Source organism: Microbacterium sp. EYE_78, assembly GCF_023149035.1.
In the GTDB taxonomy this organism is placed as follows: Bacteria; Actinomycetota; Actinomycetes; order Actinomycetales; family Microbacteriaceae; genus Microbacterium.
On sequence record NZ_JAHXMY010000001.1, the window covers coordinates 283,064 to 507,916 of the forward strand.

General features: G+C 71.4%; 216 protein-coding genes, 3 tRNA genes and 1 pseudogene (2 of these 220 only partly in view). 85 read left to right on the top strand and 135 right to left on the bottom strand.

The window, feature by feature from the left end:
- Window positions 1-80 carry the 3' end of a uracil phosphoribosyltransferase gene (upp, locus tag KZX17_RS01355; protein WP_248171306.1) on the top strand. It extends 553 nt beyond the left edge of the window, so only the last 80 of its 633 coding nucleotides appear in the window; the start codon falls outside the window, past its left edge; its stop codon occupies window positions 78-80.
- Between the two features lie 62 nt (window positions 81-142).
- Here upp and KZX17_RS01360 read toward each other — a convergent pair whose 3' ends face one another.
- The gene (locus tag KZX17_RS01360) at window positions 143-3,667 is read right to left on the bottom strand and encodes a bifunctional RecB family nuclease/DEAD/DEAH box helicase (RefSeq protein WP_248171305.1); all 3,525 of its coding nucleotides are present in this window, start codon (window positions 3,665-3,667) and stop codon (window positions 143-145) included.
- A gap of 79 nt (window positions 3,668-3,746) precedes the next feature.
- Between KZX17_RS01360 and KZX17_RS01365 the strand changes: the two genes are divergently transcribed.
- Window positions 3,747-5,813, top strand: a complete 2,067-nt coding sequence (locus tag KZX17_RS01365; protein WP_248171304.1) for an NAD(+) synthase — start codon at window positions 3,747-3,749, stop codon at window positions 5,811-5,813.
- 6 nt (window positions 5,814-5,819) lie between these two features.
- Here the strand turns inward: KZX17_RS01365 and KZX17_RS01370 are convergent, their stop codons facing one another.
- Complete coding sequence (locus tag KZX17_RS01370) at window positions 5,820-6,413, bottom strand: hypothetical protein (protein ID WP_248171302.1); 594 nt, start codon at window positions 6,411-6,413, stop codon at window positions 5,820-5,822.
- 100 nt (window positions 6,414-6,513) lie between these two features.
- On the opposite strand from KZX17_RS01370, the gene KZX17_RS01375 reads away from it, so the two are divergent.
- Window positions 6,514-7,071: a nucleosidase gene (locus KZX17_RS01375; protein WP_248171300.1), complete on the top strand. Its 558-nt coding sequence runs from the start codon at window positions 6,514-6,516 to the stop codon at window positions 7,069-7,071.
- A 4-nt stretch (window positions 7,072-7,075) separates the two neighbouring features.
- Here the strand turns inward: KZX17_RS01375 and KZX17_RS01380 are convergent, their stop codons facing one another.
- The 3 genes from KZX17_RS01380 to KZX17_RS01390 all read right to left on the bottom strand — a co-directional run bounded on the left by KZX17_RS01380 (window position 7,076) and on the right by KZX17_RS01390 (window position 8,898).
- On the bottom strand, window positions 7,076-7,255 hold the full coding sequence (locus KZX17_RS01380; RefSeq protein ID WP_248171299.1) for a hypothetical protein: 180 nt from the start codon (window positions 7,253-7,255) through the stop codon (window positions 7,076-7,078).
- 44 nt (window positions 7,256-7,299) lie between these two features.
- On the bottom strand, window positions 7,300-7,686 hold the full coding sequence (locus KZX17_RS01385) for a hypothetical protein (RefSeq protein ID WP_248171297.1): 387 nt from the start codon (window positions 7,684-7,686) through the stop codon (window positions 7,300-7,302).
- Window positions 7,687-7,761: 75 nt separating this feature from the next.
- Window positions 7,762-8,898 (bottom strand): phosphotransferase, encoded by a 1,137-nt coding sequence (locus KZX17_RS01390; protein ID WP_248171675.1) that lies wholly within the window; start codon window positions 8,896-8,898, stop codon window positions 7,762-7,764.
- A gap of 123 nt (window positions 8,899-9,021) precedes the next feature.
- Between KZX17_RS01390 and KZX17_RS01395 the strand changes: the two genes are divergently transcribed.
- Together KZX17_RS01395 and KZX17_RS01400 are read left to right on the top strand one after the other, a co-directional pair.
- A complete protein-coding gene (locus KZX17_RS01395; protein WP_248171295.1) occupies window positions 9,022-10,506 on the top strand; it encodes a cell wall metabolism sensor histidine kinase WalK in 1,485 nt (494 codons plus the stop codon).
- Window position 10,507: 1 nt separating this feature from the next.
- Window positions 10,508-11,167: a response regulator transcription factor gene (locus tag KZX17_RS01400; RefSeq protein ID WP_248171294.1), complete on the top strand. Its 660-nt coding sequence runs from the start codon at window positions 10,508-10,510 to the stop codon at window positions 11,165-11,167.
- Window positions 11,168-11,196: 29 nt separating this feature from the next.
- Here the strand turns inward: KZX17_RS01400 and KZX17_RS15150 are convergent, their stop codons facing one another.
- The 5 genes and pseudogenes from KZX17_RS15150 to KZX17_RS01425 form a co-directional block, all read right to left on the bottom strand.
- A complete protein-coding gene (locus tag KZX17_RS15150) occupies window positions 11,197-14,205 on the bottom strand; it encodes an AAA family ATPase (protein ID WP_248171293.1) in 3,009 nt (1,002 codons plus the stop codon).
- Window positions 14,202-15,350 (bottom strand): exonuclease SbcCD subunit D, encoded by a 1,149-nt coding sequence (locus tag KZX17_RS01410; RefSeq protein WP_248171292.1) that lies wholly within the window; start codon window positions 15,348-15,350, stop codon window positions 14,202-14,204. The genes KZX17_RS15150 and KZX17_RS01410 overlap by 4 nt, the downstream gene beginning before the upstream one ends.
- A gap of 55 nt (window positions 15,351-15,405) precedes the next feature.
- A pseudogene (locus KZX17_RS01415) lies at window positions 15,406-16,888 on the bottom strand (MFS transporter).
- Window positions 16,889-16,935: 47 nt separating this feature from the next.
- Window positions 16,936-17,250, bottom strand: a complete 315-nt coding sequence (locus KZX17_RS01420; protein WP_248171288.1) for a DUF2277 domain-containing protein — start codon at window positions 17,248-17,250, stop codon at window positions 16,936-16,938.
- A gap of 40 nt (window positions 17,251-17,290) precedes the next feature.
- Window positions 17,291-17,566, bottom strand: coding sequence for a hypothetical protein (locus tag KZX17_RS01425; protein ID WP_248171286.1), 276 nt, complete (start codon window positions 17,564-17,566; stop codon window positions 17,291-17,293).
- Window positions 17,567-17,679: 113 nt separating this feature from the next.
- Here KZX17_RS01425 and KZX17_RS01430 point away from each other — a divergent pair, with 113 nt between their 5' ends.
- Window positions 17,680-18,015: a hypothetical protein gene (locus KZX17_RS01430; RefSeq protein WP_248171284.1), complete on the top strand. Its 336-nt coding sequence runs from the start codon at window positions 17,680-17,682 to the stop codon at window positions 18,013-18,015.
- Between the two features lie 21 nt (window positions 18,016-18,036).
- Here the strand turns inward: KZX17_RS01430 and KZX17_RS01435 are convergent, their stop codons facing one another.
- Window positions 18,037-18,336: a GNAT family N-acetyltransferase gene (locus KZX17_RS01435; RefSeq protein ID WP_248171283.1), complete on the bottom strand. Its 300-nt coding sequence runs from the start codon at window positions 18,334-18,336 to the stop codon at window positions 18,037-18,039.
- A 426-nt stretch (window positions 18,337-18,762) separates the two neighbouring features.
- Here KZX17_RS01435 and KZX17_RS01440 point away from each other — a divergent pair, with 426 nt between their 5' ends.
- Window positions 18,763-19,470: a winged helix-turn-helix domain-containing protein gene (locus KZX17_RS01440; RefSeq protein ID WP_248171282.1), complete on the top strand. Its 708-nt coding sequence runs from the start codon at window positions 18,763-18,765 to the stop codon at window positions 19,468-19,470.
- Between the two features lie 71 nt (window positions 19,471-19,541).
- A complete protein-coding gene (locus tag KZX17_RS01445; protein WP_248171674.1) occupies window positions 19,542-20,477 on the top strand; it encodes a DNA-3-methyladenine glycosylase in 936 nt (311 codons plus the stop codon).
- Between the two features lie 2 nt (window positions 20,478-20,479).
- On the opposite strand, the gene KZX17_RS01450 is transcribed toward KZX17_RS01445, so the two are convergent.
- Window positions 20,480-21,310 (bottom strand): alpha/beta hydrolase, encoded by an 831-nt coding sequence (locus tag KZX17_RS01450; protein WP_248171280.1) that lies wholly within the window; start codon window positions 21,308-21,310, stop codon window positions 20,480-20,482.
- A gap of 51 nt (window positions 21,311-21,361) precedes the next feature.
- Between KZX17_RS01450 and KZX17_RS01455 the strand changes: the two genes are divergently transcribed.
- Window positions 21,362-21,577, top strand: a complete 216-nt coding sequence (locus KZX17_RS01455; protein WP_248171278.1) for a hypothetical protein — start codon at window positions 21,362-21,364, stop codon at window positions 21,575-21,577.
- Here the strand turns inward: KZX17_RS01455 and KZX17_RS01460 are convergent.
- Genes KZX17_RS01460 through KZX17_RS01475 form a run of 4 tightly spaced genes read right to left on the bottom strand, consistent with a single transcriptional unit; the run spans window position 21,574 to window position 25,307 of the window.
- A complete protein-coding gene (locus tag KZX17_RS01460; protein ID WP_248171276.1) occupies window positions 21,574-22,329 on the bottom strand; it encodes an ABC transporter ATP-binding protein in 756 nt (251 codons plus the stop codon). The genes KZX17_RS01455 and KZX17_RS01460 overlap by 4 nt on opposite strands.
- On the bottom strand, window positions 22,326-23,339 hold the full coding sequence (locus KZX17_RS01465) for an iron chelate uptake ABC transporter family permease subunit (RefSeq protein ID WP_248171274.1): 1,014 nt from the start codon (window positions 23,337-23,339) through the stop codon (window positions 22,326-22,328). The genes KZX17_RS01460 and KZX17_RS01465 overlap by 4 nt, the downstream gene beginning before the upstream one ends.
- Window positions 23,332-24,324, bottom strand: coding sequence for an ABC transporter permease (locus tag KZX17_RS01470; RefSeq protein WP_248171272.1), 993 nt, complete (start codon window positions 24,322-24,324; stop codon window positions 23,332-23,334). The genes KZX17_RS01465 and KZX17_RS01470 overlap by 8 nt, the downstream gene beginning before the upstream one ends.
- Window positions 24,321-25,307 (bottom strand): siderophore ABC transporter substrate-binding protein, encoded by a 987-nt coding sequence (locus KZX17_RS01475; protein WP_248171271.1) that lies wholly within the window; start codon window positions 25,305-25,307, stop codon window positions 24,321-24,323. Before KZX17_RS01475 ends, KZX17_RS01470 begins: the two co-directional genes overlap by 4 nt.
- Window positions 25,308-25,416: 109 nt before the next feature.
- Here KZX17_RS01475 and KZX17_RS01480 point away from each other — a divergent pair, with 109 nt between their 5' ends.
- Window positions 25,417-26,193: a siderophore-interacting protein gene (locus tag KZX17_RS01480; RefSeq protein WP_248171270.1), complete on the top strand. Its 777-nt coding sequence runs from the start codon at window positions 25,417-25,419 to the stop codon at window positions 26,191-26,193.
- Between the two features lie 10 nt (window positions 26,194-26,203).
- Window positions 26,204-27,640 (top strand): recombinase family protein, encoded by a 1,437-nt coding sequence (locus tag KZX17_RS01485; RefSeq protein WP_248171269.1) that lies wholly within the window; start codon window positions 26,204-26,206, stop codon window positions 27,638-27,640.
- A 658-nt stretch (window positions 27,641-28,298) separates the two neighbouring features.
- Here the strand turns inward: KZX17_RS01485 and KZX17_RS01490 are convergent.
- From KZX17_RS01490 to KZX17_RS01515, 6 genes are all read right to left on the bottom strand, one after another.
- Window positions 28,299-28,901: a recombinase family protein gene (locus tag KZX17_RS01490; RefSeq protein WP_248171267.1), complete on the bottom strand. Its 603-nt coding sequence runs from the start codon at window positions 28,899-28,901 to the stop codon at window positions 28,299-28,301.
- A gap of 256 nt (window positions 28,902-29,157) precedes the next feature.
- Window positions 29,158-29,349, bottom strand: coding sequence for a hypothetical protein (locus KZX17_RS01495; protein WP_248171266.1), 192 nt, complete (start codon window positions 29,347-29,349; stop codon window positions 29,158-29,160).
- Between the two features lie 125 nt (window positions 29,350-29,474).
- The gene (locus KZX17_RS01500) at window positions 29,475-29,672 is read right to left on the bottom strand and encodes a hypothetical protein (RefSeq protein ID WP_248171265.1); all 198 of its coding nucleotides are present in this window, start codon (window positions 29,670-29,672) and stop codon (window positions 29,475-29,477) included.
- On the bottom strand, window positions 29,669-30,091 hold the full coding sequence (locus KZX17_RS01505; RefSeq protein WP_248171263.1) for a hypothetical protein: 423 nt from the start codon (window positions 30,089-30,091) through the stop codon (window positions 29,669-29,671). Before KZX17_RS01505 ends, KZX17_RS01500 begins: the two co-directional genes overlap by 4 nt.
- Window positions 30,088-30,618, bottom strand: a complete 531-nt coding sequence (locus KZX17_RS01510; RefSeq protein WP_248171261.1) for a hypothetical protein — start codon at window positions 30,616-30,618, stop codon at window positions 30,088-30,090. The genes KZX17_RS01505 and KZX17_RS01510 overlap by 4 nt, the downstream gene beginning before the upstream one ends.
- Before the next feature lie 308 nt (window positions 30,619-30,926).
- Window positions 30,927-31,649: a hypothetical protein gene (locus KZX17_RS01515; protein WP_248171260.1), complete on the bottom strand. Its 723-nt coding sequence runs from the start codon at window positions 31,647-31,649 to the stop codon at window positions 30,927-30,929.
- Between the two features lie 990 nt (window positions 31,650-32,639).
- Between KZX17_RS01515 and KZX17_RS01520 the strand changes: the two genes are divergently transcribed.
- A complete protein-coding gene (locus KZX17_RS01520) occupies window positions 32,640-33,440 on the top strand; it encodes an aspartyl protease family protein (protein ID WP_248171258.1) in 801 nt (266 codons plus the stop codon).
- Window positions 33,441-33,601: 161 nt separating this feature from the next.
- On the opposite strand, the gene KZX17_RS01525 is transcribed toward KZX17_RS01520, so the two are convergent.
- The 14 genes from KZX17_RS01525 to KZX17_RS01590 form a co-directional block, all read right to left on the bottom strand.
- Entirely contained in the window at window positions 33,602-34,432 is an 831-nt protein-coding gene (locus KZX17_RS01525; RefSeq protein ID WP_248171256.1) for an aldo/keto reductase, read from the bottom strand.
- 4 nt (window positions 34,433-34,436) lie between these two features.
- Window positions 34,437-35,036, bottom strand: coding sequence for a 2-phospho-L-lactate guanylyltransferase (gene cofC / locus KZX17_RS01530; RefSeq protein WP_248171255.1), 600 nt, complete (start codon window positions 35,034-35,036; stop codon window positions 34,437-34,439).
- On the bottom strand, window positions 35,033-36,043 hold the full coding sequence (gene fgd / locus KZX17_RS01535) for a glucose-6-phosphate dehydrogenase (coenzyme-F420) (RefSeq protein ID WP_248171254.1): 1,011 nt from the start codon (window positions 36,041-36,043) through the stop codon (window positions 35,033-35,035). The genes cofC and fgd overlap by 4 nt, the downstream gene beginning before the upstream one ends.
- The gene (locus KZX17_RS01540) at window positions 36,040-37,509 is read right to left on the bottom strand and encodes an NAD(P)/FAD-dependent oxidoreductase (protein ID WP_248171253.1); all 1,470 of its coding nucleotides are present in this window, start codon (window positions 37,507-37,509) and stop codon (window positions 36,040-36,042) included. The genes fgd and KZX17_RS01540 overlap by 4 nt, the downstream gene beginning before the upstream one ends.
- Complete coding sequence (gene cofG, locus KZX17_RS01545; protein ID WP_248171251.1) at window positions 37,506-39,770, bottom strand: 7,8-didemethyl-8-hydroxy-5-deazariboflavin synthase CofG; 2,265 nt, start codon at window positions 39,768-39,770, stop codon at window positions 37,506-37,508. Before cofG ends, KZX17_RS01540 begins: the two co-directional genes overlap by 4 nt.
- Window positions 39,771-39,780: 10 nt before the next feature.
- A complete protein-coding gene (locus KZX17_RS01550) occupies window positions 39,781-41,289 on the bottom strand; it encodes a CoA-acylating methylmalonate-semialdehyde dehydrogenase (protein ID WP_248171249.1) in 1,509 nt (502 codons plus the stop codon).
- Window positions 41,290-41,314: 25 nt separating this feature from the next.
- Entirely contained in the window at window positions 41,315-42,619 is a 1,305-nt protein-coding gene (locus KZX17_RS01555) for an aspartate aminotransferase family protein (RefSeq protein ID WP_248171247.1), read from the bottom strand.
- Between the two features lie 69 nt (window positions 42,620-42,688).
- Window positions 42,689-43,861: an ABC transporter substrate-binding protein gene (locus KZX17_RS01560; protein ID WP_248171246.1), complete on the bottom strand. Its 1,173-nt coding sequence runs from the start codon at window positions 43,859-43,861 to the stop codon at window positions 42,689-42,691.
- 64 nt (window positions 43,862-43,925) lie between these two features.
- Entirely contained in the window at window positions 43,926-44,690 is a 765-nt protein-coding gene (locus tag KZX17_RS01565; protein ID WP_248171245.1) for an ABC transporter permease subunit, read from the bottom strand.
- 7 nt (window positions 44,691-44,697) lie between these two features.
- The gene (locus KZX17_RS01570) at window positions 44,698-45,528 is read right to left on the bottom strand and encodes an ABC transporter ATP-binding protein (protein WP_374107914.1); all 831 of its coding nucleotides are present in this window, start codon (window positions 45,526-45,528) and stop codon (window positions 44,698-44,700) included.
- Window positions 45,525-46,406, bottom strand: a complete 882-nt coding sequence (locus KZX17_RS01575) for an ABC transporter permease (RefSeq protein WP_248171243.1) — start codon at window positions 46,404-46,406, stop codon at window positions 45,525-45,527. The genes KZX17_RS01570 and KZX17_RS01575 overlap by 4 nt, the downstream gene beginning before the upstream one ends.
- On the bottom strand, window positions 46,403-47,419 hold the full coding sequence (locus KZX17_RS01580) for a TIGR03842 family LLM class F420-dependent oxidoreductase (protein WP_248171242.1): 1,017 nt from the start codon (window positions 47,417-47,419) through the stop codon (window positions 46,403-46,405). The genes KZX17_RS01575 and KZX17_RS01580 overlap by 4 nt, the downstream gene beginning before the upstream one ends.
- A 24-nt stretch (window positions 47,420-47,443) precedes the next feature.
- Window positions 47,444-48,880, bottom strand: a complete 1,437-nt coding sequence (gene hydA / locus KZX17_RS01585; RefSeq protein ID WP_248171241.1) for a dihydropyrimidinase — start codon at window positions 48,878-48,880, stop codon at window positions 47,444-47,446.
- Between the two features lie 23 nt (window positions 48,881-48,903).
- Window positions 48,904-49,752, bottom strand: a complete 849-nt coding sequence (locus KZX17_RS01590; protein WP_248171239.1) for a nitrilase-related carbon-nitrogen hydrolase — start codon at window positions 49,750-49,752, stop codon at window positions 48,904-48,906.
- Between the two features lie 113 nt (window positions 49,753-49,865).
- Here KZX17_RS01590 and KZX17_RS01595 point away from each other — a divergent pair, with 113 nt between their 5' ends.
- The gene (locus tag KZX17_RS01595) at window positions 49,866-51,212 is read left to right on the top strand and encodes an aminotransferase class I/II-fold pyridoxal phosphate-dependent enzyme (RefSeq protein ID WP_248171238.1); all 1,347 of its coding nucleotides are present in this window, start codon (window positions 49,866-49,868) and stop codon (window positions 51,210-51,212) included.
- A gap of 31 nt (window positions 51,213-51,243) precedes the next feature.
- Here KZX17_RS01595 and cofD read toward each other — a convergent pair whose 3' ends face one another.
- Window positions 51,244-52,215, bottom strand: coding sequence for a 2-phospho-L-lactate transferase (gene cofD / locus KZX17_RS01600; protein WP_248171230.1), 972 nt, complete (start codon window positions 52,213-52,215; stop codon window positions 51,244-51,246).
- A 33-nt stretch (window positions 52,216-52,248) separates the two neighbouring features.
- Here cofD and cofE point away from each other — a divergent pair, with 33 nt between their 5' ends.
- The 4 genes from cofE to KZX17_RS01620 all read left to right on the top strand — a co-directional run bounded on the left by cofE (window position 52,249) and on the right by KZX17_RS01620 (window position 55,870).
- Window positions 52,249-53,016, top strand: a complete 768-nt coding sequence (gene cofE, locus KZX17_RS01605; protein ID WP_248171227.1) for a coenzyme F420-0:L-glutamate ligase — start codon at window positions 52,249-52,251, stop codon at window positions 53,014-53,016.
- 63 nt (window positions 53,017-53,079) lie between these two features.
- Window positions 53,080-54,348, top strand: a complete 1,269-nt coding sequence (locus KZX17_RS01610) for a histidine kinase (protein ID WP_248171225.1) — start codon at window positions 53,080-53,082, stop codon at window positions 54,346-54,348.
- Entirely contained in the window at window positions 54,336-55,019 is a 684-nt protein-coding gene (locus KZX17_RS01615; protein WP_248171223.1) for a response regulator transcription factor, read from the top strand. Before KZX17_RS01610 ends, KZX17_RS01615 begins: the two co-directional genes overlap by 13 nt.
- Complete coding sequence (locus tag KZX17_RS01620) at window positions 55,016-55,870, top strand: DUF4097 family beta strand repeat-containing protein (protein ID WP_248171220.1); 855 nt, start codon at window positions 55,016-55,018, stop codon at window positions 55,868-55,870. The genes KZX17_RS01615 and KZX17_RS01620 overlap by 4 nt, the downstream gene beginning before the upstream one ends.
- An 87-nt stretch (window positions 55,871-55,957) precedes the next feature.
- On the opposite strand, the gene aztD is transcribed toward KZX17_RS01620, so the two are convergent.
- The 4 genes from aztD to aztB are packed head-to-tail and all read right to left on the bottom strand — an operon-like array spanning window position 55,958 to window position 60,094.
- Entirely contained in the window at window positions 55,958-57,142 is a 1,185-nt protein-coding gene (gene aztD, locus KZX17_RS01625) for a zinc metallochaperone AztD (RefSeq protein ID WP_248171218.1), read from the bottom strand.
- A 23-nt stretch (window positions 57,143-57,165) separates the two neighbouring features.
- Window positions 57,166-58,065, bottom strand: a complete 900-nt coding sequence (gene aztC / locus KZX17_RS01630; RefSeq protein ID WP_248171215.1) for a zinc ABC transporter substrate-binding protein AztC — start codon at window positions 58,063-58,065, stop codon at window positions 57,166-57,168.
- A complete protein-coding gene (locus tag KZX17_RS01635; RefSeq protein WP_248171212.1) occupies window positions 58,062-59,252 on the bottom strand; it encodes a hypothetical protein in 1,191 nt (396 codons plus the stop codon). The genes aztC and KZX17_RS01635 overlap by 4 nt, the downstream gene beginning before the upstream one ends.
- Entirely contained in the window at window positions 59,249-60,094 is an 846-nt protein-coding gene (aztB, locus tag KZX17_RS01640; protein ID WP_248171211.1) for a zinc ABC transporter permease AztB, read from the bottom strand. The genes KZX17_RS01635 and aztB overlap by 4 nt, the downstream gene beginning before the upstream one ends.
- Window positions 60,095-60,148: 54 nt before the next feature.
- Here aztB and aztA point away from each other — a divergent pair, with 54 nt between their 5' ends.
- From aztA to KZX17_RS01660, 4 genes are all read left to right on the top strand, one after another.
- The gene (aztA, locus tag KZX17_RS01645) at window positions 60,149-60,850 is read left to right on the top strand and encodes a zinc ABC transporter ATP-binding protein AztA (protein ID WP_248171208.1); all 702 of its coding nucleotides are present in this window, start codon (window positions 60,149-60,151) and stop codon (window positions 60,848-60,850) included.
- Window positions 60,847-62,529 (top strand): glucose-6-phosphate isomerase, encoded by a 1,683-nt coding sequence (gene pgi / locus KZX17_RS01650; RefSeq protein ID WP_248171205.1) that lies wholly within the window; start codon window positions 60,847-60,849, stop codon window positions 62,527-62,529. The genes aztA and pgi overlap by 4 nt, the downstream gene beginning before the upstream one ends.
- A 491-nt stretch (window positions 62,530-63,020) precedes the next feature.
- Window positions 63,021-63,902, top strand: coding sequence for an alpha/beta fold hydrolase (locus KZX17_RS01655; protein ID WP_248171203.1), 882 nt, complete (start codon window positions 63,021-63,023; stop codon window positions 63,900-63,902).
- Between the two features lie 95 nt (window positions 63,903-63,997).
- Window positions 63,998-64,369 (top strand): VOC family protein, encoded by a 372-nt coding sequence (locus tag KZX17_RS01660; protein WP_248171200.1) that lies wholly within the window; start codon window positions 63,998-64,000, stop codon window positions 64,367-64,369.
- Between the two features lie 3 nt (window positions 64,370-64,372).
- Here KZX17_RS01660 and KZX17_RS01665 read toward each other — a convergent pair whose 3' ends face one another.
- Entirely contained in the window at window positions 64,373-64,954 is a 582-nt protein-coding gene (locus tag KZX17_RS01665; RefSeq protein WP_248171198.1) for a hypothetical protein, read from the bottom strand.
- Between the two features lie 31 nt (window positions 64,955-64,985).
- Window positions 64,986-65,537: a helix-turn-helix domain-containing protein gene (locus KZX17_RS01670; RefSeq protein ID WP_248171195.1), complete on the bottom strand. Its 552-nt coding sequence runs from the start codon at window positions 65,535-65,537 to the stop codon at window positions 64,986-64,988.
- 67 nt (window positions 65,538-65,604) lie between these two features.
- Here KZX17_RS01670 and KZX17_RS01675 point away from each other — a divergent pair, with 67 nt between their 5' ends.
- The gene (locus KZX17_RS01675) at window positions 65,605-66,540 is read left to right on the top strand and encodes an NAD(P)/FAD-dependent oxidoreductase (RefSeq protein ID WP_248171194.1); all 936 of its coding nucleotides are present in this window, start codon (window positions 65,605-65,607) and stop codon (window positions 66,538-66,540) included.
- On the opposite strand, the gene KZX17_RS01680 is transcribed toward KZX17_RS01675, so the two are convergent.
- Window positions 66,523-67,167 carry a YdeI family protein gene (locus KZX17_RS01680; protein ID WP_248171192.1) on the bottom strand — a complete coding sequence of 215 codons (645 nt, stop codon included), beginning with the start codon at window positions 67,165-67,167 and terminating at the stop codon, window positions 66,523-66,525. The genes KZX17_RS01675 and KZX17_RS01680 overlap by 18 nt on opposite strands.
- 33 nt (window positions 67,168-67,200) lie before the next feature.
- Window positions 67,201-67,902 (bottom strand): NRDE family protein, encoded by a 702-nt coding sequence (locus tag KZX17_RS01685; RefSeq protein ID WP_248171190.1) that lies wholly within the window; start codon window positions 67,900-67,902, stop codon window positions 67,201-67,203.
- A 42-nt stretch (window positions 67,903-67,944) separates the two neighbouring features.
- On the opposite strand from KZX17_RS01685, the gene coaBC reads away from it, so the two are divergent.
- Window positions 67,945-69,186: a bifunctional phosphopantothenoylcysteine decarboxylase/phosphopantothenate--cysteine ligase CoaBC gene (coaBC, locus tag KZX17_RS01690; protein ID WP_248171187.1), complete on the top strand. Its 1,242-nt coding sequence runs from the start codon at window positions 67,945-67,947 to the stop codon at window positions 69,184-69,186.
- A gap of 135 nt (window positions 69,187-69,321) precedes the next feature.
- On the opposite strand, the gene KZX17_RS01695 is transcribed toward coaBC, so the two are convergent.
- The gene (locus KZX17_RS01695; RefSeq protein ID WP_248171184.1) at window positions 69,322-71,406 is read right to left on the bottom strand and encodes an alpha/beta fold hydrolase; all 2,085 of its coding nucleotides are present in this window, start codon (window positions 71,404-71,406) and stop codon (window positions 69,322-69,324) included.
- Window positions 71,407-71,450: 44 nt separating this feature from the next.
- Window positions 71,451-72,023 (bottom strand): cysteine hydrolase family protein, encoded by a 573-nt coding sequence (locus tag KZX17_RS01700; protein WP_248171182.1) that lies wholly within the window; start codon window positions 72,021-72,023, stop codon window positions 71,451-71,453.
- A 130-nt stretch (window positions 72,024-72,153) separates the two neighbouring features.
- On the opposite strand from KZX17_RS01700, the gene KZX17_RS01705 reads away from it, so the two are divergent.
- Window positions 72,154-73,803 (top strand): ATP-dependent DNA helicase RecQ, encoded by a 1,650-nt coding sequence (locus tag KZX17_RS01705; protein ID WP_248171181.1) that lies wholly within the window; start codon window positions 72,154-72,156, stop codon window positions 73,801-73,803.
- 73 nt (window positions 73,804-73,876) lie between these two features.
- Here KZX17_RS01705 and KZX17_RS01710 read toward each other — a convergent pair whose 3' ends face one another.
- Together KZX17_RS01710 and KZX17_RS01715 are read right to left on the bottom strand one after the other, a co-directional pair.
- Complete coding sequence (locus KZX17_RS01710; protein WP_248171179.1) at window positions 73,877-74,767, bottom strand: aldo/keto reductase; 891 nt, start codon at window positions 74,765-74,767, stop codon at window positions 73,877-73,879.
- A 78-nt stretch (window positions 74,768-74,845) separates the two neighbouring features.
- Window positions 74,846-76,573, bottom strand: a complete 1,728-nt coding sequence (locus tag KZX17_RS01715) for a long-chain-fatty-acid--CoA ligase (RefSeq protein ID WP_248171178.1) — start codon at window positions 76,571-76,573, stop codon at window positions 74,846-74,848.
- Between the two features lie 110 nt (window positions 76,574-76,683).
- On the opposite strand from KZX17_RS01715, the gene KZX17_RS01720 reads away from it, so the two are divergent.
- The 3 genes from KZX17_RS01720 (at window position 76,684) to KZX17_RS01730 (ending at window position 80,230) form a co-directional block, all read left to right on the top strand.
- Window positions 76,684-77,190: a DUF2087 domain-containing protein gene (locus KZX17_RS01720; RefSeq protein WP_248171177.1), complete on the top strand. Its 507-nt coding sequence runs from the start codon at window positions 76,684-76,686 to the stop codon at window positions 77,188-77,190.
- Between the two features lie 131 nt (window positions 77,191-77,321).
- Window positions 77,322-79,376 carry a PhoX family phosphatase gene (locus KZX17_RS01725; protein WP_282443564.1) on the top strand — a complete coding sequence of 685 codons (2,055 nt, stop codon included), beginning with the start codon at window positions 77,322-77,324 and terminating at the stop codon, window positions 79,374-79,376.
- 101 nt (window positions 79,377-79,477) lie between these two features.
- On the top strand, window positions 79,478-80,230 hold the full coding sequence (locus KZX17_RS01730) for a GNAT family N-acetyltransferase (protein ID WP_248171171.1): 753 nt from the start codon (window positions 79,478-79,480) through the stop codon (window positions 80,228-80,230).
- A 7-nt stretch (window positions 80,231-80,237) separates the two neighbouring features.
- Here KZX17_RS01730 and KZX17_RS01735 read toward each other — a convergent pair whose 3' ends face one another.
- Window positions 80,238-81,146: a hypothetical protein gene (locus tag KZX17_RS01735; protein ID WP_248171168.1), complete on the bottom strand. Its 909-nt coding sequence runs from the start codon at window positions 81,144-81,146 to the stop codon at window positions 80,238-80,240.
- Between the two features lie 172 nt (window positions 81,147-81,318).
- Between KZX17_RS01735 and KZX17_RS01740 the strand changes: the two genes are divergently transcribed.
- Both KZX17_RS01740 and KZX17_RS01745 read left to right on the top strand, forming a co-directional pair.
- The gene (locus tag KZX17_RS01740; protein ID WP_248177322.1) at window positions 81,319-82,188 is read left to right on the top strand and encodes an alpha/beta fold hydrolase; all 870 of its coding nucleotides are present in this window, start codon (window positions 81,319-81,321) and stop codon (window positions 82,186-82,188) included.
- A 22-nt stretch (window positions 82,189-82,210) separates the two neighbouring features.
- Window positions 82,211-82,753 carry a WHG domain-containing protein gene (locus KZX17_RS01745; protein ID WP_308194532.1) on the top strand — a complete coding sequence of 181 codons (543 nt, stop codon included), beginning with the start codon at window positions 82,211-82,213 and terminating at the stop codon, window positions 82,751-82,753.
- A gap of 216 nt (window positions 82,754-82,969) precedes the next feature.
- Here KZX17_RS01745 and KZX17_RS01750 read toward each other — a convergent pair whose 3' ends face one another.
- A complete protein-coding gene (locus KZX17_RS01750; RefSeq protein ID WP_248171163.1) occupies window positions 82,970-83,551 on the bottom strand; it encodes a TetR/AcrR family transcriptional regulator in 582 nt (193 codons plus the stop codon).
- A 111-nt stretch (window positions 83,552-83,662) separates the two neighbouring features.
- Here KZX17_RS01750 and KZX17_RS01755 point away from each other — a divergent pair, with 111 nt between their 5' ends.
- Window positions 83,663-84,490, top strand: coding sequence for an alpha/beta fold hydrolase (locus tag KZX17_RS01755; RefSeq protein ID WP_248171160.1), 828 nt, complete (start codon window positions 83,663-83,665; stop codon window positions 84,488-84,490).
- A gap of 52 nt (window positions 84,491-84,542) precedes the next feature.
- Here the strand turns inward: KZX17_RS01755 and KZX17_RS01760 are convergent, their stop codons facing one another.
- Window positions 84,543-86,333 (bottom strand): DUF2207 domain-containing protein, encoded by a 1,791-nt coding sequence (locus KZX17_RS01760; RefSeq protein WP_248171159.1) that lies wholly within the window; start codon window positions 86,331-86,333, stop codon window positions 84,543-84,545.
- Window positions 86,334-86,368: 35 nt separating this feature from the next.
- Here KZX17_RS01760 and KZX17_RS01765 point away from each other — a divergent pair, with 35 nt between their 5' ends.
- Window positions 86,369-86,806, top strand: coding sequence for a MarR family winged helix-turn-helix transcriptional regulator (locus tag KZX17_RS01765; protein WP_248171157.1), 438 nt, complete (start codon window positions 86,369-86,371; stop codon window positions 86,804-86,806).
- A gap of 93 nt (window positions 86,807-86,899) precedes the next feature.
- Here the strand turns inward: KZX17_RS01765 and KZX17_RS01770 are convergent, their stop codons facing one another.
- The gene (locus KZX17_RS01770) at window positions 86,900-87,352 is read right to left on the bottom strand and encodes an Hsp20/alpha crystallin family protein (RefSeq protein ID WP_248171156.1); all 453 of its coding nucleotides are present in this window, start codon (window positions 87,350-87,352) and stop codon (window positions 86,900-86,902) included.
- Window positions 87,353-87,494: 142 nt separating this feature from the next.
- Here KZX17_RS01770 and KZX17_RS01775 point away from each other — a divergent pair, with 142 nt between their 5' ends.
- Window positions 87,495-89,573 carry a prolyl oligopeptidase family protein gene (locus KZX17_RS01775; protein ID WP_248171153.1) on the top strand — a complete coding sequence of 693 codons (2,079 nt, stop codon included), beginning with the start codon at window positions 87,495-87,497 and terminating at the stop codon, window positions 89,571-89,573.
- Between the two features lie 45 nt (window positions 89,574-89,618).
- Entirely contained in the window at window positions 89,619-91,043 is a 1,425-nt protein-coding gene (locus KZX17_RS01780) for a hypothetical protein (RefSeq protein ID WP_248171152.1), read from the top strand.
- Window positions 91,044-91,055: 12 nt separating this feature from the next.
- On the opposite strand, the gene KZX17_RS01785 is transcribed toward KZX17_RS01780, so the two are convergent.
- The 7 genes from KZX17_RS01785 to KZX17_RS01815 form a co-directional block, all read right to left on the bottom strand.
- The gene (locus KZX17_RS01785; RefSeq protein WP_248171149.1) at window positions 91,056-91,478 is read right to left on the bottom strand and encodes an organic hydroperoxide resistance protein; all 423 of its coding nucleotides are present in this window, start codon (window positions 91,476-91,478) and stop codon (window positions 91,056-91,058) included.
- A 12-nt stretch (window positions 91,479-91,490) separates the two neighbouring features.
- Window positions 91,491-91,931, bottom strand: a complete 441-nt coding sequence (locus tag KZX17_RS01790; RefSeq protein ID WP_248171148.1) for a MarR family winged helix-turn-helix transcriptional regulator — start codon at window positions 91,929-91,931, stop codon at window positions 91,491-91,493.
- Between the two features lie 466 nt (window positions 91,932-92,397).
- Window positions 92,398-92,470: transfer RNA gene (locus tag KZX17_RS01795), tRNA-Arg, on the bottom strand.
- A gap of 64 nt (window positions 92,471-92,534) precedes the next feature.
- Complete coding sequence (locus KZX17_RS01800) at window positions 92,535-93,179, bottom strand: asparagine synthase (protein WP_248171147.1); 645 nt, start codon at window positions 93,177-93,179, stop codon at window positions 92,535-92,537.
- A gap of 61 nt (window positions 93,180-93,240) precedes the next feature.
- Entirely contained in the window at window positions 93,241-94,716 is a 1,476-nt protein-coding gene (locus KZX17_RS01805) for a serine hydrolase (RefSeq protein WP_248171146.1), read from the bottom strand.
- A 29-nt stretch (window positions 94,717-94,745) separates the two neighbouring features.
- Window positions 94,746-95,702 (bottom strand): aldose 1-epimerase family protein, encoded by a 957-nt coding sequence (locus KZX17_RS01810; protein WP_248171144.1) that lies wholly within the window; start codon window positions 95,700-95,702, stop codon window positions 94,746-94,748.
- Window positions 95,699-96,733 (bottom strand): zinc-binding dehydrogenase, encoded by a 1,035-nt coding sequence (locus KZX17_RS01815; protein ID WP_248171141.1) that lies wholly within the window; start codon window positions 96,731-96,733, stop codon window positions 95,699-95,701. The genes KZX17_RS01810 and KZX17_RS01815 overlap by 4 nt, the downstream gene beginning before the upstream one ends.
- Window positions 96,734-96,791: 58 nt before the next feature.
- Here KZX17_RS01815 and KZX17_RS01820 point away from each other — a divergent pair, with 58 nt between their 5' ends.
- Window positions 96,792-98,042, top strand: coding sequence for an FAD-dependent oxidoreductase (locus KZX17_RS01820; RefSeq protein ID WP_248171139.1), 1,251 nt, complete (start codon window positions 96,792-96,794; stop codon window positions 98,040-98,042).
- Here the strand turns inward: KZX17_RS01820 and KZX17_RS01825 are convergent.
- Together KZX17_RS01825 and KZX17_RS01830 are read right to left on the bottom strand one after the other, a co-directional pair.
- Window positions 98,033-98,875, bottom strand: coding sequence for a sulfurtransferase (locus KZX17_RS01825; protein ID WP_248171137.1), 843 nt, complete (start codon window positions 98,873-98,875; stop codon window positions 98,033-98,035). The two genes, KZX17_RS01820 and KZX17_RS01825, sit on opposite strands and share 10 nt — an antisense overlap.
- Before the next feature lie 184 nt (window positions 98,876-99,059).
- A complete protein-coding gene (locus KZX17_RS01830; protein WP_248171134.1) occupies window positions 99,060-99,611 on the bottom strand; it encodes a hypothetical protein in 552 nt (183 codons plus the stop codon).
- 340 nt (window positions 99,612-99,951) lie between these two features.
- Here KZX17_RS01830 and KZX17_RS01835 point away from each other — a divergent pair, with 340 nt between their 5' ends.
- Window positions 99,952-100,653 carry a hypothetical protein gene (locus KZX17_RS01835; RefSeq protein WP_248171133.1) on the top strand — a complete coding sequence of 234 codons (702 nt, stop codon included), beginning with the start codon at window positions 99,952-99,954 and terminating at the stop codon, window positions 100,651-100,653.
- A gap of 1 nt (window position 100,654) precedes the next feature.
- On the top strand, window positions 100,655-101,290 hold the full coding sequence (locus KZX17_RS01840) for a hypothetical protein (protein ID WP_248171131.1): 636 nt from the start codon (window positions 100,655-100,657) through the stop codon (window positions 101,288-101,290).
- A gap of 91 nt (window positions 101,291-101,381) precedes the next feature.
- On the opposite strand, the gene KZX17_RS01845 is transcribed toward KZX17_RS01840, so the two are convergent.
- On the bottom strand, window positions 101,382-101,978 hold the full coding sequence (locus KZX17_RS01845) for a TetR/AcrR family transcriptional regulator (protein ID WP_248171129.1): 597 nt from the start codon (window positions 101,976-101,978) through the stop codon (window positions 101,382-101,384).
- Window positions 101,979-102,071: 93 nt separating this feature from the next.
- On the opposite strand from KZX17_RS01845, the gene KZX17_RS01850 reads away from it, so the two are divergent.
- Genes KZX17_RS01850 through KZX17_RS01865 form a run of 4 tightly spaced genes read left to right on the top strand, consistent with a single transcriptional unit; the run spans window position 102,072 to window position 107,613 of the window.
- Window positions 102,072-103,106, top strand: a complete 1,035-nt coding sequence (locus KZX17_RS01850; RefSeq protein WP_248171128.1) for an agmatine/peptidylarginine deiminase — start codon at window positions 102,072-102,074, stop codon at window positions 103,104-103,106.
- Complete coding sequence (locus KZX17_RS01855) at window positions 103,103-104,815, top strand: amidase (protein ID WP_248171126.1); 1,713 nt, start codon at window positions 103,103-103,105, stop codon at window positions 104,813-104,815. Before KZX17_RS01850 ends, KZX17_RS01855 begins: the two co-directional genes overlap by 4 nt.
- A complete protein-coding gene (locus tag KZX17_RS01860) occupies window positions 104,812-106,173 on the top strand; it encodes an aminotransferase class V-fold PLP-dependent enzyme (RefSeq protein WP_248171124.1) in 1,362 nt (453 codons plus the stop codon). The genes KZX17_RS01855 and KZX17_RS01860 overlap by 4 nt, the downstream gene beginning before the upstream one ends.
- A 57-nt stretch (window positions 106,174-106,230) precedes the next feature.
- On the top strand, window positions 106,231-107,613 hold the full coding sequence (locus tag KZX17_RS01865) for an aspartate aminotransferase family protein (protein WP_248171123.1): 1,383 nt from the start codon (window positions 106,231-106,233) through the stop codon (window positions 107,611-107,613).
- A gap of 12 nt (window positions 107,614-107,625) precedes the next feature.
- Here KZX17_RS01865 and KZX17_RS01870 read toward each other — a convergent pair whose 3' ends face one another.
- Genes KZX17_RS01870 through KZX17_RS01880 form a run of 3 tightly spaced genes read right to left on the bottom strand, consistent with a single transcriptional unit; the run spans window position 107,626 to window position 111,814 of the window.
- Complete coding sequence (locus tag KZX17_RS01870; RefSeq protein WP_248171122.1) at window positions 107,626-110,484, bottom strand: FtsX-like permease family protein; 2,859 nt, start codon at window positions 110,482-110,484, stop codon at window positions 107,626-107,628.
- The gene (locus tag KZX17_RS01875) at window positions 110,481-111,200 is read right to left on the bottom strand and encodes an ABC transporter ATP-binding protein (protein ID WP_248171121.1); all 720 of its coding nucleotides are present in this window, start codon (window positions 111,198-111,200) and stop codon (window positions 110,481-110,483) included. Before KZX17_RS01875 ends, KZX17_RS01870 begins: the two co-directional genes overlap by 4 nt.
- Entirely contained in the window at window positions 111,197-111,814 is a 618-nt protein-coding gene (locus KZX17_RS01880) for a PadR family transcriptional regulator (RefSeq protein ID WP_248171119.1), read from the bottom strand. Before KZX17_RS01880 ends, KZX17_RS01875 begins: the two co-directional genes overlap by 4 nt.
- 94 nt (window positions 111,815-111,908) lie before the next feature.
- On the opposite strand from KZX17_RS01880, the gene KZX17_RS01885 reads away from it, so the two are divergent.
- Complete coding sequence (locus KZX17_RS01885) at window positions 111,909-112,484, top strand: DUF1992 domain-containing protein (protein WP_248171118.1); 576 nt, start codon at window positions 111,909-111,911, stop codon at window positions 112,482-112,484.
- A 3-nt stretch (window positions 112,485-112,487) separates the two neighbouring features.
- Here the strand turns inward: KZX17_RS01885 and KZX17_RS01890 are convergent, their stop codons facing one another.
- From KZX17_RS01890 to KZX17_RS01905, 4 genes are all read right to left on the bottom strand, one after another.
- Complete coding sequence (locus KZX17_RS01890; protein ID WP_248171117.1) at window positions 112,488-113,471, bottom strand: Gfo/Idh/MocA family protein; 984 nt, start codon at window positions 113,469-113,471, stop codon at window positions 112,488-112,490.
- 178 nt (window positions 113,472-113,649) lie between these two features.
- Window positions 113,650-114,807, bottom strand: coding sequence for a cystathionine gamma-synthase (locus KZX17_RS01895; RefSeq protein ID WP_248171115.1), 1,158 nt, complete (start codon window positions 114,805-114,807; stop codon window positions 113,650-113,652).
- Complete coding sequence (locus KZX17_RS01900; protein WP_248171113.1) at window positions 114,804-115,793, bottom strand: pyridoxal-phosphate dependent enzyme; 990 nt, start codon at window positions 115,791-115,793, stop codon at window positions 114,804-114,806. Before KZX17_RS01900 ends, KZX17_RS01895 begins: the two co-directional genes overlap by 4 nt.
- A gap of 165 nt (window positions 115,794-115,958) precedes the next feature.
- Window positions 115,959-116,264, bottom strand: coding sequence for a hypothetical protein (locus KZX17_RS01905; protein WP_248171110.1), 306 nt, complete (start codon window positions 116,262-116,264; stop codon window positions 115,959-115,961).
- A gap of 175 nt (window positions 116,265-116,439) precedes the next feature.
- Here KZX17_RS01905 and KZX17_RS01910 point away from each other — a divergent pair, with 175 nt between their 5' ends.
- The 11 genes from KZX17_RS01910 to KZX17_RS01960 all read left to right on the top strand — a co-directional run bounded on the left by KZX17_RS01910 (window position 116,440) and on the right by KZX17_RS01960 (window position 129,908).
- Window positions 116,440-116,796, top strand: coding sequence for a carboxymuconolactone decarboxylase family protein (locus tag KZX17_RS01910; RefSeq protein ID WP_248171108.1), 357 nt, complete (start codon window positions 116,440-116,442; stop codon window positions 116,794-116,796).
- Between the two features lie 33 nt (window positions 116,797-116,829).
- Window positions 116,830-118,038: an LLM class flavin-dependent oxidoreductase gene (locus tag KZX17_RS01915; RefSeq protein ID WP_248171106.1), complete on the top strand. Its 1,209-nt coding sequence runs from the start codon at window positions 116,830-116,832 to the stop codon at window positions 118,036-118,038.
- Window positions 118,035-119,402 (top strand): NtaA/DmoA family FMN-dependent monooxygenase, encoded by a 1,368-nt coding sequence (locus tag KZX17_RS01920; protein ID WP_248171103.1) that lies wholly within the window; start codon window positions 118,035-118,037, stop codon window positions 119,400-119,402. The genes KZX17_RS01915 and KZX17_RS01920 overlap by 4 nt, the downstream gene beginning before the upstream one ends.
- Window positions 119,402-121,273 (top strand): FAD/NAD(P)-binding protein, encoded by a 1,872-nt coding sequence (locus KZX17_RS01925; RefSeq protein WP_248171100.1) that lies wholly within the window; start codon window positions 119,402-119,404, stop codon window positions 121,271-121,273. Before KZX17_RS01920 ends, KZX17_RS01925 begins: the two co-directional genes overlap by 1 nt.
- 228 nt (window positions 121,274-121,501) lie before the next feature.
- Complete coding sequence (locus KZX17_RS01930; protein WP_248171099.1) at window positions 121,502-123,115, top strand: ABC transporter substrate-binding protein; 1,614 nt, start codon at window positions 121,502-121,504, stop codon at window positions 123,113-123,115.
- Window positions 123,112-124,083 carry an ABC transporter permease gene (locus tag KZX17_RS01935; protein ID WP_248171097.1) on the top strand — a complete coding sequence of 324 codons (972 nt, stop codon included), beginning with the start codon at window positions 123,112-123,114 and terminating at the stop codon, window positions 124,081-124,083. Before KZX17_RS01930 ends, KZX17_RS01935 begins: the two co-directional genes overlap by 4 nt.
- Before the next feature lie 301 nt (window positions 124,084-124,384).
- Window positions 124,385-124,996 (top strand): ABC transporter permease, encoded by a 612-nt coding sequence (locus tag KZX17_RS01940; RefSeq protein WP_308194528.1) that lies wholly within the window; start codon window positions 124,385-124,387, stop codon window positions 124,994-124,996.
- A complete protein-coding gene (locus KZX17_RS01945) occupies window positions 124,993-126,618 on the top strand; it encodes an ABC transporter ATP-binding protein (protein ID WP_248171095.1) in 1,626 nt (541 codons plus the stop codon). The genes KZX17_RS01940 and KZX17_RS01945 overlap by 4 nt, the downstream gene beginning before the upstream one ends.
- On the top strand, window positions 126,615-128,012 hold the full coding sequence (locus tag KZX17_RS01950; protein WP_248171092.1) for a M20/M25/M40 family metallo-hydrolase: 1,398 nt from the start codon (window positions 126,615-126,617) through the stop codon (window positions 128,010-128,012). The genes KZX17_RS01945 and KZX17_RS01950 overlap by 4 nt, the downstream gene beginning before the upstream one ends.
- The gene (locus KZX17_RS01955) at window positions 128,009-129,028 is read left to right on the top strand and encodes an LLM class flavin-dependent oxidoreductase (protein WP_248171091.1); all 1,020 of its coding nucleotides are present in this window, start codon (window positions 128,009-128,011) and stop codon (window positions 129,026-129,028) included. Before KZX17_RS01950 ends, KZX17_RS01955 begins: the two co-directional genes overlap by 4 nt.
- A gap of 25 nt (window positions 129,029-129,053) precedes the next feature.
- Window positions 129,054-129,908 carry a DUF1684 domain-containing protein gene (locus KZX17_RS01960; RefSeq protein WP_248171089.1) on the top strand — a complete coding sequence of 285 codons (855 nt, stop codon included), beginning with the start codon at window positions 129,054-129,056 and terminating at the stop codon, window positions 129,906-129,908.
- Between the two features lie 60 nt (window positions 129,909-129,968).
- On the opposite strand, the gene KZX17_RS01965 is transcribed toward KZX17_RS01960, so the two are convergent.
- The 6 genes from KZX17_RS01965 to KZX17_RS01990 form a co-directional block, all read right to left on the bottom strand.
- Window positions 129,969-130,982 (bottom strand): ABC transporter substrate-binding protein, encoded by a 1,014-nt coding sequence (locus tag KZX17_RS01965; RefSeq protein WP_248171087.1) that lies wholly within the window; start codon window positions 130,980-130,982, stop codon window positions 129,969-129,971.
- Window positions 130,983-131,021: 39 nt separating this feature from the next.
- Window positions 131,022-131,813 (bottom strand): amino acid ABC transporter ATP-binding protein, encoded by a 792-nt coding sequence (locus KZX17_RS01970; protein ID WP_248171086.1) that lies wholly within the window; start codon window positions 131,811-131,813, stop codon window positions 131,022-131,024.
- Window positions 131,810-132,865, bottom strand: a complete 1,056-nt coding sequence (locus tag KZX17_RS01975) for an amino acid ABC transporter permease (RefSeq protein WP_248171084.1) — start codon at window positions 132,863-132,865, stop codon at window positions 131,810-131,812. The genes KZX17_RS01970 and KZX17_RS01975 overlap by 4 nt, the downstream gene beginning before the upstream one ends.
- A 140-nt stretch (window positions 132,866-133,005) precedes the next feature.
- A complete protein-coding gene (locus tag KZX17_RS01980) occupies window positions 133,006-133,701 on the bottom strand; it encodes a GNAT family N-acetyltransferase (RefSeq protein ID WP_248171082.1) in 696 nt (231 codons plus the stop codon).
- A gap of 131 nt (window positions 133,702-133,832) precedes the next feature.
- On the bottom strand, window positions 133,833-135,161 hold the full coding sequence (locus KZX17_RS01985; RefSeq protein ID WP_248171080.1) for a M20/M25/M40 family metallo-hydrolase: 1,329 nt from the start codon (window positions 135,159-135,161) through the stop codon (window positions 133,833-133,835).
- Entirely contained in the window at window positions 135,158-136,477 is a 1,320-nt protein-coding gene (locus KZX17_RS01990) for an O-acetylhomoserine aminocarboxypropyltransferase/cysteine synthase family protein (RefSeq protein ID WP_248171076.1), read from the bottom strand. Before KZX17_RS01990 ends, KZX17_RS01985 begins: the two co-directional genes overlap by 4 nt.
- A gap of 168 nt (window positions 136,478-136,645) precedes the next feature.
- Here KZX17_RS01990 and KZX17_RS01995 point away from each other — a divergent pair, with 168 nt between their 5' ends.
- Window positions 136,646-137,191, top strand: a complete 546-nt coding sequence (locus KZX17_RS01995) for a flavin reductase family protein (RefSeq protein ID WP_248171073.1) — start codon at window positions 136,646-136,648, stop codon at window positions 137,189-137,191.
- A gap of 30 nt (window positions 137,192-137,221) precedes the next feature.
- Here the strand turns inward: KZX17_RS01995 and KZX17_RS02000 are convergent, their stop codons facing one another.
- Window positions 137,222-137,728: a MarR family winged helix-turn-helix transcriptional regulator gene (locus KZX17_RS02000; RefSeq protein ID WP_248171071.1), complete on the bottom strand. Its 507-nt coding sequence runs from the start codon at window positions 137,726-137,728 to the stop codon at window positions 137,222-137,224.
- 30 nt (window positions 137,729-137,758) lie between these two features.
- Window positions 137,759-137,971 carry a hypothetical protein gene (locus KZX17_RS02005; RefSeq protein ID WP_248171068.1) on the bottom strand — a complete coding sequence of 71 codons (213 nt, stop codon included), beginning with the start codon at window positions 137,969-137,971 and terminating at the stop codon, window positions 137,759-137,761.
- Window positions 137,972-138,093: 122 nt separating this feature from the next.
- On the opposite strand from KZX17_RS02005, the gene KZX17_RS02010 reads away from it, so the two are divergent.
- Window positions 138,094-138,246, top strand: coding sequence for a hypothetical protein (locus tag KZX17_RS02010; protein WP_248171066.1), 153 nt, complete (start codon window positions 138,094-138,096; stop codon window positions 138,244-138,246).
- A 32-nt stretch (window positions 138,247-138,278) separates the two neighbouring features.
- Window positions 138,279-138,632: a hypothetical protein gene (locus KZX17_RS02015; RefSeq protein ID WP_248171064.1), complete on the top strand. Its 354-nt coding sequence runs from the start codon at window positions 138,279-138,281 to the stop codon at window positions 138,630-138,632.
- A gap of 229 nt (window positions 138,633-138,861) precedes the next feature.
- Here the strand turns inward: KZX17_RS02015 and KZX17_RS02020 are convergent, their stop codons facing one another.
- Window positions 138,862-139,344, bottom strand: coding sequence for a CinA family protein (locus KZX17_RS02020; protein WP_248171062.1), 483 nt, complete (start codon window positions 139,342-139,344; stop codon window positions 138,862-138,864).
- Entirely contained in the window at window positions 139,322-139,645 is a 324-nt protein-coding gene (locus KZX17_RS02025; RefSeq protein ID WP_248171060.1) for an ATP-dependent DNA ligase, read from the bottom strand. The genes KZX17_RS02020 and KZX17_RS02025 overlap by 23 nt, the downstream gene beginning before the upstream one ends.
- A 60-nt stretch (window positions 139,646-139,705) precedes the next feature.
- Between KZX17_RS02025 and KZX17_RS02030 the strand changes: the two genes are divergently transcribed.
- Window positions 139,706-140,038 carry a hypothetical protein gene (locus KZX17_RS02030; RefSeq protein ID WP_248171058.1) on the top strand — a complete coding sequence of 111 codons (333 nt, stop codon included), beginning with the start codon at window positions 139,706-139,708 and terminating at the stop codon, window positions 140,036-140,038.
- Here KZX17_RS02030 and KZX17_RS02035 read toward each other — a convergent pair.
- From KZX17_RS02035 to KZX17_RS02045, 3 genes are read right to left on the bottom strand one after another with little or no spacing between them, the layout of a single operon-like run.
- On the bottom strand, window positions 140,025-140,273 hold the full coding sequence (locus tag KZX17_RS02035) for a hypothetical protein (RefSeq protein ID WP_248171055.1): 249 nt from the start codon (window positions 140,271-140,273) through the stop codon (window positions 140,025-140,027). The genes KZX17_RS02030 and KZX17_RS02035 overlap by 14 nt on opposite strands.
- Window positions 140,270-140,596 (bottom strand): ATP-dependent DNA ligase, encoded by a 327-nt coding sequence (locus tag KZX17_RS02040; protein WP_248171053.1) that lies wholly within the window; start codon window positions 140,594-140,596, stop codon window positions 140,270-140,272. Before KZX17_RS02040 ends, KZX17_RS02035 begins: the two co-directional genes overlap by 4 nt.
- Window positions 140,597-140,603: 7 nt before the next feature.
- A complete protein-coding gene (locus tag KZX17_RS02045) occupies window positions 140,604-141,152 on the bottom strand; it encodes a Dps family protein (protein ID WP_248171051.1) in 549 nt (182 codons plus the stop codon).
- A gap of 193 nt (window positions 141,153-141,345) precedes the next feature.
- Here KZX17_RS02045 and KZX17_RS02050 point away from each other — a divergent pair, with 193 nt between their 5' ends.
- Entirely contained in the window at window positions 141,346-142,092 is a 747-nt protein-coding gene (locus tag KZX17_RS02050) for a glycosyltransferase family 2 protein (protein ID WP_248171049.1), read from the top strand.
- 9 nt (window positions 142,093-142,101) lie between these two features.
- Here KZX17_RS02050 and KZX17_RS02055 read toward each other — a convergent pair whose 3' ends face one another.
- The 3 genes from KZX17_RS02055 to KZX17_RS02065 form a co-directional block, all read right to left on the bottom strand.
- The gene (locus KZX17_RS02055; RefSeq protein WP_248171047.1) at window positions 142,102-142,410 is read right to left on the bottom strand and encodes a hypothetical protein; all 309 of its coding nucleotides are present in this window, start codon (window positions 142,408-142,410) and stop codon (window positions 142,102-142,104) included.
- A 70-nt stretch (window positions 142,411-142,480) separates the two neighbouring features.
- Window positions 142,481-142,798 (bottom strand): hypothetical protein, encoded by a 318-nt coding sequence (locus KZX17_RS02060; RefSeq protein WP_248171046.1) that lies wholly within the window; start codon window positions 142,796-142,798, stop codon window positions 142,481-142,483.
- 99 nt (window positions 142,799-142,897) lie between these two features.
- Window positions 142,898-143,188, bottom strand: coding sequence for a hypothetical protein (locus tag KZX17_RS02065; RefSeq protein WP_248171044.1), 291 nt, complete (start codon window positions 143,186-143,188; stop codon window positions 142,898-142,900).
- 390 nt (window positions 143,189-143,578) lie between these two features.
- Between KZX17_RS02065 and KZX17_RS02070 the strand changes: the two genes are divergently transcribed.
- On the top strand, window positions 143,579-143,770 hold the full coding sequence (locus tag KZX17_RS02070; protein ID WP_248171040.1) for a hypothetical protein: 192 nt from the start codon (window positions 143,579-143,581) through the stop codon (window positions 143,768-143,770).
- Window positions 143,771-143,825: 55 nt separating this feature from the next.
- On the opposite strand, the gene KZX17_RS02075 is transcribed toward KZX17_RS02070, so the two are convergent.
- The 21 genes from KZX17_RS02075 to KZX17_RS02175 form a co-directional block, all read right to left on the bottom strand.
- Complete coding sequence (locus KZX17_RS02075) at window positions 143,826-144,623, bottom strand: lytic transglycosylase domain-containing protein (RefSeq protein WP_248171035.1); 798 nt, start codon at window positions 144,621-144,623, stop codon at window positions 143,826-143,828.
- A 101-nt stretch (window positions 144,624-144,724) separates the two neighbouring features.
- On the bottom strand, window positions 144,725-145,054 hold the full coding sequence (locus tag KZX17_RS02080) for an ATP-dependent DNA ligase (protein WP_248171034.1): 330 nt from the start codon (window positions 145,052-145,054) through the stop codon (window positions 144,725-144,727).
- Window positions 145,055-145,172: 118 nt separating this feature from the next.
- Window positions 145,173-145,910 carry an alpha/beta fold hydrolase gene (locus KZX17_RS02085; RefSeq protein ID WP_248171033.1) on the bottom strand — a complete coding sequence of 246 codons (738 nt, stop codon included), beginning with the start codon at window positions 145,908-145,910 and terminating at the stop codon, window positions 145,173-145,175.
- A 56-nt stretch (window positions 145,911-145,966) separates the two neighbouring features.
- Window positions 145,967-146,560 (bottom strand): hypothetical protein, encoded by a 594-nt coding sequence (locus tag KZX17_RS02090; protein WP_248171032.1) that lies wholly within the window; start codon window positions 146,558-146,560, stop codon window positions 145,967-145,969.
- A gap of 16 nt (window positions 146,561-146,576) precedes the next feature.
- Window positions 146,577-147,722, bottom strand: coding sequence for a zinc-dependent alcohol dehydrogenase (locus tag KZX17_RS02095; protein ID WP_248171031.1), 1,146 nt, complete (start codon window positions 147,720-147,722; stop codon window positions 146,577-146,579).
- Between the two features lie 79 nt (window positions 147,723-147,801).
- Window positions 147,802-148,506 (bottom strand): response regulator transcription factor, encoded by a 705-nt coding sequence (locus KZX17_RS02100; protein WP_248171029.1) that lies wholly within the window; start codon window positions 148,504-148,506, stop codon window positions 147,802-147,804.
- Entirely contained in the window at window positions 148,503-150,989 is a 2,487-nt protein-coding gene (locus KZX17_RS02105) for a DUF4118 domain-containing protein (protein WP_308194526.1), read from the bottom strand. Before KZX17_RS02105 ends, KZX17_RS02100 begins: the two co-directional genes overlap by 4 nt.
- A gap of 2 nt (window positions 150,990-150,991) precedes the next feature.
- On the bottom strand, window positions 150,992-151,606 hold the full coding sequence (kdpC, locus tag KZX17_RS02110) for a potassium-transporting ATPase subunit KdpC (protein WP_248171027.1): 615 nt from the start codon (window positions 151,604-151,606) through the stop codon (window positions 150,992-150,994).
- A 17-nt stretch (window positions 151,607-151,623) separates the two neighbouring features.
- Complete coding sequence (gene kdpB, locus KZX17_RS02115; protein WP_248171025.1) at window positions 151,624-153,765, bottom strand: potassium-transporting ATPase subunit KdpB; 2,142 nt, start codon at window positions 153,763-153,765, stop codon at window positions 151,624-151,626.
- Between the two features lies 1 nt (window position 153,766).
- Window positions 153,767-155,440 carry a potassium-transporting ATPase subunit KdpA gene (gene kdpA, locus KZX17_RS02120; protein WP_248171024.1) on the bottom strand — a complete coding sequence of 558 codons (1,674 nt, stop codon included), beginning with the start codon at window positions 155,438-155,440 and terminating at the stop codon, window positions 153,767-153,769.
- The gene (gene kdpF / locus KZX17_RS02125; RefSeq protein WP_248171022.1) at window positions 155,440-155,529 is read right to left on the bottom strand and encodes a K(+)-transporting ATPase subunit F; all 90 of its coding nucleotides are present in this window, start codon (window positions 155,527-155,529) and stop codon (window positions 155,440-155,442) included. Before kdpF ends, kdpA begins: the two co-directional genes overlap by 1 nt.
- A 243-nt stretch (window positions 155,530-155,772) precedes the next feature.
- The gene (locus KZX17_RS02130; RefSeq protein ID WP_248171020.1) at window positions 155,773-156,426 is read right to left on the bottom strand and encodes a ThuA domain-containing protein; all 654 of its coding nucleotides are present in this window, start codon (window positions 156,424-156,426) and stop codon (window positions 155,773-155,775) included.
- Window positions 156,423-157,151, bottom strand: a complete 729-nt coding sequence (locus tag KZX17_RS02135) for a cupin domain-containing protein (RefSeq protein WP_248171019.1) — start codon at window positions 157,149-157,151, stop codon at window positions 156,423-156,425. Before KZX17_RS02135 ends, KZX17_RS02130 begins: the two co-directional genes overlap by 4 nt.
- Window positions 157,148-158,071: a PmoA family protein gene (locus KZX17_RS02140; protein WP_248171017.1), complete on the bottom strand. Its 924-nt coding sequence runs from the start codon at window positions 158,069-158,071 to the stop codon at window positions 157,148-157,150. The genes KZX17_RS02135 and KZX17_RS02140 overlap by 4 nt, the downstream gene beginning before the upstream one ends.
- The gene (locus KZX17_RS02145; RefSeq protein WP_248171016.1) at window positions 158,068-159,192 is read right to left on the bottom strand and encodes a Gfo/Idh/MocA family protein; all 1,125 of its coding nucleotides are present in this window, start codon (window positions 159,190-159,192) and stop codon (window positions 158,068-158,070) included. Before KZX17_RS02145 ends, KZX17_RS02140 begins: the two co-directional genes overlap by 4 nt.
- Before the next feature lie 70 nt (window positions 159,193-159,262).
- Complete coding sequence (locus KZX17_RS02150) at window positions 159,263-160,267, bottom strand: Gfo/Idh/MocA family protein (protein ID WP_248171015.1); 1,005 nt, start codon at window positions 160,265-160,267, stop codon at window positions 159,263-159,265.
- Between the two features lies 1 nt (window position 160,268).
- A complete protein-coding gene (locus KZX17_RS02155) occupies window positions 160,269-160,655 on the bottom strand; it encodes a DUF1304 domain-containing protein (RefSeq protein ID WP_248171014.1) in 387 nt (128 codons plus the stop codon).
- A gap of 32 nt (window positions 160,656-160,687) precedes the next feature.
- The gene (locus KZX17_RS02160) at window positions 160,688-161,692 is read right to left on the bottom strand and encodes a LacI family DNA-binding transcriptional regulator (protein ID WP_248171013.1); all 1,005 of its coding nucleotides are present in this window, start codon (window positions 161,690-161,692) and stop codon (window positions 160,688-160,690) included.
- A 102-nt stretch (window positions 161,693-161,794) separates the two neighbouring features.
- Window positions 161,795-162,388: a fasciclin domain-containing protein gene (locus KZX17_RS02165; RefSeq protein WP_248171012.1), complete on the bottom strand. Its 594-nt coding sequence runs from the start codon at window positions 162,386-162,388 to the stop codon at window positions 161,795-161,797.
- 106 nt (window positions 162,389-162,494) lie between these two features.
- Entirely contained in the window at window positions 162,495-163,166 is a 672-nt protein-coding gene (locus KZX17_RS02170) for a triacylglycerol lipase (protein ID WP_248171011.1), read from the bottom strand.
- Between the two features lie 4 nt (window positions 163,167-163,170).
- On the bottom strand, window positions 163,171-163,875 hold the full coding sequence (locus tag KZX17_RS02175; RefSeq protein ID WP_248171009.1) for a TetR/AcrR family transcriptional regulator C-terminal domain-containing protein: 705 nt from the start codon (window positions 163,873-163,875) through the stop codon (window positions 163,171-163,173).
- 141 nt (window positions 163,876-164,016) lie between these two features.
- Between KZX17_RS02175 and KZX17_RS02180 the strand changes: the two genes are divergently transcribed.
- Both KZX17_RS02180 and KZX17_RS02185 read left to right on the top strand, forming a co-directional pair.
- Entirely contained in the window at window positions 164,017-164,364 is a 348-nt protein-coding gene (locus KZX17_RS02180; protein WP_248171008.1) for a hypothetical protein, read from the top strand.
- A 69-nt stretch (window positions 164,365-164,433) separates the two neighbouring features.
- Window positions 164,434-164,739: a hypothetical protein gene (locus KZX17_RS02185; RefSeq protein WP_248171006.1), complete on the top strand. Its 306-nt coding sequence runs from the start codon at window positions 164,434-164,436 to the stop codon at window positions 164,737-164,739.
- 37 nt (window positions 164,740-164,776) lie between these two features.
- On the opposite strand, the gene KZX17_RS02190 is transcribed toward KZX17_RS02185, so the two are convergent.
- From KZX17_RS02190 to serS, 5 genes are all read right to left on the bottom strand, one after another.
- Window positions 164,777-164,868, bottom strand: a tRNA-Ser gene (locus tag KZX17_RS02190).
- 74 nt (window positions 164,869-164,942) lie between these two features.
- Entirely contained in the window at window positions 164,943-166,247 is a 1,305-nt protein-coding gene (locus KZX17_RS02195) for an LCP family protein (RefSeq protein ID WP_248171005.1), read from the bottom strand.
- Window positions 166,248-166,267: 20 nt separating this feature from the next.
- A tRNA-Ser gene (locus tag KZX17_RS02200) sits at window positions 166,268-166,352 on the bottom strand.
- Window positions 166,353-166,450: 98 nt separating this feature from the next.
- Window positions 166,451-167,359 carry an HAD-IIB family hydrolase gene (locus KZX17_RS02205; protein WP_248171003.1) on the bottom strand — a complete coding sequence of 303 codons (909 nt, stop codon included), beginning with the start codon at window positions 167,357-167,359 and terminating at the stop codon, window positions 166,451-166,453.
- Window positions 167,356-168,621, bottom strand: a complete 1,266-nt coding sequence (gene serS / locus KZX17_RS02210; protein ID WP_248171001.1) for a serine--tRNA ligase — start codon at window positions 168,619-168,621, stop codon at window positions 167,356-167,358. Before serS ends, KZX17_RS02205 begins: the two co-directional genes overlap by 4 nt.
- A gap of 113 nt (window positions 168,622-168,734) precedes the next feature.
- Between serS and KZX17_RS02215 the strand changes: the two genes are divergently transcribed.
- Window positions 168,735-169,892 (top strand): diacylglycerol kinase family protein, encoded by a 1,158-nt coding sequence (locus tag KZX17_RS02215; protein WP_248171000.1) that lies wholly within the window; start codon window positions 168,735-168,737, stop codon window positions 169,890-169,892.
- Between the two features lie 61 nt (window positions 169,893-169,953).
- The gene (locus KZX17_RS02220) at window positions 169,954-171,315 is read left to right on the top strand and encodes a deoxyribodipyrimidine photo-lyase (RefSeq protein ID WP_248170998.1); all 1,362 of its coding nucleotides are present in this window, start codon (window positions 169,954-169,956) and stop codon (window positions 171,313-171,315) included.
- A 75-nt stretch (window positions 171,316-171,390) separates the two neighbouring features.
- Here the strand turns inward: KZX17_RS02220 and KZX17_RS02225 are convergent, their stop codons facing one another.
- From KZX17_RS02225 to KZX17_RS02240, 4 genes are all read right to left on the bottom strand, one after another.
- Window positions 171,391-172,731, bottom strand: coding sequence for an ABC transporter substrate-binding protein (locus KZX17_RS02225; protein WP_248170996.1), 1,341 nt, complete (start codon window positions 172,729-172,731; stop codon window positions 171,391-171,393).
- A gap of 100 nt (window positions 172,732-172,831) precedes the next feature.
- Window positions 172,832-173,731, bottom strand: coding sequence for a carbohydrate ABC transporter permease (locus KZX17_RS02230; RefSeq protein ID WP_248170994.1), 900 nt, complete (start codon window positions 173,729-173,731; stop codon window positions 172,832-172,834).
- Window positions 173,728-174,663 carry a carbohydrate ABC transporter permease gene (locus KZX17_RS02235; RefSeq protein ID WP_248170993.1) on the bottom strand — a complete coding sequence of 312 codons (936 nt, stop codon included), beginning with the start codon at window positions 174,661-174,663 and terminating at the stop codon, window positions 173,728-173,730. The genes KZX17_RS02230 and KZX17_RS02235 overlap by 4 nt, the downstream gene beginning before the upstream one ends.
- Complete coding sequence (locus KZX17_RS02240) at window positions 174,660-176,675, bottom strand: beta-galactosidase (protein ID WP_248170992.1); 2,016 nt, start codon at window positions 176,673-176,675, stop codon at window positions 174,660-174,662. The genes KZX17_RS02235 and KZX17_RS02240 overlap by 4 nt, the downstream gene beginning before the upstream one ends.
- Before the next feature lie 289 nt (window positions 176,676-176,964).
- On the opposite strand from KZX17_RS02240, the gene KZX17_RS02245 reads away from it, so the two are divergent.
- From KZX17_RS02245 to KZX17_RS02255, 3 genes are all read left to right on the top strand, one after another.
- Window positions 176,965-177,924, top strand: coding sequence for a LacI family DNA-binding transcriptional regulator (locus tag KZX17_RS02245; protein WP_248191804.1), 960 nt, complete (start codon window positions 176,965-176,967; stop codon window positions 177,922-177,924).
- Window positions 177,925-178,095: 171 nt separating this feature from the next.
- Window positions 178,096-180,294, top strand: a complete 2,199-nt coding sequence (locus KZX17_RS02250) for an alpha/beta hydrolase-fold protein (RefSeq protein ID WP_248170990.1) — start codon at window positions 178,096-178,098, stop codon at window positions 180,292-180,294.
- 86 nt (window positions 180,295-180,380) lie between these two features.
- On the top strand, window positions 180,381-181,424 hold the full coding sequence (locus KZX17_RS02255; protein ID WP_248170987.1) for an LLM class flavin-dependent oxidoreductase: 1,044 nt from the start codon (window positions 180,381-180,383) through the stop codon (window positions 181,422-181,424).
- A gap of 126 nt (window positions 181,425-181,550) precedes the next feature.
- Here KZX17_RS02255 and pheA read toward each other — a convergent pair whose 3' ends face one another.
- Both pheA and KZX17_RS02265 read right to left on the bottom strand, forming a co-directional pair.
- Window positions 181,551-182,513: a prephenate dehydratase gene (gene pheA, locus KZX17_RS02260; RefSeq protein ID WP_248170986.1), complete on the bottom strand. Its 963-nt coding sequence runs from the start codon at window positions 182,511-182,513 to the stop codon at window positions 181,551-181,553.
- Window positions 182,510-183,454, bottom strand: a complete 945-nt coding sequence (locus KZX17_RS02265; protein ID WP_248170981.1) for an EamA family transporter — start codon at window positions 183,452-183,454, stop codon at window positions 182,510-182,512. Before KZX17_RS02265 ends, pheA begins: the two co-directional genes overlap by 4 nt.
- Window positions 183,455-183,527: 73 nt before the next feature.
- On the opposite strand from KZX17_RS02265, the gene KZX17_RS02270 reads away from it, so the two are divergent.
- The 3 genes from KZX17_RS02270 to galE all read left to right on the top strand — a co-directional run bounded on the left by KZX17_RS02270 (window position 183,528) and on the right by galE (window position 187,240).
- Window positions 183,528-184,463, top strand: a complete 936-nt coding sequence (locus KZX17_RS02270; protein WP_248170979.1) for a LysR family transcriptional regulator — start codon at window positions 183,528-183,530, stop codon at window positions 184,461-184,463.
- A gap of 63 nt (window positions 184,464-184,526) precedes the next feature.
- A complete protein-coding gene (gene pgm, locus KZX17_RS02275; protein ID WP_248170977.1) occupies window positions 184,527-186,167 on the top strand; it encodes a phosphoglucomutase (alpha-D-glucose-1,6-bisphosphate-dependent) in 1,641 nt (546 codons plus the stop codon).
- 95 nt (window positions 186,168-186,262) lie between these two features.
- Entirely contained in the window at window positions 186,263-187,240 is a 978-nt protein-coding gene (galE, locus tag KZX17_RS02280) for a UDP-glucose 4-epimerase GalE (RefSeq protein ID WP_248170976.1), read from the top strand.
- Between the two features lie 81 nt (window positions 187,241-187,321).
- On the opposite strand, the gene KZX17_RS02285 is transcribed toward galE, so the two are convergent.
- Entirely contained in the window at window positions 187,322-188,260 is a 939-nt protein-coding gene (locus KZX17_RS02285; protein WP_248171671.1) for a LacI family DNA-binding transcriptional regulator, read from the bottom strand.
- 103 nt (window positions 188,261-188,363) lie between these two features.
- Between KZX17_RS02285 and galT the strand changes: the two genes are divergently transcribed.
- The 3 genes from galT to KZX17_RS02300 all read left to right on the top strand — a co-directional run bounded on the left by galT (window position 188,364) and on the right by KZX17_RS02300 (window position 192,468).
- Window positions 188,364-189,545, top strand: coding sequence for a galactose-1-phosphate uridylyltransferase (galT, locus tag KZX17_RS02290; protein WP_248170975.1), 1,182 nt, complete (start codon window positions 188,364-188,366; stop codon window positions 189,543-189,545).
- The gene (gene galK, locus KZX17_RS02295) at window positions 189,542-190,720 is read left to right on the top strand and encodes a galactokinase (protein WP_248170974.1); all 1,179 of its coding nucleotides are present in this window, start codon (window positions 189,542-189,544) and stop codon (window positions 190,718-190,720) included. The genes galT and galK overlap by 4 nt, the downstream gene beginning before the upstream one ends.
- A gap of 71 nt (window positions 190,721-190,791) precedes the next feature.
- Window positions 190,792-192,468, top strand: coding sequence for an ABC transporter ATP-binding protein (locus KZX17_RS02300; RefSeq protein WP_248170973.1), 1,677 nt, complete (start codon window positions 190,792-190,794; stop codon window positions 192,466-192,468).
- A 163-nt stretch (window positions 192,469-192,631) separates the two neighbouring features.
- Here KZX17_RS02300 and KZX17_RS02305 read toward each other — a convergent pair whose 3' ends face one another.
- The 3 genes from KZX17_RS02305 to KZX17_RS02315 all read right to left on the bottom strand — a co-directional run bounded on the left by KZX17_RS02305 (window position 192,632) and on the right by KZX17_RS02315 (window position 196,351).
- A complete protein-coding gene (locus tag KZX17_RS02305) occupies window positions 192,632-193,591 on the bottom strand; it encodes an ABC transporter permease (protein ID WP_248170972.1) in 960 nt (319 codons plus the stop codon).
- Window positions 193,588-194,592 (bottom strand): ABC transporter permease, encoded by a 1,005-nt coding sequence (locus KZX17_RS02310; protein WP_248170971.1) that lies wholly within the window; start codon window positions 194,590-194,592, stop codon window positions 193,588-193,590. The genes KZX17_RS02305 and KZX17_RS02310 overlap by 4 nt, the downstream gene beginning before the upstream one ends.
- A gap of 85 nt (window positions 194,593-194,677) precedes the next feature.
- Window positions 194,678-196,351 carry an ABC transporter substrate-binding protein gene (locus tag KZX17_RS02315; protein WP_248170970.1) on the bottom strand — a complete coding sequence of 558 codons (1,674 nt, stop codon included), beginning with the start codon at window positions 196,349-196,351 and terminating at the stop codon, window positions 194,678-194,680.
- 149 nt (window positions 196,352-196,500) lie between these two features.
- On the opposite strand from KZX17_RS02315, the gene KZX17_RS02320 reads away from it, so the two are divergent.
- The 3 genes from KZX17_RS02320 to KZX17_RS02330 all read left to right on the top strand — a co-directional run bounded on the left by KZX17_RS02320 (window position 196,501) and on the right by KZX17_RS02330 (window position 198,547).
- Window positions 196,501-197,364 (top strand): spermidine synthase, encoded by an 864-nt coding sequence (locus tag KZX17_RS02320; protein WP_248170969.1) that lies wholly within the window; start codon window positions 196,501-196,503, stop codon window positions 197,362-197,364.
- A 110-nt stretch (window positions 197,365-197,474) separates the two neighbouring features.
- Window positions 197,475-198,002 carry a hypothetical protein gene (locus KZX17_RS02325; protein ID WP_248170968.1) on the top strand — a complete coding sequence of 176 codons (528 nt, stop codon included), beginning with the start codon at window positions 197,475-197,477 and terminating at the stop codon, window positions 198,000-198,002.
- 56 nt (window positions 198,003-198,058) lie between these two features.
- Entirely contained in the window at window positions 198,059-198,547 is a 489-nt protein-coding gene (locus KZX17_RS02330; RefSeq protein ID WP_248170967.1) for a SprT-like domain-containing protein, read from the top strand.
- On the opposite strand, the gene KZX17_RS02335 is transcribed toward KZX17_RS02330, so the two are convergent.
- Window positions 198,534-199,208, bottom strand: a complete 675-nt coding sequence (locus KZX17_RS02335; RefSeq protein ID WP_248170966.1) for a 2-phosphosulfolactate phosphatase — start codon at window positions 199,206-199,208, stop codon at window positions 198,534-198,536. The genes KZX17_RS02330 and KZX17_RS02335 overlap by 14 nt on opposite strands.
- Window positions 199,205-201,667, bottom strand: a complete 2,463-nt coding sequence (locus tag KZX17_RS02340) for a glycoside hydrolase family 3 N-terminal domain-containing protein (RefSeq protein WP_248170965.1) — start codon at window positions 201,665-201,667, stop codon at window positions 199,205-199,207. The genes KZX17_RS02335 and KZX17_RS02340 overlap by 4 nt, the downstream gene beginning before the upstream one ends.
- Before the next feature lie 90 nt (window positions 201,668-201,757).
- On the opposite strand from KZX17_RS02340, the gene KZX17_RS02345 reads away from it, so the two are divergent.
- Complete coding sequence (locus KZX17_RS02345) at window positions 201,758-202,273, top strand: hypothetical protein (protein WP_248170964.1); 516 nt, start codon at window positions 201,758-201,760, stop codon at window positions 202,271-202,273.
- Between the two features lie 54 nt (window positions 202,274-202,327).
- On the opposite strand, the gene KZX17_RS02350 is transcribed toward KZX17_RS02345, so the two are convergent.
- From KZX17_RS02350 to KZX17_RS02375, 6 genes are all read right to left on the bottom strand, one after another.
- Window positions 202,328-203,797 (bottom strand): ABC transporter permease, encoded by a 1,470-nt coding sequence (locus KZX17_RS02350; RefSeq protein WP_248170963.1) that lies wholly within the window; start codon window positions 203,795-203,797, stop codon window positions 202,328-202,330.
- The gene (locus KZX17_RS02355; protein WP_248170962.1) at window positions 203,794-204,555 is read right to left on the bottom strand and encodes an ABC transporter ATP-binding protein; all 762 of its coding nucleotides are present in this window, start codon (window positions 204,553-204,555) and stop codon (window positions 203,794-203,796) included. The genes KZX17_RS02350 and KZX17_RS02355 overlap by 4 nt, the downstream gene beginning before the upstream one ends.
- A 98-nt stretch (window positions 204,556-204,653) precedes the next feature.
- Window positions 204,654-205,295, bottom strand: coding sequence for a response regulator transcription factor (locus KZX17_RS02360; protein ID WP_248170961.1), 642 nt, complete (start codon window positions 205,293-205,295; stop codon window positions 204,654-204,656).
- On the bottom strand, window positions 205,292-206,476 hold the full coding sequence (locus tag KZX17_RS02365; RefSeq protein WP_248170960.1) for a histidine kinase: 1,185 nt from the start codon (window positions 206,474-206,476) through the stop codon (window positions 205,292-205,294). The genes KZX17_RS02360 and KZX17_RS02365 overlap by 4 nt, the downstream gene beginning before the upstream one ends.
- A gap of 56 nt (window positions 206,477-206,532) precedes the next feature.
- Entirely contained in the window at window positions 206,533-207,492 is a 960-nt protein-coding gene (locus KZX17_RS02370) for a diacylglycerol kinase family protein (RefSeq protein ID WP_248170959.1), read from the bottom strand.
- Window positions 207,493-207,555: 63 nt separating this feature from the next.
- The gene (locus KZX17_RS02375; RefSeq protein WP_248170958.1) at window positions 207,556-208,014 is read right to left on the bottom strand and encodes an Lrp/AsnC family transcriptional regulator; all 459 of its coding nucleotides are present in this window, start codon (window positions 208,012-208,014) and stop codon (window positions 207,556-207,558) included.
- 118 nt (window positions 208,015-208,132) lie between these two features.
- On the opposite strand from KZX17_RS02375, the gene KZX17_RS02380 reads away from it, so the two are divergent.
- Window positions 208,133-209,542 carry a DUF6421 family protein gene (locus KZX17_RS02380; protein ID WP_248170956.1) on the top strand — a complete coding sequence of 470 codons (1,410 nt, stop codon included), beginning with the start codon at window positions 208,133-208,135 and terminating at the stop codon, window positions 209,540-209,542.
- A 91-nt stretch (window positions 209,543-209,633) separates the two neighbouring features.
- Here the strand turns inward: KZX17_RS02380 and KZX17_RS02385 are convergent, their stop codons facing one another.
- On the bottom strand, window positions 209,634-211,067 hold the full coding sequence (locus tag KZX17_RS02385) for an MFS transporter (RefSeq protein WP_282443380.1): 1,434 nt from the start codon (window positions 211,065-211,067) through the stop codon (window positions 209,634-209,636).
- A gap of 66 nt (window positions 211,068-211,133) precedes the next feature.
- Here KZX17_RS02385 and KZX17_RS02390 point away from each other — a divergent pair, with 66 nt between their 5' ends.
- Entirely contained in the window at window positions 211,134-212,201 is a 1,068-nt protein-coding gene (locus tag KZX17_RS02390) for a low specificity L-threonine aldolase (RefSeq protein WP_248170954.1), read from the top strand.
- Here KZX17_RS02390 and KZX17_RS02395 read toward each other — a convergent pair.
- Window positions 212,194-212,820 (bottom strand): NUDIX hydrolase family protein, encoded by a 627-nt coding sequence (locus tag KZX17_RS02395; RefSeq protein WP_248170953.1) that lies wholly within the window; start codon window positions 212,818-212,820, stop codon window positions 212,194-212,196. The two genes, KZX17_RS02390 and KZX17_RS02395, sit on opposite strands and share 8 nt — an antisense overlap.
- Window positions 212,821-212,891: 71 nt before the next feature.
- Between KZX17_RS02395 and KZX17_RS02400 the strand changes: the two genes are divergently transcribed.
- From KZX17_RS02400 to KZX17_RS02415, 4 genes are all read left to right on the top strand, one after another.
- Complete coding sequence (locus KZX17_RS02400) at window positions 212,892-213,551, top strand: alpha/beta hydrolase (RefSeq protein WP_248170951.1); 660 nt, start codon at window positions 212,892-212,894, stop codon at window positions 213,549-213,551.
- Window positions 213,552-213,838: 287 nt separating this feature from the next.
- Window positions 213,839-215,491 carry an ABC-F family ATP-binding cassette domain-containing protein gene (locus KZX17_RS02405; protein ID WP_248170950.1) on the top strand — a complete coding sequence of 551 codons (1,653 nt, stop codon included), beginning with the start codon at window positions 213,839-213,841 and terminating at the stop codon, window positions 215,489-215,491.
- Between the two features lie 59 nt (window positions 215,492-215,550).
- Window positions 215,551-220,311 (top strand): ATP-dependent helicase, encoded by a 4,761-nt coding sequence (locus KZX17_RS02410; RefSeq protein WP_248170948.1) that lies wholly within the window; start codon window positions 215,551-215,553, stop codon window positions 220,309-220,311.
- 86 nt (window positions 220,312-220,397) lie between these two features.
- Window positions 220,398-221,171 (top strand): DNA-formamidopyrimidine glycosylase family protein, encoded by a 774-nt coding sequence (locus tag KZX17_RS02415; RefSeq protein WP_248170946.1) that lies wholly within the window; start codon window positions 220,398-220,400, stop codon window positions 221,169-221,171.
- A gap of 12 nt (window positions 221,172-221,183) precedes the next feature.
- Here KZX17_RS02415 and KZX17_RS02420 read toward each other — a convergent pair whose 3' ends face one another.
- The gene (locus KZX17_RS02420) at window positions 221,184-221,477 is read right to left on the bottom strand and encodes a putative quinol monooxygenase (RefSeq protein ID WP_248170945.1); all 294 of its coding nucleotides are present in this window, start codon (window positions 221,475-221,477) and stop codon (window positions 221,184-221,186) included.
- A 1-nt stretch (window position 221,478) separates the two neighbouring features.
- Window positions 221,479-222,132, bottom strand: coding sequence for a YitT family protein (locus KZX17_RS02425; RefSeq protein ID WP_248170943.1), 654 nt, complete (start codon window positions 222,130-222,132; stop codon window positions 221,479-221,481).
- A gap of 97 nt (window positions 222,133-222,229) precedes the next feature.
- Here KZX17_RS02425 and KZX17_RS02430 point away from each other — a divergent pair, with 97 nt between their 5' ends.
- The 4 genes from KZX17_RS02430 (at window position 222,230) to KZX17_RS02445 (ending at window position 224,786) form a co-directional block, all read left to right on the top strand.
- Window positions 222,230-222,637, top strand: coding sequence for a transferase (locus KZX17_RS02430; protein ID WP_248170942.1), 408 nt, complete (start codon window positions 222,230-222,232; stop codon window positions 222,635-222,637).
- A gap of 72 nt (window positions 222,638-222,709) precedes the next feature.
- Window positions 222,710-223,261: a thermonuclease family protein gene (locus tag KZX17_RS02435; protein ID WP_248170941.1), complete on the top strand. Its 552-nt coding sequence runs from the start codon at window positions 222,710-222,712 to the stop codon at window positions 223,259-223,261.
- Window positions 223,262-223,280: 19 nt separating this feature from the next.
- Complete coding sequence (locus KZX17_RS02440) at window positions 223,281-224,009, top strand: LysR family substrate-binding domain-containing protein (RefSeq protein WP_248170939.1); 729 nt, start codon at window positions 223,281-223,283, stop codon at window positions 224,007-224,009.
- Between the two features lie 51 nt (window positions 224,010-224,060).
- Complete coding sequence (locus KZX17_RS02445; protein WP_248170937.1) at window positions 224,061-224,786, top strand: GMP synthase; 726 nt, start codon at window positions 224,061-224,063, stop codon at window positions 224,784-224,786.
- Between the two features lie 6 nt (window positions 224,787-224,792).
- Here KZX17_RS02445 and KZX17_RS02450 read toward each other — a convergent pair whose 3' ends face one another.
- A protein-coding gene (locus tag KZX17_RS02450) for a tryptophan-rich sensory protein (protein WP_248170935.1) crosses the window boundary here: on the bottom strand, window positions 224,793-224,853 show its 3' end. 764 nt of this gene lie beyond the right edge of the window; the window shows 61 of its 825 coding nt (coding positions 765-825); the start codon falls outside the window, past its right edge — the gene reads right to left on this strand; its stop codon occupies window positions 224,793-224,795.

Here is a 224,853-nt window from a genome sequence, read left to right on the forward strand (position 1 = left end):
TCGACGAGCGTCTCAATGAGAAGGGCTACATCGTGCCCGGACTCGGCGACGCCGGCGACCGCCTGTACGGCACGGTCTGAGGCGGCACGGCACGGTCTGAGGCGGCACGGCACGGTCTGAGGCGGCACGGTCTGCGCCACGCCTAGACCCGCACACTCCGGCGCTCGTCGTCGGCAGCACGCGCCGGCAGTCCGCTGCGGTCGGCGCCGACGAGGCGCGCGAAGGCACTCAGTCGCGCCACGCCTTCGGGGGTCCGCGGAAGGTCGTCGAGCAGACCCGTGCTGTAGACGACGTACGCGGTGTGCATCGCGCGCGACACGGCCACGTTGATGCGGTTCTGCAGGAGCAGGAACTCGAGCCCGCGCGGCGCGTCCCGCCCCGATGACGCCGCGAGCGAGACGATCACCACGGCCGCCTCCTGCCCCTGGAACCGGTCGACGGTCCCCACCCTCACCGCGCCGAAGCCAGCGGAAGCGAGCGCTTCCTCCACGAGCACCTGCTGCGCGTTGTACGGGGTGACGACGATGACGTCGGCCTGATCGAGGGGGCGGGTGAGCGCCCCGTCGTGCCACGAGGCCCCCTCGAGCGCGCGCACCAGCCGCACGACCTCGTCTGCTTCCTCCGGCGACTGCGTCGCATTGCGCGTGTGGCGCAGGGGGACGGGGATGACCCCTGCCGCGACGCCGGCGAGGCTCCGCTGCGCCGTCTCGGGATGCGCCTCGAGCCGCCCCTCGTACGCGAGCTGCGAGACGGGTTCGGCGACCTCGGGCCGCATGCGACGGGTCCGCGCCAGGAAGTAGCCGCGATCCGGGGGGATGACGGCCGCGCCGTCCATGACCCACCCGAGCGCCGACGTGTCGACCGGCTCGGGGTGGGTGCCCTGGCTGACCTGCGGCAGCTGCTGCGGGTCGCCGAGGAGGAGCAGCCGCCGGGCGGCCGCGGAGACGGCGATGGTCGAGGCGAGGGAGAACTGACCCGCTTCGTCGATCACCAGGAGATCCAGCGACCCGCGTGCAATGCGTCCGGCGTGCGTGAGGTCCCACGCGGTTCCTCCGACGACGAAGCCCCCGGGCTGCCCGTCGATGTAGGCGGCCATCTGGTTCTTCGCGATGGCGGTGAAGCACTCGTCGCCCGTCGGCGCCCCCTTCGGCGCCTTCGCGACCTGCGCCTTCGGCACCCCCGCGGCGACGATCCGGTCGAGCATGTGCTCGACGACGTTGTGGGACTGCGCCACCACGCCGACGCGGAAGCCGCGCTCGCGCACGAGACGGCCCACGACGTGCGAGCCGACGTAGGTCTTGCCCGTGCCGGGCGGGCCTTGGACCGCGAGGTAGCTGTCCTGGATCCCCGCCAGCGCGGCGGCGATGTCGTCGATGTCGTCGCCGCTGCGCGGCAGCCCGGCCGCGACACGGGGCGGGCGCCGGAGGAGCAGATCGGATGCCGGGTCCTCCGGCAGCTGCGGGGCGGCCGCGAGGACCGCGTCGGCCCACTCGTCGATCGCCGTCTGCTGACTGCCTGCTCGCGGCGGGGCGGGCGGTGTCAGCGCGACGGGCAGTTCCTGCCAGGTGAAGCCCTGGAAGGCGTTCTCCTCCACCACGACGCCGTCGTCGAGGACCTCCACGACGGTGATCGAGCGAGCCGCGTGGATCCACCTCGGACTGGTCTCGATCGGGAACGGGACGGGCAGCTCGTAGAGCGCGAACGGGTTCTGGCCCACGCCGATGCGGGTGCCGGGCGCGAACTCGCCGCGGATCTCGACGACCCGACGGATCGCGGTCAGCCCCTCGGGACGATGCCAATCCGTCAGCACACGGCACCGATCACGGTCGACCACGACGACGTCCCGGGTGTCCTCCCACACCGACACGGGTTCGCGCAGACGCAGGAAGTGCGTGGCCCAGAACGTCTTGGCCTCGCGCGGGTAGTAGTCGATCGCTGCGGCCCCGAGCCGGAGCGCCTCCGCCGTCGCCTCGTCAGGCGCATCCGCGGCGAACCGCGAGAGGGCTCCGGCCCGGGGGGACGGCTCGTAGACCGACTCCCCCGCGTCGGGTTCGCGCGACGGGACGAGCTTCGCCTCGCGGGCACGCTCGACCAGCCAGTCGCGCAGTCGCCTCGTCGAGACGCAGTCGTAGCGGTTGTAATCGGCGAGGTCGTCGAGGATCGCCTCAGCCCCCGCCGTGTCACCGGCATCCTGCAGCGCGCGGGCCTCGACGTAGCGGACGATCGAATCGTCGCCGCGCTGCACGTCGCTCGTGCGCACCTCGTCGCCCATGTACAGGGGCTCGAGCTTCTTGATCGAATAGGACCGCGATCCGACGCGCAGGGCCCGGCGCACGATGGGGTAGAGGTCGACGAAGACGCCGTCGCGGAGCAGACGGTCGACCTCCGACTCCCCCACGCCGTGGCGTGCGGCCATGGCGAGCAGGTGCGTCGGCTCGTACGGCGCGTAGTGGTAGATGTGCATGCCGGGGTGCGCCTGCCTGCGCAGGGCGACGATGCGCAGGAAATCCTCGAGCGCGCGTCGTTCGTCCGCGAAGGAGTGCGCCCACAGCGCGGAGTACTGCTCCGTCGTGTCGACCCAGCCGAAGAGGTAGTCGATCCCCCAGTGGACGGCCGCCCCCTCGGTGTAAAGCGGGTCGCCTTCGAAGTCGAAGAACAGATCACCGTGGTCAGGGCGCGGGAGTGCGCCGAGGGCCTTCGGGAAGACGACGTCGAAGGTCGGGACCGCCGGACCGCCGGTCGGAGGTGCCGCCTCGACGCCGCCCGCAGGGCTGTCCAGCTGCAGCCGCGCTTGGGTCCGCAGCCCCGAGAAGGTGTCCCACGACATGCGCGGCGGAGCCTCGCGCGCGGCGGCGAGAGCGTCGACGGTGTGCACGCCGGCGGCGAGCAGGCGGTCACGCTGCACGGGTCGCATCCCCGCGACGAGCAGGAGGTCACGAGCCGCGACCACCTCGAGATCGCACGTCGCGCACCGGCCGCAGGCCACGACGCGGAGTTCGCCGCGCGGATCGCCCCACGGGATGGGGGTCCCGGCCGCACCGGCAGCGACGTCGCGGTCGGTGATGAGGGCGCGCAGGCGCTCGCGTCGGAGGGCGAACACGGGCATGAGATCGCGGACGGCGTGCTCGGAGACGGTCCCGTCGCCCAGGAGCAGCTGCACGGAGTCGGCGTGCGGAACGCCCAGTCTGTCGAGCTGGTCGACGTATGCGGCCAGCTGCATGAGCGCCGTCACGCGCGCGTGGCGGGCGAGCTTCGTGTCCTGCACGATCCAGCGTCCGTCCTCACCCCTGACGAGGAAGTCCGCGAAGCCGACGAACTCGTCGGTCGAGAAGGTCGCCTGGTAGACGACGGTGACGTCGGGGTCGGCGAGCGCCGCGTCGGTCGCCGCGACGGCGGTGGCCATGGCCGCGGCATCCGAGGACCGCGTCTCGGCGATCTCGACCACCCGCCCCGGGTGCGCCGCACGGTAGGCGTCGAGGACGCGCAGCTCGTGCTGGGTGCCCAGGCGCCCCGCACGCTCCAAGGTGAGGTCCTCGGGATCCTCGACGGCTGCGATGCGGCCCAGCTTGGCGTCGATCGCGCGTAGCCACGCGAACTCGCACTCGGCGGCCGCCTTCAGGTCGCTTGCGCTCCAGACGATCCGGCCGTCGTCTTCGATGTATCGCATGATCCCCTCTCGCTGTAGACCCTAACGACCGCCTCCGACACCCCCTCGCCCCCAGGCCGCCACCTGACAGACTGGGGCGGTGACCGAGGACCTGCCGTTCGAGAACCCGTACCGCCACGGCTACGCGCGCGTCGCCGCCTGCACGATCCCGGTGGCGATCGCCGACCCGGCCGCCAACGCCGCGACGGTGATCGAATCCGCCCGGGCGTGTCATGACGAGGGGATCGCCGTCGCCGTCTTCCCCGAGCTCTGCCTGTCGGGCTACGCCATCGACGACCTCGTCATGCAGGACGCGGTGCTCGATGCGGTGCTGGCCGCGATCGACGGGGTGGTCGCGGCATCCGTCGACCTCCGTCCGCTGCTCGTCGTCGGCGCACCGCTGCGCATCGGGTCGCGCCTGTACAACTGCGCCGTCGTGATCCACCGCGGGTCGGTGCTCGGCGTCGCACCGAAGTCGTACCTGCCGACCTATCGCGAGTTCTACGAGGCGCGCTGGTACGCGCGCGGGACCGACGCCCCCGACACCGTGACCCTGGCGGGCGCCGAGGTGCCGGTGGGCGCCGATCTGCTCTTCGAGGCGACCGACGTCCCGGGGCTCGTCGTCCACGCCGAGGTGTGCGAGGACTTCTGGGTGCCCGTGCCGCCGTCCTCGAGCGCGGCACTGGCCGGGGCCACCGTGCTGCTGAACCTCTCGAGCAGTCCCATCACCATCGCGCGCGCGGAGGACCGCCGCATCCTCACCCAGTCGCAGTCCTTCCGCTGCCTCGCCGCCTACGTGTACGCCGCTGCAGGGCAGGGCGAATCCACGAACGACGTGTCGTGGGACGGGCAGACGATGGTCTACGAGAACGGCTCGCTCCTCGCCGAGACCGAGCGCTTCCCCGACGGCCCCCGCCGTGCGGTGGCCGACGTCGACCTCGATCGCCTGCGCCAGGACCGTCTGCGCCAGGGGACGTTCGACGACGCCAGGACGACGCAGTGGGCGACGGGCACCCGCATCCCGTTCACCGTGGACCCCGACCCCGCCCTGCGCGGCCTCGTGCGGCCGCTCGACCGGTTCCCGTTCGTGCCCGACGACCCCGCGCGCCTCGACCTCGACTGCTACGAGGCCTTCAACATCCAGGTCTCGGGGCTCGAGCAGCGCCTGCGCGCCATCGGCTCGCCCAAACCGGTCATCGGCGTCTCGGGCGGGTTGGACTCCACGCACGCGCTCCTCGTGGTCGCCCGCGCCATGGACCGGATGGGCCGGCCGCGCAGCGACATCCTCGCCTTCACGATGCCCGGCTTCGCGACCGGCGACCGCACCAAGTCCAACGCGATCGCCCTCGCCGAGGCGATCGGCGCCACGATCGAGACGATCGACATCCGCCCGATGGCGACCGAGCTGCTGAAGGGCCTCGGTCACCCGTTCGCGACGGGCGAGCCCGTCTACGACGTGACGTTCGAGAACGTGCAGGCCGGCGCGCGGACCGACTTCCTCTTCCGCCTCGCGAACCAGCGCGGCGGCGTGGTCATCGGCACGTCAGACCTGTCCGAGCTCGCCCTCGGATGGGCGACGTACGGCGTCGGCGACCACATGGCGCACTACGGCGTGAACGCAGGGGTGCCGAAGACCCTCATCCAGCACCTCATCCGGTGGGTCATCGCGCACAGCGACGAGTCGGGCACGACCCTGACCGACCGCGCGAAGGAGGTGCTGCAGGCGGTCCTCGACACCGAGATCAGCCCCGAGCTCGTGCCGCCGACCGCCGACGGCAAGGTGCAGTCCACCGAGAGCACGATCGGTCCGTACGCCCTGCACGACTTCACGCTGTTCCACGTGCTGCGCTACGGGTTCCGCCCCTCGAAGATCGCCTTCCTCGCCGAGCAGGCCTGGGGCGACAAGGATGCCGGGACGTGGCCCGCAGGGTTCCCCGACGACGAGCGCTACGCCTACGACCGCGAGACGATCGTGCGGTGGCTGCGGGTGTTCCTGCGGCGTTACTTCGGCTTCGCGCAGTTCAAGCGCAGCGCGGTCCCGAACGCACCGAAGGTGTCGCCGGCGGGGTCCCTCTCGCCCCGGGGCGACTGGCGGGCGCCGTCCGACGGCAACGCCGCCGTGTGGCTCGCGGAGCTGGATGCCGCGCTCCCCGCACACGCGGGGTGATCGAGGTCAGCGCGTCGCCTGCGCGGGCCGCGCCCGAGCGATCGTGATCACCCAGGCATCCCGCGAGACATCCGTCACCTCGAAGACGGTCGTGCGGTCGGGGACGCGTCCGGCGCGTCGTCCGAGGTCCAGCCGCACCCGCTCGGGCAGCACGCGCGTGCCACGGGCGTCGGCATCGAGGATCGCCTGCACGCGCGTCCAGTGGTCGACCAGATCGGGGATGTTCGACTCGTCGAAGAGGTGACTGTGCCGCCGCATGACCGCGAGGTCGTGCGGGTCGGGGTGGAGGTCGCGGATGTCGAGACCGATCTGCTCCGTCGGCTCGCAGACGGCGACGACGGTGGCCGCCCGGTGGCTCGCCGTGGCGATCGTGAGCGGCAGGTCGACGCCGTCCCGGGTGGCGATGAGCCGCCGGTGGTAGCCGAAGCCGCGGGGCGCCTCGCGGTCGACCCTGACCTCGCGCGGGTCGCAGCCGAGCCGGCTGGACACGAGCTCCCGGGCGAGCAGGCGCCGACGGTCGTGCACGCTCGTGGCGGGGTCCCAGCCGAGTCGGGCGGTGATCCCCGCCGGGGCGTCGAGGGCCACTGTGGAGAAGGACATCGGAACTCCCTCCTGCCGGCGGGCACCGGCATCCGATCTCATTCTGCCCCGGGGGACGTCGGAGGAGGAGGGACGCGGCAGGAGGGAGGAGGATGGACCGGTGAAGCTCCTCGTCGCCGCCCTCGACTCCGAACTCGTCGCCTTTCCCGACGAACTGCCCGGCTTCGTCCGGCTGGTCACCGGGCCCGGCAAGCTGCAGGCGACCTATGCGCTGACCCGCGCCCTCGACCGTGACGCCTACGACGAGGTCGTCGTCGTGGGAACGGCCGGATCCGTCGATCCGACCGCTGTCGGCGTCCACGACGTCACCGCGGCGCTGCAGCACGACGTCTCGGACGTCGACGGCATCGCGGGTCAGCACGTGTCGCTGCCGCCCCTCGTGTCGATTGCCGGCCGCCCGGGCACGACGATCGCGACGGGGGACCACTTCGTCGACGACTCCGACACGGTCGCGGCCATCCGCGCGCTGGGTGGCACCCTCGTCGACATGGAGGCGTACGCCTACATCTGGGTGGCGCAGCAGTTCGGCGTGCCGATCCGTGTGCTGAAGGCCGTGTCGGACAGCGCGGAGGACGACGCGATCACCGACTGGCGAGCAGCGGTCGCCACGTGCAGCGTCCAGCTGCGGGAGCGGATCCGCGACCTCTACGGCGTGTGAGCGCTCAGACCTCGCGGCGGGAGAACAGCGAGCGCAGCACGAAGAACACGATCAGCGCGACGACGGCGACCAGCAGCAGCTTCCCGAGCAGGAAGACGGCCTTCAGGACGATGTCGACGACGATCCAGGCGATGACGACCGCGATCACGACGCCGAGGACGGTCCAGACGGTGGCCTTCTTCATGACTCCAGCCTAGGCGGGCGTCGAGACGCGCCGGACCGCGGCGGTCAGTTGGATGCCGCGGAGACCGCGCTGGCCGGGGTCGGCGGCGTGACAGGGGACGGCGGGGTCACGGGGGTGACCGGGCTGGCAGGCGTGGCCGGCGTCGCGGGCGTGGCGGGCGTCGCGAGGCTGGGCGCGGGCTGCGGGCTGGCCGCCGGGGTCGGCGACGGGGCGGAGACCACCGTCGCGTCGTCGTCGGTCACCTGCATGCGGACCGGGGTGGAGCTGTCGAAGGTGCTCGGCGCCTTGCCGGTGAGCTGGCCGCCGGGGAGCGTCGCACCCTCGGCATCCCGCAGATCCATCGCGGCGGCAGCGGCGGTCGCGCCACCGGCGATGAGGCCGAGGCCCACGACGCCCGTCGCGCCGTACACGATCCACTTCTTCGTCTTCATGATCCTGTCCCCTGGTGGTGGATGAGTGGCTCGGTCGGTCCTCCCGAGCCTGTCCCTCCAGCATCCGGCCGGGGGCTAAGCCGACTCGAAGGCTCCCATGAGAGCGTCCTTATGTTCCGGCTCGCCGTCGTGGTCGAGGATCCGACGCGCGACGCGCATCAGCCCCCGCGCGCGGTGCCTGTCTCCCGCGTCGGCGGCGGCGAGCGCGTGCCCCATGAGGTGGACGGATGCGGCGGCCGCACTGCCGGGATCGTGCCGCCAGCGCTGCCAGGCGGCCTCCGCGAAGGCCCACAGTGCGGACGCATCCCGCAACGGCGCGGTCAGGGTCGCACTCGCGACGGCATGGCCGACGAGCGCGCCGACGTCGTCCGCGGGGTCGCCGAGACCCGCCGTGTCGACGTCGATGAGCCCGGTGACGCCGCCGTCGCCGGCGAGGAAGAGCTGCCCGAGGTGGAGATCCCCGTGGATGCCGACGTCCGCCCTGAGCGGCGCGGGATGCTGCGCGAGCGCCCCGACGACGGTCGCCACGTCCTCACGGGCGGCGGGCAGCGCCGCCTGCAGGCGCGTGGCGTACCAGCCGGTCCGGGCGACGATCGACGCGCGGGCCGCACCCGTCAGGGGTGCACGCGACAGCGCGGCTCGGATCCGGTCGACGCCGTCGAGGACGGCCGCCTCCGGCGCCCCGCGGCCCGCCACGATCTCGAGTGCCGCTGCTCCGTCCGCGGGGTCGAGGACGACGAGTCCGTCCGGCGCCCACCCGCGGACACCCGGGACGGGCAGCCCCGCGGCCCCCAGGGTGCGGTGCAGGGCCACGATGCGCTCCACCCGACGAGGACGGACGACCTTCACCCAGATCGCGTCGCCGTCCGACGGCACCCGGAGGACGGCCCGCCGCCCCGGCCGGTACGCGACGAGCTCAGGATCGCCCTCGGCGATGATGCCGAGGCGGGAGAGGAGGATAGCCAGCGAGTGCCCGTAGGCGGACGGCGCCAGCGCGGGAAGGTGCGGGTCGGCGGGATGCATCCACAGGCGCGCGACCCCCTCCTGCACGAGACCGGTCTCGGCCGGAACGGACAGGAGCGACGTGTCGAGGTAGGCGACCGCCCCCGGGTTCCCGTCGACGGTGTACCCGACGACGGATCCGACGCCGAGCGGCTCGCGACTGATGGTCGAGAGGGAGTCGACGGGGACGCCCAGCGCATCGGCGGCCATGGCCACGTCGGGATCCTCGGGCGATGCGTGCACACTCGATCCCACCACGGCGCCTCCCCCTCCCGGCGTGAGACTGTTCTTAGCCTCGACGGATCCACACCCCGCACTGGCGATACTGAGGACATGGAACAGGCCCCTCGGCGACGCCTCGCGGTGTCGGTGCGCACGCGGATCGTCGCGGCCATCACGCTGGTCGCCGCGCTGGGTCTGCTGTCCGTGGGCGTCACCGTCTACTTCGTGGAGCGCGAAGCCAACCTGCAAGGCATCGAGGACCGTCTGCGGGACAACCTCGACTCCGCTCGCTACATCGTGGAGACGGGCGACAACGACTCGGGGACCTGGGCGAGCGCCGAAGAGGCGCTCCGTCAGGTGGTCCAGCGCATGAGTCCCGACGACAACACAGGGGCGCTCGGCATCATGGACGGGGCGGCACGGTTCTCCCCCGGCATCCGACTCGACCTCGACCTCACGACGAGCCCCGGGTTCGCGGCGGCTGCAGCGGAAGCGGCCGCCACGGGCGTCCCGGCCGTGCGGACCTACGCCGAGGACGGCGTGCGCTGGCGCTACCTGGCCGTTCCGATCGTCATCCAGGGTGCGGAGCCGGCCGAGGACGTGGTGTTCGCGCTGGCGTACGACGTCGACGCCGAGCTGAGCGAGATGGACGGCCCCGCTCGCGCCTACCTGCTCGCGAGCGCCATCGCGCTGCTCATCATCACCGCGGTGGCCGCCATCGTCTCGACGCGCCTGCTGCGTCCCTTGCGTCGGATGCGCGAGACCGCCGAGCGCGTCTCCGCCCAGTCGCTCTCGGAACGCCTCCCGATCGACGGGGAGGACGACGTCTCGGAGCTCGCGGCCACCATGAACGCGATGCTCGACCGCCTCGACGAGGCGCTGGACTCGCAGCGCCGGCTTCTGAGCGACGTGGGACACGAGTTGAAGACGCCCATCACCATCGTGCGCGGGCACCTGGAGGTGATGGACGCCGCAGACGTCGCAGACGTGGAGAGTTCGCGCGATCTCGCCGTCGACGAATTGGACCGCATGCACAACCTCGTGCGCGACCTGGCGAACGCCGCATCCCTCCACGGCCCGCGGCCCGTCGCCCTCGTACCCGTGGACACGTCGGACCTGCTCTCGCTGGTCGTCCGGAAGGCGGGGGCGATCGCCGGGGCGTCGGTGTCCGCCGGTCCCGCCGCCGACGTGGTCCTGGATGCCGACCCCGAGCGGCTCACGCAGGCACTGCTGCAGCTCGTGCAGAACGCCGTGACGCACGGCGGCGGCGAGGTCATCGTGGGCAGCCGGGTCGTGCCCGGGGCAGTCGAGTTCTGGGTCCGGGATCACGGTCCCGGCGTGCCCGACCACCAGAAGCCCCTCGTGTTCGATCGGTTCCACCGCGGCGACGCGGAGTCCCACGGCAGCGGGCTGGGCCTGAACATCGTCCAGGTCATCGCCCGGGCGCACGGCGGCACCGCGTCCGTGGTGGATGCGGCCGGCGGCGGCGCGGTGTTCCTCCTGTCCATCCCCTACGACGGGGCGTACGACGCGAGCACCTCGATGGCCGCTCCCGTCGGTCCGCCGCCCCCCGTCCCCGTCACCGAGGAGCGCTGACATGGCATCGATCCTGATCGCCGAGGACGAGGCCCGCATCGCGGGCTTTGTCGAGAAGGGGCTGCGCGCTGCGGGATACGCGACCCAGATCGCGCCGACCGGCACCGAGGCGCTGCACCTCGCGCAGACCGACGAGTTCGATCTGCTCGTCCTGGACGTGAACCTTCCCGGCATGAACGGCTTCGAGGTGCTCGAACAGCTGCGGGGCAGCGGATCCCGGATGCCGATCATCATGCTGACGGCGCGCGTCGAGCTGCAGGACACCGTCGCGGGCCTCGAGGGCGGCGCCGACGACTACCTGGGCAAACCGTTCCGGTTCGACGAGCTGCTGGCCCGGATCCGGCTGCGCATGCGAAAGGACGACGACGCGGCCGGGTCGGCGTCGCTCGCCCATCGCGACCTGGCCCTGGACATCCGGACACGCGAGGCCCGAGTAGCCGGCGCACGCGTCGAGTTGTCGGCACGGGAGTTCGCCCTCGCCGAGGAGTTCGTCCGCAACGCCGGGCAGGTGCTCAGCCGCGAGCAGCTGCTCAGCCGCGTCTGGGGCTACGACTTCGATCCGGGCTCGAACGTGGCGGATGTCTACGTGGGGTACCTGCGGCAGAAGCTCGGCTCGGACCGTATCGAGACGGTGCGAGGGGTCGGCTACCGGCTCACCTGATCCGAGGCCGAGACATCGCGGCCGACCGCTCAGCGCCCAGTCGCCTCCGGGATGGGAGACGCAGCGTCCTGACGGACGACGCTCGGCCCCTCCGGCGTCGCCTCGACCACGAGCTGCGCCGGGATCTGCTCCTTCATCGCCTCGACGTGGCTGATGACCCCGACGACGCGCCCGCCGGCGCGCAGTTCGTCGAGCGTGCGCATGGCGAGCTCCAGCGTCTCGGGGTCGAGCGATCCGAACCCTTCGTCGATGAACAGCGTGTCGAGACGGATGCCGCCTGCGCGGGAGGTCACGACCTCGGCGAGCCCGAGTGCCAGCGCGAGCGATGCGAGGAAGGTCTCACCGCCCGAGAGCGACTGCGGCGATCGCAGCCGACCGGTGTGGGCGTCGAGCACCTCGATGGACAGGCCGGATGCCGCGCCGCGCGCCTGTCGCGCGTCGGAGTGACGCAGGGTATACCGCCCTGACGACATCTCGGTCAGGCGGAGGTTGGCCGCAGCGACGATCTCCTCGAGCTCGGCGGCCAGGACGAAGGTCTCGAGGTCCATCTTCATCGTGTTCGGCGCCCGCCCGGCCACGGTGTCGGCGAGGCGGGTGATCGCCGCGGCATCCTGGGCCTCGTCCGATACCGCTGCCGCTGCGACCTCGATGCGCGACGCCAGATCGCGGAGCCCGCCGGCGACCCCCTCCGCCGCGGCCGCGGCGGCGATCGCGGCGGTGCGCGCGGCCTCGGCCTCGTCGGCCAGCGCCGCCGCCGCCGCGAGGGCCGCATCGTCGACGTGCTCGTCGACGACGGCCAGTTCGAGCTCGAGCGAACGGGCGCGCGCGGCGGTGAGCGCTGCCGCGTGCTCCTCGACGGCCCGCGCCGCACGCTCGCGCTCGGCGTCGGTGAGCAGGGCGGCGTCGACCGCATCGATATCGGCGAACACCGACGCCGCGACCCGGTCGTCGCGGTCGCGTCGCGCGGCGACGGCGGCGCGCTCCCGCTCGTCGACGAGGCGCTGGGCGTCGACGACGCGTACGGCGATCGCACGACGGTGCTCGTCGGCCGCGATGCGCGCAGCCACCGTGTCGTGGGCGCCACGCGCCGCGTCGATGTCGCGCTGCGACGCGTCGATGGCCGTCTGGGCGGCGGCGACCTGCTCGCGGAGATCGCCCTCGGCCTCGCGCAGCGACGCCGCCTCGGCGCGCGCAGTCTGCTCCAGGGCGTCGAGGTCGTCGGAGGCCGTCTGCAGCGACGTCGCCTGGGACACCGCGGCCTCGGCGGCCGCGAGCTGCGCCTCGACGTCGGCGAGCGCGAGGGTGAGCTCGTCCGCGTCGCGCCCACCCGCACCTGCTGCGGCGAGTGCGACCGCTTCGCGGGCGCTGGCTGCGGCTGCAGCGGCGGAGCGCTCGAGCTCCGCGGCCGTGTCGCGGGCGTCTTCCGCGGCGGTGAGGTCGTCGTCCGTGACGGGTGCCTCGCTCCCCTCGGCGGGGCGAGGGTGCTCCGTCGCGCCGCACACGGCGCAGGGCTCGCCCGGGACGAGGGATGCCGCGAGCTCCGCCGCGTGCCCGCGGAGCCGGCGCCGCAGCAGCTCGCCGACGAGCGCGGACGCCGCCGCTGCGCGGGCATTCGCGGCAGCGTACTCGGCCTCGGCAGTGACCGCCTGGGGGGCGAAGCGCAGGACGGCACGTGCGGCGTCCCGACGGCGGGCGAGATCGTCGCGCGTCGCCTGCAGGTCGTCCCGGCGGCCGGCGACGGCGAGCACCCGGGAAAGGTCGGCGGCGACCGTCTGCCGCTGCGTCGGAACCGCCGCGAGCATCGCCTCGATCTCGCTTCGGGAGGCCTCGACGGCGGCGAGCCGGTCCCGGCGCTCCTCCTGCGCACGCCGCAGCGCGGCGGACTCCGACTCGAGCCGGCCGGCCGACTGCGCGCGGGCGAGGTCGGCGGTGAGTCGCTCGACGACGTCGGCGGGGTCGCCGTCGTCCGTGGCGGCGACCGTGCGCCACGCGTCCGTGGCTCCCGCGAGCGAGGTCAGCGCGTCGGCGAGCTCCCGGTCCGCGCGCGCGGCGGTCTCGATCGGCAGGCGGAGGAGCTCGGCGATGCGGGCGTCTTCGAGCCGTCCTCGCAGGGCGTCCATCTGCGGGACGTCGGCTTCCCGTGCGGCGAGCTCGCGGCGAGCGGCGCCGAGGTCCGCGATGCGCTGCGCGACCTCGGTCAGCCGGCGGTGGGCCGCCGCGGCGGCGTCGGCGCGGACGACGGCGGCGTCGCGCTCGTTGCCGCGGATCTCGACGCGGTACTGCGCACGGGCGAGGGCGCGCTGCACGGCTGCGGTGCGACCCAGGACGTCGGCGTCGGGCAGCGCCTCGTCATCTCCGCCGAGCGCGTTCGCGGCGACGTCGCGCTCGGCGACCTCGAGCAGCGTGCGGACGCGGGCGCCGCCCTCGTCGACGCGCCTCTGCGCGTCGCGGCGGCGCTGCTCGAGACCGTCCTTGTACGCCTCGAACCGCTTCGTCCCGAAGAGCGTCCGCAACAGCTGCTGACGCTCGGCGTTGGCCGCGAGCAGGAACCGGGAGAACTTGTTCTGCGCGAGCAGGATGACCTGCTGGAACTGCTGTGCGCTGAGTCCGAGCACCTCGTCGAGCGCCAGCCCCACCTCGCGCTGCTTCGCGGCCCGTCCGATCCAGGCACCGTCGACGCGTTCCTCGAGCTCGGCACGCGCGGGTTCGAGGGTCAGGCCTCCCCCGCGCTTGGCGGGCCGCTCGTACTCGGGCGCACGCGTGACACGCCAGCGGCTGCCGCCGACCGTGAACTCGAGTCGCACCTCCGTGGGGTCGGTCACGAAGCTGTGGTCGCTGCGCAGCCGACGGTCACCGTTCTCGTAGCGAGGGACCGATCCGTAGAGCGCGAAGCTCACGCCGTCGAGGATGCTCGATTTGCCGGCACCGGTGCGACCGGAGATCAGGAACAGTCCGTCGTCGTCGAACGCGTCGAAGTCGACGACCTGTCGCGCGCGGAAGGGCCCGAAGCCGGTCAACTCGAGACGATGCACCTTCACGCCAGCGCCTCGAGCCGCACCCGGTCATCGAGCAGCTCGTCGACCAGCTCCTCCTCGCGCTCGCTCAGCCCCTGCCCCGCCCGCACGTGGGAGAGGAAGGCGTCGACGAGCTCACGGTCGGTCTTCGCCGCCCGCACCCGCTGCGCGTAGCTGGACACCTCGTCGGCGCCGGTGGCCGAGGGCGCGTGCACGACCTTGGCGCAGAAGGCGAACCGCTGCTGCAGACGCCGCAGCGGGTCGGACTCGGGCAGGTCGTCGGTGTACTCGACGCACACCCACGCGTCCTCGTGCACGGCGTGCGCCGCGTCGGCGAGGACGTCCGCGAAGGGTCCTCTCAGCGTCACCAGACGGCGAGGGACGGGAAGCGGGATCCAGTCGACCGAGGCGAGACCGTCGGCATCCAGCTCGACGAGCCACGAGCCGCGCGGCTTGTCGCCCTCGCCGAAGCTGTAGTGCAGCGGGGCGCCGGCGTACCGCACCCGCTCGGACAGCTGCTGGCGCCCGTGGATGTGCCCGAGGGCCATGTAATCGACCCCGTCGAACGTCGACAGCGGCACGACGTCGAGCCCGCCCTGCTGGATGTCCCGCTCGAGGTGCGGCGTCGGCTCGACGCCCGCGGCGAAGCAGTGGGCGATCGCGACGGACCGGCCGCCCCTCGCCGCCAGATCGTCGCGGACGAGGTCCATCGCGTGGCCCAGGACGGCCGCCTGCGTGCGCACCCCCTCCCACCGGTGCCGCAGGAGCGCCGGCTCGAGGTAGGGGATGCCGTAGAAGTGGACCGGCCCATGGGCGTCGTCGATGGTGAGCGGGGTGCCCACGGCATCCGGATTGGTCAGGACGTGGATGCCGTCGCGCAACAGTCCCGCCTGGAACCCGAGCCGCGCCGCGGAGTCGTGGTTGCCGCTGGTGACGACGACGTGCGCACCGGCGTCGGCGATGCCGCGGAGCGCGTCGGACAGCAGCGTGTAGCAGGCGGCCGCCGGCGTCGCGGAGTCGAAGACGTCGCCGGCGACGACGACCACGTCGACGCCGTGGGCGCGCACCTGCGAGGTGAGCTCGTCGAGCACGCCGCGCAGCGCGTCGAGCGTGGAGTGACCGTGGAAGGTCCGCCCGATATGCCAGTCGGAGGTGTGCAGGATGCGCATGCTCACACGGTAGATCGGGCCTCCGACATCGCCGTCGAGGCGTGCCGGAGCCGCGTCAGTCCGCGATCGGCGAGGTGATCCCGCGGCGGCGCATCCCGACGAGGTCGACGACCGAGACGAGCGTCGCCAGGGCGAGGAAGACCCCCACCGCGGCCATGCCGAAGGCGTACGCGTCGTGGAACACCGCGAGGTCGTCGAGGCCCGACCCGGTCTCGCGGTAGATCGTCGCGTAGAAGAGGGAGAGGCCGATCGCCGTCCCGACGGCGGTCCCGACGCGCTGACCGAGCTGGCCGACCGAGCCCGCCAGTCCGCCCTCGCGGACCGGGATCTCGGACAGGGTGATCGTCTGATTTGGCGAGACCACGAACCCGCCGCCCGCGCCGGCGACGAGCAGCGCCGCGGCCATCCCGTAGGCCACGATGTCGGGGGGGCATCGTGTAGGCGATGACCGTCAGCGCGATGACGCTGACCAGCACGGTCGCGAGGCCGAGCGTGACGAGCTGCCGGCCGTACTTCGCGACGAGCAGACCGCCGTAGTACGAGGTCACGGCGCTCGCCACGGCGAAGCCGATCGACACCATCCCCGCGAACACCGGCGCGAGCCCGACGCCGATCTGCAGGAACAGGGTGCCGAGCAGGAACATGGGCGGGATCGCGGTGAAGTAGGCGACCACGACGAAGGTGCCGTTGCGGTACGACGAGATGCGGAACATCCGGAACGGGATGAGGGGCTGCCGGCCGGATGCCGCGTATCGCCGCTCCCACCAGAAGAACAGCGCGGCGAACAGCACGAAGGCGGTGAGCGTCCACCAGCGGTTCGGGTCGTCGTCCGGCGAGCCGGTCGTGAACAGGAACGGCCACATCAGCGAGATGACCATGAGTCCGAAGATGAGGATGCCGATCGGGTCGAGCTGCAGCTTCTCACCCGACGCCTTCCGGGTCTGCGGCAGCAGCCAGATGACGCCCGCGAGGACGAGGAGGCAGAGCGGCACGTTGAACCAGAAGATGCCGCGCCAGCCCTCGGCCTCGCCGCCGATCGCGATCATCAGTCCGCCGAGCGTCGGTCCGAACGCGGTCGCGATGCCGATCGTCGCGCCGAAGAGCCCGAACGCGCGACCGCGCTCCTTGCCCACGAACAGCTGCTGGATCGTGCCCATCACCTGCGGCATCTGGATGCCGGCCGCGATGCCCTGCACGAGGCGGGCGGCCAGCAGCACCTCGACCGTCGGCGCGAGGGCGCACAGCGCGCTGGTGACCGTGAACAGGCTGAGCCCGACGATGAAGAGGGTCTTCCGCGAACGCTGATCGCCGAGCCGTCCGAATGGCACGAGGGCGAGACCGAAGGTGAGGATGTAGCCCGAGACGACGAGCTGGAGCTGCGTCGAGGTCGCCCCGAGCGAGGACTCGATGGCGGGGAGGCCGACGTTGATCTTCGTGAGGTCGAGGATCGTGAAGGCGGCAACGGAGACGCAGACCCAGAAGGCACGCCAGCGGTGCTTCTGCGAGAGCGGGATGCTGGCGGTGTTCGCTTCTGTCATGACCGCTCTACGCTACTCGCCCCTCGGGGCCCGGGAGGCGGGCGAGGTCAGGACGCCGAGCGCGCGGCGCGCTTGCGCTCCTGGAACTCGCGCAGCGCCTCGTAGCGGTCGGCCGACCGGGCACGCCGCTTCTCGGCCTCCTCCTCGCGGTCCTTCGGGGGAACCGCCGAGACGAGATCGTCGAGGAGGTGCCGCGTCGCATGGGCGATCTCGGCCACGGCGCGGTCGAAGACCTCACGGTTGGCCTGCGAGGGCCGCGTCATGCCGCTGATCTTCCGGACGTACTGCAGTGCCGCGTCGTGGCACTCGGCATCCGATGCGGCGGGCTCGAAGTTGTGGAGCGGCACGATGTTGCGGCACATGGCCGCCACGGTACGCCGGGGTCCGCGGGCCCGCCAGGGGTCACTCGGCGCGGCGGTCGGCCTGGTCGTCCGTCAGGACGTCGGGGTCGAGTCCCTGCTGGATCTCCGCGCTCTCGACGAACTGATCCGCGGACCCGTCGGGATCGGTGACCGGCTCTCCGACGTCGCGACCGCGGTCGGCGGCGTCCTGCGCCTCCTTCTCATCGAGGGACGCGGCGCCGCCTCCGACGATCTCTGATTCGCCGGACGAGTCCCGGCCCCCGACGGGGTCTGCGTCGACGATGTCGTCGGGGTGGTCGGATCCTTCACGGTCCATGGCGCTCTCCTCTGGTCGTCGTCCGCACAGTCTGCGCACCGAGGAGGACTGTTGACACGGGCTTGACCGGCGGGACGCGCGGGGCTACGAACGAAGGGTCGGAGGAGGCGCACATGTGGGCACACGGGCGGGACGCGGCGAGCGGGCCGTTCGTGGTGACGCTCGTCGTCGATCTGCCGATCACGAAGCCCGACGCGCTCGAGACGATCGCCTTCGCCTGCGACGGCGTGGTCGAGGGTCCGAGGACGGCGCACCCGCGGGTGAGCCTCGCACCGGGCGCGTGGGCGGAGGTGCAGATCCCGAAGTTCGCCGATCCGCCGCCGCTGGCCGTCGACGTGTGCTCCGACGAGTCGGTCGGCACCGCTCGGGCCGCCGCCGATCGGCTCCGCGTCGCCCTCGAGCGGCTGGGCTGGTCGATCCGCGACCCTCGCCCGGGAGAGGCGGCCTGATCGGATGCCCGGCGCCGCCGGTCAGCTCGCGCGACGCTCCTGCAGCAGCCCCTCATGGCCGGGGTTCGCGTCGAACCAGTCCGCCACGTACCAGCACACCGGGATGACGCGGCGGTCGCCGCGGCGCTCGAGGTCGTCGACGGCCCGCTTCACCAGCTCCCCCGCGAGACCCGCGCCCCGGAACGTCGGGATCGTGTAGGCGCGGGTGAGGGCGACGGTGCGACCGTCGTCGTTGTAATCCAGCACGCTCACGAGGTCCCGACCCCGGTGGAGCGTGTAGCGTGCGGCATCCTTCTCGTCTGCGAAGATGAGGTCGCTCATGCCCACACGCTACGCCGATCGGCCCTGGCGACAGCACTCCCCCAGCAGATTGAGCAATCTGTCACATTCCGTCATCCGAGTCGCTGCGCGGGTGCGCGGTTTGACACATCGCGACGCGGTTCGTCATAATCAGCCTCATGACTGACTTCGCACGCACTCTGTCCGCCCGGGAGGCGAACGGAACTGCCGGCATCATGATGCCGTCGCGTGCTGTCATGTGTTGCCGAATGTGTCGCTGACACGGTGATCCCCGCCGGGTCGCGGCGTCGTTTCTGAACGCGACGTCGCCCGACCCCCGAGGCTCCGGCCGGACCGCGCACAACGCGACCGCCGGGTGTCTCGCACATCGGCCCTCATCGAGGCCCTCCGCGCAACACCACTGAACCCGACGTCCCGTTCCGGGTTCCCCCTCCGAAGGACATCGCCATGTCGACCTCCGCTCTCCTCTCCGCACCCGCCACCCCCCGCCACCTCCGCGCCGTCGAGGACATCGCCCCGGCCCGCACCGCCGCTCCGTCAGGTCTTCCCGCCGGCACCGCCCCCCGCGGCTTCGCCCTCTACGTCGGCCTCGACGAGCTGAAGGCCGCCGCCGACGGCGTGAGCCTCTCGGTCATCGTCGACGCCCTCCGCCGCACCATCGCCGACCTCGCCCCCTCCGCCGAGACCCACGCCACCGTCGCCCTCGCGCCGGTCGGCGCCGGCGGTCGCGATGTCGACGTCGTCCGCCTCGCGCTCCACGAGCCCGCCGCGGTCGCCCGCACCAAGCCCGAGGAGCCGGTCGACGAGCACGTCCCCGGCGGCGTCACGATCGACATCTCCCGCCGTCGCGTGCACATCGACGGCGAGAGCGCCGCGCTCACCTTCAAGGAGTTCGAACTGCTGCAGTACCTCGTGCTCCGCGAGGGCCGGACGATCGAGCGCACCGAGCTGGTGTCGTCGCTGTGGAGCCACACCGAGGGCGACGACGCACCGGGCGAGCGCACCATCGACGTGCACGTGCGTCGCCTGCGGTCCAAGCTCGGCCGGTACGAGGACATCGTGCGCACCGTCCGCGGCATCGGCTACCGCTTCGACCGCCACGCCGACGTCGTCATCCGCTACGGCCACGGCACCCCCTCGCCCGACCGCTTCTGAGCCCGCACCCGGGTGCGCTGTCAGCGCCCGGACGTAGGGTGTTCGGCATGAGGTCGGGAGTGCGCGAACGGATGCCGCATCCGTCGCCGTCCCCGTCGCTCCGTCCCCTCGAGGCGGAGTACCGCCCCAGCGTCCCCGTCGACGCCGCACGGGCGATCCGCTATCAGCAGCGCGGAGCCCACGACCCGACGCAGGCAACGGTCGACGGCGTGATCTGGCGGGTCACGCGTACGCCCGAGGGTGTCGCCACCACCGCGATCCGCCCGGGCCTGCGCACCGTGCGCGCCGCCGCCTGGGGTCCGGGCGCCGCGTGGACCCTCGATCAGCTGCCGCGACTGTGCGGTGCGGACGACGACCCCGAGGGGTTCGACGCGTCGCGGCATCCGCTCATCGACGAGGTCCATCGCCGCCGCCCGGACCTGCGGATCGGCGCCACCGACCTCGTCTTCGACGCGCTCGCCAGCAGCATCTTCGAGCAGAAGGTCACCGGCCTGCAGGCGTTCGGTGCGTGGCGCTGGATCGTCACCCGATACGGCGAGCCCGCCCCCGGACCCACTCCCCGCCCGATGTACGCGACGCCGGCCGAGTGGCGCATGATCCCCAGCTGGGCGTGGCACCGCGCCGGACTCGAACCGCCGCAGTCGCAGACCGTCGTCGCCGCCGCGCGCCGCCGCGCGTCGATCGAGCGGGCAGCCGTCGCCGCGACGACCGGCGACGACCGCGACCGGGTCCTCACGAGCCTGCCGGGCGTCGGCGTGTGGACGAGCGCCGAGACCCGCATCCGCGCCTTCGGCGACCCGGATGCCGTCAGCTTCGGCGACTACCACGTCGCCCATCAGGTGGGCTACGCGCTCACCGGGTCGCGCGTCGACGACGACGGGATGCGGGAGCTCCTCGCGCCGTGGGCCGGGCACCGTCAGCGCGTCATCCGACTGATCTCCGCGAGCGGCGTGGTCGAGCCGCGTCGCGGCCCGCGCCTCGCCCCGGAGGACCACCGGGGCCGCTGACGTCAGTGCCCTCGCAGGACGGCGAGCGCGGCGAGCGCCTCGGGAAGATGGTCCAGGACGGCGATGTGCCCGGCGTCCGGGACAAGCCGCAGCAGCCCGTGCGGCAGGGCATCGGCGATCGCCGTCGCGTGCGCGGGCGGGATGACGCGGTCCAGCCCGCCCTGCACGACCACCACGGGTGCGTGGACCTCGGCGAGGTCGAACCCCCACGGTCGCGTGAAGGCGAGATCGTCGTCGACGAGACCGTCGGGGCCCCACTGATCGGATGCCGCGACGTCGGCGCCCAGCGATGCCCACGTCGTCTCGAGCGCCCGGTAGTCGGCGTCGACGAAGCTCGACGGGTCGAACTCCTCGACCTCGACATGGGCGGTCCGCGCGTCGAGCCCGGCCGCCGCCGCCCGGAGGCCGGACGGATCGGCCATCCCGGCGAACCATGCGTCGTCACGCGGCCGGAACGGGGCGATCGACGCGAGGGTGACGACGCCCGCGACCCGCTCGGGCGACACCGCGGCGACGGCGAGCGCGTGCGGTCCCCCGCCGGACGCACCGACGGAGACGACGTCGCGGAGGTCGAGGGCGTCGAGGACCTCAGCGAGCCCGTCGGCGACGTCGCGCACCGTGCGTCCGAGGTGCCGTGCGGCGCCGCCGTACGCGGGGCGGGCGACGGAGACGACGTCGAGACCCGCGGCATCCGCGGCGTCCTGCACCGGAGGCAGGACGGCGCCCGTCTGCGGGGAGCCGTGATGCCACAGCAGCACGGGCCGATGGGCGCCAGGACGGTCGACGCTCGCGTGGACGACGTAGCCGGGGACCTGCGGAAGATCGAGCTTCACCCGCGCCACGCTAACGCCCGGTCAGCGCTCGCGCGACCTAGGCTGATGGTCATGACGCAGCGACCACCCCGCGGCCGCGGATTCTGGGCGGTGGGCACGGTGCTGCTGTTCGCAGGCGGCATCCTCTTCGGCCTCGTCCTGCAGAACGTCTGGATCGGCCTCGTCCTTGCGGCGGCGATCTCGATCGGGTGGCTGATCGCGTACGAGTCGCGGCGGGGCCGCAACGAGGGGATCTACGACCGCGACGACGACGGGGCGCAGCTCTAGTAGTAGACCGCCAGGCGCCCTCGCGGACCGTCGACGACGTCGACCGGGGTGTCGAAGATGCCCGTGAGCACGTCGCCGCGGATGATCTCGTCCGGGGTTCCGAACGCGGCGACGCGGCCGTCCTTCATGGCGCAGACGCGGTCGGCGTAGTGGCCGGCGAAGTTGATGTCGTGCAGCACGACGACGATCGTGCGGCCAAGCTCCCGAGCGGCGCGCTGCAGGTGGCTCATCATCTGCACGGCGTGCTGGATGTCGAGGTTGTTGAGCGGCTCGTCGAGCAGCACGTACTCGGTGTCCTGCGCGAGCACCATCGCGACGTACGCGCGCTGGCGCTGTCCGCCCGACAGCTCGTCGAGGTAGCGGCCCTCGAGTCCGACGAGGCCCAGGAAGTCGATCGACCGGTCGATGACCCGCTCATCGTCGACCGTCAGCCGCCCGTGGGAGTGCGGGTACCTGCCGAAGCCGACGAGCTGGCGCACCGTCAGCCGCGTCACGAAGTGGTTCTCCTGTCGGAGGATGGCGACGACCTTGGCGAGCTCGCGCGACTTCACCGCCGCGACGTCGTGCCCGCCGACGGAGATGGCCCCTGCGTCGGCTGGCAGCAGACGGCCGATCATCGTCAGCAGGGTCGACTTGCCGGCGCCGTTCGGCCCGATGAGCGCGGTGATGCCGCCCGCCGGCAGGTCGAGGGTGACCGGACCGATCGCGACCTCGGTGCTGTAGCGCTTCTCGACGGCGGTGAGCGAGATCACAGGCGTCCCTTTCGGAGCAGGTGGATGAGGAAGAGCGTGCCCCCGACGATCTCGACGATGACGCCGACCGATCCGGCGGCGTAGAAGACGTGCTTGAGCACGACGTAGGCACCGCCGAGCACGACGAAGCCGAGGAGGGCGGCGAGGGCGAACATCCGGCGGTGGTCGAACGTGTCGGCCAGCTGGTAGGTGAGCATCGCGACGAGGAAGCCGAAGAAGGTCATGGGCCCGATCAGCGAGGTCGAGACGGCCATGAGGACCGAGACCAGGAGCAGGGCCAGGATCGAGTCGCGCCGCTGCGACGACCCGAGGCTCACGGCGACCTCGCGTCCGAGGCCGAGCACGTTGAGCCGGCCGCCGGCGACCACGAGCAGTCCCGCCGCGAGGACGACGAGCGGGATCGCGATCGGCAGGTGGGTGCCGTCGGCGTTCGCGACGCTGCCGATGAGGCGCGCGGTGAGCAGGTCGAACTCGGTGGGCGTCAGCATCCGCTGCAGGAAGGTCGAGAACGCCGCCAGCGCACCACCGAGGATGATGCCGACCAGCAGCATGATCTGCACGTTCGCGTAGCGGCCCGAGAGCAGCCACCCGTAGAGCGCCCCCGAGAACGCGAGCATCGCCAGGACCTGCAGGAGGTACGGACCCGCGCCCTGGACGAGCAGCGCGCCGGCGGCCCCGAAGAAGAAGATCACCGCGGTCGAGATCGCCGTGTACAGCGACTCGAACCCCATGATCGACGGCGTGACGATGCGGTTGCCGGTCACGGTCTGGAAGGTGATGGTGGCGATGCCCTGGCAGACGGCGACGACCGCGATGACGATGACGCTCGTGACCCGCAGCTGCGCGATGCGCCAGAAGCCGTCGCTGCCGGCGGGGGCGGGGTTGTCCCAGACGAGGATGCCGACGGCCACCACCGCGGCGAGGATGACGAGGACCGCGACGGTGAGCGCGTAGCGGCGCGCGCGGACGGCGGTGGGGAACGCGCCGGAGAGCGCGACGGTGTCAGCCACGTCGACGCTGCCGCAGCAGGAGGGCGATGAAGACGACGGCGCCGACCATGGCGAGGATGAGCGAGACGGGCACCTCGAATGGCGCGTTCACGACCCGGGCGAGGATGTCGCACGCGGTGACGAGGGCGATGCCGCCGAGCGCCACCCAGGGGAGGTTCGAGCGCAGGTCGTCGCCCCGGATGAGCGACACGACGTTCGGGACGATGAGCCCGAGGAACGGCAGATTGCCGACCACGACGGTGACGACACCGGCTGCGAGCGCGATGAGCACGGTGCCGATGAGGACGACGCGGGAGTAGTCGAGGCCGACGCTCGTCGCGACGTCGCGCCCGAGACCCGCGATCGTGAAGCGGTCCGCCGCGACGAAGACCGCCACCACCACGAGCAGGACGATCCAGAGCGGCTCGTACTGCCCGCGCAGCACCGAGGTGAACGACCCGGTGAACCAGATCGCCATGCTCTGCAGGAGGTTCGTCGACAGCGCGATGAACGTCGACACCGCGCCGACGACGGCGCCGAGCATCATCCCGACGATGGGGACGATGATCGACGAGGTCAGCATGACCCGGCGCAGGAAGAAGAAGAACAGCATCGTGCCGATGAATGCCATGCCCACTGCGCCGACCATCCGGACCATGAGCGGAGCGTCGGGGACGACGAGCATGACCAGCAGCAGACCGAGCCCAGCCCATTCGGTGACGCCGGTCGTGGTCGGCTCGACGAAGCGGTTCTGCGTCAGCTGCTGCATGACGAGTCCGCACATCGCGAGGGCCGCACCGGCGAGCACGAGCCCGACGGTGCGCGGGATGCGGGTGATGGCGAACATCTCCGCACCGTCCTCGGCGCCGATCACGTCGTAGACGCCGACGAACAGGGAGAGCGCCACCAGCCCCCCGACGACGGTGACGCCGCCGACGAGGGGCCAGGTGAGCAGGCGACCGCGGGAGCGTCGGCCCGCCGCGGTCGCCGTGAGGGCGTCCGTCATCGACCTTCGAGTGCGTCCGCCAGGTCGCTGAAGAACTGGGTGTAAGTCTCGATGCCCTCGTTGAGGTAGGTGCCCTGGGGCATGTAGACGACGTTCCCCTCCTCGACGGCGGTCACGTTCTGCAGCGCCTCGGACTCCGAGATGAGGTCGTTCGCGGGCGTGTACGCCTCGTCGGTGTTGACGCTGACCGCGGCATCCCGGTCCATCACGAGGATCCAGTCGGGGTTCGACGAGGCGACGGCCTCGACCGAGATGTCGTCGCCCTGGTGGTCGGTCGAGCCCTCGGACTCGAGCGCGGGGGTGAGCCCGAGGATGTCGTACACCGGGCCGAGGGTGCGTCCGGTGGTCGGTGCGGCGTAGTTGATCTCGCCGCCGGAGGTGATGACGCCCATCACCGTCTCGCTGTCGTCGTAGGCGGCCTTCACGCGCTCGATGGCCGCGTCGAAGTCGGCGACGAGGGCAGCCGCCTCGTCCTGCTTGCCGAAGATCTCGCCGAGCGTCGTGACCTGGCGCTTCAGCTCCGCGTCCAGCGGCTCGCCCTCGCGCGGGTCGAGCTCGACGATGGCGGCATCGGGGACGAGCGTCCCGAAGTCGCCGTAGTAGCTCGAGAAGCGCTGACCGTTGACGATGAGGTCGGGGTCGGCGGCGACGACGGCCTCGAGGTCGGGCTCGTTGTGGTTGCCGAGGTTCGCGACGTCCGGGTCGTCCTTGAACGAGAGCCCGTCCGGGAAGATGTCCAGCGGTGCCCCGACGACCTCCACGCCCCAGTCGTCGAGCATCGAGATGGTGCGGTTGTCGGTCGCGACGACGCGCTGCGGGGGCGTCGCGACGGTCTGCTCGCCGTGGTTGTCCTCGACCGTCACCGTGGCCGACTCGGCCTCGGCTGCGGGCTCGGCGCCCGCGGTCGTGCCGGCGCACCCGGCGAGCACGACGGCCGCGATCGCGACGAGCGGGGTGGCGGTGAGGGGACGGATGCTGCGCATGCGACTGCTCCTGTGGTCGGACGAGCGGGCGCGTATCAGCGCGCTGGCGAGTCCGGTCGGAAGGGGATGCCGGACGATCGCCGGCGTCATTTAGGCTAGCCTTACCTACGTGACCGCCGTCAAATCCGCATCCTCGTTCCGCCTCGAGCGGCAGCCCCTCGACCTGCGGTTCCGGCGTGCGACGCTCGCCGCGCGGACGTGGGAGACCTCGACCTATGTTCGGGTGCGACTGGAAGGCGACGACCTGCGCGGCTTCACGTCGCTCGGCAGCGACGACCACATGCGCCTCTTCTTCCCCGGCGTCGACGTCGACGACGTCGAGACCATGCGGCAGTCGCCGAGCCGCGAATACACCCCGCTCGCCTGGGACGCCGACGCGGGGCGGCTCGAGGTCGAGTTCGCAGTGCACGGCGACGCGGGCATCGCCGCGCCGTGGGCGGCGACCGCTCCTCTCGGCTCGGTGATCGGCGTCGGCGGCCCACGCGGATCGATGATCGTCTCCGGGCGGCCGGACGCCTGGTTCCTCGCAGGCGACGAGACCGCCGTCCCGGCGATCCGCCGCTTCGCTGCGCTCATGGACGAGTCGGCGACCGGGCGCATCCTCATCGAGGTGACGGATGCCGCGCATGCACTGCCCGTGGCCGCTCCGGCCGGCGTGACCGTGGCATTCGTCCACCGCGGCGACGCGTTCCCCGGCACGGCGCTCCCAGATGCGCTCGACGAGCTCTCCGAGGCCGATCGCCCCGCCGGCGACGTCTTCGGGTTCGTTGCGGCCGAGCAGGGCGTCGTCAAGGCGGGGCGCCGGCTGCTGCTCGAGCGGTGGGGCCTGGCATCCGACCAGGTCGTCGTGAAGGGCTACTGGAAGAGCGGCGAGGCTGCAGGCTAATTTAGGAGCCATGCCCGCCACCGCTGCCATCTACTGCCGGATCAGCCGCGATGCGGAGGGGGAGGCAGTCGGCGTAGCCAACCAAGAGGCCACCTGCCGCGCTCTCGCCGAGGCTGCGGGCCTGGAGGTCGTCAAGGTCTACACAGACAATGACCGGGGCGCGTCTAGCCTCTCGAAGAAGAGTCGGCCCGACTTCGAGGCCATGGTCAGGGCTGCGACCGAGGGCGAGTTCGGCACGATCATCGCCTACAGCATGAGCCGGGTTACCCGCCGCCCCAAGGAGTGGGAAACCCTGATCGACCTCGCCGGTAAGCAAGGGGTCCGATTTCTGTACAAGGTATCCCCCGAATACGACCTCAGTACGGCTGATGGCAGGGCTACGGCTCGCACCGTCGCCGCCTGGGATGCCGCAGAAGCTGAGCGAACCGGCGAGCGTGTCCGCCATGCTCTCGCCGCCAAGGTAGCGAAGGGCGTCGATCCTGGGGGTAATCGCCCGTTCGGCTTTGAACCCTCCCGCATGGAGATTCGCGAGCCAGAGGCGCAGTACATCCGCGAGGCGTACCGGCGAGTGCTCGATGAGGGACAGGCAATCTACGCCGTAGCTAAGTGGCTCTCGACCGAAGGTGTGCCGACTGCAGGCACGGCAGAGCTGTGGACACCTCGCGCTGTACGCGCCCTCCTCATGAGACCTCGGAACGCTGGGATGCTCGTCGTGAAGGGCCAGGAGGTCGAGGACTCGAAGCTGCCCGCCATAGTCACGCGCGAACGGTACGAGGAAATGATGGCGGTCCTCAGCGACCCCGACCGGAAACCGAAGCGGGGCAGGCGAGCACAGGCCCTCCTCTCCGGGATCGCGACGTGCTCGGTCTGCGGCTACTCACTCACAGCGGCGACCTCTCGGAAAGGCAAACGGAAAGACGGCACCGTCCGCGCGTACGAAATCTACCGCTGTTCCAACAATCAACCTGTAGGCCGGGGCACCCATCCCTCGATACAGCGAGAGATTCTCGACGCGAAGGTCGAGGTCGCGGTCATCGAGCACTTCATACATGCGAAAGACGAGACCCCTTCCCTCGACGCCCTCAGCATGGACGCCGTGGCTGCTGAGCTACGAGACCTCGATGAGCGCAAGCAAGATGTGCTGAGCGGCCTGCAGATGGGTCTCAAGATGTCGGACCTCCGGGAGCACCTGCAGCCGATCCTGGACGCTCAGAAAACCGCTGAGGAGCGTAGGGACGCGATCCTGCGACAGAGCGTGCGTGCCCGCGTTATCGCCCAGGTGAGCGCCCTCCTACCGGGGTCGTGGCTCGCCACCGGGCTGCGAATCGGAAGCATCACAAACACTCTCCCTCTTGACCAGAAGCGAGAACTCATCCGCGCTCTCTTCGACGTGACGCTAGAGCCTGGAAGCGATGAGGACAGGGTGAAGCTCACGCCCAAGAGCTAAACGCCGGTTGTCCCCAGCACCGATTTCCTGTGGATAACTACATCGATGTGATTCGTTACCAATCTGTGACCGTTGCACTCGTGCAACGGTTATGTAGGCCCGGATGTTGGCTCGAAATCGTGAGGTGGAACCAAAGGTCGGGACCTTGAAGGGGTGCGACGGCACGGAATCCGCTAGCAGGTGCATCCCAGGTGTACCCGAAAGGTGTAGCCGATGGAGCTTTCCCACAAGGAGTAACGGGACTACTCCCCGTCACTCCAAACGTGCACGCATGCAACGGTAGGACGGGTGCGGAACCCACAGCCTAGGCACGGTGTCGCACCCGGAACGTAGACTCTAGGCAAGCGAGAACCCCCCACCAAGAGTTGCCAGTGACGCGGCGATGAGGGGTTCCCGTAGTTGTATGGCGACCTTCGTCAACAGTGCACGCACTGAGAGACAGGGCCACAGGGATCGCCTGGAGTTGCACCTCTGGGCGGTCCCTGTTCTACCTTACGTCGCCTGCACTAGATAGTGCACCGTACCCCAGACATCGGGCTGGTCGTCGTCGCCGTCAGCGAGCACCTCAAGATGGCGCGCGGCGACTACTGACAGCGACATCATCACGGGCACTCCCCCGTACGACAGCGTTCGTCCACGGCCCGAGTGCCCTCTCCGACTACGCGGACTCCAGCGCCCTGTAGACGCTCGCACGGCTCACTCCGAGACTGCTCGTGATCCAAGCAATGGTCTTACCCTCGGCGCGCAGAGTCTTGGCTGCAGCGACCTTCTCAGGGGTGAGGGCGGTCTTAGCCCGGGGCTTGCGCTCCCCGTTGGCTGCTCGCGCTGCTCTACCCTCTGCAGCGCGCTCCTTGATCATTTCGCGCTCCCACTGAGCGACAGACAACATGATGTTCCTCAGTAGTGTGCCCGTGATCCCTTCGAACTCCTCACCCTCCTTCAAGCTCCTGACGCGGATGCCCTTCTTCTCCAGGTCCTCGAAGGTCTGGAGGACACCGAGCACGGTGCGTCCAAGACGGTCCAGCGAGCTGACGCAAACGATGTCGCCACGCCTCGCCCTCCTGAGAAGGGCCGTCAGTCCGGGGCGGTCCATCGTCTTGCCGCTCATCTTGTCCTCGAAGATGTGATCCTCGATGTCGTCGGCGGGTACTCCCCGTTTGAGGAGGGCGGCGGTCAGGTCTTCCGTCTGCCGCGCATAGGACTGCTGCACACTACTGACGCGCCGGTATCCCCACACGTAACCCTGCTGCTCATCGCTCATGGGCAGAGCGTATCATCTGCTGACCCTGTGACTCAATATCTGATACATGTCTCAAATGCTGTTTCTGATCGAGCTGAGAGACACTTTGAGGGGGTCGGCGGGACCGTCTCATCTGTTATGCGAGCTGAGACACAAAAGGGGTGCCCCCTCCAGGCGAGATTGCAATGAGATACAGGTTCCTGGAGGGGGCGGGGTGACTCGGCGGGCGTGGTCTACCTCCACGCCATTTGTAGAAGTACCGAGTCGGTCTATGGAGTCAGGTGCTGAACCGTCCGCGGGCATTCAAGCCGATGTCGGCGCACAACTTGCGAACGGTAGCGAGCGCGCGGCGGGTCTCATCATTCGTCAGCATGTCAAAGCGTTCGAAGTCTCGAAGCTCGGCCAGCTCACGCATGACACGGCGGGCGACTTCTTCAGGACGGGCGCTTGACGAATTCAACGCAATCACCTGCCCACACTTTGAGGCGCGCGATGGCGGCGAGGTCGGCGGGGTCGGTCGTCAACTTGGCCAGCATGTCCAGGCTGCGGGGTAGGCCGCGGGCGATGCTGGCACTCAGGATAAGGAGCCTGTCACTAGTCACGGTCGTTCGCCCTCCGAACCTGTAGACGGCGACCGATGGCGGTGCCGATGATGCTGCGGGCGGCGTGCAGGAGGTTCATGTCCCCGCACGTCAACTCGCTGTCGAGGGCGACGATGGCGCGAGCCAATCCCATGTAGCCGTCCGCGAGGGCGTCATCTGTTGCTGTATCTGTACCGGCGAGGATGCTCATGCTGGCCTCGGGCCGTATCGATTTTCAGCGTCGGGCGGATACGTCGCAATCGTCGTGCTCGTTAGTGGAGTGCCGAACTCGGCGGCGATGCGGGCAAGCTCTATACGTTGCTCGGTTGGGTGCCCGATCCTCTTCGCCTCATTGATCAGGAACTGTCGGCGTGCTTCGCGAGCTGCAAGGTCGGTATCCCAGGGATGAATGTTTTCCGGTGCGGGTCCGCGCTGGAAGTTGATCTTGCCCCAGCGAGCCTGCTGTTCATCGTCGGAGAGGTCGAGCCATGACACGCCGTTGCGGTCTTTCGTGGACTCGATCTGCGCCTCGGTAAGCAAGAACTCTTCGCCACGAAGACGAACGCGCCCGTCGAAGGTGAGTCCGCTGTCTACGAAATGGATCGTGTCTCCGGCTGTGATGGTGGTCATGAGGGGTCTCCTACAGGGGCAAGGGCGGCAAGGATCGAGCGCCCGAGGTCTTTGGTTTCGGTCTTCTCGATGAGGGTCTCCGCGAGGGTGCGGGCGGTCTCGGGCTGTGACTCGACCAGGTGTCGGAGGCCTGCGGCGAAGCCGGTGACCTCGCTGTACATGTCACGGAACGACGAGAGGTCGATGTCGAGCGCACTGAGCTTGCTGAGGATCGAGGTTTCGACGGCAATGGCCCTAGCGATGGCTGTAGGCGAGCCGGTGGCGGCTGCGGCCTGTCGAGCTGCTCGGGCAGCGTCTGCAGCGTCCACAAGGCGGCTGACGATGTCGAGAGGAGTCGTCTCCTTCGCGAACATTCGCGCGATGACTGCACGGCGAGAGGCCGAGTAGTTGTAAATCGTGGGGATGCTGACGCTGTGTCCCGCGTCTGCCAGTTGTCGGGCGATTTCTGGAACCGGCACGCGCTGGTCCAAGAGCCAGTCGACTTTGCCCTGGAGCGGGGTGTCTCTGATCTTGGGTGGTCTTCCCATGTCCTGTTCCTGTCTTGCCGTAGTGATGGTCCCCTGGGGTGGCTGGCGATGAACTTGAGGAACCCAGCCACCACCAGGGGGTTTTCCCGAAGTCTTTCTAGGGTGAAGTGAGCCCTCATCGGGATCGCGATGCCTCTCTGGGCTTTGGAGAACCCACATCGCTAGGTTGAGAGCTGGCGAGACCTAGACGAATCGCTTCGCCCTCACTAACTACTATCGCGCGCTGGATCAGAAAGTTAGTGAAAAGTCAAGACTTTTTTGAGACAGTAGCTATCAGAATTAGGAAAGCCCAGATCGAGAGGGCGAAACTACTTCTTGGGAACAACGAGACCGCCTAGAAGGTCTTCGAGGTCGTCGGCGGTCACTGAGAGCGATCCGACACCAGCCAAGGAATCTTCGAGCGAGTGTTCTTCCTTTGGTTCTCTCAGATTCTCTGCCGCGCCGACGCTCGCGCCGACAGGCGGGAGAGCGACGACAGGCGCGGGCGAGGGAGCGTTAGCGTTCGAGCCTTTGAGTTCCTTGGAATCCTTATTGTGGGTCTGTGGTTCGCACTCAGTAGTGCTGTGGTTCCTACTGAGTGGGGCTGTAGTTCCTACTCGTTCCGCCTGAGTGGGTCTGTGGTTCCTACTCGCTGATTCGTCGGGCTTCCAGTCGCGATCCTCGGTACGCATTACGTCGGCAACGAACTTCGACCTCCGGAACCGGTACACCTTCGATGGGCTTCCACCGTGGCGCTGCAAGTCGACAACCTCGACAGCCTGCGCCCGCTCTAGGAAGGCGAGCACCTTACGAACCGTCGCGGTACTCAGCCCGGTGATGTCGGCCAGGGCGACCTGAGTAGGACGTACGTCCTCGCCGGTCTTGAAGGTGCCGAACTCTGCCAGCGCCATGCAGACGGCATAGAAGCTGGGCCGCTCGATCTTGTTCGCCTTCAGGAAGTAGGTCGGCGTGAACCGAGCAAAGCGTCGAAACTCCCACGCCTGCAGCTCATAAGGGTCGGCGGGTTCGGCAGGGTTCGGCTTCGTGGCCATGATCGTCTCAATTCTTGAATGCCCTCTGTCGAAGGGCGGGGGGATGCTGAGCGCGGAGACGAAACACGCCCGACTGCATCCCCCCAGGTGCGGTTTCGACAGCCCGCGCATCTGTTGTACGAGTTCTGCTGCGGGCGCGTTGCCGACGACACGCCAAACGTTGTGTCCGAGCTATGAACTCTCGGAATCAGTCGTCGTCCTGAGAGGGATTCCAGCTCTTCAACGCCGTCTGCTCAGCTCGCTTGACGCGCGACCTGCGAGCCGTCTCCGCTTTCCACGCTCTGCACTCGTTACAGCGGCAGCGGAACGACTGGTAGGCCTTGTGGCCGCCGTGGAGGGTGCCAGGGGGCAGGTCGACGGGCACGCGATCTTGATTCGTGATCTGTCGAGGCCCCCTCTGCTGCTGAGCGCCCTCTGGAAGGGTCTTCGAGGGCTCGACGTGTCTTACCGTCACCTCACGCGGCTGGTGGCGCTCCAGGGCCTCTGAACGCTTCCGTGCGGCTCTCTCAGCTCGGGATGCCTCGCAGGTCTTGCACATGCATCGGTCACGCAACACGCATCGGTCGCTACCGTGCTGATGCGATGTCGGGCAGGTGTACGGTGCCGGGGCCGGTGGCAGCTCCTCGCGGTCGGGGAGCTGATTTCGGCTCTGGGCCACCAGGGCACCCGCACGGGCGACGGCGAAAGAGTACGCATTGTCCTGACCAAACGCTCGGCGCGCCTCAGCCATGAGTTGACGGATGTCGTCTGTGGGTTGGAACTCGGGTTTACGTTGCATGTCCCCCACTATCGAGCGTTTACGGACGTCAATTCAGAAAAAACTTGACGAACACAACCAGTCTGTGGTATATGCCGTGTCGCGCATACGATTTGCGTCAAGTGTGGGCTCTTAGGGCTCATTTCTCGTTCTGCGGGGGGGGGCGTTCTAACTTGCCGTCAGGCGAGGCCGAGTACCACGCCCCGCACTGACCGCGGTCCTAGGGTGGCCGTGTGCCCATCGACATCGCGCTCGAGCTCGAGCTCGACGAGGATCCGGATCTCGCGGACGTCATCCTCGTGCGCGTCGCGGCCGAGATCGATGGGGCGCCGCGGCCGCTCATCATCGACACCGGCGGCGCACGCAGTGGCCTGCCGGCTGGCAAGCTGACCGACGGTCTGACACGGCTGCCGCCGCAGGACGGTGGTGGCGGCGGAGTGTTCTCCGCGAGCGCGTCCAGCGAGCGGGTCGAAGCGCGCACGATGCGGATCGGCGACCTCCTCGTCGAACGTCCGGTGTTCGACGTCGAACCGCACGAGGACGCACCGGCGATCCTCGGCCTCGACGTGCTGCGGCGCCACCGTCTGGACTTCCGCTTCGACGACGCGAGACTCGTGCTCGACGCCGACGCTCCGGTGGACCGGCGGCGCGAGCTCGTGCAGTCGTCCCGGGGGCATCCGTACGTCGACGTCGACTGGGTGGAAGGGAGCTGGCCCGCGATCTGGGACTCGGGCGCCAGCATCAGCGTCATCGACCGCGGCGTGGTGTCGCGGCATCCCGAGCGGTTCCGAGCCGCGGGCGCCGCGTCGGGCACGGACTCGTCGGGCGCCTCGGCCGAGACGCCGCTCGTCCTCCTTCCGGAGGTGACCGTCGGCGGACGCCGGTTCGCCCCGTCGGTCGCGGCCGTCGCCGACATCGCGAGGCTCTCGCGCCCCGACGATCCCCCGTTCGAACTCATCCTCGGGATGCCGGTGCTCCGCCATGCGAACTGGGCGGTGCACCTGCGCGACGGCTGGTGGGGCTACCTGGTCTGAGCGTTGACGCCCGCGTTCCGCGCCGCCCGACCGTCCGGATCATATGCTCGGAACGACTCGACACGCTCCGGACGGTACGCAACGTGTGATCTCGACCGGAGAACATGATGTGGAACGGCACGGGCGGCGGCGCAAGGGCGACTGCGCGCGGGCGGCGGCCCCTACATCTCCTCGTGGGTGTCGGGGTCGCCGTCCCACAGCCGGCCGCGCTCGAGGGCGGAGATCGCCGCGATCTCGTCGTCGGTCAGCGAGAAGCCGAACACGTCGGCGTTCTCCGCCTGGCGCGCGGGGTCGGCCGACTTCGGGATCGGCGTGCTGCCGAGCTGTACGTGCCAGCGGAGCACGGCCTGCGTGGGCGTCACCTCGTGGGCGGCGGCGACGTCGAGCACGGTCTGCTCGCTCAGCAGCTCCGACCGGCGCGCCAGCGGGCTCCAGCTCTCGGTGCGGATCCCCTGCGAGACGTGGAAGGCGCGCAGGTGCGCCTGCGGGAAGTACGGGTGCAGCTCGACCTGGTTCACCGCGGGCACGACGCCCGTCGCCTCGATGATGCGGGCGAGCATCGGCTCGGTGAAGTTCGAGACGCCGACCGATCCGACGCGTCCCTCCTTCTGCAGGTCGACCATCGCGCGGTAGGTGTCGACGTACTTGTCGACGCTCGGGTTCGGCCAATGGATGAGGTACAGGTCGATCCGGTCGAGGCCGAGCCGCTCGAGCGACCCCTCGGCGCTGCGGCGCGTCTCGTCGTAGCCGTGGTCGCGACCGGGCACCTTGGTCGTCACGAGGAGCTCGTCACGGATGCCGCTGCGCCGCACGGCCTCGCCGACCTCGCGCTCGTTCTCGTAGTTCACGGCCGAGTCGAGCAGCCGGTAGCCGCCCTCGATCGCCGCGACGACCGCAGCCGTCCCGTCCTCCCCGCGGAGGTTGTAGGTGCCGAGGCCGAGCTGGGGGAACGCGGTGCCGTCGTTCAGCGAGACGGTGGGGATGGTGACCATCCCCTCACGCTACGCCCCGCACACGCTCCCCGGCGCGGGGCAGCAGACCGGCGAGATCGTCGGGGGTGTCGAGGTCCCACCGGAGGCCCGAGGTGGCGCGAACCGGCAACGGGCGGCAGCCGAGCGCCACGTGCTGCGAGAACGATTCCGTGCCGTACGCAGAGGCCCACGGCACACCGGCCCGTGCGGTGACGAGGGTCGAGCCGGTGCCGGCGGCATCCGGGATCACCGCGCGAGGCACGCCCGCGGCCATCGACAGCGCCGCCGCCAACTCCGCGGGGGCGAGTGCGGCGAGGTCTGCGGGCAGTGACGCCCGGTGACGCCGCAGACCGACGCGAGCGGATGCGGCGAGCAAGGCTGCGTCGATGCCCGCCGGCTCGCGCTCGCGGACCAGCTCGACACCGCCGGGCAGCAGCGAGGCCAGCGCCGCATCGGCGGTCACGACGATCACCCGGGCGACCCCGGCCGTGCGCGTGGCGACGTCGATCGTGTCGAGCGCGAGTGCGCGGGCGATCCCGCCGCGGCGGATGTCGTCGCCGAGCCGCGACTTGGCGTCGGCGAACGGCTTGACCGGGATCATCACCGCCCAGCCGCGACCGCTCATGCGAACCTCTTCCGCAGTCGCGGCAGGATGTCGTCGGCGTAGCGCCGCAGGAACGCCTGCTGGTCCGCGCCCGGGTCGTGGAAGACGAGGTGGCGGAAGCCCATGTCGACGTACTCCGCGATGCGCTCGACGTGCTCGTCGGGGTCGTCCGAGACGATGAAGCGGGATGCCGCTCGCTCGATCGGCAGGGCAGCGGCCCGCCGCTGCATCTCGCGCGGATCGTGGATCCCCATCTTCTCCTCGGCCGACAGCGCGAGCGGAGCCCAGAAGCGGGTGCGCTCCCGCGCCGTCTCGAGGTCGGGGTGATACGACACCTTGACCTCGATCATGCGGTCGACCTCGTCGGCGTCCCGCCCACCCTTGGTCACCCCGTCGGCGACGGCGGGCAGCAGCGTGTCGGTGTACAGCTCCCGGTTCTTGCCGCTCGTCGTGATGAACCCGTCGCCGGTGCGGCCCGCCAGACGCGCGGCGGCCGGTCCGGCCGCGCCGATGTAGATCGGCACGGGCTCGTCGGGGCGGTCGTAGACGGTCGCATCGTCGACCTTCCAGAACGCTCCGTCGAAGGTGACCCGCTCGTGGTCCCACAGCTCCCGCATCAGCGCGATCGACTCCTTGAGGCGCTGGAACCGCTCGGGGGGCTCCGGCCAGTCCAGTCCGAGCGTCACCTCGTTGAGCGCCTCCCCGGTGCCGACCCCCAGGATGATGCGCCCGGGGTTCAGCACCGCGAGGGTCGCGATCGACTGCGCGACGACCGCCGGGTGGTACCGGAAGGACGGGGTGAGCACCGAGGTGCCCAGCAGGATGCGGGAGGTGCGGGCGCCGAGCGCCCCCAACCAGGGCAGGGCGGCCGGCGCGTGACCGCCGTCGTGCATCCACGGCTGGAAGTGGTCGGAGATGAAGACGCTGTCGAAGCCCGCCGCCTCGGCGGCGACGGCGTGCTCGAGCAGCTCGACGGGGCCGAACTGCTCCGCCGAGGCCTTGTATCCGAACCGGATCGGGACGCTCATCGTGCTCCTCCTGTCAGCACGGACCGCTCGGTCCGCGTCACCGCGGTCTGCGCCGCGTCCGTCATCGCCGCATCCATGTCGGACACCGTCCCCGGCCAGAGCACCCCGATGCCGCCGGAGCGGTCATCGAGGTACCAGCTCTCGCACCCGCTGAGCCACGCCGTCCCCGCGGCTCGTGCGGCGACGTCGGCGGTGGCGCGGGCCTCGGCATCCGCGTCGACGCGGGCAACACCGCCGCCGTCGACCACCCGGCGGACGAAGGCCGCCTGCCGTTCGAGGACCAGCAGCGACGAGGCGTGCGGCAGCGCGGAGTGCGGACCGTTCATCACGAAGAGGTTGGGGAAGCCCGCGACCATCGTCGAGGCGACCGCGGTCATCCCACCGGCCCAGTGCTCGGCGAGCGTGCGCCCGCCCTCGCCCCGCACGATCTCGGCGTAGGGCTGATGCGTCGTCTCGAACCCCGTCGCCAGCACGATGCGGTCGACCCCGTCGTACGCGACGCCCGACGCGCCGACGAGGCGGCGACCCTCGACGCGGGCGAGGGCCGACGGCTCGAGGACGACGGCGTCGCCCGCGACGGCGGGGTAGAAGGCGTCGGACAGCACGACGCGCTTGCACCCGAACGGATACGTCGGGGTCAGGGCGCGCCGCAGCGCCCGGTCGGGCACGCTGCCGGCGAGGTGCGCGAGCGCGGCGCGACGGGCCCGAGCGGATGCCGCGCCGCGCCCGGACCGCGCCGCGAATCGCTCGTCGTCGCCGGACGCGTGCGCCTCCCGCTCCTGTGCGACCGCGCCCCGGGCGGCGAACCGCTCGGCGTCGACGGCGTCGTAGGTGCGGCCGCCGCGCGGGAGCACCCATGCCGGCGAGCGCTGGAACAGGGTGACCTCGGCGCCCGCGGCCACCAGCTCCGGGACGAGCTGCGCGGCGCTCGACCCGGTGCCGACCACGGCGATGCGCCTGCCGGCGACCGGTTCGGACGGATCCCACCTCGCGGTGTGCGCGACGCTGCCGGGGAAGGAGGCGAGGCCCGGGACGTCCGGGATCCGCGGCTCGCTGAGCCGCCCGCAGCCGAGCACGAGCACGTCGGCCGTGTCGGGGCCGTCGCCCGAGAACCCGAGGCGCCAGACCTGTGCGAGCTCGTCCCAGGCGGCATCCGTCAGCGCGGTGCCGAAGCGGATCGCGGCGCGCAGGCCCTCACGGTCGACGATCGCGTCGAGGTACGCGGCGATCTCGGCGCCGGGGGCGAACTCGGCCGACCAGTGCGGGTTCGGGTGACGCTCGAGGCTGTACAGGTGCGCGGGGACGTCGCACGCGACACCCGGGTAGACGTTCTCGCGCCACGTGCCGCCGACCCGGTCGGCGCGCTCGACGACCACGACCTCGTGTCCGGCGGCGCGCAGTTCGAGGGCCGCCGCGACACCGGCGAACCCGGCGCCGATGACGACGACCTCGCTGTGCCCCGTCACGCGGCCGCCCCGACCGGTGCGCCGTAGGCAGTGGTGCGTTCGCGGAGCCGCCGCCGCAGCGACGCCGACAGACGCGCGGCGTCGGCGAACGGCAGCTCGAGGCCCTGCTCGACGCCGGCGTCCGGGCGCACCCGACCGTCCAGCAGCGTGCCGCCCAGGTCGTCGCCGCCGCTGCGCAGGAGTTCGGCGGTGACCGCGCGACCGTGCCGGGTCCATGGGATCTGGATGTGTCGGATGCCGTCGTTCAGCAGCAGGCGCGAGACGGCGACCATCGCGCGGTGCTCATCGAGCGGCGAGCGTTCCGCGGCCGTCGACCCGTGGCCCGGTAACGGGATCGGGACGAACTCGGTGAATCCACCGGTCTCGTCGTGCAGATCGCGGAGCGCCAGCAGATGCGCGATGCGGGCGGCGGCCGACTCGACGTGCCCGTAGAAGAGGACCGAGCTGGTCCGCACGCCGAGGGCATGCTCGGCGCGGACGATCTCCACCCACCGGTCGACCTCGAGATCCTCCGGCGCGATGCGGCGCCGGATGTCGTCGTCGAGGACCTTCACGCCCGTGCCGGGCATCGTCCCGACGCCGGCATCTCGGAGGAGCGTGATCGCTCGCGTGACGCCGATGGTCGTCCGGTCCGCGAGGTCGGCGACGTCCTGCGGCCGGAACGCGTGGAGGTGCAGCGCGGGCGCGGCGGCGCGGACGACCCGCACGAGCTCCTCGTAGAGCGCGGGGTCCTCGGTGGCCTCGAGCCGCCCCTGGATGCAGAGTTCCGTCGCGCCCAGGGCCGCGGCATCCCTCGCGATCTCGGCCGCGTCCGCGAGCCCGAACGCTCCCGCACCGGATGCCGACGATCCGGCGACGGACCGGTGCAGGCCGCCGGAGGCGAGGTTGCGGTTGACGACGATGCTCACGGTGTCGCCGATCGTCGCGCGGCGCAGATCGTCGGCCGTCCGGACGAGACGCTCGAGGTCGGTGCCGGTCGCCGTCAGCAGGTGCTCCCAGTCCCCCGCGTCCAGCTCGCGGGGCGTCGTCGCGGCGGTCTCGAGCAGCGCGGTGCCCCGCGAGCGTCGTCCCGCCGCGCGAGGCGCCGTCCGCGCGAGTCCCGACATCGGGTCGGCGAGCGCCTCGACGGCCGCGTGCAGCCCTTGGTCGATCCACGCATCCCGGTCCTGCACGAACTCCGGCTGGGCGGTGAGCCGCTCGACCAGCGTGAAGCCCGCCGCGGCGGTGGCGGCGGCGAGGTCGTCCAGGTGCGGCCACGGCCGCTCCGGGTTCACGTGGTCCGCCGTCAGCGGCGAGACGCCGCCCCAGTCGTCGACGCCGGCGGCGAGCAGAGCCGCGAGCTCCGCCGGGTCCGACAGGTTCGGCGGCGCCTGGATGCGCATGCACGGCCCGAGGACCAGGCGCGCCACGGCGATCGCGGCGAGGTACGCGTCGCGGTCGGCATCGGGCGTGCTCTGCATCGCAGTGCTCGGCTTGGCGCGGAAGTTCTGGACGATCACCTCCTGCAGGTGATCGTGGCGCGCGTGCGCGTCGCGGAGCTCGAACAGCGACGCCGCGCGGTCCGCGACCGTTTCGCCGATCCCGACCAGGATGCCGGTGGTGAAGGGGATGCGGGCGCGCCCGGCATCCTCGATGACGGCCGACCGCACGGCCGGGTCCTTGTCCGGCGAGCCGTGATGCGCGGCTCCGGGGGTCTCGAACAGGGCGCGCGAGGTCGTCTCGAGCATCATCCCCATCGAGGGCGACACCAGGCGGAGCGTCGCGAGCTCGGCCGGGGTCATGACCCCGGGGTTCGCGTGCGCCAGAAGCCCCGTCTCGGCCGTCACGAGGCGCGCGGCGTGCGCGACGTAGTCGATCGTCGAGGCGAAGCCGTGCGCGTCGAGCCACGCCCTCGCCTCGGGCCAGCGGTCCTCGGGCCGGTCGCCGAGGGTGAGGAGGGCCTCCTTGCAGCCCTGCGCCGCCCCGGCCCGCGCGATGCGCAGGATCTGCGCGTCGTCGAGATACGCGGGCGCCTGCTTGCGCAGCAACTGCGCTGGGGTGTCGACGAAGGCGCAGTAGTGGCACCGATCGCGGCAGAGGGTCGTCAGCGGCAGGAAGACCTTGCGGGAGTAGGTGACGACGCCGGGGCGCCCCGCGGCGGCGAGCCCGCTGTCGCGCATCGCCGCGGCACGAGCCATCAGGGCGTCGAGCTCCCGCCCGGTCGCGGCGAGCAGGCGCTCGGCCTCGACCGGGTCGGCGAGGGTGTTCTCGGGGTGGGGCATGGCGGGTCTCTCAGTCGTGCTGCGGGAAGCCCAGGTTCAGGCCGCCGTGGGACGGGTCGAGCCAGCGCGAGGTCACCGCCTTCTCGCGGGTGAAGAACGCGAAGCCCTGGGGGCCGTAGGCCTTCGCATCGCCGAACAACGACGCCTTCCAGCCGCCGAACGAGTGGTACGCGACGGGCACCGGGATCGGGACGTTCACGCCGACCATGCCGACGCTGACCTCGCGCTGGAACCGGCGCGCGGCGCCGCCGTCGTTCGTGAAGATCGCCGTGCCGTTGCCGTACGGGCTCGCCTCGATGAGGGCGAGACCCTCCTCGTACCCGGCGACGCGCACGACCGACAGCACCGGGCCGAAGATCTCGTCGGTGTAGACCGCGGACGAGGTCGGCACCTTGTCGATGAGCGTCGGGCCGAGCCAGAACCCGTCACCGTCGGCATCCGGCACCACGTCGCGCCCGTCGACGACGATGTCGGCGCCGTCGGCCTCGGCCACGCCGAGGTAGCCGGCCACCTTGTCGCGGTGCTCGCGGGTGATGAGCGGGCCCATGTCGCAGCCGCGCGTCCCGTCGCCGGTGCGGAGGGTCGCGACCCGCTCGGCGATCTTCGCGACGAGCGTGTCGGCGATCGACTCGGTCGCGAGCAGCACCGAGATGGCCATGCACCGCTCCCCCGCCGAGCCGAAGCCGGCATTGACGGCGGCGTCGGCGGCGAGATCGAGGTCGGCATCCGGAAGGACCAGCATGTGGTTCTTCGCACCGCCGAGCGCCTGCACCCGCTTGCCCTGCGCGCTCGCGCGCTCGTAGATGTAGCGCGCGATGGGCGTCGACCCGACGAAGGAGACCGCACCGACGGACGGGTGGTCGAGGATGGCGTCGACGGCCTCCTTGTCGCCGTGGACGACGTTCAGCACACCCGCCGGCAGCCCGGCCTCGGCGAGCGCGCGAGCGATCCAGTCCGACGCGGTCGGGTCCTTCTCGCTGGGCTTCAGGACGACCGTGTTCCCGGCGACGAGCGCGATCGGCAGGAACCACAGCGGCACCATCGCGGGGAAGTTGAACGGGCTGATGACCCCGACGACGCCCACCGGCTGCTTGACGGAGTAGACGTCGACGCCGGTCGACACGTTCTCGGAGTACTCGCCCTTCAGCAGGTGCGAGGCGCCGCAGGCGAACTCGACGACCTCGAGCCCGCGGGCGATCTCGCCGAGCGCGTCGGAGAGGACCTTGCCGTGCTCCGCCGTGAGGATCGCGGCGAGCTCGTCCTTCCGCGCGTTGAGGATCTCGCGGAACGAGAACATCACGCCCTGCCGCTTGGCGAGGCTCGCGTCGCGCCAGGCGGGGAGCGCCGCGGCCGCCCGCTCGACCGCGACGCCGATGTCGGCGGTGCTCGCGAGGCGGACCTGTCCGCTCACACGGCCGGTGGCGGGGTTGTGGATCGGGCCGGTGCGGTCCGAGTCACCGCTCCACGCGGCGCCGTCGACCCAGTGATCGAGCACGGGGGCAGAAGTCTGTTCGGTCATGGTTCCTCCGAAGAAGTCGTGCGGGTCAGAGCGCGGCGAATGCCGCGTCGTAGATCTCGAGCGCCTGTCGCACCTCGTCGTCGGTGACGACGCAGGGCGGGACGACGTGGATGCGGTTGTCGGCGGCGAAGGGCAGGAGCCCCCGCGCCATGAGGTCCTTCTTCAGCGCGCCGATGACGGCGGGCGCCACGGGCTCCCGGGTCGCGGGGTCGGCGACGAGCTCGAGGGCCCAGAACACCCCTTCACCGCGGACCTCGCCGATGATCGCGTGTCGCTCGGCCAGGGCGCGCAGTCCCGGCCCGAGGGCGTTCTCGCCGATGCGACGGGCGTGCTCGACGATCCCCTCGGCCTGCATCGCGTCGAGCGCTGCGACCACGGATGCCGCAGCGAGGGGATGCCCCGAGTAGGTCAGCCCGCCGGGGAACACGCGCTCGTCGAACGTCGCCGCGATGGCATCGGAGATGATGACCCCGCCGATGGGGATGTACCCGGAGTTCACCCCCTTCGCGAACGTGATGAGGTCGGGGACGACACCGTGCCCCTCGAACGCGAACCACCGTCCGGTGCGGCCGAACCCGCTCATGACCTCGTCCAGGATCAGCACGATGCCGAACTCGTCGGCCAGCGCCCGCACGCCCGCGAGGTAGCCCGGCGGGGGGATCATGATGCCCGCCGTGCCGGGCACCGACTCGAGCAGGATCGCCGCGATCGAGGTGGGACCTTCCGCCTCGATGACGCGCCGCAGGTGGTGGAGGGCCCGCTCGCACTCCTCCTCGGGCGTGGTCGCCCAGAACTCCGACCGGTACAGGTACGGGCCGAAGACGTGCACGTGACCGCGGGCGTACTCGTTCGGGATGCGGCGCCAGTCCCCGGTCGCGACGATCGCCGCCCCCGTGTTGCCGTGGTAGCTGCGGTACCGCGAGAGCACCTTGTCGCGCCCGGTGTGCAGGCGCGCCATCCGGATCGCGTTCTCGTTCGCGTCCGCGCCGCCGTTCGTGAAGAACACCTTCGAGAACCCCTCCGGCGCGAGATCCACGATCCGCTTCGCGGCCTCGCCGCGGGCGAGGTGGGCCGTCGAGGGCGCGACGGTCGTCAGGAGGTCTGCCTGCGCCTTGATGGCGTCGACGACGGCCGGATGCTGGTGGCCGATGTTCACGTTGACGAGCTGGCTCGAGAAGTCGAGCAGACGCGTGCCGGTGTGGTCCCAGACGGTCGATCCGGACCCGCCCGCGAGCGGGAACGGGTCGATCAGTGTCTGCGCGGACCAGGAATGGAAGACGTGCGCGCGATCGAGCTCGCGGGTGCGGGTGTCGAGGTCGTCGGAAACCATCGGGTGCTCCAGGGGGTGAAGGACGGTCCCGGGTGCCCGGGGACCCCCGGGACCGTCACTGCGGTGCTGTTACTGTCCGCCCTCGGTGAGGGTGACGTCGATCGGCGTGTACCCGCCGTCGACGCTGACACCCTCATCCTCGAGCTCGGCGAGGGCCTTCTCGATGTACTCGTTCGAGAACGCGGATGCCGGGGGCTCGGCGGTGATGAGGTTCATGCCGTCCTGGTTGACCGCCGCGAGCGCGCCGTCGACGGTCTGGTCCCACTTGTCCTGCTCGACGGTGCCGAAGGGCGCATCGGTCCAGATGAGCTTGTTGACCTCGTTGAGCTGCCACAGCTGGTGCACCGGGCCGACGGGGAAGGCCGCTTCGGCGTTGGAGGCGACGTCCCACACGAGGTCCGCCGACTCCTCGACGTTGTCCCGCGCGTACAGCCATCCCTTGGTGACCGCCTTGAGGAAGCGGACCGCCGCGTCGGCGTAGGCCGGGTCCTCCTCGAGCCGCTGGGTGTCGGCCCAGATGGCGTCCTGCAGCATGGCCCCCTCGGTGTCCTCGTACGAGACGACGTCGAGGTCGTCGAGGGTGTAGAGCTCACCGGTGTCGGGGTTCACGACCTCGAGCACCTGGGCGAGCTCGTTGTAGGTCATCGCCTGCGCGGCATCCACATCGCCGTCGAGCAGGGCGTTCATCGAGAAGTCCTGCGTCGTGATCGAGACCGTCGACGAGTCGACCCCGTCGGCGGCCATCGCGGCGAAGATCTCCCACTCGTTGCCGAAGCCCCAGGATCCGATCCGCTTGCCCTCGAAGTCGCCGACGCTCGTGATGCCGTCGCCCTTCCACGAGACCTGCGTCGTGCCCGAGCGCTGGAAGACCTGCGCGATGTCGGTGAGTTCGACGCCGGACGATTCGATCGTGCCGAGGACCTTCGGCACCCACGCGACGGCGAAGTCGACGTCGCCGGCGGCGAGGGCGTCCTGGGGGATGATGTCGCCGCCCGAGGGCAGGATCTCGACGTTGTCGAACCCCTCGTCCTCGAAGTAGCCCATCTCCTGGGCGACGTAGTAGCCCGCGAACTGCGTCTGCGGCAGCCACTGCAGCTGCAGGCTGATGTCGGTGATCGGCTCGAAGTCCTCGTCGCCGCCGGCGGGGGTGGTGCTCGTGGTGCCCGCGCACGCGGACAGGGCGAGTGCGGCGGCGGTCACGGTCGTGACGACCGCGAACCGGCGTCGGGTGCTGTGTCGCATGGTGTTCCTTTCGGGTGTTCGGATGATGCGGGTGATGCGGTGGAGCTGACCGGGCCGACGGACGTCAGACCGGCCTCCGCCTGGTCACGGCGCGCTCGAGGAGCACGGTGACGAGGAAGAAGATGAGACCGACGGCGACGGCCGCGCCGACGTAGGTCCACGCGACGGCGGCGTTGCCGGTCTTCGCGTAGCTGGCGATCGCGGTACCGAGGCCGTCGGTCGGGCCGCCGAAGTACTCGGCGACGAGGGCCGAGATGACCGCGACGGAGCTCGCGATCCGGACGCCGGTCACGAGGTAGGGCACGGCGACGGGGAGTGTCAGCTTGCGGAACTGCTGCCCGCCCGTGGCGGCGTACGCCAGGAAGAGGTCGCGCTGGACCGGACGCGACTGTCGGAGGCCCCGCAGGACGTTCACGAAGACGGGGACGAAGGCGGCGATCGCCGCGACGATCTGCCGGCCGGACTGCGCCGACGCGCCGAACATCGTGTTGAGCAGCGGCGTGAGCGCGACGATGGGGACCACCGCGATGGCGGCGACGAGTGGCGCGAGCATGCCGTCCGCCGGCCGCAGCCACGCCGCGAGCGCCGCCAACACGACGCCGAGAAGGGTGCCGAGCACCAGCCCCACGAGGGTGTTGCCGCCGGTGACGAGCGCGTCCTCGCCCACGACCGCCGCGATCCGCACTGCCGTCTCGGCGACGTCGGCGGGCGCGGGGATCAGCGAGAGCCTGCCGATCTTCACACCCGACAGCACCTGCCAGAGCAGGAGCAGCAGGATGCCGGTGGCCACCGGCGCGGCGATGCGGGAGATCCGCTGGGTCGTCGTCACGGTGCCGTCACCGCTCGTTCGCGCGAGCGACCGGGGTGCCGTGGAGTGCCTCGCGCACCTCGGTCACCTTCTCGAAGAACTCGGGCGACTCGCGCAGCAGGTCGGGTCGTTCGGTGCCGAACGGGACGGTGACGACGTCGGTGATCCGACCGGGCCGGGGCGACATGACGACGACCCGGTCCGACAGGTACACCGCCTCGGGGATCGAGTGGGTCACGAAGACGACCGCGGCGCCGGTCTCGCCGGCGATGCGGGTGAGCTCGGTCTGCATCCGCTCCCGCGTCATCTCGTCGAGTGCGCCGAACGGCTCGTCCATGAGCAGCAGCTTCGGTCGCGTCGCGAGGGCGCGGGCGATGGCGACGCGCTGCTGCATGCCGCCCGACAGCTCGTCCGGGTATCGGCCGCCGAAGTCCGTGAGCCCGACCATCTCCGCCAACTCCGCCGCGCGGGCGCGGCGCTCCGCCTTGCCGACCCCGTGCAGTTCGAGCGGCAGCACGATGTTCTCCAGCACCGTGCGCCAGGGCAGCAGTCCCGCCTGCTGGAAGGCGATGCCGTAGTCCTGGTCGAGGCGCGCCTGCTTCGGCGTCTTGCCGAAGACGTCGAGCGCGCCCGCCGTCGGCTGGTCGAGGTCGGCGATCAGCCGCATGAGCGTCGACTTGCCGCATCCGGACGGACCGATCAGCGACACGAACTCGCCCGCGGCGATCTCGAGGTCGACACCGGTGAGGGCGTGCACCTCGGTTGTGCGGCGGCCGCCGAAGGTGCGGCCGACACCGGTGGCGCGAACGGCGATCTCGCTCATGCGGGGATTCCTCTCGGGTGAGGGCGGTGTGGTCATGCGGATGCCTCGCCCCGGCGGTAGCGGTGCAGCGTCGCCGCGAGCAGCGCGACGACGCCGGCGACGATGAGGCCGAGCAGCACGGCGCCGAAGATCGGCCCCCACGGCAGGGCCGGGTCGGCCGAGGACGATTGGGCGGCCTGCAGCAGCATTCGCCCGAGGCCTCCGCGCATGCCGATCGAGACCTCGGCCACGACGACGCCGACGACGGCGTTCGCGGCGGCCAAGCGGACCGCGGGGATGAGGTACGGCACGGCCGAGGGGAACTGCAGCGCCCGGAGGGTCTGCCCGTACCCGGCCGCGTAGCTGCGCATCAGGTCGAGGTGGATCGCGTCGGGCGACGACAGCCCCTTGAGCGCTCCGATCGAGACGGGGAAGAAGGCGAGGTACGACGCGATGATCGCGACCGAGAGCCACTCCGGCCACGGGAGGCCGGCGCGATCGATCTGCGACCCGATCCGGGCGACGAGCGGGGCGAACGCGATGAGCGGGACCGTCTGCGACACCACGATCCAGGGCAGCAGGCCCCGCTCGACGATGCGCCAGCGCTGCATCAGCAGCGCGAACGCCACGCCGACCACGACGCCGATGATCCAGCCGACCAGGGCGATGCCGAGGGTCACGAGTCCCGCCCCGGCCACCGTCGCCCACAGGGGCGGCGTGTCGGCGCCGCTCGTGGGGTCGAACAGCCGCGCGACCATGTCGGCGACGTGCGGCATCGCGCGGTCGTGGGTGCGCGGCAGGACCCGCAGCCCCTCGTCGCCGCCGATCACGACGCCGTCGGCGGGACCGAGCCACTTGTACGCCTCCCACAGCGCGACGAGGGCGAGGACGCCGAGGGCACCCCACCCCCATGCGACTGCGGAGCGGCGGGTCATGACTTGGCCGTGATGTGCTCGGAGAGGGCGGGGATCACCGTCTCGCCGTACACCCGCATCGTCTCCTCCTTGTTGTCGTGCTGGAGGTAGCCGGCGAACTGGGTGACGCCGAGGGCGCGGAGCTGCTCGAGCTTGGCGATGTGCTCCTCAGCGGTGCCGAGCAGGCAGAACCGGTCGACGATCTCGTCGGGGACGAAGTCCACGTGGTCGTTGTCGCTCTTGCCGTGCGAGTTGTAGTCGTACCCGGTGCGGCCCGCGATGTAATCGGTCAGCGCCTGCGGCACGTCACCCTCGGTGCCGTACTTCGACACGATGTCGGCGACGTGGTTGCCGACCATTCCGCCGAACCAGCGGCACTGGTCGCGCATGTGCTCCCGGTCCTCGCCGATGTACATCGGGGCAGCGACGCAGAAGGCGATCGAGTCGGGGTCGCGTCCGGCGGCCTCGGCGGCATCCCGGACGACCTTGATCATCCACGCCGCGATGTCGACGTCGGCCAGCTGCAGGATGAAGCCGTCGCCCACCTCGCCGGTGAGCTGCAGCGCCATCGGGCCGTACGCGGCGACCCACACATCGAGTTCGGAGCCACGGCTCCAGGGGAACTGGAGCGTGGCGCCCTTGTACTCGACGGCGCGGGAGTTGCCGAGCTCGCGGATGACGTGGATGGATTCGCGGAGCTCCCGCATCGTGACCGGCTTGCCGTTGGTCACCCGCACCGCCGAGTCGCCTCGGCCGATGCCGCAGATGGTGCGGTTGCCGTACATCTCGTTGAGCGTCGCGAACACGGATGCCGTGACCGTCCAGTCGCGGGTGGCCGGGTTCGTGACGAACGGCCCGACCGTGATGCGCTTGGTCGCGTTGAGGATGGCCGAGTGGACGACGTAGGGCTCCTCCCACAGGAGGTGCGAGTCGAAGGTCCAGACGTGGCTGAAGCCGTGGGCCTCGGCGAGTGCGGACAGCTGCACGGTGCGCGAGGCGGGCGGGTTCGTCTGCAGGACGACGCCGAAGTCCATGGATGCTCTCTTTCGGGGTTCGGGTCAGATGAGGTACTGGCTGAGGCCGCGCTTGACGTAGCGACCGTCGCCCTTGCGACCGAGGTAGGCACCGTCGTCGACGATGACCTTGCCCCGCGAGAGCACGGTGTCGACGTGACCGTCGATCTCGAAGCCCTCCCACGCGGAGTGGTCCATGTTCATGTGGTGGGTCTTCTCGTAGCCGATCGAGGTGTGCCCGTTGGGGTCGTAGATCACGACGTCACCGTCGGCGCCCGGGGCGATGACGCCCTTCTTGCCGTACATGCCGAACATGCGCGCGGGCGTCGTGCTCGTGAGTTCGACCCAGCGCTCGAGGGTGATCTCGCCCGTCACGACGCCCTGGTACATGAGGTCGATGCGGTGCTCGACCGACCCGATGCCGTTCGGGATCGAGCGGAAGTCGCCCCGGCCGAGCTCCTTCTGGTCCTTCATGCAGAACGGGCAGTGGTCGGTGGAGACCATCTGGAGGTCGTTCGTGCGCAGCGCCTGCCACATGTGGTCCTGGTGCCCCTCGGCACGGGAGCGCAGCGGCGTCGAGCACACGTACTTCGCGCCCTCGAACGCCCCCCACTCCTCGCTGCGCGCACCCAGGTGCTCTTCCAGCGACAGGTAGAGGTATTGCGGGCACGTCTCACCGAAGACGTTCTGCCCCTTGTCGCGTGCCCACGCGAGCTGCTCGACCGCCTGCTTCGCACTGACGTGCACGACGTAGAGCGGCGCGCCGGTGATGTTCGACAGCATGATCGCGCGGTGGGTCGCCTCCTCCTCCGCCTGCCACACCCGGGCCTTGCCGTGGAAGAAGGGGTCGGTGCTGCCGGCGCGCACGAGCTGCTCGGCGAGGACGTCGATGACGGGGCCGTTCTCGGCGTGCATCATCGTGAGCAGCCCGGTGTCGGCCGAGACCTGCATGGCCTTCAGGATCTGCGCGTCGTCGGCGTAGAAGACCCCCGGGTAGGCCATGAACATCTTGAAGCTCGTGATGCCCTCGTCGATCAGTGTCGGCAGCGCGGCGAGCGAGTGCTCGTCGACCCCGCCGATGATCTGATGGAAGCCGTAGTCCACCGCGCACCCCCCCGCGGCGAGTGCGTGCCAGGCGGCGAGTCCGTCCTCGACGCGCTCGCCCTGCCGCTGCACCGCGAAGTCGACGATGGTGGTCGTCCCGCCCCATGCGGCGGCCCGCGTGCCCGTCTCGAACGTGTCGGACGCGCTCGTGCCGCCGAAGGGCAGCTGCATGTGCGTGTGGGCGTCGATGCCGCCGGGGATCACGTACTTCCCCGTCGCGTCGATGACGGTGTCGACGGATGCCGCCAGGTCGTGTCCGAGCAGGGTGGAGCCGGGCGTCAGCACGGCGACGATGGTCTCGCCGTCGATGAGGACGTCGGCGGGTCCGCGACCGGTCGACGAGACGACGGTGCCGCCGGTGATGAGGGTGGTGGGCATGACTCCTCCGGAGTGCGGTCGGCTTACGGGGCGACGATCTCGGCGTACGAGTCGGGACGGCGGTCTCGGTAGAACTGCCAGTCGTCGCGCATCTCGCGGACGAGGTCCATGTCGAGGTCGCGGATGAGGATCTCCTCGTCGGTGCCCGAGCCGAGCTCGCCGACGTAGTTGCCGCGCGGGTCGACGATCTGGCTCGTGCCGTAGAAGGTGACCGCCTCGTCGCCGTACTCGTTGTCCTCGCGGCCGACGCGGTTGGGGGCGAGGACGAAGTAGCCGTTCGCGACGGCGGCGGCGGGCTGCTCGACCTCCCACAGCCGGTTCGAGAGCCCCGGCTTGGTGGCGTTCGGGTTGAAGGCGAGGTGCGCGCCGTTCAACCCGAGCTCGCGCCACGCCTCGGGGAAGTGCCGGTCGTAGCAGATGATGACGCCGACCTTGCCGACCGCGGTGTCGAAGACGGGGTAGCCGATGTTGCCCGGCCGGAAGTAGAACTTCTCCCAGAACTTCTCCACGTGGGGGATGTGGTGCTTGCGGTACGAGCCGAGGATCGTGCCGTCGGCATCCACCACCACCGCGGTGTTGTAGTACACACCGGTCTGCGCCTCTTCGTAGATGGGGAGGACCATGACCATGCCGAGCTCCTTCGCGAGCGCCGCGAAGCGCTGCACGATGGGGCCGTCGACGGGCTCGGCGTAGCGGTAGTACTTCTTCTCCTGCGTGATGCCGAAGTAGGGGCCGTAGAACAGCTCCTGGAAGCAGATGACCTGCGCGCCCTGGGCTGCCGCCTCCCGCGCGAACTGCTCGTGCTTGTCGAGCATCGACTCCTTGTCGCCGGTCCACGTCGTCTGCGTGATCGCCGCTCTCACCGTTGCCATCTCGGCCTTCCTTCCCTCGGTTCTGTTACTGTCCTGCTTGAACATTTCCCGACAGTTTCCGAGTGTGTCGCGGCCGTTAATCCTCCGGACACCTCGCGCACCCGAGGAGACGGATGCTTCGTCCCGAATCGCTCGAGACCCGCACGCCGCTCGGCATGGCCGGTGAGATCGCCCGACTCGTCGCGGACGGCTCGCTCGAGCCGGGCGAGCGCCTGCCGACCGTGCGCGAGATGTCGGCCGCACTCGGCGTCTCCGCCGGGACCGTCGCCGCCGCGTGGCGCGCCCTCTCGGATGCGGGCACGATCGTCTCGCGCGGCCGGGCCGGCAGCTTCGTGCGGACCGAACCGCGCGAGTGGCTGAGTCCGCGCGTGCAGGGACTGGCCGGCGGCGCGCAGCCCGTGCGCCTCGACCTCTCGCACGGCACACCCGATCCGACGATGCTCCCCGCGTTGGAGGGCGCCTTCTCGCGGGTCGCCCCGCGCGCGGACACCGGGCGCTATCACGACCTGCCGGTGCTCCCCGAGCTGCACGCCCACATCGCCGAGACCTGGCCCGCACCCGGCGTCGAGACGTTCACCGTCGTCGACGGCGCGCTCGACGGCATCTCGCGGACGCTCGAGCAGGTCGTGCGCTTCGGCGATCGCGTGGCGATCGAGTCGCCCGGGTTCCCGTACTTCTTCGACCTGCTCGAAGCGCTCGGCGCCGAGCCGATCCCGCTCACCCTCGACCGGGACGGCGTCACCCCGGGGTCGCTCTCCCGGGCACTCGCGCGCAAACCCGCCGCGATCGTCGTGCAGCCCCGTGCGCAGAACCCGACCGGCATCTCGATGACGGTCGAACGCGCCCGCGTGCTCGCGCAGCTCATCATGCACGCGCCCGACGGCCGTCGCGTGACGGTCGTGGAGGACGACCACTCCGCCCTCATCTGCTCCGCACCCGATGTGACCCTCGCCCGGTGGATCCCGGGTCAGGTCGTGCACGTGCGGAGCTTCTCGAAGTCGCACGGGCCCGACCTCCGCATCGCCGCGCTCGGCGGACCCGCCCGCGTCGTGGAACGCCTCATCGCGCGCCGGATGCTCGGCCCCGGGTGGACCTCCCGGCTCCTGCAGACCGTGCTCCTCGGCCTGCTGACCGACCCGGGGTCCGTCGCGCGCGTGCGGACGGCCAGGCTCATCTACCGCGACCGCCTCGATCGGATGGCGACCGCGCTCCGCAAGCTCGGGGTCGATGTCGGCGACCCCGACGGCATCAACCTGTGGCTGCCGGTGGTCGACGAGCGGGCCGCGCGGATGCGGCTGGCCGCCTCGGGCATCGCCGTCTCAGCCGGTGTGCCCTACCGCGCCCCCGGGGACGAGACGATGGCGCCGCACGTGCGGGTGACCGCCGGTGTCGTCACCGCGAACGTCCGTCTCGTCGCCGAGGCTCTCGCCGAGGCCGCAGAGGCGCCGCCGCTGCCGTAGGCGCCAGCGGCGCCGTGTTGCCCCGGGCGACTCACAGTCCCGCGGCCGCGAGCGCGGCGACGGCGAGCGCGCGGGTGCGCGCGGCATCCGCCATCCAGAGGGGCTCGACCCGGGCGTGCACGCCGAGCGCTTCGACTTCCGCCGCGGCGGCGGCGTCCTCTTCGGCGACAAGCCACGTGTCGAGCAGGCCGCCGTTCGAGCGGGCGCCGTAGTGGCCCGCGACCCCCGCCGCGGTGCACGGCACACCGGCCACCCGCAGGCAGACGTCGGCCATTCCCCGCACCGGGGCGTCGCCGATGATGGGCGAGACCCCGACGACGGGAGCGGATGCCTCGCGCACGGCATCGCCGAGGCCGGGGACGGCGACCACGGGGCCGATCGACACGATCGGGTTGGACGGAGCGAGAAGGATCGCGTCCGCCGCCGCGATCGCCTCGAGGACGCCCGGTGCCGGGACGGATGCCTCGACGCCTGGGTTCTCGAAGCGGACCGGTTCGAGCGAGGCGCGGTGGCGGGTCCACCACTCCTGGAAGTGCATCCGCCCGGCCTCCACCACCACGTGGGTGTCGACCTCGGCGTCGGTCATCGGCAGGAGGGTCGCCCGGAGGTCCCATCGGGACTGCAGACGCGCGACGGCCTCGCTCGGCGTCTTCCCCTCGCGCAGCCACGACGTCCGTGCGATGTGGGCGCCGAGGTCGAGGTCGCCGAGCTCGAACCAGTCCCAGCCGACCCGCCAGGCGCGAAGCTCGTCGGAGACCCGACGGGAGTCGTCCGCGCGCCCCCACCCTCTGGTCCGGTCCTTCACCCCGGCGAGGGCGTACAGCATCGAGTCGACGTCCGGCTGCAGCCGCAGGCCGCTCAGCCACAGGTCGTCGCCGGTGTTGCACACGACGGTGAGCTCGCCGCCGCGGGCGCGCAGTTCGTCGCGCAGGCCCACGGCGAAGGTGGAGCCGCCGACGCCGCCGGCGAGCAGGACGACACGGGGCGGGGTGCGGGCGGTCACTCCCCCAGCGTACGGTCGCCGTATCCTGGGCCGATGCCCGCCGCCCCCGCTCCCGCCGCGCTCACCGTCTGGCCCCTGACGGGGATCGGCGAGATCGTCCCCGGCACCGACCTGGTCGACGAGATCGTCCGGGCGGCCGGCGGCACGCTGGCGCACGGCGACATCCTCGTCGTCACCAGCAAGATCGTCTCGAAGGCCGAGGGGCGCTATCGCCCCGAGGCCGACCGCGACGCGGCCGTCGCCGAGGAGACCGTTCGCGTCGTCGCCGAGAACGAGGCGGGGACGGTCCGCATCGTCGAGAGCCGCCTCGGCATCGTCGCCGCCGCCGCGGGCGTCGACGCCAGCAACACCCCCGACGGGCTCATCCTGCTGCTGCCCGAAGACCCGGACGCCTCCGCACGGGTGCTGGCGGCCGGTATCCGGGAGCGCACCGGCGCCACGATCGGCGTCATCGTCTCGGACACGCTCGGGCGCGCGTGGCGCGAGGGGCAGACGGACTGCGCGATCGGCGCCGCAGGTGTGGTCGTCATCGAGGACCTACGGGGAGGGACGGATGCCTCGGGTCGCCCGCTCGCCGTCACACTGCCGTGCGTCGCCGACGAGATCGCGGGGGCGGGCGACCTCGTCAAGCGCAAGTCGAGCGGGATGCCGGTGGCCGTCGTCCGCGGTCGCGCCGACCTCGTGGGCGGCCTCGACCTGCCGGGTGCCCGGTCGATCGTCCGCCCGGCCGAGCGCGACCTCTTCGGCGAGGGCACGCGCGAGGCGTACGCGCGCGGCGTCGCCGACGCATCCGGGGGATAACCCGAACCGAGGTCTCCGGACCGCCCCGATGTGGGCGTTCTCCCCCGCCCCTACCTTGGGGACATGACCTCGAACACCACCCCGCCCCGCCGGCGGATCAGGCCGCTGCGCCGCCTCGGTGCGCTCGCGCAGCTCGCCGCGGCCGGCGTCGTCGGCATCGGCTTCCTGACCGCCCTCGTCTCACTCGTGAGCGTGGGCGTCGGCATGATCCTCGTGCTCGGCATCGGCATCCTCTTCCTCATCGCGGCGGTCTACGTCGCGTGGGCCGCGGCCTGGCTCGAGCACGAGCGGGTCGAGGGACTGTACGGACACGGCGTGCCGCGACTGCGGATCCGCACGAGCGGCGAACCCGGGTTCCGGGGATTCCTCCGGACCCTCTGGCTGCAGTTCATCGACGGCGGGATGTGGCGCGGCATCGCGAGCCTCGCGATCGCGACGGTCCTCGGCTGGGTCGTCATCGGCGCAGCCTGGGGCTTCGTCGCGGCGCTCGGCGTCGTGTTCTCGCCCGCCACCGCGCAGGGCCGTGACGTGCCCCTCATCGGCGTCGCGGTCAGCGACGGCTGGGCCGTCGTGGGCGGCATCGTCGCGGCGCTGTTCAGCCTCGGCATCCTCTTCGGCGTCTCACTCCTCGACGACCTCATCACCCGGTCGATCCTGGTGCCGTCCCGCGAGGCGATTCTCGCCGAGCAGGCACGGGCCGCCGGCGCACAGCGAGCCGGCGCCGTCCGCGCCAGCGAGGTCGAGCGCACCCGCATCGAGCGGGATCTCCACGACGGCGTCCAGCCCCGGCTCGTCTCGGTGGGGATGACCCTCGGCATGGCGCAGCAGAAGATCGACTCCGACCCGGCGGCCGCCAGGGCGCTCATCGACGAGGCGCACACCTCGACGAAGGCCGCCATCACCGAGCTCCGGCAGCTGGCCCGCGGCATCCACGCCTCGGTCCTCGACGACCGCGGACTCGATGCGGCCCTCTCAGCCCTCGCCGCACGGTCGCATGTGCCCGTCGCCCTCGACGTGCGCCTCGACGATCGGTGCAGCGCCACCTCCGAGGCCGCCGTGTACTTCGTCATCGCCGAATCGCTGACCAACGCCGCGAAGCACGCCCGCGCGACGGAGGTGCGGGTCGTGGTGCGCAGCCGCGACGACGCCGCGACCGGCCGGCTCATCTGGGCCCGGGTCGAGGACAACGGCATCGGCGGCGCGACCGTCGTGCCCGGCGGCGGCCTCGACGGCATCACCAACCGGGTGCTCGCCGCCGGCGGCACCGCGAAGCTCGACAGCCCCGTCGGCGGCCCGACGGCTCTGGAGGTGACGGTCCCGTGCGCATCCTGATCTGCGAGGACTCCACACTGCTGCGCGAAGGACTCGTGCGCGTGCTCGAGGACGCCGGCCACACCGTGGTCGCCGCCCTCCCCGACGCCGACGGCCTCGTCGACGCGGTCACCGATACGGCCCCCGAGCTCTGCATCCTCGACGTGCGACTGCCGCCGACGTTCACGGACGAAGGCATCCGGGCGGCGCTCGCGCTGCGGGCGCAGCATCCTTCCCTCCCGGTGCTGGTCCTCAGCCAGTACGTCGAGGAGCGCTACGCGAGCGACCTCATCACCGGCCAGAACGCCGCCCTCGGCTACCTGCTGAAGGACCGCGTCGCCGACGTCCGCGACTTCCTCGACTCGATCGACCGCATCGCGTCGGGAGCCACGGTGCTCGACCCCGAGGTCGTCGCCCAGCTGCTGACGCGACGGGCGCGGGACGAGCGGATGTCGCGCCTCACCGACCGGGAACGCTCGGTCCTCGCGCTCATCGCCGAAGGCAAGAGCAACTCCGCGATCGCCGGCGCGCTCTTCGTCTCCGAGGCGAGCGTCGAGAAGCACATCACGTCCCTCTTCCAGAAACTCGACCTCGAACAGGACGAGCACGGCAACCGCCGCGTCCTCGCGGCCCTCGTGCACCTCGAGCACGGCGGTCCCGGCCACACCGACCAGAACGGAGCAGTCCGATGAGCATCGACCTGAACCCGCCCGCCGCCGCAGCCGGCGCCACGCCCCCGCCCCCGTCCCCGCCGCGTTCGTCGGCGAAGGTCGTCGCGATCCTCGCGATGAGCCTCGGCGGCGCGCTGCTGCTCGGCACCCTCGTGTCGGGCATCGGCTCGATCGCCTACGCCGCCGGCGACCGCGGCGCCGGCAGCCGCTCCGCGGACGCGACCGACATCAGCGCCCTGTCACTCGACGTGTCGGCAGGCCACGTCGTCGTCCAATACGCGGACGTCGACGAGGCGGTCCTCGAGATCACCGGCGGCGATCGTGACTGGCGACTGGATCGCCGAGGCGACACGCTCTCGCTCTCGAACGACCGGCCGTGGTGGGCGTTCCAGGCCGGCTTCGACTGGAACGACAGCCGCGCGACGCTGACCCTCCCGTCGGAACTCGAGGAACAGCAGCTCGACGCCCGCTTCGAGGTGTCCGCCGGGTCGATCACGGCGGGCGGCACCTACGGCGACCTCCAGATCGACGTCGGGGCCGGCGACGCGGATGTGACGGGCACCGCCGACGACGTGACCGTCGAGGTGAGCGCCGGCAGTGCCGATGTCGACGTCGACGGCGTGCGCACCGCGGACCTGCAGATCGGCGCCGGCGAGATCGTCGCGTCGCTGACGGGCGAGTCGCTCCGGGACGTCCGGATCGACGTCAGCGCCGGAACGCTCGTGGCCGACCTCCCCGACGCGGACTACGACGTCACGTCCGACGTGTCGGCGGGCTCCTTCGACAACAACCTGTCGACCTCGACCGGCGCGGCGCGCACGGTCGACGTGCAGGTCTCCGCCGGCAACGTCACCCTCACCCCCGGCGACTGACTCCGTCGCGCACCGCGAGCCGCCGCAGATGGTCGCCCCTTCGACGGGCGAATGACCATCCGCGGCGGCTCGCGGGCGTTGCGAGGGTCAGCCGATGACGGCGATCTCGTTGGGGACGTGGTCGAGGGCGACCGTCTGCGCGATCTCGCCGGTGGTCAAGTCGACGACGACGATCTCGCTGTCGGCGGGGTCGGTGACGTAGGCGCGGTCACCCGCCACCTTCACCGAGGGGTGCGGGTCCTGCCACTCGGCCGGGCCCTCCCACGGGTCGACCACCTGCAGCGACGAGGTGATCTCACCCGTCGCCGGGTCGATCGAGTGCAGCTTGCCGTCGGTGCCGATCAGCACGGCCTCCTCGGCCGGTCCGCGTCCGACGCCCCGGTAGGTGTACTCCACACCGTCGGGCAGGGCGACCGTCTCGAGCGTGCCGGCGGCGGTGTCGACGAGGGCGAGGTCGCGCAGGAGGTAGCCCTCGGCATCCGGGTCGGTCTTGTAATCCATGACGACGAGCGGGCTCGACTCGGAGACGTACGCGTTGCCGCTGCGGCCGAACTCGTCGGGAGCGTCGAGCTTGGTGATCTCGCCGTCCTTCACGAGCAGCACGCCGTCCTCGCAGCCGAAGACGACCGCCTCGCCCTGCGCCGTCCCCTCGCCGTGCACGCCGGGGCACTGGTCGTTCGACGCGATCTCGTCGCGGTTCGCGTCGAGGACGCGGATGCCGGTGCGCCCCGCCTCGGTCCCGACGGTCGTCAGCAGCGTGCCGTCCTCGAGCTCGACCGAGACGCCGTGGTGGGCGGTGTCACCCGGGATCACCTCGGCTTCGGGTAGCTCGCCCTCCGATGCCGCGAGCGCGGCGGAGTCGAACACGGTCGTGTCGCTCGTCGCGTCGTCGTAGAGCACCGTCTTGTCGGCGTGCGAGACGACGTGTCCCGCGGCGGCCGCCGGCACCAGCAGCTCGGTCAGCTCGGGGGCCCGCGCGTCGAGCAGCTGGAAGCCCTTCGACGTCGTCACCATGACGTGTCGGCCGTCGCCGGCGGCGTTGAGGCGGATGAACTCCTCGGAGTCGAAGTCGCCGAGCTCGGCCAGGTCGTCGCCGCCGAAGACGGTGACGCCGCCCTCGTAGGCGACCGCGAGCCGCGGCCCGGCGACCGGCGCGGGCGCGTCGCTGGACTCCGCCGCGGGCGCCGAGCCCGGGTCCGCCGCGGACGCGCAGCCCGCCAGCAGCAGGGCAGCGGCGCCGGCGAGGGCGCCGTACTGCAGGATCTTGTTCATGGTTTTCCTTTCCAGGGAACGCCTCACGGGGTGAGGCCGTCGGCGATGCGCTGCAGGTTGCGTCGCATCATGTCGAGGTAGGTGTCGCCGGGTTCACCGGCGGGCGCGAGGGACTCGGTGAACAGCGCGACGACGCCCACGTCGCGTCCCGCCTCGTCGGCGAGCACCTGCATGAGCCGGTCGGGCTGCGACGAGTCCGCGAAGATCGTCCGCACGCCGCCCTCGTCGATCGCATCGACGAGCTCCTGCAGATCCGACGCGCTCGGTGCAGCGAGGGTCGTGCCGCCCGGGACGGCCGCACCGAGGATGCGGACGTCGTACCGGCGGGCGAGGTAGCCGAACACGTGGTGGTTCGTCACGAGCGCGCGCCGATCCTCCGGGATGTCGCCGAGGGTCGCCGCCATCTCGGCATCGAGCTCGTCGAGCTGCGCGAGATACGCCGCGGCGGCGCGGTCGACGGATGCCGCGCCGTCGCCCGCGATCCCGGCGAGCTCCGGCGCGAGCGCGTCGACCACGAGCGCGGTCTGCGTGGGGTCGGTCCAGAAGTGAGGGTCCGCGCCGTCGCCCTCCGCGTACGGGAGCACCTCGACGTGATCACCCGCGACGAACTGCGGTGCACCGTCGGCGGCGGCCGCGTCGACGTGGTGCTGCACGCCCTCTTCGAGCCCCAGCCCGTTCGAGACGACGAGGTCGGCGTCGCGCAGCTGGGCGGCCTCCCTCGCCGACAGCTCGAACGAGTGCGGGTCGGCGTTCGGCGGCATCAGGGTGACGACCTCGACCGCGTCGCCGGCGAGGTTCTCGACGATGTCGCCGAGGATGTTCGTCGTCGCGACCACGGTCGGGCGGTCATCCGCCGCCGGTGCGCAGGCGACGAGCGCCGCCACGCTCGCGACGGCCAGCGTCACGGCGAGCGCGCGCCTCATCGTCCCGTCTCCGCGACGAATGCGGGCGTGTGGGCGGCGGCGAAGGTGCGGGCGACGCGGGCGTCGTCGGCGGGATCGATCTCGAACATGGCGTGCTCGGCGGGTCCGTTCAGGTAGGTGCGGTGCTGGTCGACGGTGAGACTCACGCCGTCTGCGAGGTCGGGGGCGGCGAGGGATGCGGCGACGAGCGGCTCGGTGCGGGCGAGGCGCGCCCCGGTCTCGCCGTCGAGGACGAGCACCGCGCCGTCGGCGGTGAGGGCGACGACGTGCTGGTCGGCGTCGTCGACGGCGGCGACGCGGACGATCCGCTCCCCCGCCTCGATGCGGCTCCACGAGCGCTCCCGCGTGTCGAGCAGCCAGACGCCGTCATCCCCGCCGAGCCCGGCCACCGTCGGGCGCCCCTCGCGTGCCGCGAAGGCCATCACGCGGTCCTCGGCCCCGTCGGGGTACGGGATCCGCTCGAAGGTCGTGCCGTCGGCATCCGTCACCGCGAGGACCGCGCCGTCGGCGCACCCCACGACGACGCCGACGTTGGTGGCGATCGAGCCGGCCGGTTCGGCGCAGGAGACGACCTCGAGCTGCCGTCCGGTGCCGTCGACGTGGCGGAGGCCGGCGGCATCCGTCACGAGGGCGCCGGTCGGCAGCGGCACGACCATGCCGTCCCCGGGAGCCGACTCGAGGCGGAAACGCTCGACGATCTCGCCGTCCTTCAGCGCGTCGAGATCGAGCAGCGCGGCTTCACCGCCGTCGAAGTGGATGCCGGCGCCCAGGTCGCTCGCGACGACGGTCGGCGCTCCGGCGCCGCGCACGTCGCCGAGCAGGTCGGCCGGCGCCTCGTAGTAGTGGAAGTGGTCGACGTGGTTCCAGGTCCAGACGCCGCTGTCGACGACCGAGACGCCTCCGTCCCGCACGGCGTAGAGGAACCGTCCATCGGTCTGGAGCCCGGTCGCGGGGGCGATCTCGCCGAGGCGCTCGCTCTGCTCGTCGAGGAGGTCGAGGTGGTGGACGCCGCCGTCGGTCGCGATGCTCGTCAGGTGCAGCGCCGGTTCGGCGAGCTCTCGCGCGCCGGCGATCGCACCGTGGTCGTCCTCGTCGGTCGCGGCGGGCTCAGCGGTAGGCGCCGTCTGACAGGCGGTGAGGGTGAGGGCGAGTGCGGCCAGCAGGGCGGCGGGTGCGCGACGGTTCATGCGGTCCTTTCGACGGGGACGGCTCGGCGGAGGCGACCGAGCGAGCGGATGCCGGTGGACACCGCGCCGGAGCAGATCGCGGCGAACGCGACGGTGGCACCGGCCGCGGTGCCGAGATGCCACGAGAGGATGAGCCCCGCGGCCACGGCGACGACACCGACGAGCGCGGCGACGATCATGGTGGGGACGATCCGTCGCGTCCAGGCGCCGGCGGCGACGGCCGGGCCGAGCAGCATGCCGACGACCAGCAGCGAGCCGACCGCCTGGTAGGCCGAGACGACCGCGAGGGTGACGAGGCCGACCAGCAGGACGTGCGCGAGCCGCGGCCGGAGGCCCAGCAGCTGCGCCTGCCGCGGGTCGACGGCGAGGGCGACGAACGACCGGTGGCCGAGCGCGGCGACGGCGAGCGTGACGGCCACCGCGACCGCCAGCACGGCGAGGTCGCCCCGCTCGATGGCGAGGATGTCGCCGAAGAGGATCGCGGAGGCATCCGTCGCGAAGCTCCGAGACGCGGAGATCACGATCACACCGAGCGAGAGGCTCGCGACGAAGAGCAGGCCGATGCTCGTGTCGGCGGAGAGCCTGCCGCGGCGCTGCAACGCGCCGACGCCGAGCGACATCGCCGCCGCACTGACCGCGGCGCCGGCCATGGGCGGGACGCCCAGGAGGGTCGCGACCGCGACACCGGGGAGCATGCCGTGGGCCATCGCCTCCCCCAGGAACGCCATGCCGCGAAGGACCACCCAGGTCCCGACGACGCCGCAGACGACCGCGACGAGCGCGCCGCCGAGCAGCGCGCGCTGGACGAACTCGGCGGCGAAGGGGTCGAAGAGGGGGGACACGGTCGACGACTGTACACGTAATTGAGAACGGTTTTCATTTGCAATAATGAACGGATGCTGCCCACCGCCGCTCTCGCCTCTCTGACCGACGCGACCCTCGAGATCGACGGTCATGTCGCGTTGACGGGCGTCGACCTCGACGTGCACGCCGGCCGGGTGACCGCCGTCGTCGGCGCGAACGGTTCGGGCAAATCGACCCTGCTCGCCGTCATCGCGGGCCTGCGACGGCCCACGCGAGGAACCGCGACGAGTCGCCCCGGCATCCGGGTGGCGTTCGTGCCGCAGCACACCGCCGACACCGCGAGACTCCCGCTGACCCTCTCGGATCTCGTCGCGATGGGCCGGTGGCGCGAGCGCGGCGCGTTCCGTCCGCTCCGCCGCGTCGACCGCGATCGTGTCGCCGAGGCCATCGAGGCCGTCGGGCTGACGCCGCTGTCGCGGCGGCACCTCGGGGCGCTCTCGGGCGGTCAGCGGCAGCGGGCGTTCGTCGCGCAGGCCCTCGCACAGGAGGCCGACCTGCTGCTGCTCGACGAGCCGATGACCGGGCTCGACGACGCTGCGCGGCGGGCGACGGCATCCGCCCTGCGCTTGGCAGCCGACCGCGGTGCGGCGGTCGTCGTCGTGACGCACGACCTCACGGAGGTCGGCGAGGTCGACGAGGTCGTCACGCTCGAGGCCGGTCGCGTCTCGGGGCGCGTCACACAGCCGTCACCGCGTGGACGGGCCCTCGGGAACGTCGGTACCGTTGAGGCGTGACCAACGCTCCGATCGACGCCACCACCACCTCCGCTTGGGCCGAGCTCGAGGCCCTCACCTCCAGCTTCACCCCTGACCTCCGCGGCTGGTTCGCGTCGGATCCGCAGCGCGTCGCGAAGCTCACGCACGACGTGGCCGACCTGCACGTCGATCTGTCGAAGAACCTCGTGACCGACGAGATCGTCGCGGCCCTCGTGCGCCTCGCCGAGCAGACCGGGGTCGCCGACCGCTACGCGGCCATGCTCGCCGGCGAGCACATCAACACCACCGAGGATCGCGCCGTCCTGCACACGGCGCTGCGACGCCCCGCCAAGGCCGTGCCCGCGCTGACAGTCGACGGCCAGGACATCGACACCGACGTGCAGGAGGTGCTCGACGCGATGGCGGAGTTCGCCGGGCGGGTGCGCTCGGGCGAGTTCACCGGCATCACCGGCAAGAAGGTCGAGACGGTCGTCAACATCGGCATCGGCGGCTCGGACCTCGGTCCGGTCATGATCTCGGCGGCGCTGGAGCCGTACGCGGACGCCGGCATCTCCGCGCGGTTCGTCTCGAACATCGACCCGTTCGACATCGCGTCGAAGACGAAGGACCTCGACCCCGAGACGACGCTGTTCATCGTCGCCTCGAAGACGTTCACGACGCTCGAGACGCTGACCAACGCGCGTCTGGCGCGGGATTGGCTGTGGGAGGGCCTCGCGTCGGCGGGCGCGATCGACGGCAGCGACGAGCAGAAGAAAGATGCCGTCGCCCACCACTTCGTCGCCGTCTCCACCGCACTCGAGAAGGTCGCCGAGTTCGGCATCGACACCGCGAACGCGTTCGGCTTCTGGGACTGGGTGGGCGGCCGCTACTCGGTCGACTCGGCGATCGGGCTGTCGCTCGTCATCGAGTTCGGCGCCGACACGTTCCGCGAGCTGCTCGCCGGCTTCCACGCCGTGGACGAGCACGTGCGGACGACGCCGCTGGCCGAGAATGTCCCGGTGCTCATGGGCCTGCTGAACGTCTGGTACACGAACTTCCTCGGCGCGCAGTCGCACGCGGTGCTGCCGTATGCGCAGCAGCTGAGCCGGTTCGCCGCGTACCTGCAGCAGCTGACGATGGAGTCGAACGGCAAGTCGGTGCGGTGGGACGGCTCCCCCGTGACGACCGACACCGGCGAGGTGTTCTGGGGTGAGCCGGGGACGAACGGGCAGCACGCGTTCTACCAGCTGATTCACCAGGGAACGCGCCTCATCCCCGCGGACTTCATCGCGTTCGCGAACCCGGCCTACACCCTGACGGACGGCGACCGCGACGTGCACGGCCTGTTCCTCGCGAATTTCCTCGCACAGACGAAGGCGCTCGCCTTCGGCAAGACCGCCGAAGAGGTCGAGGCTGAGGGCACGACCGGCGCGCTCGTCGCGGCACGGACGTTCCCGGGGAACCGCCCCACGACGTCGATCTTCGCGCCGTCGCTGACGCCCGCGGTGCTCGGCCAGCTCGTCGCACTCTACGAGCACATCACCTTCACGCAGGGCGTGATCTGGGGCATCAACTCGTTCGATCAGTGGGGTGTCGAGCTCGGCAAGCAGCTCGCCCTGCAGATCGCGCCGGCGATCGAGGGCGACAGCGACGCGCTCGAGTCGCAGGATGCCTCGACGAAGGCGCTGCTCGAGTACTACCGCGACCACCGCGCCTGAGGCGGGGCTCCCGGGCGGCGGCCTCGGTCCTGTCGGTCGACCGGGCCGTCCTTCGAGCGGGCCGTCGTCCGAGCGGGCCGTCGTCCGAGCGGGCCGTCGTTCGAGCGGCCGTCGTTCGATCGGCCGTCGTTCGAGCGGAGGTCTGCGTTCGAGCGGCCGTCGTTCGAGCGGAGGTCTGCGTTCGAGCGGAGATCTGCGTTCCCGCGGACGGATGCCGCGCGCAGCGTCCGCTGTTGTGCGGATCTCCGCGCGGGGGCCGTTGCGCGGCGGCTGTCGCGGTGCGAGGGTGGCCGTCGTTCGTGCTGACTGACGTTCAAGCGAGCCGTCGTTCGATCGGCCGTCGTTCGAGCGTGCCGTCGTTCGAGCGGAGATGTGCGTTCGCGCGGAGATCTGCGTTCGCGCGGACGGATGCCGCGCGCAGCGTCCGCTGTCGTGCGGATCTCCGCGCGGGGGCCGTTGCGCGGCGGCTGTCGCGGTGCGAGGGTGGCCGCATGTCGGCGTGGAACGACGCGACGGTCGATGTCCGGGGCGGGGTCGTGGCCGCGCAGTCGCTCGGCGCCCATGGTCCCGCGGTGGTGCTGCTGGGCGGCGCGACCTGGTCGCGGGATTGGTGGCCCGAGGGGTTCTGCCGGGCGTTGGTCGACGCCGGGCTCCGGGTGATCCGGTTCGATCCGCGGGACACGGGCGGGTCGACGCTGAGCCCGCCCGGAACGCCGGAGTACGACGCGGAGGACATGGCGGCGGATGTCGTCGCGGTGTTGGACGCGTTCCAGGTCGGGTCGGCGACGGTGGTCGGGTTGTCGGCCGGTGGCGGGATCGCGCAGGAGGTCGCGGGGTGGCATCCGTCTCGGGTGGCGGGTCTCGTGCTGATGTCGACGACCGCCGGCGGGGACATCGGCGTCGACCTGCCGGGGCCGGCGGACGCGCTGGCGACCACCTTCGCGCATCCGCCGGCCGACCCGGATTGGTCGGACCGCGGCGCGGTCGTCGACGGGGTCGTCGAGTCGGAGCGGCCGTATGCCGGGCCAGGGATGTTCGACGAGGCCGAGGTGCGCAGGCTTGCAGGCGTGGTCTGGGACCGTACGCCGTCGATGGCGAGCGGATCGAATCATTTCGTGATCGCCGAGGCGTCGCCTGCCTTGTCGATGGACGCGCTGCGGGGCGTTCGTGCGCTGATCATCCACGGAACGGCGGATCCGCTGTTCCCCGTGGCGCACGGTGAGGCGCTGGCGGAGTACCTCCGCGCACCGCTGCTCACGCTCGATGGCGTGGGACACCAGATCCCGCCGGCGTCGATGTGGCCGGAAGTCGTGCAGGCCATCGCCGAGGTCGCGGCCGTCGACCAGTACGTCCGACCCCTCCGGACTCGATAGCCGCGATCCCGCACCGAGGAGCCGGCGCCTCGACCCTGGACAACCGCCCTCCGCAGCGGAACCCTGGTCGCATACACCGGACGAAGGAGACCGCCATGTTCCAAATCGACGGCGCCTACAGCGGCTTCGCGGTCGACGACCTCGACGCAGCGAAGGCGTTCTACGCCGACACGCTCGGCGTGGAGGTCGACACGCTCGACAACGGGTTCCTGCAGCTGCGTCTCGACTCAGGCGCGACGATCCTCGTCTACGGCAAGGAGCACCACGAACCGGCGAGCTTCACGATCTTGAACTTCCCGGTCGACGACGTCGAGGCGGCGGTCGACGACCTCAACGCGAAGGGCGTCGAGACCGCCATCTACGATGACTTCCCCACGGACTCGAAGGGAATCATGCGAGGTAACGGTCCGACGATCGCGTGGTTCCGCGACCCCGCCGGCAACGTCCTCGCGGTGCACGAGCGCTGAGGCTCAGGGCTCCCAGTACCCGACCGCGCACAGCAGCCGCGTCTCGTCGTCCGCGTCCGCGGGCGGCTCGATCGCGGGTGGGAAGACACCCCACTGCCGCCACTCGTCCGCGTGCGGGACGACGTGCTCGCTCAGCCCGGCGATGATCTCGGGCGAGAGGTGGAACGGGATGCCGAGATGCTTCGCGATCAGCCACGCCTGGAACGCCCGATACGTCGCCAGGTGGGCGAACCCTTCCTCGGCGGAGTAGTCGCCGTACTGGAACCGGAACACCGTCCCCGGCTCGACGCCTTCGCGCACCGCGGCCGTCGCGGCGTCGTTCAGACGGTCGTACGCCGCGATCGGGTCGTCGCCGAGCAGATCGGCATGTCGGAACTCGTCGCCGTCGGCGATCGACCTCCCGGCGAGGACGCCCGGCACCCACGCCTCGTCGTAGGCGTGCGCGAAGAGGATGTCGCGGAAGGTGGGGTCGGGCGTCGACGTCCACTCCTTCGGCGCCGGCTTGGACAGATCGGCCGGGTCGATGCGATCGATGACGGAGCGCAACGCCGCATCCGCCTGGAGAAACAGCTCGTCGGTTCTCATGCCCACACCGTAGAACCGGCCGCCGACATCGTCACGCCCCGTGCATGTGGATGCGCTCCCCGGCCGCGCTGAAGATGCTCACCGCCTCGGCCGCGCCGTCCGCGGTCGCGCTGATGCTGTGCGGCAGGCGGGTGTCGAACTCCGCCGCCTCACCCGCCCGGATCAGGTGCTCCTCGCCGTCAAGCACCAGCCGCACCACGCCGCTCAGCACGTAAAACCACTCGACGCCGTCGTGCACCTTCGGCGGCGGCGCCGCGGCCGTCGCGGGAAGGGTCACCTTGAACGTCTGCACGGGCGAGTGCTCGAGCGTCAGGGGTGCGATCACCATCCCGTCCCGACGCCTCGTCGCCCTGCGCACCCGCGGGTCCACCGGCTCGCCGCGCACGAGGTCGTCGAGGCGCATGTCGAGCACCGACACGAGCGGGACGAGCAGTTCGAGGGATGCCTGGCGCCGCCCGGCCTCGAGGCGCGACAACGTGCTGACCGACATCCCCGCCCGGCCCGCCAGGTCGGCGAGCGTCCAGCCGCGCTGCTGTCTCGCAGCGCGGAGCCGCGGTCCGACCCGTTGCAGATCCGTCGTCATGCCGACCAGTTTGCCACTTCGGCAAAGAACGTTGCAGAAAGGGTATCCGGCGGCGCACCGTGGAGGCATGACAGACACCCTGTACGACGCGGTCATCGTGGGCGGCGGCACCGCGGGCCTCAGCGCAGCCCAGATGCTCGGCCGCGCCGGCCGCCGCACGCTCGTGATCGACGCCGGAGCCCCTCGCAACCGCTTCGCAGCGCACATGCACGGCGTCCTCGGGCACGACGGCCGCCCACCCGCCGAGCTCCTCGCGCTCGGCCGCGCCGAGGCGGAGTCCTACGGTGTCGAGGTGATCGACGGCGTCGTACAGCGCCTCGACGACGCGGACGACACGATCGCCGTGCGCTACGACGGGGGCACCGTCGCGGCACGCGGCATCGTCCTCACCACCGGCGTCGTCGACGACCTGCCCGACATCCCCGGGCTCCGCGAGCAGTGGGGGCGAAGCGTGCTGCACTGCCCCTACTGCCACGGCTTCGAGGTCGGGGGGCAGCGTTTGGGCGTGCTCGCCACCTCGCCCGCAAGCCTCCACCAGATGGAGCTCATCCGGCAGTGGAGCGACGACGTCACGGCCTTCACAGCGGCTGCCGGCCCGCTCGACGGGGCGGTCACCGAGCGCATGCGAGCCCGCGGCATCCGCATCGTCGACTCGCCCGTCACGGCACTCCGCACCGACGACGACCGGCTGATCGCGGCGGTGACGGCGGACGGCGCCGAGCACCCGATCGACGCGCTCTTCACCGCGCCGACCCCGCACCTGCAGCTCGACATCGCCGCAGGCCTCGACCTCGCCGTCTCGGATCAGCCCGGCGAGGGGCTGCGTGTCGACATGCGCGGCGCCACGAGCCACCCTCGGGTCTTCGCCGCGGGGAACGTCGTCGCTCCGTTCGGCAACGTCCCGCTGGCGATGGGTCAGGGCTCGATGGCCGGTGCCGGTCTCAACGCGGCACTCGTGATGGACGACGCCGAGCGCGCGCTCGCGTCACTCGCGCGCGGCTGAGGCAGCGGCGGCCGCGCGGGCGAGCCATGCCGGCGGATCGCCGTACCGCTGGAACGGCACGAGCCTGCCCGCCGCCGAGTCCTCGATCAGCGTCGCGAGCCGGTCGACCCGGGTCTGCTCGCGGTTGGCCGTCTGCACCCAGTTCGCCACGGTACGGCGATAGGAGGGGGTTGCGGCATCCCAGAACGCCTGCGCCGCCGGGTTCGCGGCGAGGGATGCCGCCTGCTCGGCGGTCAGCTCGTTGCGCTGCTCGTGGGAGTACACCGCCGTCCGCTCCGGCGTGCGCGCCTCGTAGGCGGCCAGGCCGGCAGGATGCATCCGCCCCTCGGCGATCAGGCGCTCGACGTGGGTGATGTTGACGACGCTCCAGATCGACCGGGGCTTGCGGGGCGTCCACCGCTGCATGCGCGCCCCGTCGCCGATCGCACGGTTCGCCGAGTCGATCCAGCCGAAGCGGAGCGCCTCGGGCACGGCATCCACCCACGTCAGCCCCTGTCGCGGGTCGCCCTTGCGGTAGAACACCGTCCACACCTCGGTCGCCGCGGCGTGGTTCGCCTCGAGCCAGTCGCCGAACTCGGTCGCGGACGCGAAGAAGATCGGTTCGGGATCGGATGCCGCAGCCGCCATGCGGGCGAAGCTACCACCGGCATCCGACACTGCTCAGCGCAGCTGCAGGGTGTTCCAGGCTCCGGGCTCGTCGAGTTCGCCGTAGACCACGTCCGCGCCGGAGGCCGAGACCGACGCGGCGCACACGAGCAGCGACAGCGTCGGGTAGCCGTGCGGACGGTTGTCGCGGATGATGGCGCGGTCGTCCGTGGGCGGCAGCGCCGTGGTGCGCTCGAGGGCGGCGAGCCACTCGGTCACCCAGTCGTCGCCCGTGGGGGCGGCGAAGGCGTCGTGCCACGCCACGATCCGCGCCGTGCGAGGGTCGTCGACGTCGTCGTGGGCGATCATGTGGACGCCCGGCGCGAGGTCGACGGCGCGCACCGCGGCGCCGTCCCACATCGACACGCGGGCGCGCCCCGCCGTGACGTCGAGGAGGTTGAACCCATGCGTCGGGGGTGCCTCCGGCAGGCCTTCGCCGGCCGCTGCGTCGAGGACGATGTGCCCCCGCGATCCGGTCGCGAGCGAGTCGTCGATCAGGTCGGCGCGGTTGAGGACGACGGCCAGCCGGCCCGCCTCGGGGTCGGCGGCGAGCCACGCGCCACCCGCACGGGTGTCGCGGACGCCCACGAGCGACGGCCGGTCCGGCCACCACGCGCCGAGCGGATCCCACGCCCGTGCGGGGTCCTCGTCGCGGACGGCGAGCAGGCGGATCGCCGCGGCGGGATCCTCGGGCACGTGGACGATCACGGTGCACATCGTTCGGGCCTTTCGCGTCCGACCCCGTGGGAGGATCGGACCATGTTCGTCGTCGTGGGCGTCTCTGGCGGCATCGCCGCGTACAAGACGGTGCAGGTGATCCGTGCGCTGGTGACCAACGGGCACGAGGTGCACGTTGTTCCCACGGACGACGCCCTGCGCTTCGTCGGGACCGCCACCTGGGAGGCGATCAGCCGCCATCCTGTCACGACGAGCGTGCACGACGACGTCGCCGAGGTCCGCCACGTCGCGCTCGGCACGAAGGCCGACCTCGTCATCGTCGCCCCCGCCACGGCGAACACCCTCGCGAAGATGGCCGCCGGCATCTCCGACAACCTCCTGGGAGTCACCCTGCTGGCGACGACAGCGCCCGTCGTCGTCGCGCCCGCCATGCACACGGCCATGTGGGACCACGCCGCGACGCAGGCGAACATCGCGACCCTCCGCGAGCGCGGCGTGCACGTCGTGGGCCCGGCGAACGGTCCCCTTACGGGCGGCGACAGCGGCCCCGGCCGCATGGTCGAGCCCGACGAGATCGTCGCGGCCGCCCTCGCGGCCGTCGACGAGCAGACGACGGATGCCGGTGCCCCCCACGACCGCGATGACCTCCGCGACCTCGACGGCCTCCGCGCCGTCGTGTCGGCGGGTGGCACGCGCGAGCCGATCGATCCGGTGCGCTACCTCGGCAACCGCTCGAGCGGACGACAGGGCGTCGCCGTGGCGGTCGCGGCGGCCGACCGCGGCGCACGGGTGCACCTCGTCGCGGCGCACGTCGACGACGGCGTGCTCGGCGATGCGGAGCGGCATCCCGGCATCACGATCGAGCGCGCCGGGACGGCGGCGGAGCTCGACACGGCCGTCCGGGCTGCGACATCCGAGGCGGACGTCGTCGTCATGGCAGCCGCCGTCGCGGACTTCTCGGTGCCCGAGGTCTCGGACGTCAAGATCCGCAAGGAGGACGGCACCGTCACCCTCGACCTCGTCGAGAACCCCGACATCCTCGTGGGCCTGGTCGAGCGCCGCCGGCCCGGGCAGACGATCGTGGGCTTCGCCGCCGAGACGGCCGACACCGACGACGAACTCCGCGAACGCGGTGTCCGCAAGCGGGCACGGAAGGGCGTCGACCTGCTGACCGTCAACCGTGTCGGCTGGCAGCGAGGCTTCGAGGCCACCGAGAACGCGGCGCTGTTCATCGACGGGACCGACGAGGTCGTCGCGGAGGCGTCGGGATCCAAGCGCGCCGTGGCCGACGCCCTGTGGGACGCCGTGCTGCGCCTGCGCTGACGCACGGAGGACCCCTTCCCGGGGCTGCTCCGGGGACGTGGGATGCCGTGTGCTGACCGCCTGAGCGACCGTTCGCGTCCCCGGAACCGACGCCAACGCTGCTCCGGGGACCCGATACGCCGCGGCGCCCCCGCGTCAGCCGAGCCCGGCGACCTTCGGCGCTGGCTCGCCGTGCACGTGCTCGCCGAGGAAGCCGAAGACCGTCTCGTACCAGACGACCGCGTGCTGGGGCTTCAGCACCCAGTGGTTCTCGTCGGGAAAGTACAGGAACCGGTGCACGGTCGTGCCGTCGTCCTCGCCGAAGTGCTCGTTCAGCTCGGACCACAGGCGCAGGCTCTCGCCGATCGGCACCCGGTAGTCGCGGTCGCCGTGGATGACGAGCAGCGGCGTGGAGATGTCCTTCACGGACCGGTGCGGTGAGTTCTCCACCATCGCCTCGGGCGTGAAGATCTCCTGCCAGTACGACGAGCTGTCGGTCGTGCCGGCGAACTGGTCGAGGGCCCACAGACTCGCGTGGGTGACGATCGCACGGAAGCGGTCGGTGTGCCCGGCGACCCAGTTCGCCATGTAGCCGCCGAACGAGCCGCCCATCGCCGCGGTCTTCGTCTCGTCGATGTCCGCGCGCGCGACGACCTCGTCGGTGATCGACATGAGGTCGGTGTAGGGCTTGCCGCCCCAGCTGTTCCAGCCGCGCGCGATGAACTCGAGTCCGTACCCGGTCGAGAGCGCCGGGTCGGGCAGCAGCACGGCGTAGCCGCGGGCGAGGGCGAGCTGCGGGTTCCACCGCCAGCTCCACGCGTTCCAGCTGTTCAGCGGTCCGCCGTGGATCCACAGCAGCAGAGGGGCGGAGGATGCCGCATCCGCCCCCTCCGGCAACAGCAGCCAGCCGCGCACCCGGGCGCCGTCCTCGGCCGTCGTCTCGACCTCGGTCATCGTGCCCGCCGGCGTCGGCAGCGGGGCCGGCGTCGCGAGCGCGGTGACGGTGCCGTCGGGATCGATCCGGACGGGATGCGGCGGCGCCATCCATGACGAGCGGAGCGCGACGAGCGCGCCGGTCGCACGGTCGACCGACACGTTCGAGTAGGTGTGGTCGTCGGTCGTCAGCTGGTGCGGCGCGCCGCCGTCGAGCGGGACGCGGAAGATCGGGCCGCGGCCGTCCTGATCGGCGGTGACGATCAGCGCGGCGTCGTCGTGCGCGAACGCGATGCTCGTGGGCCAGCGGTCCCAGCCCTCGGCGAGGAGGCGCGGCGACGATCCGTCGATACCGGCGATCCACAGCTCTTGGTCGGCGGGGCCGCTGGGGTCCGAGAACGCGGCGCGGACGTAGGCGATCGCCGTGCCGTCGTGGCTGATGACGGGCGACTCGAAATAGGTCGAACGCTCCTCGAAGAGCGTCGCCCGCTCCCCCGATGCGACGTCGATCGACACGATGGCGAAGCGTTCCGCACGGCCCTGCGGGAACCGCATCGCGGCGATGAGCGTGCGTCCGTCGGGTGTGAGCGCCGCGCCGGCGGTGTCGGCCGTGCGGCCGGGGGCGGGTGTCAGGTCGCGGGGGCGCGGGAGCGACGCCGGGTAGGGGGTCGTGGCATCCGGTTCGTCCTCCGCGGTGTCCGACGCGGCGAAGGACCGGACCGAGTCGGAGAGGTCGCCGAGCTCGAGCGAGAGCAGGTGCGGCTCGGCCGGGCCGAGATCGTGGTCCCAGTACCGAATCGGGTAGGTCGTGTGCAGGATCGCGGAGAGCCCCCGCTTCTTCCGCTCGGCGCGCAGCTTCGCGTCTGCCTCGAGAGAATCCGCCGAGGGCAGCAGGTCGGCTGCGAGGACAGCGACGGATGCCGCTGCCGCCGTGGCAGCGACGGCCGACACACCGCCGGCGAAGCGGGTGATCGCCCGCGCGTCGCCACCCGCGGCGGGCAGCAGCCACAGCTGCGCCGCCTCGTCATCGCCGTCGCCTTCGGCATCGGGTCGGGCGCTCACGAACAGCACATCCCCGTCCGCCGTGAACGCGGCGCCCTGCTCGCCCTTCGCGGAGCGGGTGAGGCGCCGCGGCGTGCCGCCGCCGGTCGCCGGCACCTCCCACAGCGCACGGTCGTACCCGGTCCTCTCCGCGTTCAGCGTCGCGACCGTGAGCACCGCGCGGGTGCCGTCGGGTGAGAGGGCGACGGCGTCGATGCGGGGCAGGGCGATGGCGTCCTCGAGCGAGGCGAAGGGGGTCTGCGGCATCCGTCCACGCTAACCGCGCACCCCGTCCCGGCGACAGGGGCGGTTCAGCGCAGCAGGTCGCGGGTCGAGACGACGGTGGCGAACTCGCCGTCGAGGTTCGCCGCGGTGACGGCGGCGAGGGTCGCGGCCGGGATGACGGTGCCGTCGGGTGCGGTGCGGTCGAAGGTGTGCGTCGCATCGAGGGCGAAGTACACGTCGTAGCCGAGGTTGCCGCCGACGCGAGCCGTCGTCTCGCAGCAGTGGTTCGTCGAGATGCCGGTGATCACGATCTGCGAGGTGCTGTTCGCTCGCAGCCACGCGTCCAGATCGGGCGAACCGTGGAACGACGAGTTCACGTGCTTGGTGACGAGCAGATCCGGCGTGCCGGTGACCGCGCCCTTCATGTCGTTCCCCCGCTGCCCCGGGCGCAGGGGCGAGTCGGGCGACGTCGAGTCGTGCCGGACGAACACGATCGGCCAGCGGCGGTCACGCCACCGACCGATGAGCGAGGCGACGTTCGCCTCGCAGTCGGGGTTGTCGCGCACGCCCCAGTGCGCAGCGTCGTCGAACCCACGCTGCACGTCGACGACGATGAGCGCGGCGCGGTCGAGCGTGAGGTCTCGCGGCGGGATCTGCACGAGTCCGAGCCTGGCACGAGGTCAGCCGCGACGACGGTCAGGATGCGGCGGGATCCTGCCATGCCTGCGCCTCAGCCGACGCGGTGTCAAGGGTGTCCGCGGATGCAGGTCCGTCGGCGACCGTAGGGGGATGCCGCGCCGCTCCACCCCTGCATCGTCCGCCCCAGATCGCGCCGAGGTCGAGCGCGTCGCAGCCGAGCGATTCGGCCTCGAGCACCTGCGACCGGCGCAGCTCGATGCCATCGAGGCGGCAGCCGGCGGGCGTGACGTCCTGGTGGTGTGGGCGACCGGTTCGGGCAAGTCGGCGGTCTACCAGGTGGCCGCGGCGCTGCGCCCCGGTGTCACCGTCGTCGTCTCGCCGCTGATCGCCCTGCAGGAGGACCAGCTCGCCGGCCTCGAGCACGCCCCCGACGCGCCGAAGGCCGTCGCCCTGAACTCCGGTCGAGGCGAGAAGGCCCGCGACGAGGCGTGGCGTCGCCTGCGCGAGGGCGAGGCGACCTACGTGCTCCTCGCGCCCGAGCAGCTCGCGAACGACGAGGTCGTCGCCGAGCTCGCGAAACTCGACGTCGCGCTCTTGGCGGTCGACGAGGCGCACTGCATCGCCTCGTGGGGGCACGACTTCCGACCGGACTACCTGGGACTCGGCGAGGTGGCCGAGCGGCTCGGACGGCCGCCCATCCTCGCGCTGACCGCGACGGCATCCACTCCCGTCCGCGAGGAGATCGCGACCCGCCTCGGCCTGCAGGACCTGTCGGTGCACATCGGCGACGTCGACCGACCGTCGATCCGACTCGGCGTGCGCCGCCACGGCGACGATCGCGAGAAGCGCGCCGCGGTGGTCGACGAGGTCGCCTCGCTGCCCGTGCCCGGCCTGCTCTACACGTCGACGCGACGCTCGGCGGAGCAGTACGCCGACGACCTCATCGAGCGCGGCCGCCGCGCTCGCGCGTACCACGCGGGCCTGCCGGCGAAGGAGCGGGCGGAGGTGCACCGGCAGTTCCTCTGCGACGAGCTCGACGTCGTCGTCGCGACGAGCGCGTTCGGCATGGGCATCGACAAGGAGAACGTGCGGTTCGTCATCCACGCCGACGTCCCCGAGTCGATCGACGCCTACTTCCAGGAGCTCGGCCGCGCCGGCCGCGATGGAGAGGACGCCCACGGCACCCTGCACTACCGCGCCGAGGACCTCGCCCTGCGGCGGTACTTCGCGACGAAGAACCCGGATGCCGGTGAGCTCCGCACCCTGATGTCGGCGATGTCGACGCGCGCGCGGCTGAAGTCCGCGCTCGCGAAGGAGACGGGGCTCTCTCCGCGGCGCGTCACCGGATTGCTCACGCTGCTGGTCGACACCGGCTCCGCACGGGCGTCGAAGTCCGGCGTCTCGCTGCGACGCGGCCTCGACGAGCGCGCCGCGGTGAAGGCGGCGCTGGAACGCGTCGAGGAGCGCGAGCGCATCGAGCGATCTCGCATCGAGACGATGCGGGAGTACGCCGAGACGCGCCGCTGCCGCCGGCAGGTGCTGCTCGGCTACTTCGGACAGGATCTCGACGAACCGTGCGGCAACTGCGACACCTGCGAGAGCGGCGCCGCGACCGCCGTGAGGCGTGACGCGGCATCCACCCCGTTCGGGATCGACGAGAAGGTCTCGCACCGTGAATGGGGCGCCGGCACGGTCGTCTCGATCGACGACGACCGCATGCGCGTGTTCTTCGAGAGCGAGGGTTACAAGGTGCTGTCGCTCGAGATCGTCGAGCGCGAGGAGCTGCTCAAGGCCGGGTGAGGGATCGGCCCCGCCGTTCCCCTGTCACGACGTGCCGCCGCACGCGGCGTGTCGCGACGGGGGAAGCGGCCGCTCAGACCTCGAGGCCGACGGCAGCCGAGCAGCGGGCGAGCTCGTCGGAGGACAGCTCGAGGTCGGCGGCCTTCGCCGAGTCGGTGATGGACTCCGCCCGCCGGGCGCCGGGGATGGGGATGACCGTCTCGCCGAGCGAGAGCTCCCAGGCGAGGACGACCTGCTGCGGGCTGACGCCGTGCGCCTGCCCGATCTCCGCGAACGCCGCGAAGCGTTCGCCGACCGCGCGTGCGCCGCCGCCGGTGCCGCCGAGCGGACTCCACGGCAGGAACGCGATCCCGTGCTTCACGCAGTACTGCAGTTCGTCGTAGCTGCCGGGATGCCGCGGCGAGAACTCGTTCTGGACGCTCGTGAGCCCTCCCTCGCCGAGCACCTCACGGGCGATCGCGATCTCCTCGACGCTCGCGTTCGAGATGCCGATCGTGCGGACGAGGCCCTCGTCCTGCAGCGTCTTCAGGTTCTGGATGATGTCGCCGTAGACCATCCAGCGGTCGGGACGGTGGTACTGGTACAGGTCGATGACGTCGACCTGCAGGTTCTCGAGCGACTTCTGGACGGCGGTGCGCAGGTAGTCGAGCGAGCCGTCCCGGCCGAAGTCCTTCTCCTCACCCCGGGTGATGCCGCCCTTGGTCGCGACGACGATGGTCGACCGGTCGCCGTCCCAGCCGGCGAGCGCGTCCGCGACGATCCGCTCGTTGTGGCCCATGAGGTCCCAGCTCGGCGCGTAGATGTCGGCGGTGTCGATCAGCGTGACACCCGCGTCGAGCGCCGCGCGCACCGTCGCGACGGCCTCGTCGTGCGAGGGGAAGCGGTTGTCACTGTTCATCGAGACCGGCATCGCCCCGAGGCCGATGGCCGAGACGGTGAACGGTCCGAGGGTGCGCTGCTGCATGGGTCTCCTTCGACGGGGTGGGGGTTCCGGCATCCACCCTGCCACCTTCAACAGGCGGGCCGGGCAGGCCTTGACAGCTCAGCGCTTGGTCAGCTGCTCCCGCACCTGACGGCGCAGCACCTTGCCGATCTGCGACCGCGGCAGGTCGTCGACCTGCACCACGCGGCGAGGCACCTTGTACGACGCGAGGTGCGACCGCGCGAAGTCCTTGAGGCCGGATGCGTCGAACACCGCGCCGGGCTTCGAGACGACCGCAGCGACGACGTCCTCGCCGCCGGTCGGCCGCGCGACACCGACGACGGCGACCGCATCGACGTCGGGGTGCAGCGCGAGCACCTGCTCGACCTCGCTCGGGCTCACGTTGAAGCCGCCCGTGATGATGAGTTCCTTCACCCGATCGACGACCGTCACGAAGCCGTCCTCCGAGACGGTGACGATGTCGCCGGTTCGGAGCCAGCCGTCCTCGAGCAGCACCGACGCCGTCTCCTCGGGGCGACGCCAGTAGCCCTGGAACACCTGCGGCCCGCGCACGAGCAGTTCACCGGGCTCGCCGAAGGCCCGGTCGGTCATCGGGTCGTCGGGGTCGACGACCCGGATCTCGGTGCTCGGGAACGGGACGCCGACGGTTCCGGGGCGACGTGTCGGACCGATGGGGTTGCCGAGCGCGACCGGTGAGGTCTCGGTCATGCCGTACCCCTCGACGAGCAGCCCGCCGGTCGCCTCCTCCCAGCGGGTCACGGTCGGCACCGGCAGGCTCATCGCGCCCGAGATGGCGAAGCGGATGCTGGACAGGTCGACGTCCTTCCGGGTGCTCGCCCGCGACAGCGCGTCGTAGATCGGAGGCACGCCGGGGAGGAAGGTCGGCGGCGACTTCTTGAGCGCGCCGACGACGAGGTCGACATCGAACTTGGGGAACAGCACGATCCGCGCCCCGATCGACACGGCGAAGGTGAGGCACAGAGTCAGCCCGTAGGCATGGAACATCGGCAGGACGGCGTAGAAGACCTCTTCGCCCTCGCGGAGCCCGGGCACCCACGCGCGCCCCTGCGCCGCGTTCGAACGGAGGTTTCGGTGCGAGAGGACGGCGGCCTTCGGCATCCCCGTCGTCCCGCTCGTCAACTGCAGGAGCGCGATGTCGTCGAGCCCGGGGGCGGGATGCTTCGCCCGCAGCGGTCGCGTCTTCACGAACTGCGACCAGCGGATCACCCCGCGGGCGGTGGGCTTGGACGTCATCGCCTCGCGGCGCTCGCGCACGGCAGGCACCGGCAGGCGCAGCGCCGCGCGCTTGGCGAACGGGAGCGCGTCGGTCATGTCGACCGCGATGATCGCCGACGGCGCGACGTCGCTCGGGAACTCGGCGACGATGTCGGCGACCTTGTCCCAGACGATCGCGACGACCGCCTCGTGCACCTCGAACTGGTGGCGCAGCTCACGTGCCGTGTACGTGGGGTTGTGCTCCACGACGATCGCGCCCAGTCGCAGCGCCGCATAGAACGCCACGATGTGCTGCGGGCAGTTCGGCAGCACGAGGGCGACGCGGTCGCCCTTCTCGACCCCGAGCCTGCGGAGCGCGTTGGCCGCGCGGGAGACCTGTTCGCCGAGGTCGGCGTAGGTCGTCTCGGCCCCGAAGAACTCGGTCGCGACGTTCTTGCCGTACCGCGCGACGGCGTGATCGAGCAGGTCCACGAGCGTCTCGTCGACGGGGTCGATGTCGTGGGGGACGCCGTCGGCATAGGCGGTGAGCCACGGTCGAGCGGCGAGCCGGGCGGCCTGGTCGTCGTCGGACGCGTTCGGGTTCGCGGGCATGGTGACTCCTTCGGGACTCGGCCAGAGTAGGACGAGGATGTCATGCGGCGGCTGAGTGCCCGGACGGGTTGACGCGGGCGGGAAGAGCCGGACGACGAAGGGGCTGAGCGATGAGCGAGCAGTGGCGACCGGTCGTGGCGGCTTTGGCGAACGACCGTGTCCGGGAGGTGTACGCGCGTCTCGTGCTGGGCTCGTCGGCGGACGACGCGCTCGCCGACCTCGCACCCTCACGTCGGCGGCACATCCGCGCCGCGCTCCTCGACGCCGGTCTCGTGACGGGCGACGACCTGCGACCGGATGCCGCAGTCTTCGCGCGCGTGCTCACCGCGGCATCAACTCGCGCGAAGCCCACGGGCGCCCTCCGCTTCCTCTCGGCCGACGGACGCCTGCTGGCATACCCGTCGCAGCACAGCGAGCGGCACGAGCTGCTCGGGATCATCGCGCGGCGGACCCTCGCGCCGGGCGAGGTTGTCACCGAGCCCGAGATCAACGAACGTCTCGAGCGCGTCAGCGATGACGTCGCCGTCCTCCGCCGTTACCTCGTCGACCACGAGTTCGTCGAGCGCACCCGCTCGGGCACCGAATACGCGCTCGTCGAGGACGCCCCTCAGTCGTAGGACGCGGAGACGCGACGCGCGAGGCCATTCACCCCGACGGTCATCGGCTGTTCACCCTCGATTCACCCCGGCGGGCGAGCCTCGACGGATCCTGGAACGGATCTCACAGGAGAGGAAACACGGTGACGACTCTGGAACCCCCCACCACCCGCACCACACTCCCGCTCGCAGCGCATGCCGTCGGCAAGCGCTCGGCGGTGACCTGCCAGTTCAAGTGCGCGAACGCGTGCATGAGCCCCGAATGCAACGCCTCGGACAACCCCACGTTCCGCAGCATCGCCGAGCACGCCCTCTCGCGACGCGCGCTGCTCGGCGCAGCCGCTGCCGGCGCCATCGTGGTCGCGACCGATGCGTTCGGCGTGCTGAACCCGGCCCCCGCTTCGGCCGCAACCGGTGGCCTCGTCGACGCGACCCGCGGGTGGGGCGGCGGCAGCCTGCCCTTCCAGCCGATCGCGCCGGTCGCGGCATCCGTCGATGCGTTCACCGTGCCGAAGGGATACACCTGGTCGCCGATCATCCGCTGGGGCGACCCGCTGTTCTCCGACGCTCCGGCCTTCTCGCTCGATGCGCAGAGCCCGGCCGCACAGGCCCGGCAGTTCGGCTACAACAGCGACTACCTCGACATCCTCGCCGACCGGGGTGGCAAGACGGGCGTGCTGGTCAACAACCACGAGTACGTGAACCCGAACATCATGTTCGCGCCGACCACGGATGCCGCCGAGCTGCGGCGTCGCGGTGACGTCTACAAGGCCGCGCAGGGGCTGTCCGTCGTCGAGATCACGCGGCGTCGACGAGGCACGCCGTGGCGATACGTGGTCGACGGCAAGCGCAACCGGCGCATCACGGTCGAGACGGTCTTCGAGCTCACCGGTCCCGCCGCGGGGTCCGACCTCGTGAAGACGGCCGCCGACCGCGAGGGACGGTGGGTGCACGGCACCCTCGGCAACTGCGCCGGCGGAACGACGCCCTGGGGGACGATCCTCTCGGGCGAGGAGAACTTCAACGGCTACTTCGCCTGGGCGACCGACACCTCCGGGCAGAAGCGCTACCAGGCGACGGCGTCGCGGACGACCTCGACCGGGTGGGAGCAGTACGACCCCCGATTCAACGCCCACGACCCCGGGTACGTGAACGAGCCGAACCGCTTCGGCTACATCGTCGAGATCGACCCCGACGACCCGACCTCCACCCCCGTCAAGCACACCGCGATGGGACGCTTCAAGCACGAGGGCGCGAACGTCATCGTCGCGCGCGACCGCCGGGTCGTCGCGTACATGGGCGATGACGAGCGCAACGACTACCTCTACAAGTTCGTGTCGAAGCACAAGGTCACCGGGTCGCGGAAGAAGAACATGCGCCTGCTCGCCGAGGGCGACCTCTTCGTCGCACGCTTCCGGGGCGACTCCCCCGCCTCCCAGATCGACGGGTCCGGCATGCTGCCCTCGGACGGCGCGTTCGACGGCACCGGCGAGTGGGTGGCCCTCACGCGCGGCGGCAAGAGCGCCGTCCCGGGGATGACCGTCGAGGAGGTGCTCGTCTACACACGGCTCGCCGCCGACAAGGTGGGCGCCACGAAGATGGACCGGCCGGAGGACGTCGAGCCGGACCCCCGAACGGGCAAGGTCTACGTCGCCCTGACGAACAACACCGATCGCGGGAAGACCTCGATGGTCGACGAGGCGAACCCCCGCACCGGCAATCGGTACGGACACGTGATCGAGCTCACCGAGCGCGGCGGCCAGACGGGCACGTCGTTCGGATGGAGCATCCTGCTGCAGTGCGGCAACCCGTCGGATCCCAGCACCTACTTCGCGGGCTACCCGAAGGACAAGGTCTCGCCGATCTCCTGCCCCGACAACCTCGCGTTCGACGAGGACGGCAACCTGTGGATCTCGACGGACGGCGCTCCGAGCACGATCGGGTTCAACGACGGGCTCTTCCGCGTGCCGTTGCGCGGCCGCGACCGCGGACGCGTCGAGCAGTTCCTCGCCGTCCCGCGTGAGGCGGAGACCTGTGGACCGGTCATCCGCGCTCGCGAGCAGATGGTGTTCGTCGCGGTGCAGCATCCCGGCGAGAACGGCACCGTCGCGGCGCCCACGTCGCTGTTCCCCGACTACGGATCGACTCGTCCGGGCGACGTGCCGAACGCGCCGCGGCCGTCGGTGGTGCAGGTCTACCGGGCCTGAGCCGCGTCGGACAGGAGAGGCGGTGCGGCCAGGCGCGAGACCCCTGGCCGCACCGCCATCCGCTCCCTAGGCTGACCTCGTCCGCCGACGGAGGAGGCACCATGTGGATCGAATGCTTCAAGGGTGACGAACGCGTCGAAGGGTCGGATGCCGACGCCCTCGTCGAGCGCATGCTCGCCCACATCCGGAGCACCCACGACGTGTCGTACGACGACGACGAGATCCGCCTCTGGGCGCGGAACTTCGGAGATGCGTCGGAGCGGGAAGACGGACCGGTCGAACGCCTCGCCTCCATCGGCGAGATCGACGTGCAGCCAGTGACCGAAGAGCGCATCGACGACTGGCTGCGCTTCTTCGACCGCGACGCCTTTCCCGACAACCCTGATTGGGGCTCGTGCTACTGCCTGCATCCGCACGAAGGCGACGGGCCGGAGCGTCCGTGGCGCGACCTGCGCGCCGACATGATCGAGCGGCTGCGCGCGGGCGCGACCGTCGGCTATCTCGCCTATGCAGCAGGGCGGGTGGCGGGGTGGGTGAACGCCTCGCTCCGCTCGACGTACCGGAAGTACGACGGGCTCGATCCCGACGGCCCCGACCCGGCGAGCGTCGTGGGCGTGTCGTGCTTCGTCGTCGCGCCGCCGTTCCGTCGTCACGGGGTTTCGTCAGCGCTGCTGGGACGCGTCGTCGCCGACGGCGCCGACCGGGGCGCCCGCTTCATCGAGGGCTACCCTCGGGCGGGATCGGACGGCGGCGACGCCGCCGAGTTCTGCGGGCCTCGCTCGCTCTTCGACGCGCACGGGTTCGATCCCGCGCGCAATGAAGAGCGCTTCACCGTCATGCGACGAACGGTCTGACGCCGCCTCACTGCGGCAGGAAGCGCACGGGCAGGGCGGCGGCAGGAATCCCGGATGCCGCGACGATCCGCGCGACCTCGTCGTGCGTCCGCGGCGGCGCGATGATCTGGATCCCGTCGACCGGCGCCTCGGCGTCGGGGACGACGGCGAAGGACCGCACGCGGTGGTCGCGAGCGAGCGTCGCGAGCAGCGCCGCATAGGCGTCGCCGTCCGCTGCCATGACCGGGACGCTCAGGGAGGTCGACTCGAGGATGACGGTGCCCGAGGGGTCGAGGCCGGCGGCGGCGCGCATCGCCTCGGACTGGGTGACGAGGGGCAGCATGTCGTCGTAGCCGACGGTCGGCGCAGCCTCGAAGGCGGACAAGGAGAGTTCGTCCTCCTGCCAGAGCGACGCATACAGGACGAGACCGGGTGCGAGGCGATCGATCTCCCCGACCAGGGCCCCCGCGTCGGCCCCGAAGTCCGGACACGTCCCGGAGGAGAAGACCGGATCGTCGAAGCCGTTCTCGACCACGAGCGCCGTCCCGGCAGGAGTCTCCACCCGGACATTGACACTCACAGGGTCCGTGTATGCGGTTCCGCAGAGGAAGTCCATGACTGCCGGCAGCCCGGCATCCGTGACCGTGAGGTCGAGCCACGACGTGGGGCCGGCGAAGGTGGGCGCTTCGACCCAGCGCTCGGATTGCACGTCGGACACGCCCGACAGCCCGCTGATCTCGCCGACGAGCGCGTCGAAGTCCGGATCAGGCCGCTCGAAGCGCGTCTCGTCCACCATCCAGGAGAAGAGCACCATTCCGCCGATGACGGCGACGGCCGTCGTGGCGCCCAGGGCCCAGGCGGCCGCCCTGCGCCGCGCGCGGGTGAGATCCGACGGGCTCTGGGGAACGTCATCCGAGGTCTCGCGCGTCGTGGTCACTCTCGCACCTCCGGTCGCCGCTGGGGTCTATGCCGAGTATCCCGCTCACCCCGACGCTGCACCAGCACGCATCGGTGAGCGACACCCTTCGCCGCCGAGCCCGCGCACGGAAGCTTGGAATTGCTGTGAAGACGCTCTTGCGCTGTTCGGCTAATAGCCGTAGCTTGTAGCTATGACCCTTAGCCCGAAAGAGATCGCCATGACGCTGCGCTTCACCTGCGACGAGGGGACCATCGCCTACGACCTCGCCGGCGAGGGACCGCTGGTCCTGCTGGCCCACGGGATGGGCGACAGCCGCCACTCCTACCGCTTCGTGGCTCCGGCCCTCGTCGACGCCGGCTACCGCGTCGCCAACGTCGATCTGCGCGGCTGCGGGGAATCGAGCGTCGGATGGTCCGATTACAGCCGCACGGCGATCGCCGACGATCTCGTGGCGCTCGCGCGCCACCTGGGTGGCCCTGCCGTGATCGTGGGCCAGTCGATCAGCGGCGGAGCGGCGACGATCGCGGCCGCCGCCGCTCCCGACGTCATCCGCGGCGTCGTCGAGCTCGCACCGTTCACTCGCGCCCAATCCGTCGATGTCGGCGGATTGCTCCGCAACGCCGCGCACCGCAAGGGCACCGCCCGACTCGCAAAGGTGATGCTGACCGGCAGCCTCCCGGGATGGCTGGCGTACCTCGATCTCGCCATCCCGGCCAAGCCCGTCGATTGGCCGAGCGAACGTGCGCGCATCGAATCCAGCCTGCGCGACCCCGAGCGCATGGCCGTGCTGCGGGCGATGACGAAGACCAGCCCCGCCGACGCGGGCGCCCGCCTCGGGGACGTGGAGTGCCCCGTCCTGATCGTCCAAGGCGGCAGCGACCCGGACTGGGCCGATCCCGAGGCGGAGGGCAGACGCATCCTGGCCGACCTCCGCCCCGGCGTGGGAGAGCTCGCCGTGATCGCGCGGGCGGGGCATTATCCGCACGTCGAGACCCCCGACGATGTGGTCGCCCTGATCCTCCCCTTCCTCGCGAGGGTTGCGGCAGGTGGACGTGCCTAGGGTCGGGCTCGATGCGCGGACGGTGACCGAGGCCGGCGCCGACCTCGCCGACGAGATCGGCCTCGAGCGCCTCAGTATGAGCCTCGTGGCCGAGCGCCTCGGGGTGAAGCCACCCTCGCTCTACAAACACGTCGACAGCCTCGCCACCCTCATCCACCGCATCGCGGTGCTCGGCGCCGACGACATGGCGGACGAGCTCCGCGACGCACTGCAGGGAGTCTCCGGCCGGGAGGCAGTGGCCGCGGCGGCGCACGCATTCCGGCGGTACGTGCGGGAGCACCCGGGTCGCTACGGCGCTACCACCGGCGCCCGACCGCGGGGGCCCGAGGACGCGCTCGCCGCGGCCCTGCAGCGCACCCTCACCTCCCTCGAGGCGGTATTGCACGACTACCGCCTCGATCCAGCCGAGTCGATTCACGCCTTGCGGATGCTGCGCAGCATCCTGCACGGCTTCGCGACCCTCGAGGCCGCCGGCGGATTCCAGATCCGCACCGACGTCGACGAGAGCGTGGACTGGGTCGTGGACTTCATCGACCGCGGTCTGCGCACACCCGCACGGCACTGAGCCCGACGACCCCGCGGATCCCGTCGAGTCACCCATATCCCGCGCATCACGAATTCATAACGAGAAACCCTTGCCACCGTTACCTCGTCGTTATACAGTCGTCAGCACGGTAGATGTTTTGCTGTGGCAGCTACCGACATGTGATTGCAGGACACTCTTGGTGCAAGGGACAAGGGCCGGCCGGATGCCTCTCCGACCGGCCCTTACTCTGTCCCGTCAGGCGCGGGTCGGCGATCGCGAGTCGACCAGCGCCAGATCGATGAGCGACTCGGCCGCAGCCCGCGCATCCGCTGCGACCTCGGGCCGGTGGGAGATCGCCGCCGTCGTCTGCGCACCCTCGGCGAGGAGGGCGAGCTGAGACGCGAGGCGCCGCGGGGCGCCGAGTTCGTCGACGAGATCGGCGAGGTATCCGTGGAACGAGGACTTCTGCTCGTCGACGACCGCAGCCACCGACGGCATCACCGCACCGAGCTCCCCGAAGCTGTTGATGAAGCCGCATCCCCGGAAGTCGTCTTCGCGGAACCATGCATCGAGGAAGTCATACACCGCGAGCAACCGCTCCCGCGGCGTCGTCGCCCCTGCGGACGCCGCGGCGATGCCGTCATCCCAGATCCCACGCCTCCGCTCGAGCACCGCCAGAACCAGCTGCTCCTTCGATGAGAACGCGGCGTACACCCGCTTGAGCGACAGGCCCGCCGCCGCTCGGACCTCATCCATGCCGACCGATTGGATGCCTCGGCCGTAGAACAGTTCATCCGCCGCCGTGACGATCCGATCGCGGTCGATCGTGGTGTCCATGGTCTGCTCCGTGTCCAAGTCGTGCTGGGGAATGTTGCGTCGAGAACGTTCGTTCTCTAGTCTATTCGTCATTCGAAGAGAACGATCGTTCTCAGGACAGGAAGGCTGATCATGGGCTACATCACCGTCGGCGACGAGAACTCGACCCCCATCGAGCTCTACTACGAGGATCACGGGAGCGGCCAGCCGGTCGTCCTCATCCACGGATATCCGCTGAACGGCACGTCGTGGGAGCGCCAGACGCGCGAACTGCTCGACGCGGGGCATCGCGTCATCACCTACGACCGTCGCGGCTTCGGCGCCTCATCGAAGGTCTCGACCGGATACGACTACGACACGTTCGCTGCGGACCTCGACGCCGTGCTCACGACGCTCGACCTCACCGACGTCATCCTCGTCGGCTTCTCGATGGGCACCGGCGAGCTGGCACGCTACGCGAAGCTGTTCGGCACCGATCGCGTCGCGAAGTTCGCGTTCCTCGCCTCGCTGGAGCCCGGGATGCTCTCGCACGGCGTTCCGAAGTCCGTGTTCGAGGGCATCGATCGCGCCGCCCGCGAGGACCGGTTCGCGTGGTTCACGCAGTTCTACAAGGACTTCTACAACCTCGACGAGAACCTCGGCTCACGCATCTCCGAAGAGGCCGTCCGCGCCAGCTGGAACACCGCGAGCGGCAGTGCACCGGTGGCGGCGTACGCCGTCGTCCCGACGTGGATCGAGGACTTCGCCGACGACGTCGCCGCCGTGCGCGCCAGCGGCAAGCCTGCGCTCATCGCCCACGGCACGGCGGACAACATCCTGCCGATCGACGCCACCGGCAGGCCGTTCCACCAGGCCTTCCCCGAGGCGGAGTACCACGAGATCGACGGCGCCCCGCACGGCATGCTGTGGACGCACGCCGCCGAGGTGAACGCGATCCTGCTGCCTTTCGTCACCCGGTGACCGTCGAGGCGGGGGTCCAGTCGTGGACCCCCGCCTCGCCCGTCCGCGTGACTCAGACGCCGCCGACGCCTCCCCCGCCTCCGCCGCCCCCGGCACTGCCGCCGCCGGAGGATCCGCCCGTCGAGGACGACGATGAGGTGGTGGCCGAGAGGGAACCGATGCCGGACGAGAAGGATGCCGCGTCGAACCCGCCCGTTCCCGCGTACCAGACCGGCGCGACGACGCCCGCCGATGCGTAGAGCACGGCCAGATGCCTCGCCCACTGCCGCTCCTGCCCGAAGACCACCGCGTACGGGAGCAGGCGCTCGTAGAGGTCGAGCATCGCGCGCGGGTCGTCGGTGTCCAGCGGGACGCGCTCCGCCGTCCCGGGCGCCTGCAGCATCCGGATGCGGTCGGCTTCGGCCCACTCGATGAACCTGCGGAGGCCCGCGAGGTGATCACGGATCTCGGCGCCCTCCGCGGTCAGGGGGGTCCGGATCACGAGCCCCACCACCGCGAGGACCGCGACGATCCCGACGACGAGCAGGGCGATCGGCCACAGCGGCTGGACCGCGCGCTCGGCCAGCACGATCGTGAGGACGATGAGCGCCGCGAGCAGCGCCACGACGACGAGGATCGGAGCGACGCGCACCCGTGCGGCGACCTCGCGGCGGAGGCCGCGCTCCTTCAGGCCGGCTGCGGCATCCTTCAAGATCTTCTGGGCGGTCGTCGACAAGCGGGTGTCGGACGATCCGAACTCGAACCGGTCGCCGGGTTCGCCGTTCGGGAAGAGTCCGTTCAGCAGGACCCGGCCGTTCTCGTCGGCGCGGCCCGGGTCGATCAATTCGGCGACGAGCTTCGCGGAACCCCAGCGCGGCTTCTCACCCTCGGTGATGCGGATGGATCCGACGACGGCCTGCTCGAGGACCTCCGCGGGGATCGCCTTCCCGGTCTTCTCGAGCAGCACCGCGGCCTGCAGGGCGTCGACGCCCGGCGGCGGCTCGGACTCCGCGATGATCGTCGGCCGCCCCGGCCCGTCGGCAAGTCGTCGCCGACGCAGCCACAGCGCCCAGCCGAGCGACCCGACGAGCCCCGCGCCGACCGCAGCGTGCCCCCACCCGAGGGGCGTGGCGAGGTAGGACGTGTCGACCGGCTCGAACGTCCCGTCCGCGAACCCCACGGCGACGGTCAGCGACTCGTGCGGACCCACATCGGCCTGCCGTGCGGTGACGGTCACCCCGGTCCCGGTCTTGGTCAGGTCGACGCCGTCGCAGCGCGTCTCGGCGTCGAATGCGCCGGCGTAGCAGGCCGTCGCACCCACGGCATCCGCCACGTCGCCGTCCAGGTGCAGGCGCGCCGTGATCTCGCCGAAGCGCTGCTGCGAGTCGAAGCCGTTGACGTCCCAGTACAGCTCGATCCCGGTGTCCGGGAACTCCCGGGTGACGTTGTCGAGCGTGTAGGTGAAGACGAAGGTCTGCCTGCCGTGCACGTAGTCCTCGGACCGGGCGGTGACGACGAGCCCGTCGTCACCGTCGTCGGTCTCGACCACCTCCCAGGCGGCCCCGTCCGCGTCGACGGCGGATTCGAACGACGGGCGCAGCGGCTGCCCGTCGTACTCGTCGGGGATGACCCGGCGGATGCCGCGGTTCTGATCCGTCTCGGGGAAGACCGCCACGAACTCCTCGACGACCCGCATCCGGCTCGTGCCGTCACCGGCACGCGTGAGCGTGTAGTCGACCTCGAGGCGTTCGAAGGAGAAGTCCTCGACGTCGGCGGAGGCCGCCTGCGGGGCCGCGAGCACGGCTGCCACGGCCACGGCGAGGGATGCCGCGAATCGAACGTGCCGACGCAGGGATATGTCCACGCTGACACCCTATGAGCGGGGATACAGTGGACGCCATGACCGACAGACGCCTCGCCATCGCCGCATGGGAGAGTCTGTTCCGCGCGCAGCACGAAGTGATGGGCGAGATCTCGCAGGACTTCGACGAGGACGACCTCTCCAGCGCCGAGTACGACGTGCTCCTGACCGTCACGCGCTGCGATGAGCACACCGCCCGCCTGCGCGACGTCACCGCGAACATGCTGATCAGCCAGCCGAGCGTCTCGCGGCTCGTAGACCGGATGGTCGCGCGGGGGCTCGTCGCGAAGTGCCCCGACCCAGCCGACGGACGCGGGGCGATCCTGCGGGCGACCGAGAAGGGCGCGTCGACCTTCCGGCGTCTCGCGACGGTCCACGGCCGGACGATCGCCGAGCGGATGTCGGTGCTCAGCGATGACGAGCTGTCCCAGCTGCAGTCGCTGACCGCGAAGCTGCGAGGCGTCGACGGACGCTGACGAATGCCGAACGCCCCGCATCCGATTCGGGATGCGGGGCGTCCGACGTCTCAGCGCTGCAGTGGCTCAGCGATGTGAGGACTCAGCGGTCGCTCACTGATCGATGGGCTGCGGCTCGTCGCTCTCGCTCGCGGCGATGGTGCGGCTCGAGCCGGCGGCCTGCACCGCCACCTTGCGCGGCTTGGCCTTCTCGCTCACCGGGATGGTGACGCTCAGGACACCGTTGTCGTAGGTGGCGGTGATCGCCTCGGTGTCGATGCCCTGGCCGAGATTCAGCTGACGCAGGAAGCTCGCGGCTTCGCGCTCGCGGGTGATCCACTTCACGCCGTCGCCGGATGCGAGGGTCCGCTCGGCGCGGATCGTCAGCAGCTGGCCGTCCACGTCGATGTCGACCGAGCCCGGGTCGATGCCCGGGAGGTCTGCGGTGAGGACGTAGTGGTCGCCGTCGCGGTACAGATCCATCGGCATCCGTCGCGGGCCGCGGCGCGTGTCGAAGAGCGTCGACGCGAGGCGGTCGATGTCACGGAACGGGTCGTAGGTCGCCATGATTCTCTCCTTTGTCTGTTCGTGGTCTCAAAGTTGAGCCCGTGCGGCTCAAGTAGGTCCAGATTAGCACTCGGGGTGGTCGAGTGCCAACGGTTCTCCGAGGGCGAACGAGGGCCCGCCGATGCGCCCGTAGGCTGGCCCGATGAGTGCCGCCGAGACTGCGCCCGAGCCCGCCGACCCGTTCCTGTGGCTGGAGGACGTCGACGGCCCGGCGGCCCGCGCCTGGGCCGCCGATCGCACCGCCGAGACCGAGCGCACCCTCGCCGGACCCGACCGCGACGCCCTCGAAGACCGTCTGACCGGCATCCTCCAGGACCCCGACCGTCTCGTCGTCCCGAGCCGGCACGGTGACCTCGTCTACGACCTGTGGCGCGACGCCGACAACCCCCGCGGCCTTTGGCGACGGAGTGCGCTGGCCGCCTTCCGGGACGGCGCCCCGAAGTGGGAGACCCTGCTCGATGTCGACGCGCTCGGCCGCGACGAGGGCACGTCGTGGGCGTTCGCCGGCGCGACGCACGCCCCGACGGGCAGCGGCCGTGCGCTCGTCCGGCTGAGTCCCGACGGTGGAGACGCCGCGGTCGTCCGCGAGTTCGACCTCGAGACCCTCCGCTTCGTCGACGACCGGCCGTTCACACTCGCCGCCGACAAGCACCGCGTCGCCTGGATCGACGTCGACACGCTCCTGGTCGCCACCGCGCTCCACGGCGGCGGCGTCACCGACTCGGGGTACCCGATCAGTGCACGCGCATGGCGCCGCGGCGAGTCCCTCGACGATGCACCCCCCATCGTCATGGGTGTCGCCGGCGACGTCGGCGTCTTCGCACACGTCGATCACACCGGCGGGTCCGCGACGCCCGTCGTCATCGTCGCCCACGACTTCTTCCACTCCGAGGCGTGGATCTGGGACGGGCACGAGCCGCGGCTGCTGGCCGTGCCGCAGGATGCGCACGCGGACGTCCACGGCGACCTCGTGGCCGTCCGTACCACGACGCCGTGGCGCATCGGCGGCACGACGCATCCCGCCGGCACGCTCCTCGTCGGCCCGGTCGACACCGTCACCACCGGCGATGCGTCCGAGCTGCGCGTCGCGTTCGCACCCACCTCGACCTCGGTGCTCGAGACGTGGTCGTGGACGCGGAACCGACTGGTGCTCACGATCCTCGATCGCGTCCGAAGCCGACTCGCGTCGCTCGATCCGCACACGTTCGCCGCTGTCGACCTCGACCTGGGACTCGGGGACGCCGACCTGTTCAGCGCGAACGTCGCGGCGCTCGACCCCGACGAGGACGACGAACTGTGGGTCCTCGCCCGCGGCTTCCTCACCCCGCCGACGCTGCTGGTGCTGGACGCGGCCGTCCACCCGGGCACGGATGCCGCTGCCAGCGCACCGCGGATCGTCGACCGCAGCCACGCCACCTTCGACACCGATGGTCTCGTCGCCGAGCAGCACTGGGCGACGTCCGCCGACGGCACCCGCATCCCGTACTTCGAAGTCGGGCCCCGCGAGCGCGACGGCGTCCTCCCGGTGCTGATGAGCGGTTACGGCGGCTTCGAACACGCGCTCACGCCCGAGTACCCGACGATCGTCGGGCCGGCGTGGCTCGAGCAGGGGCGCGTGTTCGTCGTGGCGAACATCCGCGGCGGCGGGGAGTTCGGGCCGCAGTGGCATCTGGCCGCCCTCCGCGAGCATCGCCATCGTGCCTACGAGGACTTCGCCGCCGTCGCGCGCGATCTCGTCGCCCGCGGCGTCTCGACGGCCGACCGCATCGCCTGCCACGGGCGCAGCAACGGCGGGCTGCTCGTCGGCAACATGCTGACGCAGTATCCCGATGACTTCGGGGCCGTCGTGTGCGGTGTGCCGCTGCTCGACATGCGCCGCTACACGCGCCTGTCGGCCGGTGCCAGCTGGATCGCCGAGTACGGCGACCCGGACGACCCCGCGCAGTGGGAGTACGTGAAGACCTTCTCGCCGTACCATCTGATCGAGCCGGGGCGGCGGTACCCGGCATCCCTCATCTACGCGGCCGCCAGCGATGACCGCGTGGGGCCGGTGCAGGCGCGGAAGATGGCGGCGCGCATGGCGGACGAGACCGACGCCGAGGTCCACTACCTGGAGCCCGTCGAGGGCGGCCATGCCGGCGCGATCGACGCGCGAACGACCGCCGCGCTGCACGCCACCATCCACGCCTTCCTCGAACGGACGGTGGCGCGCGGCGCCTGAGCGTCCGGGGTGCGCCCTCTACGCTGGGGGCGGGAGGTCCACCGCATGAGCACCATCGGGACCGTCGACGACGAGCTCGCCGCGGCCCTGTCCGCCGCCGAGAACGCAGCGCGCGTCGACGACGCGCTGCGGGTGCGCATCGACGAGTCCTTCGCCGCACTGCACGACGCGGTGGGGCGGATGCCGGGGGCCACCTCCGCCGAGCTGTCGGCACTCGTGACCGCGGCGGTCGTCTCGTCGCACGCCCGCTCCCTCGACCTGCGCGTGCACGGCGAGCAGCGCGCCGCCCGACCCGACCGGATGACCTCGCGCTTCGCGCTGGGCGCCGCCTGCTACGCGGACCGGTTCGCGGGCAACCTGGCGGGGCTGCGGGACGAGATCCCGTACCTCCGCGAGCTGGGCGTCAGCCTGCTGCACGTGCAGTCCCCGTTCGCGCGGAGGGGCGACGGGACCGTCGACCTGCGCCGCGGGGACCCGGGCCTCGGTTCCATCGACCGTCTCACCGAGCTCGCCGCCGCGCTGCGGCTGGCCGGCATCTCGCTCGCGGTGGACGTGGCGGCATCCGGATCGATCCTGTCCTTCGCCGACGACCTGCTGTTCCTCGCGAACCGCGGCGTCGAGGCGTTCATCATCGCCGACCGCGCAGTGGGCGCGGTCATCGCGCCGGTGCTCGCGATCGGGGCACCCGGTGTCGCTGTGCTGGCGGCCTCCCCGGGATCGGCACCGCTCTGGCAGGCACTCGCCACGGGAGACGCCGCCCCATTGCGGCGAGCGGTCGGTCGACGGGGCGGCAGAGCGGATGTGGCCGCCGTCCGCGACGCGGACGCCGTGGTCTGGCACGAGGACACCGACCGGCTCACCGCGGCCTATGCCGACGGCCTCGGCCTGCCCGTTCCCGGCGGCATCGCGGGGACGGCGGCATCGCTCGCCGGCGTCGGCCAGGGCTCGCATCTGGGGGAAGCGCGTCTCGCCCTCGCGCATGCCGTCGCCCTGAGCGTGCCGGGGCTGCCCGTGCTGTGGCTCGGCGACGAGGTCGGCGCGCTGAACGACGAGACCTTCCGCGACGATCCCGACCGCCGCGACGATCCGCGCTGGGTGCATCGTGGGCAGAAACCCCGCGATCGCTATGCGACGAGGACGGATGCCGCGACCGCGGCGGGGCGCATCTTCCGCGACACGACGAAGCTGATCGCCGTCCGCCACACGACGCCCGAGTTCGACGGGACGACGCTCGTGGGCTTCGACGTGCCCGCGCCGTCCGTGGCCGCCTGGCAGCGCCCGGGGGCTGATGCCGTCGTGCTCGTGCTCGTCAACGCGGCATCCCACCCCGTGACGATCGATCCCGTCACGTTCTCTGGCTTCGCGCCGGAAGCCTCGGATCTCGTCGAAGGCGTCGACGTGGACCTTGGCGGAGGGCTCACGCTGCCCGCCTGCGGATTCCGCTGGCTGCGCGTGAGCCCTGCCGCCTGAGTCCGGCGGAGGTCAGTCCTCGACGACCGTGACGGTGACCTCGATGTTGCCGCGCGTGGCGTTCGAGTAGGGGCACACCTGGTGCGCGGCGTCGGCGAGCGCCTGCGCCTGGTCGTGCGGGAGGTTCGGGATGACGACCTCGAGCTCGACGGCGAGACCGAAGCCGCCCTCGCCGTTGGAGCCGATACTGACGCGCGAGCCGACGCTCGTGTCCTCGAGGGTCACCTTCTGGGCGCGCGCGACGGACTGCAGTGCGCTGTGGAAGCAGGCCGCGTATCCCGCGGCGAAGAACACCTCGGGGTTCGGGGCGCCGCCGGCGCCGCCCATCTCCTTGGGCACGCGGACGTCGGTGTCGACGAGACCGTCGACCGTGCGGACGTGGCCGTTGCGGCCACCGCCGGTGGCGAGGGCTTCTGCGGTGTAGAGGGCTTCCATGGGGTCCTTTCGTCAGGAGGCGGATGCCTCGTCGGTGGCGCGCATGACGCGGTTCAGCTCGTGCACCGCGTCGAGCAGTGCGCGGGCCTTCTCGCCCGTGAGTCCCGTGCAGCGCGCGATCTCGGCGCCGACCGGGGCCATGTCGGACTGCAAGGCACGACCCTCGTCGGTCAGGGCGATCTCGACGACGCGGTCGTCGTCGATGCGACGGGACCGACTCACGAGGCCGCGCGCCTCGAGGCGCCGGAGGAGGGGCGAGAGCGTGCCCGAGTCGAGGAAGAGCTGGTCGCCCAGCTCGCCCACGGTGCGGGGCTGCTGCTCCCAGAGCGCGATGAGGACGAGGTACTGCGGATACGTCAGCTTCCACGGTGCGAGCACGCGTCGGTACGCCTGCCCGAACGCGTGGCTCGCGGAATACATGCCGAAGCACACCATGTCGTCGATCACGCTCATGCTCCAATGGTTGCACGCAATTCAATTGCGCACAATTTGTCGAGAGGCGGGCGCGGCTCGCGGAGTTTCTACGGATGGATGGGGGAGAAGGGGCCGACGAAGGGCCGCCAGGACGGATCCATCCGGAGAACGGGCCGGATGACCCCCGGTCCGCGGTTCGCGGCCCGCGGTTTGCGGCCCGCGGCCGCGCCGGCGGCGGCGCTTCCGCTCCGCATCGCGCACGACGCGATTCCGCACCGACGCTCAAACAACGGACGCGATGTGCCGCCCGGCAGGGCGCACAGCGACCGTTCACGTCCCCGGAGCACAGACTCGTCACGTTCCAGGGACGCGAACTGTCGCCGACTTCGGCGCGAGCGACGATTCGCGTCCCTCGAACGCGCTCCGGGCCGAGCCGCCGGGCGCCCGCGGAAACAGAGAAGGCCCCGCCGAAGCGGGGCCTTCTCTGGACTGTCTCAACACAGTGTGCGCCCGAAGGGACTCGAACCCCTAACCTTCTGATCCGTAGTCAGATGCTCTATCCATTGAGCTACGGGCGCGTCGCCCTTTTCAGGGCCGAGGAACAGCATACGTCACGCATGCGCGCATCCGAAATCGAGCGGGCTACTCGAGCTCGCCGGGATCGATCCGCCCGGGCGCGGCCTCGACGACGGGTTCCGCCTCGACGCCGTCGTCACGGAGGGCCTGCTGCTTGGCGACGCTGCGGCGATGCGCGCGCAGCTTGGGCAGGTCCACCAGGCGGAGCGCCTGCATGCGGGCCACCCGCATCCGCTCGTAGTCGGCGTCGAGATCCGGGCGGGCGGCGGTGATCCGCAGTGACCGGTCGATGTTCTTCGAGACCTCGCCCCACGCGGCGTCGCGCGCGTCGGCGATGAGCTTGCGCAGCTCGTCCTGATCCTCAGCGCGGGCGCGCAGCTCCTTCGCCACGTGCAGGGACTGCTTGCGGCGTCGCCGGAGGTTGCGCACGTCACGGCTGCGGTAGTCGTGAGTCCCGCTCGAATCCGAGTATCGGTTGCGGGCGGCTTTGCGCTCGCGCTCGGTGCGGTCGGCATCGGCCTCCGCCTCCTCCGCGAGCGAGACGAGGATGTCCCGGGCATCCGGCACGAACCGATCGGGATCGAAGTCGTCGCCGTCGACGAGGATGTCCACGAGGATGCGGTTCTTCAACGCCAAACGCGTCGCCGCGGACGCGATGTAGAGCCCCTCGGCGACGACGTCTCGGGTCTTGACCCGTTCATTCTCCGTCACGCTCACCCCTCTTCTCCGATCCTACCGAGAGGGCGGCTGCGAGACCCAGGAGAGGATGCCGTCAGCCGCGCGACGGCAGGGCGTGACCGCCGGGTCCGTCACCGCGCAGCGGCGGGTACCGCCACGAGATCGTCGCCGCCGCACCGGGAGCGATGTCGACCTGCAGGGTGTGGGGCGTCTGGATCATCCTCAGCCGCGCACGCCAGACGCCGTCCGGATCCACCCCCGCGACCGACCGGAACGGCACCGCGTCGAGACCCTCTGCCGATGCGGGCCACTCCCCCGCAGCCCACGCGCCTCGACCGACGGCGAGGGCCACATCGAGACCGTCACCGAGGAAGCGGAGGGTCCACCCGTCGCCCGCCTCGACCACCTCCACCTGCTGCGCGCCGGGCACGGCCTCACCGAACGAGAACGGACCCACGACCGGCGAGCTCACGTCGGCGGCGAACGTGCCGGCGAACGGCGCGCCGGTGTCGTGCGGCAGCGGCAGCGCGAGCGACGCGAGCCGGGCGGCGAGCGCGGCATCCGCCTCGGCCGTCCCCGAACCGGTCATCGCGGGGCGCAGGTGCGTCGTGATGAGGCTCAGCAGCGCCTGCATGTCGATGGTCTCGGCGGTCGTGACGATGACGGCGTCCTCCTCCGGCCACACGATGATGAACTGCCCGTAGGCGCCGTCGCCCCGGAAACCGTGCCGGTTCATCCAGTACTGGAACCCGTACCCTTGCTGCCAGTCGGTCGGCTCGAGGCCACCCGGGGCGCGGTGGGCGGCGTCGTTCTGCATCTGCTCCGACGTCGCGGCCGCGACCCATGCGGGGTCGAGGATCTGCTGACCGTGCCACGCACCCCCGTCGAGCACGAGCTGACCCGTCTTGGCGAGGGACTCGGTGAAGACGTGGATGCCGCTGAAGCCCATCTCGACGTCGCCGAGCATCATCCACTGCGCCTCGTGGATGCCGAGCGGTTCGAGCAGGCGCGGCGTCAGGTAGTCGAGGATCGTGCCGCCGGTGGTCTTCGCCACGAGCCGTCCGACCCCGTAGATCGTGGGCTGGTTGTACGCGAAGATCGTGCCGGGTTCGCGCTCGGGCGGCACCCGGAAGAAGCCGGCGAGCAGGTCGCCGTCCGCGTCGCTGCTCGCCGCGGCCGCACGGTCGAGTGCCTCCTGCTCGTGGCCGCTCGACATCGAGAGCGCGTGACGGACGAGGTACCGGCGGTACTTCTCGTCGAGGTCGCTCGGGATGAGCTCGGGGAAATGATCGGCGACAACGTCATCGAGGCCGAACCGCCCCTCGGCGACCGCGAGGCCCGCCGCGGCCGAGGTGAAGGTCTTCGACAGCGAGTAGACGAGGTGCTTCAGGTCTGCCGCGAACGGCGCCCACCAGCCCTCCGCGACGACGTGTCCGTGACGCAGGACCATGAGGCTGTGCATCTCGATGTCCGCGTCCGCCACGGCGTCCAGCAGACGGTCGACGCCGGCGGCATCCACCCCCTGCGCGGACGGGGCGGACCGGGGCAGCGGGGCGGACGTCGACGTCATCCCGCCATCCTAGGGACGGCGAAGCGCGGTCAGATCGCGGCGATGCGCCACGACGCCGAGAACTCCGCGCCCGGCTCGAGCACCAACAGACCCGCGTCGTAGTCGTAGGACGCGGCGTTGAAGGCGTCCGGCGCGCACGTCATCGGCTCGACGGCGACGCCGTTCCGGTGATCCGGGTTCGCGGGCCCCTCGGGCTTGTCGCCCGTGTAAACCTGCACCCACGGGCACTCCGCGCCCCACGTGACCTCGACGCCGACACCAGAGGGGTCGGTCAGGCGCAGGACGGCTGCGCCGCCGGCATCCGTCTCGAGGTCGGTGAACGCGTGGTCGAGCTGCACCGCGCCGAGGGGACGCGGTTCGCGCCGGTCGAAACGGTCCGCGTCGTGCTCAGCGACCGCGCGCAGGGCGACGGGGCTGAGGCGGTCGGGCGTCACTTCCAGGACGGATGCCGCGGGCAGCGCGAGCGTCCATTCGTCCAGCGGCGCAGGTCCGGCCTGCAGGTACGGGTGCGGCCCCGTGCCGAACGGCGCGGGCCGGGCACTCAGGTTGCGGGCGCGGACCGTCTGGGTGAGGCCGTCGGCGCCGAGCGCGTAGGTCGTCTCGACGCGCACGCGCCACGGGTAACCCGACTGCGGCGCGATCGTTGTGGCGAGGGTGACGCTGTCGTCCGACGCGGCGACCTGCTCGAAATCCGCCCACGAGACGAGGCCGTGGAGGGCGTGCGAGCGCTCGGGCTCGGTGAGGGCGGTGACGATGTCCTCGCCCTCGAAGGCGTAGGTGCCGTCGACGATCCGGTTGGGCCACGGGGCGAGCGTCGCACCGCGGTAGTCGGGACGGACCTCGTCGGCGCCGAACGGAACGATGAGGTCGCGGCCGTCGTGGCGCAATTCGCGCAGCGACGCCCCGGTCGAGGCGATGACCGCCTCGTAGGCCCCGGAGCGGATGCGGTGCTGGGCGCCCGAGAGGGGCAGTGCGGCAGAGGTCACGGGCGGAGCATCACTTTCAGGGCGGCGCGGTCATCCATCAGGCGGTAGCCGTCGGCGGCTTCGCCCAGAGCCAGTTCACGGTCGAAGACGGCCCCGGGATCGACCGTACCGTCCAGCACGCCCGGCAGCAGACGGTCGATGTACGCGCGGACGGGCGCGACGCCGCCGGTGACCGTGACGTTCTTCTCGAACTGCAACCGCTGCAGCGGCCCCTCGGCGTACTGGGGAACTCCGACGCGGGTGACGGTGCCTCCCGCTCGGATGGCGCCCATCGCCTGCTCGTATGCGGGCAGGTGACCGACCGCATCGATGACGACGTGCGCACCGAGCCCGTCCGTCAGCTCGCGGACGGCGGCCACACCCTCGTCGCCGCGCTCCGCGACGACGTCCGTCGCGCCGTACCGGCGACCCAGATCTGTCCGCGCCTCGTGGCGCCCCATGAGGATGATGCGCTCCGCGCCGAGCTGACGGGCGGACAGCACGGCCAGCAGGCCCACCGCACCGTCGCCGATGACGACGACGTCCTTCCCGGGCGCGACACCGCCGGTGACAGCGGCGTGCCAGCCGGTGCCGTAGACATCGCTCAGGGTGAGCAGCCCCGGCATCCGCTCGTCGTCTTCGACGACGTCGACGCGGTACAGCGTGCCGTCGGCGAAGGGCGCACGGCGGCGCTCGGCCTGTGCGCCGCCGGCACCGGTCGGCACCGAGACCCCTGCGACACGGCACGAGGTCTGCAGCCCCGCGCGGCAGAACTCGCACACGCCGCAGGAGAAGACGAAGGGCACGATGACGACATCGCCCGGAGCGACGATGCGCACGTCGGCGCCGACCTCCTCGACGACCCCGATCATCTCGTGCCCCATCGAGCGCCCCTGCGCGGAGGGCTTCATCGAGTGGTACGGATGCAGGTCGCTGCCGCACACGCAGGCGACGACGGTGCGCAGCACGGCGTCGGTGGCGTGTTCGATCCGGGGCTCGGGGGCATCGATCACGCGGACATCACCAGGGCCGTACATGTACGCAGCTCGCATCCTCCGATTCAACTACGGATGCGACGCCGCCGCGCGCGTGCTGTGCGAGGCTGTCGCCATGGCTGCTGTCCACGACGTCGCGATCGTCGGAGCCGGCCTCGCCGGCCTCCGGGCAGCCGCGCTGCTCGCCCGCGCCGGTCGCGAGGTGGTCGTGCTCGACGCCGCGGACGAGGTCGGCGGCCGGCAGCGCACGGACCGCGTCGACGGATTCCTGCTCGACCGCGGCTTCCAGGTGATCAATCCGCGATACGACGCCCTCGCCCGCGCGCTCGACCCCGCATCCCTCGATCTGCGCCCGTTCCCCGTCGGCGTGCGCGTCGTACGGGACGGTCGGTCGGACGTCCTCGCGCATCCCCTGCGGCACCCCGGGATGCTGCCCGCAACGATCGCGGGCGCACTGTCGGGTCTCGTGTCGCCCGCCGATGCGGCGGGTGCGGCGCGGTGGCTCCTGCCGGCGCTCGTGCGGCCGGCATCCGTCGCGGCCTCGGGCGACTCGACACTGCACGCGGCGTGGGACCGAGCCGGCCTCACCGGTCCGCTGCGGCGCTCGGTGCTCGAGCCGTTCCTGAGCGGCGTGCTCGCCGACGACGGCGCCGACACCTCGGCGGCGTACGCGACCCTCCTCGCACGACTGTTCGCGCTCGGCCGACCGGGTGTGCCGGCTGACGGCATCGCCACGCTGCCTCGCCGACTGGCCGACATCGCCCGGGCGGCGGGCGCCGGCATCCGCCTGTCGCACCGCGCGACCGCGATCGACGTGCGCGCCGAGCGCATCGAGATCGCGATCGAGGCCGGCGACACCGTGACGGCGCGCGAGGTCGTCGTCGCCGTGGGCGGCGCACAGGCGGCGGGGCTCGTCGATCTGCCGGCACCCGCGATGCACGGACTGCAGACCTGGTGGTTCGGTGCTGATGCCGGGGCTCCGGCATCCGCTCTGCTCGCCGTCGACGGCGAGCGCCGCGGACCGATCGTGAACAGCGTGGTCATGACGCGCACGGCACCGGCGTACGCGCCGGCGGGGCGGCACCTCGTCGCGGCGAGCTGCCTGTCGCGGGATGCCGCCGACGAGGCGAGCGTGCGCGCCCAGCTGGCGCGCATGTGGGGCTCCGAGGCAGGCTCGTGGGAGCTGCTGCGCCGCGACGACATCCCCGACGCGCTGCCCGCGCTCGGGCCGCCCATGCGGCATGCGTCCCCGGTGCGGCTGGCGGAGCGGGTCGTCGTCGCGGGCGACCACCGCGAGACGCCCTCGATCGCGGGAGCGCTCGTGTCAGGCGAGCGGGCGGCAGCGGCGGTGCTCGGTCAGGGCTGATCGCCGGTCGCGACCGGGCGGTCGGGGTGGTTCGACCACTGGCTCCACGATCCGCCGTACAGTGCCGCGTCGACGCCCGCGAGGCGCAGCGCGAACGCCGCCTGCGCGGCCGACACCCCTGAGCCGCAGCTCACGCCGACCGTCGTGTCGCCGGTGACGCCGAACGCCGCGTACCGCGCGCGGATCTCGTCGGGCGAGCGGAATCGCCCGCGGTCGTCGACGTTCCCGCCGGTGGGGGCGTTGACCGCGCCGGGGATGTGACCGGCGCGGGGATCCATAGGTTCGACGTCGCCCCGGTAGCGCTCGGGCGCGCGGACGTCGAACAGGATGCCGGTGGCCGGAAGCTCCGCCGCCTCGCCGATGTCGAGGCGGGCCAGGTGCCCCGGCGTGAGCGACACGTCGCCGCGGGCTGCGTGCACCGGCCCGGTCTCGAGCGGGAGGCCGGCGTCGCGCCAGGCCTGCAGGCCGCCGTCGAGGACCCGGACGTCGGGGACACCGGCATCCGTCAACACCCACCAGGCGCGCGCGGCGCCGAACGTCTGCCAGTCGTCGTACACGACGACGGTGTCGCCCTTGTCGATGCCCCAGCGGCGAGCGGCCGTCTGCAGGTCGGCGATCTCGGGCAGCGGATGCCGGCCGTCCTCCGGCGCGCCGTGGGCGGCGAGCTCGTCGTCGAGGCTCACGTACACCGCGGTCGGGACGTGACCCGCCTCGTAGTCGCCGCGGCCGTCGGGCCGGTCGAGGCGCCACCGGACGTCGAGGACCGTCAGCGGAGCGGCATCCCGGATCATGCCGTCGAGCTCGTCGGGGGTGATCAGTCGCGCACGCGTCATGTCCCGACCCTACGACGACGGTCGCATGCGCCGAGCCGCCTCAATCGGTCGCCCGTCCGTCCCGAGTGCGACACTCTGCGGCGGCTCGGGAGTGACGTGACCGCCGGACACGACGATGCCGGGGCCCCGATGGGGCCCCGGCATGTCGGGAAGCGCGGGCGGACCAGTGGTCCGCCCGCGAGGATCAGTCGCCCAGGACGCCGTCGACCAGGTCGCTGACCTCGGAGGAGACGTCGCCGACGGTGCTGTCCACGTCGTTCGTGATGTCGTTCACCAGGTCGCCCGTCTCAGAGGTGACGTCGCTGGTGACGTCACCGACCTCGTTGCTGACGTCGGGCGAGACGTCGGTGTTCGGCGACACGTTCGTGTCGTTGCCCGAGCCGACCTCGTTGCCGCTGCCGACGGGTGCGTCGACGGAGGTGTCGTTACCCGAGCCGATCGGCGCGTCGACGCTGTTGCCCGAACCGATGGGTGCGTCGTTGCCCGAGCCGATGTCGCCGACGGACAGGTCGCCGGTCGAGACGTCACCCAGGAGCGGGCCGTCGAGCAGCGAGCCGATGGAGCCCTGGAGCGCCTCGTTCGCGTCGAGGAAGTCGGTGAAGCCCTCGGTCGCGGTGGTGGTCGTGGTGTCCTCGCTCTCCGCGGCGTTCGCCGGGAGGGCGAACCCTGCCGTGAGGGCGACGGCCGCGAGGCCGGTCGAGCCGAGGACGATGGTCCGCTTCAGGTTGGTACGCATGAATGTCTTCCTTCCTTCAGTGCGGCTTTCGCACGGTGGGTGGTCCGGAGGCATGCGCGGATCGGATGGGACGGATGCCGCCGCCGGCCCCTCTTCGGCGGTATCGGAGCCCCCGGCATCCCGCGGAAACACGGGCCTCGCGACCGGTTCCTGAACATTCCTTATGCGTCGGCGGATGCTGACCCGCCGACCCGACGCAAGCGGCGTCCAATCCCCCGTGATGACCGCCGTTTGCGTCGGGTCGAGCGGCGCAGCGAGTGCGCGTCGATGGGGCGTTCTCCCCATCGCGCGCGGCTGCGCGCCCTCACTACTGTCGGCTGCGGAGGTGGTCGCGGTGGGGATGATGTTGCCCAATGAGCTGATCTGGATCATGGACAAGATGGGGCTGGAGTGGCCCGACATCGACGAGGACGAGGTCCACAAGGCGGCCGATCTCGTGCGCGGGTACCGCGACGACATGGAGTCGATCATCCAGACGGTCGACAGCCGCGTGAACGGCGATCTCGCCACCGCACTGCAGGGCAATGCCGGGACGGCGCAGGTCGAGGGGTGGAACCGCAACCGCTCGGACAACATGCAGAAGCTCCTCGATGTGCTCGGGCCCGCCGCGACGGGGATCGACATCGCGGGTGGCATCGTCCTCGCGATGAAGATCAAGGTCATCGCCGAGGTGACCCTGACCCTCATCCAGCTCGTCCCGCTGCTCGCCGCGGGTCCGCTCGGCGCCGGCGGCGCAGCGGTGCTGCTGCTCGCGCGGAAGAAGCTGCTCGCCATGGCGATGGAGGCGACGATCGAGCAGGTCATCAACGAGGTGCTGCCGCTCGCCGTCGAGCCGCTCGTCGAGCAGGTCCCGGTGGTCGTCATGGCGCTGATGGATGCGCCCGTCGTGGAGGGCGCCATCGGCGACGTGGACGAGTTCCAAGCCGACCTCGCCGCGCTCGAAGCAGCAGCCGATGAGATGGACGCGCAGGCCGTCGACATCGAGGACCGCACCGATCGCCTGCTCGCCGACCTCGCCAATCTGCAGATCTCGGGAGACTGACATGACCATGAAGCACCTCATGCGCGAGATCGTCGATGCCGTCGACGGCGCGGGCCGCGAGTTCAAGAAGGGGTTCGGGAGCGCGTTCCGCAAGCGTGGCGGCAAGCACCGCGCGGACGCCGATCGCATCCGGGGCACGGACCGGCGCAACAGCACCGACGCCGGACGCCACCGGCGCGACGCACCGGTCGCGACCCACGCCAAGAAGTACGACATGCTCACCGACGTCAGTCGCGGACTCGATCAGCTCGGCCGCACCGGGCGACACGCCGCGCCGGACTACGACATCTCGCGCGATCTCGGGACCTCGATCGGCCAGGCCGTGCGCGAGACCCCGCGCGAGGTGCTCGACGACGTCCTCGGCGCCCCGAAGAAGATCCCCGGGCAGGTCGTCGAGGAGCTGTACGAGGACGCCATCGGTCAGGACGACCCCGACGCGTACGGGCAGACGAGCAGCGGCGACATGGAGTTCCTCGCTCCCGCCGGCGAGGCATCGGAGCTGCGCGGACTGGACCGGGCCGCCGTGGAGGAGCGCTTCGATCTCGCGCCCGGCGCACTGGACGGCGCGACATGGGAGGTCCGCCCCGTCCCCGGCACGAACTTCGTCACCATCGACATCTCCCGCCCCGAAGACTGACCCGACGGCACCGCCGACCCGACGCGAGCGGCATCCACCCCGGTCGAATGACCGCGGTTCGCGTCGGGTCGCGGCCACGGCGGGGCGACGGTCAGGTGCGCAGCGCGTCGGGCGTGACGCCCAGCAGCGCGGCGAGCGCGCGGCGGGTGAGGTCGGCGCGCGACGGGTCGGCGCGCCAGCGGACGAGTCCCTGCGCACCCAGGCCGTCGATGATCGCGAGCAGGTGCCAGGCGATCGCGTCGGCGTCGACGGCGCCGAACTCGCCGCGCTCGCGGCCACGGTCGATCTCCGCAGCGAGCGCGCGCTGCCACGCGTCCATCTCGGCGCGCACCCGCACCGCGAGCTCCTCGTTGCGGGTGCCCAAGGCCCACCCCTGCACCCAGACGAGCGTGACGGCGCTCGGCTCCTCACCGAAGACCGTGTCGAGCAGGATGCCGAGGCGCGTCGTCGCGGCATCCGTCACCCGCATCGCGGCCACGACGGCGGCGAGCTCCTCGGCGACGACGGCGCCGAACGCCTCGGCCACGAGCGCGTCCATGCCGTCGGCATGGTGCGCGACGAGCCCGGGCGCGACGCCGACGCGGGCGGCGACGGCGCGCAGGGTGACCGCATCGAGGCCCTCGGCGAGCGCGATCTCGCGGGCCGCCGCCGCGATCTCGTCGCGACGTTCGGCCGGGGTCTTCCGCATCCGGCGGACGGTTGACGCCTGTGACATCGACTCGGTAGCCTCCCCTTGTTGATCAAACGATCAATAAGCTACCGGACACCCGAGGGAGATGCCATGGCCTGGCGGATGCCGAGCGAGACCGCGCCGCACGAGCGGACATGGATGGCCTTCCCCCGCGAGGGCGTGACCCTCGGTGAGACCGCCGCCGAGCGCGAGGAGGGCTACGCGACGTGGGCGGCGGTCGCCGCCGCCGTCGCCCGGTTCGAGCCGGTCACGATGGTCGTGGACCCGAGCGAGACGGGCCGCGCCCGCCGCATGCTGCCCGCTGAGGTCACGCTCCTCGAGGCGCCCGTCGATGAGTACTGGATGCGGGACCACGGCCCGACCTTCGTCGTCGACGACGAGCGCCCCGGCGCCCTCGGCGCCGTGGACTGGATCTTCAACGGCTGGGGCGCCCCCGAATGGGCGCAATGGCAGGATTCGGCCGCGCACGCCCGGATCATCGCCGCGGAGGTGGGCGCCGAGCTCGTCTCCTCGGTGCTCGTGAACGAGGGCGGCGGCATCCACGTCGACGGCGAGGGCACGGTGCTGCTCACCGGGACCGTGCAGCTCGACCCGCGTCGCAACCCGTTCGCCGACCGTGCCCGGGTCGAGGCCGAGATGGCCCGCACCCTCGGCACGACACGCGCCGTCTGGCTGAGCCGGGGGCTGACCCGCGACTACGACGACTTCGGCACCAACGGGCACGTCGACATCGTCGCGACGATCCCCTCGCCCGGCCGCATCCTGCTCCACGACCAGCGCGACGCGTCGCACCCCGACCACGCTGTCACCGCGCAACTGCGCGCAGAACTCGAGGAGCAGACGGATGCCGCCGGCCGCCGCTTCGAGATCGTCGCCCTCCCCGCCCCCGAGACCCTGACCGACGCACACGGCCCCGTGGACTGGAGCTACGTCAACCACCTCGTCGTGAACGGCGGCGTCATCGCCTGCGGGTTCGGCGAGGAGCAGGCCGATGCGCAGGCCCGGGCGATCCTCGCGGAGGCCTACCCGGGGCGCGAGGTCGTCACGGTCGACGCCCGTCCGCTGTTCGATCGCGGCGGAGGCATCCACTGCATCACCCAGCAGCAGCCGAAGGTGACCCGATGATCGACGTCGTCGAGGCGACGATCGCCCAGCTGCGGGCGGCGCTGGAGTCGGGCGAGACGACCGCAGTCGACCTCGTCGACGCCTACCTCGCCCGCATCGACGCGTACGACGGGCCCGACACCGGGACCGCGCTGAACGCCGTCGTGGTGCGGAACCCCGACGCGCGCGCCGAGGCCGCGGCAGCCGATGCCCGTCGCGCCCGCGGCGAGACCCTCGGGCCGCTCGACGGCATCCCGTACACGGCGAAGGACAGCTACCTCGTGCGGGGGCTGACCGCCGCGGCCGGCTCCCCCGCGTTCGCGGAGCTCGTCGCGCAGCGCGACGCGTTCACGATCGAGCGCTTGCGCGCCGGCGGGGCGATCTGCCTCGGCCTCACGAACATGCCGCCGATGGCCAACGGAGGGATGCAGCGCGGCGTCTACGGCCGCGCCGAGAGCCCGTACAACGCCGACTGGCTGACCGCGCCGTTCGCCAGCGGCTCGTCGAACGGGTCGGGCACGGCCACCGCCGCGAGCTTCGCCGCGTTCGGCCTCGGCGAGGAGACCTGGTCGTCGGGCCGCGGGCCGGCGTCGAACAACGCGCTCTGCGCCTACACGCCCTCCCGCGGCGTCATCTCGGTGCGCGGCAACTGGCCGCTCGTCCCGACGATGGACATCGTCGTCCCGCACACCCGCACGATGGCGGACCTCCTCGAGGTGCTCGACGTCATCGTCGCCGACGACACCGAGACGCGCGGGGACTTCTGGCGCGTGCAGCCGTGGGTCGGGCTCCCCGCCGCGTCGACCGTGCGGCCCGCGTCGTACCCGGCGCTCGCGGAGGGCGCGTCGCTCGCGGGGGCGCGGATCGGCATCCCACGCATGTACGTGAACGCCGATCCGGATGCGGGGACCGGCACCGGCATCGGCGGTCCGACCGGCGAACGCATCGAGACCCGTGGGTCGATCCTGGAGCTGTGGCGCGCTGCGCGCACCGAGCTCGAGGCTGCCGGCGCGACCGTCGTCGAGGTCGACTTCCCCGTCGTGAGCAACTACGAGGGCGACCGCGCCGGCGCATCGACGATCCGCGATCGCCTGCCCGAGGGGTACCCGCACCGCGAGATCGTCGACCTGTCGGCGTGGGCGTGGGAGGACTTCCTCGCCGCCAACGGCGACCCCGCCCTCTCCACCCTGGCGGACGTCGACGGCGCGACGATCTTCCCCCACCCGCCGGGCGCCCTCACCGACCGCTACACCGGGTTCGACGACGACATCGCCGAATACCCCGACTGGGTGCGCGCCCACCCGGGCGCGGGCCTCGACGACATGCCCGAACTGGCCGACGGCCTCCGCGCCCTCGAAGACGTCCGCCGCACCGATCTCGAGGAGTGGCTGGATGCCGCCGGCCTGGACGCAGTCGTGTTCCCTGCCGTCGCCGACGTCGGCGCCGCCGACATGGACGTGAACCCGGCCTCGGCCGACCTCGGCTGGCGCAACGGCGTGTGGATCGCCAACGGCAACCTCGCGATCCGGCACCTCGGCATCCCGACCGTCACCGTCCCGATGGGCACCATGACCGACACCCGGATGCCGGTGGGCCTCACCATCGCCGGCCGCGCCTACGACGATTCCGCCCTGCTGCGCCTCGGCGTAGCCTTCGAACGTCTGGGCACCCGCCGGACCGCCCCCCCGCGCACACCCGCGCTCCCCCGCAGCACCTCGGAGAACCGATGACCCAGCCCGCCCGCATGCACGACGTGACCGACGAGACCCGTCAGATCGTCGACCTCGTCCTCGACTACTCGCGGCAGCGGCTGCTGACCGACGACAACCCGCTCGACAAGCCGCTGCCGCCCGCCGAGCTCGCTCGCCTCGCGGGCGTGACGATCAGCGAGCAAGGCATCGGCGCACGCAAGGCGCTCGGCGTGTTCGAGCACGTGCTCGCCCCCGCCTGCATCACGACCGACGACCCGCGGTACCTGTCCTTCATCCCCAGCGCGCCGTCGAAGGCCGCCGCCGCGTTCGATCTCGTCGTCTCGGCGAGCGCGCTCTACGGCGGATCCTGGCTCGAAGGCGCGGGCGCAGTCCACGCCGAGAACGAGGTGCTCCGCTGGCTGGCGAACGAGTTCGGCCTGCCCGCGACCGCGGGCGGCGTGTTCGTGCAGGGCGGGACGCTCGGCAACCTGTCGGCGCTCGTCGCCGCGCGTGAGACCGCCCGGGAGCGCGGCATCCGTCCCGACCGTTGGCGCGTGGTGTGCTCGGCGGAGGCGCACTCGTCGATCGCGTCCGCCGCGCGCGTCATGGACGTCGAGGTCGTCCCGGTCGCGCCGGACGCCGGCGGCGTGCTGCACGGCGACGGCGTGCGTACCGCGCTCGAGGAGCACGGCGACAGCGTGTTCGCCGTGGTCGCGACGGCCGGGTCGACGAACTTCGGGATCGTCGACGACATCGCCTCGGTCGCGGACGTCGCACGGGAGTACGGCGTGTGGCTGCACGTCGACGGCGCGTACGGGCTCGCGGCGGCGCTCTCGCCGGAGGCGCGGCACCACTTCGCGGGTCTCGAGCACGCCGACTCGCTCATCGTCGACCCGCACAAGTGGCTGTTCGCCCCGTTCGACGCGTGCGCGCTGCTCTACCGCGACCCGGAGCTCGGCCGCCGTGCGCACACGCAGCACGCCGAATACCTCGACACCCTCACGGAGACGAGCGACTGGAGCCCGTCGGACTTCGCCGCGCACCTCACGCGCCGGGCCCGTGGTCTGCCGCTGTGGTTCTCGCTCGCGACCTACGGCGCGGAGGTCTACCGCGAAGCGATCACGTCGTCGATCACGCTCGCCGAGCGCATCGCCGCCGAGATCGAGTCCCGCGACGAGTTCGAGCTCGTGCGGCGTCCCCAGCTGAGCGTCGTCGTGTTCGAGCGCCGCGGCTGGACGAAGGACGACTACACCGCCTGGTCGAACCGCCTGCTCGACGACCAGCACGCCTTCGTCACGCCGTCGAGCCACGCGGGGCGCACGAACGCCCGCTTCGCGATCCTGAATCCGCGCACGCGGTTCGAGGACCTCGTCGGCATCCTGAACACGATGCGCTGACGTGATGCGCTGACGCCCGGCATCCGCCCCACCCGCAACGACGCACCGGAGGAACCCATGGCACCGTCCGAGAACGACCTGCAGCAGAAGGCCCGCGATCACCTGTGGCTGCACTTCGCGCGGCAGTCGACGATGACCGAGGGGTCGGGGGTCCCGATCATCGTCAAGGGTGAGGGCCACCACATCTGGGACGCGAGCGGCAAGCAGTACATCGACGGCCTGTCGGGGCTGTTCGTCGTCGCCGCCGGGCACGGCCGCGCGCGACTCGCGCAGGCCGCGGCGCGGCAGGCGGAGGAGCTGGCGTTCTTCCCGATCTGGTCGTACGCGCACCCGCCCGCGATCGAGCTCGCCGAGCGCCTCGCCCATCTCGCCCCCGGCGACCTCAATCGCGTCTTCTTCTCGACCGGCGGCGGTGAGGCCGTCGAGACGGCGTTCAAGCTCGCCAAGCAGTACTGGCGACTGCAGGGCAAGCCCACCAAGCACAAAGTGATCTCGCGCTTCGTGGCGTACCACGGCACGCCGCAGGGCGCGCTCGCCATCACGGGCCTTCCGGCCATGAAGTCGATGTTCGAGCCCGTGACCCCGGGTGGGTTCCGCGTGCCGAACACGAACTGGTACCGCGCCGCCGAGCAGGGCTTCACCGGCACGACGCCTGAGGAGTACGGCCGGTGGGCGGCGGATCGCATCGAGGAGGCGATCCTGTTCGAGGGCGCCGACACGGTGGCGGCGGTCTTCCTCGAGCCGGTGCAGAACTCGGGTGGATGCTTCCCGCCGCCGCCCGGCTACTTCCAGCGCGTCCGCGAGATCTGCGACCGCCACGACGTGCTGCTCGTCTCGGATGAGGTGATCTGCGCGTTCGGGCGCCTCGGCGAGTGGTTCGGCGCCGACCGGTACGGCTCCCAGCCCGACATGATCACCTTCGCGAAGGCGGTCACGAGCGGGTACTCGCCGCTGGGCGGCACGATCATCAGCGACCGCATCCACGAGCCCTTCGCGCACGGGACGACGTCGTTCCCGCACGGGTACACGTTCGGCGGGCACCCGGTGTCGGCCGCGGTCGCCCTCGAGAACCTCGACATCTTCGAGGAGGAAGGTCTGCTGCAGAACGTACGCGAGAACTCGCCCGCCTTCCGCGCGTCGCTCGAGCGTCTGCTCGACCTGCCGATCGTCGGCGACGTGCGCGGCGACGGCTACTTCTTCGGGATCGAACTCGTGAAGGACAAGGCGACGAAGACGACGTTCGACGCCGACGAGTCCGAGCGGCTGCTGCGCGGCTTTCTCTCGAGGGCCCTCTTCGACGCGGGGCTCTACTGCCGTGCCGACGACCGCGGCGACCCCGTCATCCAGCTCGCTCCGCCGCTCACGATCGGACCGGCGGAGTTCGACGAGATCGAGGGGATCCTCCGACGCGTGCTGACCGAGGCATCCGCCCGACTGTGACGCCGACCCGGCTCACGCGATGACGTTGCGTCGCGTGAGCTCGGGTTCGCGCGGCGGCACGAGCCAGTTGACGGCCGCGATCCCCAGCGGCAGCGCGACGGCGAGCGCCCCGAGCAGCCACCACGGGATGTCGGCGAGGTCCATCGGCTCCCAGGACGTCTGCGACTGCAGCCAGAAGCCGATCGGTGGAAGGATGCCGGCGGCCGCCCCCGCGAACGTGCCGAAGCCCGCGATCACGAGCCCCTGCCACAGGCCGATGCGACGCCGGAGTCCCGGGGTGCCGCCCACGGCGGCGAGGGTCGCGTCGTCGGGCCGACGCTCGAACCGCGCGAGCCCGAGCGCGACGGCGCTCGCGCCGAGCACGAGGACGGCGACGGCCGCGAGCAGCGGAACGAGCCAGGCAGCGGGGCTCGGCGGGCCGGTCTCCACGGAAACGTAGACCGAGTGGTCGTCGGTCGTCAGGCTGTCCCCCAGCGCGTACGCCCGATCCCAGTTCCGATAGGGGGAGTCCTCGGGCATCGCCGCGAACAGGGCCGTCGGCTCCAGGTTCAGGCCGAGCTCCTCAGCGGCAGACGGATGCAGCACCACGCTCAGCGGCTGATCCGGCGCGTCGAGCGCGATCGCGGGGAGGGTCGTCCGCCACTGCGGCTCGGCGAACGCGGCATCGTTCGCCGAAGCGAAGATGTTGTCCGGCGCCTTGCCCGTCGCCCACTCCCGCTCGGTCCACGCGGCGACGTCGATGCGTCCATCGGTGATCAGGTCGCTGTCAGTGATCAGCGCAGCTCCCTGCTCGAACGCCCTCTTGTCGACGGCGCTCAGTTCGACCCCCATCACGGTCGGAACGTCCGACGCGTCCATCACGGCGATGTTGTTGGTCGGATCGCCGAAGACTCCCGACCATCCCTGATCGGTGTCGTCCCCGCTGAGCAGGTTTCGCTGGGGAACCATGACGGTCGCCCGCACAGCGTCGCCGGGGATGTCCTCCTCGCCGCTCCAGTACAGCTGGTATTGGCGCTGCACGAGCGCGGTCGCCGTCGCCCCCGCCTGCTCGAAGGCGTCGCGGACGTCCTCGAACACGGCGAGCCGTACGGTCGGATCGAGCTGGTCCCCGTCCATGCTCGACACGTCGGCGGTCACGGTACCGATCGGCGCGGAGTAGTCCCACGTCCGCACCTGCGTCCCGGCCGACATCATCCCGACCCCGACCGCGAACACGCCGACGAACACCGTGGCGCCGATGGCCGCGAACGCCGGCACCGTCCGAGCGCCGTTCGCGACCGCATCTCGCGACGCCATCCGCGCCGCTATGCCGAACCGCGACAGCAGCCGTGAAGCCAGCCAGAGCAGCCACCGACCGGAGATGAGGATGCCCACCTGCGCCAGGACGGGACCCGCGATGATGCCCACAACGGGGAGCCACCGGAAGGGCGAGTCCCAGGGGAGCATCGTGTCCGCAGCGACGGCCGCTGCCGCCACGCCGCAGAGGATCGTGACGACGACGCCGACGAGGATCAGCAGCGATCCCCACAGCGGCCGAGCAGCGTTCACCCGCTGGGGACGACGTGCTCCGCGAAGCGCGCTGATCGTGTCCGATCGCCCGACGGACCGGGCGGGCACGAATGCGGACGCCGTCCCGACGAGCGTCGAGAAGAGCAGGATGCCGATGAGGATGACCCAGGGCACATGGAAGCCCCAGAACTGCATCGCCGAGCCGTTGTCCGTCAGCCGCATCACGACGGCCGCCAATCCGACGCCGGCGGCGAGCCCCACGCCGCCGGCGACGAGACCGAGCACCGTCCCCTGGAGGAGGACGATTCTGCGCACGTCCCGCGTGTCGGCACCCACGCTGGCCGCGATAGCGAGCGCACGCTGCTGTCGCCGCGCACTCACCGCGAAGGCCGCTCCGGCGAGCATCACCACCATGTAGGCGGCCGCGAGGCCACCCGCGCCCAGGCCCGCTGCCAGGGCGAGCAGTCCTTGCTCCTCCGCTGTCGCCGCGGTGTACACCTGAGAACCGTCCGGCCAAGAGAACGCCGGTGGGTCGAGGACCACCTCGCGCGAGTAGACCCCGATGCCCTGCTCGTTCAACGTCCGGATCTCCGTCCACGACAGGGAGGTCTCGGGCAGGTACCAGGTCGCCCCCTCGAAGCGGTCTGCGTCCGGGAAGGCGACAGCGCTCTCGGTATCGGCGAGCTCCGCGGCATCGAAGGTGCCGACGATCCGAAGGACGTCATCCGAGTCGACCAGGCGCAGCTCTCCGCCCACCCGCGCCCCCACACGATCGAGTGTCGCGGTGGTCACCATGACCTCGCCGGCGCCGCTCGGCGCGTTCCCCGAGACCATGTCGAAACGACCCGTGAATCGAGGATCCCCGATGTCGCCCGCCCAGGCCCGGATCGCCGCGATCCCCGCGCTCGTCTGGACGCGCTCGCGTCCCTGCGACACCTCGATCGTCTCGGTCCCCGCGGGCAGCGCGGAGGTGGGGTCCGATAACGGTTCCCCCTCTGCCTCGGAGGTCCACTCCGGCCCCGTCCCGTACCCGTACGAGTACGGCTCGTCCGGCGCCTGCCAGAACCCCGCATCGGGGACGCCGATCGGCTCCACCCAGCCCTGCATCTCTCCGAGTTGCACCGCCACGCGCTCCGCCGGTGTCGCGATCATGCTCGCGACGTATACCGCAACCCCCGCCATCCCCGCGATCGGCAGCGCGATGAGCGTCATGATGAGCAGCGACGACACCCACGCGCGGCGCACCTGGCGCCGAGCGATGCGCACGGCGACGCGCACCCGCGCCGTGCGCGACGGCGCGGGTCGCTCGGCGCGGCGGCGCGCCCCGGCATCCGCTCGGGGCCGGTCCTGCACCGCGGTCATCGCGTGCCCGACAGCAGCGCGTCCGCGCCGTGACGCTGCGACTCGTCGACGATGCGACCGTCGCGGAGGAACACGATGCGGTCCGCCCACGCCGCATGGCGCGGCTCGTGGGTGACGAGGATGCCGGCGGCCCCCTGATCGACGCGATGGCGGATCATCTTCATGACCGCCTCCCCCGTCACGGAGTCCAGCGCTCCGGTCGGCTCGTCGGCGAGGATGAGCCGACGCCCGCCGACCACCGCCCGGGCGATGGCGACGCGCTGCTGCTGCCCGCCCGACAGATCGTCGGGGTAGGCGTCGAGCTTGTCCTCGAGTCCGACGGAGGCGAGCGCATCCCGACCCGCACGGCGCGCCACCCGGGCTCGGAAGCCGTCGAGCTCGAGCGGCAGCGTCACGTTCTCGACCGCCGTGAGGGTCGGGATGAGATTGAAGTCCTGGAACACGAATCCCAGCGAGCGCCGCCGCAGCTGCGCCAGATCGCGACGCGTCGCCGTCGAGAGGTAGGTCCCCTCGACGACGACCTCGCCGCTGGTGGGCTTCTGCAGCCCGCCCGCGATCGACAGGAGCGTGGATTTGCCCGAACCGGACGCTCCCATGATCGCGACGAGCTCGCCCTTGTCGACCGTCAGGTCGACGCCCGACAGTGCCGAGACGCTCGTCTCGCCCTCGCCGTACTGCTGCGTGACCCCCACCAGCTGCAGGACGGCGGCGGTCACCGCACGACCGCCTCGGCGTCGACGCCCTCGGCTTTCGCCGGTCGGCCGCGTTTCGGTGTCTCGGTCGAGAGCTCGAGTCCCATCGTGCGGTGCGGGTGCTGCGCCAGCCGGTGCTCGGTGTGGTCGAGCCACCGCGCCTCGGCCTCGGCCGCGAAGATCATCGAGTCCACGACGAGCGACCAGGCGAGCTCCTCCGGCCCGTCCGGGTTCGCGCCGGCGTACTTCGCGCGATTCAACTCCTGCAGCTGCCGCAGCGAGGCGGATCGCTGCCGCTGGATGACCGCGGCCAGGTCGACCCCCGGCAGCGTCGCAGCGATCGCCAGCTTGATCGCGAGCTCGTCGCGCGTGCCCTGCGCGCGCTCGACCGGCGCGTCGAGCCACGCCTGCACCTCGGCGGAACCGGCATCCGTGATCTGCCAGTAGACGTGGCCCTGCTCGTCGACGTCGCCCTTCTCGACGAGACCGTCGCGCTCGAGACGGTCGAGGGTGTTGTAGATCTGGCCCACGTTGAGGGGCCAGGTCGACCCCGTGCGGCGGTCGAACTCCGCTCGCAGCTGATACCCGTAGCAGGCGCCCTGATCCAGGATCGCCAACAGGCTCTGACGTACCGACACGGAGGTCTCCTCGCTGCATACCGGGTATGTGTTTTCTGAGTATATGCATACCGAGCAACGCCACCGCAAGCGAATCAAGCAATACGCTGGAGGAATGGCCGACGACCGCGCCGAGAACGAGGACCCGCGCGTCAGCGCCGCCCGCTATCGGGCCGAGAAGGCGGCGCGCGAGAACGGCGAGACGCCGCCCGAACCGGAGCGCCACGCGGGGACGCCGACCGGGACCGAGCGCGCGATGTACGTCGAGACCGCCATCCAGCAGGCGATCCGCCGCGGCGACTTCGACGACCTGCCCGGAGCGGGCAAGCCGATCGAAGGACTCGGCGCGTCGCACGACCCCGACTGGTGGATCCGTCGGAAGATCGCCAACGAGCAGCTGACCGGGCTCGGACCGCCCGCGCTGCGACTGCGCATCGAGCACACCGAGTTCGAGCAGCGCGTCGACGCGCTCAGCCGCGAGGACGACGTGCGCGAGTACACCGAGGACTTCTCGCGCCGGGTCGTCGAGGCCCGTCGTCAGCTGCTGGGCGGGCCTCCGGTCGTCACACCGACCCGCGACCCCGACGAAGAGGTCGCTGCCTGGCGGGATCGGCGCGCAGCGCGACTCGCGGCATCCGCCCCCGCGGTCGCCGACGAGCAGCCGCGGCGACGCTGGCGCCGCCGGCGCTGATCGTCAGTCGATCGCGGCCCGCCACTCGGCGAGCAGACGCGCGACGGTACGGGTCTGCGCCCACGGCATCTCGGGCACCTCGGTGCGTCCGTCGCGGAGGGCGCGGATGACGGCGTCGGCCTCGGCGGCCATCGGCTGGACCGTCGGTACCTCGATCTCCTCGCGGGTCCCGTCGGTGAGGATGAGGGTGGCCCCGGCCGTGCTCTCGGTGCGGCTGCCCCAGACGTTGGGGACCTCCAGCGCGGCGGCCCGCCCCACGATCCGAGCCAGGCGCGGAAGGTCGTGCACGATCGCCGTGCGGATGTTCGCCGACGCGCCGCCGAGATCGATGGATGCCGCAGCGCTCTCGTCGACGCCCGTCTCACCGATCGTGCCGGCCGCCGCCTGCACGGTCAGCGCATCGAGGTCGCGCCCCGACCACGCGGCGACGCCGACCACCAGCGAGACGGGGTAGCACCCGGCATCCAGGATCGCGCCGCCCGCCGTCGCGGGATCGAACAGCCGCCCCGTCCGCGTCGCCGCGGTGAAGCCGATCGACGACTCGACGTCGACGATCTCGCCGAGCCGGCCGCTCTCGACCACCTCGCGCATGGCGTCGGCGAAGGGGCCGAACCGGTACTTGAAGGCCTCGACGAGCGGCAGGCCGGCGGCGCGCGCTGCGGCCATCGCGGCATCCGTCTGCATCGGATCGACACCGAGCGGCTTCTCGCACAGCACCGCCTTGCCCGCCTCGAGCGCCCGCTGCACGAGGTCCGTATGCGTCGTGTGCACGGTGCCGATGTAGACGGCGTCGATGTCCTCTCGCTCGAGGACCTCGTCGTAGGTCCCGACCGCCGCCGCGCCGTGAGCGGCGGCGAACTCCTCAGCACGGGACGCGTCGCGCGCGCCGACGGCGTGCAGCCTGCCCAGCTCGGATTCCGGCAGGGCTCGGGCGAAATCGCCGCTGATCGTTCCGGCTCCGAGGATGGCCCACCGCGCGTGTGTCATCCGGCCACGCTACCCGCCGACCTCGTCGGGTCTCCCTGCCGAACTGCGGAGATTTCCGCCGACACGCCGCGCCACGCCGACGAACCGCCGGCGGGTGGCCGATCTCTCCGCCGTTGCGCACGCCGGACGTCGGATGCCGCACGCCGGGCGCCGGGGCGGCACCGCGGCCCGCCCGGAGTCAGGCCTGCAGCGCCTGCTCGACGTCGGCGAGCAGGTCGGCGGCATCCTCGATGCCGACCGACAGGCGCACGACCTCGACCGGCACGGCCGCCTCGGTGCCGCGCACCGAGGCGTGCGTCATCGCGTCGGGGTAGTTCACGAGCGACTCGACGCCGCCGAGCGACTCGGCCAGCGTGAACAGCTGCAGCGACTCGGCGAACCGGCGCGCGGCCTCGCCGGACTCGAGCGCGAGCGAGACGATGCCGCCGAAGCCCGACATCTGCCGCGCGGCGAGCTCGTGGCCGGGGTGCGAGGCGAGGCCCGGGTAGAACACCTTCGCCACGCGGTCGTGACCGTCGAGGAAGGATGCCACGGCCAGGCCGTTCTCGCTGTGACGCTGCATGCGCACCGCGAGCGTCTTGACGCCGCGCGTGGTGAGCCACGCGTCGAGCGGCCCCGAGACGGCGCCGACGGCGAACTGGAGGAAGCCGATCTTCTCGGCGAGCGCGTCGTCGTTCAGCACGAGCGCGCCGCCCACGACGTCCGAGTGTCCACCCAAGTACTTCGTGGTCGAGTGCACGACGACGTCGGCGCCGAACGACAGCGGGCGCTGCAGCGCAGGCGTCGCGAAGGTGTTGTCGACCACGACGAGCGCGCCGGCGGCGTGGCCGATCTCGACGAGGCCGGCGATGTCGGTGATGCGCAGCAGCGGGTTGGAGGGCGTCTCGACCCAGAGGATGCGGGGGGCCCGCTCGGCGACCGCGGCGCGGACGGCGTCGGGGTCGCTCATGTCGACGACGCGCAGCTGCACGCCCCAGTCGCCGAGGACGCGCGAGATGAGCCGGAACGTCCCGCCGTAGACGTCGTTGCCGAGCAGCACCTCGTCGCCCGGTCGGAGGACCGCGCGGAGGAGGGCGTCCTCGGCGGCGAGGCCGGACGCGAACGAGATCGCGTGGGCGCCGCCCTCGATCGCGGCGAGCTGCGTCTGCAGCGCGGTGCGGGTCGGGTTGCCGCTCCGGCCGTACTCGTAGCCGCCGCGCAGCCCCCCGATCCCGTCCTGGGCGAACGTGGTCGAGAAGTGGACGGGAGGGATGACGGCGCCGGTGGCGCTGTCGGGCTCCTGCCCTGCGTGGACGGCGAGGCTGGCGAAGCCTCGGGCCGCGGACTGTGCGCTCATGCGAGGCTCCCGGTGGTCTCGGAGTCGGCGGCGACGGAGAAGCCGTGGTCGGCCATCCACCCGTCGTCGTAGATCTTGCTGAGGTAGCCGCGCCCGTGGTCGGGCAGCAGAACGACGACGACCGCGTCGGCGGGCAGATCGCGCGCGACGCGCAGCGCCGCGACGACCGCCATGCCCGATGAGCCGCCGACGAGGAGCCCCTCCTCCCGGGCGAGGCGACGGGTCATGGCGAAGGACTCGGCATCCCCCACCCGCTCGTAGCCGTCGACCACGGTCGGGTCGAAGGTCGCCGGCATGAAGTCCTCGCCGACGCCCTCGACGAGGTAGCCGTGGATGTCGCCGCCGGAGTAGATCGACCCCTCGGGGTCGGCGCCGATGACGGTCACTTCGCCCGCGGTCGCCTCTTTCAAGAACCGGCCGGTGCCGCTGATGGTGCCGCCCGTGCCGACACCGGCGACGAAGTGCGTGACCCGACCCTCGGTGTCGCGCCAGATCTCGGGACCGGTGGTCTCGTAGTGACCCCGCGGGCCGTTGAGGTTCGCGAACTGGTTGGGCTTGAACGCGCCGGGGATCTCGGCTGCCAGGCGATCCGAGACGCTGTAGTACGAGTCGGGATGCTCCGGCGGGACGCTCGTGGGCGTCATCACGATCTCGGCGCCGTAGGCCTTCAACACCGCGACCTTCTCGCCCGCGAACTTGTCGGGCACGACGAAGATCATCCGGTAGCCGCGCTGCAGCGCGATGAGCGCCAGCCCGACGCCGGTGTTGCCGCTCGTGGGTTCGACGATGGTGCCGCCGGGCCGCAGCAGCCCGTCGCGCTCGGCGGCGTCGATGATGTTCCGCGCGATGCGGTCCTTCGCCGAGCTGCCGGGGTTGAAGTACTCCACCTTCGCGAGGACGGTGGCGGCGATGCCCTCGGTGACGGAGTTCAGACGGACGAGGGGTGTGTTGCCGACGAGGTCGGCGATGGAGCTGGCGTAGCGCACGAGTTCTTCCTGACGGGATGCCGCGCTCGCAGAGGCGCGGAAGCTGTTGGGGTCGCGGGAGTCGCCGGGGAACCGGCGGTCAGCGACGACAACAGCGAAGGGTCAGCACCCCACCAGCGTACCCGACGGCCACTCGGGCGCGCCACGAACCCCGCACCACGAGCACTAGGCGACTGCCGTCGGCGGTTCCGCGACGATCACGAGGCCGCTCGGCGAGTTGGCGGTGAGCATCAGCGCCGAGTACCAGGCCGCATCCACTCTGGGGCGCTCATGGCGGTACTTGTAGACGAGGTTGCTCGCCCTGTTGACCCAGATGGCGACGCGGCCGCTGCCGTCGTTCGCCTCGGTCGGGATGACGAACATGAAGCTCTCGCCCCTGCGGAGCTTCGCCTCGATGACCGCCTCGAGCTGCGAGAGCAGACGGTCGTCGAGTTCGAACGTGTTGATGCGGTGATAGATCAAACGGCCCATGCGGGGTGCCTCCGGCGCAGGAACGGCTCCGTCGACGCGCGGGCCGCGTCAGGCGGAGGAATCGATCGCAACGGGGCGGTTGGGAAATCGACCCTTACAGCGTAAGCCATTCACCCGTGTCGCCGTGTGACGACGCCGCGGGCCGTGGCCGGGGCGCGCTCCTATCGTTTCGGGCATGCCATCCCCGACTGAGCACTTCGACCGCGCCGGCGACCCGGCCTACACCCGCGTCTACAAGGAGCACACGCCCGACGTCCTCAAGACGTGGGCGGAGTTCAACGGTGCCGTCTTCGCGGCGGAGGGCCGCGAGATCCCGCTGAAGTACCGCGAGCTCATCGCCGTCGCCGTCGGCATCACGACCCAGTGCGTGTACTGCATCGACGGTCACACGCAGGCAGCCGTCCGGGCCGGCGCGACCGAGGCCGAGCTGGCTGAGACGGCCTGGGTCGCGACCGCGATCCGCGCCGGCGGCGGTTTCACGCACGGCCGGCTCGCGTTCAAATTCGCCGAGAACCCGCCCCACGCCCACTGACACACCCGTCCCGCCCACCGAAAGAGGCCGCCCGTGTCCACGCATCCCGTCCACCTCGCCCTCGCGCTCGACCGCGCCGGCTGGCACCCCGCCGCATGGCGGGATGCCTCGGCCCGCCCCGCCGACCTCACCTCGCCGCGCTACTGGCGCGACCTGCTGCAGCTCGCCGACCGCGCCGGAGCGATATTCGCGACGATCGAGGACGCCCTCGCCGTGCCCGATCGGTTCGAGTCCGCCGACGATCTCCGCGCCGGGCGCGTGCGCGGACGACTCGACGCCGTCCTCGTCGCGTCGTTCGCTGCGCGGAGCACGACGCGCCTCGGGCTCGTCCCGACCGTCACGACGACCCACACCGAGCCGTTCCATGTGGCCACCGGCATCCAGACCCTCGACCACACCACCCGCGGCCGCGCCGGCGTCCGTCTGGTCGTCGGCGGGTCGGATGCGGAGCGGGCCAACTTCGGCCGCAGGCCGCTCGGCGGCACCGGCTTCCCCGCGTCCGGCCGCGTCGAGGACGCACCGGAACTCGTCCGCGGCTTCCGCGAGGCGGGCGAGTTCGCGGACGTCATCGGCCGGCTCTGGGATTCGTGGGAGGACGACGCCATCATCCGCGACGCGTCCACCGGGAGGTACGTCGACGCGGACCGCATCCACAACGTCGGGTTCGAGGGCGAATTCTTCGATGTGACCGGGGCATCCATCGTCCCGCGGTCGCCGCAGGGCCGGCCGCTCGTCACGGTGCTCGCGCACCAGACCCTGCCGTACCGGCTCGCGGCCGAGCACGCCGACGTCGTGTTCATCACGCCGCACGATGCCGCGGCCACCACCGGCATCCTGGCCGAACTCGACCGTGCCGCCGCCGAGCTCCGCCACGGCCGCGAGCGTCTCCGCGTGTTCGTCGACCTGGTCGTCCTCGTCGAGGACACCCGCCGCGCCGCCACCGACGCCCTCGCCCGGCTCGACGAGCTCGACGGCCAGGCCTTCGCCTCGGACGCGCGCATCGTCGCGGGGACGGCGGTCGACGTGGTGGACGCGATCCGCGACCTCGCCGAGGCGGGGGTCGACGGCATCCGACTGCGGCCGGCCCGACAGCCCGCCGACGTCGTGGCGATCGGCGAACGCGTCATCCCTCTGCTCGCCGCCCTCGGCGGTGTCGCGGACGGCGACGCGTCGTCGCTGCGCAGCCGCCTCGGGCTCGCCCGCCCGCACAGTGTGTTCGCCCGAGAGGAGATCCCCGCATGACCGAGACACCTCGCCAGATCCACCTGGCCGCCCACTTCCCCGGGGTCAACAGCACCACGGTCTGGACCGACCCCCGCTCCGGCAGCCAGATCGACGTCGGCGCCTTCGAGTACTTCGCCCGCACGGCCGAGCGCGGCTTCTTCGACTACGTCTTCCTGGCCGAGGGCCTGCGCCTGCGCGAGCACCACGGCCGGATCCACGAGTTCGACGTCGTCGGCCGGCCGAACACCCTCGCGATCCTCGCCACGCTCGCCGGCGTGACCGACCACGTCGGACTCGTCGGCACACTCAACACGACGTTCAACGAGCCCTACGAGCTGGCCCGCCAGCTCGCGACGCTCGACCACCTGTCCGGCGGCCGGGCGGGCTGGAACGCCGTCACGAGCTCGGACGCCTTCCACGGCGCGAACTTCCGCCGCGGCGGCTTCCTCGCGCACGCCGACCGGTACGAGCGCGCGAAGGAGTTCGTCGCGCTCGCCAAGAAGTTCTGGGACTCGTGGGCCGTCGACGCCGTCGCGGCCGACGCGGACGCCGGTCGGTACCTGCGCGAGGACGCCATCGACCGCATCCGTCACCAGGGGGCCCAGTTCGACGTCGACGCCCTCTTCGACGTGCCGCGATCCCCGCAGGGGCGACCGGTGGTCGTGCAGGCGGGCGACTCGGCCGACGGCCGGGACTTCGCCGCCGAGCACGCCGAGGTGATCTTCTCGCTCCACACCGGGTACGACGACGCGCGCGTCTTCTACGACTCGGTCAAGGGCCGCCTCGCGGCGTGGGGTCGCGACGAGGACTCGCTGAAGATCCTCCCCGCCGCCACGTTCGTCATCGGCGACTCCGACGCCGACGCCCGCGAGCGCGCCCGCGAGATCGCCCTCGCCCAGGTGCGCCCCGACTCCGCGCTGCGCTACGTCGAGCAGGTCTGGGGGCGCGACCTCAGCGGCTACGACCCCGACGGACCGCTCCCCGATCTCGAGCCCGACACCGGGGACGAGTCCGAGCACGGCTGGGCGAACCGTCACGCGACCGCGCGTGCCCGCATCGACAAGCTCCGCGCCCTCGCCGAGACCGAGCAGCTGTCGATCCGCGAGCTCGTGATCCGCCAGACCGCGAACCCCACGTTCCTCGGGACGCCGGAGCACATCGCGGCTGAGATCGATCGCTACGTCCAGGGCCGGGCGACCGACGGCTTCACCGTCGTCGGCCACCTGACCCCGCACGGGCTCGACGAGTTCGCGTCGCGCGTCGTGCCGCTGCTGCAGGAGCGCGGGTCGTACCGCGAAGGGTACGAGGAGGGGGCGACCCTGCGCGACCTGCTGGGCCTGCCCGCCGTCGCGCCCGCGCAGCTGTCGCAGACCGCTCGGTGATGACTGCCGGCCCGACGATCGCTGCCCGCCTCGCCATCGTCGGGGCGGGTCCGCGCAGCGCGATGCTGCTCGAGCGCGTCGTCGCGCGGCGGACGCCCGACGACGAGCCGATCGAGATCGTGCTGATCGATCCGCATCCCCCGGGACCGGGCCGGATCTGGCGGCGGGAGCAGTCGCCGCTGCTCCGACTCAACTCCATGGCGCGCGACGTCACCGTCTTCACCGATGACACGTGCGCGATCGAGGGGCCGATTCGCCCCGGCCCCTCCCTCATCGAGTGGCTCGAGCAGTGGCGCGCCGGCGAGCATCCGGACGTCGATCCGGGGGATGCCTCGGCCGAAGCACGCGCGCTGACCGCCGACGGATTCCCCACACGGCGGCTGCACTCGCACTACCTCGCCTGGTTCCTGCAGCGGACGATCGCGTCGGCGCCGCACGGCACATCGGTCCGCTGGGTGCAGGACACGGTCGTCGGTGTGGACCTTTCCGCCGGGGCGAGGATCCGACTGGCCTCGGGTGACGAGCTCGACGCCGACGCGGTGGTCTATGCGCTGGGGCACAACGCCCGGCATCCCGACGGCGCGACCGTCGCCCTGCTCGCCCGCGCGGAGTCCGAGCGCGTCACCTATGTGCCCCCGTCCTTCACCGCAGACGCCGACCTCCGCTCGGTCGAGGCCGGGCGCGACGTCATCGTGCGCGGGATGGGGCTGGCCGCCGTCGACCTCGTCGTGCTGCTCGCCGAAGGTCGAGGGGGGCGGTTCGTCCACTCGAGCGAGGGTCTGCGGTACGAGCGCTCGGGTGACGAGCCCCGCCTGCACCTGGGCTCGCGGCGGGGTGTGCCGTACCGGTCGAAGGTGTCGTCGACGCTGCAGGGAGACCCACCAGCGCTCGAGGCGCTGACCGACGAGGTCCGCGACGCCCTCGTCGCCCGGCCCGGACTCCTCGACTTCGAGACCGACGTCTGGCCGCTCCTGGCGACCGAGCTGCTGATCGGCCACTATCGCGAACTGTTCACGGGTCACCCCGAGCGCGTCCGAGGGCGCTGGACGGAGTTCCGCGACATCATCCTGCGCTACCGCTGGGACGCGACCGAGCTGCACGACGCTGCCGTCGCCCAGGTTCCCGACCCCGCCGACCGCTTCGACGTCGACGAGCTCGACCGGCCGTTGGCGGGACTGCCCGCCTCGGACGCCGACACCGTCCACGCGAGGGTCCGGGCACACATCGTCCGCGACCTGGGGCTCCGGACCCGGCAGGAGCACAGCCCGGCACAGGGCGTCTTCCTCGCAGCACTCCTGTCGTTCATGTCGATCGCGGAGATCCCGGCGGAACGCTGGAACGTGCGGTCCCGCATCGAGGGCCTGGCACGCCTGCACACGTTCTTCAGCTACGTCGCGAGCGGCCCGCCGCCGCAGCGGCTCGAGGAGCTGCTCGCCCTCGCCGACGCGGGCGTCGTCCGCTTCCTCGGACCCGACGTCACCGTCGACATCGCGGGCGGTGCCGTCATCGCCCGCACGCGCAGCGGCGAGGTGCGCGCCGACGCACTGGTCGACGCCTGGCTGCCCGAGGCCGACGCCGCCGCGAGCGAGAACCCCGCCCTCCGCGAGCTCGCCGACGTGCACGGCACCGTCCTCCACCTCGCGGACGGCGACCGGCGCGTCTCCGTCGGGCGGGTGCTCGTCGACACCGACGGCCGCGTGGTCCGCCCGGACGGCACCGCCCACGACACGCTCTTCGCCATCGGGCCGTTCACGAGCAGGCCCGAGGCGGGCGCCTTCACCCGCCCGCGCAGCAACGCACTGTCCTTCCGGTCCACCGATCGCGTCGCCGCCACGGTCCTCGACGCACTGGCGCGGGTCCACGCCGGCTGAGCCCTCGGCCCCGGGCGCCGCGCCGCCCTTCCCCTGTCACGAGATGCAGGGGCCGGTGTCGCGACCGGCGGAGGATCAACCGGCAGCGGGATGCCGCGCATGACGCCGCGTGACGCAGCGTGACCCCGCGCGACTGCGGCCCGCGACACCGCGACAGCCGGCACGAAGAGTGGAGGGCGTCACGCCGAACCCGGCATCCGCCCCACGCCACACCGCCCCGGAGATCACATGCCCTCGACCGCTCGCCCCGGCCCCGCGCTCGTCCTGCTCGGCGCCGTCGCCCTCGTCCTCACCGCCTGCGGCAGCACCGCGCCGGCTGCCTCGCCCGCCGGCGACGCCGAACCCGTGGCGGGCGGCGATCTGACGTTCGCCATCTCCGTCGACAGCGGATGCATCGACCCGCAGCAGGTCGGCAACAACGACGCCATCGCGATCGCCCGCCAGACGGTCGCGTCGCTGACCGTGCAGGACCCCGACTCCGGCGAGATCCTGCCGTGGCTCGCCGAGGAGTTCGACGTGAACGACGACGCCACGGCGTTCACCTTCACCCTGCGCGAGGGTGCGACGTACGCCGACGGCGCGCCGATCGACGCGGCATCCGTGAAGACAAACTTCGAGGCGATCCAGGCGCTCGGTGCGAAGTCCACGCTCGGGTCGTCCTACCTCGCGGGGCTGCAGGACATCGAGGTCGCCGACGACCGCACCGTCACCATCACGTTCGAGCGCCCGAGCGCCCAGTTCCTGCAGGCCACGTCGACGTTCTCCCTCGGCCTCCTCTCGCCGGCAACCGCGGGACTGACCCCCGAGGAGCGCTGCGCGGGCGAGTACATCGGCTCGGGACCCTTCGCGGTGGCGTCGTACACGGTCGGCGACCGCGCCGTGCTCGAACGCCGCGACGGCTTCGACTGGGCCCCGCCCACCAGCGCACACCAGGGCGACGCCTACCTCGACACGATCACCTATCTGGTCGTCCCCGAAGCGGGCAACCGCACCGGCAGCCTGCAGTCCGGACAGATCGACGCGACCACCGGCATCTCCACCGCCGATGCCGCGCTGTTCGACACCGACGGGTTCTGGTCGACCACCCGGGCCAACCCCGGGTCGGTGTACAACCTGTACGCCAACCAGACGACCCCGATCCTCGCGGAGAAGGACGTGCGCCTGGCGATCCAGAAGGGCATCGACCGCGAGACGATCACCTCGACGCTGCTGGGCGCGGACGACACCCCCGCCGTCTCGCCACTGGCGAGCTCCACGCCGTTCTTCACCGATCTGAGTGACGTCCTCGAGTTCGATCCGGATGCCGCCCGCGACCTGCTCGAGCAGGCCGGCTGGACCGAGGGCGCCGACGGCATCCGCGAGAAGGACGGCACCCCGCTGCGCTTCCACGTCACCTACTGGCAGACCCCGAAGGAGGTGCTCGAGCTCGTGCAGCAGCAGCTCCGGGAAATCGGCGTCGACCTGCAGCTCACCTTCGCCGCCATCGCAGACGTCACGGCGGCCAACGCCGACGGCGACTACGACTTCAGCTACGGCAACCTCACCCGCGCCGACCCCGACGTCCTCCGCACCGTCTTCGGCGTCGACAGCCCGACCAACCCGACGCAGCGCACCGAGCGGAACACCCTCGACGACGCGCTCGATGCCCAGTCGGCCGTCGTGGACGCAACGGAGCGGCAGCAGCTCGTCGACGAGGCCGCACGGCAGCTCATCACCGAGGGCCACTCGATCCCCATCTACGAGCTGTCGACGACGATCACCGCCGCCGAACGGGTCCAGGGCCTCACCTTCGAGGCATCCAGCCGGCTCGACTTCTACGACGCCTGGGTGGCAGCCGAATGAGCGCGGGGAGCGGGACCGTGTGGGCGCGCTACGTCGGCCTGCGCCTCCTGCAGGGAGCGATCGTCCTGTGGGCGGCCTACACGGTCTCGTTCCTCGTCCTCTACCTCCTGCCGGGAGACGCCGCATCGCTGGCCGCCGGCGGCGATCAGAGCGTGGATCCCGCGCTCGTGGCGGAGCTCCGCGCGCAGCTGGGGCTCGACCGTCCGCTGTGGGAGCAGTACGTCCTGGCGCTCGGACGAGCGCTGACGGGGGACTTCGGCGTCTCGACGCAGACGGGCCGGCCGGCCGTCGATCTGCTCGCGGAGTCCCTACCTCCCACGCTCGCGCTGACCTCCGCCGCATTCGTGCTGGCGATCGCACTGGGCGCCTCGCTCGCGGTCGCCGCCTCGCTCTCCCGCACCCCGTGGGTGCGGAACGTGCTGTTCGCGCTCCCGCCCATCGGCGTGTCGATCCCGGTCTTCTGGATCGGCCTGCTCCTGCTGCAGGCGTTCTCCTTCCGGCTTCGGATCTTCCCCGCCGTGGGCGACGCAGGCCTCGTCAGCCTCGTCCTGCCCGCGCTGACGATCGCGATCCCGTCCGGCGCATTCGTCGCGCAGCTGCTTTCGCGCAGCCTCCGCTCGACGATGTCGCAGCCGTACATCGAGGTCGTCCGCGCCAAGGGGGCGGGCGAGGCGCGGGTGCAGCTCGGTCATGCGCTGCGCAACGCCGTCATCCCGACCCTGACGATGCTCGGGGTGATGGTCGGCGGGCTCCTGTCCGGGGCGGTCGTGACCGAGACCGTCTTCTCGCGCCTCGGGATCGGCCGCCTCGTCGTGACGGCCGTCAACAACCGCGACATCCCGATCGTGCAGATCGTGGTCGTCTTCGCGGCGCTGGTGTTCGTCACCGCGAACCTCGTCGTCGATCTCGTGTACCCCCTCATCGACCGCCGCATCACCGTGGCCCGCACCGCATTCGCGGTCGCCTGACGATCGGAGCCGACATGTCCGCCGACCTCGCCACCGCCCGGGCGGCCGCTCCTCCCGCGACCCCCGTCGACCCTCCGGCCCCCGGGCGCCCGCGGCGGCCCGGCAACCTCGCGTTCCTGCGCCGGCCGAGCCTGCTGATCGCGATCGGCGTCCTCGCCGTGGTGATCCTCTGGGCACTCGCGCCGACCTGGTTCACGTCGGCCGATCCTCTCGCGGGCGACCTCGGGATCGCCTGCTGCCGCCCGGCCCCGCGCACCCGTTCGGCACCGACAACCTGGGCCGAGACCTCTACGCCCGCGTCGTGCACGGATCGGCGACCTCGCTCGCCGCGACGACCGTCGCCGTCCTCGTCGGCCTGAGCGTGGGATCGTTCTTCGGGCTGCTGGCCGGCTTCATCCGCGGCTTCGTCGACGACGCGATCATGCGACTCATGGATGTGCTCCTCGCCATCCCGAGTCTCCTCCTCTCGCTGGCGCTCATCACCGCCCTCGGATTCGGGACGCTCAACGTCGCCGTCGCCGTCGGGCTCGCCTCGATCGCCACCTTCTCGCGGGTGATGCGCGCCGAGGTCCTCTCCGTCGCAACCTCGGTCTACGTCGAAGCCGCTCGGGTCAGCGGGGTGCGCTGGACGACAATCCTCCGTCGTCACGTCCTCCCGAACGCGGCGGCACCCGTCGTCGCGCTCGCTGCGCTGGAGTTCGGCGTGATGGTGCTCGCGATCTCGTCGCTGTCCTTCCTGGGGTTCGGCGCGCCGCCGCCGGCACCCGAGTGGGGATCCCTCGTCTCGGGCGGTCGGGACTACCTCGCCGTGGCGTGGTGGCTGACGACGCTGCCGGGCCTGGTCATCGTCGCCGTGGTGCTCTCCGCCAATCGGATCGCGCGCGCGCTCGAGCGGGACGGCGGCGCGCGGTGACGGCCTTGCTCGAGGTGACCGATCTCGCCGTCTCGTACACGGTGGGCGGCCGGACGCGGACGGCCGTCGACGGCGCCTCGTTCTCGGTCGAGCGCGGTGAGGTCGTGGCCATCGTCGGAGAGTCGGGCTCGGGCAAGAGCACGACCGCGCATGCCGTGCTGCGCCTGCTCGCACGGAACGCGACGGTGGATGCCGGGAGCATCCGCTTCGCCGGCGAAGAGGTCTCGCGGCTGTCGGCACGCCAGTGGCGGGCTGTCCGCGGTCGCCGCATCGGGCTGATCCCCCAGGATCCCGCGACCAGCCTCAACCCGGTCAAGCGGGTGGGACCGCAGGTCGCGGAGCCGCTGGTCATCCACGGCATCGCCTCGCGCCGGGCGGCCGAGCAGCAGGCCGTCGAACTGCTCCGCCTCGCCGGCATCCCCGAGCCCGAGGCCCGCGCACAGCAGTTCCCCCACCAGTTCTCCGGCGGCATGACCCAGCGCGCCCTCATCGCGACGGCACTCGCGGCGGAGCCGGACCTGGTCATCGCCGACGAACCGACCAGCGCGCTCGACGTCACGGTGCAGCAGCAGATCCTCGACCACATCGACGGGCTCTCCCGCCGACTCGGCACCGCCGTCCTCCTCATCACCCACGATCTCGCCGTCGCGAGCGACCGCGCGCACCGCATCGTGGTGATGCAGCACGGCCGGATCGTGGAGCAGGGGCCGACGGCGGCGGTGCTCGGCGACCCACGGCATCCGTACACCCGCGCCCTCATCGACGCGGCTCCGGGTCTTCGTTCCGCCCCGATCGCACGGGTCCCGCGTCGACAGCCGGATGACGCGCAGCCGCTGCTGGAACTGACGGGCGTCTCGAAGGAGTTCGCGCTACCGGGGCGACGCACGCTGCGTGCGGTCGACGACGTGTCGCTGACGGTCGGGCGAGGCGAGACGCTCGCGATCGTCGGCGAATCGGGGTCGGGCAAGAGCACGACCGCCCGGCTCGCGCTGCGCCTGGAGACGCCGACCTCGGGCCGGATCCGGTTCGACGGCATCGACCTGGGCGCCGCGGACGCAGCGGAGGTGCGCGCGGTTCGCCGTCGGCTGCAACTCGTCTATCAGAACCCGTTCGCCTCCCTCGACCCGCGGTTCACGATCGAGCAGGTCATCGACGAGCCGCTGCGGGCCTTCCGCGAGGGCGACCGCCCCGCTCGGGCGGCTCGCGTCCGCGAGCTGCTCGACCAGGTCGCGCTGCCCTCGGGCGTCGCGACCCGGCGGCCCGCAGAGCTGTCCGGCGGGCAGCGCCAGCGGGTCGCGATCGCTCGTGCACTCGCACTCCGACCCGACCTCGTCGTCCTCGACGAGGCGGTGTCGGCCCTCGACGTCTCGGTTCAGGCGCAGGTGCTCGCGCTGCTCACCGAGATACAGGACGCCACCGGTGTGTCGTACCTCTTCATCAGTCACGACCTGGCCGTCGTGCGGGAGATCTCGGATCGCGTCGCCGTGATGAGCGCTGGACGCGTCGTCGAGCTCGGCACTGCATCGCAGGTGCTCACAGACCCCCGCGACCCGTACACCCGACGCCTGCTCGCGGCGGTCCCCGGACGGCGGAGCGGCTCGTGGACGGAGGCGACGCGGTGACCGCGCGCTCGATCGGCCCGCTGGGCGCGCAGACGACGGACCTGCTGCGCGAGCTGATCCAGAACGCCGCCGTCAACGACGGCACCCCCGACTCGGGGCACGAACACCGGCAGGTCGCGACACTGCAGCGGTTCTTCGAGGGCTCGGGACTCGAGGGCGTGACCGTCGAGCCGCATCCCGGGCGCACGTCCCTGATCGTGCGCATCCCCGGCACCGATCCGGATGCTCCGTCGTTGGCCCTCGTGGGCCACACCGACGTCGTACCCGTCGAGCCCGCGGGCTGGCAGCGGGATCCCTTCGCCGCCGAGGTGGTCGATGACGTCCTGTGGGGTCGGGGCGCGATCGACATGCTCAACCTCACCGCCGCGTACGCCGTGGTGACGCGGGCTCTCGCGGCCGGGGCATTCGAACGCTCGGCCTTCAGACCGCGCGGTGACCTCATCTTCGCCGCGGTGGCCGACGAAGAGCACGGGAGCCGATTCGGCGTCGACTGGCTGGTCACGCACCGGCCGGACCTCATCGACGCCGATTACGTCCTCACCGAGTCCGGCGGCGCCTCGGCAGGACCACTGCCGTCCATCGGCGTCATGGTCGGCGAGAAGGGTGCCGCTCCTCGCACCCTGCGCATCACGGGCAGCCCCGGGCACGGATCGGCCCCCTGGAGCGCGCGCAACGCCGCCACGATCGCCGCGGAGGCCGTCGTCCGACTGTCCCGGCACCGCACACCGACGGTCATCACGCCGCAGTGGCGCGACTACGCGCGCGCGCTCGACCTCGACGACGCCGTCCGCGACGCCGTCACCGACCCTCGGCGCTTCTTCGACGGGATCGGCGGCGTCGGCGGTCTCGACGGCTTCGCGCACGCGTCGACGCACACGACGATCGCCCCCACGGTCGTGCGCGCGGGCGAGAAGGGCAACGTGATCCCCGGCGAAGCCACCGTGCAGCTCGACATCCGCATCCTCCCCGGTGTCACCCCCGAGGACGTGGACGGGTACCTGCGCGACGCGCTCGGCGACCTCATCGAGCACATCGACGTCGTCGGCGACTGGTTCGGAGCGTCGACGGTCTCGCCGACGGACACCCCGCTGTTCGGTGCGCTCGAGGCCGCCGTGCGTCGGGCCTATCCTCGGGCGGAGCTCCTCCCCATGCTCGGGATCGGCGGGACGGACGGCCGGTTCTTCCGGCGCCGCGGCATCCCCGCGTACGGCTTCGGCGTCCTCAGCGAACGGTGGGACTACGGCACCTTCCGCCGCCTCTTCCACGGTCACGACGAGCGCATCGACCTGGCATCCCTCGACCTCACGGCCGAGGCCCTCGACCACGTCGTCCGTCGCTTCCACGACCCCGCCGGCGCCGCGCGGCGGCCCGCGCGGCGGGACTCACGCGCGTGACGGCCGTCATCCCCACCGCGGGGGTCATCTTCGCCGGAACCTATGCCGAGGACTCGCCTGCCGCGGGCCTTGAGGCCGCGCTCAAGCTGTTCGCGCACGCCGAGGAGCTCGGCTTCGACGTGGCCGGCATCCGTCAGCGCCACCTCGAGCGCGGCGTCTCCGGCGCGCTCGCCTTCCTCGCCGCCGCGACGCAGCGCACCGACTCGATCACCCTCGAGAGCGCTGTCGTACCGCTCGGACACGAGACGCCGTTCCGCGTGGCGGAGGATGCCGCGCTCGTCGACGCGCTCGCAGGCGGACGGCTGCACCTCGGTGTCAGCACGTCGCGCCCGCACGACGAGCTGCTCACGCCCTACGCGCGCCCGGTCGCCGGCCACCACGCGGACCCGTACGCGGCCGTCGAACGACTGCTGCGAGCGCTCGAGGGGATGCCGCTGTCGGATGACCCGCTTCCGACGCCCTCCGGCCCTCAGATCCCGCGCATCCAGCCGCACGCCCCTGGACTGCGGGGCCGCGTCTGGCTGGGCGGCGGCTCGCTCCGGTCGGTGCGGTGGGCGGCCGAGAACGGGCTCCGCCTGCTGCTCGGCAACGTGGGCGACGGCGACGCGGCCCCGACCTTCGAGCACGCGCAGCGGATCCACCTCGACGAGTATCACGAGCGATTCGCCGGCGGCGAGCGCGCGGTCGGCGTCGAACGCGTCGTCATCCCCGTCGACTCGGCGACAGCCTCGCAGCGAGAGCACTACGCGGCGTACACCGCCGCCCGCGAGGAGCGGACGCATCGACCGGTCCTCGCGGGGGATCGTCGCCTCGTGTTCGGGCGCGACCTGCACGGTACCGTGGCCGAGATCGCCGACCGTCTCTCTGCGGACGAGGTGTTCGACGGCCGCACGCAGCTGCGGGTGTCGCTGCCCTACGGGTTCACCGTCGACGAGTACCGCCAGATCCTCGGCGACATCCGCCACGGCCTCCTCCCCGTCCTCGGCTGGCGCCCGTCCACCGTCTCCGTCCACTGACCGCACGATCACCGGGAGCATCCCCATGACCAGCACGACCGACGTCGACCTCGAGCAGTTCGAGACCGAATGGGAGCAGTGGCACCACCGGCACGAGCGGCGCCGGAACGACCCCCTCGGATTCCATGCCATCACGGGCCTGTACTGGCTCACCGAAGATCCCGTCGCCCTCGCGGACGCGCCGGGGCGTTGGAGCATCGGACCCGAGGGAGCGGTCGTCGAGCTGGCCGAGGGTGAGACGCTCACGCACGACGGCACCGTCATCCGCGGTCGGCACGCGTTCGGCGAGCTCGCCGAACGCGCCGGCATCCTGCTCCACTTCAGCGACGGGCCCGTCGCCGGGGCGATCGAACTCGCGAAGCGAGGCGGGTTCACGATCGTCCGCCCGCGCCGGTCGGACCACCCCTTCCTCGCGGCGTACACGGGAACCCCCGCCTACGACCCGCACCCGCGGTGGCGGGTCGATGCCGCGTTCGTCGCCTTCGACGAGCCGGAACCGACCGAAGTGGGCGCCGCTGTCGAGGGCCTGACGCACGTCTACGACGCTCCCGGTGTGCTCCGCTTCGAACTCGACGGCGGGCCCCGCGACCTGCTGGCCTTCTCCGCCGGCGCGGAGCACCTCCTCGTCCTGTTCCGCGACGAGACGAGCGGGGTCACCACCTACGCCGCCAACCGATCGATCCTCGTCCCGGCGCCGGATGCGGAGGGCCGCACGACGATCGACTTCACGCGGGCGACGAACCTGCCCTGCGCGTATACGGACCACGCCACGTGCCCACTGCCGCCGTCGCGGAACCACCTGCCCGTTGCGGTCGAGGCCGGCGAGAAGACGCCGCTCGACCGCGTCCGCGCCGACGCCGTCCCCGTCCGGCGCAGCTGACCGTCGACGCACGAGGAAGGGGCGGGACCCGGCATCCGGATCCCGCCCCTTCTCTCGTCGTCACTCGGACTTCGGCAGCCCCGGAGGGTTCACCCGCGACTCGGTGACGCCCTCGGACTCGAGGCCCCAGGCTTCGAGCACCTCGGCGTACGTGCCCTCTTCGATGAGGTGGTTGATGACGATCGAGACCGGCTCGGCGAGGCCGTTGCCCTTCTTCGTGCCGGCGGCGATCTCGGCCGTCTGCGGCCATCCGCCGGGGACGATCCCCACGAGCTTCGTGTCGCCGGTCTCGCGGGCGGCCCATGCCGCCGTCGCGTTCGGGCCGAAGCCCGCGTCGGCACGCCCCGACTGCAGCGCGAGGGTCGCCGCGGCGGTGTCGTCGTAATAGGCCAGCTCGGCCGGCGCCTCGCCGTCCGCCTCGAGCTCCTCGTTCCACGCGAGCAGCACCTGCTCCTGGTTCGTGCCCGAGCCGACGGTGATGGTCAGGCCCGAGATGTCGGCCGCTTCGGTGATCGCGTCGATGTCGCTGTCGCTCCGCACGTAGAACCCGAGCAGGTCCTGCCGGTAGCTGGCGAAGTCGTAGAGCTCCTTGCGCTCCTCGGTCACCGTCACGTTCGAGGTGATGAGGTCGTACTTGCCGGACTGCACGCCGAGCGGCCAGTCCGCCCAGGCGACGACCTGCGGGTTGTACTCGAGACCGAGGCCCTCCGCGATGAGCGAGCCGATGTTCGGCTCGGTGCCGGCGACGTCCGTCGCGGCGGAGGTTCCCTCGGGCTGATAGCTCAGCGGCGGGACGAACGAGCCGATGGCGACCGTCAGCTTGCCCGCCTCGATCGGCTCGAACCCGCTCGCCTCGAGCGCGTCGACGGCCTCGGGGACCGGCTCGGTGTGGATCCAGGTGATGTCGCCCGACGCGACGTTCTTCTCGGCTGCCGGCGTGCTGTCGGCGGCGGCGGGGGCGGCGTCGACGGGCGCGCCGCCGAGGTTCACCGCCGCGACGACTCCGCCGACGACGGCGGCGACGGCGACGATCCCGACGCCGAGGGCGACGCCCTGCTTCTTGCTGATGGCCATGTTCTGCTCTCTCTGGTGCTGTGGTGTTCGGGTGGAGGGTCAGGCGAGGACGTTGGCGAGGAACTCGCGGGTGCGGGGATGCGCCGGGGCGGAGAGGACCTCGTCGGGTGCTCCCTCCTCGACGATGCGTCCGTCGTCGACGAAGACGACGCGATCGGCCACCTCGCGGGCGAAGCCGATCTCGTGCGTGACGATGATGAGCGTCGTGCCGCTGCGCGCGAGGCCGCGGATGACGTCCAGGACCTCGCCGACCAGTTCGGGGTCGAGGGCGCTGGTCGGCTCGTCGAAGAGCAGCACCTTCGGAGTGAGCGCGAGCGCCCGCGCGATCGCCACCCGTTGCTGCTGACCGCCCGACAGCTGCCGCGGGTAGTGCCCCGCCTTGTCGGCGAGCCCCACGCGCTCGAGGAGCGAGCGGGCGAGGTCGGATGCGGCATCCCTCGACAGCCTGCCGGTCGCCACCGGCGCCTCGGAGACGTTCTCGAGGGCCGTCAGGTGCGGGAAGAGGTTGAAGTTCTGGAAGACGATGCCGATCTGGGTCCGACGACGCAGGATCTCCTTCTCGCGGAGCTCGTGGAGCTTGCCGCCCCGTTGCTCGTACCCGATGAGCTGACCGTCGACGGTAACCGATCCGCGATCGATCGACTCGAGGTGGTTGATCGTGCGCAGGAGCGTGGACTTTCCCGATCCGCTCGGGCCGAGGATCGCGACGACCTGACCCGGCTCGACCGTCAGGTCGATGCCCCGCAGGACCTCGATGCCGTTGTAGGACTTGTGGACGTTGTGGATCTCGACGAGGCCGGTCCGCGGCGCCGCGTCGACGATGCCGCTCATGCGCCGGTCCCCCCGTATCGCACGTCGTTGCGGTCGCCGACGGATGCCGTCGCCTGCCCGGGCGGCGGCGGCGGTGCCGGCGCGTCACCGAGGCGTCGCCACTGCGCCGTCGACCAGCGGCGGAAGCGCTGGAGCGGGGTGGGCGGCAGGACGCGGGTCGCGCCGCGTGCGTAGTGCCGCTCGACGTAGTACTGCGCGATGCTCAGGATCGTCGTGATGATCGTGTACCAGACGACGGCGACCAGCAGCAGCGGGATCACCCGGCTGTTGCGGTTGTAGATCACCTGCACGGCGTAGAAGAGCTCGGGGATCGCGATGACGAAGACGACCGACGCCCCCTTCACCAGCCCGATCACCTCGTTGGACGCGTTCGGGATGATCGAGCGCGCGGCCTGCGGCAGGATGATGCGGAACAGGCGCTGACGGGCGGGGATGCCGAGTGCCGCCGCGGCCTCGTGCTGCCCCTGGTCGACCGACAGGAGTCCGCCGCGGATGATCTCGGCGGAGTACGCGGCCTGGTGCAGTCCGAGCCCGAGGATCGCGGCGGCGAAGGCGCTGATCAGCTGCACGGTGGGGAACTCGACGATCCAGAAGTCGGTCGTGAACGGGGTGCCGAGCCCGAGCGTTGGGTACAGGTATCCGAGGTTGTACCAGACGATGATCTGCACGACGAGCGGCACCGAGCGGAAGAACCAGATGTACGACCACGAGATGGCGTTCAGCAGCGGTGACGCCGCGAGCCGGCCGAGCGCCAGGACCGTGCCGAGGACGAACCCGATCACCGCCGACACCGCAGTGAGGGTGAGGGTGTAGCCGATGCCGACGAGCACCGGCTCGGAGAAGAAGTACTGCCCGAAGACGCCCCATTCGTAGTTCTCGTTCGTGACGAGCGACCAGGCGAACTGCGCGATGACGAAGAGGAGGATCGCGCTCAGGGTCCATCGGAACCAATGCCGGGTGTGGACCACGGGCAGCTCGCCCAGGTCGACGCGGGATGACGGACGGACGGGTGCGACGGGTGCGACGGGTGCGTCCGTGACGGTCGTTGCCATGGTTCTCCCTGCGGGGTGTGAAGCGCGGACCGGATGGCCGCGTGCACGTGACGCTAGGGATTCGGCTCGGGCGTCGCGCGCGATGACGGCACATGCCGACATCGAGCGAGATACGGCGTAACACCGCCGATGCCCGAGCGTCAGTCGGGGATGCGGATCCCCATGAAGGTGGTCCGTCGACGGAGCTCGAAGCCGAGCTTCTCGTAGACCGCGATCGCACTGGTGTTGGCCGCGGCGGCGTGCAGCATGGCCCGCCCGCCGCGCGCCTGGATGTGGAAGGCGACGTCGAGGACCAGTCGCGAGGCCAGGCCCTGGCGACGGTACGCGTCATCCGTGGACACGGCACTGATCTCGGTCCACTCCCCCGGCTGCAGCCGCTCGCCCGCCATCGCGATGAGTCGACCCTCGCGGCGGATCCCGACGTAGCGTCCGAGCAGGTGGGTGCGCGGAAGGAAGGGACCGGGTTGGTTGCGCTCGACGAGCGCCAGCATCTCGGGCACGTCGTCGGCTCCGAGCACGACGACCTCGTCGTCGGGGCGCGGCCGCAGCCGATCGGTCTCGACGAGCTGCACGCCCTGGCCGTGCCATGTCGTCTGCCATCCGGCGGGCAGCTCCGGGTCGGCCCCGCTGATGCCGAAATCCGCCCCGCGCCCGAGCACCGCGACGAGCGAGTCCCAGACGGCGGGGTCATCCCACGTCCGGACCCCGACGAAGCCCGCGACGTCCGGCGGATAGCGCCCGACGAGGTCGTCACCCTCCGCGAGGTGCGCGTGCGTCCCCGCGAGGGAGTGCCAGGCCGGGTTGTCGCGGACGTCCGTCGTCGTCGTGCTGCTCACTGCATCGCCTTCCTCCCGACGCCGCGCGTCGGACGGTGTCGACTCTAGACACGTGATCCGGTGCGGCGGCCGAGCGCCGCCACGCCCCGACACACGCCGTCACGTAGCACCGGCGCGATCCGCCGGTGTCGTCAGGCGGTGCGGAGGATGCGCTCGGTGACTCGCGCCCCGAACGCGAGGGCGTCCACGGGCACCCGCTCATCGGCGGCGTGGAACTGGGCGAAGACGTCGAAGTCGAGTGGGACCCGCAGGGGGACGAACCCGTAGCCCGCGATGCCGAGCCGGGCGAAGTGCTTGTTGTCCGTGCTGGCGGGCAGCAGGTACGGGACGACGACGCCGTCCGGGTCGTCCTCGCCTACCGCACGCTGGATCACCCCGAGCAGCGGTGCGTCGATCGGCGCCTCGGTCGCGGACCACCATCGCCCGAAGTCGACGTCGACGTCGTCGCCGGCGATCGCACGGACGGTGCGCCGCAGGTCGTCGTCACCGCCGGGCACGATCCGCAGGTCGAGCCGCGCGCTGGCCTCGGCGGGGATGACGTTGGTCTTCTCCCCGGCGGCCAGCACCGTCGGCGTCGCGGTGTTCCGAGTGGATGCCCCGACCAGACCCGCGACGAAGCCGAGCGACTCGACGTCCTCGGCCAGCGTCTCGTCCGTGAACGCGAGCCCTCTCGCCGCCCCGAAGACGTCGAAGAAGCGTTGCAGCGCGGGTGTGCGGACGACGGGGAACCGGTGCGCGCCGACCGCCGCGACCGCACGCGCGAGCCGTACGACGGTGTTATCGTCCCGGGGACGGGACCCGTGGGATGCCTCGCCCCGGGCGACGAGCGTGGCCCAGGACACGCCCTTCTCGCTGGTCGCGACGAGGTAGGCGCGCCGGTCGTGGCCCGGCCGTCCGGACAGCGGCACCGAGAAGCCGCCCACTTCGCTGAGGGCCTCGGTGACCCCGGCCAGCAGATCGGGTCGGTGCTCGACGATCCACCCCGCTCCCCACACACCGCCGCTCTCCTCATCGGCGAGAAAGGCGAACACGAGGTCGCGCCGGGGCACGATGCCCTCGCGCGCGTAGTGGCGCGCGACGGCCAGCAGCATCCCCGCGTAGTCCTTCATGTCGACCGCGCCCCGGCCGTAGAGGAAGCCGTCGTGGATCTCGGCGCCGAACGGCGGGCGCGTCCAGTCCGTCTCATCGACGGGCACCACATCGAGGTGCGCATGCACGAGCAGCGCCCCGGCAGCCGGCTCTCGACCGCGGATGCGGGCGACCACCGACGCGCGCCCCGGCCGCGGTTCGACGAGCTCCGCCTCGATCCCCGCGTCGGCGAGCCGCTCCTGCACGTATCGTGCGGCCCGCGTCTCGCCGTCGCCGATGGTCTCGGCGACCCCCGTGTTCACGCTGTCGATCCGGATGAGGTCGCGGACGAAGTCCAGCGTCTCCTTCTCGAGGAGCGACCCACCGGTCATGGGAGAGCGACCCGGTCGAGCGCCTGTGCGATGTCGGCGACGATGTCGTCCGGATCCTCGAGGCCGATCGACAGTCGGATCGTGCGCGCCGAGATCCCGGCTTCGGCCAGCTGGCCGTCATCGAGGTGGCTGTGGGTCATCGACGCGGGGTGCGCGACCAGGCTTCGCGCGTCGCCGATGTTGGCGACCAGCTTGACCAGCCCGAGCGCGTCGACGAAGCGGTGCACCCGCGTCCGGTCGGTCTCGGCGTCACCGCTCGAGGCGAGGTCGAACGAGAACACCGCCGGCACGCCTCGTGGGAGGTAGGTCGTCGCGGCATCCGCCCAGGCGTTGCCGTCGAGGCCGGGGTGGTGGACGACGTCGACGTGCGGGTGGGCATCGAGATACCGGGCCACGACGAGACCGGATGCCGCGTGCCGCGCCATCCGCAGATCCAGCGTCTCGAGGCCCTGCAGCAGCTGGAACGCGTTGAAGGGAGACAGCGACGGCCCGAGGTCATGCACGTACTTGGTCTTCAGCAGAGCGATGAACGCGAGCCCCTCCGCCGAGAACCGGTCCCACAGGACGACGTCGCCGACGCGCGCATAGGGCTGCGTGAGCTGCGGCCAGCGCCCGGGTTCGACACCGAAGTCGAACGAGCCGATGTCGACGACGACGCCCCCCATCGATGTGCCGTGACCGCCGAGGTACTTCGTCGCCGAGTGGACGACGAGATCGGCGCCGTGATCGCCGGGCCGCTGCAGGAACGGTGTCGCGACGGTGTTGTCGACGACGAAGGGGACGCCCGCGTCGTGGGCGATGTCGGCGACGGTGCGGATGTCGAGGACGTGGGCCGTGGGGTTCGTCACCGACTCCGCGAACAGCGCCCGCGTCGTGGGCCGGATCGCCCGCCGCCACGCATCCGGATCGTCCTGGTCGACGAAATCCACCTCGATCCCCCAGTCGGCGAAGGTGTCCTGCAGCAGATCCACCGTGCCGCCGTAGAGCTGGGCCGCCGCGACGATGTGCTCCCCGGCGCGCGCCAGCGCGAGCAGGGTGATGGCGACGGCAGCCTGCCCGGACGCGACCGCTGCCGCCGCCCGGCCGCCCTCCAGCGCCGCCACCCGCTCCTCGAAGATCTGCTGTGTGGGCGTGGAGGAGCGGCTGTAGAGGTTGCCGGCGCGACGGAGGGCGAAGATGTCCGCCGCGTCCTGCAGCGAGGCGAACTCGTACGCGGTCGTCTGATAGATCGGCGGCGCCACGGCGTTCTGCGGTGTGCCGGGGACGTATCCCGAATGCACCTGGAGGGACGCGAACCGGTCGGCGGGGGCGCTCATACGGCCCATTCCACAGGAGTGCGCGATGGCGGGACGCCGTGTTGCTCCGTGTGTCGGCGGGAATGCTTTGCGCGCGCGACCGGTTGTCGTGTGCGGAGGTTTCGCCGTATGACGTCACGAGAAGCACGCACGAGTACGTCCGCCGCGATCGGGCTAACGTCGCGGAGCATGAGTGAGGCATCCCCGCTCGGCGCCGCGCAGCCGCCGACCCACACGTTCGGTGAGTCGCTGTCGGCCGACGAGTTCAAAGCGGTCTTCCGGGGTCATCCCGGCGGTGTCGCGGTCATCACCGCCGACGCGGGCCACGGCCCGGTCGCGTTGACGGCGACGTCCGTTTCGTCCGTGAGCGCAGACCCGCCGCTGCTCATCTTCTCCGTGTCGGCGCTGTCGTCCGCAGCGAAGACGCTGCTGGAGGCTGAAACCGTGGTCGTCCACCTGCTCGACGCCGAGGACCTCCCGGTCGCCAAGACCGGCGCCACGAGCGGTATCGACCGGTTCGCGGAACTCCCCTGGTCACGCCTCGTGACCGGCGAGCCCGTCTACCACGGTGTCCGGGCGTGGGTCCGCTGCGCCGTCATCGACCGAATGGACGCCGGAGGCTCCACGATCATTGCCGCGCATGCTCTGCAGGCGAACATCGAGCGCGATTCCTCGATCCCGCTGGTCTACCACAACCGGACGTGGCACCGGCTCGGCGAGGACACGACGATCTGACGTCGTTCCCCTGCAGCGGGCGGCCGGACGTCAGGACCGGCGGGCGAGGTCGTCCAGCGAACCGGCGATGCGGCGGATGACCTCGGTCGCCGCGATGACCTGGGCCTCGTCCAGCCCGTCGATCACCGAGACGACGGCGCCGTGGTGGGCGCCGTACACCTCGTCCACGAGCTCCACCGCCGCGTCCGTCGGCACCAGGTAGTGCGCGCGTCGGTCGGTCGGGTGCTGCTCGCGGATGACATAGCCCTTGCCGACGAGTCGCTCGATCACGTTCGTGACCGTGGCGCTCGACGTTCCGAGCATGACGATGAGGCCCTTTGGGCTGATCTCGCGGTCCTCCCGCTGCGCCTGCACGAGGTACCGGAGGGCGGAGAGGTCGATGCTGCCGAGGCCGGAGATCCGCTGCGAGCGGTCGGCCTGGACCTGCTCGGCGTGACGCAGCTCCAAGATGGCGCTGCTGAGGTCACGACCGGCGTCCGTCTTCGGCTGCGCCGCATACAGATGGGTGTGTTCGTGACGAACGATCGATTGAGGCATGTCAGCTCCCCGGCTCGCTGCGCTTGTCGTTCATCCGATCGCCGCCCGAGCCTCGGCGACGACCGAATACGTCCCCACGATGCCACCGGCATCGTCTCGGGTGACGTAACCGGAAGGAGTGGACTCCACGGTTCCGAGGAACCGCCCGTGGGTGTTGCCGACCCAGAAGCCCTTCTCCACTTCGTGCCACGTCGCGACTGCGTCGCGGACGCCCACGCTGTCGTGCGAGTCGAGCATCGTCATCGGCTAGTCCACCTTACTCATTCAGATCTGTGACAGATTCTGTCCTTCTCGAGATCAATGATAGACAAGAGATGTGAAATCCACTAGATGTATTGTTTAGCTAGTAATTCAGGAACGGACAGATGAACCCCACCACCGCTCGCCCCGTACCCGCGCCCTTCACTGCGCTGGGAGTCGCACTCATCCCTGAGCAGCGCAACTGGTGGCGCGGCGGCATCATCGACGCCCTGTCTCGGCGCCGCCACCGCTCGACGGCGACGCCGGCCACCAACTGAACACCTGCACACGTCACACACCAGGAGGAATCATGGGAAACCTGTACTACGGCAACGTCGACGCCCCCATCACGATGCCCGATCGCGTCCTCGCCCATCTTGCGGCGATCGCGACGACCAAGCTGCGCCGCAGCGAGAGCTTCGTCGTCTCGTGGAAGGGCACCGAGGCCGACGGCCAGGGCCGCACGACGCTCTGGTTCCAGCCCGCAATCCCGCTGCGCTTCGTATACGAGCAGGCCGAAGCGATCGCCCTCAACCCCGCCACCCTTCGCGAGATGGCCGATCAGGCCACCTCCAACGGCGGCTTGGTGCTCGACGCCGACCTCGACATCCCCGAGATCTCCCAGAACCGGGCCGAGCCCCGCCGAGCCGTGGTGGCCGCGTGAGCGAGACCGATCTCTTCGACGACGCGGACGCCTTCGAGGACGCCCTCGCCGCCGACTTCACCGAGCGATTCGGCACTCCGCCGCTCTTGGTGTGACCATCCCCCTGGTGTGACGGACCCCGGAGGCTCCCCACCTCCGAACGTCGGCCCCCATCGCCGACAGACGTGCCGCAAGACCTCGCACTCCCCCGACTGCGACGTGTTGCGGCACGTCGCATGTCTGGGCGGCGTCAGTGGACCCGACCGGTGATGACGTCGTCGAGCAGGCTGAGTGCCGACCGGACAGCCGCGTCGAGAATCTCTTCCGGCTCGCCGTCGAAGTGCAGCAAACGATGCCCTGTCCGATCCCCCGTCGCCCAGCCTAGGTACACCGTGCCGGCCGGGTGCCCGTCCTGGTCGTCCGGTCCTCCCACGCCCGTCGTCGACACCGCGACGTCGGCGTCCATGATGCTTCGCGCACCCCGCGCGAGCTGCTCGGCGCACGCCGCGGAGCACGGGTCGGTGCCGGGCTCGAGGCCGAGCACCTGCTCCTTGACCCGTGTCTGATAGGCGACGATGCCTCCGGCGAACCACTCCTGTGCGCCCTCGCCGCGCCCGACCTCCGCGGCGAGCTTGCCGCTGGTCAGCGATTCAGCGACGGCGCAGGTGAGCCCCGCGCGGCGAGCGGCGGCGGAGATGTCCTCGACGATGTCAGGCAGAGGACTCCGCCTCACCGGGGTCGGCGGGCTCGGGAACAAGGTGCAGTCCCGCGGGCGAGTTCGCCGCGTACATCAGCGCCTCGGACCACGCACGGTTGATGCGCGACTGACGGCTGCCGTAGTACTTGAAGACGAGGGATGCGTGCGGGTGGAGCCACACCGACGTTCGCCCCTCGCCGATGCTCTTATCGTCGCGCCACGTGAAGTGGAAGGACTCGCCGCGGCGGAGCTTGTTGCCGATCACCTGCTGAAGGTGCGCCAGCGTGCGGTCCTCGAAGTCCACCTTGATGGAATCCTCATAGATGAACTTGCCCACTCGTTTCCTTCCCCGTGTCACCGCGGTCCCGCAGCGACGTCTTCCCATTATGGTGTCCCCATGGGCCTCATCTACTACGGCGGCTCGGCGATGCCGATTCGGATCGAGGATCGTGCGCTCGCGCACTTGAAGGTCGTCATCGCCACGAAGCTCCGCCGCTCCGAGAGCTTCACCGTGTCGTGGCAGCATCCCGACGACTTCCCCCGTGGCCGCACGACCATCTGGCTGCACCCCTCGATCCCCCTGCGTTTCGTCTTCGACGAGCCGGAGCCGCCGGAACTGAGCCGGGAGTGGATCGAGGAGCTCGCCACCTCCGCGAACTCGTCGGGTGGCATCCAGCTCGTGTCGGGCCTCTTCGAGGTCGAGCACGGGCCCGAGCTCAGCTCGGAGTAAACGCGCCCTCCGCGGCGCCGTCGTCCTCGGGCGCGTCGGGGATCGGGATCAGGGCGATCGGCACACCGGGGGAGATCAGCAGATGCGCCGGGCGAGGCGCGCCCTCGCCGTCGTTGACGGTGATCCAGCCGTGCCCCGACGCCAGCGCGGCCGCGATCTGACCCGCGATCTCCTCGTAGGTCTCCTCGCCGATGCTGTACTGCTCCCCGCCGTAGTGCACGTCGATCCGCTTCACAGCCCGACCTCCTCCTTCGCCGAGGCCGCCGTCGGCTCGGGCACGATGTAGAGCCCACCGGGCGAGTTCGCCACGGACGACAAGGCCTCGATCCACGCCATGTTCAGCGGCGGTCGCTCGCCGCGGTAGAACTTGAAGACGAGCGTGCACCGGGGGTGCAGCCAGACGCTCGTCCGACCGTCGCCGATCGACGGGTCGTCCTTCCACGTGAAGTGGAAGGACTCCCCGCGTCTCAGCTTCGTGCTGATGACGAGCTGCAGGTGGGCAAGCGCGCGGTCGTCGAAGTCGACTTTGAGCGTGCCGTCGTAGATGAACTTGCCCACCGCAGGATCACCGAGGGGTGCGGTTCTCGGCGCTGATCATCCACGCGAACTGCTCGAGCGACTCGAGGATGCTGTGCAGAATGTCGGCGCTCGTCGGGTCCTCGTCGTCGACGTCGTCGTGGACGTCGCGGCAAGTGCCGATGACGGCTTCGAGCCGCTCGGTGACGAGGTCGATGACCTCGGAGGTCAGGACCTCGCCGTGCGGGAACTCGGGGAGGGTGGTCGTCTCGGCGACCGTGTCGCTGCGCCCGTCCGGGACGGCGTGGAGCGCACGCATGCGCTCGGCGACGGTGTCGCTGAATTCGCGGGCGGCGTCGATGATCTCGTCGAGCTGCAGGTGGGTGTCGCGGAAGTTCTTGCCGACGACGTTCCAGTGGGCCTGCTTGCCCTGGATCGAGAGCTCGAGGAGGTCGACGAGCACGGCCTGCAGGTTGTCGCTCAGCTTCTGCGACGCGGTGAAGCCGCGCTCGGCGTTCTGCTCCTCGGTCAGTTGCGCACCCGACTTCGCGGGGCGGCGCTTGTTACGGGCGGCGGGCTTCGCCTCAGTGGTCGTCATGGGACATCCCTTCTTCGCGGAACGTGGATGTCCTTCACGCTACGACCGCGCATCGCGCCGGGGCATCGGGTTGCGTCCCCTCCTGCCCGGTGATAACCCCGCGACGAGGGACGGTTGCGCACGCCGGGTCGCTCGTCAAGCCTGCTGTCTCCGAGAACGATCGCGTCCACAGTGGACGGTGGCAGGAGGTTCCATGCCCACGACCCACCCCATCGAGGCGATCGTCGTCGTCGTGCCCGCGCGCGACGAGGAGGAGCTGCTGGCCGCGTCGCTCGGCGCCCTCGAGATCGCGGCACTGGCGGCCCGCGCCGCCGGCATCGGGGTGCAGATCGTCGTGGTCCTCGATGCGTGCCGCGACGCATCCGCCGACATCGCCTCCGCCGCCGATGTCATGGTCGTCGAGATCGACGAATGCTCGGCCGCCGCGGGCCGGAACGCCGGCGTGGACGCCGCGCTCCAGCTGTTCGCCGACCTGCCGCCCGAGCGGATCTGGACGGCGCACACCGATGCCGACTCGATCGTGCCGCCGCACTGGCTCACGCATCAGCTCTCGCTTGCGCGGCGGGGCGCCGTCGCGATCGCGGGTACCGTCCGCCCCGATTTCGCCGACCTCACACCCGAGCAGACCGACGCGTGGTGGGCAGCGCACACACCGGGGGTCGCCGACGGTCGCGCGCACGGAGCGAACCTCGGCGTCCGCGCCGACGCCCTCCGTGACGTCGGAGGATTTCCGCGCGCCGACCGGGAGGACATCACCCTCGTCGACGCGCTGCGCGGATCCGGCGCTGAGGTGGTCGCGTCGGATGCCGCCTGGGTGCGCACGAGCGGGCGCGCGGCACGGCAGGCAGGCCGGGGGTACGCCGAGCGCCTGCGGGACGACCTGCAGCGGGCGGCGGCCGACGGCATCCGTCGCGTCGCGCACCCGATCTCGATGATCTGACGCAGCCGTTCAGCCGTTCAGCCGGACGGCGACCGCCTCGAACTCCTCGTCGGTGACAGCGATCCCGGCCTCCTTCAGCCGCTGCGCGAGGATGGATCTCGGGTCCACGTCGTCGTGACCGGCGACGTCCGCGCGCGTCTGCACGAGGATGCCCTCGATCTTCTGGCCGGCGTCGGCGTCGTTCTGCGACATCATCGGCGCGGTCTGCGCAGGGTCGCCTGCGGTGCCGCGTTGGACGTCCCCCGCCCAGATCTCTTCGCGTCCGCCGTCCTGGCCGTGGTGGTCACCCGTGCGGCCGACATCCTTCGCATCGCTCATAGCGCAAGTGTGCTCGCCCGTTCCACGGACCGTTATCCCCTTGACCGTGTCGGCACGCAGGGATAGGCGCTCACCGGCGGCGTGGTCGCCCGGTGTGGATCGTTGGTCCGTCCCAGAGCGGTGACAGGCCTTCCGGCTCCGGATCGTCGAACGCCGGGGCCTGTCCGTCCGTCGGCGGGTCCTGCGGCTCGGGCACGGGGATCACGGCGATGGGCACGCCCGGTGTGATGAAGAGGTACGCGGGGCGAGGACTGCCCTCACCGTCGTTGACGGCGAGCCAGTGCTCGCCGGCCCGCGCGCCCTCCTGGATCTCGCGGTGCACGTCGTCGAGCGTCCGGTTGCCGACGCTGTACCACTGACCGCCGTACGAGATGTCGATGCGCTTCATCGGGTCTCCTCGGCTTCCGGCGGGCTTCGGTGCACCAGCATCCGACCTATCGGACGCGAAGGCCACGATCTTGACAGGCCGGGACGCAGACACTACCCGTCAGAGCGCGGCGAGCGGCGGACGGTGCGCGATCGGCTTCGGCTTGCCCCGACGCGAGGCGCAGGCGGCGAGATGGCGGGCGCCGCCGAGAAGGAGTTCGTCGACGGTCGGGAACCATGCGGTACCCGACCCGCCGTGGACCCAGGTGACGTCGTAGCCGCCGTCGGCCGCCTCCTCGACGTATGCCAGGAGGTTCGCCGCGTCGGCGCGCGAGACCCGCGAATTGCAAAGACGCCAGGCGCCCGGCGCCAGCGCCTCGAGCGTGAGTTGATGGACGGGGTCTGCGCTCATGGTCGCACCTCCGGGGTGTAGCGTGTCTGGCGATCGTCATTGACCGTCGGCGAGCAAACTGCCTCGCGGATTCACCATCGCTCGCAGAGCCCGTCTCACGGAGGGCCTTGACACACCGCGCACCCGGGGGTACCCGCCGCCGAGGTGAGTAGCAGACCCGGCGGGGCGGAGTCAATGCCCCCACGCACATCCAACAGCCCGCCTAGCGTTGGGCGTGCAAGGTAAGTAGGCGGATGGTCGAGTCGAGAGGTGTTCGGGTCACCGTTCCACTCCCCCGCTTATGACAGGCCCCGGCGATCGGGCTTATCGCCGGGGCCTTACCTGTGCAAGCCCCTCTCCCGTGGCGCCCCTCGGACGTACCGTCGGCCCACCGAACGAGAGGAGCACGACATGACCGATCACACCGAACGCGCGGAGTCGGACGGCTCGCTGCCCGGGGGCTCGCTGCCGGACGAGGACCCGATCGAGGCCGTCCGTCACGCAGCCTCGAACGACGAGAGCGTGCCCATCGAGAACGTCGAGCCGGGCGTCGACCCCGACTCGGCGGACTCGAGCAGGTCGCTGCACCGCGACGGCGACTGAGGTCCCCCGATCGGGGAGCGGCCGCATCCGAACGGGGTGCGGCCGCTCCTCTGCGTCAGCGGCTGTCGTCGACGAAGTGGGCGTATTCGTTGGCCCGCACCGCGACGTCGTCCACGTATCGCGTCAGCGGGTTGTACGTGAAGATCGCCTGCCGCCACCGTGCCGCGGTGTCGAGCGGTCCCGATCGGCAGAGGTACCGGCCGGCGGCGAGGGCGGCATCGTCGATGTGGTTCGGGTCTCGCGTGCCGTCGGCGTCGCCGTCGGCACCCCACCTCCGCCAGGTCTCGGGGATGAACTGCATCGGCCCGACAGCCCGATCCCACCGTTCGTCGCCGTCGAGCCGGCCGCCGTCGGTGTCATCGACGGCGGCGACACCGTCGCCGTCGAGGCGCGGACCCAGGATGCGCGGGGACACGAGTCCGCTCTCGTCGAGCGACGCTCCGCCGTACGCGCCGTGACGGGTCTCGACCCATCCGATGCCCGCCAGCGTGTTCCACGCGATCGCGCACGACGGCTGCTCGTTCGCGAGGGTGAGATCCGCCGCTGCGTAGGCGACGACCGCGCGACGCGGGATGCCGGTGGCCGCCGCGACCTCCGTCGCCCACGCCGGGTCGACGAGGTCGATCGCCGGCGCCCGCGCGGGATCGGCGCCCGTCACCGCGACGGCCGCCTCCGGGATACGCGCCGCTGTCGACGAGACCTCGGGCGGCGCCTGCTCGTCGCGCTCCGGGACGGACAGGCAGGCTGCCAGGAGCACGACGATCCCCGCCGGAACGACGCCGAGCGCGACCGCGACGACCGCTGACCGGCGTCGCTGGACCCGTGCGGAACGGCGGCGCCGACGTGCAGCCATCTCGACGCCTCCTCCCGCGCCGAACGGTGTCAGGGCGCCCGGTCCACCGTAGTGCCGGCCTCTCCGGATTCGCCGGGGACGGGCCCAGAGGCATCCACCCCTCAGATCGTCTCGAGCGAGCCGATACGACTGTCGTCGGCCGGCTCGCTCATGACGAAGAGCCCTCCGGTCGAGTTCGCGGCGTGGGCCAGCTTCTCGAGCCAGGTCCGGTTGATCGACGGGGCGCGCGAGCCGTAGTACTTGAAGTCGAGATCCGCAGACGGGTGGATCCAGACCGCACGACGACCGTCACCGACGCTCGGGTCGTCCCGCCACGTGAAGTAGAAGGACTCGCCCCGCTTGAGTTTGTTGCCGATGACGATCTGCAGGTGGGCGAGCACCCGGTCCTCGACTTCGGTCTTCACGAGCGTGTTGTAGTGAAACCTGCCCATGGGGCGGCCCTCCGGCCGAGAAGCAGCGCCGACCGCGAACACACCGCTGAGCGGTGCTGCGGATTCGTGGGGGTGACGTTTCTCCGTTGTCCCCCACCGTCCTCGCCTGCGGGCGTGTTCACAACCCCCGGCGGCGGATCGGACCCTCCCGCTCGGCGTGTCGGACTCCCGCGTCGAGGATCGCCGTCGCCGTCGCGGCGGGACTGTGCTCGTGCACGACGTGCGCACCTCCGGCGATCTCCACCACCGTGCCGCGAGGGGCCGCGGCCGCCAGGCGCCGGCACCATTCGGGGCCTGCGATCGGGTCGCGCGACCCGCGGACGACCATGACGGGCATCTGCAGACACCTCACGCGCTCCTCGAGCGGGTAGGCGATCATGTGGCGCAGCTGCGTCACGTACCAGCGCGGACCGCAGCGCAGGTAGTCGGAGAAGACCATCGCATTGACGCGGGGCGACTCGCGGAGGGTGTCGGCCGCGAGTGCGACAGCCTGCGCTCGGACGTTCCGATGCCGATCGTCCGCCACGGGGCCGACCAGAACGACTCGACCGGCGACGGCGGGGTCGCGCCGCGCAGCCTCGACCACCCACTGGGCGCCCATCGAGTGCCCGACCAGCGTCGCGGTACCGATCCGCAGTCGCCGCAGCGCGACGGTGAGCGCCGCGGCCATGGTGTCGATGTCGACGTCACGGCCCGGCTTCGGCATGCCGCCGTAGCCGGGCAGATCGACGGACAGGACCGTCGCGGACCGCGCCAGCTCACGGCGAAGGCCGCGCAGGTAGCGGTGCGACATGCCGATGCCGTGGACGAGGAGGACGACCGGAGCGGATGCCGACGGTGCGGCATCCGCGATCACGCCGAAGACGAGCCCGTCGACGTCGATGCGTCGGCGCGTCTCGCCGCGGGTCGTGATCAGGAGCGGGGCGCCGGGTGGCGCCGGGATGCGGGGACGAACGCGGCGCGCCCGATCCGGAAGACCACGACAGCCGCGACCACCCAGGGGCCGACCACGAGGATCGGATCCAGCCACACGTGCCGCTGATCGACCCGTCCGCGCCCGAATCGCGAGGCGACGGGGTGCCGCCCACGCTCGCCGAGGACGCCGGACTGCGTGATCGGATCGTCGGGGCGACGTGAGAACAGTGATCGCACGTGCGCTCCCGCCGACTCGACGCGGTCGCCGAGGATCAGCAGCATCCAGTGCGGGGTCTGCCCCTCGCTGTACCGCGCGTACGCGAGCCGGCGGATCGCTCCCGAGACGCCGTGCAGCGGCTGCGCCGTGCCGAACACGGGGGTGAGCCGTTCATGCTCGATCGAACGCTCCCTGCCATGCCCGAAGGGCTGCTGCTCGGGCAGGTCCCAGTGGGCGCCGGTGTCGATGCCGGGTTGTTCCCTGGGGAAGGCGGGACGGTCGGCGGGGTCGAGGTCGCTCCCCCACCCGGGGATGCGGCGACGGAGCTCGTCGGGATCGGGCGTCGGACCGGGCTTGTCTGCGGTGTAGGGCATGTCTCCTCCTCGGGTCTCAGGCGCCGAATGTGACGACGGGCTTGATGATGCCGTCGAGCTTCGACGAGAACACGTGGTACCCCTCGGCGATGTCGTCGAGGGCGAAGCGGTGGGTGATCAGCTCCCGAGGAGCGATGTGGCCCGCGCGGATGTGCTCGAGCAGCCGCGGCCACTGCCGCTTCACGGGGGCCTGGTTCGCCCGGATCGTGAGGCCCTTGTTCATGGCGTCACCGAACTTCACCGCGCTGAACAGCGGGCCGTAGGCGCCCATCACCGAGACGGTCCCGCCCTTACGGACGGCATCGATCGCCCAGTTCAGCGCGACGGGCGATCCGCCCTGCAGCTTCAGCTTCGCGGCCGTGACGTGCTGCAGGACGTGCCCGTCGGCCTCGGCGCCGACGGCCTCGATCACCGCGTCGGCGCCCAGCCCGTCGGTCATCTTCTTCAGCGTCAGGACGACGTCGTCGACCTCGCCGAAGTGCACCGTCTCGGCGAGCGCGAACTCCCGGGCCTTCTGCAGTCGGTAATCGAGGTGGTCGACGACGATGACGCGTCCCGCCCCCATGAGCCAGCTCGAGCGTGCCGCCGCGAGACCTACCGGCCCGGCGCCGAACACGACGACGGTGTCGCCTTCGACGATGTCGGCGAGCTGTGAGCCGAAGTAGCCCGTCGAGAAGGCGTCGGTGAGCAGCAGGGCATCCTCCGACGCGATGTCGGCGGGGATCACCTGCGGGCCGACATCGGCGAACGGCACGCGGACGAGCTCGGCCTGACCGCCGTCGAAGCCGCCCGTCGAGTGCGAGTAGCCGTAGATGCCGCCGATCGCGGTCGCGTTCGCGTTGACGTTGTGACAGTTGGAGTACAGCCCGCGCGCGCAGAAGAAGCACGAGCCGCAGAAGATGTTGAAGGGCACCATGACGCGGTCCCCCACCTTGAGGTTCCGCACCGACGAGCCGACCTCTTCGACCCAGCCGATGAATTCGTGCCCGAACGTGTGGCCGACCCGGGTGTCGGGCATCATGCCGTGGTACAGGTGCAGGTCCGACCCGCAGATGGATGCCAGTTCGACGCGCACGATCGCGTCGTTCGGGTGCTCGACCACCGGGTCGCGCTTGCGGTCGACGCGCACCTTGTACGGCCCGCGGTAGGTCATCGCCTTCATACGTCCTCCTGTGGTCTCGGGCGAGCCTGGTCGCGCGAGCCGGAGAGGTGGAGGGGGTTGCGGTCTGCTCCGCGACGTGTCAGACGGGGGCGGCGTCGTCGCCGAGCTCGAAGCGGTAGCCCATGCCCGCTTCGGTGAGGATGTGCCGCGGATGCGCCGGGTCAGCCTCGAGCTTGCGGCGCAGCTGCGACACGTAGAGGCGCAGGTAGCCGGTGTCGCTGACGTGCTCCGAGCCCCAGATGCTCGTGAGCAGGGTCTGGCGGGTGACGAGCCTGCCCGGATTCCGGATGAGCATCTCGAGCAGCTGCCACTCGGTCGGCGTGAGGCGCACTCGTTCCGTGCGGCCGTCCGTCGTCCGGTTCACGCTCCGCGCGGCGAGGTCGACCGAGATCGCTCCGAACTCGGTGACGGGGTCGGGCTCCTGCTGCGGTGCGCGCCGCGTGAGGGCTCGGATCCGCGCCAGCAGCTCATCGATCGCGAAGGGCTTCGTCACGTAGTCGTCGGCGCCTGCGTCGAGCGCGTCGACCTTGTCGGCCGCCCCCGTCCGGCCCGAGACGACGAGGATCGGCGCGTCGGACCACCCTCGGATGGCGTGGATGACCTCGATGCCGTCGAGCTGCGGCATCCCGAGATCGAGCAGGAAGATGTCGGGTCGGTGATCGATCGCGGCGGCGATGGCCTGCGACCCGTCGGACGCGGTAAAGACCTCGTACCCACGGGCGGACAGGGTGATACGGAGGGCTCGGACGATCTGCGGGTCGTCGTCGGCGATGAGGATCCTCACGGTCTCGCCTCCGCGGAGGGGACCGGCAGCGAGACGACCATGGTCAGCCCTCCGCCCGGTGTGTCCTCGGGCGTGAGCGTACCGCCCATCCCCTCGACGAACCCCTTCGACAGGGCGAGGCCGAGCCCGAGTCCCGTGCTGTTGTCGGTGTCACCCAGTCGCTGGAACGGCACGAACACGTCGTCGCGTCTGTCCTCGGGGATGCCCGCACCGTGGTCGACGATCCGGATCTCGACGGCGCCGCCGAACGCGCTCGTCGCGATCCGGACGCGCTCGCCCTCGGGCGAGTGGCGCAGCGCGTTGGCGAGCAGGTTGACGACGACCCGCTGCAGCAGCACGGGGTCGGCGCGGACCCCCGCGGCATCCGGTTCGAGGTGGAGGTCGACGGATGCCGGTCCCGCACCGACCTCTTCGAGCGCGGGCAGGATCGCATCCGCCGGATCGACATCCTGCAGCGCGACCGCGAGAGCCCCGGCCTGCAGGCGGCTGACGTCGAGCAGGTCGGTCACGAGCCCTGCGAGCGTGCCGAGGCTCTCGTCGGCGGTCTGCAGCAGCTCGTCGCGATCGCTGTCGCTGTACGTGCCGCTCCGCAGGCCGCCGACCGCGGCGGTCGCGGCGGCGAGGGGACGGCGGAGATCGTGGCTGAGCGCCGACAGCAGGGCGCTCCGCACCCGATCGGACGCCTCGAGCGGCGCCAGCCCGCTCGCGACCTCAGCGAGGTCCTGGCGCTGCAGGGCGGCATCCAGCTGGGCGACGATCGCCGCGATCAGGCGGCGCTCCGACGCGCGGAGATCGTGTCCGTGGAGTTCGAGGACCGCGCGGTCGCCGACCGGCAGCGCGGTGTGCCGGCCGTCGCGCAGGGGCTCACCGCTCGAGGCGAGCGTCGTCTCGCCCGTGACCAGCCGGACGCCGGCGAGCCGGAACGCCTCGCGGGTGCGCTCGACGAGCGTCTCGACGGCGCCGCCGCCGCGCAGCACGCTCCCGGCGACCGTCTGCAGGAGTTCCGCCTCGGCGGCGGCGCGCCGGGCGGCGCGGGTCTGGCGCGCCGCGCGGTCGACGACGACGCTCACGAGGATCGCGATGACGACGTAGAGCCCGAGGGCGAGCAGGTGCTGCGGTTCGTGGACGTGCACGGTGAAGAGCGGGTCGACGAAGAAGAAGTCGAGGGTGAGCCCGCTGAGCAGGGCGGCCCAGAGCGCGGGCCAGACGCCGCCGACGAGGGCGACGACGACGACGAGCAGCTGGTAGCTGAGGACGTCGCTCGTGATCGACTCGGGCGTCCGCATCGTGAAGAGCAGCCAGGTGAGGAGGGGCCCGCCGACGAAGGCGAGGGCGAACCCCGCGAGGCGTCGCCGCATCGAGAGGGCGCCGCCCAGGCGTGGCAGTGCGAAGCGGCCGCCCGCCGCCGAGTGCGTGACGATGTGCACGTCGATGTCGCCGGATTCGCGGATGACGGTCGCGCCGATGCCGGGCCCGGTGAGCAGCGCCGCGAGCCGGCTGCGCCGGCTGACGCCCAGCACGAGCTGCGTCGCGTTCACCGACCGGGCGAACTCGACGAGCGCAGTCGGGACGTCCTCCCCCACGACCTGGTGGAAGCTGCCCCCGAGCGTCTCGACCAGGGCTCGCTGCTCGGCGAGCGCGGCCGGATCGCCGCTGCGGAGCCCGTCGTTGCTCGTGACGTGCACCGCGAGCAGCTGCCCGCCCGCCGACCGCGCGGCGATGCGTGCGCCGCGTCGGAGCAGGGTCTCGCCCTCGGGTCCGCCGGTGAGGGTCACGACGACGCGCTCGCGCGCCTCCCACCGGCTGTCGATCCCGTGCTCGGCACGGTACGAGGTGAGCGCCTGATCGACTTCGTCGGCCAGCCACAGCAGCGCAAGTTCGCGGAGCGCCGTCAGGTTGCCGAGACGGAAGTAGTTCGACAGGGCGGCGTCCACCCGCTCCGCCGGGTAGACGAGGCCACCGGCGAGCCGGTCGCGCAGCGCCTGTGGCGCGAGGTCGACGACCTCCACCTGGTCGGCGCCGCGGAGCACCTGGTCGGGGATCGCCTCGCGCTGCGGCGCCCCGGTGATCTGCTGGACGACATCGTTGAGCGACTCGATGTGCTGGACGTTGACGGTCGAGATGACCGAGATCCCGGCATCCAGCAGCCGCTGCACGTCCTGCCAGCGCTTCTCGTTCGCGGACCCGGGTGCGTTGGTGTGGGCGAGTTCGTCGACGAGCGCGATGTCCGGACGCCGCTCGATCACCGCGTCGAGGTCCATCTCGGTCAGCGTCACGCCACGGTGGGTGACCTCGCGTCGCGGTACGTGCTCGAGGCCCTCCGTCATGCGTTGGGTCGCCGCCCGGCCGTGGGTCTCTACGACGGCGATGACGACGTCCGTGCCCTCCGCGGCGAGGCGACGCCCCTCCTCGAGCATCGTGTACGTCTTGCCGACGCCGGGGGCGGCGCCCAGCAGCACGCGCAGCCGTCCGCGTCCCCCCACTGTCAGCCTCCGAGCCCGTCCAGGGCGAGATTGAGTTCCAGCACGTTCACGGTCGATTCGCCCAGGAACCCGAGGTCGGGACCCTGGGTGTGATCGGCGACGAGGCGTCGGACCTCCGACACGAGCAGGCCGCGGGCCTCGGCAACGCGGTCGACCTGGATCGAAGCGTACGCGGGGCTGATGTGCGGGTCGAGTCCGGAGCCCGAGGCGGTGACGGCGTCGGCGGGGACGTCCGCGGCGGGCACGCCGTCGCGCTCCGCGATGGCCGCCTTCCGCTCCCGGATCGCGGCGACGAGATCCTCGTTCTCGGGGCCGAGGTTCGAGCCCGACGAGGCGCCTCCGTCGTACCCGTCGCCGGCGGCCGAGGGACGCGGCTGGAAGTACTGCGGGAGCGCGTCGCCGTCGGCATCCGCGACGGGCTGCCCGAGGAGCGAGGAGCCGACGGCCGCGCCGTCGGCGCCCCGCACGAGCGACCCGTTCGCCTGGGCCGGCAGGGCGACCTGGCCGACGAGGGTGATGACCGCGGTGTAACCGACGCCCAGGAGGAGCGTGAAGACGACCATGGCGCGGACGGCGACCGCGACGGTGCGCCAGGTGGAGCGGGATGAGCTGTGCATGACGGGGTGTCCTCGATTCAGAAGCCGGGGAGGAGGCGGACGACCAGGTCGATCAGCCAGATCCCGATGAAGGGGGCGACCACACCACCGAGGCCGTAGACGGCGAGGTTGCGGCCGAGGATCGACGACGCGCCGCCGGGGCGGTAGCGCACGCCGCGCAGGGCGAGCGGGATGAGCGCGATGATGACGAGCGCGTTGAAGATGATCGCCGAGAGCACCGCGGATGCCGGTGAGTGCAGGCCCATGATGTTCAGCGCCCCCAGCTGCGGGAACACGCCCATGAACATCGCCGGGATGATCGCGAAGTACTTGGCGATGTCGTTCGCGATCGAGAACGTCGTCAGCGCGCCGCGCGTGATGAGGAGTTGCTTGCCGATCCGGACGATGTCGATGAGCTTCGTCGGGTCGGAGTCGAGATCGACCATGTTGCCGGCCTCCTTGGCCGCTGACGTGCCCGAGTTCATCGCGACGCCGACGTCCGCCTGCGCGAGCGCGGGCGCGTCGTTCGTGCCGTCACCGGTCATCGCGACGAGGTTGCCGCCCTCCTGCTCCCTGCGGATGTAGGCGAGCTTGTCCTCGGGCGTCGCCTCGGCGAGGACGTCGTCGACACCGGCCTCCTTCGCGATCGCGGCCGCGGTCAACGGGTTGTCGCCGGTGATCATGACGGTGCGGATGCCCATGGACCGCAGCTCGGCGAAGCGCTCGCTGAGGCCGTCCTTGACGACGTCCTTCAGGTGCACGACCCCGAGCACGCGGCCGGAGCCGGCGGCATCCTTCGTCGCGACCACCAGCGGGGTGCCGCCGGACTGCGAGATCTCCTCGGTGCGTGCGGTCAGATCCGCCCGGACGTCGGCGGGCAGCGGCGTGCCGCCCTGCTCGAGCCAGCCGACGATCGCCGAGCCGGCGCCCTTGCGGATGGCCGAGCCGCCGGGCAGGTCGAGACCGCTCATGCGCGTCTGCGCCGTGAACGGCACGACGACGCCCTGCGACTGCCGCGTCACGTCGATGCCGCGGCGGACGGCGAGGTCGACGATCGAGCTGCCCTCGGGCGTCGGGTCGGCCAGCGACGAGAGCGCGGCCGCGCGCGTGAGCTCCTGCTGCGCCTGGCCTGCCAGCGGGACGAACTCGGACGCCCGACGATTGCCGTACGTGATCGTGCCGGTCTTGTCGAGCAGCAGCGTCGTCACGTCGCCCGCCGCCTCGACCGCGCGGCCGGACATGGCGAGGACGTTCCGCTGCACGAGCCGGTCCATGCCGGCGATCCCGATGGCCGACAGGAGCGCGCCGATCGTCGTCGGGATGAGGCACACCAGGAGCGCGACGAGGACGGGGATGCTGACCGGTGCCGCCGCGTACGAGGCGACCGGGTTCAGGATGAGCGCCACGACCACGAAGATGATCGACAGGCTCGCCAGCAGGATGTTCAGGGCGATCTCGTTCGGCGTCTTCTGCCGGGCCGCCCCCTCGACGAGCGCGATCATCCGGTCGACGAAGGTCTCGCCGGGCTTCGAGGTGATGCGCACGACGATGCGGTCCGAGAGCACCCGGGTGCCGCCCGTGACGGCGCTGCGGTCGCCGCCGGATTCCCGGATGACGGGGGCCGACTCCCCCGTGATGGCGGACTCGTCCACCGAGGCGATGCCCTGCACGACGTCCCCGTCGCCGGGGATGAGGTCTCCGGCCGCGACCACGACCACGTCGCCGAGGGTGAGGTCGGCCGACGAGACGTCGTCGATCGTCACGCGCTCGGCCGCGGCATCCGTCTGCTCGTCGTAGCCGGTCACACGATGGGCGACCGTGCTCGTGCGGGTCTTGCGGAGCGTCTCGGCCTGCGCCTTGCCGCGACCCTCGGCGACGGACTCGGCGACGTTGGCGAAGAGAACCGTCAGCCACAGCCAGACGGCGATCACCACCGTGAAGGGCGCGGGCACCGGGCTGCCGCCCGAGTCGCCGGGGCCGCCGAGAGAGGGCTCCGCGATCGCGAGGACCGTCGTCAGCACGGCTCCGACCCAGACGATGAACATCACGGGGTTGCGCCACTGGGCGCGCGGGTCGAGCTTGCGCAACGCCCCCGGGAGGGCGGCCGCGATCGCGGCGCCGTCGATGCCGCCGCGCGGAGCGGGAGCCGGGGCGACGGGTTCGAGAGTGGGGGTGGACATGTCAGATCAGTCCTTCTGCCAGGGGACCCAGCGCGAGTACGGGGAAGTAGGTGAGGGCGGTCACGATGACGATCACGCCGATGAGCAGGCCGACGAACAGCGGACGGTGCGTCGGGAGCGTGCCGGCCGTGGCCGGCACCGTGTCTTGCGCCGCGAACGATCCGGCGAGGGCGAGGACGAGCACGATCGGCAGGAACCGGCCGAGCAGCATCGCGACGCCGAGCGCGGTGTTCAGCCACGGGGTGTTCGCGGTGAGGCCCGCGAACGCCGAGCCGTTGTTGTTCGCGGCGGAGGTGAAGGCGTAGAGCACTTCGCTGGAGCCGTGGATGCCGGGGTTCCAGATCGAGGTCGTCGTGACGTCCTCGCGGACCGCGGGGATCGCGAAGCTCAGCGCCGTGCCGACCAGGACGAGGATGGGGGTCACGAGGATGGAGATGCTCGCGAGCGTGATCTCGCGCGGACCGATCTTCTTGCCCAGGTACTCCGGCGTGCGGCCGACGAGGAGTCCCGCGATGAAGACCGCGAGGACCGCCATCACGAGCATGCCGTACAGGCCCGATCCGACACCGCCGGGGGCGAGCTCGCCGAGCATCATGTTGAGCAACGGCATCATGCCGCCGAGCGCCGTGAAGGAGTCGTGCATCGAGTTGACGGCGCCGGTCGAGGTGAGCGTGCTCGTCGACCCGAAGAGCGTCGACCCGATGATCCCGAACCGCACCTCCTTGCCCTCGAGCGCGGCGCCGGCGAGCGCGGGCGCGGTGCCGCGGCCCGCCAGCTCGAACGCGGTGAGCGCGAGCGTCGATCCGACGAACAGGACGCCCATCGCGCCGAGGATCGCGTACCCCTGGCGCTTGTCGCCGAGCATCGTGCCGAAGGTGCGCGGCAACGAGAAGGGGATGATCAGCATCAGGATGATCTCGAAGAGGTTCGTCCAGCCCGTCGGGTTCTCGAACGGGTGCGCCGAGTTCGCGTTGAAGACGCCGCCGCCGTTGGTGCCGAGGAGCTTGATCGCCTCCTGCGAGGCGACGGGTCCGCCGGGGATGCGCTGGGCGCCACCGCTCACCGTGGTGACGTCGGTGAAGCCGTTCAGGTTCTGGACGACGCCACCCGTGAGGAGCACGACCGCGGCGATGACCGACAGCGGCAGGAGCAGGCGGACCGTGCCGCGAGTCAGGTCGACCCAGAAGTTGCCGATCGTGCCGCTGCGACGGTATGCGAGGCCCCGCACGAGGGCGATCGCGACGGCCAGGCCGACGGCTGCCGACACGAAGTTCTGGACCGCGAGCGCCGCGAACTGCACGGTGTACCCGAGTGTCAGTTCGGGCGAGTAGGACTGCCAGTTCGTGTTCGTCACGAACGACACGGCCGTGTTGAAGGCGAGGTGCTCGCTCGGCGCGGGGAGCCCCAGGGACCACGGCAGCCATTGCTGCGCACGCTGCAGGAGGTAGACCAGGAGGACGCCGACGAGCGAGAACGCGAGCACGCTGCGCGCGTACGACTGCCACGTCTGGGCGGATGCCGGGTCGACGCCGATGAGTCGGTACAGGCCGCGTTCGGCCCGGGCATCCTTCGACGAGGTGTACACCCAGGCCATGTAGTCGCCGAGGGGGCGGTACGCGACGGCGAGGATGAGCGCGAGCGTCGCGAGGGTGAGGACGGCGGGGAGCCACGCCATCAGAACTTCTCCGGCTTCACGAGGGCGACGAAGAGGTAGACCACCGCGGCGACGCCGAGGACCGCGGCGATGATGTCGAACGCGTTCATACCCGGTCCACCGCCTTCGCGAACGATCCGATGATCACGAACAGGACGATGACGCCCAGCACGATGACGATGTCGAGCACGAGAGACGCTCCGTTTCGGGATGGCCGGTCTCGCGCTGACGCGGACCGTGCGTCGGGAAGACGCATCCCCGATGGAACACCGGTGCCCGCACGTCGCCGGCGGTCCTCACGGAATCCATACGGGCGCGCGCGGAGTCCTGACGGGATCCTGACGCGGCGCGGTTCAGCCCCTCGCGGCGGCCCACTCGGCGAGCGCGGTCACGAGCGCCGCGTGGCCCGCCGCGTCGTACGAGCGCGCGTCGTGGCCCAGCACGTCCACCGCGATGCGGGAGCGTCCCACCGTGCGACGCCAGGCGGCCGGTTCGCGGCCGCTCCCCGCGTCGTCGCCCGCGTGCCACGCGACGACCTCCCGCGCGCCGGTCGCCTGCAGCGCGCAGTACCGCTCGTCGTCGACCTCGAACGTCTCCCCGAGACCGGCGTCGACGTCGACGCGCATCCGGCCGAAGGGCGGGTGGAACGACGACTCCGGCACCCACACGGCGCCGATCGCGCCGGCCCACTGCGGATAGTCCCGGAGCGAGGCGGTCGCGCAGTGGTGGGCGAGCACCCCGATCCCCCGGTCGAGCGCAGCGGCGAACGAGGCGATCGACGCGGCGGGCGCGGCCCGCGGGCCCTCCCGCCACGGATCGCCCGCGTTGACGACGAGTAGGTCGACGCCCTCGAGGGCCGCCATGCCGGCATCCACATCCTCCGTCACGTCGACGTCGTGCCCGGCGGCGGCGAGGATGTCACGGATGCGGGCGGTGGTGGCGGGGAACGGATGCCACGGGTCGGCGTAGCGTCCCGAGCCCGACAGGATGAGCGCCCTGGAGGTCATCCCCCCATCCTGCCGTCGTCGCGGGGCCAGCCGGCCGGCCAGTCCCACGTCCGGAGCATGCCGCACATGCCGTGGCGGCGCCCGCCGCCCCGCGGCACCGCACGCGCGACGGCGGCGTCGCCGAGCATGCCCGGGTCACCGCCCGCGAGTGCCGACAACTGCGACGCGACCCGCGCCGTTTCGGCCGCGACGGTCGCGTCGAAGAGCTCCTGCCAGTGGGGGACGCGGTGACGGACGATCCGCACGGCGTCCTCGTGGAGCGCCCGGAAGGCCGCCGAGCCACCCGCACGCAGCTCGGCGAACCCCTCGAGCGCGAGGTCGCGCCGCGCGCGCACGGCCGCGTCCGCACCGGCGCCGTCCGGCAGGGCCGCAGCGACGGCGTACGCGTCCGGGTCGGCCCTGACCGCTGCCGGGAAGGTGAAGACCGCGTCGCCCGCTTCGGGCAGCCCCGCGTTGGACATGACGACCAGCAGCCGCAGATCACCGCCATTGACGAGACGGTGCACCGTGCCGGGGCTGAAGGACAGGACGTCCCCGACGTGCAGCGGGTGTTCCTCGAACCCGGCGGCTGAGACGGTCTGGACCGCGCCCTCCCCCCCGATGACCACATAGCCCTCGCTGGATGCGGTGTGCAGGTGGGGAGTGCCGCCGCGGCATCCGTCCGCCGCCGCCTCGTCGTACACCTCGAGGTCGGTGAGCGCGACGCCACCCGGGAAGAGGGTCATCGCAGGGGCCGCAGCGCGTCCGCAAGAGCCGCGGCGTCGCTCGCGTCGCCGTCTGCGATGCCGACGACGTAGCGGAACGTCTCGGTGCGCCCGGGGGCGATCTCGAACTCCTCGCTGAAGAAGGGCGCAGGATTCAGGCAGGCGAACTCCTCGGAGCGCGCGAACCACTGCGGGGGGTGGCAGGGGTTCTCCGCAGCGTCGAGCATCACTATCAGCGAGGTCTCGTCGACGACGTCATGGCGTCCGACGAACCCCATCCACTCGTGGCGCTGACCGCGGACGTCGTTGCCCGACCCCTCTCCGTCGACCGTCACGAGACGACCCTCCGTGAACGATCGCGGTCCCCGCCAGAACAGACCGCCGTAGCCGGCGTTCTCGCGCCCCTTGGTGGTGGGCGACCCGATCCGGATGGGATCACCGGTGACGTTCGTCAGCGAGATCGAGACGGTGAGGGCCCACGCCTGATCGGACAGGATGCGGGCCGACAGCGAGCGCTCCTCGGCGAGGATGCGGCGGCCCGACTCGGTCGTCCAGTCGAGCGTGTGGGTGACCCGCGCCACGCCGTCCGCGACGGATGCGTCGACCACCTCGCGGTGCGCCTGGGTGCCGTTGTTGGCGAGCTGGACGTAGCCGCGGTCACGGACGTACGTCGGTCCGCCCCAGAAGTTCTCGTCGTCGACGACGGGAAGCGACCAGGCGATCCCCTTGTGCCAGACGTGGTCCCAGGGACGGTACAGACTCACCACGCGGCCCGCACGCGTGCGGAGCGGGTCGAGGTACGGCTTGGGCGATTCGAGCTGCGGCGAGTCGGGGATGAAGACGTACCGCAGCAGTTCGACGTCGCCGTCGCGGACGCTCGCCGACTCGCCTCCCACCTCGAGCTCGAGAGCCTGCGGCGTGAGCGGGGTCGGGTGCGTCATCGCGCGGTCTCCTTCGTGTCGGCGGGCAGGTTCTTCACGCGGGGCCACGGCGCGGCACCGCCGCCCATCGTCCTCGCGAACGGGTCGTCGGCGCCGAGTTCACCGGCCCGGACCGGCACTCCGCGGAACGCCGAGGCGTAGGTCGCGGCGGCGAGTTCGAGCGTACGGGCGGCATCCTCGGCTGTCACTCCGGGCGTCTCGCCGCGGTCGAACGCATCGAGGATCGCCTCGATCTGGTCGCGGTGGGAGCTGGGTCGATCGGATGCCGGTGCCGGCCAGACCTCCGCGAGATGCTCGTGACCGGTGAGCGGGGTGAAGGTCCAGTCGGCGTCGGTGTAACCGTAGACGTGCTCGAGTTCGACGGTCGCGTATTCGAAGTCGAACCGCAGTCGCGAGGTCTGGGCGGGCGAGACGATCGAATTGACGACGCTCGCCAGCGCGCCGTTCTCGAACTCGACGACCGCCATCGACACGTCCTCGGTGTCGGTGGGGAGCGCCTGACGTGCCGCGAACGCGGTCAGACGCGACCACGGCCCCAGCACGGCGAGGAGCAGATCGAACTGGTGGATGCCGTGGCCCATGGTCGGACCGCCGCCCTCCACCTCCCACGTCCCCCGCCACGGGAGGTCGAAGTACTCCGGCGGGCGGTGCCACAGCGTGTCGCACGTCGCGACGAGCGGGCGGCCGAGGACGCCGTCGCGGGCGAGCCTGGCGAGCCGCTGCCCAGCGGGCCCGTATCGGTGCTGGAAGACCGTGAGCGCGGGGACGCCGGTCTCGCGGGAGACGGCGACCAGGTCGGCCATCTCGGCGAGGTTCGGCGCCGTCGGCTTCTCGATGAGCGCCGGGACGCCGGCGCGGAGCGCCTGCGTCGCGAGCGCGACATGGGTCTGCGGGGGTGTGCTGATGTGCACGAGATCGAGGTCCTCGGCGGCGAGCAGCGCCGCGGCATCCGGATACACCGTCGCACCCCCGTGCGCATCCGCGAAGGCACGCGCCCGACTCGCGTCGAGGTCGACGACGGCGACCAGCTCGATCCGCGGCGAGAGCTCGGCGATGGCGGCGGCGTGCGCGTCGGCGATCATGCCGGTGCCGACGATGGCCGACCGGACAGGACGTGTCATGGTGCTCCCTTGCAAAGTGAACGTTCACTTTCAGCGTAGCCGCGCCACCCGTCTCGAGCAAGCGGACGGGTCACTCCGCGACGGCGCCCTCGGGCTGCTCGCCCAAGCGAATGCCTGCCGACGCGAGGGCGGCGGTGGCCACGTCGAGCACGGCGGCGCTGTGGTCGAGCCGACGGTCGCGCTCGTCGAGGTCGAGCGCCGCCACCATCGCGACGAATGCGCGGAACTCCTCGACCATGCGGTGCGGATGCGCGTTGTCGGTGAAGCGTTCCGTCTCGCCGCGGCGGGGCCGGATCTCGACGGAGGGCACCTCGTTCGGCGTGCCGTCGATGATCATGACACCGTCGGTGCCCTGCAGCTTCGTCCGCGACGGCCCCGGTGAATCCTTCGCGCAGACGCACACCGCGGTGACATCGCCGTAGCGCAGCACCGCGACCCCCGAGGTGTCCACGCCGCGCTCGACGTGCGCGGCGTACGTGACGTCGTCCGGTGTGCCGAGCAGCCCGACGACCAGATGCAGCGCGTAGATGCCGAGGTCCATCAGCGCACCGCCGCCCATCGCGGGGTCGAACGCCGGCAGCACCGTCCCGTCGCGGAACGCGTCGTAGCGCGATGAGTACTGCGAGTACTCGCACTGCACGAGACGCAGGTCGCCGAGCGCCGGCAGTCGTTCCCGCATCCGCACCACGTTGCCGAGGTACTGGTTGCTGATGGCTTCGACGAGGATGAGCCGACGTTCGGTCGCGATGGCCCGGAGCTCGGTGAGCTCGTCGGGCCGCAGGACGAACGGCTTCTCGCACACCACGTGCTTGTCCGCGAGGAGTGCCCGCCGCGCGGAGGCGTAGTGCAGCGCATTCGGCAGGGCGATCCAGACGGTGTCGACATCCGGGTCCGTCAGGCACGCATCGAGGTCGGTGTACACCGTCGGGATGCCCGAGGCGGACGCGATCGCCTGCAGCTTGTCACGGCTGCGCTCGGTGCCGACGATGGCAGCCAAGGTCAGCCCCTGGACGTCGGCCGCGTGGGGGAGGAAGTCCGCGACGATCTGGCCGGAGCCGACGACGGCGAGCCGCACGTCAGATCGCGAGACCGACGGCCAGCAGGACGACGCCGAGCAGCGGCGGCGTCAGCTGGATCAGCGCGGCCCGCGCCTTCGAGCGGTCCGAGAGCAGGAGGACGAGGCCCGCGGCGACCATCGATCCGGCCCCCGTGAACACGAGCGTCGCCCCTACTGCGAGCGAGCCCGCCGCGATGAACACGATCCCGAGCACGATGGCGATCGCGAGGAAGAGGTTGTAGAAGCCCTGGTTGAAGGCGAGCGGCTTCGTGATGCGCACCGTCTGGTCGGTCTGACCGAAGGTCCGCCGGGCCGCCGCCCCCTCCCACGCGATGGACTCGAGCACGAAGATGTAGACGTGGACGGCTGCGGCGAGCGCCGCGAACACGAGGCCGGCGATGATCATGGGGACAGTCTCCCAGAGGCCGTCGCTCCGCGTCAGGTGGCGGGCGCGGGCCCCGTCGACTCGCGCCAGATGACGGCGGTGGACAGCGGCGCCGGTTCCACCTCGGCTTCCGGCCGCAGCACGGCGATGAGCCGGCGCATGGCGTTCCGGCCGAGCCCCTCACGGTCGACGCCGACCGTCGTCAGCGAGGGCACCGTGAACCGCGCCACCGCATGGTCGTCCCACCCCGTCACGCTCAGGTCGTCGGGCACGCGCCAGCCGCGCGCCCGGGCGCCGCGGATGACACCGGCCGCGACGATGTCGTTGGCCGCGACCACCGCGGTCGGGCGGCGCCCGGCATCCCACGACATCGCGAAGTCGACACCGGACTCGCCACCCCAGTCGCCGTCGACGACGTCCGTCACCTCGACGCCGTGCAGTGCCGCAGCAGCGACGAAGCGCTCCCGTCGCGCGCGGGCGGACGCGAAGCCCGGGTCCCCGCCGACGTACGCGAACCGCCGGTGACCCAGGTCGACCAGGTGCGCGACGATCTCGTCCACCGGAGACGCATCGATCAGTCCGCCGATGCCCCGCATGTCGTCGTCGACCTCGTCGCTGGCGATGATCGGCACCGAGCCCTCGACGACGTCGGCACCGAGGGGCGCGAGCGAGAGGACGCCCTCCACCTGACCGGAGTCGGCGATCTCCCTCGCCCGCTCGGCCCGTCGCGAGGTGCCGCCCACGCTGAGGACCTCGATCGTGAAGCCCGCAGCCTCGGCCGCCTCAGCGGCACCGGCGACCATCCGCGCCGGATCGAACGTCAGGTGCGGCAGGAGGACGGCCAGGCGTCCCGTCCGCCGCGTGCGCATCGATCGCGCCACGAGGTTCGGACGGTAGCCCAGCTCGTCGACCGCGCGCTCGATGCGGACGACCGTCTCGGGGCGCAGACCGCCCTCGTGGCGCAGGAAACGCGAGACCGTCTGATGCGAGACGCCGGCCAGGCGCGCGACCTCGATCATCGTGGGGCGCTTGCCCGGGATCGACTGTCCCTCGGCCATGCACCCTCCTCCGTCGAGCCGGCAGGCGTCCGGCGGCTCCCGACTCTATCGCCGACCGACGAGCCCCCGCCCGACACGGGGCGGGGGCCCTGACGTCGTCGTTCAGGATGCCGGGACGAGCACGCGGTCGATCGTGTGGATAACGCCGTTGGACGCCTGGATGTTGATGGCGCGCAGCACCAGCTTGGGGTTCTTCAACGCGGGGGTCTCGTCACGCAGCACGATGCCGCGCGGCTCGACCGTCCCCCCGTTCGCCATCTCGAGCGACCGCGAGAGGATGACCGTGATCGGTGAGAGCTTCTTGCCCGCCACCACGTGGTACAGCAGGATGTCGCTGATCTGCTCCGTCGAGAACGTCGACGTGATCGCATCGAGCGCAGCCGCCTCGGAGGCCGGCGCGCTGCCGGTGAGGTCGGTCACCAGGCGGAGGAACGCGCGGTCGTTCGGGGCGAAGACGGTGAACGTCGACGACGGGTCGCCGAGCGTCGCGTCGAGGCCCGTCGCCAGCACGGCCTGCACCAGCAGGTCGTAGTCCGATCCGTTGCTGTCGGGCGTTCCGCCTCCGGACGCCGCGACCGCGACGTCGACGATCGTGCCCTGCGGCTTCGCCTGCTGATGGGCCGAGGCCGGCGACGCGGTGAAGGCCATCGCACCAGCGACCAGCGTAGCGACGGCCACTGCGATCTTCTTGTTCATGTCCAGCTCCTTCGATGGGGAGAACGGCCCGGCGCTTGTCGGGCGCTACTGGGTATTCCGTCTCGAGGCCATCGGTGGATGCAGGGGCGCCAGGATTTCCTGCACCTCACTCGGCGAGCGCGGCAAGCTCTCCGATCACGCGCGGGTCCGCGAGGATGCGGAAATGACCGCCGGTGTCGAGCTGCACGTTGCGCGCGGCGCCGGCGAGCTCGCTGCCCTCCGGGATGTGCGGATCGAACCGTCCGTAGACCGACACGATCCGCGCGTTCACCTCGACCTCCGCCGTCAGCGCACGGATGGTCGAGTTGCCCGGTGAGAATGCCCGCAGCGACGGCACGACCATCAGGCGCCCGTAGCGTGATCCCCCGAACGGCGTGGCGACCGCCAGCATCCGCTCGATCCTGCCTGCACCGGCGTCGAGCAGCATGGCTCGTTTGCCGACCAGTCCGCCCTTGCTGTGGGCGAGGATGACGCATCCGCGCAGGTCGTTGTCGTCGAGGTACCGGATAACCTCCTGCGCCGCCTCGTCCACCGGGCGGAGGTTCCGTCTCAGCACGGGGAGGACATGCACGGGGTGCCCACGGCCGTGCACCGCGGCGATGAGGGGCTGCAGGAACCTCCAGGTCTCGTAGACGCCGGGCAGCATCACGATCGGTGTCAGGTCACCCCGCCGGAAGGAGCTCGGATCGGTGCGGTCGACCGCGGCTCGGACCTGCCACACGAGCGCGTACAGGTAGTCGCGGACCCACCACGAGCCGATGCGGAGCAGGTCCCTCATGCACTCACTGGGAGACGTCTCGGTCCAGGCGGTCGAGCAGGAGCTCGAGTGCGATCTCGAACTCCTCCTTGCTGTGATCCTCGCTGAGGAGGGGGCGCAGGCGCCGGACCTCGGGGGTGTCGTCGAGCGTCTCGCTGCCGTCGGTGTTGGGCACCGTGGCGTCGCCCTCGTCGATCGGCTCCTCCGCAGGGCCGAACGACGCGCCGCGGACGCTCGCCTCGAGCAGCAGTTGCCCGAGCAGGAAGCTGCTGAACGCGCGATAGGCGCGGACGGCCTGCAGGTCGGTGAAGCCGTGCGAGATGAGCACGCGGAGGAAGATGTCGACGACCTCGATGCTCCGCAGCGGTGGACGCAGCCACGGCGCGGCGGGATGCCGGGTGGCGACCAGCGGGAAGGCCTGGGGGTGCTCGACGGCGATGTCCCGCACGGAGTGGGCGACGTTCTGCAGGAACGTCTGCCAGTGCTCCGACGACTCCCGTCGCATGGTCGCCGTGAGGTCGGTCATGAGCGAATCGACGACACCCTCGAGAAGATCCTCTTTGCCGTGCACGTGGCGATAGAGCGACATCGCCTCAACGCCCAGACGCTGGCCGAGCGTGCGCATCGAGAGCCCCGGCGGACCCGAACCGTCGACGAGCTGCAACGCCGCCTGGATGATCACATCTCGGCTGAGCTTCGGTGGTGACGAAAGATCGGTCTGTCTGCTCATGTGGAGCCTCCACGTCGATCCTCCCCCCTTTCGTACGATCCGTGGGACACCAGCGGATTTCTTGACCCTGCTTACACCGTAAGCTAGCGCCATGCACTGCGCGCCGCAGCAGCGGACACGGCGACCGGGACGGTCGTCGTCATGATGTCGTTCCGCAGCCATGGCACCCTCCAGGGGTGGCTCGCCGAGTTCTTCCACACGACCGGGACAGGCGACCTCATCAAGGTCGCCATCCAGGACAGTTCGCACGGGGAGGACGGCGGCCTGATCGTCGTCCCGCTCCATCACGCGACGACGACGGTGTACCTCCGGCCGCCCGAGGAGCGCGGCGGACGCTGGCGGGTGATCTTCGAACCGCAACCAGATGAGACGGCCCTGACGCCGGAACAGACCCGCGGACTCATCGCGGAGCTGGCCGTCGCCGCCGACCTCTGCGAGTTCCTCGAACGCAAAGCCGCGGCGCACTCCGAACCCCTGCCCCGCGCCTAGGGCCGGCGGTGCTGCCGAAGCCGCGAGTCAGCACCGTCCCTCGATCGCGGCACGGAAGGACGGGACCCCGTGGGTCGTCTCGCATTCGGCAACGAGGTCGTCGCGCTCGACGACCGCGTCCTCGCGCACCTCGAGATCGTCATGGTCACGAAGCTGCGCCGCCACGAACCGTTCATCCTGACCTGGACCGTCGACCCCAGCCTCGGCAGCGGTCGGGTGTCGCGGTGGGTCGGCCTGTCCACCAGTTGGGACATCCGCTTCGAGTCCCGTCCGGCGGGACCCATCAACCAGGCCTGGATCGAGGACCTGATGAGCACCGCGAACTCCCCCGGCGGGCTCCGGATCGTGCCGGAGCCGTCCGCCGGCGGGGACTGACCGGAACGTGAAAAGCCCCGGGAACCCAGGGCTTTTCTGGCGGAGACGGAGGGATTTGAACCCTCGGTCCCCGTGAGGGGACTCCACCTTAGCAGGGTGGTGCACTAGGCCTGACTATGCGACGTCTCCAGGCATCCGACCACAAGTGGCGCGGACGCACCGTGCAATCATAACCGCATGACGCGGGCTGTCCGAACCGCGGATCACTGCTCCGCGACGGTGCAGGTGACCTGGTTCGCGGACTGCCCGGTGATCTCGGTCGGCAGGTCCACCGCCTCACCCGTCGGAGCCGGCGAAGGCTCCGCGTCGGGGGTGGCTCCGGCATCCGCGGTCGCCGTCGGCGTCGGAGTGGGCTTCTCGGCACCGTCCTCTGCCTCGCCGATGACCTCGACACCATTGCCGCCGCTGGGGTTGCCGGTGACACGGACGGGCTTGTTCTCCTGCAGCGCCGTGAACAGCACGTCGGCCGCCGAGGTGACAGGCAGCACACGCCCGCCGCCGGGGGCGTACACGGTCGGGTACTGGACGAAGACGATGTCTTCGTACGGCACGTCGGCCACGGCCATGGCGATCTGCGCCATTCGCTGCGGGCTCGTGAGGGACTCGCTCAGGACGAGCTGCTTCTCATTGACCTGTCGGATCGCGGTGTTCGCCAGGTTCAGCAGCGTCGGATAGTTCGAGAGGACCTCGCCGGACTGCAGCTTGCGCACCATCGAGCTCATGAACTGCTGCTGATTGGAGATGCGGCCGAGGTCGGACCCGTCGCCGATGCCGTGGCGGATGCGGAGGAACTGCAGCGCCTGCGCACCCACGAGGTTGTGGTTGCCCGCGGTGAGGTTGAGGCCGGTGTGGCGGTCGGAGATGTCGGAGCTGACACAGACGTCGACACCGCCGATCGCATCGGACATGTTGATCACGCCGGTCCAGCGGATCGCGGCGGCGAACTGGATGTCGATGCCGGTGAGCTCTTCGACGGTGGCGACGGAGCAGCCGAGGCCGCCGTAGCTGTACGACACGTTGATCATCTGCGCGCTCATCGCAGGGTACGAGCCGCCATCCGGGTTCTCGCACGACGGGATCGGCACGATCATGTCGCGCGGGAACGAGACGACCGTCACGCGGCGCGGTTCATCACTGATGTGCACGAGCATGGTGACGTCGTTGCGCTCGCCGCCGTCGTCGTGGGCGCAGCGCGGGAAGAGCTTGAGGTCCTGCCCCTCGCACGAGTCGGTGCCGACGACGAGCATGTTCACGCCACCCTCGATCTCACCGATGTGCGGGGGGAGCGTGCCGTCGTCGCCGATGGAGACGCCGCTCTCGTCGAGGGTGCGCGCGGCATCCCAGACGTAGAAGCCGCCGATCGCGGTGGCGCTCACGACGACGACCGCGAGCATCGCGCCGAGGATCGTCAGCACCTGACGGATCGGGCTGGGCGAGCTCAGCGCCCCGTGACGGGCGACGGGCTGACGGCGGTACTTCGTCGCCTTCGCGTCGGACCTTGCGCTCACGGCTCACCTTTCGGACACTGCGGAGGGTGTGGGATTCGAACCCACGGGACATTGCTGCCCACCGGTTTTCAAGACCGGATCCTTCGGCCGCTCGGACAACCCTCCCGACCTCGCCCATCGGCGGCGGTCGAAGGCCGAGTCTAGCCGACCCCAGAACCACACCATTCTCGCGGCGACGCCTGTGGGACGCCTGAAAACCCGGGTCAGAGGGCCTTCAGCACCGCGGTCACGCCGCCCTCGGTGACGGATGCCGTCAGCTCCGACGCCTCGGACCTCACCTCGTCGGGGCCCTGGCCCATGGCGATCGCCCGGCCGCCGTTGGCCCGCGCCCACCGGAACATGCCGATGTCGTTGCGGCCGTCGCCGATGACGACCACCCGTGCCGCGTCGATCCCGAGCCAGTCGCGGACCAGCTCGAGCCCGGTGGCCTTGTCGACGCCCTGCGGGGCGATGTCGAGCCACGCCGACCAGCCGACCGCGTACGACACCTCGTTGAGGCCGATCCGCGAGACCAGGTCGACGAAGTCCTCGTCGGTGTCGTCCTCCGAGACCACGACGACGCGGGAGACGGGCTGGGCGGAGAGCTGCTCGAAGGGCACCCGGTCGGCGCGCGAGACGTTCCACTCGTCCATGTGGTCGGTATACAGCCGTCGCCCGTCGGGCAGCTCGACCATGTACCGGGCCGAGGGGAGGTGGTCGCGCAGCAGCTGCAGCACCTCGGTCGCGTCGAACTGCTCGGTGTGGAAGCGCTCGTAGGACGCACCGGCGTCGGCGGCGCCGACCCGCTTGAGGATCACGGCGCCGTTGGAGCAGACGACGTACTCGGGCGTGATGGCGAGGTGCTCGAGGATGTGGCGGGTGCCCTCCCACGAGCGCCCGGTCGCGAGCATCACCTCGTGCCCGAGTCGCTGCGCCTCGGCGACCGCGTCGACGACGCCGGGACTGTACGTTTCGTCCTCGAGGAGGATCGTGCCGTCGATGTCGAGCGCGATGAGCAGCCGCTCACGGGGGGCGGCTGCGGCATCCTCGACGATCTCCTCGACGACGTCCGCGGCCTCATCGGCCGAGACCGCCTCGATGCTGCCGGTGGCGGGGGCGCTCTCGGGCGTCACGCGACGGGCTCCGCGACCTCGAGGCCGCCCAGGTACGGGCGCAGCACCTCGGGGATCACGACGGAGCCGTCCTCGCGCTGGTGGGTCTCGAGGAGTGCGACGATCCAGCGGGTCGTCGCCAGCGTGCCGTTCAGGGTGGCGACGGGGGCCGTGCGGCCGCCCTCCGGCCGGTACCGGATGTCGAGCCGGCGGGCCTGGTACGTCGTGCAGTTCGACGTCGAGGTGAGCTCGCGGTACGCGCCCTGCGTGGGCACCCACGCCTCCACGTCGTACTTACGGGCGGCGGACGAGCCGAGGTCACCGGCCGCGACGTCGATGACGCGGTACGCGAGTCCCAGATCCTGCAGCATCCGCTCCTGCATCTCGACGAGGCGCAGGTGCTCGGCCTCGGCATCGGCCGGCGCCGTGTACACGAACATCTCGAGCTTGTTGAACTGATGCAGACGGATGATGCCGCGGGTGTCCTTGCCGTACGACCCCGCCTCGCGCCGGTAGCAGGTGGACCAGCCGGCGTAGCGCTTGGCTCCCGCCTCGAGGTCGAGGATCTCGTCCATGTGGTACCCGGCGAGTGGCACCTCGCTGGTGCCGACGAGGTACAGGTCGTCGTCGTCCAGGTGGTAGACCTCGTCGGCGTGCTGCCCGAGGAAGCCGGTGCCGCGCATGACCTCGGCCCGCACCAGGGTGGGCGGGATCATCGGGGTGAAGCCGGCGTCGAGGGCACGCGCCATGCCGAGGTTCATGAGGGCGAGCTCGAGGCGGGCGCCGATCCCGGTGAGGAAGCTGAACCGGGCACCCGAGACCTTCGCGCCGCGCTCCATGTCGATGGCGCCGAGCTTCTCGCCGAGGGCCAGGTGGTCACGGGGCTCGAAGTCGAACGTCGCAGGCTCGCCGTGCGTGCGCAGGGTGACGAAGTCGTCCTCTCCCCCGGCGGGAACGCCGTCGATGACGATGTTCTCGATGCGCGCGAGCGCGGCGGATGCCTCTTCTTCGGCGAGCGAGACGGCTTGCTGGGCCGTCTTGACGCGCTCGCTCAGCTCCTTCGCCTCGGCGACGAGCGCGGCCTTCTCGTCCTTCGGCGCCTGAGCGACGCGCTTGCCGTGCGCGTTCTGCGCAGCGCGGAGCTCTTCGAAGGCGGTGATCGCGCTCCGTCGCTCGCGGTCGGCGGCGAGGGCCTCGTCGACGGTGTCGGGCGACTCGCCGCGGGCTTCCTGCGAGCGCTTCACGAGGGCGGGGTCGTCACGGAGGAGGGCCAGATCGATCACTCGTCGAGTCTAGTCCGGGGCCTCCCCGGTGCCGCGGGTCCGGAACAGTGACGCCGCGCGGCCGCGGGCGCAAGGGGCGCGGCGCCCGCGCGGGCGCGCAATACGCTGGACCAATGGCGACCGACCCCCGCACGACGCACGACTCCGACGACGCGCAGGACCAGGCATCCGAGGATGCCATCCGCCAGCCGGAGGACGTCGCGCCCGACACGGCCGACGCCGAGAGCGGCGAGGCCCGCCGCGTCGATGAGAGCGGCTCGACGGAGCCGATGCCGGACGTCGAGGGACGGCCGAGCCCGAAGTCCGCGCTGATCTACAACCCGACGAAGGTCGACGGCGACGCCCTCCGCGAGCAGGTGGCGGCCGCGGCGAAGGATGCCGGCTGGTCGGAGCCCCTCTTCTACGAGACGACGGTCGACGACCTCGGCGACGACGTGACCCGTCAGGCCCTGTCGGAAGGTGTCGACGCGGTCCTGGTCGCCGGGGGCGACGGCACGGTCCGCGCCGTCAGCGAGGCGATGACGGGCAAGGACGTCCCGCTGACGATCGTGCCGAGCGGCACCGGCAACCTGCTCGCGCGCAACCTGCGCCTGCCCCTCGACGACCCGGCGGCGATGATCGCGGCGACCTTCGACGGCGACACGGTCGCGATCGATGTCGGCCTCGCGAGCCTGCGGCGTCCGACCGGCGAGACCGACGAGCACGCCTTCGTCGTGATGGGCGGCATGGGGCTGGATGCCGCCATGATCGCCAACACGAGCAGTGACCTGAAGAAGAAGGTCGGCTGGGTCGCCTACGTCGACGGTGCCGCGCGCAGCATCGCGCAGGCCAAGCCCTTCCCCGTCGTCTACCAGGTGCCGAAGCACCGCATGCACCGAGCCGACGTGCAGAGCGTGCTGTTCGCCAACTGCGGGTCGCTGCAGGCCGGCCTCGAACTCATCCCCGAGGCATCCATCACCGACGGAGAGCTCGACGTCGCCATCCTGCAGCCGCGCAGCGCCCTCGGCTGGCTGCTCGTCTGGCGCCGGCTGGCGTGGGACAACAGCGTGCTCCGCAAGTTCCGGGCGGGCCGCCGCATCCTGTCGCTGCGCACCGCCGACAACTCGGTGCGGTACTCGCGCGGCGCCGGCATCGACCTCGCGGCGCAGGAGGCACACCCCGTCCAGCTCGACGGCGACGAGTTCGGCGAGGCGACCCGCATCGCCGTGCGCGTGGTGGCCGGCGGGCTGACGCTCGCCATCCCCCGCGGCCACAGCATCTCGGGGGTCTGACCCCCGAGCGCCCCGGCGTCAAGGGGCGGCGCCCCGCGGCGACCGTCGTCAGGATGTCGACATGACGTCCCCCTCGATCGTCTGGTTCCGCGACGATCTCCGCCTCGCCGACAACCCCGCGCTGCGGGCCGCCCTCGACCGCGGCGAGCCCGTCATCGGGCTGTACGTGCTCGACGAGGAGTCGCCCGGCATCCGACCCCTCGGCGGCGCGGCGAAGTGGTGGCTGCACCACTCGCTCGCCTCGCTCGCGGATCGCCTCGAGGAGCGCGGGAGCCGCCTCGTCCTGCGCCGCGGGAAGGCCGCGTCGGTCGTCCGCGAGGCGGTGACGGATGCCGGTGCCGGCGCAGTCTTCTGGAACCGCCGGTACGGCGGGCCCGAGCGCGACATCGACACCGAGCTCAAGGAGGGGCTGAGCGACGGCGGCGTCGAGGTCGCGTCGTTCGCGGCATCCCTGTTGTTCGAGCCGTGGACGGTGAAGACCGGCTCCGGATCGCACTTCTCGGTCTACAGCCCCTTCTGGCGGGCCTGCCTCGCGCTCCCCTCGCCGCGTGCTCCACTGCCGGAGCCGCGCGAGATCGCGGGTCCGGGCCGGGCCCCGGCCTCGGATCGCCTCGAGGACTGGGAGCTGCTCCCGACGGCGCCCGACTGGGCGGGCGGCCTGCGCGAGACGTGGGAGCCCGGCGAGCCCGCCGCCAAACGCCGCCTGCGCGAGTTCCTCGACGAGGACCTCGGTCACTACGACCGGGCCCGCAACCACCCGGCTGCGGGCGCCACCTCGCAGCTGTCACCCCGTCTGCGGTGGGGGGAGCTGAGCCCGCACATCGTCTGGCACGCAGCGGTCGACACCCCCGGCGCATCGGGCTTTCTGTCCGAGATCGGATGGCGCGAGTTCGCGTGGCACACGCTGTACCACTTCCCCGACCTCGCGACGAAGAACCTCCGTCCGGAGTTCGACGCGTTCCCCTGGCCGCGCCTGCGGCCGGCGGCGCTCGAGGCGTGGCAGCAGGGCCGGACGGGGTTCGCCATCGTCGACGCCGGGATGCGGGAGCTCTGGGAGACCGGCTACATGCACAACCGGGTGCGGATGGTCACGGCATCCTTCCTCATCAAGAACCTGCTCATCGACTGGCGGCGGGGCGAGGAGTGGTTCTGGGACTGCCTCGTCGACGCCGACGGGGCGAGCAACACGTTCAACTGGCAGTGGGTCGCCGGGTCGGGCGCCGACGCGGCGCCGTACTTCCGCGTCTTCAACCCCGAGCTGCAGGCCGACAAGTTCGACAAGGGCCGCGAGTACATCGGGCGCTGGGCGCCGGAGTACCGGGATGCCGACGGTCAGCCGCCGACGCCGATGGTCGACCTCAAGGCGACACGCCAGGACGCCCTCGCCGCGTACGAGAAGGTCAAGCAGGCCTCACGCCGCTGACCGCGCGAACGACCGCGCCGCGGGACGGAGCCCGAGGGCCCGCCCCGCGGCGCGGGTGGCGGTGTCAGCGAGTGGTCACTCGGCGACGGGGATCGACTGCGCCTCGAGTGCGGAGACCGTCTTGGTCTGCGCGGCCTCGAGCGCCTCGGTGAGGGTCCCCTGGCCGGTGGCGGCCTTCTGGAAGCCGTCCGAGACGTCGGCGTAGGTCTGCGTCATGGTCGGGCCCCACACGAAGTCGGGGTTGACCTGGGACGCCGCCTCGGCGAACACGTCGTAGATCTTCTGGCCGCCGTAGAACTCCACACCCTCCTGCAGCGAGGGCAGCGTCAGGCCCTCGGTGGTGGCGGGGTAGATGTTCGCCGACTCGTTCAGCGCGGTGAGCGCCTCGTCGGACGTGTTCAGCCACAGGGCGAACTTCGCCGCCTCGTACGGGTGCTCGCTGCCCTTGAAGACGGCGATCGACGATCCGCCCCAGTTGCCGGCGGCCTGCTCGCCCGCGGACCACTGCGGCGACGGCGCGACCGACCACTTGCCGGCGGTGTCGGGAGCACCGGACGAGATGGAGTTCGCACCCCACACGGCCGAGTTCCAGGTCCAGACCTCGCCCGAGTTGTAGGCGTTGTTCCACTCCTCGGTCCAGGCCGGGTAGGTGGAGACGAGGTCCTCGTCGATGAGCTCCTGCCAGTAGTCGGCGACCGTCTTGGACTCGTCGCCGGCCAGGTTCACCGTCCAGGCCTCACCGTCGTTGGAGAACCAGTCGCCACCGGTCTGCCAGACGAACCCGGCGAACTGGTTGATGTCGGCGGTGGAGAAGTTGGTGATGTACCCGCCGGCGTCGCGCACCTGCTGAGCGGCCTCCTTGTACTCCTCCCACGTGGTGGGGACGTCGATGCCGTTCTGCTCGAACAGGTCGGAGCGGTAGAACAGCGCCATGGGGCCCGAGTCCTGCGGGATGCCGTAGACACCCTCGGAGCCGAGCGTGACCTGCCCCCACGTCCACGGGATGAACTGGTCCTCGGCGGCGACGACCTCCTCGCACGCCGACAGGTCCTCGAGACCGTCCTGCACGCGGAAGCTCGACAGCGCGTCGTATTCGATCTGGCCGAGGTCGGGGGCGTTGCCGGCCTCGAGCTGGCTGAAGAAGCTGGAGTAGGTGCCCGAGTTGCCGTTGGGGCCGGTCTGCACCTGTACCTGGATGTCGGGGTTCTCCTCGTTCCACATCGCGACGACGTCCTCGATGCCGGGGATCCACGAGGTGAAGTCGAGCGTGACGTCGCCGTCCGAGGGCGCGCAGGCGGCCGGGTCGGCGGCGCCGCCCTCGGAGCCTCCGTTGCCGCTGCCGCCGGCGCACCCGGCGAGGGTGAACGCGGTCAGCAGAGCGACGCCGGTGACGACTGCCTTCTTGGTGTGCTGCATGGGATTTCCAATCTGATCGTTGATCGGGGTGTGACAGGTACGGGTGGTGCGGATGACGGGTGTTGCAGGGGATGCCGCGGGGTGCGCCCGCGGCGGGAACTCACTTCACGGACCCGGTGCCGAGTCCGCCTCGCCAGAAGCGCTGAAGCAAGAGGAAGGCGACGATGAGCGGCACGATCGACAGGAACGCGCCGACCAGGACGTAGGTGCGCAGCTCGGGGATCTGGTTGAGCTGCGTGTTCCACGTGTAGAGGCCGTAGGTGACCGGGAACAGCTCCTGGCTGCGCAGCATGATCAGCGGCAGGAAGAAGTTGTTCCAGATGGAGACGAACTGGAAGAGGAACACCGTCACGAGCGCCGGCGCCATGAGCCGCGACGACACCGTGAAGAAGGTGCGGACCTCACCCGAACCGTCGAGTCGCGCCGCTTCGATGAGCTCGTCCGGCACCGACGACGATGCGTAGATGCGGGCGAGGTACACACCGAAGGGGCTGACGATGCTCGGGAGGAGCACCGCCCAGAAGGTGTTCGTGAGGTTCACCTGGCTGAACAGGAGGAACAGCGGCAGGGCGAGCGCGGTCGCCGGCACGAGGACGCCGCCGAGGACGATGTTGAAGAAGGCCTCGCGACCCCGGAAGTTGTACTTGCCCAGCGCGTATCCGGCCATACCGGCGAACAGCGTGGCCAGCAGGGCGCCGAGTCCGGCGTACCCGAGGCTGTTCAGCAGCCAGCGGAAGTAGATGCCGTCGTTGTAGGAGACAAGATCGCCGATGTTGGCGAACAGGTTCCAGTCGGCGAACCACAGGGCGTTGGTGGTCAGCAGCTGGCCGCGGTCCTTCGTGGAGGCGATGAACAGCCACCAGATCGGCACGAGGAAGTAGAGCGTGAAGACGCCCATGATGAGCAGGGCCGCGGTGCGGGAGAGGATGCTCTCGCGCGGTCCCCGGGTCTTCGGCAGGTCGGTCGCCAGGGCGCCGTTCGTACGGGTGAGGAGGCTCATTGCTCGGCCTTCCGCTGGGTGAGCTTCAAGAACGCGAACGACAGGACGCAGGTGGCGAGGGCCAGCACCACCGAGAAGGCCGCAGCGAGGTACGGGTTGGGGACGGCGCTCGTCGCGTAGATCGTCATGTTCGGCGTGTAGGTCGACGAGACGGCCGAGCTGAAGGATCGGAACACCTGCGGCTCGGCGAGCAGCTGCAGCGTGCCGATGATCGAGAACACCGCGGTGAGGATGATCGCCGGGGCGACCATCGGGATCTTGATCGACCAAGCGATGCGGAACTGGCCCGCGCCGTCGAGGCGGGCGGCCTCGTAGATCTCCGAGGGGATCGCCAGCAGCGCCGAGTAGATGATCAGCATGTTGTAGCCGACGAACACCCAGGTCACGACGTTCGCGATCGACCAGAGCACCATCTCCGGCGAGAGAAAGTCGACCGCGCGGGTGACGTCGGTGAACGGCGACAGGTTCGGCGAGTAGAGGAACCCCCACATGATCGCCGCGATGACACCGGGGACGGCGTAGGGCGCGAAGAACGCGAGGCGGAAGAAGCGCTTGCCCTTCAGCGCCGGGGAGTCCAGCAGCAGAGCGAACAGCAGCGCGAGACCCAGCATGATCGGCACCTGCACGACGCCGAAGAGCAGCACACGGCCGACCGACTCCCAGAACGGCGCGTCCTGGAACACCTGGATGTACTGCGTCAGCCCGCCGAAGACCTGCGTCGGCTCGCCGTAGAGACCGTCGCGCTGGACGACGAGCAGCGACTGCCAGACCGCGTACCCGATGGGCAGCAGGTAGAACAGCAGGAAGAGGATGCCGAACGGTCCGGTGAAGACCGCGATCGCCCCCTTGTGCGGGGTCTTGGCCCGCGGGATCCGCTTCGCGCGCGCAGGCTTGCCCGACGAGCGCGTCACGAGCACTTCCGTGGCGGTCATGCGGCCGCCTCCTCTCTGATGATGCGCACCGCACCCGCGGGAACGGTGGCGCGACCGGCGACGGGCGTGCCGGTGACGAGGTCCGTGCCGCTCGCGGCGACGTGGACATCGGTCTCGCCGTGGTTGATCACGAAGAGATACGAGGCGTCGGCACCGCGGCGGCGGACGACCTCCAGGTCTCCGGCGCCTCCGTCGACCTCGGCCGCCGGCGCCACGCCCGCCTCATCGGCGAGTCGGGCGATGAGGTCACGGTAGGCCGCGCGGCTGGGAACCGTCGCAAGGTAGCGAGCCGTCCCCTCCCCCCACGCGTTGCGGGTGAGCGCCGGCATCCCCTCGGCGGGACCGTCGGTGAAGGATGCCTCGACCTCGGCCGTCGTCGCGCGGGACCGCTCGGACCACAGTGTCGCGGTCGTCCCGTCGGAGAGCGAAAGGATCGCGTCGGGCGCGACGGGGGCGAACTCCTCGATGTGCAGCCCCAGGGCCTCTCGCAGGGGGCCGGAGTATCCACCGGTGTAGACGCGGTCGTTCTCGTCGACGATCGCCGTCGAGAACGTGACGAGCGCACTGCCCCCAGCGGCGATCCAGTCCGTGAGGACGACGGCGTCGGACTCGCGCATCAGGTGCAGGCCGGGAACGACGACGAACCGGTAGCCGGAGAGGTCGGCGCCGGGCGCCACGACATCGGCCGTGAGGCCGTTCGCGTGGATGGCGCCGTATGCGGCGTGCACCTGGTCGAGGTAGCCGAAGGCCTGGCTGGGGCGGGTCTCGCTCTGCGTCGCCCACCACGATTCCCAGGAGAAGAGGAGGGCGACGTCGGTCTCGACGCGCGAGCCGGCGACCTCGCCGATACGGTCGACGATGCCGCCGAGGTCGACGACCTCGCGCCACACCGCGGAGTCCGTGCCGGCGTGCGGGAGCATCGCCGAGTGGAACTTCTCGCTCCCCTGCACGGACGCGCGCCACTGGAAGAAACAGACGCCGTCGGCGCCGCGGGCGACGTGGGTCAGCGAGTTGCGGATCATCTCGCCGGCGGCCTTCGCCTTGTTCAAGGGCTGCCAGTTGACCGCACCGGTGGAGTGCTCCATGAGGATCCACGGCGCACCCCCGCCGAGGCCCCGGGAGAGGTCGGCTGCGAAGGCGAGCTCGGACCGCGGGTCGCCGAGTCGGTGGTCGAGGTAGTGATCGTTGGCGATGACGTCCATGTCGCCCGCCCACGACCAGTAGTCGAGGTTCTCGATGTGCGCCGTGACCATGAAGTTCGTCGTCACCGGGATCTCGCTGTGGCGACGGATCGCCTCGGCTTCGGCGCGGTAGTGCGCCAGGAGCGCGTCGCTGCTGAAGCGGTGGAAGTCGAGGAGCTGCCCCGGATTGCGGCTCGAGAGCGTCGCGCGCGGGGTGAGGATCTCGTCCCACTCGTAGTAGGTCTGGCTCCAGAACGCCGTGCCCCACGCCCGGTTGACCTCTGCGACGCTGCCGTAGCGGGCGCGCAGCCACTCGCGGAAGGCGCCGGCGCTCTCATCGCAGTGGCACAGTGCGTTGTGGCATCCCAATTCGTTCGAGACGTGCCACAGCGCGACCGCGGGGTGCGAGCCGTAGCGCGCTGCGACGGCGTCGACGAGCCGGACGGCGGCTGCCCGGTAGCGCGGCGAGCTCGGGCACCACGCCTGCCGCCCGCCCGGGTAGCGGCGGGTGCCGTCCTCGACGACGGGCAGGATCTCGGGGTGCGCCGTGGTCAGCCAGGCCGGGGTCGACGCGGTGCCGGTGCCGAGGTTGATCCGGATGTCGGCGGTGTGCAGCCGGCCGATGATGTCGTCGAGACGGGCGAAGTCGTACTCGCCCGCGCGCGGCTCGATGTGCGCCCATCCGAAGATGTTGATCGCGACCAGGTCGACGCCGGCCTCGCGCATGAGCGCGATGTCCTCGTCCCACACGTCAGGCGTCCACTGTTCGGGGTTGTAGTCGCAACCGAACGCGATGCCGTCGTGCTCGAAGGGGCGGGCGGGGGCCGACATGTTCTCCTCTGGATCCTGTGAACGTGCACAGGTCCGAGCGGTGTTCCTCCGCGTTGAGGCTCTGTGAACGTGTACAGAGTAGACATGCCCTCGCACCGGTGTCAACACGACCCGCTTCTGCCCAGGTGAGCCGGGCGATCGCGGTCCGCCGCCACCGCAGCGCCGCGATCGGCGGTGCGACGCCGCATGTGTGCGTGCACATACGATGACTGCGTGAGCACTGGTCGCGTGGAGACGAACGGGCGCCGACGCCGCGCCACCGTGAAGGACGTCGCGACCGAGGCGGGGGGTGTCCCGCGGCACGGTGAGCCGGGTGCTCAACGGACAGCCCTATGTCTCCGACGACGCACGCGTGGCGATCGAAGCGGCCATCCAGAAGGTGGGGTTCGTCCCTAACCGCGCCGCGCGCAGCCTCGTGATGCAGAGCTCGCAGGCCATCGGCCTGATCGTCCACGAGCCGCATTCCCTGTTCGTGGAGGACCCGAACATCGGCTCGATCCTGCTCGGCGCGAACGCCGCCCTCTCCGAGGCCGACTACCAGTTGTCGTTCATGATCGCCGACACCACCCGCGACATCGAGCGCCTCGCGCGCTACCTCAGCGGCGGGCTCATCGACGGGGTGATCATCGTCTCGGCCCGTGTCGGAGACCCGATCACGCGCGCCGTCGCCGAGCTGGGGCTGCCCGCCGCGTTCGTCGGCCACCCCCGCGACATCGGGGATGCGGCGTACGTCGCCATCGACAACCGCGGTGCGGCGCGGGAGATCACCACGCGCCTCGCGGCCACGGGCCGCCGCCGCATCGGCATGATCGCGTCCGCGCTCGACCGCGACTCCGGCTCGGACCGACTTGCGGGCTTCGTCGACGCGCTCGGCTCGCGGTTCGACCCCAGCCTGATCGAGTCCGTGCCGCTGTACTCCTATTCGGACGGACAGGCGGGGATGCGTGCCCTCCTCGAGCGCGCACCGGACATCGACGGCGTCTTCGCCTCGAGCGACGCAGTCGCCGCCGGCGCCATGGACGTGCTGCAGGCTGCGGGTCGCAGCGTCCCGGGCGATGTCGGGGTGGTGGGCTTCGACGACAGCTCATGGGCGCTTCGCTGCGATCCCCCATTGTCGACCGTCCACCAGCCCGCCGGCGAACTGGGTCGCGCCGCGGCCGAGTCGGTGCTCCGCCAGCTGCGCGGCGAGGACCCCGAGACCGGCGGGACGGTGCTCGCCTGCCCCGTGGTCTGGCGCGACTCCGCCTGATCCGACGGCACGCGACGTGGCGCGCGTGCACGTTTGCGCACGACGCCGGTCGACCATTGACACCCCTGACGCTCGGTGTCACCCTTGTGCACGTTCACAGCGAGCCTTGGTTCGCTCCGTGAACGTGCACAGCGGGCATCGTCGCCCGTCTCCGACAAGGAAGTAGGAACCGTGACCTCCCACGTCCCAAGGCGGCGCCTCACCGCCGTCGCGACCGCGATCGCAGTCGTCGCCGCATCCCTCGCCATCGTCCCTGCAGCGACAGCCGCACCCGCCGCGACGTCCACGGCCGCCGCGACCGCGACGTCCGTCTCCCTCGACCTCGAGGGCACCTGGAAGTTCACGACGGGCGATGACCCGTCCTACGCCTCCCCCGCGTTCGACGACTCGGCGTGGCAGGACATCGCGGTCCCCGGCGACGGCACCCCGTTCGCCGACTACGACGGGTTCGGGTGGTACCGCCTCGACTTCACCCTCCCGGCCGAAGCGGAGGGCACGAATCTCGTCGCCTCCCTCGGCTTCCTCGACGACGTCGACGAGGCGTTCCTGAACGGCACGCGCATCGGCGGATCGGGCACCATGCCGCCCGCTGCCAGCAGCCAGTGGTTCGAGCAGCGCCTGTACCCGGTCCCCGCGGACGCGCCGAACTTCGGCGGCGAGAACACCCTCGCCGTCCGGCTCTACGACATGAACGGCGGGGGCGGCTGGTACGAGGGCCCCGTCGGCATCTTCTCGAAGGACGCGGTCCGCGCGAACGTCCACGGCATCACCGGTGAGCGCGCGTCGGCGTCGCAGGCCGCGGCTGTGGCGAAGGTCCTGGACCGCCAGCGCGCCGCCCTCGCCGCCGGCGACGCCGCCGCCTACCTCGCGACGCTCGACAAGACCTACTTCCATGACGGCCGCGCGAAGGAGCGCCGTGCCCGCGAGGTGCGGGGGTGGCTCGCGGAATCGGGCACGCTGACGCTCACCGACAGTGAGGTCGAAGTGGTCCGCGGCGACGACGGCCGGCTCATCGTCGACACGAACCGCACGATCACCGGGACCAAGGACGGCGCCCCGTTCACGTTCCAGCCCGCGGCGCAGGAGTTCCTCCGCATCGACGCGAAGACCCTTCGCGAGACGGGCAACCGCTCGCGCTTCTTCCGCGAGACCGTCGACTCCGAGCTCGAGGGCCAGCCGCGCGAGTTCGTGACCTACCTGCCGCCGTCCTACCTCGACCAGCCCGATCGCGAGTATCCCGTCGTCTACCTCCTGCACGGCATCAACGGCGGAAGCCGGGAGTGGGAGCCGCGTGACATCGACGACGTCCTCGACGGGCTCTGGAGGAAGGGCCTCGCCGAGTCGATCGTGATCATGCCCGACGGCGAGTCGCTCTGGTACTCCGATCAGCCGAACGGCGGCACCCCGTGGCGCAGCATGTTCCTGACCGAGATGGTCCCGCTCGTCGACAAGGAGTACCGCACCCTGCCCTCTCGCGACTTCCGCGCTCTGTCGGGCGTCTCGATGGGCGGATTCGGCGCCTGGTCGCTCGGCCTGTCGAACCCCGGCATGTTCTCCTCGATCGCGTCGCACATCGGGTCGCTCAGCTACTCCGGCTCGTCGCTGCCCACGCCGCTGAAGCAGGCGGGGGACATGACGGCCGCGCAGCTGAAGAAGTTCGACCTCTACTTCGACGCGTGCGAGTTCGACGAGTACCGCTTCGACGACGCGGCACGGTCGATGCACACCCTGCTCGACGGCAAGGGCGTGCCGCACACCTGGGAGGTCTACCCCGAGGGACGCCACAACGACGACTGCTGGATGCCGCACCTGAAGGACTCCTTCGGCATGCACTCCGCGCACTTCCGCGAGGCCGGTCTGGTCGAGGACGTCGTCGCGCCGGTGATCACCGCACCGAAGGCGACGACCGTCCGCTTCGGCGCGACCTTCGATGCTCTCGCCGGCGTGACGGCGACCGACGCCGTCGACGGCGATCTGACCGCCGGCATCACCGTGCAGGGTGCGGTGAACACCCGGAAGCCCGGGGCGTACCGGCTCGTCTACTCGGTGACGGATGCCGCCGGCAACACCGCCACCGCGACGCGCACCGTCACGGTGGTGAAGGGCAAGCTGAGCGCCGCCACGCCGAAGGTGACCGGGGCGGCGAAGGTCGGCAAGAAGCTGTCGGCGAAGCCCGGCTCGTGGACGAAGGGCACCCGGTTCGCTTACCAGTGGCTGAACGACGGCAAGGCGATCCGGGGTGCCACCACGAGCACCTACGTCGTCTCGCGCGCGGACCGCGGCGACACGCTGTCGGTCCGGGTCACCGGCTCGCTGAGCGGGTACGAGACCGAGACCCGCACCTCGAAAGCGGTCCTCGTGAAGAAGTGAGCCCGTCGGAGCGGTGACTCCCCCCGCACCGCACCGACGCGCGACGCGGAATGCGTCGCCCCCGGCCGGGGTTGCAGTGAAGCGATATGAGCACTGCGACCCCGGCCCTCTCCGTTCTCGACCTCGTCCCCGTCCGCACCGGCCAAACCAGCAGCCAGGCGATCGCCGCCTCGCTCGCGGTGGCGCAGCGCGCCGATGAGCTCGGCTACCGGCGCTACTGGTTCGCCGAGCACCACAACATGCCGGCCGTCGCGTCGACGACCCCGCCCGTGCTCATCGCGGCGACGGCGGCGCGGACCAGCCGCATCCGAGTCGGCTCCGGCGGCGTCATGCTGCCGAACCACTCCCCGCTGGTCGTCGCCGAACAGTTCGCGGCCCTCGAGGCCCTCGCGCCGGGCCGCGTCGACCTCGGCATCGGCCGCGCGCCGGGCTCGGATCCCGTCATCACCCAGTTGCTGCGGCAGTCCGGGACGACCAGTGACGTCGAACGGTTCCCGAACCACATCACCGACATCCGCTCGCTGGTCTCGCGCGACGGTGCCACCGTCCGGTTCACCTCGGGCGGCACGTACGACGTGCACGCGACGCCTGCGCCGACGACCACCCCCGAGGTCTGGCTGCTCGGATCCAGCGACTATTCGGCGCAGCTGGCCGCCGGCATGGGCCTGCCGTACGTCTTCGCCAACCACTTCTCGGGCGAGGGTCTCGAGCGGGCCCTGGATCTCTACCGCGGGCAGTTCACGCCGTCCGAGACGCTCGCCGAGCCCCGCACCTTCCTCACCGCCAACGCCGTCGTCGCCGAGACCGACGAGCAGGCCCGTGCGGCGGCGCTGCCGCAGGCGCGCATGATGGCCCGGCTGCGGAGCAACCGGCCGCTCGTCGCCCTGGAGACCGTCGAGCAGGCCGCGGCCGCCGAGGCCGCCGACGGCCTGGCCGGCCCGATCCTCGACGCGATGCTGTCGCGCTGGTTCGTCGGCACGGGCGATGAGACCCGCTCGCGCATCGCCGAGTTCGCCGCCCGTCACGGCGTCGACGAGGTCATGGTCTCGCCAGTCGCGGCCGCGAGCGACGACGAGCAGATGGATGCGGCAACCGCCCGCATCCGCACCCTCGAACTCCTGGTCGCCTGACACCGAGGCGTCGCGCGCGTCGTGGCCGGTGTGCGGCGGTGACTCCGGAGAGCCGCCGCGACGTTCGGCGCCGAGGCGCACATGGCACGGATCCGTCCGGAGAACTGGTCCGTGTGAGCGCCGGACTCAGGCCTCGGGTTCGCCGGACACGAGGCCGCGCAGCCAGTCGCGCGCCTCGACGAAGATGTCGTCCGAGTACCGGTCCGGGTACCGGACGATCGCGCGGTCCGCGCGCGGGTACGAGCCCAGGTACAGCACGCGCGGTGAGAAGCGGCGCAGTCCCAGCAGGGCGTCGGCCATCCGCTCGTCCTCGATGTGCCCGTCCGCGTCGATGACGAACCGGTACCGGCCGAGCGCGTCGCCGATCGGCCGCGAGGCCAGGAGCGACAGGTTGATCCCGCGGGTGGCGAACTGCTCGAGCAGCTCCAGCAGCGCGCCCGGGTGGTCCTCGGGCAGCTCGACGATGAGCGAGGTCTTGTCGGCACCGGTCGGCGCGGGCGGCGGGGCGGTCCGGCTCACCAGGACGAACCGGGTCACGGCGTTCGGGTTGTCGCCGATCTTCTTGGCGAGCGGTTCGAGGTCGTAGAGGCCGAGGATGCCCGGCGGGGCGATCGCGGCATCCGCGTCACTGGTCCCCTCGACGATCGAGACCGCCGCCGCGACGTTGCTCGCGGCGGGCAGGTGGGCGTGCTCGGGCAGGGTCGCCGTCAGCCAGCTGAGGCATTGCGCGTACGCCACCGGGTGCGCCGCAATGAGCGACACGTCCTCCAGTCGGATGCCGGGCTTCGCGACCAGGACGAAGTCGACCGGCACCAGGTACTCGCCGACGATCCGCAGACCCGGCACCGTCGCCAGGGCGTCCTGGGTCGTCGACACACCGCCGTCGACGGAGTTCTCGATCGCGATCATCGCGGCATCCGATCGCCCGTCGACGACGTCGGCGAGCGCCTCGCCGACGTTGCGGACGGGTCGCCAGATCTGGTCGCGAGCCTCGGGAACCTGCGCGAGCGCGGCCTCGGTGAAGGTTCCGGCGGGTCCGAGGAAGCTGTACGTGCGACGGCTGGGGGCTGCCGTGGGCTCGAAAGTCACCCGGTCAGCCTAGTGGCGGCCTCTCTGCGCGCCGCCGCGAGCGCCTCGCCGCGATGCGCTGCGGCGGGACGGGCGCGGGGACGGATGCCGGCGACCAGCACACCCGCCACGAGCACCGCGCCGCCGAGCACCTCGCCGAGGCTCGGGGTCTGGCCGAGCAGGAGCGCGGCCGACGCCATCGCCACGACGGGGGCGAGCAGCACCCAGGGCACGACCGCGGCGGACGGGTTGCGGCCGAGGAGTCCGTTGAAGACGGCGTAGCCGAAAAGCGTGCAGAGCCCCGCCGTGTACAGGGTCGACAGGCCCGCCTGCCAGCTGAGGGCCGCGAGTCCCGCGGCGATCGCGTCGGGACCCTCGAACGCGGCCGACAGCGCGAGCGCCGGCACAGGGACGACGAGTGCCGACCAGACCGTCAGCGACAGGGTGCCGCCGCGGCCCCGCCCAGTCACGACACCCGCCCGCCGTGAGATGACGTTGCCGATCGCCCACGACAGCGCCGCGGCGAGCGCGAGGCACACGGCGAAGGCCGGTGCGTCGCCGCCGCGGCCGACGGCGACGACCGCGAGCCCCGCGACGCCCAGCGCGACGCCGATGGTCTGCGGCGCCGACGGTCGCTCGCGCAGCGCGGCTGCCGCCAGCACGATCGTGAAGACGGCCTGCGCCTGCAGCAGCAGCGCGGCGAGGCCCGGGCTCAGCCCGAGCGACATCGAGGTGTACAGCAGCCCGAACTGTCCGAGGCTCATGAACAGGCCGACGCCGACGACCACGCGCCAGCCCGTCTGCGGCCGGGGCACGACGACGACGGCGAGCGCGACGACGGCGAAGCGGATCGCGACGAACAGCAGGGGCGGGATACCGCGCATCCCCCAGTCGATGACGACGAAGTTGAACCCCCACAGCGAAGCGACGAGGGCGGCGAGGAGCTTGTCACGGCGAGGCACGTCTCTAGTGCACCGCGCGGCATCCATGAAGCACAAGCGATCATATCTATGCGTGATTCGGTAGCATCGCTGCATGATCGACCTCGACGCCGTCGTCTCCCTCCGCACCATCGCGACGGAGGGCAGCGTCGCGGCGGCGGCGACCGCGCTCGGCTACACGCCGTCGGCCGTGTCGCAGCAGATCAAGCGGCTCGAGCGCGACACCGGCGTCGCGCTGCTCGAACGCGTCGGCCGCGGCGTCGTCCTCACCGACGCGGCGACGCGCCTCGTCGTCTCGTCGACGCCGATCCTCGCCGACCTCGAACGCGTCCGTGCCGATCTGCACGGCAGCGGCGAGATCGACCGCCTGTCGGGCGAAATCCGCATCGCGGCGTTCTCCACCGTCGTGCGCGGCGTCATGGTGCCCGTCGTCGCGGACCTCGGGCGACGGCATCCCGATCTCCGCCTGCCGATCCGCGAGAGCGAGCCGTGGGAGACGATCGCGCTCGTCGCGTCGGGACAGCGGGACCTCGGCCTGGTCCACCGATGGGGCAATGTGGCGCTCTCCATTCCCGACCATCTCGTCGCCACCCCGCTGTTCACCGACGTCGCGGACGTCGTTCTCCACCGCGACAACCCGCTCGCCGCCCGAACGGAACTGCGACCGGAGGACCTCGCGGGCGAGCCGTGGGTCGCGACCTTCGACTCGACGATCTGCCGCCAGTGGCTGCGGCGCCTGTTCGATGGCGTGGGTGGTGCACCGCGGATCGTCCACGAGTCGATGGAGTTCGAGAACCACCTCGAGATCGCCCGCGCCGGCATCGCGGTGGCACTGGTGCCGCGTCTCGGGCGCCCGCCCCTCGCGCCCGAGCTGGTCGCGATCCCCACGGTGTCGCCCGAATCCACGCGCGACGTGTCGGTCATCCACCGCCGCACCATGGCGGACTCGCCGGCGCTCCGCGCCGTGATCGACCGCCTGCAGGACCACACGGCGGGGATGGTCTCCGCGGACGGCAGACTCCCCGCCTGAGACCCCGATGTCGATCCGCGACACGGGGGCGCCGCCGCCGCGGTTCCCTGGCAGACTGGGCGGATGAGCCGCGCAGGACAGCCCGCCGAGGCATCCGACCTCATCGACATCGACGAGCTGATCGGTGCGTACTACGACCGCAGACCGGACGCCTCGGTGGCGGGTCAGCGGGTCGCCTTCGGCACGAGCGGCCATCGCGGCTCGTCGCTGACGACGAGCTTCAACGAGGACCACATCCTCGCCACGACGCAGGCGATCGTCGACTACCGCGGCGCACAGGGCATCACCGGTCCCCTCTTCCTCGGCCGCGACACGCACGGGCTGTCGTTGCCCGCCGAGCGCACCGCCATCGAGGTGCTCGTCGCCAACGGCGTGGACGTCCGGGTCGACAGCCGGGATTCGTGGGTGCCGACGCCGGCGCTCAGCCACGCGATCCTCGCGTACAACCGGGGCCGGGACGAGTCGGATGCCGGGCGTGCCGACGGCATCGTCGTCACCCCCTCGCACAACCCGCCGCGCGACGGCGGGTTCAAGTACAACCCGCCGCACGGCGGACCCGCCGACACCGATGCGACCGGCTGGATCGCCGACCGGGCGAACGCGCTCATCGAGGCCGGCCTCGACGGGGTGCGTCGCGTTCGGCACGCCGACATCGACGCGGACGCGCTCGGTCAGTACGACTTCCGCGAGGGGTACGTCGCCGACCTGGCCTCGATCATCGACGTCGAGGCGATCGCCCGCTCGGGGGTGCGCATCGGGGCCGACCCGCTCGGCGGCGCTTCGGTGGAGTACTGGGCCCTCATCGGCGAGCGCTACGGCCTCGACCTGACCGTCGTGAACCCCGAGGTCGACCCGACCTGGAAGTTCATGACGCTCGACTGGGACGAGAAGATCCGCATGGATCCGTCGTCGCCGTCGGCCATGGCATCGCTCGTGGCACGCCGCGACGAGTTCGACATCCTGACCGGCAACGACGCCGACGCCGACCGGCACGGCATCGTGACGCCCGACGGCGGCCTCATGAACCCGAACCACTTCCTCGCCGTCGCGATCGACTACCTGTACTCGCACCGCGAGGGGTGGCCGCAGGATGCCGCGATCGGCAAGACCCTCGTGTCGTCGATGATCATCGACCGCGTCGCCGCCTCGCTCGGCCGTGCGCTGCTCGAGGTCCCGGTGGGCTTCAAGTGGTTCGTGCCGGGCCTGCTCGACGGCACCGTGGCCTTCGGCGGCGAGGAGTCCGCCGGCGCCTCGTTCCTCCGCAAGGACGGCACCGTCTGGACGACGGACAAGGACGGCATCCTCCTCTGCCTGCTGGCGGCCGAGATCCTCGCCGTCACGGGCAAGACCCCGTCGCAGCGCTACGCCGAGCTCGAGTCGGAGTTCGGGGCATCCGCCTATCAGCGCGTCGACGCACCCGCCTCGCCCGAGCAGAAGGCGGCCCTCTCGAAGCTCTCGGGCGACGCCGTCTCGGCGAGTGAGCTCGCGGGCGATCCGGTCACGGCGAAGCTGTCGCACGCACCCGGCAACGGCGCCGCCATCGGCGGGCTCAAGGTCCAGACCGAGTACGCCTGGTTCGCCGCGCGCCCGTCGGGCACCGAGGACGTCTACAAGCTCTACGCCGAGAGCCTCAAGGGTCCCGAGCACCTCGCTCAGGTGCAGGACGAGGCGCGGAAGGTCGTCGCCGCGGCGCTGGAGTCCTGAGGCCTGCGGCGCCGGGTTCCTGAGGCCGCGGGCGCCGGGGCCGCGAGGCCCGCGGCGGTCGGGTCACGCGTTCCCGCGCCAGTAGGCTCGGGACCATGAGTTGGCTCGTCACCGGAGGCGCCGGGTACATCGGCGCGCACATCGTCCGCGCTCTCGCCGAGGCGGGTCTCGACCCCGTGGTCCTCGACGACATCTCGAGCGGCCACGAGTCGTTCGTCCCCGAGGGGGTCCCCTTCGTCCGCGGCACGATCCTCGACCAGGAGCTCGTCGCCCGCACCCTTCGCGAGCACGACGCCGAGGGCGTCATCCACGTCGCCGGCTTCAAGTACGCGGGCGTCTCGGTGCAACGACCTCTCCACACCTACGAGCAGAACGTCGAGGGCACGCGCGTCGTCCTCGCGGCGATGGCGGATGCCGGCGTCTCGAGCATCGTCTTCTCCTCGAGCGCCGCCGTCTACGGCACCCCGGACGTGCCGCTCGTGACGGAGGACCTGCCGAAGCGCCCCGCGTCGCCGTACGGCGAGTCCAAGCTCATCGGCGAGTGGCTGATCGCCGCGCAGGGCGTCGCGACGGCGGCATCCGACTCGCCCCTGCGCCACACGGCGCTGCGGTACTTCAACGTCGTCGGCTCGGGCGACCCGTCCGTGTACGACACGAGCCCGCACAACCTGTTCCCGATCGTGTTCGAGATGCTCATCGAGGGCAAGACCCCGCGCATCAACGGCGACGACTACGACACCCCGGACGGAACGAACGTCCGCGACTACGTGCACGTGTCGGACATCGCGGCCGCGCACGTCGTCGCCGCGCAGCGGCTGCGCGCCGGCGAGCCGGTCGAGCCCGCCTACAACCTGGGCTCGCAGAACGGCCTGTCGGTCCGCGAGATCATGGATGCCGTCGCCCGGGTCACCGGCATCGACTTCACGCCCGAGATCGCCCCCCGCCGCGCGGGCGACCCCGACCGCATCGTCGCCACCGGCGAGCTCGCCGCCCGCGACCTCGACTGGCAGATGCGGTACACCCTCGACGAGATGGTGCGCACCGGCTGGGAAGCCCGCCGCAACGCCGGCTGACCCGACCCCGTCGTCCCGACCTCGCCTCCTGCGCGCCTCGCGGACAGGGTGGGGTCGGTCGTTGCGGGCAGGTCGGGCGCGTCAGCCGGAGGCGCGGGCGATGAGCGCGGTCGGGACGACGGTGCGGGTCGGCGCCTCGCCGTCGAGCGTCGCGGCCAACGCCGCGACGGCCGCCTCGCCGAGTGCGGCGAAATCCTGGCGGACGGTGGTGAGCGGCGGGCGGTAGTCGGCGGCATCCGCCACATCGTCGAACCCGATGACGGCGACATCGTCGCGACCGGCCTCGGCGAGTGCGCGCAGCACGCCGAGCGCCATCTGGTCGTTCGCCGCGAACACGGCGTCCACGTCGTTGTCGGCCGCGAGGGCGACGCCCGCCGCGTAGCCGGATGCCGCGCCCCAGTCCCCGCGCACGGGTTCGGGCGCGGGCGCCCCGTCGTGCGCCACCCGCCATCCGCGCTCGCGCTCGGCCGCCGCGTACGACCCGGCGGGACCGGCGACGTGCGCGACCGCGCGGCGCCCGGCATCCCGCAATCGACGCGTGGCCGCTTCCGCACCGCCGGCGTGGTCGGACTGGACGGTCGCGAACGCGCCGCCGGGCGAGTCGACGGCCACGATCGCGAGACCGGCCGGCGGCGCGACGCCCTCGGCGATCGCGGTCGCCTCGTTGAGGACGATCGCGCCGTCGACGCCGAGGTCGTGCAGCCGGTCGAAGGCGGCGGCGACGTCTGCGCGGTCGGCGAGGGCGATGAGGGTCACGGCGAGCTCGCGCTGCGCGGCGGCGGATACCACGGCCTCGAGCATCCGCGAATTGCCGACCGTCGACAGGGTGGCGACGATCACACCGATCGTGCCGGAGCGCCCGGTCCGAAGCGCCCTGGCGGCGCGGTGCGGCCGGTAGCCGAGCTCGGCCATCGCCGTCTCGATGCGCGCCCTGGTGTCGGGGTCGACTCGCGGGCTGCCGTTGACGACGCGTGAGACGGTCTGTCCGGAGACGCCCGCGGCCGCGGCCACGTCGGCCATCGAGACGCGTCGCTGCACGGCATCCTCCCCTGCGGCGACGGATAGAACTCCGCAAGGCCGCATGATGTTGACGATAACATAGCGCGTCGGTTACCGTGTTGACGTGAACACGACGGAGTTCGAGCCTACCCCCGCTGAGACCGCCGCCCTCGGCGCCGGCGTCGTCAAACGCGCGACGCGCCTGGCCGACGGCCGCGAGCTGATCTACTTCGACGACCCGGGCACGACGATCGGCGCCGACCGCGCCATAGACGCACGCGATCTCGGTGCGCGGCCCGAGACGGCCACCATGCGGCAGGACATCCTGACGGGCGACTGGGTCTCGATCGCCGCGAACCGGCAGAACCGCGCCTTCCTGCCCCCTGCCGAACTCGACCCGCTCGCTCCGCAGACGGCGACCAACCCCTCCGAGATCCCCTCGGTCTACGACGTCGCCGTCTTCGAGAACAAGTCGCCCTCGTTCGGCCCCGCCCTCGCCGCGGCCACAGACGATGTCCCCGCCGGCATCGACCCGCCGCGCGGTCTCGACGACCTCGCCCACCTCGGGCTCGGCCGCACCCGCACGAGCGTCGGCCGTACCGAGGTCGTCTGCTTCTCGCCCGAGCGCACCGGCTCGTTCGGCACCCAGACCGTGACCCGCGCCCGCACCGTCATCGAGGCGTGGGCGGACCGCACCGCGGCCCTGTCGGCACTCCCCGGCATCGAGCAGGTGTTCCCGTTCGAGAACCGCGGCGAGGCGATCGGCGTCACGCTGCAGCATCCCCACGGCCAGATCTACGCGTACCCGTACGTCACGCCGCGGACGACCCGTCTGCTCGACTCGATCGACCGCACGGCCCCCGATCTGTTCCAGCGCATCCTCGAGTTCGAGCAGGCCGGCCCCCGCGTCCTGCTGCGCGGCGAGCACTGGACCGCGTTCGTGCCCTTCGCCGCCCGCTGGCCGCTCGAGATCCACATGCTGCCCCACCGCCACGTCGCCGACTTCGCGGGCCTGACCGACGAGGAGAAGGACGAGCTCGCCCCGCTCTACCTTCGCCTCCTCCGCGGCGTCGACGCGCTGTACGAGTCCGAGACGCCCTACATCGCCGCCTGGCACCAGGCGCCGGTCCACGTCGGCCGCGATACGGTGCGCCTGAGCCTGCAGCTCACGAGCCCGCGCCGCGCCGCCGACAAGCTCAAGTTCCTCGCCGGATCCGAGGCCGCCATGGGCGCCTGGATCGGCGACGTCCCCCCGGAGGACGCCGCCGCGCGCCTCCGCACCGCCATCGAAGGGATCACCCTGTGACCGCTGCCGGCGAGGCCCACGGCCTCTTCTCCTCCCTCACCGGATCCGAGCCGGTCGGCCTCTGGTCGGCGCCCGGCCGCGTCAACCTGATCGGCGAGCACACCGACTACAACGACGGCTTCGTCTTCCCGTTCGCGACGCCGCACCGCACGCACGTCGCGCTCGGCCGCCGGACGGACGGTCGCATCCGCGTCGTGTCGACCTTCGACACCGAGCCGGTCGAGGTCGCCCTCGCCGACCTCGACGACCTCTTCCCCGAGCGTCGCGACGAGATCGTCGAGTGGGCCCGCTACCCGCTGGGTGTCGCCTGGGCGCTGCTGCAGGCGACGGGGACGGATGCGGCATCCGTCACCGGTGTCGACCTCGCGTTCGCCTCGGACGTCCCCGTCGGCGCAGGGCTGTCGTCGTCGGCGGCCATCGAGGGCGCGACCGGTTCGGCACTGAACGACGTGTGGGGCCTCGGCCTCGACCGCGTCGCCCTCGCGCAGGCCGGCCGCCGAGCCGAGAACGAGGCCGTCGGGGCCCCGACCGGGATCATGGACCAGATGGCGTCGATGCTCGGTGAGACGGATGCCGGGACCTTCCTCGACTGCCGGAGCCTCGACGCCCAGGTGGTCGAGCTCGGCTTCGACGCGGCGGGCCTCGAGCTCATGGTGATCGACACCCGCGTCGCCCACGCCCACTCGACCGGCGGCTACGGCGAGCGCCGTGCGGCATGTGAGCGCGGCGCCCAGGCGATGGACGTCGCCGCGCTCCGCGACGTGAGCGTGGATCAGCTCCCCCGCGTCGAGGAGCTCGTCGACGAGCAGACCTACCGCCGCGTCCGTCACGTCGTGACCGAGAACCAGCGCGTGCTCGACACCGTCCGCACGCTCCGCGAGCAGGGCCCGCGCGCCATCGGCGACCTGCTGTACGCCTCGCACGCCTCGATGCGCGACGACTTCGAGATCTCGGTCCCCGAGCTCGACCTCGCCGTCGAGACGGCCCGTGCCCAGGGCGCGATCGGCGCGCGGATGACCGGCGGCGGCTTCGGCGGGTCCGCCATCGCACTCGTCGAGCGCGCGTCGGTGCCCGCCGTCCGCGACGCCGTGCTCGCGGCCTTCGCCGCGGCGGACCATACCGAGCCGCACGTCTTCACGGTGCGACCGTCCGAGGGCGCCCGCCGCGACGGCTGACGTCGTTACGGCTCGGTAAAGCCGGCGATCCCCCCGTGCGTCCGCGGCGGGCGGAGGGCAGGATGGGTCTCATGCCCTTCGCCTCCTCCCCCGCCGCCGGCACGCCGCTCCTGCAGGTGCGCGACCTCGCGGTCGAGTTCCAAACCATCGACGGCTCCGTGCGGGCGGTCGAGGGCGTCGACCTCGACCTCGCCGCCGGTGAGACGGTCGCGATCGTCGGTGAGTCGGGATCGGGCAAGTCGACGACCGCGATGGCGGTGATCGGCCTGCTGGCCGGCAACGGACGTGTCGCGGAGGGCAGCATCCGCCTCGACGGGCAGGAGCTCGTCGGCGCCTCCGAGTCGACGATGCGCGGCATCCGCGGCGCACAGATCGGCCTCGTCCCGCAGGACCCGATGTCGAACCTCAACCCGACGTCGAAGATCGGCACGCAGGTCGCCGAGACCCTGCTGGCCCACGGCCTGGCCACGAAGAAGGACGTCGACCGCAAGGTCGTCGAGACGCTCGCCGCCGCAGGCCTGCCGAACGCCGAGGACCGCGCGAAGCAGTACCCGCACGAGTTCTCGGGCGGCATGCGCCAGCGCGCGCTCATCGCCATCGGTCTCGCCTGCAACCCGCGCCTGCTCATCGCCGACGAGCCCACGAGCGCGCTCGACGTGACGGTGCAGAAGACGATCCTCGACCAGCTCGGCCGCATGACCACCGAGCTCGGCACCTCCGTCCTGCTGATCACCCACGACCTGGGGCTCGCCGCCGAGCGCGCCGCCCGCGTCGTCGTCATGCACCGGGGCCGCATCGTCGAGCAGGGCCCTGCCCGGCAGATCCTCGAGGACCCGCAGCATCCCTATACGCAGTCCCTCGTGCAGGCGGCACCGTCGGTCGCGGTCGCGAGACTGCGCCCCGAAGCGTTCGCGGCGCCGACGGCGAGCGACGCCCAGACGGATGCCGCGCCGAAGCCGGTCGACAACATCGTCGAGGTCGAGGGGCTCACGAAGCTGTACAAGGTCCGCGGGCAGAAGCAGGACTTCGCGGCGGTCCAGGACGTCTCGTTCGCCATCCCCCGCGGCGAGACGGTCGCGATCGTCGGCGAGTCCGGGTCGGGGAAGACGACGACCGCGCGGATGCTGCTGAAGGTCGTCGACCCGACGGAGGGCACGATCCGCTTCGACGGCACCGATGTGGCATCCCTCAAGGGACGGCAGCTGCGCGAGTTCCGTCAGAAGGTGCAGCCCATCTTCCAGGACCCGTACTCGTCGCTGAACCCGATGTTCACGATCGAGCGCATCGTGCAGGAGCCGCTCGACTTCTACAACCGCGGATCGGCGAAGGACCGCGCCGCGCGCGTGCGGAAGCTGCTCGACGATGTGGCGCTGCCGGAGTCGTCGCTGCGGCGCTACCCGTCGGAGCTGTCGGGCGGTCAGCGGCAGCGCGTCGCGATCGCCCGCGCCCTCGCGCTGTCGCCGGAGCTCATCGTCTGCGACGAGCCGGTGTCGGCGCTCGACGTGCTCGTGCAGGACCAGATCCTGACGCTGCTGCGCGACCTGCAGACCGAGTACGGCCTCAGCTACCTCTTCATCTCGCACGACCTCGCCGTCGTGCGCCTGATCAGCGACTACGTCTGCGTCATGAAGGACGGCAAGCTCGTCGAGGCGGCCTCGAGCGAGGAGATCTTCACCAACCCGCGCGACCCGTACACGCGGAACCTCCTCGCCTCGATCCCCGGCAACGAGCTCGACATCGCCGTCTGACCCTCAGCCCCTCCCTCCACCGGAACGTTCGCGGGCGCCCCTGACGGAGGCACGCCCGGGCAGCGCAACGATCCCGGTGGGCCGGACAGTCGGGGAAGGGGCCTGTTGTCCGACCCGCCGGGATCGCTTGGCGGTACCCGCGCAGGGCGGATGCCGCGAGAGCTCAGCGTCCGCGTGTCCGCGGATCCATGGCCTCACGCAGCGCCTCGCCGAAGAGGGTGAACCCGAGCGCGGTGATGGCGATGCAGATGCCGGGGAGGAAGGCGAGCCACGGGGCGATGGCGAGTTCCGCCTGCGCGTAGGTGAGCATGCGGCCCCACTCCGCGGTCTCGGGGCGTCCGCCGCCGAGGCCGAGGAACGACAGCGCGGCGGCGTCGATGACGGCGGTCGCGAGCGACAGCGTGCCCTGCACGATGACGGGGCCAACCGCGTTCGGCAGGACGTGGGTCATGGTGATGCGGCCGCGGCCGAGGCCCAGGGTCTGCGCCGAGAGGACGTAGTCCGCCGAGCGCTGCTGCAGCATCGAGGCGCGGAGCAGGCGCGCGAAGATCGGCACCTGCGCGACACCGATGGCGATCATGACCGAGTTCTGGTTCTGACCGAGGATCGCGGCGATCGAGACGGCGAGGAGCAGGCTCGGCACCGACAGCAGGATGTCGACGAGACGCATGATGACGTTGTCCACCCAGCCGCCGAACGTGCCCGCGATGAGGCCCAGCAGCATCCCGCCGATGAGGCCGTACGCCGTCGAGACGACGCCGATGAGCAGCGACGACTGGGCGCCCCAGATGAGCTTGGAGAGCACGTCGCCGCCGAAGCGGTCGAGCCCCAAGGGGAACCCTGGGATCTCGCCCGGGCCGGGGATGGACGTCGGGGTGATCTCCCGCGCGCCGGGCAGGGCGGTCTCGGCGTAGGGCGCGAGCAGCGGCGCGAGCAGCGCGACGAGCACGAACAGCAGGACGATGACCAGGCCCGCCCACGCGGTGGGGCTGCGCCGCAGGCGTCGGAACACGTCGTGCCAGAAGCCGCCGCGTGGGGCGCCACCGGTGCCGGCCTTCAGGTCGACGGCGGTGGCGTCCGCGGCGGCGCTGCCGCCGGCTGCGGGGGGAAGGACGGCGCTCATGAGACCCTCACTCTCGGGTCGATCAGGCTGTACGAGACGTCGACGAGCAGGTTGATGAGCGCGTAGACGATCGCGATGAAGATGATGAAGCCCTGCAGCACCGGGAAGTCACGGTCGAAGATCGCGCCGGCGAGGAAGGATCCGATGCCGGGGAAGGCGAAGACCGTCTCGGTGAGGATGGCCCCCGACAGGAGCAGCCCCGCCTGCAGACCGATGGTGGTGATCACCGGCAGCATCGCGTTGCGCAGTATGAAGCGGTTCCGCAGCAGCGGACCGGGCACGCCCTTGGCCTTGCCGGTGCGGACGTAGTCGGCGTTCTGCACTTCGAGGACGGATGCGCGGGTGATGCGCACGATGATCGCGAGCGGGATCGTCCCGAGCGCCAGGGCCGGCAGGATGAGGTGCAGGAGGGCGTCCCACGCCGCGTCGAACTCGCCCGTGATGAGCCCGTCCAGGACGTAGAAGTTCGTGTAATGCGTCGCGTCGATGCGCGGGTTCTGACGCCCGTCGGAGGGCAGCCAGCCGAGCTGGACCGCGAAGACGTACTTCAGGATGAAGGCCAGGAAGAACACCGGGATGACGATGCCCAGCAGGCTGAAGACGACCGCCGTGCTGTCGGCCGCCTTGCCGTGGCGCCGCGCTGCCCAGTAGCCGAGGGGCACACCGACGCCGACGGCGATGATGAGGGCCGCGATCGACAGCTCGATCGTCGCTGGGAAGCGGCGGAGGAATTCGTCGAGCACCGGGCGGCCGGTCTGGATGGAATTGCCGAAGTCGCCCGAGAGCAGGCGGCCGATCCAGGTGAAGTACTGCTCGATGAGGGGACGGTCGAAGCCGTAGAGCGCGTTGATGCGTTCGATCGCATCGGGCGTGGCCTTCTCGCCGAGGAGGGCGACCGCAGGGCCGCCGGGGAGGGTTCGGACCCACCAGAAGAGCAGGATGCTCAGTCCGACGAGGGTGGGGATCAGCAGCAGGAGTCTTTTGCCGATGGTTCGCAGCACGTGTGTCGCTTTCGTGGGGGTCGGTGCGGGACGGGGGGATGCCCCGCCCCGCACCGGTCAGGCGACGGATGCCGCCTCGTACGTCTTACTCGCTGAGGACGATCTCGCTGAACACCTCGTCGTTGACGGGGCTCGCGGGGTAGCTCTCGACACGGGGGTCGAAGGCCAGCGTCGGAGCCGGGTGGGCGAGCGGAACGCCGGGGATGAACTCCGCGACGGTCTCGTTGATGTCCTCGTAGAGGGCCGACTGCTCCTCGAGGTCGGCGACCCCGCGAGCCTCGTCGAGCGCGGCGAACAGCTCGGGGTTGTCGAAGCCCCACTCCGAGGACTTCTGACCGAAGAAGACGCCGAGGAAGTTGTCGGTGTCGTTGTAGTCGCCGGTCCAGCCGAGGAGGTGGATGCCGTGGTCCGCCGTGGCGGTGATCTTCTCGAGGTAGTCCGGGTTCCACGCGTCGGTCTCGGGCTCGGTGACCACACCGACGTCCGAGAGCTGCGAGGAGAGGACCGTGAAGATCTGCTCGGGGTTGGGCATATACGGGCGCGAGACGTTGACCGGGTAGTTGAAGGTCAGCTCGAGCGGGTTGGCCTCGTCGTAACCGGCCTCGGCCAGCAGCGCCTTGGCCTTCTCGGGGTCGTAGTCGTACGTCGTGACGTCCGGGTTCCAGCCGTTCACGCTGTCGGGCATGAACTGGGTGGCCTTCTCGGTGCCCTCGGGGAGGACCTGCGAGATGAGCGCATCCTTGTCGATCGCGTACGAGAGCGCCTCGCGGACCTTCGGGTCCTGGAGCTCGGGGATCGCCTGGTTGAAGGCGAGGTACAGGATCGTGAAGGGCGGACGCGACACCATGGTGTAGCCGTCCTCCTCAAGCGCGGTGGTGTCGGCGGGGCCCACGAGGTCGTACCCGTCGATCGAGCCGGACTCCAGCGCCTGACGGCGCGCGGTCTCGTCATCGATCGTGCGGAAGATGATCTCGTCGATCTGGCCCGCGTCGCCCCAGTAGTCCTCGTAGGAGCTCAGGGTGACCTGCTCGCCCGGCGACCACTCGTCGAACTTGTAGGGGCCGGTGCCGGTGGGGTGGGCGGTGGCGTACTCGCTCAGCGTGGGGGCCTCGGCGGTGCCGCCGACCTCGTCTGCGCCGTACTCCTCCATCGCCGTCGGCGACTGCATGCCGAACGCGGGCAGCGAGAGCGCCGCGACGAAGCCGGCGAACGGCTTCTTGAGGGCGATCGTCACCGACGCGTCGCCGTCCGGCGTGCAGGAGTCGTAGACCGCGGCATCCGGGCTCGACGCGTAGCCGCGGAAGAGCTTGTTGTAGTAGTAGCCGAGCGCCTCGCTGGCGGCCAGGCCCTCCCAGTTGTACCAGCGCTCGAAGTTGGCGCAGACGGCCTCGGCGTTGAACGGGGTGCCGTCGTGGAAGGTGACGCCCTCCTTCAGCGCGAACGTGTAGCTGAGGGAGTCGTCCGAGACCTCCCAGGACTCGGCGAGCAGCGGCGCCGGGTCAGGGGTGCCGGGCTCGGTGCCGACGAGCCCCTCGAAGATCTGCCGCGAGACGCGGAAGGTCTCGCCGTCCTGCGCGAAGGCGGGATCGAGGCTGGCCGGGTCGGACGACGCCGCGAAGACGAACGTGCCGTCGACGTCGCCGCCGCCCTCGGCTTCGCCGTCGCCGCCGCGCTGGCTGCCGCACGCGCTGAGCGCGAGGGCACCGATCACGAGGGCCGCGGCACTCGCGACCACCCGCTTCCTGTGTGTGGAGAGCATTGCTGTGCACCTTCCGATGAGGCTCGTCGGCGGCGCGCCGGGTGGGCGGCACTGCCGAGGGGATGCGGCTGACGCTACCGGCCGCACTGCCGGCAAGCGGTTACATCTGCATCTCGATCGTGTTTCTTCCTGCGGGCTACCGTAGACGAATGGCCCGCTCCCGCGACCCGATCGACCCGCCTGTCGCGAGACTGTCCGACGGCCGGCAGGCCCGCATCATCCCGAGCCGCTTCGCCGGCGGCTGGGAGCTCGTCGTCGAGACGACGCCGCAATCGCACGTCGACCTCGACGACCCGTCGCACCTGCACTTCGAGTACGTCGCCCGGATGGGGGCGGTGATCGACCAGATCGGGATGCCGGGTGAACCCCTCACCGCGGTCCATCTGGGCGCGGGCGCCATGACGCTCCCGCGCTACGTCGAGCACACCCGGCCGGGGTCGCGGCAGCAGGTGGTCGAGCTCGAGCAGCCGCTCGTCGACCTGGTCCGCGAGCACCTGCCGCTCCCCCGGGGCGGACAGCTGCGCGTGCGGATCGGCGACGCCCGCGACGTCGCCTCACGGCTGCCGCCGGGGCTCGTCGGCAGCGTCGACCTCGTGGTCTCGGACGTCTTCGCGGGGGCGCAGACCCCTGCGCACATCACGAGCGTCGAGTACTACCGCGTCCTCGCGGGCCTGCTGGCACCCACCGGCATCCTGCTCGTGAACATCGCCGACGGCAGCGGACTCGCCTTCGCCCGCAGGCAGGTCGCGACCGTGCGGTCGGTCCTCGAGCACGTCGTGATCCTCGCCGAGGTCGGCACCCTCAAGAGCGGCCGCTTCGGCAACATCGTCATCGCCGCGTCGCCGTCGCCGCTGCCGATGGAGTGGCTGCCGCGGCTCATGGCGGCGGGACCGCACCCGGCGAAGGTGGCGCACGGCGACGAACTCGACCGCTTCGCACGCGACGCGAAGATCGTGACGGATGCCGACGCGACCCCGTCGCCGAAGCCCGCCGCATCCGTCTTCGACCGCTGAGACCCCGCCCGCCGGTCGCGACCTCCGCGACACCCGGCGCGCCCTCAGCCCGATCACGGCGGCCCCCGGTGACACTGGAGGGACACGTCGCTGGTTCGGAAGGAGTCGCCGTGAGCTTCATCAAGGGATACGACCTGGAGACCCTCCGGGAGATCGTCGACCTCGATGAGTGCGGCGACCGACTCGCCGAACTCGGCGAGCAGCGCAGCCTCGCGGCGATGCTCGAGAAGGTCTGGCTGCTGAAGGTGCTCGGCCGTCTCGATGACGCACTGGTGGTCTCGGAGCAGTCCGTGCGACTGGCTCGCATGGCGGGGACGCGCAAGGACCTGCTGCGGGCACGCGTGCTGCACGCCACGGTGCAGCAGTTCCGCGGCGCCTACGCGGCCGCGATCCACGAGCTGAACATGTGCGTGGAGGAGGCCGAGGGGCAGGGCTGGGCGGCGCTCGCCGCCTTCGGCTACCAGCACCGCGGCAAGGTGAACTTCGACGCCGGCAACGACGGCGCCGCCCGGGCGGACTTCAAGAAGGCCCTCTTCCTGCGCCAGGAGGCCGGCGCCCCGGAGGATCAGCTCGAGTCGACGCTGCTCGCGATCGACGCCGTTGATCGGCGTCGCAACGGGGCATTCGTCGCGAGCTGACCCGTCACCGAGTCCGAACCCCATCCCGTGTCGTACCCCCGTCCTACGGTGTCCGCATGAGTGACCTCATCGATGTGCGCCGCGAGGCCGACGCGCTCCTGGGCGTCCACCTCGACGCCTCGTGGAGCTTCGCGTTCGACAACGCCAAGCGCCGCGCGGGCGCGTGCGACTACCTCCGCAAGCGCATCACCCTCTCGCGGTACCTGTCGGCCCGGTACGACGACGAGACCAATCGGCAGACCATCCTCCACGAGATCGCCCATGCGCTCGCAGGCGCCGCGGCCGGTCACGGGATCGAGTGGAAGCGGGTCGCGCGCTCGCTCGGGTACACCGGCGGTGTGACGCACCGGGGCGAGACGGCCACCGAGCTCGCGCCGTGGGTCGGGGTGTGCCCCGCCGGTCACGTCGCCTTCCGGCACCGCAAGGCCACCCGCGCGACGTCGTGCGCGCGCTGCGCGCCGACGTTCGACGAGCGCCACCTCATCACCTGGCGGCGGCGCGAGATCACCGCCGAGACGCGGCGGGCGGCGCTCACTCCGCGCTGATCGCCTCGGCCGACTCGAACGGATAGGCGCGCCACACGTCGCCGCGCAGGACCGGGACCGCGTCGTCGGCATCGTGCGCCGCCGCGGCCTGCACCTCGGCGCGGTTGCCGGCCTCGAGCAGCTCCTGACCGGATCCGCTCGCCGTCAGCAGGTGACGGACGGCCGAACGCAGCCCGCGGAACGCTTCGGATGCGGCGGCGGCCTCCGGCGACGAGTGGTCGAGGCCGAGCGACTCGAGGGCCGCGAAGACGGCGCCCGCGCCGAGCTGGTCCTCGACGGAGAACCGCAGGACCGCGGTGTCCCCGTGCCCCGCCAGTTCGCCGGCGGCGATGACGTTGACGCTCGTTCGCGCCGCTCGACGGTTCTGCTCGGCGAGGACTGCGCGCGCGACCGCCGTCGCGTTGCGCAGACACCCCGCGAAGACCACGGCACCGGCGTCCGCCGCGGCGGACGCGACGGCGGCCCCGTTCCGCGAGATCTCGTGCGCCGCCTCGCCGTGCGGCACGGCCTCGCCCCCGGCGACCTGCGCCGACACCGTGGACGAGAAGCGCAGCACGTCCACGACCACGACCACGTCGGCCGGGGCGAGTCGTCGAAGCCCGGCCACGCCCCAGTCGAAGCGCAGCTGGTAGCGGGACTGATCGAAGGCGCTCGCGGTCATTCCTCCAGCGTACGAGCGTCGACGACCGGCTTCAGCGCGAGCGCGAGGCGGAGGACGTTCCGCGCCGTGCGCTGCAGCTCTCCCCGAGTCAGGCCGCCGTCACGGGCGAGCGACTCGAGGATCGTGTCGTCGGCGTAGGCCTGGGGCCCGGCATCCGTCTTCACCCCTCCCGGCATGAGCACGTCGACCTGGGCGCGGACCCGATAGGCGTTGTCGGCGAGGGCCGGGAAGTCGGGGTCGACGGCATCCTCCATCCACCAGTCGGTGACGACGACGCCCTCGTACCCCCACTCCTCGCGGAGCACGACGGTCACGAGGTCGTGGTGATAGTGCGCCCAGACGCCGTTGATCTGGTTGTACGACGTCATGATCGTCCGGGGCGCGGCCTCGCGTACGCAGATCTCGAACCCGCGCAGGTAGATCTCGCGGAGCGCGCGCTCCGAGACGCGGGAGTCGTTGCGGGTGCGGTTGGTCTCCTGGTTGTTGGCGGCGAAGTGCTTCGGACACGCCGAGACCCCCGCGCTCTGCACGCCGCGGACGACGGCGGCGGCCATGCGGCCGGTGAGCACCGGGTCCTCGCTGAAGTACTCGAAATTGCGCCCGCACAGCGGGTCGCGGTGGATATTCATCCCCGGGCTCAGCAGGACGTCCGAGCCCTTCCGGAGCATCTCCTGCCCGTGCAGGGCGGCGACCTCCTCCACGAGCGGCGCGTTCCAGGTCGATGCGAGCGCGGTGCCCGACGGCAGCAGCGATGCGTAGGCCGACAGCCGCAGCCCGCTCGGGCCGTCGGTCGTCGTGATCGGCGGCACGCCCTTCGCCCGGAGCGACGCCGAGACGCCGCCGAGGACCCCCGCATTGCCCGGGGCACCGAGCGGGCTGTGCATCGTGACGTCGCCGCGGGCGAGGAGCGAGAGTTCCTCGTCGGTCAGCTGCGCGACGAACCCGTCGAGGGATGCGGTACCGGCCGCCACGTCCGCGAGTCCGATCCCCCGGTCACCGGTCGGCGCGACCTCGGGCGGCAGCATCGCTCGCACCCGGTCGGCGCGCGAGACGGTCGAGGTGGGGACGGGCTCGCGCGCGATGACCGCCGATCCATCGGCCCTGCGGGCGAGCGTGATCCGTTCGAAGGGCACGACGGGCGCGGCGACCTCGGCGAGCGCGCGGACGACCCGGAGCTCCGCGATGTCGAACGCGGCGACCTGCGCCGCCGACCGCACGTCGGTGCCGACGAACACGGGGTACGCGCCCGCCTCGAGCACCCAGCTGCTGCGGTGGCCCGTGGCGCCGCCGTCGTCGTACGAGGCGAGGTCGTCGAGGTGCACCTCGAGGTGCAGCGTCTCGGACGCGCCGGGAGACAGCTCCCCCGTCTTGGCGAAGGCCGCGAGGTGACGCGCAGGCTTTCCGAGCGCCCCGTCCGGCGCCCCGGTGTACACCTGCACGACCTCTCGGCCGGCGGTGGCGCCCGTGTTGGTCACCGTGACCTCGAGGCCGAGACGGCCGGCATCCCGCATCGTCGCATCGGTGCGGACCCCGAAGGTCGTGTACGACAGACCGAACCCGAACGGGAAGAGCACGCGCTCGGGCGCGAAGGTCTCGAAGTAGCGGTAGCCGACGAAGACGTCCTCGGCGTACTCATTGGCATCGGGATGCCCGAAGTTCGGGGCGCTCGGATAGTCCGCGTACGAGCGGGCGATGGTGTCGGTGAGCTTTCCGCTCGGCGACGACTCGCCGGCCAGGACACCGGCGATCGCGCGGGCGCCCTCCATGCCGCCCTGCCAGGCGTACAGCACCGCACCGATGCGGTCGCCGTATTCGGCGAGCCACGCCAGGTCCATGACGTTGCCGGCGTCGAGGACGACGACGGTGCGGTCGAAGTGCGCGGTGACGGCGTCGAGCAGCGTCCGCTCGTCCTCCGTCAGGTAGTAGCTGCCGGGCTCCAAGACGCTCTCACGGGCCTCGCCGGCGGCGCGGCCGAGAGCGACGACGGCCGTGTCGGCACGGGATGCCGCCGCCTCGACGTCGGCGACGTCGATCGGCATCTCGGGGAAGTGGTGCGGCCACTGACCCCACGTCGCGGTGAACACCGGCCGGTTCGCCGCGGACCACGTCGCATAGCGCGAGGCCAGCTGCTCGTCGACCCGCACGCCGGCGTCGCGGAGGCCCGCGAGGAGGTTCCAGATGTACGGCACCTTGACGTCGCCGCCCGACCCGTACCCGACGGCGAACCAGTCGATCTGCACGCGGCCGAAGACGGCGACGGAGCGGCTGCCGAGCGGGAGGGTGCCGTCGTTGGTCAGCAGCACGGCGCCCTCGCCCGCGGCCGTCCTGGCTGCCGCGGCAAGCGCCGGGTCGAGCGTGGGGTCGGTGTCGAGCAGCAGCGTCGAGATCTGGGCGACGGACTCGACGGGTGCGAGGGTGTGCGAGCGGTCGCCCGACTCGATGGCGGGATCCAGGGGCATGGGGTTCTCTCGGGACGACGGATGCGGCCGGAGCCGCGTGGGAGCGCTCCCACCATACCGGCGCCGCGGCGGGGATGCGAGACTCGGGGGATGCGGATCCTCCTGAAGCTCGAGCTCGACTGCACCGCCGACGCCGCATGGCGGGCGCTCCACTCCCCGCGCGCCATCGCCGAGCTCTACGGGCCGCTGCTCGAAATGGGCCCGATGGCGGCCGAGCTGCCGACCTCGCTCGAGAACGGCGCAGACGTGCCGGTCGAGATCCGGGCGCTGGGGCTGTTCCCCGCCGGACAGCAGCTCATCCACGTGAGCGATCGATTCACCGAGGACTCGAACGGCGCCGTCCGCATCCTCCGCGACAGTGGCATCCCCCTCACCGGCCCGCTCGCGACCCTCGACGTGTGGGACCACCAGATGGCGGTCAGCCCCCTGCCGGGCGACCCGACGAAGACGCTGTGGCGCGATCGGCTGACGATCGGCGGTGCGACCGCCCTGCCGCTGTGGCCGGTCCTGTGGGCGACGTGGCAGTACCGCGGCCTGCGCCTGCGGGCGCTGGCACCCACCTGGTCGTACGAGCCCCCGGCGCCCGAGGCGGATGGACCGGCCTGAGGCGTCCCGCGCCGACGCCCCGCGCGACCGGACGGTCGCACGGGGCGGGCCTGATCACTCGGCGAGCGCTTCGACGGGCGCCGTCCGCGTCGCGATGCGCGTCGGTGCGACAGCCGCGGCCAGCGTGAGCGCGGCGGTCGCGAGCACGACGACGACCACGGGCAGCCACGGCACGGCGGGTGCGACGAAGGTCGGCGCCGTCCACGACGGGGGCATGGCGACCGAGCCGAGGAGCGACTGGGCCGCGACCCATCCGTAGAGGACGCCGAGCGTCAATCCGAAGAGCAGCGCGGTGATCGTGACGTGCGCCGCCTCGATGAGCACCATGCGCCGGATCTGTGCCGACGTGAGGCCGAGCGCGCGCAGCAGGCCGAGTTCGCGACGGCGCTGCACGACGCCGATCGTGAGGAGGTTCACGAGTCCCACCGCCGCGATGACGGCGCTGACCGCGACGAGGCTCATCATGACCGTCGAGAACGTGTCGATCATCTGGTCGAACGCGGGATCGGGAACCCCGCCACCCGACGCTGAGACGAGGGCCTTCACCGACTCCGCGGCGACGGCGAACATCACCACGAGCGCGACGCCCATCACCACGCCGATGGCCATGCGGCTCGAGCGCTCCGGGTACCGGACGGCGTTCTCAGCGGCCAGGCGCGCCGTGACCGAACGGCCGAAGAGGCGACCGGTCGCCTTCAGGAGCGGCGGCATGATCGACACGGCGCTGAGCGAGACCGCGGTGAAGGAGCAGAGACCGCCGAAGAACGCGACCACGACGCCGATCGGGCTGAGCGCGCCCAGGAGCAGCCCGCCCCCGAGGAGCATCACGCCGATCACGCCGAGCACGATCGCGACGACGCGCCGACCGCGACGCTCGGCGATCTCGTCGCGCGAGCGCTCGACCGACCCCCCGAGCGCTTCGAGCGGCGTCACCGTCAGCACGCGCCGCGACCCCGCCCACGCGGCGAGCCACGTCGTGAGGACGACGGCGATCGCGGGGACGACGAGGACGGGCTGCACGGCGGCGTAGCCCGAGGCGACGCCGAGGACCCGGTCGAGGAGGGGGATCGCCAGCACGACCGCGAGCACCGTGAGCACGAGCCCCGCGACCGCGCCGACGGCGCCCACGACGAACCCCTGTCCGGCGACCTCGCTGCGCTGGGAACGCGCCGTCGCGCCGATCAGACGCAGCAGCGCGATGCGCCGGGTGCGGCCCGCGATGATCGTCGAGAACGTGTTGGCCGTGACGATGGCGGCGACGTAGACGGCGACCGACAGCAGGACCCCGCTCAGGATGCCGAGGATCAATGTGAGCGTGTCGGAGGACCCGTAGAGCGGGTTGGCGGCGAACACCGCCGCGATGTAGCCGGTCGCTGAGAGGAGCACGACGCCGAACGCCGTCGAGATCGCCGAGACGAGGATCGTCGCCCCCATGCCGCGTTCGCGGAGCCACGCGAGGCGCGACAGCCGCGCGGGTTCGACAGCGACGGCGGGCGCGTCGACGTGGGATACGAGGGCGGTCATGCCGCCACCTCCGTCTGCAGCATGTGCGTCGAGATCTGCTCGGCGGTCTGGCGGGGCTTGTCGGCCACGATGCGCCCGTCGCCGAGGAACAGGACGCGGTCGGCGTACGAGGCGGCGACGGGGTCGTGCGTCACCATCGCGATCGACTGCCCGTGGTCCCGGCTGGCTGCCGCGAGCAGCGACAGCACCTCGCGACCGCTGCGGGAGTCGAGGTTGCCGGTCGGCTCGTCCGCGAAGACGAGGTCGGGCGCCGTCGCCAACGCGCGGGCGATGGCGACGCGCTGCTGCTGTCCGCCCGAGAGCTGGTGCGGACGGTGGCGCAGGCGCGGGCCCAGCCCCAGGCTGGCGACGAGCCCGTCGATGCGGGTGTGCTCCTGCGACGTGGGGCGGCGGCCGTCGAGGTCGAACGGCAGCAGGATGTTGCCGATCGCGTCGAGCGTCGGCACGAGGTTGAACGACTGGAACACGAACCCGACGCGGCGGCGGCGCAGGATCGTGAGCTCCACGTCCGACAGCCCGGTGATCTCGGTGTCGCCGATCCAGACGGCACCGGATGCCGGTGCGTCGAGCCCCGCCATGATGTGCATGAGCGTCGACTTGCCCGAGCCCGACGGGCCCATGATCGCGGTGAACTCGCCGCGTCGGATGCCGACGGTGACGTCGTCGAGCGCTCGGACGGCGGACTCGCCCCCGCCATAGGTCTTCGTGAGGTTCTGGACGCGGGCGGCGAGGCCCATCTCGGTGGTCGTGATCTGCATGTCTCCGACGCTACGGACGGCCCCCGGCCCGCCGCATCGGCCCATCGTCGCGGCGGCGTACATCCCGAGGATGATCCCGGGGAGGCCGTGCGGCGGGGTCAGGCCAGACCGTGCTCGAAGGCGAAGACGACGAGCTGCACGCGGTCTCGCAGCGACAGCTTCGACAGGATGCGGCTGACGTGGGTCTTCACGGTGGCTTCGGAGAGGAACTCCCGCGCTGCGATCTCGGCGTTGGAGAGTCCTCGTGCGGCGAGCGCGAAGATCTCGCGCTCGCGCTCGGTGAGCTCCTGGAAGGACGGCGGCACCGCCCGCACCGGTTCGTGCAGCTGCGCGAACAGCTCCCGTGTCGCCGCGGCGGCGATCACCGAGGAGCCGGCGTGCACCGTGCGGATGGCCGCCAGCAGGAACTCCGGGTCGGCGTCCTTCAGCAGGAACCCGCTGGCGCCGCGTTGGATGGCGCGGGCCGCCGCCTCGTCGAGGTCGAATGTCGTCAGCATGACCACCTTGGGCGGGTCGGCGTCGGCGAGCAGGGCCTCGGTCGCGGCGAGCCCGTCCATCACCGGCATCCGGATGTCCATGAGGACGACGTCGGGTCGGGTCTGTCGGACGACCTCGATCGCCTGCGCGCCGTCGGACGCCTCGCCGACGACCTCGAGGTCGGGCTGCGAGGCGACGACCATGCGGATGCCGGCGCGGAAGAGGGCCTGGTCGTCGACGAGGACGACGCGGATGACGCTCATCGGGTGTGCTCCTCGTTCCGGGCGGCGGGGGCGCCGGTGGGCAGGTTCGCGCGGACCACGAAAGCCCCGTCGATCGGCACCGCCTCGAGGGTGCCGCCGATGAGCTGCGCGCGCTCCCGCATGCCGATCAGCCCGTGGCCGCCGGCAGGCCGATCCGCGGCATCCGACCCGTCCGAGACCGCGTTGCGCACCGTCAGCTCGACCCGGTCGTCGTGCCACGCGAGGTTGACGTCGACCCCTCCGTCGCCGCCGTGGCGGAGCGCGTTCGTGAGCGCCTCCTGCAGGATCCGGTACACCGCGAGCTGGACGGATGCCGCCACGTCGCCGCGCGGCGCCGGATCGACGTCGACGCGCAGCTGGACACCGGCCGCCCGCACCTGCGCGTAGAGCTGCTCGAGGTCGGCGAGCGTCGGCTGCGGCCCGTCGGACTGCGAGTGCCGCAGCTGCGTGAGGAGCAGCCTGACGTCCGAGAGCGCCGCCCGCGCCGTGGTCGCGATGGTGCCGAGGGCCTCGGTCTGGGCGGCCGGATCGGATGCGGCGGCGTACCGTGCGCCGTCGGACTGCGCGATGATCACCGCGAGCGAGTGGGCGACGATGTCGTGCATGTCGCGGGCGATCTGCGTCCGCTCCTGCTCGGCGGCGGTCTCGGCCTCGGCTCGCGATTGCGCCGCGCGGTTGGCCCGGGCGCGGAGCGCGGTGCGGACCAGCGCACCGGCCGTCCACGAGAGGCCGAGCGCGAACAGCGCCGCCAGCAGGACGAAGATGAGCGTCGGGATGTCGGACAGGCTGCCGCTGCCGACGAACGCCCAGCGGAAGAGGTACGCCGTGATCGTGCCGGCGCCGACGATGACCGACGAGAACCCGAGCCAGAAGACGAGCCGGCTGCCGTAGGCGGCCGAGGTGTAGAGCACGGCGAAGACCACGATGTCCGCGAAGCCGGGCCCGCGTCCGAGTCCCATCTGCACGATCGCTGCGAGCCATGCGACGCCGAGCGCGAGGCCTGGCGAGAATCGCCGGAGGCCGAGGGCAGCCGCCATCAGCCCGACGACGGGCAGCGCCGAGATGTCGCTCACCGGCTGGAAGGAGCTCGTCCCGAGCTCATACGGCAGGGCGATGAGGGCGAACAGCACCGCCAGGGCCGCGTCGACGGCGACCTGGTACGGGCGGAGCGAGCGGAACACCCTCCGACGGTACGCGCTCGGGGCGAGCGGCCGCATCCGCCTGGAGATGTATGCGATCAGACGCCGCGCTGAGGCAGGTAGACCCGCAGCCCCTGCGCGACGGCGCGCACCCGCATCCGGAAGCCGTCGGCACCGACCTTCTCGAGCTCGCCGTCGTGCACCCAGATGTCGGGCGCGCTGCCCGGCTGCACGACGATGTCGAAGTCCTCGTCGATGATGCGCTCGATGTCGGATGCCGGGGGCATCACCCGTAGCGCACGGAGCACCCGGACGGTGTTCTTGCCGAATGCGAGCGAGGCCATCGCCCTCGCCCGCGAGCCGCGCGCATGGTGCACGCGCACGTCGACGACCGGGTCGTCGAGCGTCGCGCGCTGCATGGTCGCGATGTGGTCGGGATCGTTGCGGCCGACCCCGGCGAAGACCGACCAGACCGACGCCCGCTTGCCGCCCCGGACGATGTCGACGGCGTGCGCACCGTGCATCTCGCGCCACGCGGCGACCGCCCCGCCCCACCACTTGCCGAGACTCGTGCGACGCTCGCGCTCGGCGAGGAATTCGGGGTATGCCCCGAGCGACACGGCGTTGAGCACGGTGATGGGGTCGCCGTCGTCGACCGACACCTCGGCCACCGCGACGGCGCGGACCTCCCCCGTCGTGTAGGCGTCGAGGCCCGCGTCGACGTCCTCGATGCCCGCCGACCGGGCGAAGTGGTTGAACGTGCCGTTCGGGAGGACCAGAAGCGTCAGGTCGTGCGCGCGGGCGAGGTGTGCGGCCCGGGAGACGGAACCGTCGCCGCCGAGGATGCCGAGGACCTGGGGCGGCTGGTCGCCCGCGACGGCTGCTGCGACGACGTCGTCGAGCGTCTCGTTCTCGCCCAGCTCGCGGACGGTGGCGCCCGGCATCCGTCGACGGACGTCGGGGACGCGGTCCGGCCGCCCCAGTGAGGCGCCCGAGCGGCTGTTCGCGATGACGAGGACGCCGCTGCCGGTGGACGTGTCGCTCGGGCTGCCGCTCATCCCTTCACGGTAGGCGCGGGCCCGCGCCGCCGTCGCCCTCTTGACACCCGATCGGTGGCCGCGTCACGCCGGCGAGATCGGGCGGTGCTCGAAGAAGGTCTGCAGCACGACGGTGGTCCGGGTGTTGACCGACGCCGCCGACCGGATGTCGCGGATGAGCCGCTCGAGATCCCGCGGCGTCGCGACGCGGACGAAGAGCATGTACGCCGCCTCGCCCGCGATCGAGTGGCACGCCTCGATCTCGTCGAGGTGCGCGATCAGCTCGGGCGCGTTGTCGGGCTGTGCCGGGTCGAGCGGGGTGATCTCGACGAACGCCGCGAGCGGCTTGCCGGCGATCTCCGGGTCGATGACGGCGCGGTACCCCGAGATCAGGCCGCGGGCCTCGAGGCGACGGACGCGAGCCTGCGTCGCCGAGACCGAGAGCCCCGCGACGGCGGAGAGCTCGGCGAGCGTCGCGCGCGCGTTGCCCGAGAGGGCGGCGATGATCGCGGCGTCGGCGGAGTCGGTCTCGTCTGCGGGCACGACCCGACGCTACCGCAGGCGTGTTGCACACGCGATCCTTACGGCCGTACGCTGGAAACACCGGAAATCTTCTCGTCACATCGCGAGCAGACCGTGAGGAACCGATAGGAGGTCCACCATGAGCACCGTCACCACATCGACGATCATCGGAATGCCCGAGGTCGTCGAAGACGCCCGCGAGGCCGAGACCTCCGCCGCCTGGGCGATGCTGCGGGATGCCGCGACCGCCCTGCAGGACCTGCAGACCACCGACGGCTCGGTGCCCGAACCCGCCGACCACGACGCGGCCCGCGCGCACGTCGAGGCGATCACGGCCGGCATCCGCGCGCTCTCGCCCGCCTTCCCGCACGACGCCGCCTACCTCGACGCGAGCATGGCGGACTTCGACCGCTGGGCGTCGGACGGCTTCGGCGTGCCCGACTTCCTCGACTCCCTCGTCGCATTCCAGCCGCAGCAGCACCGCGTCGACGGGCTGCGGCACCTGGTCGTCTTCCCGATGTACACGCAGAACGGCACCCGCGACCGCAAGGTCGAGGCGGTGCTCGTCGAGACGATCTGGCCGGAGTTCATCGGCGAGCTCGAGCAGACCTACACGAACCGCCTGTTCGTCTCGTTCCGCCTGCTCGACTTCACCCCGGGCTACGACACGAACTCGGCCGTCCTCTTCCCCGAGACCGTCGCGATGCGCGAGATCCCCACCTTCACGTGGGGCGCGATCTTCCAGGATCGCGAGGCGGCGCGCTACCGCCGCGTCGTGCGGGCGGCATCCGAGATCACCCGCCTCGAGCTCCCCGAGGCCGCCGCCCGCCTGCTCGACGACCAGCGTCTCGCCGAGAAGACGTTCGTCATGTGGGACCTCATCCACGACCGGACGCACATGCGGGGCGACCTGCCGTTCGACCCGTTCATGATCAAGCAGCGGATGCCGTTCTTCCTGTACTCGCTCGAAGAGCTCCGGTGCGACCTCACCGCGTTCCGCGAGTGCGTCTCGATCGAGCGCGACCTGTCGGCGAAGGCGTCGCTGACGGATGCCGAAGGCGAGATGCTCGAGCACGCCGGCCTCGTGCAGTACGCGGTGATCTTCGACCGGATCTTCCGCTTCGCGATCACGGGCACCCGCGTCCGCAACTACGACGGGCTCGGCGGCCAGCTGCTGTTCGCCTGGCTGCACCAGCGCGGCGTCCTGCACTGGACCGACACCTCGCTCGCGTTCGAGTGGGACCGCGTCGCCGACGCCGTCATCGCGCTGAGCGACGCGATCGACCGGCTCTACTGGGAGTCGATCGACCGGCCCAAGGTCGCACACTGGCTCGCCGCGTACGACCTCGTGCGCACGACCGTCACCCCGCACCCCGCGTCGCAGTGGGCCCGCGGGCTGTCCGACGAGATCCTCGCCGGCCCGCCGAAGGGGTACACCGACGCGGTCCTCGACGACGAGTTCCCGCTGTCGATGTTCTTCGAGGCCCTCGAGAAGAAGATGCGGCCGGTCATCGCCGGCGTCGCCGGCATCCGCGCCACCGACGCCTGAGCGACGCGCAGAGACCTTCGGCGCCCGGGATCGGGGGATCCGGGCGCCGAAGCCGGCGCCTGCGTCGTCCGGCTCAGTCTCCGCCGGCGGCTCAGTCTCCGCCGACGCCGCCCGCTGCCTCGCGGGAGCTCGTCGGGATGCCCGGGGCCGGGTCACCGGCATCCGCTGCAGCCGACTCGGGGGCGTCGCGGTACTCGGCCGACAGCGTCCGGTACGACCGGGAGAGGAACGCGGCCAGGGCGGCGGCGACCATGATGAGACCGCCGATCAGGAAGATCAGCGCGATGCCGCGCATCTCGCCCTCGCCGAGCAGCCACGACCAGGTGCGCTCGCCCTCGTCGGTGCGCAGGTACGGGATGACCCAGAACTCCGCGATCGGCGCGATCGCGAACGACGTGATCGGACCGGTCGAGACCTCGAGCGCGGTCGCCGCCCCGAAGACGCGACCCTGCCGCTCGAACGGCACGACCTTCTGGATGACGGTCTGCTCAGCCGCCTCGATGACGGGGACCAGCGTCATGTACGCCCAGATGCCGAGGGCGTAGAGCCACCACCACTCCCGCAGCGTGAAGACCGCACCCAGCAGTCCCATCGCCGCGACCGCGAGCAGCAGCGTTCGGATCGGATTCCTGCCGAGCCCCTTGGCCGCGATGATGCCGCCGCCGATGAGGAAGCCGGTGGCGGTCACGGCGAGCACGACGCCCCAGATCCTGACATCGAAGAGCTCGAGTCCGTACGGATCCATGAGCGCCATGTAGAGGCCGCCGATGAGGTTGTTGAACGTCGAGAAGAGGATGAGGGCGAACAGTCCCGGCACGGCGCGGATCGCCGCAGCCGCGCCACGGATGTCGAGGATCTTCGATCCCGGGTCGGGTGTCGGCGCCTGTTCGGGGATGCGCACGAAGAGCAGATGGACGAGCGGCACCGCGGTGAAGGCGATCGCCACGGCGAGCGTCCACCCCATGCCGACGAAGCCGATCGCGAGACCCGAGAGCGCACTCGTCACGATGAACGCGATGCCCTGGACCGTGCCGACGAGGCCGTTCGCGTTCGCGTGCCGGGCGGTGGGGACGAGGAGGGTCACGGTGGTGGAGAGTGCGATGTTGCGGAGGTTCTCGACGACGGCGCCGGTGAGGATGATGCCCGAGAAGAGCCAGAACCACGGGCCGCCGAGGTCGAGGATCGCCGACTCCGGCTGGGCGAGGTAGATCGCCCCGGCGGCGAGGAACGCCGCCAGGGTGAACACACCCGAGAAGACCATGACGGCGTGCTTGCGGAAGCGATCGACGAGCGTGCCGAACACCATCCCGAACACCGCCAGGAGCAGCATGTAGGCGCCGCCGATGATGCCGGTCGCGAGGACCGACTCGGTCTCGAGGTACACCCAGAAGGTCAGCGCGAACCAGAGGAAGCTCGTCGTCACGTTCGCGACCGCGGTGTTGACGAGGACGTGCAGGAACGTCCGCATGCCCCCGGGAGGGACGGTGCGTTCGGGCATGGCTGCCTGCGGCGTCGCGTCGCTCATGCGGCGAGGCTACTGCGGGCCTCGGACACGGGGAAGGGAGAGGCGGGATCGACCTAGGCTGGAGGGGTGACGACGCTCCACGACCCGACGATCCGCTCCTTCGCCAGCGACAACTACTCGGGCGTGCACCCCGAGGTCCTCGCCGCCCTCACCGCGGCGAACGAGGGGCATCAGATCGCCTACGGCGAGGACGTCTACACCGAGCGACTGCAGCAGGTGTTCGCGCGGCACTTCGGCGACGACGCACAGGCCTTCCCCGTCTTCAACGGCACCGGTGCGAACGTGACCGGCCTGCAGTCGATGCTCCCCCGCTGGGGCGCCGTGGTCGCGGCATCCACCGCCCACATCAACGTCGACGAGGGCGGCGCTCCCGAGAAGGTCGCGGGCATCAAGATCCTGAACGTCCCCACCGACGACGGCAAGCTCACCCCCGAGCTCGTCGACCGCGAGGCGTGGGGCTGGGGCGACGAGCACCGCGCGCAGCCGCTCGTCGTCTCGATCACGCAGTCCACCGAGCTCGGCACGCTGTACACGCCCGACGAGATCCGCGCCATCGCCGACCACGCGCACGCCCGCGGCATGCGCCTGCACCTCGACGGCGCGCGCCTGTCCAACGCCGCCGCGGCACTCGACCTGCCGATCCGCGCCTTCACCCTCGATGCGGGCGTCGACGTCGTCAGCGCCGGCGGCACGAAGAACGGGGCGCTCGCGGCCGAGGCGATCGTGGTGCTCGACCCCGCGGCATCCCAGGGCCTGCCGTATCTCCGCAAGCTCAACATGCAGCTCTCGTCGAAGATGCGCTTCGTCTCGGCGCAGCTGATCGCGCTCTACGAGGACGACCTCTTCCTGCGCAACGCGCGGCACGCCAACGCCATGGCGGCGCGGCTGCGCTCGGCCGTCGAGGCGGGCATCGCCGACGGATCCATCTCGGGCGTGCGCTTCAGCCAGCCGACGCAGGCGAACGGCGTCTTCGCGATCCTGCCCGACGGCGTCGCGGACGCGCTGCGCGAGTCGTTCCGGTTCTACGACTGGGATGCCTCGAAGAACGAGGTCCGCTGGATGTGCTCGTTCGACACGGCGGAGTCCGACGTCGACGCGTTCGTCGCCGAGCTGTCGCGCCTGACGACTACCTGAGCGCCCCGACCGACGCGAGCGCGAGACGGACGAGCGTCGAGCGCCCGCCCTCCATCTCGGCCGCGAGGCTCTCCGAGCACGCCTCCTCCGGCGACATCCAGGTGACCTCGAGCGCGTCCTGCCGCGGCTCGCACGTCCCCGTCACGGGCACCACGAACGCGAGCGACACGGCATGCTGCCGGTCGTCGTGGAACGCGCTCACGCCCGGGATCGGGAAGTACTCCGCGACGGTGAACGGCGCGGGCTGCGGCGGCAGCAGGGGGAAGGCCATCGGCCCGAGGTCGTTCTCGAGGTGGCGGAACAGCGCGTCGCGCACGGTCTCGCCGTAGCGGACGCGCCCCGACACGATCGTCCGGGTGATCTCGCCGACGGGCGTCGCCCGCAGCAGGATGCCCACATCGATGACGGCGCCCATGCCGTCGAGGCGCACCGGGACGGCCTCGACATAGAGCATCGGCAGTCGGCGGCGCGCCTCGGTCAGCTCGACGTCGCTCAGCCACGCGGGGTTGCCCGCCGCGCCGGACCGTCCGAGCGACGACCCGAGCCCGCGCAGCGGATCCTGCGAGCCTCCGTCGTCGTCGCGCTCGTTGGGATCGGGGTCAGGGGTGCGGACGGCCATGCCTCATGTATACCCGAGCGCATGGCCGCACCCGAGCCCGGTGCGCGTCACCCCTGCGGCAGGATGGACGCATGGCCGACGCCTTCACGATCGATCCCGACGCCGTCCTCTGGTCGGCGCCCGCCGACGAGCGCGCGGGACGCCCGCTGCTGGTGCTCCTCCACGGCTACGGCTCGAACGAGCAGGATCTGTTCGGTCTCTCCCCCTCTCTGCCGGACGCCTTCGTCGTCGCCTCGCTCCGCGCGCCGCTCGCGCCGCCGTTCCCGACGCCCGGGCACTCGTGGTTCGCGCTCGAGGGGCCCGGCCGCCGCGACCCCGACGAGGTCGCCGCATCGGTCGACGCGGTGCTCGCCTGGCTCGACGGCGCGCGGGGGGATGCCGCATCCGTCGGTCTCCTGGGGTTCTCACAGGGCGGCGCGATGGCGCTGCAGATCCTCCGGACGCGTCCCCGAGCCGCCGACTTCGCGGTCGTGCTCGCCGGCTTCGCCCTGCCCGGCGCTCTTCCGGGCGACGCCGAGCTGGCCGAGGCCACACCATCCGTCTTCTGGGGGCGCGGCGCGCGCGACGAGGTCATCTCCCCTGCAATGGTCGAGCACACCGCGCAGTGGCTGCCCGACCACGTCGACCTCAGCGGACGGGTCTACCCCGGTCTCACGCACAGCGTCTCGGAGGAGGAGCTCGCCGACGTGCGGACCTTCCTCGAGAAGCAGCTGGCGGCGACGCAGGACTGACTGGCCCTGGCATCCGTGCCGCATCGGGGCTAGCATGGCCCGGTCCCTGTCCCGAGTGTGAGGATGAGCCGTTGAAGGCACTCGACGCGATCGCGCTGTGATCCCGCGCTGACCCGTCGACCCTCCTCGAGGACGATGCCGACGGTCCGCCCGGTGATCGATTCACCGACCAGCGCGGACCGTCGACCTTCGACCGCAGCACCATCGTGCTGCCCGGCCGCACCGAGCGCTGCGGACCGGATCGTCGGCACACGCGTCCGCGCACCCCTCACCACAGGGAGGCGCACATGCCCACCACCCTCACCTCCGCGGTCACCCTCGACCGCCTCACCTTCGCCTGGCCTGACGGCACCGCCGCGCTGAGCGAGGTCTCGGGAGCGTTCGGCGGCGGCCGCACCGGACTCGTCGGACGGAACGGCTCCGGCAAGTCCACGCTGCTGAAGCTCATCGCCGGCGCGCTCGAGCCGACATCCGGATCGATCTCGACCGCCGGACGCGTCGATCTGCTGCCCCAGCAGCTGACGCTCGACACGTCGCGCGGGGTCGCCGACCTGCTCGGCATCGGCGCGGTGCTCGACGCCGTCCGGGCGATCGAGCAGGGCGACGTCGACGAGCGCCACTTCGACACTGTCGGCGACGACTGGGACGTCGAGGCACGGGCCACGGCGGCCCTCGCCGAGGTCGGCCTGCCGGACGGCGCCCTGGACCGGCGCGTCGGCGAGCTGTCGGGCGGCGAAGCCGTGCTGGCGGCCCTGGTCGGCGTGCAGCTGCGCGGGGCCGAGATCGCACTGCTGGACGAGCCGACGAACAACCTCGACCGCGATGCACGTTCGCGCGTGCACGAGCTGGTCCGCACCTGGCGCGGCACGCTCATCGTCGTCAGTCACGACGTGACGCTGCTCGACGAGCTCGACGACACCGCCGAGCTGCACGAGAACGAACTGTCGGTGTTCGGCGGCCCGTACTCCGAATGGAAGACGTGGCTCGACACCGAGCAGGCCGCGGCGGCGCAGGCCGAGACCGCGGCACGGCAGCTGCTGCGGCGCGAGAAGCGCGACCGCCAGCAGGTGGAGTCCGCCATCGCCACCCGTACCGCCCAGGGCAAGCGCGCCGCTGCGGAGCGTCGCGCGCCGCGCATCGTGCTCGGCGCGAAGAAGCGGGCGGCGCAGGTCACGGCAGGCCGGCTGCGCGTGGAGGCGAACGAGAAGGTGGATGCCGCCCGCGCCGCCGTCGACACCGCCGGACGGCGCGTGCGCGACGACGACTCGGTGCGCATCGACCTGCCGGATCCGGGTGTCGGCACCGGCCGCCGCATCGCGACGATCGGCGACGGGGAGCACTCCTGGGTGATCCAGGGCCCCGAGCGCGTGGCGCTCATCGGACCGAACGGTGCCGGCAAGACGACGCTGCTCGAGCGGCTCGTCGCGTGGGCGGGTGACTCGTTCTCCGGACGAGACGTCGCCCGGCCGGTTCCGACGGGCGCGGAGGCGGCATCCATCCGGAGTTCGGTCCGCGCCGACGCGCACACCGACCGGATCGGGTACCTGTCGCAGCGGGTGGACGGGCTCGACGACACGGCCTCGGTGCTGGCGAACATCCGGGCGTCAGCACCGGGTGCCGGGGACGTGGAGCTGCGGAACCGTCTCGCGCGCTTCCTCATCCGCGGCGACACGGTGCACCGGCCGGTGTCCGCGCTGTCGGGAGGCGAACGGTTCCGCGTGGCGCTCGCGCGCCTGCTGCTGGCCGATCCGCCGCCGCACCTGCTGGTGCTCGACGAGCCGACGAACAACCTCGACCTCGACACGGTCGACCAGCTCGTCGACGCGGTGTCCGCCTACCGCGGCGCGGTGCTCGTGGTCAGCCATGACGACGCGTTCCTCGCGCGGATGGGTCCGGACCTCACGCTGGAGCTGCGGGACGGCCGGCTGACCGAGCGCTGACGCGCGGGCCGGGGCGCAAGCCCCGGCCCGATGTCGGTGGTCCGCGCGATGATGGGGAGATGGCGGATGTCCTCGGGCGGTTCAGTCCTGCGACGCAGGACTGGTTCCGTGGCGCCTTCCACGCGCCGACCGACGCGCAGGCCGGGGCGTGGCAGACCATCTCCGCCGGCAAGCACGCCCTCGTGGTCGCGCCGACCGGCTCCGGCAAGACGCTGTCGGCATTCCTCTGGGCGCTCGACCGCATCTTCCGCGACAAGGTCGCAGAGAGACCCGCGGCCGCCGAGCAGAAGCCGAAGAAGAAGCGGGCGGATGCCACGCCGCCCCGCACGCGCGTGCTCTACGTCTCGCCGCTCAAAGCCCTCGGCGTCGACGTCGAACGCAACCTGCGCTCTCCGCTGGTGGGCATCGGGCAGTCCGCCCGGAGGCTCGGGATGCCGGCGCCCGATGTGACGGTGGGAGTCCGCTCGGGTGACACGCCCTCCGCCGACCGGCGACGCCTGCTCGCCGATCCGCCGGACATCCTCATCACGACGCCGGAGTCGCTCTATCTGATGCTGACCTCGCAGGCGGCCGAGACGCTCCGCGGCATCCACACCGTCATCGTCGACGAGGTCCACGCGGTCGCCGCGACCAAGCGCGGTGCGCACCTCGCCGTGAGTCTCGAGCGCCTCGACGCCCTGCTCGACACTCCCGCGCAGCGGATCGGCCTGTCGGCGACGGTGCGCCCGATCGACGAGGTCGCCCGCTTCCTCGGCGGCGCGGCTCCCGTCGACATCGTCGCCCCGAAGGCGAGCAAGGCGTTCGACCTCTCGGTCGTGGTCCCCATCGACGACCTCACCAACCCGCCTCCCCCACCCGGCGCGCCGGAAGAGGAGGAGCCGGTCGCCGTCGACGCGGACGACGACGATGACGGCGACGGCGGCAACTGGTACACGCCGCCGCAGTCGTCGGAGATGACCGGATCCGTCTGGCCGCACGTCGAAGAGGCGATCGTCGACCGCATCCTCGCCCACCGGTCCACGATCGTCTTCTCGAACTCGCGTCGCCTCGCCGAGCGTCTGACGGGACGGCTCAACGAGATCTACGCCGAGCGGGTCGGCATCGAGGTGCCGGACCAGACGGTGCCGGCGGCGATGAGGGTCCCGGCCGCAGAGGCTCCGGGCGGCGCGAATGCGCCGTCTGGAGGAGCGGTCAGGGCGGCGCAGGCGGGGGCATCTGCCGGCGTCGAGGCGATCCTCGCGAAGGCCCACCACGGCTCGGTGTCGAAGGAGCAGCGCGCACAGGTCGAGGACGAGCTGAAGTCCGGCGCGCTGCGCTGCGTCGTCGCGACGAGCAGCCTCGAGCTCGGCATCGACATGGGCGCCGTCGACCTCGTGATCCAGGTCGAGGCGCCGCCGTCGGCGGCATCCGGTCTGCAGCGCGTCGGCCGCGCCGGTCACCAGGTCGGCGAGGTGAGCCGCGCGGCCCTGTTCCCCAAGCACCGGGGCGACGTCCTGCACACGGCCGTCGTGACCGAGCGGATGCTGGCGGGCCAGATCGAGGCGATCTCGGTGCCGCAGAACCCGCTCGACATCCTCGCGCAGCACACGATCGCGGCCTCCGCCGTGGCCGTGCTCGACGTCGAGGGCTGGTTCGAGACGATCAAGCGATCGGCGCCCTTCCGCTCGCTCCCCCGCTCGGCGTACGAGGCGACGCTCGACCTGCTCGCCGGCCGCTATCCGTCGGACGCCTTCGCCGAGCTGCGCCCGCGCGTCGTGTGGGACCGGGATGCCGGGACCATCACCGGCCGGCCGGGCGCCCAGCGCATCGCGGTCACCAGCGGCGGCACGATCCCCGATCGGGGGCTGTTCGGCGTCTTCATCTCGGGCGAGGCCCGCAACGCCCGGGTCGGCGAGCTCGACGAGGAGATGGTCTACGAATCCCGCGTCGGCGACGTGTTCACCCTCGGCACCACAAGCTGGCGGATCGTCGAGATCACCCACGACCGCGTCAACGTCCTCCCCGCGTACGGCCAACCCGGCAAGCTCCCGTTCTGGCACGGCGACGGACTCGGCCGCCCGGCCGAGCTCGGCGAGGCGCTCGGCAAGTTCTCGCGCGAGCTGTCGACGTCGAAGCCCGAGAAGGCCACCGAACGACTCCGCGAGTCCGGCCTCGACGACAACGCCATCGGCAACCTGCTCGCCTACATCGGCGAGCAGCGCGAGGCCACCGGCAGCCTGCCGACCGACAAGACGCTGACCGTCGAGCGTTCGCGCGACGAGGTCGGCGACTGGCGCGTCATCCTGCATTCCCCGTACGGCATGCACGTGCACGCACCGTGGGCGCTGGCCGTCAACGCGCGGATCCGCGAACGGCTCGGCGTCGAAGGAGCGGCTGTCGCAAGCGACGACGGGATCATCGCGCGGGTCCCGGACACGGATGCCGAGCCGCCGGGTGCCGAGCTGTTCGTCTTCGATGCGGACGAGCTCGAGCAGGTCGTCACTTCGGAGGTCGGCGGGTCCGCGCTGTTCGCCTCGCGGTTCCGCGAGTGCGCCGCCCGTGCGCTGCTGCTCCCGCGGCTGAACCCGAACAAGCGGTCGCCGCTATGGCAGCAGCGGCAGCGGTCCGCGCAGCTGCTGGAGGTCGCCAAGGAGCACCCGACCTTCCCGATCATCCTCGAGACCCTCCGCGAAGTGCTGCAGGACGTCTACGACCTGCCCGCTCTCCTGCGCATCACGCGGAGCATCGCGGACCGCCGCATCCGTCTCGTCGAGACGACGACCAGCTCGCCCTCGCCGTACGCGCGTGACCTGCTCTTCGGATATGTCGGCGCGTTCATGTACGAAGGCGACTCGCCCCTCGCCGAACGTCGCGCCGCCGCGCTGTCGGTCGACCCGGCCCTGCTGAGCGAACTCCTCGGCAAGATCGAGATGCGCGAACTGCTCGACCCCGGCGTCATCGAGCAGTACGAGCGCGAGCTCCAGCGCCTCGATCCGACGAGGCGCGTGCGCGGGGTCGAGGGCGTCGCCGACCTGCTGCGGCTGCTCGGGCCGCTGTCCGCGGCCGAGGTCGCCGAACGGCTCGAAGGCGCTGCGCCGGACGATGACGCGCCGGCACCGGCCGCGACCGAGGCAGTGGCCGCCGCGCTCCTCGACGAGCTCGTCGACGCGCGCCGCGCGATCCGGGTCACCTTCGGGGGCGCGGCGCGGATCGCCGGCATCGAGGACGCCGGACGGCTGCGCGACGCCCTCGGCGCGGCCCTGCCCGTCGGCATCCCGACGGCGTTCCTCGAGCCGGTCGCCGATCCGCTCGCCGACCTCGTCGCCCGTTATGCGCGCACCCACGGGCCGTTCCGGACGTCCGACGTCGCCACCCGCCTCGGCGTCGGCGGCGCTGTGGCACGGCAGACGCTGCAACGACTCGAGGCGCAGGGACGCCTCGCGAGCGGCTTCTTCCTGCCCACGGACTCGGCGCACACCGACGACCTCGAGTGGTGCGACAGCGAGGTGCTGCGCCGCATCCGGATGCGGTCGCTCGCCGCCATCCGCGGCAGTGTCGAGCCGGTCGCGCCCGACGCGCTCGGGCGGTTCCTGCCGGTCTGGCAGCATCTCACCCGGCCGCTCGAGGGCGTGGACGGCGTGCTCGCCGTCGTCGAACAGCTGGCCGGAGTGCCGCTGCCGGCGAGTGCGTGGGAGTCGCTCATCCTGCCTTCCCGCGTGCGGGACTACTCCCCGGCCCTGCTCGACGAGCTCACCGCGACCGGCGAGGTCGTGTGGTCGGGGCACGGGTCGCTGCCCGGTCGCGACGGCTGGATCGCCCTGCACCCCGCGGATGCGGCATCCCTGACCCTGCAGGTCCCCGAGGACGAGCCAACGCCCTTCGAACAGTCGATCCTCGACGCCCTCGGCGCCGGCGGCGCGTTCTTCGCGGGCCAGCTCGCCGGCATGATCGAGGCGCCGAACGAGCAGTCGGTCATCGACGCGCTCTGGAACCTGACCTGGGCGGGGCGGGTCACCAACGACACCTTCGCACCCGTCCGCGGCCTGCTCGGCGGCGGTTCGCAGGCGCACCGGGTGACACGGCGCACCCCTCGGACCCGGATGTTCCGCGGCACCCCGATCGCCGCCGCAGCCCGCCCCGCGCCGCAGCGGCCCGCGATGGTCGGCGGGCGCTGGTCGCTGCTGCCGCTCCCCAGCGACGACGCGACGCTTCGCGCGACGGCGACAGCGGGTCTGCTGCTCGAGCGCTACGGCGTGGTCACACGCGGGCCCGTCCAGTCGGAGGGCGTGCCCGGCGGGTTCGCGCAGGTCTACCGCATCCTCGCCGGGTTCGAGGATGCCGGGCACTGCCGGCGGGGCTACTTCGTCGAGAAGCTCGGCGCCGCGCAGTTCGCCACCTCCGCGACCGTCGACCGTCTGCGCGAGTTCGCCTCGGTGCCCGAGCCTGCGCCCCTCACGGCGCGAACCCTCGCCGCCACCGACCCCGCGAACCCCTACGGCGCTGCGCTCAACTGGCCGTCGATCGAGGGCGTGAACCATCGTCCCGGCCGCAAGGCGGGCGGTCTCGTCGTCCTCGTCGACGGCGCACTCGTGCTGTACCTCGAACGGGGCGGCCGGACCGCCCTCGCGTTCACCGAGGCGGACGACGTCCTCGCCGCCGCCGCGCGCAGCCTCGTCGAGACCGCGCGTGCACGGAAGCTCGACACCCTGACGATCGAGCAGGTCAGCGGCGCCTTCGTCTACACGACGGCAGCCGGCCGGGCGCTCCGGGATGCCGGGTTCGTCGAGTCCCCGAAGGGGCTCACCCTTCGCCGGGGTGCCCGGGAGCCGGCCCGTGCCTGACGTCAGCGCACGATCGACGGCTGCGTCGGGAGCAGCGGATGCTTGGGGTTCCGGATGCCTGAGGTACCGGATGCCTGAGGTGCGTGATGCCTGAGGGCGACACCGTCTTCCGCGCCGCGCGGAAGCTCGACGAGGCGCTCGCGGGGCACGAGGTCACGCGCTTCGAGGTGCGGGTGCCTCGCAGCGCCGCGGCCGACCTGCGAGGCGAGACCGTCCACGGCGTCATCCCTCGCGGCAAGCACCTGCTGATGCGCATCGGCGACCAGACCCTGCACTCCCACCTGAAGATGGAGGGACGGTGGCACGTCTACCGTCCGGGGCAGAAGTGGCGCGCGCCCGCGTTCCAGGCCCGCGCGATCGTCGGCACGAGACCCGCGGATGCCGTCGGCTTCGAACTCGCGATGGTCGAGGTCCTCCCGACCACTGACGAGGACCGCGTCGTCGGACATCTCGGTCCCGACCCGTTGGCCGCCGACTGGGATCCCGTCACCGCCGCGGCGAATGTCGCGGCGGACGAGCGCGCCATCCACGTCGCCCTCCTCGACCAGCGGAACGTCGCCGGGTTCGGCAACGAGTACGCCAACGAGCTGCTGTTCGTGCGCGGCATCCGCCCCACCGCGCTCGCGAACGACGTCGACGTCGCCGGCCTCATCGAGACGGGCGCTCGCATGATCCGAGCGAACCGCGACCGCCTGGGACGCACCTTCACGGGCGACAACCGTCCGGGGCAGCAGACCTGGGTCTATCGCCGCGAGGACAAGCCCTGCCGTCGCTGCGGCACGCTGATCCGCAAGGCGGATCTGGGCGCGCGCGCGACGAGCGAGCGGATCGTGTTCTGGTGCCCGGTCTGCCAACCATGACCGGCGGTGCCCTCAGTCCGAGGACAGCCCGGTGATGCGGTAGCGCCGCTCGAGGCCGGCCGTCGCGCGACCCCAGTCGCTGTCGGCCATCCGGTGCTGGTGCGCGCGGAAGGCCGCCTCGTCGATGAACAGCTCTTCGACCGACCAGGCGCGTCCGCCGCCCAGCGACGTGATCTCGAAGCGCAGGCAGCCGGGTTCGGCGAGCGTCAGCTCGATGTGCCGGGCGAGATGGCGGCGCACCGCATCCGCCTCCTCCGCCGTGTGGCAGATGAGGCGTCCCGACAGGCGCACTCCTCCGATGTCCACGTCAGTGTCCGATGTACCGGCCGGGCCGGTGGTTGAGGGCGAGGACGAGGTTCAGCACGACCGCGCCGGCCGCGCTCAGCAGCACGTTCGGCCACGGAACGACGAGGAGGGCGAGCAGGATGATCAGCACGTCGAAGACCATCATGGTCCAGCCGACGCGGATGCCGGTCGCATCCTGGATGACGAGGGCGACGACGTTGATCCCGCCCAGGCTCGCGCCGTGTCGGAAGACGATCAGCAGGCCGATGCCCGCGAGCAGATTCCCCGCCACCGTGCCGAAGACGGGGTCGATGCGGTCGACGACGAGAAGGTTCTCGATGACGACGGAGAATCCCGAGACCGCGCCGATGCAGACCAGGGTCCGGATCGCGAACCGCCACCCGCGCTTCACAACGGCGAGCACGCCGAACGGCAGGTTGACGACGGCGAAGAGCACCCAGAACGGCCACCCGACCGCGTAACCGAGCAGCAGCGAGAGCCCTGCGGTGCCCCCGGTGACCGCCGTGCTCGCGTGCAGCAGGAACAGTCCCAGCGCGACGGTGAAGGTGCCGGTGGCGAGACCGACGAGGTCATCGAGCCACGTGTGCGGCGCCGCCTTCTCCTCGAAGACGAGGGACGGGCCCGTCTCGGGGGCGGCGGGGTCGACGGCGGTCACCGATACACCTTACAGAGCCCAGGTCAACCCCGTGATTCTCGGGGCTCCCGGGGAATGAAATGCCTTGTGGGGCGTTATATCCGCCAAGGAGGGTTCAGTGGGTAAGAACTACATCGACATCGAGAACGACCGAGGCGAGACGCTGCGCTACCGCAAGCACGCCAACGGACGTGGCTTGATCGCGCACGGCGCCAAGGTGCACCCGAGCGCGCTGGTCGAATCGGGCGCGTACGTCGAACCCGGCGCCCAGATCTCCGCCGGTGCGCGCATCGGCCGCGGGGTCTGGATCGAACCGGATGCCGTCATCGGCCCGAACGCCGAGATCGCCCCCCACGCGCACATCGGACCCGGAGCCGCCATCGGCGCCGGCGCGAAGATCGGCGTGCGGTGCTTCATCGGCGCCGGTGCCCGCGTCGCGGGCGAGTCGCTGATCGGCGACGACGAGAGCGTCGGAGACGGCGAGCGCGTCGCGACGGACCATCGCGGGCTTCGACTGGCTGCGTGATCCGCCACCGGTGACGCCGGCCCGGCGTGTGATGGTCGGGCGGGTGTCAGCGCGCCGCGCTAGCCTCGCCGAGTGACCACACCGCGCCGATCTCCCAAGGCGCTCGTCATCGGGCTCGTCGGTGCTGTGCTCCTCGCGGCGCTGGGGACCGTCGTCGCGGCGTTGAACGCCCCGAAGGAGACCCCGGCCGCCCTCCGCCCCGCCGACGCGGTGGCGTTCACGGTGTCGTACGTCTTCGACGGCGACACCATCGAGGCCCGCGAGCGCTCGGGCGAGCTCGCGGGGACCACCGAGGACGTCCGCGTCCGCCTCATCGGCATCGACACCCCGGAGGGCCGCCCCGAGCCGGAGTGCGGAGCGGATGCCGCCCGCGACCGGCTGCGCGATCTGCTGCCCGAGGGCAGCACCGTCTGGGCCGTTCCCGACACCGAGCTGCGCGATCGGTACGACCGCATGCTGCTGTATCTGTGGGCCGACGACGGCACCTTCGTCAACGAGGCGCTCGTCCGCGAGGGCCACGCCGAGGCGCTCCGCGTCGAACCGAACGTCGCCTACGCAGACCTCTTCTCCCGCGCCGAGTCCGACGCGCGTGCGCGTGACGCGGGCCAGTGGGGCGCGTGCTGACGCGGCTACGCTGAAGAGCATGGCGACACGCGGCGGGCCCCCACGCAAGGGCGGCAGACCCGCAGCGCGGGCCGGGTCGTCGGCGAAGGGCGCGAAGCGCGCGCAGCCGCGCCCGGCGAAGAAGTCGGCACCCGCGGCATCCTCCCCGCCGCCGCCCGCGGGCCCCTTCCGCCTCGGCGTGATCCCGGGCGCGACCCCCGGCAAGTGGGTCGACGTGTGGAAGGCCCGGATGCCGCGCGTCGAGCTCGAGCTCGTGCCCGTGGCGGTGGCGACTCAGCGCAGGGCGCTGGCCCGCGGCGAGGTCGACGCCGCCATCGTCCGACTGCCGATCGACCGTGACGGCCTCAGCGTCATCCCGCTGTACGAGGAGACGACCGTCGTGGTCTGCGCGGCCGACTCGCACCTGACCGCCGCCGACGAGCTGACCGTCGAAGATCTGGCGGGCGAGATCCTGATCGTCCCCGGCGACGACGTGCTCGACCTCACCGTCCCCGGAACCGAGCCGCCCCGCTTCCACCCACCCGAGACGACGGAGGAGGCGATCGCGACGATCGCCGCCGGTGTCGGGATCGTCGCCGTGCCGATGTCGCTCGCGCGCCTGCATCACCGGAAGGACGTGACGTTCCGCCCGCTCGCGGCAGCGCCGACCTCTCCCGTCGCCCTGGCCTGGCCCGCCGACGGGACGACCGAGCTGGTCGAGACCTTCGTGGGCATCGTCCGCGGTCGCACCGCGAATTCGTCCCGCTGAAGTCCCGCTGAAGCGGCAATCGCCCCGGCACCGGGCCTTTAGACTCGAGGAATGCCCCCGCTCGTCTACCTCTGCGTGCGCCCGCAGCTGGATGCGGCGGACGGCGAGTACGCCTCGTTCCGGGCGGCGATGCAGGTGGGCGAGGGCGAACTCGAACGCTGGGACCTCGTCGACGAGCCGCTCCCGGGCGACGCGTTCTCGCGCTGGCGTGGCTTCGTCGTCGGCGGGAGCCCGTTCAACACGACGGAGCCTGCCGCCGGGAAGCCGGCCGAACAGGTGCGCATCGAGGCGGGGCTCGCCGCCGTCGCCGAGGCGGCGGCCGCGGGCGAGACCACCGCCCTCTTCACGTGCTTCGGCATCGGGGTCGCGACACGCGCGCTCGGCGGCGAGGTGACGCTGGCGCATCCGGAGGGGACGGGGCCCACCGGCATCCGACTCACCGACGAGGGACGACGCGACCGGCTCTTCGGCGGCCTGCAGGCCGAGTTCTCGGCCCTCACCGCGCACAAGGAGGCGACGTCACGGCTGCCGGGCCGCGCCGTGCTGCTCGCCACGAACGACGAGTGCCCCGTGCAGGCGTACCGGGTCGGCGACCGCCTGTACGCCACGCAGTTCCACCCCGAGCCGACCGGTGTCGCGTTCACGGAACGGATGACGATCTACCGCAACCACGGCTACTTCGACGCGGACGCCTACGACGAGGTGGCGGCGACCGTGCTCGCCGCCGACCTCACCGAGCCGCAGCGACTGCTGCGCGAGTTCGCGCGCCTGTTCTGACGCGGCTCAGTCGCGGGCGAAGGCGAGCTCTCCCCGGCGGCGGCCGGTGATCCAGAGCACGAGCGGG

What these genes read in the sequence shown, in the direction of transcription:
- KZX17_RS01695 (WP_248171184.1), bottom strand. Translation starts at nt 71,406, where the DNA reads ATGCCGCAGACCCCCTTCGCCTCGCTCGAGGACGCCATCGCCCTGCCC.
- KZX17_RS01620 (WP_248171220.1), top strand. Translation starts at nt 55,016, where the DNA reads ATGAGCATCGACCTGAACCCGCCCGCCGCCGCAGCCGGCGCCACGCCC.
- KZX17_RS01510 (WP_248171261.1), bottom strand. Translation starts at nt 30,618, where the DNA reads ATGGGAAGACCACCCAAGATCAGAGACACCCCGCTCCAGGGCAAAGTC.
- KZX17_RS02130 (WP_248171020.1), bottom strand. Translation starts at nt 156,426, where the DNA reads ATGACCTCCAGGGCGCTCATCCTGTCGGGCTCGGGACGCTACGCCGAC.
- KZX17_RS01715 (WP_248171178.1), bottom strand. Translation starts at nt 76,573, where the DNA reads ATGCCCGCGAACCCGAACGCGTCCGACGACGACCAGGCCGCCCGGCTC.
- KZX17_RS01670 (WP_248171195.1), bottom strand. Translation starts at nt 65,537, where the DNA reads ATGACGACGGATCTGCAACGGGTCGGACCGCGGCTCCGCGCTGCGAGA.
- KZX17_RS01400 (WP_248171294.1), top strand. Translation starts at nt 10,508, where the DNA reads ATGGCATCGATCCTGATCGCCGAGGACGAGGCCCGCATCGCGGGCTTT.
- KZX17_RS01430 (WP_248171284.1), top strand. Translation starts at nt 17,680, where the DNA reads ATGTGGGCACACGGGCGGGACGCGGCGAGCGGGCCGTTCGTGGTGACG.
- KZX17_RS01930 (WP_248171099.1), top strand. Translation starts at nt 121,502, where the DNA reads ATGCCCTCGACCGCTCGCCCCGGCCCCGCGCTCGTCCTGCTCGGCGCC.
- KZX17_RS02235 (WP_248170993.1), bottom strand. Translation starts at nt 174,663, where the DNA reads ATGACCGCCACGGAAGTGCTCGTGACGCGCTCGTCGGGCAAGCCTGCG.
- KZX17_RS02385 (WP_282443380.1), bottom strand. Translation starts at nt 211,067, where the DNA reads ATGAGCGACGCGACGCCGCAGGCAGCCATGCCCGAACGCACCGTCCCT.
- KZX17_RS02170 (WP_248171011.1), bottom strand. Translation starts at nt 163,166, where the DNA reads ATGAGGGACCTGCTCCGCATCGGCTCGTGGTGGGTCCGCGACTACCTG.
- KZX17_RS02445 (WP_248170937.1), top strand. Translation starts at nt 224,061, where the DNA reads ATGCCCCCGCTCGTCTACCTCTGCGTGCGCCCGCAGCTGGATGCGGCG.
- KZX17_RS01575 (WP_248171243.1), bottom strand. Translation starts at nt 46,406, where the DNA reads ATGACCCGCCGCTCCGCAGTCGCATGGGGGTGGGGTGCCCTCGGCGTC.
- KZX17_RS02220 (WP_248170998.1), top strand. Translation starts at nt 169,954, where the DNA reads ATGACGTCCCCCTCGATCGTCTGGTTCCGCGACGATCTCCGCCTCGCC.
- KZX17_RS02355 (WP_248170962.1), bottom strand. Translation starts at nt 204,555, where the DNA reads ATGCAGATCACGACCACCGAGATGGGCCTCGCCGCCCGCGTCCAGAAC.
- KZX17_RS02230 (WP_248170994.1), bottom strand. Translation starts at nt 173,731, where the DNA reads ATGAGCCTCCTCACCCGTACGAACGGCGCCCTGGCGACCGACCTGCCG.
- KZX17_RS02155 (WP_248171014.1), bottom strand. Translation starts at nt 160,655, where the DNA reads ATGATCATCGCCGGCCTCGTGTTCGCGGCGCTCGCCGCAGCCGTCCAC.
- KZX17_RS02270 (WP_248170979.1), top strand. Translation starts at nt 183,528, where the DNA reads ATGATCGACCTCGACGCCGTCGTCTCCCTCCGCACCATCGCGACGGAG.
- KZX17_RS02415 (WP_248170946.1), top strand. Translation starts at nt 220,398, where the DNA reads ATGCCTGAGGGCGACACCGTCTTCCGCGCCGCGCGGAAGCTCGACGAG.
- KZX17_RS01410 (WP_248171292.1), bottom strand. Translation starts at nt 15,350, where the DNA reads ATGCGCATCCTGCACACCTCCGACTGGCATATCGGGCGGACCTTCCAC.
- KZX17_RS01790 (WP_248171148.1), bottom strand. Translation starts at nt 91,931, where the DNA reads ATGAGCGTGATCGACGACATGGTGTGCTTCGGCATGTATTCCGCGAGC.
- KZX17_RS02285 (WP_248171671.1), bottom strand. Translation starts at nt 188,260, where the DNA reads ATGGCCGACGTGGCCGCGGCCGCGGGCGTCTCCGGACAGACCGTCTCA.
- KZX17_RS01770 (WP_248171156.1), bottom strand. Translation starts at nt 87,352, where the DNA reads ATGGCGACCTACGACCCGTTCCGTGACATCGACCGCCTCGCGTCGACG.
- KZX17_RS01435 (WP_248171283.1), bottom strand. Translation starts at nt 18,336, where the DNA reads ATGAGCGACCTCATCTTCGCAGACGAGAAGGATGCCGCACGCTACACG.
- KZX17_RS01360 (WP_248171305.1), bottom strand. Translation starts at nt 3,667, where the DNA reads ATGCGATACATCGAAGACGACGGCCGGATCGTCTGGAGCGCAAGCGAC.
- KZX17_RS02030 (WP_248171058.1), top strand. Translation starts at nt 139,706, where the DNA reads ATGGGCCTCATCTACTACGGCGGCTCGGCGATGCCGATTCGGATCGAG.
- KZX17_RS02090 (WP_248171032.1), bottom strand. Translation starts at nt 146,560, where the DNA reads ATGCCCTACACCGCAGACAAGCCCGGTCCGACGCCCGATCCCGACGAG.
- KZX17_RS02335 (WP_248170966.1), bottom strand. Translation starts at nt 199,208, where the DNA reads ATGACCGCGAGCGCCTTCGATCAGTCCCGCTACCAGCTGCGCTTCGAC.
- KZX17_RS02305 (WP_248170972.1), bottom strand. Translation starts at nt 193,591, where the DNA reads ATGAGCGCCGTCCTTCCCCCCGCAGCCGGCGGCAGCGCCGCCGCGGAC.
- KZX17_RS01905 (WP_248171110.1), bottom strand. Translation starts at nt 116,264, where the DNA reads ATGGGCCGTTTGATCTATCACCGCATCAACACGTTCGAACTCGACGAC.
- KZX17_RS02300 (WP_248170973.1), top strand. Translation starts at nt 190,792, where the DNA reads ATGCCCTTCGCCTCCTCCCCCGCCGCCGGCACGCCGCTCCTGCAGGTG.
- KZX17_RS02370 (WP_248170959.1), bottom strand. Translation starts at nt 207,492, where the DNA reads ATGAGCGGCAGCCCGAGCGACACGTCCACCGGCAGCGGCGTCCTCGTC.
- KZX17_RS01590 (WP_248171239.1), bottom strand. Translation starts at nt 49,752, where the DNA reads ATGGCAACGGTGAGAGCGGCGATCACGCAGACGACGTGGACCGGCGAC.
- KZX17_RS01870 (WP_248171122.1), bottom strand. Translation starts at nt 110,484, where the DNA reads ATGACCGCGGTGCAGGACCGGCCCCGAGCGGATGCCGGGGCGCGCCGC.
- fgd (WP_248171254.1), bottom strand. Translation starts at nt 36,043, where the DNA reads ATGAGCGTCCCGATCCGGTTCGGATACAAGGCCTCGGCGGAGCAGTTC.
- KZX17_RS01830 (WP_248171134.1), bottom strand. Translation starts at nt 99,611, where the DNA reads ATGCGTACCAACCTGAAGCGGACCATCGTCCTCGGCTCGACCGGCCTC.
- KZX17_RS02360 (WP_248170961.1), bottom strand. Translation starts at nt 205,295, where the DNA reads ATGAGCGTCATCCGCGTCGTCCTCGTCGACGACCAGGCCCTCTTCCGC.
- KZX17_RS02330 (WP_248170967.1), top strand. Translation starts at nt 198,059, where the DNA reads ATGAGTGACCTCATCGATGTGCGCCGCGAGGCCGACGCGCTCCTGGGC.
- KZX17_RS01730 (WP_248171171.1), top strand. Translation starts at nt 79,478, where the DNA reads ATGTGGATCGAATGCTTCAAGGGTGACGAACGCGTCGAAGGGTCGGAT.
- KZX17_RS02005 (WP_248171068.1), bottom strand. Translation starts at nt 137,971, where the DNA reads ATGACGATGCTCGACTCGCACGACAGCGTGGGCGTCCGCGACGCAGTC.
- KZX17_RS02165 (WP_248171012.1), bottom strand. Translation starts at nt 162,388, where the DNA reads ATGAACAAGAAGATCGCAGTGGCCGTCGCTACGCTGGTCGCTGGTGCG.
- KZX17_RS01675 (WP_248171194.1), top strand. Translation starts at nt 65,605, where the DNA reads ATGACAGACACCCTGTACGACGCGGTCATCGTGGGCGGCGGCACCGCG.
- cofC (WP_248171255.1), bottom strand. Translation starts at nt 35,036, where the DNA reads ATGAGCGGTCGCGGCTGGGCGGTGATGATCCCGGTCAAGCCGTTCGCC.
- KZX17_RS01680 (WP_248171192.1), bottom strand. Translation starts at nt 67,167, where the DNA reads ATGGCGGCTGCGGCATCCGATCCCGAACCGATCTTCTTCGCGTCCGCG.
- pgm (WP_248170977.1), top strand. Translation starts at nt 184,527, where the DNA reads ATGAGCCGCGCAGGACAGCCCGCCGAGGCATCCGACCTCATCGACATC.
- galE (WP_248170976.1), top strand. Translation starts at nt 186,263, where the DNA reads ATGAGTTGGCTCGTCACCGGAGGCGCCGGGTACATCGGCGCGCACATC.
- KZX17_RS01835 (WP_248171133.1), top strand. Translation starts at nt 99,952, where the DNA reads ATGATGTTGCCCAATGAGCTGATCTGGATCATGGACAAGATGGGGCTG.
- KZX17_RS01775 (WP_248171153.1), top strand. Translation starts at nt 87,495, where the DNA reads ATGAGTGCCGCCGAGACTGCGCCCGAGCCCGCCGACCCGTTCCTGTGG.
- KZX17_RS01990 (WP_248171076.1), bottom strand. Translation starts at nt 136,477, where the DNA reads ATGAGCGCCCCCGCCGACCGGTTCGCGTCCCTCCAGGTGCATTCGGGA.
- KZX17_RS01890 (WP_248171117.1), bottom strand. Translation starts at nt 113,471, where the DNA reads ATGACACACGCGCGGTGGGCCATCCTCGGAGCCGGAACGATCAGCGGC.
- KZX17_RS01570 (WP_374107914.1), bottom strand. Translation starts at nt 45,528, where the DNA reads ATGACCACACCGCCCTCACCCGAGAGGAATCCCCGCATGAGCGAGATC.
- KZX17_RS02045 (WP_248171051.1), bottom strand. Translation starts at nt 141,152, where the DNA reads ATGACGACCACTGAGGCGAAGCCCGCCGCCCGTAACAAGCGCCGCCCC.
- KZX17_RS01685 (WP_248171190.1), bottom strand. Translation starts at nt 67,902, where the DNA reads ATGTGCACCGTGATCGTCCACGTGCCCGAGGATCCCGCCGCGGCGATC.
- KZX17_RS02380 (WP_248170956.1), top strand. Translation starts at nt 208,133, where the DNA reads ATGAGCACCGTCACCACATCGACGATCATCGGAATGCCCGAGGTCGTC.
- KZX17_RS01385 (WP_248171297.1), bottom strand. Translation starts at nt 7,686, where the DNA reads ATGAAGACGAAGAAGTGGATCGTGTACGGCGCGACGGGCGTCGTGGGC.
- KZX17_RS01840 (WP_248171131.1), top strand. Translation starts at nt 100,655, where the DNA reads ATGACCATGAAGCACCTCATGCGCGAGATCGTCGATGCCGTCGACGGC.
- KZX17_RS01935 (WP_248171097.1), top strand. Translation starts at nt 123,112, where the DNA reads ATGAGCGCGGGGAGCGGGACCGTGTGGGCGCGCTACGTCGGCCTGCGC.
- kdpC (WP_248171027.1), bottom strand. Translation starts at nt 151,606, where the DNA reads ATGCACAGCTCATCCCGCTCCACCTGGCGCACCGTCGCGGTCGCCGTC.
- KZX17_RS01825 (WP_248171137.1), bottom strand. Translation starts at nt 98,875, where the DNA reads ATGACGCGTGCGCGACTGATCACCCCCGACGAGCTCGACGGCATGATC.
- KZX17_RS01470 (WP_248171272.1), bottom strand. Translation starts at nt 24,324, where the DNA reads ATGACGGACGCCCTCACGGCGACCGCGGCGGGCCGACGCTCCCGCGGT.
- KZX17_RS02215 (WP_248171000.1), top strand. Translation starts at nt 168,735, where the DNA reads ATGGCGACCGACCCCCGCACGACGCACGACTCCGACGACGCGCAGGAC.
- KZX17_RS02070 (WP_248171040.1), top strand. Translation starts at nt 143,579, where the DNA reads ATGACCGATCACACCGAACGCGCGGAGTCGGACGGCTCGCTGCCCGGG.
- KZX17_RS01720 (WP_248171177.1), top strand. Translation starts at nt 76,684, where the DNA reads ATGAGCGAGCAGTGGCGACCGGTCGTGGCGGCTTTGGCGAACGACCGT.
- KZX17_RS01635 (WP_248171212.1), bottom strand. Translation starts at nt 59,252, where the DNA reads ATGAACCGTCGCGCACCCGCCGCCCTGCTGGCCGCACTCGCCCTCACC.
- KZX17_RS01995 (WP_248171073.1), top strand. Translation starts at nt 136,646, where the DNA reads ATGAGTGAGGCATCCCCGCTCGGCGCCGCGCAGCCGCCGACCCACACG.
- KZX17_RS02000 (WP_248171071.1), bottom strand. Translation starts at nt 137,728, where the DNA reads ATGCCTCAATCGATCGTTCGTCACGAACACACCCATCTGTATGCGGCG.
- KZX17_RS02320 (WP_248170969.1), top strand. Translation starts at nt 196,501, where the DNA reads ATGGCCCGCTCCCGCGACCCGATCGACCCGCCTGTCGCGAGACTGTCC.
- KZX17_RS01855 (WP_248171126.1), top strand. Translation starts at nt 103,103, where the DNA reads ATGATCGACGTCGTCGAGGCGACGATCGCCCAGCTGCGGGCGGCGCTG.
- KZX17_RS02075 (WP_248171035.1), bottom strand. Translation starts at nt 144,623, where the DNA reads ATGGCTGCACGTCGGCGCCGCCGTTCCGCACGGGTCCAGCGACGCCGG.
- KZX17_RS01395 (WP_248171295.1), top strand. Translation starts at nt 9,022, where the DNA reads ATGGAACAGGCCCCTCGGCGACGCCTCGCGGTGTCGGTGCGCACGCGG.
- KZX17_RS01750 (WP_248171163.1), bottom strand. Translation starts at nt 83,551, where the DNA reads ATGGACACCACGATCGACCGCGATCGGATCGTCACGGCGGCGGATGAA.
- KZX17_RS02395 (WP_248170953.1), bottom strand. Translation starts at nt 212,820, where the DNA reads ATGGCCGTCCGCACCCCTGACCCCGATCCCAACGAGCGCGACGACGAC.
- KZX17_RS01850 (WP_248171128.1), top strand. Translation starts at nt 102,072, where the DNA reads ATGGCCTGGCGGATGCCGAGCGAGACCGCGCCGCACGAGCGGACATGG.
- KZX17_RS01820 (WP_248171139.1), top strand. Translation starts at nt 96,792, where the DNA reads ATGGCTGCTGTCCACGACGTCGCGATCGTCGGAGCCGGCCTCGCCGGC.
- KZX17_RS01975 (WP_248171084.1), bottom strand. Translation starts at nt 132,865, where the DNA reads ATGGCAACGACCGTCACGGACGCACCCGTCGCACCCGTCGCACCCGTC.
- KZX17_RS01965 (WP_248171087.1), bottom strand. Translation starts at nt 130,982, where the DNA reads ATGGCCATCAGCAAGAAGCAGGGCGTCGCCCTCGGCGTCGGGATCGTC.
- KZX17_RS01475 (WP_248171271.1), bottom strand. Translation starts at nt 25,307, where the DNA reads ATGCGCAGCATCCGTCCCCTCACCGCCACCCCGCTCGTCGCGATCGCG.
- KZX17_RS01485 (WP_248171269.1), top strand. Translation starts at nt 26,204, where the DNA reads ATGCCCGCCACCGCTGCCATCTACTGCCGGATCAGCCGCGATGCGGAG.
- KZX17_RS01865 (WP_248171123.1), top strand. Translation starts at nt 106,231, where the DNA reads ATGGCACCGTCCGAGAACGACCTGCAGCAGAAGGCCCGCGATCACCTG.
- KZX17_RS01740 (WP_248177322.1), top strand. Translation starts at nt 81,319, where the DNA reads ATGACCCTTAGCCCGAAAGAGATCGCCATGACGCTGCGCTTCACCTGC.
- KZX17_RS02240 (WP_248170992.1), bottom strand. Translation starts at nt 176,675, where the DNA reads ATGTCGGCCCCCGCCCGCCCCTTCGAGCACGACGGCATCGCGTTCGGT.
- KZX17_RS01885 (WP_248171118.1), top strand. Translation starts at nt 111,909, where the DNA reads ATGGCCGACGACCGCGCCGAGAACGAGGACCCGCGCGTCAGCGCCGCC.
- KZX17_RS01555 (WP_248171247.1), bottom strand. Translation starts at nt 42,619, where the DNA reads ATGGTTTCCGACGACCTCGACACCCGCACCCGCGAGCTCGATCGCGCG.
- KZX17_RS01985 (WP_248171080.1), bottom strand. Translation starts at nt 135,161, where the DNA reads ATGACCGGTGGGTCGCTCCTCGAGAAGGAGACGCTGGACTTCGTCCGC.
- KZX17_RS01780 (WP_248171152.1), top strand. Translation starts at nt 89,619, where the DNA reads ATGAGCACCATCGGGACCGTCGACGACGAGCTCGCCGCGGCCCTGTCC.
- KZX17_RS02405 (WP_248170950.1), top strand. Translation starts at nt 213,839, where the DNA reads ATGCCCACCACCCTCACCTCCGCGGTCACCCTCGACCGCCTCACCTTC.
- KZX17_RS01710 (WP_248171179.1), bottom strand. Translation starts at nt 74,767, where the DNA reads ATGCAGCAGCGCACCCTCGGACCGTTCACCGTCTCGGCCATCGGCCTC.
- KZX17_RS02340 (WP_248170965.1), bottom strand. Translation starts at nt 201,667, where the DNA reads ATGCCCCTGGATCCCGCCATCGAGTCGGGCGACCGCTCGCACACCCTC.
- KZX17_RS01595 (WP_248171238.1), top strand. Translation starts at nt 49,866, where the DNA reads ATGCTTCGTCCCGAATCGCTCGAGACCCGCACGCCGCTCGGCATGGCC.
- KZX17_RS01500 (WP_248171265.1), bottom strand. Translation starts at nt 29,672, where the DNA reads ATGAGCATCCTCGCCGGTACAGATACAGCAACAGATGACGCCCTCGCG.
- coaBC (WP_248171187.1), top strand. Translation starts at nt 67,945, where the DNA reads ATGTTCGTCGTCGTGGGCGTCTCTGGCGGCATCGCCGCGTACAAGACG.
- KZX17_RS01960 (WP_248171089.1), top strand. Translation starts at nt 129,054, where the DNA reads ATGACCAGCACGACCGACGTCGACCTCGAGCAGTTCGAGACCGAATGG.
- KZX17_RS02135 (WP_248171019.1), bottom strand. Translation starts at nt 157,151, where the DNA reads ATGACCCTCTTCCCGGGTGGCGTCGCGCTCACCGACCTCGAGGTGTAC.
- hydA (WP_248171241.1), bottom strand. Translation starts at nt 48,880, where the DNA reads ATGCCCACCACCCTCATCACCGGCGGCACCGTCGTCTCGTCGACCGGT.
- KZX17_RS01845 (WP_248171129.1), bottom strand. Translation starts at nt 101,978, where the DNA reads ATGCGGAAGACCCCGGCCGAACGTCGCGACGAGATCGCGGCGGCGGCC.
- aztD (WP_248171218.1), bottom strand. Translation starts at nt 57,142, where the DNA reads ATGAACAAGATCCTGCAGTACGGCGCCCTCGCCGGCGCCGCTGCCCTG.
- kdpB (WP_248171025.1), bottom strand. Translation starts at nt 153,765, where the DNA reads ATGTCCACCCCCACTCTCGAACCCGTCGCCCCGGCTCCCGCTCCGCGC.
- kdpA (WP_248171024.1), bottom strand. Translation starts at nt 155,440, where the DNA reads ATGGCGTGGCTCCCCGCCGTCCTCACCCTCGCGACGCTCGCGCTCATC.
- KZX17_RS02345 (WP_248170964.1), top strand. Translation starts at nt 201,758, where the DNA reads ATGCGGATCCTCCTGAAGCTCGAGCTCGACTGCACCGCCGACGCCGCA.
- KZX17_RS01505 (WP_248171263.1), bottom strand. Translation starts at nt 30,091, where the DNA reads ATGACCACCATCACAGCCGGAGACACGATCCATTTCGTAGACAGCGGA.
- cofE (WP_248171227.1), top strand. Translation starts at nt 52,249, where the DNA reads ATGCCCGCCGCCCCCGCTCCCGCCGCGCTCACCGTCTGGCCCCTGACG.
- KZX17_RS01440 (WP_248171282.1), top strand. Translation starts at nt 18,763, where the DNA reads ATGTCGACCTCCGCTCTCCTCTCCGCACCCGCCACCCCCCGCCACCTC.
- KZX17_RS01910 (WP_248171108.1), top strand. Translation starts at nt 116,440, where the DNA reads ATGCCATCCCCGACTGAGCACTTCGACCGCGCCGGCGACCCGGCCTAC.
- KZX17_RS01425 (WP_248171286.1), bottom strand. Translation starts at nt 17,566, where the DNA reads ATGGACCGTGAAGGATCCGACCACCCCGACGACATCGTCGACGCAGAC.
- KZX17_RS01420 (WP_248171288.1), bottom strand. Translation starts at nt 17,250, where the DNA reads ATGTGCCGCAACATCGTGCCGCTCCACAACTTCGAGCCCGCCGCATCG.
- KZX17_RS02225 (WP_248170996.1), bottom strand. Translation starts at nt 172,731, where the DNA reads ATGCAGCACACCAAGAAGGCAGTCGTCACCGGCGTCGCTCTGCTGACC.
- aztC (WP_248171215.1), bottom strand. Translation starts at nt 58,065, where the DNA reads ATGAGGCGCGCGCTCGCCGTGACGCTGGCCGTCGCGAGCGTGGCGGCG.
- KZX17_RS02255 (WP_248170987.1), top strand. Translation starts at nt 180,381, where the DNA reads ATGAGCACTGCGACCCCGGCCCTCTCCGTTCTCGACCTCGTCCCCGTC.
- KZX17_RS01970 (WP_248171086.1), bottom strand. Translation starts at nt 131,813, where the DNA reads ATGAGCGGCATCGTCGACGCGGCGCCGCGGACCGGCCTCGTCGAGATC.
- KZX17_RS01525 (WP_248171256.1), bottom strand. Translation starts at nt 34,432, where the DNA reads ATGGTCACCATCCCCACCGTCTCGCTGAACGACGGCACCGCGTTCCCC.
- KZX17_RS01515 (WP_248171260.1), bottom strand. Translation starts at nt 31,649, where the DNA reads ATGGCCACGAAGCCGAACCCTGCCGAACCCGCCGACCCTTATGAGCTG.
- kdpF (WP_248171022.1), bottom strand. Translation starts at nt 155,529, where the DNA reads ATGAACGCGTTCGACATCATCGCCGCGGTCCTCGGCGTCGCCGCGGTG.
- KZX17_RS01805 (WP_248171146.1), bottom strand. Translation starts at nt 94,716, where the DNA reads ATGACGTCGACGTCCGCCCCGCTGCCCCGGTCCGCCCCGTCCGCGCAG.
- KZX17_RS02145 (WP_248171016.1), bottom strand. Translation starts at nt 159,192, where the DNA reads ATGACACGTCCTGTCCGGTCGGCCATCGTCGGCACCGGCATGATCGCC.
- KZX17_RS02095 (WP_248171031.1), bottom strand. Translation starts at nt 147,722, where the DNA reads ATGAAGGCGATGACCTACCGCGGGCCGTACAAGGTGCGCGTCGACCGC.
- KZX17_RS01705 (WP_248171181.1), top strand. Translation starts at nt 72,154, where the DNA reads ATGCCGCGCCGCTCCACCCCTGCATCGTCCGCCCCAGATCGCGCCGAG.
- KZX17_RS01895 (WP_248171115.1), bottom strand. Translation starts at nt 114,807, where the DNA reads ATGAGCGCACAGTCCGCGGCCCGAGGCTTCGCCAGCCTCGCCGTCCAC.
- aztA (WP_248171208.1), top strand. Translation starts at nt 60,149, where the DNA reads ATGCTGCCCACCGCCGCTCTCGCCTCTCTGACCGACGCGACCCTCGAG.
- KZX17_RS02140 (WP_248171017.1), bottom strand. Translation starts at nt 158,071, where the DNA reads ATGACGCACCCGACCCCGCTCACGCCGCAGGCTCTCGAGCTCGAGGTG.
- KZX17_RS02400 (WP_248170951.1), top strand. Translation starts at nt 212,892, where the DNA reads ATGGCCGACGCCTTCACGATCGATCCCGACGCCGTCCTCTGGTCGGCG.
- KZX17_RS02010 (WP_248171066.1), top strand. Translation starts at nt 138,094, where the DNA reads ATGAACCCCACCACCGCTCGCCCCGTACCCGCGCCCTTCACTGCGCTG.
- KZX17_RS01785 (WP_248171149.1), bottom strand. Translation starts at nt 91,478, where the DNA reads ATGGAAGCCCTCTACACCGCAGAAGCCCTCGCCACCGGCGGTGGCCGC.
- KZX17_RS01380 (WP_248171299.1), bottom strand. Translation starts at nt 7,255, where the DNA reads ATGAAGAAGGCCACCGTCTGGACCGTCCTCGGCGTCGTGATCGCGGTC.
- KZX17_RS01370 (WP_248171302.1), bottom strand. Translation starts at nt 6,413, where the DNA reads ATGTCCTTCTCCACAGTGGCCCTCGACGCCCCGGCGGGGATCACCGCC.
- KZX17_RS01610 (WP_248171225.1), top strand. Translation starts at nt 53,080, where the DNA reads ATGACCTCGAACACCACCCCGCCCCGCCGGCGGATCAGGCCGCTGCGC.
- cofG (WP_248171251.1), bottom strand. Translation starts at nt 39,770, where the DNA reads ATGCCCCACCCCGAGAACACCCTCGCCGACCCGGTCGAGGCCGAGCGC.
- KZX17_RS01455 (WP_248171278.1), top strand. Translation starts at nt 21,362, where the DNA reads ATGACGCAGCGACCACCCCGCGGCCGCGGATTCTGGGCGGTGGGCACG.
- KZX17_RS02080 (WP_248171034.1), bottom strand. Translation starts at nt 145,054, where the DNA reads ATGGGCAGGTTTCACTACAACACGCTCGTGAAGACCGAAGTCGAGGAC.
- KZX17_RS01655 (WP_248171203.1), top strand. Translation starts at nt 63,021, where the DNA reads ATGTCGGCGTGGAACGACGCGACGGTCGATGTCCGGGGCGGGGTCGTG.
- KZX17_RS01765 (WP_248171157.1), top strand. Translation starts at nt 86,369, where the DNA reads ATGACCGACAGACGCCTCGCCATCGCCGCATGGGAGAGTCTGTTCCGC.
- KZX17_RS02180 (WP_248171008.1), top strand. Translation starts at nt 164,017, where the DNA reads ATGATGTCGTTCCGCAGCCATGGCACCCTCCAGGGGTGGCTCGCCGAG.
- KZX17_RS02050 (WP_248171049.1), top strand. Translation starts at nt 141,346, where the DNA reads ATGCCCACGACCCACCCCATCGAGGCGATCGTCGTCGTCGTGCCCGCG.
- KZX17_RS02065 (WP_248171044.1), bottom strand. Translation starts at nt 143,188, where the DNA reads ATGAGCGCAGACCCCGTCCATCAACTCACGCTCGAGGCGCTGGCGCCG.
- KZX17_RS02350 (WP_248170963.1), bottom strand. Translation starts at nt 203,797, where the DNA reads ATGACCGCCCTCGTATCCCACGTCGACGCGCCCGCCGTCGCTGTCGAA.
- KZX17_RS02175 (WP_248171009.1), bottom strand. Translation starts at nt 163,875, where the DNA reads ATGAGCAGACAGACCGATCTTTCGTCACCACCGAAGCTCAGCCGAGAT.
- KZX17_RS02160 (WP_248171013.1), bottom strand. Translation starts at nt 161,692, where the DNA reads ATGGCCGAGGGACAGTCGATCCCGGGCAAGCGCCCCACGATGATCGAG.
- KZX17_RS01560 (WP_248171246.1), bottom strand. Translation starts at nt 43,861, where the DNA reads ATGCGACACAGCACCCGACGCCGGTTCGCGGTCGTCACGACCGTGACC.
- KZX17_RS01550 (WP_248171249.1), bottom strand. Translation starts at nt 41,289, where the DNA reads ATGACCGAACAGACTTCTGCCCCCGTGCTCGATCACTGGGTCGACGGC.
- KZX17_RS01920 (WP_248171103.1), top strand. Translation starts at nt 118,035, where the DNA reads ATGACCGAGACACCTCGCCAGATCCACCTGGCCGCCCACTTCCCCGGG.
- KZX17_RS01925 (WP_248171100.1), top strand. Translation starts at nt 119,402, where the DNA reads ATGACTGCCGGCCCGACGATCGCTGCCCGCCTCGCCATCGTCGGGGCG.
- KZX17_RS02015 (WP_248171064.1), top strand. Translation starts at nt 138,279, where the DNA reads ATGGGAAACCTGTACTACGGCAACGTCGACGCCCCCATCACGATGCCC.
- KZX17_RS01660 (WP_248171200.1), top strand. Translation starts at nt 63,998, where the DNA reads ATGTTCCAAATCGACGGCGCCTACAGCGGCTTCGCGGTCGACGACCTC.
- KZX17_RS01490 (WP_248171267.1), bottom strand. Translation starts at nt 28,901, where the DNA reads ATGAGCGATGAGCAGCAGGGTTACGTGTGGGGATACCGGCGCGTCAGT.
- KZX17_RS01390 (WP_248171675.1), bottom strand. Translation starts at nt 8,898, where the DNA reads ATGGCCGCCGATGCGCTGGGCGTCCCCGTCGACTCCCTCTCGACCATC.
- KZX17_RS01665 (WP_248171198.1), bottom strand. Translation starts at nt 64,954, where the DNA reads ATGAGAACCGACGAGCTGTTTCTCCAGGCGGATGCGGCGTTGCGCTCC.
- KZX17_RS02315 (WP_248170970.1), bottom strand. Translation starts at nt 196,351, where the DNA reads ATGCTCTCCACACACAGGAAGCGGGTGGTCGCGAGTGCCGCGGCCCTC.
- KZX17_RS01815 (WP_248171141.1), bottom strand. Translation starts at nt 96,733, where the DNA reads ATGCGAGCTGCGTACATGTACGGCCCTGGTGATGTCCGCGTGATCGAT.
- KZX17_RS02410 (WP_248170948.1), top strand. Translation starts at nt 215,551, where the DNA reads ATGGCGGATGTCCTCGGGCGGTTCAGTCCTGCGACGCAGGACTGGTTC.
- KZX17_RS01580 (WP_248171242.1), bottom strand. Translation starts at nt 47,419, where the DNA reads ATGGACTTCGGCGTCGTCCTGCAGACGAACCCGCCCGCCTCGCGCACC.
- KZX17_RS01445 (WP_248171674.1), top strand. Translation starts at nt 19,542, where the DNA reads ATGCCGCATCCGTCGCCGTCCCCGTCGCTCCGTCCCCTCGAGGCGGAG.
- KZX17_RS02055 (WP_248171047.1), bottom strand. Translation starts at nt 142,410, where the DNA reads ATGAGCGATGCGAAGGATGTCGGCCGCACGGGTGACCACCACGGCCAG.
- KZX17_RS02060 (WP_248171046.1), bottom strand. Translation starts at nt 142,798, where the DNA reads ATGAAGCGCATCGACATCTCGTACGGCGGTCAGTGGTACAGCGTCGGC.
- KZX17_RS02440 (WP_248170939.1), top strand. Translation starts at nt 223,281, where the DNA reads ATGGCGACACGCGGCGGGCCCCCACGCAAGGGCGGCAGACCCGCAGCG.
- KZX17_RS01755 (WP_248171160.1), top strand. Translation starts at nt 83,663, where the DNA reads ATGGGCTACATCACCGTCGGCGACGAGAACTCGACCCCCATCGAGCTC.
- KZX17_RS01860 (WP_248171124.1), top strand. Translation starts at nt 104,812, where the DNA reads ATGACCCAGCCCGCCCGCATGCACGACGTGACCGACGAGACCCGTCAG.